The sequence below is a fragment of the Mycobacterium sp. 48b genome (genome assembly GCF_048282725.1).
Lineage (GTDB): Bacteria > Actinomycetota > Actinomycetes > Mycobacteriales > Mycobacteriaceae > Mycobacterium.
In genome coordinates this window covers 1363086-1593771 of the sequence record NZ_JBLVUL010000001.1, presented here as the reverse complement: position 1 = coordinate 1593771, position 230686 = coordinate 1363086, and the positions used below count along the sequence as shown (strand labels likewise).

General features: G+C 66.2%; 205 protein-coding genes, 5 tRNA genes and 1 pseudogene (2 of these 211 only partly in view). 98 read left to right on the top strand and 113 right to left on the bottom strand.

Annotated features, from left to right (window positions below; all coding sequences use genetic code 11):
* Nucleotides 1–384, top strand: the 3' portion of a protein-coding gene (locus tag ACNQR1_RS07425) for a class I SAM-dependent methyltransferase (RefSeq protein WP_418045162.1). Its footprint begins 213 nt before the window's first position; 384 of the gene's 597 nt are visible here — the last part of the coding sequence; the start codon falls outside the window, past its left edge; its stop codon occupies nucleotides 382–384.
* Between the two features lies 1 nt (nucleotide 385).
* On the opposite strand, the gene ACNQR1_RS07420 is transcribed toward ACNQR1_RS07425, so the two are convergent.
* On the bottom strand, nucleotides 386–931 hold the full coding sequence (locus ACNQR1_RS07420; RefSeq protein WP_418045160.1) for a TetR/AcrR family transcriptional regulator: 546 nt from the start codon (nucleotides 929–931) through the stop codon (nucleotides 386–388).
* Nucleotides 932–1008: 77 nt separating this feature from the next.
* Here ACNQR1_RS07420 and ACNQR1_RS07415 point away from each other — a divergent pair, with 77 nt between their 5' ends.
* The 3 genes from ACNQR1_RS07415 to ACNQR1_RS07405 are packed head-to-tail and all read left to right on the top strand — an operon-like array spanning nucleotide 1009 to nucleotide 3127.
* Nucleotides 1009–2217 carry an FAD-dependent monooxygenase gene (locus ACNQR1_RS07415; RefSeq protein ID WP_418045158.1) on the top strand — a complete coding sequence of 403 codons (1209 nt, stop codon included), beginning with the start codon at nucleotides 1009–1011 and terminating at the stop codon, nucleotides 2215–2217.
* A 30-nt stretch (nucleotides 2218–2247) separates the two neighbouring features.
* Complete coding sequence (locus ACNQR1_RS07410; RefSeq protein WP_418045156.1) at nucleotides 2248–2670, top strand: PPOX class F420-dependent oxidoreductase; 423 nt, start codon at nucleotides 2248–2250, stop codon at nucleotides 2668–2670.
* 10 nt (nucleotides 2671–2680) lie between these two features.
* Nucleotides 2681–3127 (top strand): TIGR03618 family F420-dependent PPOX class oxidoreductase, encoded by a 447-nt coding sequence (locus ACNQR1_RS07405; protein ID WP_418045154.1) that lies wholly within the window; start codon nucleotides 2681–2683, stop codon nucleotides 3125–3127.
* 116 nt (nucleotides 3128–3243) lie between these two features.
* Here the strand turns inward: ACNQR1_RS07405 and ACNQR1_RS07400 are convergent, their stop codons facing one another.
* From ACNQR1_RS07400 to ACNQR1_RS07390, 3 genes are all read right to left on the bottom strand, one after another.
* Nucleotides 3244–5391, bottom strand: coding sequence for a 3-hydroxyacyl-CoA dehydrogenase NAD-binding domain-containing protein (locus ACNQR1_RS07400; RefSeq protein WP_418045153.1), 2148 nt, complete (start codon nucleotides 5389–5391; stop codon nucleotides 3244–3246).
* A gap of 15 nt (nucleotides 5392–5406) precedes the next feature.
* Nucleotides 5407–6618 (bottom strand): acetyl-CoA C-acetyltransferase, encoded by a 1212-nt coding sequence (locus tag ACNQR1_RS07395; RefSeq protein WP_418045151.1) that lies wholly within the window; start codon nucleotides 6616–6618, stop codon nucleotides 5407–5409.
* 364 nt (nucleotides 6619–6982) lie between these two features.
* Nucleotides 6983–8089, bottom strand: a complete 1107-nt coding sequence (locus ACNQR1_RS07390; RefSeq protein ID WP_418045149.1) for an alkene reductase — start codon at nucleotides 8087–8089, stop codon at nucleotides 6983–6985.
* 158 nt (nucleotides 8090–8247) lie between these two features.
* On the opposite strand from ACNQR1_RS07390, the gene ACNQR1_RS07385 reads away from it, so the two are divergent.
* Nucleotides 8248–9414 carry a pyridoxal phosphate-dependent aminotransferase gene (locus ACNQR1_RS07385; RefSeq protein ID WP_418045147.1) on the top strand — a complete coding sequence of 389 codons (1167 nt, stop codon included), beginning with the start codon at nucleotides 8248–8250 and terminating at the stop codon, nucleotides 9412–9414.
* Here ACNQR1_RS07385 and ACNQR1_RS07380 read toward each other — a convergent pair.
* On the bottom strand, nucleotides 9411–9782 hold the full coding sequence (locus ACNQR1_RS07380; RefSeq protein WP_418045146.1) for a WhiB family transcriptional regulator: 372 nt from the start codon (nucleotides 9780–9782) through the stop codon (nucleotides 9411–9413). The two genes, ACNQR1_RS07385 and ACNQR1_RS07380, sit on opposite strands and share 4 nt — an antisense overlap.
* Before the next feature lie 250 nt (nucleotides 9783–10032).
* Here ACNQR1_RS07380 and ACNQR1_RS07375 point away from each other — a divergent pair, with 250 nt between their 5' ends.
* Both ACNQR1_RS07375 and ACNQR1_RS07370 read left to right on the top strand, forming a co-directional pair.
* Entirely contained in the window at nucleotides 10033–10404 is a 372-nt protein-coding gene (locus ACNQR1_RS07375) for a hypothetical protein (protein WP_418045144.1), read from the top strand.
* On the top strand, nucleotides 10401–11960 hold the full coding sequence (locus tag ACNQR1_RS07370) for a sensor domain-containing protein (RefSeq protein WP_418045142.1): 1560 nt from the start codon (nucleotides 10401–10403) through the stop codon (nucleotides 11958–11960). The genes ACNQR1_RS07375 and ACNQR1_RS07370 overlap by 4 nt, the downstream gene beginning before the upstream one ends.
* Here ACNQR1_RS07370 and ACNQR1_RS07365 read toward each other — a convergent pair.
* The 5 genes from ACNQR1_RS07365 to ACNQR1_RS07345 form a co-directional block, all read right to left on the bottom strand.
* Entirely contained in the window at nucleotides 11957–12874 is a 918-nt protein-coding gene (locus ACNQR1_RS07365; protein WP_418045140.1) for a TIGR03564 family F420-dependent LLM class oxidoreductase, read from the bottom strand. The genes ACNQR1_RS07370 and ACNQR1_RS07365 overlap by 4 nt on opposite strands.
* Nucleotides 12875–12903: 29 nt before the next feature.
* A complete protein-coding gene (locus tag ACNQR1_RS07360) occupies nucleotides 12904–13359 on the bottom strand; it encodes an SRPBCC family protein (protein WP_418045138.1) in 456 nt (151 codons plus the stop codon).
* Nucleotides 13360–13438: 79 nt separating this feature from the next.
* Entirely contained in the window at nucleotides 13439–14314 is an 876-nt protein-coding gene (locus ACNQR1_RS07355) for a universal stress protein (protein ID WP_418045136.1), read from the bottom strand.
* A complete protein-coding gene (locus tag ACNQR1_RS07350) occupies nucleotides 14307–15212 on the bottom strand; it encodes a universal stress protein (protein ID WP_418045134.1) in 906 nt (301 codons plus the stop codon). The genes ACNQR1_RS07355 and ACNQR1_RS07350 overlap by 8 nt, the downstream gene beginning before the upstream one ends.
* A gap of 59 nt (nucleotides 15213–15271) precedes the next feature.
* Entirely contained in the window at nucleotides 15272–16354 is a 1083-nt protein-coding gene (locus ACNQR1_RS07345; RefSeq protein WP_418045132.1) for a CaiB/BaiF CoA transferase family protein, read from the bottom strand.
* 17 nt (nucleotides 16355–16371) lie between these two features.
* Here ACNQR1_RS07345 and ACNQR1_RS07340 point away from each other — a divergent pair, with 17 nt between their 5' ends.
* Nucleotides 16372–18039: an alpha-keto acid decarboxylase family protein gene (locus ACNQR1_RS07340; protein WP_418045130.1), complete on the top strand. Its 1668-nt coding sequence runs from the start codon at nucleotides 16372–16374 to the stop codon at nucleotides 18037–18039.
* A 109-nt stretch (nucleotides 18040–18148) separates the two neighbouring features.
* Nucleotides 18149–18628 carry an Hcp family type VI secretion system effector gene (locus ACNQR1_RS07335; RefSeq protein ID WP_418045128.1) on the top strand — a complete coding sequence of 160 codons (480 nt, stop codon included), beginning with the start codon at nucleotides 18149–18151 and terminating at the stop codon, nucleotides 18626–18628.
* Nucleotides 18629–18655: 27 nt separating this feature from the next.
* Here ACNQR1_RS07335 and ACNQR1_RS07330 read toward each other — a convergent pair whose 3' ends face one another.
* Entirely contained in the window at nucleotides 18656–19096 is a 441-nt protein-coding gene (locus ACNQR1_RS07330) for an SRPBCC family protein (RefSeq protein WP_418045126.1), read from the bottom strand.
* A 33-nt stretch (nucleotides 19097–19129) separates the two neighbouring features.
* Here ACNQR1_RS07330 and ACNQR1_RS07325 point away from each other — a divergent pair, with 33 nt between their 5' ends.
* Nucleotides 19130–19477 carry a UBP-type zinc finger domain-containing protein gene (locus ACNQR1_RS07325; protein WP_418045124.1) on the top strand — a complete coding sequence of 116 codons (348 nt, stop codon included), beginning with the start codon at nucleotides 19130–19132 and terminating at the stop codon, nucleotides 19475–19477.
* Here the strand turns inward: ACNQR1_RS07325 and ACNQR1_RS07320 are convergent.
* Together ACNQR1_RS07320 and ACNQR1_RS07315 are read right to left on the bottom strand one after the other, a co-directional pair.
* On the bottom strand, nucleotides 19474–21030 hold the full coding sequence (locus tag ACNQR1_RS07320; RefSeq protein WP_418045122.1) for a phytoene desaturase family protein: 1557 nt from the start codon (nucleotides 21028–21030) through the stop codon (nucleotides 19474–19476). The two genes, ACNQR1_RS07325 and ACNQR1_RS07320, sit on opposite strands and share 4 nt — an antisense overlap.
* A gap of 75 nt (nucleotides 21031–21105) precedes the next feature.
* Nucleotides 21106–21711 carry a TetR/AcrR family transcriptional regulator gene (locus ACNQR1_RS07315; protein ID WP_418045120.1) on the bottom strand — a complete coding sequence of 202 codons (606 nt, stop codon included), beginning with the start codon at nucleotides 21709–21711 and terminating at the stop codon, nucleotides 21106–21108.
* A 90-nt stretch (nucleotides 21712–21801) separates the two neighbouring features.
* Here ACNQR1_RS07315 and ACNQR1_RS07310 point away from each other — a divergent pair, with 90 nt between their 5' ends.
* Nucleotides 21802–22278, top strand: a complete 477-nt coding sequence (locus ACNQR1_RS07310) for a DUF2834 domain-containing protein (protein WP_418045118.1) — start codon at nucleotides 21802–21804, stop codon at nucleotides 22276–22278.
* Nucleotides 22279–22294: 16 nt separating this feature from the next.
* On the opposite strand, the gene ACNQR1_RS07305 is transcribed toward ACNQR1_RS07310, so the two are convergent.
* The 8 genes from ACNQR1_RS07305 to ACNQR1_RS07270 all read right to left on the bottom strand — a co-directional run bounded on the left by ACNQR1_RS07305 (nucleotide 22295) and on the right by ACNQR1_RS07270 (nucleotide 28802).
* Nucleotides 22295–23149 carry an SDR family NAD(P)-dependent oxidoreductase gene (locus tag ACNQR1_RS07305; protein ID WP_418045116.1) on the bottom strand — a complete coding sequence of 285 codons (855 nt, stop codon included), beginning with the start codon at nucleotides 23147–23149 and terminating at the stop codon, nucleotides 22295–22297.
* Nucleotides 23146–24060, bottom strand: coding sequence for an alpha/beta fold hydrolase (locus ACNQR1_RS07300; protein ID WP_418045114.1), 915 nt, complete (start codon nucleotides 24058–24060; stop codon nucleotides 23146–23148). The genes ACNQR1_RS07305 and ACNQR1_RS07300 overlap by 4 nt, the downstream gene beginning before the upstream one ends.
* Nucleotides 24061–24174: 114 nt before the next feature.
* The gene (locus tag ACNQR1_RS07295) at nucleotides 24175–24774 is read right to left on the bottom strand and encodes a TetR/AcrR family transcriptional regulator (protein ID WP_418045112.1); all 600 of its coding nucleotides are present in this window, start codon (nucleotides 24772–24774) and stop codon (nucleotides 24175–24177) included.
* Nucleotides 24775–24798: 24 nt separating this feature from the next.
* Entirely contained in the window at nucleotides 24799–25041 is a 243-nt protein-coding gene (locus ACNQR1_RS07290; protein WP_418045110.1) for a hypothetical protein, read from the bottom strand.
* A gap of 22 nt (nucleotides 25042–25063) precedes the next feature.
* Nucleotides 25064–25633, bottom strand: coding sequence for a YdcF family protein (locus ACNQR1_RS07285; RefSeq protein ID WP_418050307.1), 570 nt, complete (start codon nucleotides 25631–25633; stop codon nucleotides 25064–25066).
* Nucleotides 25634–25686: 53 nt separating this feature from the next.
* Nucleotides 25687–26382: a hypothetical protein gene (locus ACNQR1_RS07280; protein ID WP_418045108.1), complete on the bottom strand. Its 696-nt coding sequence runs from the start codon at nucleotides 26380–26382 to the stop codon at nucleotides 25687–25689.
* Nucleotides 26383–26394: 12 nt separating this feature from the next.
* On the bottom strand, nucleotides 26395–27936 hold the full coding sequence (locus tag ACNQR1_RS07275; protein ID WP_418045106.1) for a nicotinate phosphoribosyltransferase: 1542 nt from the start codon (nucleotides 27934–27936) through the stop codon (nucleotides 26395–26397).
* A 2-nt stretch (nucleotides 27937–27938) separates the two neighbouring features.
* Entirely contained in the window at nucleotides 27939–28802 is an 864-nt protein-coding gene (locus ACNQR1_RS07270; RefSeq protein ID WP_418045104.1) for a phosphoribosyltransferase family protein, read from the bottom strand.
* 239 nt (nucleotides 28803–29041) lie between these two features.
* On the opposite strand from ACNQR1_RS07270, the gene ACNQR1_RS07265 reads away from it, so the two are divergent.
* From ACNQR1_RS07265 to ACNQR1_RS07250, 4 genes are read left to right on the top strand one after another with little or no spacing between them, the layout of a single operon-like run.
* Nucleotides 29042–29953, top strand: coding sequence for a TIGR04222 domain-containing membrane protein (locus ACNQR1_RS07265; protein WP_418045102.1), 912 nt, complete (start codon nucleotides 29042–29044; stop codon nucleotides 29951–29953).
* Entirely contained in the window at nucleotides 29950–30816 is an 867-nt protein-coding gene (locus tag ACNQR1_RS07260) for a DUF692 domain-containing protein (protein ID WP_418045100.1), read from the top strand. The genes ACNQR1_RS07265 and ACNQR1_RS07260 overlap by 4 nt, the downstream gene beginning before the upstream one ends.
* Nucleotides 30813–31013, top strand: a complete 201-nt coding sequence (locus tag ACNQR1_RS07255) for a hypothetical protein (RefSeq protein WP_418045098.1) — start codon at nucleotides 30813–30815, stop codon at nucleotides 31011–31013. The genes ACNQR1_RS07260 and ACNQR1_RS07255 overlap by 4 nt, the downstream gene beginning before the upstream one ends.
* 21 nt (nucleotides 31014–31034) lie before the next feature.
* Nucleotides 31035–31856: a L,D-transpeptidase gene (locus ACNQR1_RS07250; RefSeq protein WP_418045096.1), complete on the top strand. Its 822-nt coding sequence runs from the start codon at nucleotides 31035–31037 to the stop codon at nucleotides 31854–31856.
* A 131-nt stretch (nucleotides 31857–31987) separates the two neighbouring features.
* On the opposite strand, the gene ACNQR1_RS07245 is transcribed toward ACNQR1_RS07250, so the two are convergent.
* From ACNQR1_RS07245 to ACNQR1_RS07235, 3 genes are all read right to left on the bottom strand, one after another.
* Nucleotides 31988–32061: transfer RNA gene (locus ACNQR1_RS07245), tRNA-Phe, on the bottom strand.
* Nucleotides 32062–32102: 41 nt separating this feature from the next.
* Nucleotides 32103–32179: transfer RNA gene (locus ACNQR1_RS07240), tRNA-Asp, on the bottom strand.
* 35 nt (nucleotides 32180–32214) lie between these two features.
* Nucleotides 32215–32287 (bottom strand) — tRNA-Glu (locus ACNQR1_RS07235).
* A gap of 133 nt (nucleotides 32288–32420) precedes the next feature.
* On the opposite strand from ACNQR1_RS07235, the gene ACNQR1_RS07230 reads away from it, so the two are divergent.
* A tRNA-Lys gene (locus ACNQR1_RS07230) sits at nucleotides 32421–32496 on the top strand.
* A 56-nt stretch (nucleotides 32497–32552) separates the two neighbouring features.
* Here ACNQR1_RS07230 and ACNQR1_RS07225 read toward each other — a convergent pair.
* Entirely contained in the window at nucleotides 32553–32918 is a 366-nt protein-coding gene (locus tag ACNQR1_RS07225) for a group I truncated hemoglobin (RefSeq protein WP_418045094.1), read from the bottom strand.
* A 228-nt stretch (nucleotides 32919–33146) separates the two neighbouring features.
* Between ACNQR1_RS07225 and ACNQR1_RS07220 the strand changes: the two genes are divergently transcribed.
* Entirely contained in the window at nucleotides 33147–33473 is a 327-nt protein-coding gene (locus ACNQR1_RS07220) for a DUF732 domain-containing protein (RefSeq protein ID WP_418045092.1), read from the top strand.
* 31 nt (nucleotides 33474–33504) lie between these two features.
* Here ACNQR1_RS07220 and ACNQR1_RS07215 read toward each other — a convergent pair whose 3' ends face one another.
* Entirely contained in the window at nucleotides 33505–34515 is a 1011-nt protein-coding gene (locus ACNQR1_RS07215) for an oxygenase MpaB family protein (RefSeq protein WP_418045090.1), read from the bottom strand.
* Between the two features lie 80 nt (nucleotides 34516–34595).
* On the opposite strand from ACNQR1_RS07215, the gene ACNQR1_RS07210 reads away from it, so the two are divergent.
* Nucleotides 34596–35180, top strand: coding sequence for a TetR/AcrR family transcriptional regulator (locus tag ACNQR1_RS07210; protein WP_418045088.1), 585 nt, complete (start codon nucleotides 34596–34598; stop codon nucleotides 35178–35180).
* Nucleotides 35181–35193: 13 nt separating this feature from the next.
* On the opposite strand, the gene ACNQR1_RS07205 is transcribed toward ACNQR1_RS07210, so the two are convergent.
* Nucleotides 35194–35634: a hypothetical protein gene (locus ACNQR1_RS07205; RefSeq protein WP_418045086.1), complete on the bottom strand. Its 441-nt coding sequence runs from the start codon at nucleotides 35632–35634 to the stop codon at nucleotides 35194–35196.
* Between the two features lie 179 nt (nucleotides 35635–35813).
* Nucleotides 35814–36269, bottom strand: coding sequence for a hypothetical protein (locus ACNQR1_RS07200; RefSeq protein WP_418045084.1), 456 nt, complete (start codon nucleotides 36267–36269; stop codon nucleotides 35814–35816).
* A 192-nt stretch (nucleotides 36270–36461) separates the two neighbouring features.
* On the opposite strand from ACNQR1_RS07200, the gene ACNQR1_RS07195 reads away from it, so the two are divergent.
* The 4 genes from ACNQR1_RS07195 (at nucleotide 36462) to phoU (ending at nucleotide 42047) form a co-directional block, all read left to right on the top strand.
* Nucleotides 36462–37463 carry an acyl-ACP desaturase gene (locus ACNQR1_RS07195; RefSeq protein WP_055117683.1) on the top strand — a complete coding sequence of 334 codons (1002 nt, stop codon included), beginning with the start codon at nucleotides 36462–36464 and terminating at the stop codon, nucleotides 37461–37463.
* Nucleotides 37460–38644 (top strand): tRNA dihydrouridine synthase DusB, encoded by a 1185-nt coding sequence (gene dusB, locus ACNQR1_RS07190; RefSeq protein ID WP_418045082.1) that lies wholly within the window; start codon nucleotides 37460–37462, stop codon nucleotides 38642–38644. Before ACNQR1_RS07195 ends, dusB begins: the two co-directional genes overlap by 4 nt.
* 237 nt (nucleotides 38645–38881) lie before the next feature.
* Nucleotides 38882–41290: an LCP family protein gene (locus ACNQR1_RS07185; protein WP_418045080.1), complete on the top strand. Its 2409-nt coding sequence runs from the start codon at nucleotides 38882–38884 to the stop codon at nucleotides 41288–41290.
* Between the two features lie 85 nt (nucleotides 41291–41375).
* A complete protein-coding gene (gene phoU, locus ACNQR1_RS07180; RefSeq protein WP_036447562.1) occupies nucleotides 41376–42047 on the top strand; it encodes a phosphate signaling complex protein PhoU in 672 nt (223 codons plus the stop codon).
* A gap of 1 nt (nucleotide 42048) precedes the next feature.
* Here the strand turns inward: phoU and ACNQR1_RS07175 are convergent, their stop codons facing one another.
* Complete coding sequence (locus tag ACNQR1_RS07175; protein WP_418045078.1) at nucleotides 42049–42567, bottom strand: MarR family winged helix-turn-helix transcriptional regulator; 519 nt, start codon at nucleotides 42565–42567, stop codon at nucleotides 42049–42051.
* A gap of 81 nt (nucleotides 42568–42648) precedes the next feature.
* Here ACNQR1_RS07175 and ACNQR1_RS07170 point away from each other — a divergent pair, with 81 nt between their 5' ends.
* Nucleotides 42649–43623 (top strand): quinone oxidoreductase family protein, encoded by a 975-nt coding sequence (locus tag ACNQR1_RS07170; protein WP_418045076.1) that lies wholly within the window; start codon nucleotides 42649–42651, stop codon nucleotides 43621–43623.
* Nucleotides 43624–43641: 18 nt separating this feature from the next.
* Here ACNQR1_RS07170 and pstB read toward each other — a convergent pair whose 3' ends face one another.
* The 6 genes from pstB to ACNQR1_RS07140 all read right to left on the bottom strand — a co-directional run bounded on the left by pstB (nucleotide 43642) and on the right by ACNQR1_RS07140 (nucleotide 49367).
* Complete coding sequence (pstB, locus tag ACNQR1_RS07165; RefSeq protein WP_003884662.1) at nucleotides 43642–44418, bottom strand: phosphate ABC transporter ATP-binding protein PstB; 777 nt, start codon at nucleotides 44416–44418, stop codon at nucleotides 43642–43644.
* A gap of 9 nt (nucleotides 44419–44427) precedes the next feature.
* Nucleotides 44428–45342: a phosphate ABC transporter permease PstA gene (gene pstA, locus ACNQR1_RS07160; RefSeq protein ID WP_418045074.1), complete on the bottom strand. Its 915-nt coding sequence runs from the start codon at nucleotides 45340–45342 to the stop codon at nucleotides 44428–44430.
* The gene (pstC, locus tag ACNQR1_RS07155; protein ID WP_418045072.1) at nucleotides 45339–46394 is read right to left on the bottom strand and encodes a phosphate ABC transporter permease subunit PstC; all 1056 of its coding nucleotides are present in this window, start codon (nucleotides 46392–46394) and stop codon (nucleotides 45339–45341) included. The genes pstA and pstC overlap by 4 nt, the downstream gene beginning before the upstream one ends.
* A 54-nt stretch (nucleotides 46395–46448) precedes the next feature.
* Nucleotides 46449–47576 (bottom strand): phosphate ABC transporter substrate-binding protein PstS, encoded by a 1128-nt coding sequence (gene pstS, locus ACNQR1_RS07150; RefSeq protein ID WP_418045070.1) that lies wholly within the window; start codon nucleotides 47574–47576, stop codon nucleotides 46449–46451.
* A 121-nt stretch (nucleotides 47577–47697) separates the two neighbouring features.
* On the bottom strand, nucleotides 47698–48576 hold the full coding sequence (gene mshD, locus ACNQR1_RS07145; protein WP_418045068.1) for a mycothiol synthase: 879 nt from the start codon (nucleotides 48574–48576) through the stop codon (nucleotides 47698–47700).
* Entirely contained in the window at nucleotides 48573–49367 is a 795-nt protein-coding gene (locus ACNQR1_RS07140; RefSeq protein ID WP_418050306.1) for a winged helix-turn-helix transcriptional regulator, read from the bottom strand. The genes mshD and ACNQR1_RS07140 overlap by 4 nt, the downstream gene beginning before the upstream one ends.
* Nucleotides 49368–49530: 163 nt before the next feature.
* Here ACNQR1_RS07140 and lmeA point away from each other — a divergent pair, with 163 nt between their 5' ends.
* The 9 genes from lmeA (at nucleotide 49531) to ACNQR1_RS07095 (ending at nucleotide 54355) form a co-directional block, all read left to right on the top strand.
* On the top strand, nucleotides 49531–50346 hold the full coding sequence (gene lmeA, locus ACNQR1_RS07135) for a mannan chain length control protein LmeA (protein WP_418045066.1): 816 nt from the start codon (nucleotides 49531–49533) through the stop codon (nucleotides 50344–50346).
* Nucleotides 50343–50765: a thioredoxin family protein gene (locus tag ACNQR1_RS07130; RefSeq protein WP_418045064.1), complete on the top strand. Its 423-nt coding sequence runs from the start codon at nucleotides 50343–50345 to the stop codon at nucleotides 50763–50765. The genes lmeA and ACNQR1_RS07130 overlap by 4 nt, the downstream gene beginning before the upstream one ends.
* 29 nt (nucleotides 50766–50794) lie before the next feature.
* The gene (locus ACNQR1_RS07125) at nucleotides 50795–50884 is read left to right on the top strand and encodes an Ms5788A family Cys-rich leader peptide (RefSeq protein WP_350222965.1); all 90 of its coding nucleotides are present in this window, start codon (nucleotides 50795–50797) and stop codon (nucleotides 50882–50884) included.
* A 91-nt stretch (nucleotides 50885–50975) separates the two neighbouring features.
* The gene (locus ACNQR1_RS07120; protein WP_418045062.1) at nucleotides 50976–51458 is read left to right on the top strand and encodes a DUF4395 domain-containing protein; all 483 of its coding nucleotides are present in this window, start codon (nucleotides 50976–50978) and stop codon (nucleotides 51456–51458) included.
* A gap of 47 nt (nucleotides 51459–51505) precedes the next feature.
* Nucleotides 51506–52342 carry a sulfurtransferase gene (locus tag ACNQR1_RS07115; RefSeq protein ID WP_418045060.1) on the top strand — a complete coding sequence of 279 codons (837 nt, stop codon included), beginning with the start codon at nucleotides 51506–51508 and terminating at the stop codon, nucleotides 52340–52342.
* Nucleotide 52343: 1 nt separating this feature from the next.
* Nucleotides 52344–52646, top strand: a complete 303-nt coding sequence (locus tag ACNQR1_RS07110) for a DUF1416 domain-containing protein (RefSeq protein WP_003884652.1) — start codon at nucleotides 52344–52346, stop codon at nucleotides 52644–52646.
* Nucleotides 52647–52904: 258 nt separating this feature from the next.
* Entirely contained in the window at nucleotides 52905–53588 is a 684-nt protein-coding gene (locus ACNQR1_RS07105) for an FABP family protein (protein WP_418045058.1), read from the top strand.
* Nucleotides 53588–53839 (top strand): hypothetical protein, encoded by a 252-nt coding sequence (locus ACNQR1_RS07100; RefSeq protein ID WP_418045056.1) that lies wholly within the window; start codon nucleotides 53588–53590, stop codon nucleotides 53837–53839. Before ACNQR1_RS07105 ends, ACNQR1_RS07100 begins: the two co-directional genes overlap by 1 nt.
* Before the next feature lie 84 nt (nucleotides 53840–53923).
* The gene (locus tag ACNQR1_RS07095) at nucleotides 53924–54355 is read left to right on the top strand and encodes a hypothetical protein (RefSeq protein WP_418045054.1); all 432 of its coding nucleotides are present in this window, start codon (nucleotides 53924–53926) and stop codon (nucleotides 54353–54355) included.
* A gap of 249 nt (nucleotides 54356–54604) precedes the next feature.
* On the opposite strand, the gene ACNQR1_RS07090 is transcribed toward ACNQR1_RS07095, so the two are convergent.
* Nucleotides 54605–55483 (bottom strand): aminodeoxychorismate lyase, encoded by an 879-nt coding sequence (locus ACNQR1_RS07090; RefSeq protein ID WP_418045052.1) that lies wholly within the window; start codon nucleotides 55481–55483, stop codon nucleotides 54605–54607.
* A 131-nt stretch (nucleotides 55484–55614) separates the two neighbouring features.
* On the opposite strand from ACNQR1_RS07090, the gene ACNQR1_RS07085 reads away from it, so the two are divergent.
* Nucleotides 55615–56709, top strand: a complete 1095-nt coding sequence (locus ACNQR1_RS07085; RefSeq protein WP_418045051.1) for a YgfZ/GcvT domain-containing protein — start codon at nucleotides 55615–55617, stop codon at nucleotides 56707–56709.
* A gap of 266 nt (nucleotides 56710–56975) precedes the next feature.
* Entirely contained in the window at nucleotides 56976–57149 is a 174-nt protein-coding gene (locus ACNQR1_RS07080; RefSeq protein WP_082449106.1) for a DUF3073 domain-containing protein, read from the top strand.
* Nucleotides 57150–57231: 82 nt separating this feature from the next.
* On the opposite strand, the gene purM is transcribed toward ACNQR1_RS07080, so the two are convergent.
* Both purM and purF read right to left on the bottom strand, forming a co-directional pair.
* Nucleotides 57232–58323 (bottom strand): phosphoribosylformylglycinamidine cyclo-ligase, encoded by a 1092-nt coding sequence (gene purM, locus ACNQR1_RS07075; RefSeq protein WP_418045049.1) that lies wholly within the window; start codon nucleotides 58321–58323, stop codon nucleotides 57232–57234.
* Nucleotides 58324–58407: 84 nt separating this feature from the next.
* Nucleotides 58408–59940: an amidophosphoribosyltransferase gene (gene purF, locus ACNQR1_RS07070; RefSeq protein WP_418045047.1), complete on the bottom strand. Its 1533-nt coding sequence runs from the start codon at nucleotides 59938–59940 to the stop codon at nucleotides 58408–58410.
* A gap of 211 nt (nucleotides 59941–60151) precedes the next feature.
* Here purF and ACNQR1_RS07065 point away from each other — a divergent pair, with 211 nt between their 5' ends.
* A complete protein-coding gene (locus tag ACNQR1_RS07065; protein ID WP_418050305.1) occupies nucleotides 60152–61504 on the top strand; it encodes a DoxX family protein in 1353 nt (450 codons plus the stop codon).
* Between the two features lie 2 nt (nucleotides 61505–61506).
* Here the strand turns inward: ACNQR1_RS07065 and ACNQR1_RS07060 are convergent, their stop codons facing one another.
* A complete protein-coding gene (locus ACNQR1_RS07060; RefSeq protein WP_418045045.1) occupies nucleotides 61507–61893 on the bottom strand; it encodes a sterol carrier family protein in 387 nt (128 codons plus the stop codon).
* Between the two features lie 18 nt (nucleotides 61894–61911).
* Here ACNQR1_RS07060 and ACNQR1_RS07055 point away from each other — a divergent pair, with 18 nt between their 5' ends.
* A complete protein-coding gene (locus ACNQR1_RS07055) occupies nucleotides 61912–63117 on the top strand; it encodes an MCE family protein (RefSeq protein ID WP_418045043.1) in 1206 nt (401 codons plus the stop codon).
* A gap of 82 nt (nucleotides 63118–63199) precedes the next feature.
* Nucleotides 63200–64468, top strand: a complete 1269-nt coding sequence (locus ACNQR1_RS07050; RefSeq protein WP_418045041.1) for a hypothetical protein — start codon at nucleotides 63200–63202, stop codon at nucleotides 64466–64468.
* On the opposite strand, the gene ACNQR1_RS07045 is transcribed toward ACNQR1_RS07050, so the two are convergent.
* The 5 genes from ACNQR1_RS07045 to ACNQR1_RS07025 all read right to left on the bottom strand — a co-directional run bounded on the left by ACNQR1_RS07045 (nucleotide 64389) and on the right by ACNQR1_RS07025 (nucleotide 70838).
* Complete coding sequence (locus ACNQR1_RS07045) at nucleotides 64389–65039, bottom strand: CPBP family intramembrane glutamic endopeptidase (protein WP_418045039.1); 651 nt, start codon at nucleotides 65037–65039, stop codon at nucleotides 64389–64391. The two genes, ACNQR1_RS07050 and ACNQR1_RS07045, sit on opposite strands and share 80 nt — an antisense overlap.
* Nucleotides 65039–66766, bottom strand: coding sequence for an alpha/beta hydrolase (locus ACNQR1_RS07040; RefSeq protein ID WP_418045037.1), 1728 nt, complete (start codon nucleotides 66764–66766; stop codon nucleotides 65039–65041). Before ACNQR1_RS07040 ends, ACNQR1_RS07045 begins: the two co-directional genes overlap by 1 nt.
* On the bottom strand, nucleotides 66763–69093 hold the full coding sequence (gene purL / locus ACNQR1_RS07035; RefSeq protein ID WP_418045035.1) for a phosphoribosylformylglycinamidine synthase subunit PurL: 2331 nt from the start codon (nucleotides 69091–69093) through the stop codon (nucleotides 66763–66765). Before purL ends, ACNQR1_RS07040 begins: the two co-directional genes overlap by 4 nt.
* Before the next feature lie 122 nt (nucleotides 69094–69215).
* The gene (locus ACNQR1_RS07030) at nucleotides 69216–69563 is read right to left on the bottom strand and encodes a VOC family protein (protein ID WP_418045033.1); all 348 of its coding nucleotides are present in this window, start codon (nucleotides 69561–69563) and stop codon (nucleotides 69216–69218) included.
* A gap of 15 nt (nucleotides 69564–69578) precedes the next feature.
* Nucleotides 69579–70838 (bottom strand): M18 family aminopeptidase, encoded by a 1260-nt coding sequence (locus ACNQR1_RS07025; protein ID WP_418045031.1) that lies wholly within the window; start codon nucleotides 70836–70838, stop codon nucleotides 69579–69581.
* Nucleotides 70839–70888: 50 nt separating this feature from the next.
* Between ACNQR1_RS07025 and ACNQR1_RS07020 the strand changes: the two genes are divergently transcribed.
* Complete coding sequence (locus tag ACNQR1_RS07020; protein ID WP_418045030.1) at nucleotides 70889–71917, top strand: Dyp-type peroxidase; 1029 nt, start codon at nucleotides 70889–70891, stop codon at nucleotides 71915–71917.
* Nucleotides 71914–72711 (top strand): family 1 encapsulin nanocompartment shell protein, encoded by a 798-nt coding sequence (locus tag ACNQR1_RS07015; protein ID WP_418045028.1) that lies wholly within the window; start codon nucleotides 71914–71916, stop codon nucleotides 72709–72711. Before ACNQR1_RS07020 ends, ACNQR1_RS07015 begins: the two co-directional genes overlap by 4 nt.
* A gap of 91 nt (nucleotides 72712–72802) precedes the next feature.
* Here ACNQR1_RS07015 and purQ read toward each other — a convergent pair whose 3' ends face one another.
* Genes purQ through ACNQR1_RS07000 form a run of 3 tightly spaced genes read right to left on the bottom strand, consistent with a single transcriptional unit; the run spans nucleotide 72803 to nucleotide 74359 of the window.
* Nucleotides 72803–73477, bottom strand: coding sequence for a phosphoribosylformylglycinamidine synthase subunit PurQ (purQ, locus tag ACNQR1_RS07010; RefSeq protein WP_418045026.1), 675 nt, complete (start codon nucleotides 73475–73477; stop codon nucleotides 72803–72805).
* Nucleotides 73474–73713 (bottom strand): phosphoribosylformylglycinamidine synthase subunit PurS, encoded by a 240-nt coding sequence (gene purS / locus ACNQR1_RS07005; protein WP_075919398.1) that lies wholly within the window; start codon nucleotides 73711–73713, stop codon nucleotides 73474–73476. Before purS ends, purQ begins: the two co-directional genes overlap by 4 nt.
* A gap of 10 nt (nucleotides 73714–73723) precedes the next feature.
* Entirely contained in the window at nucleotides 73724–74359 is a 636-nt protein-coding gene (locus ACNQR1_RS07000) for an ATPase (protein WP_418050304.1), read from the bottom strand.
* 46 nt (nucleotides 74360–74405) lie between these two features.
* Between ACNQR1_RS07000 and ACNQR1_RS06995 the strand changes: the two genes are divergently transcribed.
* Complete coding sequence (locus ACNQR1_RS06995) at nucleotides 74406–75044, top strand: MBL fold metallo-hydrolase (protein ID WP_418045023.1); 639 nt, start codon at nucleotides 74406–74408, stop codon at nucleotides 75042–75044.
* A gap of 29 nt (nucleotides 75045–75073) precedes the next feature.
* On the opposite strand, the gene ACNQR1_RS06990 is transcribed toward ACNQR1_RS06995, so the two are convergent.
* From ACNQR1_RS06990 to ACNQR1_RS06975, 4 genes are all read right to left on the bottom strand, one after another.
* A complete protein-coding gene (locus ACNQR1_RS06990; RefSeq protein WP_418045021.1) occupies nucleotides 75074–76717 on the bottom strand; it encodes an FAD-binding dehydrogenase in 1644 nt (547 codons plus the stop codon).
* Nucleotides 76718–76738: 21 nt separating this feature from the next.
* On the bottom strand, nucleotides 76739–77443 hold the full coding sequence (locus ACNQR1_RS06985) for a DUF2334 domain-containing protein (protein WP_418045019.1): 705 nt from the start codon (nucleotides 77441–77443) through the stop codon (nucleotides 76739–76741).
* Between the two features lie 80 nt (nucleotides 77444–77523).
* Nucleotides 77524–78012, bottom strand: coding sequence for a glutathione peroxidase (locus tag ACNQR1_RS06980; protein ID WP_418045017.1), 489 nt, complete (start codon nucleotides 78010–78012; stop codon nucleotides 77524–77526).
* A gap of 19 nt (nucleotides 78013–78031) precedes the next feature.
* Nucleotides 78032–78577: a TetR/AcrR family transcriptional regulator gene (locus tag ACNQR1_RS06975; RefSeq protein ID WP_418045015.1), complete on the bottom strand. Its 546-nt coding sequence runs from the start codon at nucleotides 78575–78577 to the stop codon at nucleotides 78032–78034.
* An 83-nt stretch (nucleotides 78578–78660) separates the two neighbouring features.
* Here ACNQR1_RS06975 and ACNQR1_RS06970 point away from each other — a divergent pair, with 83 nt between their 5' ends.
* Nucleotides 78661–79107 (top strand): DoxX family protein, encoded by a 447-nt coding sequence (locus tag ACNQR1_RS06970; RefSeq protein WP_418045014.1) that lies wholly within the window; start codon nucleotides 78661–78663, stop codon nucleotides 79105–79107.
* Here ACNQR1_RS06970 and ACNQR1_RS06965 read toward each other — a convergent pair.
* Entirely contained in the window at nucleotides 79036–81183 is a 2148-nt protein-coding gene (locus tag ACNQR1_RS06965) for a S9 family peptidase (RefSeq protein ID WP_418045012.1), read from the bottom strand. The genes ACNQR1_RS06970 and ACNQR1_RS06965 overlap by 72 nt on opposite strands.
* Nucleotides 81180–82067 carry a phosphoribosylaminoimidazolesuccinocarboxamide synthase gene (locus tag ACNQR1_RS06960; protein ID WP_418045010.1) on the bottom strand — a complete coding sequence of 296 codons (888 nt, stop codon included), beginning with the start codon at nucleotides 82065–82067 and terminating at the stop codon, nucleotides 81180–81182. The genes ACNQR1_RS06965 and ACNQR1_RS06960 overlap by 4 nt, the downstream gene beginning before the upstream one ends.
* A 30-nt stretch (nucleotides 82068–82097) precedes the next feature.
* On the opposite strand from ACNQR1_RS06960, the gene ACNQR1_RS06955 reads away from it, so the two are divergent.
* Both ACNQR1_RS06955 and ACNQR1_RS06950 read left to right on the top strand, forming a co-directional pair.
* Nucleotides 82098–82721 (top strand): hypothetical protein, encoded by a 624-nt coding sequence (locus ACNQR1_RS06955; RefSeq protein ID WP_418045008.1) that lies wholly within the window; start codon nucleotides 82098–82100, stop codon nucleotides 82719–82721.
* 103 nt (nucleotides 82722–82824) lie between these two features.
* Entirely contained in the window at nucleotides 82825–83724 is a 900-nt protein-coding gene (locus tag ACNQR1_RS06950; RefSeq protein WP_418045006.1) for a DUF559 domain-containing protein, read from the top strand.
* Here the strand turns inward: ACNQR1_RS06950 and ACNQR1_RS06945 are convergent.
* Genes ACNQR1_RS06945 through purB form a run of 3 tightly spaced genes read right to left on the bottom strand, consistent with a single transcriptional unit; the run spans nucleotide 83669 to nucleotide 86913 of the window.
* On the bottom strand, nucleotides 83669–84268 hold the full coding sequence (locus ACNQR1_RS06945; RefSeq protein ID WP_418045004.1) for a DUF1707 SHOCT-like domain-containing protein: 600 nt from the start codon (nucleotides 84266–84268) through the stop codon (nucleotides 83669–83671). The genes ACNQR1_RS06950 and ACNQR1_RS06945 overlap by 56 nt on opposite strands.
* A 9-nt stretch (nucleotides 84269–84277) precedes the next feature.
* Entirely contained in the window at nucleotides 84278–85498 is a 1221-nt protein-coding gene (locus tag ACNQR1_RS06940; RefSeq protein WP_418045002.1) for a cytochrome P450, read from the bottom strand.
* Entirely contained in the window at nucleotides 85495–86913 is a 1419-nt protein-coding gene (gene purB, locus ACNQR1_RS06935; protein ID WP_418044999.1) for an adenylosuccinate lyase, read from the bottom strand. Before purB ends, ACNQR1_RS06940 begins: the two co-directional genes overlap by 4 nt.
* A gap of 50 nt (nucleotides 86914–86963) precedes the next feature.
* On the opposite strand from purB, the gene relZ reads away from it, so the two are divergent.
* The gene (gene relZ / locus ACNQR1_RS06930; RefSeq protein WP_418044997.1) at nucleotides 86964–88679 is read left to right on the top strand and encodes a bifunctional ribonuclease/(p)ppGpp synthase; all 1716 of its coding nucleotides are present in this window, start codon (nucleotides 86964–86966) and stop codon (nucleotides 88677–88679) included.
* Here the strand turns inward: relZ and ACNQR1_RS06925 are convergent.
* On the bottom strand, nucleotides 88676–90130 hold the full coding sequence (locus tag ACNQR1_RS06925; RefSeq protein ID WP_418044995.1) for an APC family permease: 1455 nt from the start codon (nucleotides 90128–90130) through the stop codon (nucleotides 88676–88678). The two genes, relZ and ACNQR1_RS06925, sit on opposite strands and share 4 nt — an antisense overlap.
* Before the next feature lie 10 nt (nucleotides 90131–90140).
* Nucleotides 90141–90779 (bottom strand): TetR/AcrR family transcriptional regulator, encoded by a 639-nt coding sequence (locus ACNQR1_RS06920; protein WP_164480942.1) that lies wholly within the window; start codon nucleotides 90777–90779, stop codon nucleotides 90141–90143.
* Between the two features lie 102 nt (nucleotides 90780–90881).
* Here ACNQR1_RS06920 and ACNQR1_RS06915 point away from each other — a divergent pair, with 102 nt between their 5' ends.
* Nucleotides 90882–91739 (top strand): alpha/beta hydrolase, encoded by an 858-nt coding sequence (locus ACNQR1_RS06915; RefSeq protein WP_418044993.1) that lies wholly within the window; start codon nucleotides 90882–90884, stop codon nucleotides 91737–91739.
* Here ACNQR1_RS06915 and purD read toward each other — a convergent pair.
* Nucleotides 91736–93010 carry a phosphoribosylamine--glycine ligase gene (gene purD, locus ACNQR1_RS06910; RefSeq protein WP_418044991.1) on the bottom strand — a complete coding sequence of 425 codons (1275 nt, stop codon included), beginning with the start codon at nucleotides 93008–93010 and terminating at the stop codon, nucleotides 91736–91738. The genes ACNQR1_RS06915 and purD overlap by 4 nt on opposite strands.
* 109 nt (nucleotides 93011–93119) lie before the next feature.
* Between purD and ACNQR1_RS06905 the strand changes: the two genes are divergently transcribed.
* Nucleotides 93120–94346: a cytochrome P450 gene (locus tag ACNQR1_RS06905; RefSeq protein ID WP_418050303.1), complete on the top strand. Its 1227-nt coding sequence runs from the start codon at nucleotides 93120–93122 to the stop codon at nucleotides 94344–94346.
* Nucleotides 94347–94384: 38 nt separating this feature from the next.
* Complete coding sequence (locus tag ACNQR1_RS06900; RefSeq protein ID WP_418044989.1) at nucleotides 94385–95014, top strand: TetR/AcrR family transcriptional regulator; 630 nt, start codon at nucleotides 94385–94387, stop codon at nucleotides 95012–95014.
* Between the two features lie 8 nt (nucleotides 95015–95022).
* Here the strand turns inward: ACNQR1_RS06900 and ACNQR1_RS06895 are convergent, their stop codons facing one another.
* Complete coding sequence (locus tag ACNQR1_RS06895) at nucleotides 95023–95736, bottom strand: M15 family metallopeptidase (protein ID WP_418044987.1); 714 nt, start codon at nucleotides 95734–95736, stop codon at nucleotides 95023–95025.
* A 136-nt stretch (nucleotides 95737–95872) separates the two neighbouring features.
* Here ACNQR1_RS06895 and ACNQR1_RS06890 point away from each other — a divergent pair, with 136 nt between their 5' ends.
* Both ACNQR1_RS06890 and ACNQR1_RS06885 read left to right on the top strand, forming a co-directional pair.
* The gene (locus ACNQR1_RS06890) at nucleotides 95873–97090 is read left to right on the top strand and encodes a DUF6973 domain-containing protein (RefSeq protein WP_418044985.1); all 1218 of its coding nucleotides are present in this window, start codon (nucleotides 95873–95875) and stop codon (nucleotides 97088–97090) included.
* A gap of 2 nt (nucleotides 97091–97092) precedes the next feature.
* Nucleotides 97093–97551, top strand: coding sequence for a hypothetical protein (locus tag ACNQR1_RS06885; RefSeq protein WP_418044983.1), 459 nt, complete (start codon nucleotides 97093–97095; stop codon nucleotides 97549–97551).
* A 246-nt stretch (nucleotides 97552–97797) separates the two neighbouring features.
* On the opposite strand, the gene ACNQR1_RS06880 is transcribed toward ACNQR1_RS06885, so the two are convergent.
* From ACNQR1_RS06880 to ACNQR1_RS06860, 5 genes are read right to left on the bottom strand one after another with little or no spacing between them, the layout of a single operon-like run.
* Entirely contained in the window at nucleotides 97798–99024 is a 1227-nt protein-coding gene (locus tag ACNQR1_RS06880) for a hypothetical protein (RefSeq protein WP_418044981.1), read from the bottom strand.
* Nucleotides 99014–99457 (bottom strand): carboxymuconolactone decarboxylase family protein, encoded by a 444-nt coding sequence (locus ACNQR1_RS06875; protein ID WP_029110361.1) that lies wholly within the window; start codon nucleotides 99455–99457, stop codon nucleotides 99014–99016. The genes ACNQR1_RS06880 and ACNQR1_RS06875 overlap by 11 nt, the downstream gene beginning before the upstream one ends.
* Before the next feature lie 10 nt (nucleotides 99458–99467).
* On the bottom strand, nucleotides 99468–100313 hold the full coding sequence (locus ACNQR1_RS06870; RefSeq protein ID WP_418044979.1) for an NAD(P)-dependent oxidoreductase: 846 nt from the start codon (nucleotides 100311–100313) through the stop codon (nucleotides 99468–99470).
* Complete coding sequence (locus ACNQR1_RS06865) at nucleotides 100310–101062, bottom strand: SDR family oxidoreductase (protein ID WP_418044978.1); 753 nt, start codon at nucleotides 101060–101062, stop codon at nucleotides 100310–100312. Before ACNQR1_RS06865 ends, ACNQR1_RS06870 begins: the two co-directional genes overlap by 4 nt.
* 19 nt (nucleotides 101063–101081) lie before the next feature.
* Complete coding sequence (locus tag ACNQR1_RS06860) at nucleotides 101082–102551, bottom strand: aldehyde dehydrogenase (protein ID WP_418044976.1); 1470 nt, start codon at nucleotides 102549–102551, stop codon at nucleotides 101082–101084.
* 188 nt (nucleotides 102552–102739) lie between these two features.
* On the opposite strand from ACNQR1_RS06860, the gene ACNQR1_RS06855 reads away from it, so the two are divergent.
* The 9 genes from ACNQR1_RS06855 (at nucleotide 102740) to ACNQR1_RS06815 (ending at nucleotide 110127) form a co-directional block, all read left to right on the top strand.
* Nucleotides 102740–103348, top strand: coding sequence for a TetR family transcriptional regulator (locus ACNQR1_RS06855; protein ID WP_418044974.1), 609 nt, complete (start codon nucleotides 102740–102742; stop codon nucleotides 103346–103348).
* Nucleotides 103348–104559, top strand: a complete 1212-nt coding sequence (locus ACNQR1_RS06850) for a cytochrome P450 (RefSeq protein WP_418044972.1) — start codon at nucleotides 103348–103350, stop codon at nucleotides 104557–104559. Before ACNQR1_RS06855 ends, ACNQR1_RS06850 begins: the two co-directional genes overlap by 1 nt.
* Nucleotides 104560–104578: 19 nt before the next feature.
* A complete protein-coding gene (locus tag ACNQR1_RS06845; protein WP_418044970.1) occupies nucleotides 104579–105406 on the top strand; it encodes an SDR family oxidoreductase in 828 nt (275 codons plus the stop codon).
* Between the two features lie 2 nt (nucleotides 105407–105408).
* Nucleotides 105409–106761 carry a cytochrome P450 gene (locus tag ACNQR1_RS06840; RefSeq protein ID WP_418050302.1) on the top strand — a complete coding sequence of 451 codons (1353 nt, stop codon included), beginning with the start codon at nucleotides 105409–105411 and terminating at the stop codon, nucleotides 106759–106761.
* Between the two features lie 5 nt (nucleotides 106762–106766).
* Entirely contained in the window at nucleotides 106767–106973 is a 207-nt protein-coding gene (locus ACNQR1_RS06835; RefSeq protein WP_418044968.1) for a ferredoxin, read from the top strand.
* Nucleotides 106974–106975: 2 nt separating this feature from the next.
* Complete coding sequence (locus tag ACNQR1_RS06830; RefSeq protein WP_418044967.1) at nucleotides 106976–107515, top strand: nuclear transport factor 2 family protein; 540 nt, start codon at nucleotides 106976–106978, stop codon at nucleotides 107513–107515.
* 92 nt (nucleotides 107516–107607) lie between these two features.
* Nucleotides 107608–108741, top strand: coding sequence for an NDMA-dependent alcohol dehydrogenase (locus ACNQR1_RS06825; protein WP_003879847.1), 1134 nt, complete (start codon nucleotides 107608–107610; stop codon nucleotides 108739–108741).
* 103 nt (nucleotides 108742–108844) lie between these two features.
* Nucleotides 108845–109270, top strand: coding sequence for a nuclear transport factor 2 family protein (locus ACNQR1_RS06820; protein ID WP_418044965.1), 426 nt, complete (start codon nucleotides 108845–108847; stop codon nucleotides 109268–109270).
* A 29-nt stretch (nucleotides 109271–109299) separates the two neighbouring features.
* A complete protein-coding gene (locus ACNQR1_RS06815; protein WP_418050301.1) occupies nucleotides 109300–110127 on the top strand; it encodes an SDR family NAD(P)-dependent oxidoreductase in 828 nt (275 codons plus the stop codon).
* On the opposite strand, the gene ACNQR1_RS06810 is transcribed toward ACNQR1_RS06815, so the two are convergent.
* A complete protein-coding gene (locus tag ACNQR1_RS06810) occupies nucleotides 110124–110444 on the bottom strand; it encodes a hypothetical protein (protein ID WP_418044963.1) in 321 nt (106 codons plus the stop codon). The genes ACNQR1_RS06815 and ACNQR1_RS06810 overlap by 4 nt on opposite strands.
* A gap of 112 nt (nucleotides 110445–110556) precedes the next feature.
* Between ACNQR1_RS06810 and ACNQR1_RS06805 the strand changes: the two genes are divergently transcribed.
* The gene (locus tag ACNQR1_RS06805) at nucleotides 110557–110973 is read left to right on the top strand and encodes an HIT family protein (RefSeq protein ID WP_418044961.1); all 417 of its coding nucleotides are present in this window, start codon (nucleotides 110557–110559) and stop codon (nucleotides 110971–110973) included.
* Here ACNQR1_RS06805 and ACNQR1_RS06800 read toward each other — a convergent pair.
* Both ACNQR1_RS06800 and ACNQR1_RS06795 read right to left on the bottom strand, forming a co-directional pair.
* A complete protein-coding gene (locus ACNQR1_RS06800) occupies nucleotides 110933–112366 on the bottom strand; it encodes a sensor histidine kinase (RefSeq protein ID WP_418044959.1) in 1434 nt (477 codons plus the stop codon). The genes ACNQR1_RS06805 and ACNQR1_RS06800 overlap by 41 nt on opposite strands.
* 30 nt (nucleotides 112367–112396) lie before the next feature.
* On the bottom strand, nucleotides 112397–113116 hold the full coding sequence (locus ACNQR1_RS06795; protein WP_418044958.1) for a response regulator transcription factor: 720 nt from the start codon (nucleotides 113114–113116) through the stop codon (nucleotides 112397–112399).
* Nucleotides 113117–113212: 96 nt separating this feature from the next.
* On the opposite strand from ACNQR1_RS06795, the gene ACNQR1_RS06790 reads away from it, so the two are divergent.
* From ACNQR1_RS06790 to ACNQR1_RS06780, 3 genes are all read left to right on the top strand, one after another.
* Complete coding sequence (locus tag ACNQR1_RS06790) at nucleotides 113213–114028, top strand: hypothetical protein (protein WP_418044956.1); 816 nt, start codon at nucleotides 113213–113215, stop codon at nucleotides 114026–114028.
* A gap of 27 nt (nucleotides 114029–114055) precedes the next feature.
* A tRNA-Thr gene (locus tag ACNQR1_RS06785) sits at nucleotides 114056–114130 on the top strand.
* Nucleotides 114131–114169: 39 nt separating this feature from the next.
* Nucleotides 114170–114574, top strand: coding sequence for an HNH endonuclease (locus ACNQR1_RS06780; RefSeq protein WP_418044955.1), 405 nt, complete (start codon nucleotides 114170–114172; stop codon nucleotides 114572–114574).
* A 197-nt stretch (nucleotides 114575–114771) separates the two neighbouring features.
* Here the strand turns inward: ACNQR1_RS06780 and ACNQR1_RS06775 are convergent, their stop codons facing one another.
* The 4 genes from ACNQR1_RS06775 to ACNQR1_RS06760 all read right to left on the bottom strand — a co-directional run bounded on the left by ACNQR1_RS06775 (nucleotide 114772) and on the right by ACNQR1_RS06760 (nucleotide 118566).
* On the bottom strand, nucleotides 114772–115917 hold the full coding sequence (locus ACNQR1_RS06775; protein ID WP_418044953.1) for a 1,4-beta-xylanase: 1146 nt from the start codon (nucleotides 115915–115917) through the stop codon (nucleotides 114772–114774).
* Nucleotides 115918–116008: 91 nt separating this feature from the next.
* The gene (locus ACNQR1_RS06770; protein WP_418044951.1) at nucleotides 116009–116710 is read right to left on the bottom strand and encodes a cutinase family protein; all 702 of its coding nucleotides are present in this window, start codon (nucleotides 116708–116710) and stop codon (nucleotides 116009–116011) included.
* A 99-nt stretch (nucleotides 116711–116809) separates the two neighbouring features.
* Nucleotides 116810–117385, bottom strand: coding sequence for a M15 family metallopeptidase (locus ACNQR1_RS06765; protein ID WP_418050300.1), 576 nt, complete (start codon nucleotides 117383–117385; stop codon nucleotides 116810–116812).
* 35 nt (nucleotides 117386–117420) lie between these two features.
* Nucleotides 117421–118566, bottom strand: coding sequence for an acyltransferase family protein (locus ACNQR1_RS06760; RefSeq protein ID WP_418044949.1), 1146 nt, complete (start codon nucleotides 118564–118566; stop codon nucleotides 117421–117423).
* A gap of 249 nt (nucleotides 118567–118815) precedes the next feature.
* Between ACNQR1_RS06760 and ACNQR1_RS06755 the strand changes: the two genes are divergently transcribed.
* Genes ACNQR1_RS06755 through ACNQR1_RS06740 form a run of 4 tightly spaced genes read left to right on the top strand, consistent with a single transcriptional unit; the run spans nucleotide 118816 to nucleotide 123272 of the window.
* Nucleotides 118816–121185 (top strand): xanthine dehydrogenase family protein molybdopterin-binding subunit, encoded by a 2370-nt coding sequence (locus ACNQR1_RS06755; protein WP_418044947.1) that lies wholly within the window; start codon nucleotides 118816–118818, stop codon nucleotides 121183–121185.
* A 2-nt stretch (nucleotides 121186–121187) separates the two neighbouring features.
* Nucleotides 121188–121892, top strand: a complete 705-nt coding sequence (locus ACNQR1_RS06750; protein WP_418044945.1) for an SRPBCC family protein — start codon at nucleotides 121188–121190, stop codon at nucleotides 121890–121892.
* Nucleotides 121889–122773, top strand: a complete 885-nt coding sequence (locus tag ACNQR1_RS06745) for an FAD binding domain-containing protein (RefSeq protein WP_418044943.1) — start codon at nucleotides 121889–121891, stop codon at nucleotides 122771–122773. The genes ACNQR1_RS06750 and ACNQR1_RS06745 overlap by 4 nt, the downstream gene beginning before the upstream one ends.
* On the top strand, nucleotides 122766–123272 hold the full coding sequence (locus tag ACNQR1_RS06740; protein WP_418044941.1) for a (2Fe-2S)-binding protein: 507 nt from the start codon (nucleotides 122766–122768) through the stop codon (nucleotides 123270–123272). Before ACNQR1_RS06745 ends, ACNQR1_RS06740 begins: the two co-directional genes overlap by 8 nt.
* On the opposite strand, the gene ACNQR1_RS06735 is transcribed toward ACNQR1_RS06740, so the two are convergent.
* Nucleotides 123250–123702 (bottom strand): YdeI/OmpD-associated family protein, encoded by a 453-nt coding sequence (locus ACNQR1_RS06735; RefSeq protein WP_418050299.1) that lies wholly within the window; start codon nucleotides 123700–123702, stop codon nucleotides 123250–123252. The two genes, ACNQR1_RS06740 and ACNQR1_RS06735, sit on opposite strands and share 23 nt — an antisense overlap.
* Nucleotides 123703–123728: 26 nt before the next feature.
* On the opposite strand from ACNQR1_RS06735, the gene ACNQR1_RS06730 reads away from it, so the two are divergent.
* The 4 genes from ACNQR1_RS06730 (at nucleotide 123729) to ACNQR1_RS06715 (ending at nucleotide 130220) form a co-directional block, all read left to right on the top strand.
* Nucleotides 123729–125000 (top strand): tyrosine-type recombinase/integrase, encoded by a 1272-nt coding sequence (locus ACNQR1_RS06730; RefSeq protein WP_033711450.1) that lies wholly within the window; start codon nucleotides 123729–123731, stop codon nucleotides 124998–125000.
* Nucleotides 124997–127528 carry a tyrosine-type recombinase/integrase gene (locus ACNQR1_RS06725; RefSeq protein ID WP_205626389.1) on the top strand — a complete coding sequence of 844 codons (2532 nt, stop codon included), beginning with the start codon at nucleotides 124997–124999 and terminating at the stop codon, nucleotides 127526–127528. Before ACNQR1_RS06730 ends, ACNQR1_RS06725 begins: the two co-directional genes overlap by 4 nt.
* 151 nt (nucleotides 127529–127679) lie before the next feature.
* On the top strand, nucleotides 127680–129161 hold the full coding sequence (locus ACNQR1_RS06720; RefSeq protein WP_073914419.1) for an ATP-dependent nuclease: 1482 nt from the start codon (nucleotides 127680–127682) through the stop codon (nucleotides 129159–129161).
* Between the two features lie 171 nt (nucleotides 129162–129332).
* Complete coding sequence (locus ACNQR1_RS06715) at nucleotides 129333–130220, top strand: NAD(P)-dependent oxidoreductase (protein WP_418044938.1); 888 nt, start codon at nucleotides 129333–129335, stop codon at nucleotides 130218–130220.
* A gap of 66 nt (nucleotides 130221–130286) precedes the next feature.
* Here the strand turns inward: ACNQR1_RS06715 and ACNQR1_RS06710 are convergent, their stop codons facing one another.
* Together ACNQR1_RS06710 and ACNQR1_RS06705 are read right to left on the bottom strand one after the other, a co-directional pair.
* Entirely contained in the window at nucleotides 130287–131129 is an 843-nt protein-coding gene (locus ACNQR1_RS06710) for an SDR family oxidoreductase (RefSeq protein ID WP_418044936.1), read from the bottom strand.
* Between the two features lie 2 nt (nucleotides 131130–131131).
* The gene (locus ACNQR1_RS06705; protein ID WP_418044934.1) at nucleotides 131132–132040 is read right to left on the bottom strand and encodes an enoyl-CoA hydratase; all 909 of its coding nucleotides are present in this window, start codon (nucleotides 132038–132040) and stop codon (nucleotides 131132–131134) included.
* Between the two features lie 266 nt (nucleotides 132041–132306).
* On the opposite strand from ACNQR1_RS06705, the gene ACNQR1_RS06700 reads away from it, so the two are divergent.
* The 5 genes from ACNQR1_RS06700 to ACNQR1_RS06680 all read left to right on the top strand — a co-directional run bounded on the left by ACNQR1_RS06700 (nucleotide 132307) and on the right by ACNQR1_RS06680 (nucleotide 135248).
* Entirely contained in the window at nucleotides 132307–132693 is a 387-nt protein-coding gene (locus ACNQR1_RS06700; protein ID WP_418044932.1) for an intersectin-EH binding protein Ibp1, read from the top strand.
* A 56-nt stretch (nucleotides 132694–132749) separates the two neighbouring features.
* Entirely contained in the window at nucleotides 132750–133088 is a 339-nt protein-coding gene (locus ACNQR1_RS06695; protein WP_418044930.1) for a hypothetical protein, read from the top strand.
* Between the two features lie 108 nt (nucleotides 133089–133196).
* Nucleotides 133197–133586, top strand: coding sequence for an intersectin-EH binding protein Ibp1 (locus ACNQR1_RS06690; RefSeq protein WP_418044928.1), 390 nt, complete (start codon nucleotides 133197–133199; stop codon nucleotides 133584–133586).
* Between the two features lie 45 nt (nucleotides 133587–133631).
* A complete protein-coding gene (locus ACNQR1_RS06685) occupies nucleotides 133632–133796 on the top strand; it encodes a hypothetical protein (RefSeq protein ID WP_418044926.1) in 165 nt (54 codons plus the stop codon).
* Nucleotides 133797–135248, top strand: a complete 1452-nt coding sequence (locus tag ACNQR1_RS06680; RefSeq protein ID WP_418044924.1) for an alpha,alpha-trehalose-phosphate synthase (UDP-forming) — start codon at nucleotides 133797–133799, stop codon at nucleotides 135246–135248.
* Between the two features lie 34 nt (nucleotides 135249–135282).
* Here the strand turns inward: ACNQR1_RS06680 and ACNQR1_RS06675 are convergent, their stop codons facing one another.
* The 12 genes from ACNQR1_RS06675 to ACNQR1_RS06620 form a co-directional block, all read right to left on the bottom strand.
* Nucleotides 135283–135768, bottom strand: a complete 486-nt coding sequence (locus tag ACNQR1_RS06675) for a mammalian cell entry protein (protein WP_418044922.1) — start codon at nucleotides 135766–135768, stop codon at nucleotides 135283–135285.
* Nucleotides 135768–136460, bottom strand: a complete 693-nt coding sequence (locus ACNQR1_RS06670) for a mammalian cell entry protein (protein ID WP_418044920.1) — start codon at nucleotides 136458–136460, stop codon at nucleotides 135768–135770. The genes ACNQR1_RS06675 and ACNQR1_RS06670 overlap by 1 nt, the downstream gene beginning before the upstream one ends.
* Nucleotides 136460–138160 carry an MCE family protein gene (locus ACNQR1_RS06665; RefSeq protein WP_418044918.1) on the bottom strand — a complete coding sequence of 567 codons (1701 nt, stop codon included), beginning with the start codon at nucleotides 138158–138160 and terminating at the stop codon, nucleotides 136460–136462. The genes ACNQR1_RS06670 and ACNQR1_RS06665 overlap by 1 nt, the downstream gene beginning before the upstream one ends.
* A complete protein-coding gene (locus tag ACNQR1_RS06660) occupies nucleotides 138160–139356 on the bottom strand; it encodes an MCE family protein (protein ID WP_418044917.1) in 1197 nt (398 codons plus the stop codon). Before ACNQR1_RS06660 ends, ACNQR1_RS06665 begins: the two co-directional genes overlap by 1 nt.
* Nucleotides 139353–140753 carry a virulence factor Mce family protein gene (locus ACNQR1_RS06655; protein ID WP_418044916.1) on the bottom strand — a complete coding sequence of 467 codons (1401 nt, stop codon included), beginning with the start codon at nucleotides 140751–140753 and terminating at the stop codon, nucleotides 139353–139355. Before ACNQR1_RS06655 ends, ACNQR1_RS06660 begins: the two co-directional genes overlap by 4 nt.
* A complete protein-coding gene (locus tag ACNQR1_RS06650) occupies nucleotides 140750–141808 on the bottom strand; it encodes a virulence factor Mce family protein (protein ID WP_418044915.1) in 1059 nt (352 codons plus the stop codon). The genes ACNQR1_RS06655 and ACNQR1_RS06650 overlap by 4 nt, the downstream gene beginning before the upstream one ends.
* On the bottom strand, nucleotides 141801–142847 hold the full coding sequence (locus ACNQR1_RS06645; protein ID WP_418044914.1) for an MCE family protein: 1047 nt from the start codon (nucleotides 142845–142847) through the stop codon (nucleotides 141801–141803). The genes ACNQR1_RS06650 and ACNQR1_RS06645 overlap by 8 nt, the downstream gene beginning before the upstream one ends.
* 31 nt (nucleotides 142848–142878) lie before the next feature.
* Nucleotides 142879–144084 carry an MCE family protein gene (locus tag ACNQR1_RS06640; protein WP_418044912.1) on the bottom strand — a complete coding sequence of 402 codons (1206 nt, stop codon included), beginning with the start codon at nucleotides 144082–144084 and terminating at the stop codon, nucleotides 142879–142881.
* 15 nt (nucleotides 144085–144099) lie between these two features.
* Nucleotides 144100–144942 carry an ABC transporter permease gene (locus tag ACNQR1_RS06635; RefSeq protein ID WP_029110320.1) on the bottom strand — a complete coding sequence of 281 codons (843 nt, stop codon included), beginning with the start codon at nucleotides 144940–144942 and terminating at the stop codon, nucleotides 144100–144102.
* Between the two features lie 28 nt (nucleotides 144943–144970).
* A complete protein-coding gene (locus ACNQR1_RS06630) occupies nucleotides 144971–145735 on the bottom strand; it encodes an MlaE family ABC transporter permease (RefSeq protein WP_003879810.1) in 765 nt (254 codons plus the stop codon).
* Nucleotides 145736–146007: 272 nt separating this feature from the next.
* Nucleotides 146008–146916, bottom strand: coding sequence for a 3-oxoacyl-ACP reductase (locus tag ACNQR1_RS06625; protein WP_418044910.1), 909 nt, complete (start codon nucleotides 146914–146916; stop codon nucleotides 146008–146010).
* Between the two features lie 38 nt (nucleotides 146917–146954).
* Complete coding sequence (locus ACNQR1_RS06620) at nucleotides 146955–147146, bottom strand: ferredoxin (RefSeq protein ID WP_036391771.1); 192 nt, start codon at nucleotides 147144–147146, stop codon at nucleotides 146955–146957.
* A 164-nt stretch (nucleotides 147147–147310) separates the two neighbouring features.
* On the opposite strand from ACNQR1_RS06620, the gene ACNQR1_RS06615 reads away from it, so the two are divergent.
* From ACNQR1_RS06615 to ACNQR1_RS06600, 4 genes are all read left to right on the top strand, one after another.
* Nucleotides 147311–148492 carry an acyl-CoA dehydrogenase family protein gene (locus ACNQR1_RS06615; protein WP_418050298.1) on the top strand — a complete coding sequence of 394 codons (1182 nt, stop codon included), beginning with the start codon at nucleotides 147311–147313 and terminating at the stop codon, nucleotides 148490–148492.
* A gap of 13 nt (nucleotides 148493–148505) precedes the next feature.
* Nucleotides 148506–149603: an acyl-CoA dehydrogenase family protein gene (locus tag ACNQR1_RS06610; RefSeq protein ID WP_418044908.1), complete on the top strand. Its 1098-nt coding sequence runs from the start codon at nucleotides 148506–148508 to the stop codon at nucleotides 149601–149603.
* A gap of 2 nt (nucleotides 149604–149605) precedes the next feature.
* Entirely contained in the window at nucleotides 149606–151117 is a 1512-nt protein-coding gene (gene fadD17, locus ACNQR1_RS06605; RefSeq protein WP_418044906.1) for a long-chain-fatty-acid--CoA ligase FadD17, read from the top strand.
* A 70-nt stretch (nucleotides 151118–151187) separates the two neighbouring features.
* Nucleotides 151188–152162, top strand: a complete 975-nt coding sequence (locus tag ACNQR1_RS06600; protein ID WP_418044904.1) for an NAD-dependent epimerase/dehydratase family protein — start codon at nucleotides 151188–151190, stop codon at nucleotides 152160–152162.
* Here the strand turns inward: ACNQR1_RS06600 and ACNQR1_RS06595 are convergent.
* Complete coding sequence (locus ACNQR1_RS06595; protein WP_418044903.1) at nucleotides 152148–152702, bottom strand: TetR/AcrR family transcriptional regulator; 555 nt, start codon at nucleotides 152700–152702, stop codon at nucleotides 152148–152150. The two genes, ACNQR1_RS06600 and ACNQR1_RS06595, sit on opposite strands and share 15 nt — an antisense overlap.
* 42 nt (nucleotides 152703–152744) lie before the next feature.
* On the opposite strand from ACNQR1_RS06595, the gene ACNQR1_RS06590 reads away from it, so the two are divergent.
* Nucleotides 152745–153470, top strand: coding sequence for a DUF6597 domain-containing transcriptional factor (locus tag ACNQR1_RS06590; protein ID WP_418044902.1), 726 nt, complete (start codon nucleotides 152745–152747; stop codon nucleotides 153468–153470).
* Here ACNQR1_RS06590 and ACNQR1_RS06585 read toward each other — a convergent pair.
* On the bottom strand, nucleotides 153407–153802 hold the full coding sequence (locus ACNQR1_RS06585) for a VOC family protein (protein WP_418044900.1): 396 nt from the start codon (nucleotides 153800–153802) through the stop codon (nucleotides 153407–153409). The genes ACNQR1_RS06590 and ACNQR1_RS06585 overlap by 64 nt on opposite strands.
* A 127-nt stretch (nucleotides 153803–153929) precedes the next feature.
* Between ACNQR1_RS06585 and ACNQR1_RS06580 the strand changes: the two genes are divergently transcribed.
* Together ACNQR1_RS06580 and ACNQR1_RS06575 are read left to right on the top strand one after the other, a co-directional pair.
* The gene (locus ACNQR1_RS06580; protein ID WP_418044898.1) at nucleotides 153930–155483 is read left to right on the top strand and encodes a succinic semialdehyde dehydrogenase; all 1554 of its coding nucleotides are present in this window, start codon (nucleotides 153930–153932) and stop codon (nucleotides 155481–155483) included.
* Between the two features lie 13 nt (nucleotides 155484–155496).
* A complete protein-coding gene (locus ACNQR1_RS06575) occupies nucleotides 155497–156612 on the top strand; it encodes an agmatine deiminase family protein (RefSeq protein WP_418044896.1) in 1116 nt (371 codons plus the stop codon).
* Here the strand turns inward: ACNQR1_RS06575 and ACNQR1_RS06570 are convergent.
* From ACNQR1_RS06570 to ACNQR1_RS06560, 3 genes are all read right to left on the bottom strand, one after another.
* The gene (locus ACNQR1_RS06570; protein WP_418044894.1) at nucleotides 156609–157448 is read right to left on the bottom strand and encodes a class I SAM-dependent methyltransferase; all 840 of its coding nucleotides are present in this window, start codon (nucleotides 157446–157448) and stop codon (nucleotides 156609–156611) included. The two genes, ACNQR1_RS06575 and ACNQR1_RS06570, sit on opposite strands and share 4 nt — an antisense overlap.
* Nucleotides 157449–157550: 102 nt before the next feature.
* Nucleotides 157551–158672 (bottom strand): NAD(P)H-dependent flavin oxidoreductase, encoded by a 1122-nt coding sequence (locus tag ACNQR1_RS06565; protein WP_418044892.1) that lies wholly within the window; start codon nucleotides 158670–158672, stop codon nucleotides 157551–157553.
* The gene (locus ACNQR1_RS06560) at nucleotides 158672–160360 is read right to left on the bottom strand and encodes an acyl-CoA synthetase (protein WP_418044890.1); all 1689 of its coding nucleotides are present in this window, start codon (nucleotides 160358–160360) and stop codon (nucleotides 158672–158674) included. The genes ACNQR1_RS06565 and ACNQR1_RS06560 overlap by 1 nt, the downstream gene beginning before the upstream one ends.
* Nucleotides 160361–160393: 33 nt before the next feature.
* Between ACNQR1_RS06560 and ACNQR1_RS06555 the strand changes: the two genes are divergently transcribed.
* The gene (locus ACNQR1_RS06555) at nucleotides 160394–161194 is read left to right on the top strand and encodes a crotonase/enoyl-CoA hydratase family protein (RefSeq protein WP_090426388.1); all 801 of its coding nucleotides are present in this window, start codon (nucleotides 160394–160396) and stop codon (nucleotides 161192–161194) included.
* An 80-nt stretch (nucleotides 161195–161274) separates the two neighbouring features.
* Here the strand turns inward: ACNQR1_RS06555 and ACNQR1_RS06550 are convergent, their stop codons facing one another.
* From ACNQR1_RS06550 to ACNQR1_RS06535, 4 genes are all read right to left on the bottom strand, one after another.
* Complete coding sequence (locus ACNQR1_RS06550; protein ID WP_418044888.1) at nucleotides 161275–161613, bottom strand: hypothetical protein; 339 nt, start codon at nucleotides 161611–161613, stop codon at nucleotides 161275–161277.
* Between the two features lie 143 nt (nucleotides 161614–161756).
* Nucleotides 161757–162962 (bottom strand): cytochrome P450, encoded by a 1206-nt coding sequence (locus tag ACNQR1_RS06545; protein WP_418044886.1) that lies wholly within the window; start codon nucleotides 162960–162962, stop codon nucleotides 161757–161759.
* Complete coding sequence (locus ACNQR1_RS06540) at nucleotides 162959–163639, bottom strand: acetoacetate decarboxylase family protein (protein WP_418050297.1); 681 nt, start codon at nucleotides 163637–163639, stop codon at nucleotides 162959–162961. Before ACNQR1_RS06540 ends, ACNQR1_RS06545 begins: the two co-directional genes overlap by 4 nt.
* Nucleotides 163640–163832: 193 nt before the next feature.
* Complete coding sequence (locus tag ACNQR1_RS06535; protein WP_418044884.1) at nucleotides 163833–164864, bottom strand: LLM class F420-dependent oxidoreductase; 1032 nt, start codon at nucleotides 164862–164864, stop codon at nucleotides 163833–163835.
* A 58-nt stretch (nucleotides 164865–164922) separates the two neighbouring features.
* Between ACNQR1_RS06535 and ACNQR1_RS06530 the strand changes: the two genes are divergently transcribed.
* From ACNQR1_RS06530 to ACNQR1_RS06510, 5 genes are read left to right on the top strand one after another with little or no spacing between them, the layout of a single operon-like run.
* Nucleotides 164923–165930, top strand: coding sequence for a Zn-ribbon domain-containing OB-fold protein (locus ACNQR1_RS06530; protein WP_418044882.1), 1008 nt, complete (start codon nucleotides 164923–164925; stop codon nucleotides 165928–165930).
* A gap of 11 nt (nucleotides 165931–165941) precedes the next feature.
* The gene (locus ACNQR1_RS06525) at nucleotides 165942–166997 is read left to right on the top strand and encodes a thiolase domain-containing protein (protein ID WP_418044880.1); all 1056 of its coding nucleotides are present in this window, start codon (nucleotides 165942–165944) and stop codon (nucleotides 166995–166997) included.
* Nucleotides 166997–168181 carry a thiolase domain-containing protein gene (locus tag ACNQR1_RS06520; RefSeq protein ID WP_418044878.1) on the top strand — a complete coding sequence of 395 codons (1185 nt, stop codon included), beginning with the start codon at nucleotides 166997–166999 and terminating at the stop codon, nucleotides 168179–168181. The genes ACNQR1_RS06525 and ACNQR1_RS06520 overlap by 1 nt, the downstream gene beginning before the upstream one ends.
* Before the next feature lie 34 nt (nucleotides 168182–168215).
* Nucleotides 168216–169094 (top strand): TIGR03619 family F420-dependent LLM class oxidoreductase, encoded by an 879-nt coding sequence (locus ACNQR1_RS06515; RefSeq protein ID WP_418050296.1) that lies wholly within the window; start codon nucleotides 168216–168218, stop codon nucleotides 169092–169094.
* A 1-nt stretch (nucleotide 169095) separates the two neighbouring features.
* Nucleotides 169096–169515, top strand: coding sequence for a nuclear transport factor 2 family protein (locus tag ACNQR1_RS06510; protein ID WP_418044876.1), 420 nt, complete (start codon nucleotides 169096–169098; stop codon nucleotides 169513–169515).
* Here ACNQR1_RS06510 and ACNQR1_RS06505 read toward each other — a convergent pair.
* A complete protein-coding gene (locus ACNQR1_RS06505; protein ID WP_418050295.1) occupies nucleotides 169512–170036 on the bottom strand; it encodes a gamma carbonic anhydrase family protein in 525 nt (174 codons plus the stop codon). The genes ACNQR1_RS06510 and ACNQR1_RS06505 overlap by 4 nt on opposite strands.
* Nucleotides 170037–170097: 61 nt before the next feature.
* Here ACNQR1_RS06505 and ACNQR1_RS06500 point away from each other — a divergent pair, with 61 nt between their 5' ends.
* The 3 genes from ACNQR1_RS06500 to ACNQR1_RS06490 all read left to right on the top strand — a co-directional run bounded on the left by ACNQR1_RS06500 (nucleotide 170098) and on the right by ACNQR1_RS06490 (nucleotide 172477).
* Complete coding sequence (locus ACNQR1_RS06500; RefSeq protein ID WP_418044874.1) at nucleotides 170098–170733, top strand: hypothetical protein; 636 nt, start codon at nucleotides 170098–170100, stop codon at nucleotides 170731–170733.
* Between the two features lie 107 nt (nucleotides 170734–170840).
* The gene (locus ACNQR1_RS06495; RefSeq protein WP_418044873.1) at nucleotides 170841–172004 is read left to right on the top strand and encodes a Rieske 2Fe-2S domain-containing protein; all 1164 of its coding nucleotides are present in this window, start codon (nucleotides 170841–170843) and stop codon (nucleotides 172002–172004) included.
* Complete coding sequence (locus ACNQR1_RS06490) at nucleotides 172004–172477, top strand: hypothetical protein (protein WP_418044871.1); 474 nt, start codon at nucleotides 172004–172006, stop codon at nucleotides 172475–172477. Before ACNQR1_RS06495 ends, ACNQR1_RS06490 begins: the two co-directional genes overlap by 1 nt.
* On the opposite strand, the gene ACNQR1_RS06485 is transcribed toward ACNQR1_RS06490, so the two are convergent.
* Genes ACNQR1_RS06485 through ACNQR1_RS06470 form a run of 4 tightly spaced genes read right to left on the bottom strand, consistent with a single transcriptional unit; the run spans nucleotide 172474 to nucleotide 176570 of the window.
* The gene (locus ACNQR1_RS06485) at nucleotides 172474–173496 is read right to left on the bottom strand and encodes a TIGR03617 family F420-dependent LLM class oxidoreductase (RefSeq protein WP_418044869.1); all 1023 of its coding nucleotides are present in this window, start codon (nucleotides 173494–173496) and stop codon (nucleotides 172474–172476) included. The genes ACNQR1_RS06490 and ACNQR1_RS06485 overlap by 4 nt on opposite strands.
* A 15-nt stretch (nucleotides 173497–173511) precedes the next feature.
* Nucleotides 173512–174660: a sulfotransferase family protein gene (locus ACNQR1_RS06480; RefSeq protein ID WP_418044867.1), complete on the bottom strand. Its 1149-nt coding sequence runs from the start codon at nucleotides 174658–174660 to the stop codon at nucleotides 173512–173514.
* Nucleotides 174657–175439: an SDR family oxidoreductase gene (locus ACNQR1_RS06475; protein ID WP_036442257.1), complete on the bottom strand. Its 783-nt coding sequence runs from the start codon at nucleotides 175437–175439 to the stop codon at nucleotides 174657–174659. Before ACNQR1_RS06475 ends, ACNQR1_RS06480 begins: the two co-directional genes overlap by 4 nt.
* Nucleotides 175440–175442: 3 nt before the next feature.
* Nucleotides 175443–176570 carry a hypothetical protein gene (locus ACNQR1_RS06470; RefSeq protein WP_418044865.1) on the bottom strand — a complete coding sequence of 376 codons (1128 nt, stop codon included), beginning with the start codon at nucleotides 176568–176570 and terminating at the stop codon, nucleotides 175443–175445.
* 111 nt (nucleotides 176571–176681) lie between these two features.
* On the opposite strand from ACNQR1_RS06470, the gene ACNQR1_RS06465 reads away from it, so the two are divergent.
* Entirely contained in the window at nucleotides 176682–177599 is a 918-nt protein-coding gene (locus ACNQR1_RS06465) for an IclR family transcriptional regulator (protein WP_418044863.1), read from the top strand.
* Between the two features lie 11 nt (nucleotides 177600–177610).
* Here the strand turns inward: ACNQR1_RS06465 and ACNQR1_RS06460 are convergent, their stop codons facing one another.
* The 6 genes from ACNQR1_RS06460 to ACNQR1_RS06435 all read right to left on the bottom strand — a co-directional run bounded on the left by ACNQR1_RS06460 (nucleotide 177611) and on the right by ACNQR1_RS06435 (nucleotide 187106).
* Nucleotides 177611–177934 (bottom strand): hemophore-related protein, encoded by a 324-nt coding sequence (locus ACNQR1_RS06460; protein ID WP_418044861.1) that lies wholly within the window; start codon nucleotides 177932–177934, stop codon nucleotides 177611–177613.
* A gap of 124 nt (nucleotides 177935–178058) precedes the next feature.
* A complete protein-coding gene (locus ACNQR1_RS06455; protein ID WP_418044859.1) occupies nucleotides 178059–180905 on the bottom strand; it encodes an RND family transporter in 2847 nt (948 codons plus the stop codon).
* 35 nt (nucleotides 180906–180940) lie between these two features.
* Nucleotides 180941–183823, bottom strand: coding sequence for an RND family transporter (locus tag ACNQR1_RS06450; protein WP_418044857.1), 2883 nt, complete (start codon nucleotides 183821–183823; stop codon nucleotides 180941–180943).
* Nucleotides 183820–184239: an MmpS family protein gene (locus tag ACNQR1_RS06445; protein WP_418050294.1), complete on the bottom strand. Its 420-nt coding sequence runs from the start codon at nucleotides 184237–184239 to the stop codon at nucleotides 183820–183822. Before ACNQR1_RS06445 ends, ACNQR1_RS06450 begins: the two co-directional genes overlap by 4 nt.
* Nucleotides 184240–184542: 303 nt before the next feature.
* The gene (locus tag ACNQR1_RS06440) at nucleotides 184543–185343 is read right to left on the bottom strand and encodes an alpha/beta fold hydrolase (RefSeq protein WP_418044855.1); all 801 of its coding nucleotides are present in this window, start codon (nucleotides 185341–185343) and stop codon (nucleotides 184543–184545) included.
* A 23-nt stretch (nucleotides 185344–185366) separates the two neighbouring features.
* Nucleotides 185367–187106, bottom strand: a complete 1740-nt coding sequence (locus ACNQR1_RS06435; RefSeq protein WP_418044853.1) for an AMP-binding protein — start codon at nucleotides 187104–187106, stop codon at nucleotides 185367–185369.
* Between the two features lie 426 nt (nucleotides 187107–187532).
* Here ACNQR1_RS06435 and pks2 point away from each other — a divergent pair, with 426 nt between their 5' ends.
* The 3 genes from pks2 (at nucleotide 187533) to ACNQR1_RS06420 (ending at nucleotide 195815) form a co-directional block, all read left to right on the top strand.
* Nucleotides 187533–193850 (top strand): sulfolipid-1 biosynthesis phthioceranic/hydroxyphthioceranic acid synthase, encoded by a 6318-nt coding sequence (gene pks2, locus ACNQR1_RS06430; RefSeq protein WP_418050293.1) that lies wholly within the window; start codon nucleotides 187533–187535, stop codon nucleotides 193848–193850.
* A 450-nt stretch (nucleotides 193851–194300) separates the two neighbouring features.
* The gene (locus tag ACNQR1_RS06425) at nucleotides 194301–195113 is read left to right on the top strand and encodes a GAP family protein (protein WP_418044851.1); all 813 of its coding nucleotides are present in this window, start codon (nucleotides 194301–194303) and stop codon (nucleotides 195111–195113) included.
* Between the two features lie 36 nt (nucleotides 195114–195149).
* Nucleotides 195150–195815 (top strand): methyltransferase family protein, encoded by a 666-nt coding sequence (locus ACNQR1_RS06420; RefSeq protein ID WP_418044849.1) that lies wholly within the window; start codon nucleotides 195150–195152, stop codon nucleotides 195813–195815.
* Between the two features lie 58 nt (nucleotides 195816–195873).
* On the opposite strand, the pseudogene ACNQR1_RS06415 reads toward ACNQR1_RS06420, so the two are convergent.
* Both ACNQR1_RS06415 and ACNQR1_RS06410 read right to left on the bottom strand, forming a co-directional pair.
* A pseudogene (locus tag ACNQR1_RS06415) lies at nucleotides 195874–209424 on the bottom strand (amino acid adenylation domain-containing protein); the annotation flags it as partial.
* 164 nt (nucleotides 209425–209588) lie between these two features.
* On the bottom strand, nucleotides 209589–209819 hold the full coding sequence (locus ACNQR1_RS06410; RefSeq protein ID WP_418044847.1) for an MbtH family protein: 231 nt from the start codon (nucleotides 209817–209819) through the stop codon (nucleotides 209589–209591).
* Nucleotides 209820–210437: 618 nt separating this feature from the next.
* Between ACNQR1_RS06410 and ACNQR1_RS06405 the strand changes: the two genes are divergently transcribed.
* From ACNQR1_RS06405 to ACNQR1_RS06395, 3 genes are all read left to right on the top strand, one after another.
* Entirely contained in the window at nucleotides 210438–210599 is a 162-nt protein-coding gene (locus tag ACNQR1_RS06405) for a hypothetical protein (RefSeq protein WP_418044845.1), read from the top strand.
* A gap of 106 nt (nucleotides 210600–210705) precedes the next feature.
* Nucleotides 210706–212658, top strand: a complete 1953-nt coding sequence (gene htpG, locus ACNQR1_RS06400) for a molecular chaperone HtpG (RefSeq protein ID WP_418044843.1) — start codon at nucleotides 210706–210708, stop codon at nucleotides 212656–212658.
* Between the two features lie 25 nt (nucleotides 212659–212683).
* Nucleotides 212684–214075, top strand: a complete 1392-nt coding sequence (locus ACNQR1_RS06395) for a hypothetical protein (RefSeq protein WP_418044841.1) — start codon at nucleotides 212684–212686, stop codon at nucleotides 214073–214075.
* 50 nt (nucleotides 214076–214125) lie between these two features.
* On the opposite strand, the gene ACNQR1_RS06390 is transcribed toward ACNQR1_RS06395, so the two are convergent.
* The 4 genes from ACNQR1_RS06390 to ACNQR1_RS06375 all read right to left on the bottom strand — a co-directional run.
* The gene (locus ACNQR1_RS06390) at nucleotides 214126–214800 is read right to left on the bottom strand and encodes a methyltransferase family protein (RefSeq protein WP_418044839.1); all 675 of its coding nucleotides are present in this window, start codon (nucleotides 214798–214800) and stop codon (nucleotides 214126–214128) included.
* Between the two features lie 32 nt (nucleotides 214801–214832).
* Complete coding sequence (locus ACNQR1_RS06385; RefSeq protein ID WP_418044837.1) at nucleotides 214833–216173, bottom strand: wax ester/triacylglycerol synthase domain-containing protein; 1341 nt, start codon at nucleotides 216171–216173, stop codon at nucleotides 214833–214835.
* A gap of 118 nt (nucleotides 216174–216291) precedes the next feature.
* On the bottom strand, nucleotides 216292–228357 hold the full coding sequence (locus ACNQR1_RS06380) for an amino acid adenylation domain-containing protein (protein WP_418050292.1): 12066 nt from the start codon (nucleotides 228355–228357) through the stop codon (nucleotides 216292–216294).
* Between the two features lie 191 nt (nucleotides 228358–228548).
* Nucleotides 228549–230686: the final stretch of an amino acid adenylation domain-containing protein gene (locus ACNQR1_RS06375; protein WP_418044835.1), read on the bottom strand. 17428 nt of this gene lie beyond the right edge of the window; the window shows 2138 of its 19566 coding nt (coding positions 17429–19566); its start codon lies beyond the right edge, outside the window; its stop codon occupies nucleotides 228549–228551.

Genomic DNA, 230686 nt, shown 5'->3' with positions numbered 1-230686 from the left:
GTGACCAAACCGCTGAAGAAGGCCAGCGCCAAGGCCGCCGGACTGCCGGTGATCTTCGTCAAAGCCGATGTGACACAACTGAGTTCGTCGGGCATCGGGACAGGCTTCCAGCTGATCATCGACAGTGGCTGCCTGCACGGCATGAGCGCCGGCGACCGCGACGCCTACGTCCGGGAAGTCAGCGCGGTGGCCGCCCCCGGTGCACAACTACTGATCGTGGCCTTCATCCCCGGCGCGTCGATAGGTGTGCCCGGCATCGGATTCGACGAAGTCCAGCGCCGATTCAAGGACGGCTGGACGTTGCTCTCCAGCGGAGATGAGCCCTCGCTGGATCAGAACGGCAACGACCGGGCGCGGCACTACCTGTTCACCCACAGCGGCTGATTCAGAGGCCCAGCGCGGCCATGGCGCCGTCTACGGTGGCAGTACGCAACTGCTCGTAGGGAGTGTCGGGGAACTGCAGGCAACAGTCCTGCAGCCCGCCGAAGGCGATGACCGCGCGGGTGGACTGTTCGAGGGTGGGCCTGCGCCCGAACACCAGCACACCGAGCCGGGCCCGCCAGGCCAGCAGTTGATCGATCAGCCCCAGATCGACCAACGTGGTCAGCTCCGAAACGATCAGGATGAGATCGGCGCGGTGCCGGAAATGGAAGTCGAAGTAGCCCTCCAGAAGTTCCCGCGCCGAGGCCCGGGCTGCTCCCCGTTTGCGTTCCCGCTCGGCAATGAAGGCCTCGCCCTCGTCGATGAGAGGCTGCAGAATGCTGCGGACGAGGTCCTCTCGTGACCGGAAGTGGTAGTACAGCGCGGGCTTTGTGATGCCCAGGCGGTCGGCGATGTCCTGCAGACTCGTGCGCACGACGCCTTTCTCAGCGAACAGTTCGCGCGCCACATCCAGGATGCGTTGCCGGGTATCCAATGCAGGCTTGGCCACGTAGCCACCCTAACTTACTTAACGATAGGTAAGCTCGTGGCAGGAGCACTTACCGACCGTTAAGTAAGGGGGCGATCGTGAAGGTACTCATCTCCGGCGCCAGCATCGCCGGGCCCGTACTCGCCTACTGGCTGTCTCGGCACGGAGTCGACGTCACCGTCGTCGAGCGCTCACCCGCGCTACGCAAGACAGGCGGTCACGCCGTGGACCTGTTCCGGCCCGCCATGGAGATCTCCGAACGCATGGGCGTGCTGCCCGAGATCGAGGCGCACGCCACGGGCACCACCCAGATGATCGTCCATCGACCCGGCGCCGCTCGCCCGGCCCGCCTGGACTACGTCAAGATCATGGGTGCCATGTCCGACCGGCACGTCGAGATCATGCGGGATGACCTCAGCGAGATCTACTTTCGAGCGGGCCAGGACGATGTCGAGTACCTGTTCGGGGACACCATCACCTCGATCTCGCCCGACGGGGACGTGACCTTCGAGCACAACCCACCCCGACGCTTCGACGTGGTGGTGGGAGCCGACGGACTGCACTCGGGTGTGCGTCGTCTGACCTTCGGCGACAACGTTTCCGAGAACTTCCTCGGTGGATACCTGTCGGTGGTCTCGGTGCCGAAAGACTTCGCCCGCGACGGCGAGATGACCGGCTACTTCAAACCCGGTCACATGGCCGGGATCTACACCGCCGACCACCTCGACGATGCTCGCGCGGTCTACATCTTCCGCCCGGACCGGCCACTCGATTACGACTACCGCGACGCGGAGCGCCAAAAGGTGCAACTGCGCGCGGCATTCGAGCACATGAGCCCCGAGGTGGACCGCTGGCTCGACGAGGTGCCGCGGACCCCGACGTTCTACTTCGACGCCATCACGCAACTGGAGATGACGACGTGGTCACGTGGCCGGGTAACCCTCGTCGGGGACGCCGGCTACTGCCCAGGGCCTGCCGTCGGCGGCAGCACCAGCCTCGCGGTGTACGGCGCCTATGTCCTGGCCGCCGAGATGGTGCGGGCCGGTGACGATTACGCCTCGGCGTTCGCCGCCTACGAACGCACGATGCTCCCGCCGGTTGTCGGCAGCCGAAAGTTGGCCCGCGTGAACGCGAAAACAGTGGTGCCGACCAGCGGGTGGGGTATCCGCGCCCTAGTGGGCACAGGCCAGTTGGTCTCGCTGCTGCCCCTGGGCCTGGTCCAGGCGATCGCCCGGCTCAACACCAGGGGCGTGCGGCTCTACGACACCATGCCGCTGCCGAACTGGCCGGCCCCGCTGACCGGTTGAGCGCCCGCCCCCTCGGCGTAGCGTGGCCGCATGGGCGAACTTTCCGAGGATGTGATCGCTTTTCTGTCCGAAGGCACCCGCACCGCGGTGCTGAGCTGGGTGGCAGTTGACGGCCGGCCGTTGTCGGCCCCGGTGTGGTTCGTGGTCGACGACGGCGAACTCGTCTTCAACACCGGCAAGAACACCGCCAAGGGCCGGGCACTGGCCCGGGATTCGCGGGTGGTGCTCTGTATCCATGACGACACGCCGCCGTTCGCGTTCGTCCAGGTCCAGGGCGTCGCCGCGGTCAACGAGGATCCCGACGAGTTGCTCGGCACCGCCACCCGCATCGGCGGCCGCTACATGGGTGCCGACCGCGCCGAGGAATTCGGCAGGCGCAACGGGGTGCCGGGTGAACTCGTGGTGCGGGTCAAGCCCACGAAAGTCCACGCCGCCTTCGACGTGGCGAATTGAGGTGGCGGCCATGACCGACATGTCCCAGTTCGCCGACATGCTGTCCCGCGACAACGGACTCTGCGTGCTGAGCACCCTGCGCCGTGACGGCAGCATCCAATCCTCGGTGGTCAATGCCGGTGTGATGGTGCATCCGCGGACAGCCGAACCCGTCGTCGCCCTCGTAGCGATCGGCGGTTCGCGCAAACTCCGGCACCTGCGCGCCGATCCCCGGGCCACCGTGGTGGCCCGGGCCGGCTGGCAATGGGTGACGGTCGAGGGCACCGCCGACATCATCGGACCCGACGATCCCGATCCCGGCACCGACGACGAGGCGTTGCGGCTGCTGTTGCGCGCCGTCTTCGAGGCGGCGGGCGGTACCCACGACGATTGGGACACCTACGACCGCGTCATGCGGGAGGAGCGCCGCGCCGCGGTGCTGATCTCCCCCGCCCGGGTGTACTCGAACCCGGGCTGAGATCGAGATTGCACACAGGGTCGTCAAATGACGAAATCAACAGCCCTGAGCGCAATCTCGACGCCCGCGCACGCAAAAGCCCCCGACTTGCGCAGGGGGCTTTTGACGTTTGGTGCTTAGCTCTCCAGCGAGGCTGGCGGCAGGAAGCGGTCGCCGTAGCGGGCGGCCAGTTCCTTGGCGCGGGCCACGAAGGCCTCCTTGCCGACGCCGAGCTCACCCTGGTAGCCGACGATGAACTGGGCCGAACCACCGGTGTACGGCGGGAAGCCGATACCCATGATCGAGCCGATGTTCGCGTCGGCGGTCGAGGTGAGCACGCCCTCGTCGATGCACTTCTGGGTTTCCAGTGCCTCGGCGAACAGCATGCGGTCGATCATGTCCTGCAGCGGGATCGAGGAGCTTCCGGAGTTGAAGGTCTCCTTCAGACCCGGCCACAGCTGCGTCCGCTTGCCGTCGACGTACTCGTAGAAGCCGGCGCCCTTCAGTCGCGACGGGCGACCGACCTCGATCATCTTCTCCACGACAGCCTCGGCCGGGTGCGGCGTGTAGGTGCCGCCCTCGTCCTCGACACCCTTGCGGGAGGCGACGGCGATCTTGTGCATGAGCTCCAGGTTGAGCTCATCCGAGAGCTGCAGCGGCGCAGCCGGGTAACCGGCCTGCGAACCTGCCTGCTCGATCGACGCGGGCTCGACACCCTCGCCCAGCATGGCCAGCGCCTCGTTGACGAAGGTGCCGATCACGCGGCTGGTGAAGAAGCCGCGGCTGTCGTTGACCACGATCGGGGTCTTGCGGATCGCGAGGGTGTAGTCGAACACCCGGGCCAGCGCCTCGTCAGAGGTCTTCTCGCCCTTGATGATCTCCACCAGCGGCATCTTGTCGACGGGTGAGAAGAAGTGGATGCCGATGAAGTCCTCCTGGCGCTTCACGCCGGTCGCCAGACCGGTGATCGGCAGCGTGGAGGTGTTCGAGCCGAGCAGTGCGTTGGGCTCGACGATGTCCTCGATCTCCTGGAACACCTTGTGCTTGAGTTCCTGGTTCTCGAACACGGCCTCGATCACGAAGTCGACGCCCTTGAGATCCTGCGGATCGGCGGTCGGGGTGATCTTGGCGAGCAGCGCGGCGGATTTCTCTTCGGTGGTCTTGCCACGCTTGAGCGCCTTGGCCTCGATGCCCTCGGAGTACGCCTTGCCCTTGTCAGCGGCTTCCTGCGTGACGTCCTTGAGCACGACGTCGTAGCCGGCCTTGGCCGACACGTAGGCGATACCGGCGCCCATCATGCCCGCGCCCAGCACACCGATCTTCTTGATCTCCTGCTTGGCGATGCCCTCGGGACGCGAAGCGCCACCGTTGATGGCCTGCAGGTCCAGGAAGAACGCCTGAATCATGTTCTTGGCGGTCTGGCCGGTGACCAGCGAGACGAAGTAGCGGCTCTCGATGCGGCTGGCGGTGTCGAAGTCGACCTGCGCACCCTCGACAGCGGCGTCCAGGATGGCCCGCGGTGCGGGCATCGGGGCGCCCTTGAGCTGCTTCTTCAACAGAGCCGGGAAGGACGGCAGGATCGCGGCCAGCGCCGGGCTGGACGGGGTGCCACCGGGGATCTTGTAGCCCTTGACGTCCCACGGCTGGGTGTGGGCCTCGGGATTGGCCTTGATCCAGGCCTTCGCGGCCGGAAGCAGCTCCTCGACCGAACCGACCAGCTCGTCGACCAGGCCGGTCTCCTTCGCCTTGGCCGGGTTGAAGCGGGTGCCCTGCGAGAGGACCTCCATGAAGGCCTTCTGGATGCCGAACATGCGCACGGTGCGGGCCACGCCGCCACCGCCGGGCAGCAGCCCCAGGGTGACCTCGGGCAGACCGATCTGGCTGCCCTTGACGTCGGCGGCGATGCGGTGGTTGGTGGCCAGCGCGATCTCCAGGCCGCCGCCGAGCGCGGCGCCGTTGATGGCGGCCACGACGGGCTTGGGCAGGGTCTCCAGCTTGCGCAGGTCGGCCTTGATGGTCTCGACCATCTCGAACGCCTCGGCGGCGTCGTCCGGACCGATGCTCATCATGCCCTTGAGGTCGCCACCGGCGAAGAAGGTCTTCTTCGCGCTGGTGATGACCACGCCGGTGATCGAATCCTGCTCGGCTACAAGGCGTTCCACGGCATTGTGCATGGATTCCTTGTAGTGCTCGTTCATCACGTTGGCCGAACCGGTCGGGTCGTCCAACGTCAGGGTGACGATGCCGTCGGCATCCTTGTCCCACTGAATGGTGTTCTCAGCCATTGTTGTTCAGCCCTCTCAGACGCGCTCGATGATGGTGGCCACGCCCATGCCGCCGCCGATACACAGCGTGATCAGAGCACGCCGAGCGCCACGACGCTCGAGCTCGTCGACCATGGTTCCGGTGATCATGGCGCCGGTGGCGCCCAGCGGGTGGCCCATCGCGATGGCGCCACCGTTGACGTTGAGCTTCTCGTCGGGGATGTTGAGGTCCTTCTGGAACTTCAGCACCACGGAGGCGAAGGCCTCGTTGAGCTCGAACAGGTCGATGTCATCGACGGTCAGGCCGGCACGGTCCAGCACCTTCTGGGTGGCCGGGGTGGGGCCGGTGAGCATGATGACCGGGTCGGCGCCGCTGGTGGCGGTGGCCACGATGCGGGCGCGCGGGGTCAGGCCCTGGCTCTTGCCGGCCGCCTCGCTACCGATCATCACCAGCGCAGCCCCGTCGACGATGCCCGAGCTGTTGCCGCCGGTGTGGACGTGGTTGATCTTCTCGACGTAGTGGTACTTCTGCAGCGCCACGTCGTCGAAGCCGCCCATCGCGCCGAGACCCTCGAACGCGGACTTGAGCTTGCCCAGGTCGGCCGCGGTGGTGCCGGGGCGCATGTGCTCGTCGTGGTCCAGGACGACGAGGCCGTTCTGGTCCTTGACCGGGATGACCGACTTGGCGAAGTAGCCGCCGGACCAGGCCGCCGCCGCGCGCTCCTGCGACCGCGCCGCGTAGGCGTCGACGTCGTCGCGGGAGAAGCCCTCGATGGTGGCGATCAGGTCGGCGCCGATGCCCTGCGGGACGAAGCCGATGCGGTAGTTGGTCTCCGGGTCAGACGCCCAGGCGCCGCCGTCGGAGCCCATCGGGACCCGGCTCATCGACTCGACACCGCCGGCCAGCACCAGGTCGTCCCAGCCGGAACGGACCTTCTGGGCGGCCAGGTTGACGGCCTCCAGGCCCGAGGCGCAGAAGCGGTTGAGCTGGAAACCACCGGTGGTCTCGGGCAGCTTGGCCACCAGCCCGGCGGTGCGGGCGATGTCGCCACCCTGGTCGCCGACCGGGGACACCACGCCGAGGATGACGTCGCTGATCAGCGTCTCGTCCAGGTCGGGGTAACGGCTGCGGATCTCCTCGATCAGGCCGACAACCAGGTTGACCGGCTTGATCTCGTTGAGTGCGCCGCCGCGCTGCTTGCCACGGGGCGTGCGGATCGCCTCGTAGATGAAGGCTTCTTCGGACATGTCTGCTCCCCTGCCGTATCGGCGTCCAGGTTCAGGTTGGGTTGTGGAACCGCCCAGCGAATGTGGGCAGTCCTCTGAACGGCAGAGTATCAGCCTCGCCCAACCCGTTGGTTGGGCCTGTGCTCAGCATCATCTTTCGCGCAGGCTGGGAGGCGGGGATGAGGCGCGCCTTTTGTCACGCTGGAGCAACGCTCGAGGTCGACGCTCACTCTGGCGTGACAACGACCGGGCCAGACGTCGCAAGGCCAGCCAGACGTCGGCGGACCTCATCGCTTTCCGCACCAGGGCTGCTGCACGCCAACACCAGCGACCCCCACGTAGAAAACAGTGGGCACCGAGAAGTGGGCGCGAGAAACGACGAATGTCAGGCGGAGCGGGGCTCCTCGATCGCCATCAACGTCGGGTAGTCGGTGTAGCCCACCGGGCCCGGCGCGTAGAACGTCGCCATGTCGGGCTCGTTGAGCTCGGCACCCAGGATCAGCCGGTCGATGAGGTCAGGGTTGGCCAGGAAAGCCCGCCCCACCGCGGCGGCGCTGATCGCGCCCCACTGGGCGTAGCCCTCCAACTGGGAGAAGTCGGTACCGGTGGCGCGGCCGGTGTTGAGGACGAATGTCCCCGACCACAGCGCACGGATCACGCCGAATGTGTGCTCGGCCGGGTCGATGAGCACGTGCAGGTAGGCCAGCCCGAGCGGCGCGATGCGCTCCAACAACGCCTCGTAGGCGCTGACCGTGTCGTTCTCGTGCATGCCGCCTGCGGTGTTCCCGGGTGAGATGCGCAGCCCGACCCGGCCCGCGCCGATCTCGTCGACCACGGCCTCGACCACCTCGGCTGCCAGCCTGGCCCGGTTCTCCGGCGAACCGCCGTAGGCATCGGTGCGCTGGTTCACCACATCGGAGGCGAACTGGTGCAGCAGGTAGCCGTTGGCGCCGTGGATCTCCACACCGTCCATACCCGCGTCGATCGCACGGCGCGCGGCGGCGCGGAACTGCTCGACGATCACCGGGATCTCGGCGGTGTCGAGCGCACGCGGCGTCTGCAGCGGCTTCTTGCCGGTCGGCGTGTGTGTGACGACATCGGCAGCGATGGCCGAGGGCGCGACGGGCTCGAACCCGCTGATGTCGGGGTGCGCCATCCGGCCGACGTGCCAGAGCTGGACGAACATCTTGCCGCCTGCGGCATGCACCGAGTCGGCGATCTCGGCCCATCCGTGCTGATGGCGGTCGGTGTAGATGCCCGGGGTGTTCATGTAGGCACCGTTGGCGGTCTCGGCGACGGCGGTGGCCTCGCTGATGATCAGGCCCGCACCGGCGCGCTGCGTGTAGTACTGCGCGGCCAGCGGCGACGGGGTGCCATCGGCATCGGCGCGCGAACGCGTCAGCGGTGCCATGAACAGACGGTTGGCGGCGGCGGTGTCGCCCACCTGGATCGGCCGCAGCAATGCGGCGTCGGCGTTCAGTTTGTAGGTCACGCCGCGTTAAAGCGTCGGGGGCGCGGCAATCATTCCCGCCACCGCGCTGGCGCCGAGCCTGCGCCCAGCGCACCGAGCCCGCGTCCAGACCGCGGATTCGCCGGAATTTGCGATCTCACCGCAGTCTCGGCGGGTATCCGCGCCTACGCTCGACGCTCATGACCGTGCACCGACTGCAGCCCTTCGCCGTCACGATCTTCGCGGAGATGTCTGCGCTGGCCGGCCGCCTGGGTGCGGTCAACCTGGGCCAGGGTTTCCCGGACGAGGACGGCCCGGCCGAGATGCTCAAAATCGCCATCGACTCGATCTCCAGCGGCCACAACCAGTACCCGCCCGGCCCCGGCATCCCCGAGTTGCGCCACGCGATCGCCGCGCAGCGCAAACGCCACTACGGCATCGCGTACGACCCCGACACCGAGGTGCTGGTGACCGTCGGCGCCACCGAGGCCATCGCCGCGTCGGTCCTCGGCCTGGTCGAGCCGGGCTCGGAGGTGCTGGTGATCGAGCCGTTCTACGACTCCTACTCCCCCGTCATCGCGATGGCCGGCTGCGTGCGCACCGCCGTTCCGCTGATCGCCGACGGCGCGGGGTTCGCGATCGACATCGACGGTTTGCGCCGGGCCGTGACGCCCAAGACCCGGGCGTTGATCCTCAACTCCCCGCACAACCCGACCGGCGCCGTGGCTTGCGATGCCGAGTTGCGCGCCATCGCGGCACTGGCCGTCGAGCACGACCTGCTGGTGATCACCGACGAGGTGTACGAGCAGTTGGTGTTCGGGGTCGAGCACCTGCCGCTGGCCCGCTATCCCGGTATGGCGGAACGCACGGTGACCATTTCCAGCGCGGCCAAGATGTTCAATGTCACCGGCTGGAAGATCGGCTGGGCCTGCGGGCCTGCCGATCTGATCGCCGGAGTGCGCGCCGCCAAGCAGTACCTGAGCTACGTGGGCGGTGGCCCGTTCCAGCCCGCGGTGGCCCACGCACTCAATCACGAGGACGGCTGGGTGGCCGACCTGCGCCAGTCGTTCGAGGCCAGACGCGATCGGCTGGGTAACGCACTGGCCGACCTCGGATTCGAGGTGCACGACAGCCGCGGGACGTACTTCCTGTGTGCCGACCCGCGGCCGCTCGGATATTCCGACAGCACCCAGTTCTGCGCCGAGTTGCCACACAAGGCCGGGGTGGCAGCGATCCCGATGTCGGCGTTCTGCGACCCGGAGGCCCCGCACGCCGATCTGTGGAACCACTTGGTGCGCTTCGCTTTCTGCAAACGCGACGACACCATGGAAGAAGCGATCCGCCGGCTCGGCGTGTTGCGGGCCTAGCCTTCGTCGCTCAGCTCGATGGCGCGCTCCCTGGCCGTCATCGCACCCCAGATGCCATAGGGCTCGGGAGCCGAGAGGGCGTGCGCGCGACACCGGTCCAGTACCGGGCAGTCCCGGCAGATCGCCTTGGCGGCGTCCTCCCGCCTGCGCAGCAGCCGTCCCCTGACCGCATCGGGGAAGAACACCTCTGCCGGATGATCGCGGCAGAGCCCGCGCAGCTGCCAGCTCCACTCATCGAGCGCCGGCGGTGGCAGGTTGCGCGGGGAGCGGTAGACCGGGATCGCCGGACGCGCGATGGCGATATCGGACATCGCTTGCCGTGCAACGACTTCCAGCGGCGGATGGTTGTCGAAAAGCGTGCGGGACAAGGCATTCACCCCTTTGGCCGAAGTGGCGTGTGGCCTGCCATGCTGCCAGCCCGGCCGGAGGCGGCACGTTGTCACCATGTAAAGAATCGACCGCAGATCGCGACACTTTGCTGCCCCATTCCGGCACGCGGTGGGCAATCGAGTGGTATGCCTCGTCGCGATCCGGGACGTCCGGGATTCGAGTAATCCGATACTCGCGCGCAATCGCACCGAATTTGCCACCATCGTAAAGACACTGGTGGGAGGCCTGATGGACGTCGGATCGACGGTGGGGCGTACGGCAGGGACGGCAGCGATCGCGTTTTCGGCAGTGTGGGCGGTCGCCTGCGGCGGACAGCAGGACCACCCCGACGAGACACCCAAGGCGCCGACGAGCGTGAGTGTGTCGCTGCCCACGGCCACGACCACCAAGTCGGGACCCCCCACCACCTATTCAGACCCGACCACCACCGGCTACGGCAGCGGGGGCTACACCACGACGACGACGTCGACCACCACCACGCTTTCGGTACCGGGGACCACCACGACCTTGCCCACCCCGACCATCACCACGCCCACGACGACCACCGACAGCCCACCGGTGATATCGGCGCCACCTACCACGCAGGCGCCTCCGGCGTGAGCGAGGAGACGAAGTCGCTCACCCAATCTGCGGAGCGGTGGCTGAGCCTGGCCGCCCTGGTCGTGGCGCCGACGTCACTGATCACCGGGTTGTGTTACTTCTTCGGCCTGCTCTTCATCCGAAGCAAGTTGCGGTACTTCGGCGTCGATCCGTCGACTCTGGGATACACGTCGGCCGACTATGCCGTCACCACCATCGGACTCTTCTTCTTCGCAACCCTGCGCGTGTTGATCGTCCTCGCGCTGCTGGTGGTGCTTGTGGTGGCTTTCCGGCACTGGGCTGCCACGGGGCGCCGAATCACGTTGTTGCGCAGCATCGCATGGTTGTTGGCGGCCCTGGGCGCAGTGAGTTTGACCGTCGCCGTGGTCTGGCTTGCGTCCGAGCGCAACCTGATGCAGTGGATAGTCGACAATCCCACCCAGATGCAGATGGCGGTGACGATCGCCGCGGGCATCGCAATGCTCGGCGCAGGCTACTGGACTCTGAGCCTCACCGGCTTGGGCCGACTCCCCAAGATCGCCGAGCGGACACTGCTCGCCCTGGCGGTCATCGGCCTGGTGGTGTCGATGTTCTGGGTCACCGACCTGTACGCCGTCGACCAGGGCAAGGGCCACGGGGCGTTCGCCTCGACGCAGCTGTGGGCCGCCGACGGCGACTACACCGCGGTGCAACTCGACACCACCGAGTCGCTGCAATTGCCGGGCAGCATGGTCAAGACGACGGTGCTGCCTTCCCAGGGACCGCCCGCCCCACCCGTCTACCGCTACCAATGCCTGCGCGTCCTCGAGGCCCATGGCGGGCGTTATGTGCTGGTGCCGGCCAGATGGTCACGGGAGCAGGGTTACGCCATCACGGTGACGCCCGACGCGACGCACCGCATCACCGGCGTGGTGAACGCGACTCCCGTCGCGAAGGGACCCAGCATCGACCCGTACTGGCAATGCCCCGAGGTCGTACGCACATTCGGAGAGTCCGACGTCGAACCCATCCTGATCGGACCCGAAGCCGCACAGACGATCGTGGCTGCCGGCGGCCTGAAGGCCACCGGCCCGGACACCACGATCGGCAGCGCGTCTGCAACCGATGAAGCGACAGCACCCAAAGGTTGCGCTCCCGAGAAGGATCCATCGACAGCCCCGGCGGCGCTGCCGCCGTACCCGTCAGATGCACCGGCGGCACGCGAACGGCAATTCACCGGTGACAGCCCTTCTGGCCGGGTGTGGTTACGACAGCGGGCGATGACCTTCGCCAACCCGGCCGACGCCACGAATTTCATGGCCGCCGTCCAGGATCGCTGGGGCTACTGCGCAGGGAAGACTGCCACGGTGAACCGGCACGGTGAGGCGCAGTCACGCACCCTCGGCACCCCGGGACTGCAGGAAGGTGTTCTGACAGTGCCGGATTCGGCCCCGTCGAACCCGACCGCGGACTGCGCCCAGGCCCTTGCCGCCAAGTCCAACATCGTCGTCGCGGTCGACCTGTGTGGCGCCGAGGAACCATCCCGCGCCGTCGCCGTCGCCTACGCGGTACGGGACCGGATACCCACCGACAACTAGGGCAGCGCGGCGGCCACCGCCCACAGCGCGGCCAGATCCTCCGGCTCGGTCCGCAGCGGGCTGAGCGCCACATCGGTGGCCCCCGCGTCGAGATAGCGCTGTAACTGTGCTCGCACCTGCGCCGGCGATCCGATCGCCGCCAGCTCAGCGACACTGGAAACCTGTTCGCGGGCAATGACTTTCTGATACGAGGGAATGGCCTCGTAGAACGCCAGTTGCTGTGCGGCGGTGGTGCGGGCGGCATCCGCGTCGTCGGTGACGAGTGCCGGCACCATGGCCACCACCCGGGGCTGCGGTCGGCCCACGGCCGCAGCCGCCGCATTGATCGTCGGCACGATGAAGTCGCCCACCGTGCGCGGACCGGCGAGATACGGCAACGTGCCGTCGGCCAATTCACCGGTCACGCGAAGCGCCTTCGGCCCCATCGCGGCCACGTACACCGGGACCGGGGTACCGCCGGGCACGTGCACAGGCCACTCCGGGTTCGCGGTGAACGCGCTGCCGTGGAAGTCGACGGCGCGTTCGTCAAAGATGGCGCGCAGCACCTGCAGGTGCTCCCGCAACCGGCCGACCGGGTCGGACCAAACGGTGCCGAAGGCCCGGTGCTCAGGTGCGTGCGAACCCAGACCGAGCCCCAGCGTGAAGTTGCCGTGAGCGGCTGCCTGCGCCGTCTGCGCGGCGGACGCCACCAGCAGTGGGTGCCGGGGATTGACCGGCACCACCGACGTGCCCACACCGAGACCGGGCACCGCGGCCCCGATCAACGCGGACAGAGTGATGGCGTCAACGTCGAACCGCTGGGCCAGCCAGATCTGGCGGACCCCGGCCGCGTACGCGGTGCGGGCCTGTGAGGTCGCGGCGTCGACGACGTTGGGGGCGGACGGGTTCAGGGTGAGGACGACTCCGGTCGGCATACCGGCACCAACCGGCGCGGCGGTCCGGGCTATTCCGTTCTGTTCACGGTGCGCGAATTGCTCATGACGCGCTGGCGCAACCGTTCGATGGCGACGTCGAGGACCAGTGTTCTCCCGCGGTTGATGAGAAATTCCGGAATCGGCATCGCGAGGTCGACGATGATGTCGAAGCGGACCCGGGTCCTGTCCACCTCGGGCGTCAGGTTGTATTCGATGTGCTGCCCGCGCTGCTGCAGATTGGGCTCGGCATCCCACACCATCCAGTGGTCGCCCCAGTGAAATTCGAGCAACTCTTTGTCGGTGATCCCGAGCAACCGCATCGTTGCCTTGACGTGGTGGGGCCTGCCATCGGGATAGCGGTCGATGATCTTGACGCGCCGATGCAATGCGGACCAGGTCGGTAGCGCGTCGACATCGGCGAGCACCTCCATGATCGCCTCCGGCGAGGCGTCGAAGACCGCCTCGCGTGATGCCTGCACGGCCACGCCTTCAAATCTAGCGAAGCGGGCCGTTCAAAGCTGTGATTCTTCGGCGCGCCGGTCGGGAGAATCCGGCGCGGGCCGATCAGCTGGGCTGCCGGGCGACGATCACCGGTGCCGTGGAGGAATGGACCACCGCGGAGCTGACCGAGCCGAGCAGCAGTCCGGTGAATCCACCGCGGCCACGGTTGCCGACCACCACCAGCTGCGCGGTTTCGGCCTGGGACAGCAATTGCCGAGCCGGCTTGTCGGGCATCACCACGCGTCGCACCACGACGTCGGGATACCGCTCGCACCAGCCGGCCAGCTGCTCGGCCAGTGCACGCTCAGCCTCTGCGCTCAGGTCTTCCCACTTCACGTCGGGGAACTCGAAGTTCAGATCGGACCAGGTGTGCACCACCACGAGCTCCACACCGCGACGTGAGGCCTCGTCGAAGGCGATCTCGGTGGCGAATTCGGAGGCACGTGACCCGTCGACCCCGACCACCACCGGACCGTTCGGCGGTTCGTTCTCCGGGATCACCGCGACCGCCCCGTGCGCATGCGCGGCGACGCTCGAGCTGACCGATCCGAGCAGCCGGCGTCCCCATTTGCTCAGGCCGCGCGAACCCACGACCACCAGGTCGGCATTGCGTGAGTACTCGATCAACGTGGCCACCGCATGCCCGGGGACCGCCTTCGCGATGATCCGGGGTTCCTGGTGGCCGGCGATGGCCTTGACCGCGACCCCGCGCGCGGCGTCGAGGATCTCCTGGCCGCGCTGATCCTGATGGTCCCAATAGTCCTGCGGCAACGCGACATCCAACCAGACCGGTGACGCAGCGCCCGGGAGCGCGTGCACCAGGGTGAGTCCGACACCCCTCGACACGGCGTCGTGAGCCGCCCAGGCCACCGCGGCGTCCGACGCGGGCGACCCATCGACGCCGACGACGATGCCGTGGCGGACGTCGTGTTCACTCATGCGAATCTCCTTGTGGCTCAGCACGGCAGATCATCACCGGCACCGGGCTGTGGTGCAGCAGGTTCAGGCTGGTCGAACCGAGCAACACACCGGCCAATGCGTTGCGGCCCCGCGACCCGACCACCACGAGCCCCGAGTCGGCTACGTGCTTCAGCAACGCCTTGCCGGGCGAGTCCGGCTCGATGAAACACTTCGCGTCGACGCCGGGATGGTTTTTGTTGTGGACATCGACGGTCTCGGTCAGGTCGGCCAGCTCCGCGGACTCCACGCCGTCCCAGTCGATCAGCAGCGGGATGGTCACACCGGTGTCGGCCGGGGCGGCCAACGACAACGACCGCACGGCGTAGACCGCGAGACCGAACCGATCGGCGAATTCGAAGGCTGTGTCCAGCGCGGCCTGCGCGGCAGGGCTGTCGTCGACCCCCACGACCACGGGCCCATCCCCCGGCGCCACCTTGTCACCGCGGAAGGCGACCACCGGGCAGGCCGCCCGGGTCGCCACGGACAACGCCGTCGACCCGAGCAGCAGCGCCGCGGCCGGGGTCACCTTCTTACCGCCGAGGACGACGAGACGTGCGTCGGCGCTGGCGTCGATCAGCACCTGGTCGGCAGGTTCGTTGAACGACACCGTGGACACCGAGAGCTCGGGGTGATCGCCACGCACGGCTTCGTCGGCGGCCTTGAGGAACGCCTCGGCCATATCGCGCTGATAGGACATCATCGCCGCGGTGAACGCGGCCGCGGTCTGGGTCAGATTGCGGCCGACCGACGGCAGCGCGTGCACGATGCGCAACGGCGCGCCGAACCGCTCGGCGACCGCGCCGGCCCACCGGGCCGCGTCGAGCGCGCCATCACTGCCGTCGATTCCAACCACTACGGGTGCGTTCGAGGAAGTCACACCTTCATCGTGGCTGCTGCGCGTCCCCTTCGCCAGGGACCAAAGTCTCCAATTGGCAATCAGGTCCAGCCGATGTCGCCGATATCGGTACTCGACTGCGGCGGCTGACCGGGCTTTCCCGGTGAAGTCCGGGAGAACCGGGGAGCCGGGGCGGCCTGCGCGACGCCGTCGACGGTGATCAGTGTCGACCGGTCCAGCAGGTGCTCGCTCTCGGCGGCCTCACCCCAGGTGAGCACCGGTGTCACGCAGGCGTCGGTCCCGGCGAAGATCGCCGTCCACTCGTCGCGGGTCTTGGTGGCGAACCGCGCGGTGAAGATCTCCCGCATCTCGTCGTAGCGCGCGAGCTCGAACTGTCCGGGGATCTCGCCCGCGTCCAGGCCGAGACCCGCCACCAACTGCGCGAAGAACTGCGGCTCGATGGACCCGACCGCCATGTGGCCTCCGTCGGAGGTCTCGTAGGTCCGGTAGTAGGGGGCACCGCCGTCGAGCAGGAACGATTCGCGCTCGTCGCGCAACGAGCCGGTGGCCCGCATGGTCCACATCATCTGCGACAACATGCTGACTCCGTCGACCATCGCGGCATCGATGACCTGGCCCTTACCGGAGCGCTCCCGCTCGTACAGCGCGGTGACGATACCGATGACGACCAGCATCGAACCGCCACCGAAATCGGCGACGAGATTCAGCGGCGCCACCGGCGGGCGGTCGCGGTAACCGATCGCCGAGAGCGCGCCGGTCTGCGACAGGTAGTTGATGTCGTGGCCGGCCGTGGTGGCCAGCGGCCCGTCCTGGCCCCAGCCGGTGATCCGGGCGAAGACCAACCGCGGGTTGACGGCCTCGCAATCGGCCGGGCCGATGCCGAGGCGCTCACAGGTGCCGGGCCGGAAACAGTCCAGCAGAACATCGGCCTTGGCGACCAGCTCGAGCAGCTTGCCGGGCTCGTTCTTCACATCGAGGTCGACGATGCGCTTGCCACGGTGCAGCAGGTCGACGTTCTCGGCGGGCATGGTCAGGCCACCCGGTCGCCGCACCCGCACCACATCGGCACCCAGGTCCGACAGCATCATCGCGGCGTGCGGCCCGGGGCCGATGCCGCCGAGTTCGATAACTCGCACTCCGGCGAGCGGTCCGGTGTTGGTCATGCGAGGCACACTAGGGGATGGCCGAAAACCTCTACACCGTCGGTGACTATCTGCTGGACCGCCTCGCAGAACTCGGGGTGACCGAGGTATTCGGCGTGCCCGGCGATTATCAGCTGGAGTTCCTCGACCACGTCCTGGCCCACCCGCAGATGAACTGGATCGGCGGCGCCAACGAACTCAACGCCGGCTACGCGGCCGACGGCTACGGCCGCCTGCGCGGCATGGCCGCTCTGGTCACCACTTTCGGGGTCGGTGAACTGTCGGCCGCCAACGCGATCGCGGGCAGTTACGCCGAACACGTGCCGGTGGTCCACATCGTCGGCGCGCCGTCCAAGGACTCCCAGGCTTCCCGACGCATCGTGCATCACACCCTCGGCGACGGCGACTTCGACCACTTCCTGCGGATCAGCCGTGAGATCACCTGTGCACAGGCCAATCTCGCGCCCGCGACGGCGACCCGGGAGATCGACCGGGTGCTCTCGGAGGTGCGTGAGCAGAAGCGGCCCGGCTACCTGTTGATCGCCACCGATGTCGCCCGGTTCCCCACCGAACCTCCCGCCGCACCACTGCCCCGCTACACCGGCGGCACGAGTCCGCGAGCCCTGTCCATGTTCACCGCGGCAGCCGCCGAGTTGATCGGTGACCATCGGCTGACCGTCCTCGCCGATTTCCTGGTGCACCGGCTTGGCTGCGTCGACGAACTCAGTGCACTGCTGGCGGCCGACACCGTCGGCCACGCGACGTTGATGTGGGGCAAGAGCCTGGTCGACGAGAGCTCACCGAACTATCTGGGCATCTATGCCGGTGCGGCAAGCGAGGATTCGGTGCGCGAAGCGATCGAGGACGCTCCCGTGCTCGTGACCGCGGGGGTGTTGTTCACCGACATGGTCAGCGGATTCTTCAGTCAGCACATCGACCCGACCCGCACCATCGACATCGGCGTCAACCAGAGTGTGGTGTCCGGGCAGGTGTTCGCCCCACTGGACATGTCGGCCGCGCTCGACGCCGTCACCGCGATCCTCACCGAACGCGGCATCAGCTCACCTGCACTGCCTGCGCTGCCCGGCCGGACGCATGCCGACCCACCGGCGCGCGATACGGCCCTGACCCAGGAAGCGCTGTGGGACAGGCTTTCCGAAGCCCTGACCCCGGGCAACGTGGTGCTGGCCGATCAGGGCACGTCGTTCTACGGGATGGCCGGGCACCGGCTGGCCTCCGGCGTGACCTTCATCGGCCAGCCCCTGTGGGGCTCGATCGGCTACACGCTGCCCGCCGCGCTCGGCGCCGGGCTGGCCGACCGGGACCGGCGCACGGTGCTGCTCATCGGTGACGGTGCCGCGCAGCTCACCATCCAGGAGTTGGGCGCCTTCGGCCGTGCGGGCCTGGCGCCCGTCGTCGTGGTGGTCAACAACGACGGCTACACCGTGGAACGCGCAATCCACGGTGTCACAGCCGAATACAACGACATCACCGGATGGCGCTGGACCGAGCTTCCCGCGGCGCTGGGCGTCCCCGATGCGCTCACCTTCCGGGTCAGCACCTACGGCGAACTCGACGACGCACTGACGACGGCGGCGGCCACTCCCGACCGCATGGTGTTCGTCGAGGTGATGTTGGGCCGGATGGACATCCCGCCCCTGCTGACCGAACTGGCGCAGTCCGCCTCGGACGCCAACTCGAGCTAGTCCCGGCGGGCCGGGGCATCGGAATCGAGTAGGCCATTACTCTATCCACCTCAGCACCCTGCAGGTTGAGATGGCAGTTGAAATCGCCGACCTCACAGGGAGACATCCGATGTCCACAGAAATCTTCGCGAAAATCGGTGACATCAAAGGTGAATCGACCGATGCCAGGCATCCGGACGAGATCGACGTGGTGTCGTTCTCCTGGGGTGTCGCCCACAGCGGGTCCGCCGCCCCGGGTGGTGGCGGCGGTGCGGGCAAGCCGACGTTTCAGGATCTGCTGATCGTCCACACCGTCGACAGCGCCACCCCCGCGCTGTTGCTCACCTGTGCCACCGGACGCCATCTCCCCCAGGCGACGATCAGTCACCGCAAGGCAGGCCAGAACCAACAGGACTATCTGACGGTCAAGCTCAGCGATGTGACGATCGCAGCCGTCACCCAGAACGGCACCGAAGCAGAGCCCTACACCGAGACGGTGAGCCTGCGGTTCACGAAGGTCGACCTGCTCTATCGACGCAGGCGCCCTGACGGATCCTTCGACGAGGGCCAGCATTTCATCTTCGACGTGCGCACCAATCAGCCCGGCTGAGACGGAGCGCAGGCGCTGTGGGTCAGCTCAGCCCTTCTTGACCTTGAGCACCTGCTTGCGCAGGCCCTCGGTCGCGGTGTCGACGCCACCTTTCATCGCGCGCTTGAGGATGAAACCGGGCAGCGGCACCGCCAGATCGATCGTGATGTCGAAGCGGACCCGGGTCTTGTCGCCCTCCGGAATCAGTGTGTAGCCGGCATCCTGGGCCTTGAGCTGACCGGCGCGGACGAGCGTCCAGCTGACCTTGTTCTCGCTCCAGGTGTACTCGATCACCTGCTCGTCGGTCAGACCCGCGGCCTTGACCGTCATCTTCACCTGCTTGGGCCGACCGTCGTCGAAAGTCTCGAGGATCTCGGCACGCTGGTACTGCGGGGACCAGCTCGGCGTCGCCTCGACATCGGCGACGACGTCAAGAATCTCCTGCGGGGTCGCCTCGATGACTACTTCACGGGAATCGCTGGTTGCCATGCGGGCGAGATTACTCGGGCTACGCTCGCGGATATGAGCAATGCCGTCGATCCCACTGCTCGGCCCAGCGGAACCGGATGCGCGGAGTGCACCGCGGCGGGAGGCTGGTGGGTGCATCTGCGGCGCTGCGCCGCATGCGGACACATCGGGTGCTGCGATGATTCGTTGGCCCGTCACGCGTCGGCGCATTGGCGCGAGACCGGCCATCCGATCATCCGCTCGTTCGAGCCGGGCGAGGACTGGTTCTGGAACTTCGAGACCAACCAGTACTACGACGGGCCCGAGCTTGCGCCGCCACAACATCATCCGAAAGATCAGCCGGCGCCCGGACCGAAGGGGCACGTGCCCAAGGACTGGGTTGACCAGCTGAACAATCGCTAGTCGCCCAGCACCGCCCTGGCGGCGTTGTAGCCGGGGATGAAGGTGATTCCCGGGCCGCCGTGACATCCAGCGCTGCCCAGATACAGCCCGTCGATGGGAATCGGCTGACCGACATACCCTTTCGGTCCGGGTCGGTTGGGCCCCATCTGTTCAGGATGTATCAGGCCGTGACAGTAGTCGCCGCCCGGTGCGCCGAACATGGTTCCCATGTGTCGGGGCGTGAACGTGGTGTGGCGGATGATCCTGCGCTCGAAATCGGGCGCCAACCGGGTGATCTTCTCGATGACGCGCCGGCCCATCTCTTCCTTCATCTCGCCGTACCCGGAGGCGGACTCCTCGACCGGGAACCACAGCGCGAACGCCGAGGCCGCGTGTTTGCCTTGCGGGGCCAGCGTCGGATCGTGAGCCGACGGGATCTGGAACGCGATCGCAGGATCGGCAGGCACGATTCCGTGGCGGGCATCCTGCCACTGCTGCTGCAGTTCCTCCGGAGTGCTGAAAAGGCCGATCGCAGCCTGCATTTCAGGGTCGTTGAGCATTTCGTAGGGAGCCTCGAAGGTGGGGGCTCCGTCGAGAGCGAAATGCATCTGCAGGTAGCTGCCGCGGTGGTCGATGTGGGTGAACCGCTCACGCACCTCGGCGGGCAGCGCCTCGGGATCGATCAGCGTGGTGATCGTGGTGTCCGGGGCGATCGCCGACACCACGACGGGTGCGGTGATGGCCGTGCCGTCAGCCAGTCGCACCCCGGTGATGCGGCCACCGTCGACCGATATCCGGTCGACGCTACTGCGCAACCGCAACTCACCACCGGCATCGGTGAGCATGGTGTGCAGATGTTCGGTCAGCGCTCCGATTCCGCCTACCAGTTTCTTCATCAGCATGGCGTTCTCGTCGGGCACCGCCAGTCCGTACGCGAGGGCGGCGGCACTGCCCGGCGTCTCGGGCCCGCGGTAGGTGGTGTTGACCGCCAGGAAGGCCAGCATGCCGCGCAACGCACCGTGTTTGTCCCGGTCCGGCAGGTAACGGTCGAGAACCTCGCTGACCGATCCGAACAGCAGGTCGTCGATCGCGGCGCGCTCGGATTCTGTTGCCGCACAGGCATACATCTCGTCGAGCGTGCGAGGTGGTCGCCCCGCGTCGAATCGGCCCAGCGCCCGTGTGGGGGCAAGACTCCAGGCCATCAGCCCGGCCATCCCTGCGACTGCGTCGGCGCCGTGGACCTCACCCAGGTGCGCCAGCATCTTCATCGGGTCGGCGTAATAGACGACCGGCGGGTCACCGATTCCGCGCAGTGAGACGGACATGACCTCCAGGTCCACGGTCGGCAGCGTGTCCAGCCCGAGTTCGGTGCTGACCACCGCCGAGGTGGGGAACTGCAGCGACCCGGCGATCTCGAACCGGTAGCCGTCGAACAGCTCCACCGTCGAGGCCATGCCGCCGGCGTAACGCTTGGCCTCCAGGCACAGGGTGCGCATTCCCGCCCGCGCCAACAGGGCCGCAGCGGCCAGCCCGTTGTGCCCGGCGCCGATCACGATCGCGTCGTAGTCCGCCATCGATCGAGGCTGACACCGAGGTCGATGTTTTGTCAATAATGACAAAACATCGACCGCCCCGGTTGCCCCCGGTCGTCAATCCAGCCCGGTTCGCAACGCCTCCAGAGCGGTCCGGCACATCCGCGCGAGTTCGGGCAGTGAACGCTCCCCCGCCTCGTCGCCGACCATCCACAACTCCATGGCGCCGAACACCGCGGCCGCCACAGACCTGGCCGTCACCACGATCCGCAGCCGGTCATCCCCCTGCGGCGCCTGACCCCGGCGCGCCACCAGCAGTTCGGCCACAGCATCGGCGAAATCGGATTCGACCTGGCGGATGTGCCGCACGATCCGGTCGGGGTCGAGCTCGACCGCGCGCATGCCGGCGATCTTGGTCACCGCGTCGACGTCGTACGGGAATGCCAGGACTGCGGACTGCACCGAGTCGAGGATCGATTCGGTCGGCGGACGCTCGGCCAGCGCGGCCCGAAACCAGTGCAGGCCCGCGTCGTAATCGGCGAACAACAGATCATGTTTCGAGGTGAAGTGCCGGTAGAAGGTCCGCAGGGACACGCCGGCGTCCGCGGCGATCTGCTCGGCCGAGGTGTCCTCGACACCCTGGGCGAGGAACCGCACCAATGCGGCCTGGCGCAGCGCCTCACGAGTGCGCTCACTGCGCGCGGTCTGGGCGTGCCTGGCCATGGCAGTGAAATTACCGCACCGGGGGCACGATCCCCGCAGCGCAGAAATGTCAATATTGACAAAACTTGGGAACGCGAGTGTGCTCACGCCATGGTGTCGCTCATCGTTCATGCAATTCTGGGCGTGACCGTCGTCGCGCTCGTGATCCGTCTCAACCCACACATCTTCTCGCGCCCACCCGGGCCGGCGCTGTCACGCGTCGAGTTGGCCTTCTACGTCGTCGGCCTCGCCTCGATTCCCATCTGCTGGTACTTCAACATGCAGTTCGTCGCGCAATACGCGCAACCGGACGGCAACCCGATCTGGGGGCCGGGCAGCTGGGCCGAGTTCATCGCGCTCGGGTACACCAACCCCGCGGCAGGCTCGGCCAGCGCTGACTACACGATCGCCAATGTCGTTCTGCTGCCGCTGTTCACGATCATCGACGGGATGCGACGCGGCATCCGGCACCCGTGGCTGTTCTTCGTGTCGAGCCTGTTCACCAGCTTCGCGTTCGCCTTCGCCTTCTACTTCGCCACCATCGAGCGCCAGCGCCGTCACCAACAGGCGGCGGTCGCGGTCGGCTGAGGCAACGGCCCGCGCGTCAGCGCGCCGACTGGGCCTCGGCGCGGCTCCGCAGCCGGGATTGGGCCCACCCCAGCACGTCGTAGTAGCGGGTGGGCGCGATGCGGGCCAGTATGTCGAACGCGTACGCGTCCGGGCCGATCAGAATCCGGGCCTTGCCCGCCTCGACCCCGCGGTGGATGACCTCGGCGGCCTTGTCGGGTTGGGTCATGGTGATCGCGGCGAACTCCTCGACCATCTGGTCGTGATCGCGGCCGCGGCCTTCGGGATCCTTGCGGAACCGGGCATTGCGAACGATGTTGGTGTTGATGCCGCCGGGGTGGACGTTGATCGCCGCCACTCCCGTGCCGCGGAGTTCCTGGCGCAGGGAGTCGGTGAACCCGCGCACCGCGAACTTGGCGGAACAGTAGGCACTTTGGTTCGGCATCCCGACCAATCCGAACACGCTTGAGGTGTTCACGATGGCTCCTGCGTCCTGCTCGACCAGGATCGGCAGGAACGCCCTTGTGCCGTTGACGACACCGTGAAAGTTGATGTCCCACAGCCAGTTGTCGTCCTCGGGCACGGTGTCCAGCACGCTGGAGGACACCGCGACACCGGCGTTGTTGAACACCGCGCCGATCGGCTGCGGCGCCCAATCCCGCACCTCACAGGCGAAATCGCGCTGGGCTTCGGCATCCCGCACGTCGAGCATCCTGGTCAGCACCGGGCCGGGGAGCCCGGCCGCGGTTTCCTTCAAGCCGACGTCGTCGACGTCGGCGATGGCCACCGGACACGAATGCTTCGACAGCCGGTGCGCCAACGCACGCCCGATGCCCGATGCGGCACCGGTGATGACCACGGTGTGACCGCTGATGGTGCGGCGCTTGCTCACTGCTGCTCCTCGGGTTCGATGTGGCGAGCGGTGGCGCTCGCGATGTGGTCACCGACCAGGTCGAGTAGTCCGCCCCATGCCCCGGCAGGCAGGTCGTGGCCCATGCCGACGATGGTTTCCAGCCGGGCACCGGGGATGGCCCGCGCCGTGGCGGCACCTCCACTCGGGTGCACCATGCGGTCACGGTCGCCGTGGATCACCAGGGTGGGCACGTCGATCCGGCGCAATTCGGCGGTGCGGTCCCCCGAGGCGAAGATCCCGGCCAGCTGCCGCGCCACCCCGGCTGGCCTGGGATCGCGATCCCAGTCGATGCCGGCCTTCTCCCGGACCCAGGCCTCGTCGAACGGGTACCCGTGAGAGCCGATGTGGCGGAACATCTTCACGTCGGCGTCCATCGCTTCGGCACGCGAGCGCGGTGGTTTCGCGGTAGCCAGCCGCCACCAGGTCGAGGGAGCCGGCCTGCCGATTCGCGGCGCACCCGTGTTCGACATGATCGACGTCAGTGTCGCGTCCCGGCCCGGATGATGGGCCGCGACGGTCTGGGCGATCATGCCGCCCATCGACACCCCGACCAGATGCACGCGGTCGTGGCCGAGGACGTCCAGCAGGCCCACGGTGTCGCGGGCCATGTCGCCGAGGCGGTACTGGTCGGCGTGGTTGCCGCCGCGCAGGATCGCGAGCGGGCCCGGCGCCCGGTACCGCATGTGGGTGGATCGCCCGACATCGCGGTTGTCGAACCGGGTGACCCGGTAGCCACGGTCGGCCAGGCCGGTGACCAGACCGTCGGGCCAGGAGTGCAGCTGCTGCCCGAGACCCGCGATCAGCACGACCGGCGGACCGCCGGGATCACCGAACTGCTCGTAACACAACTGGACTCCGCGTCCGACGTCGGCCATTGCCTGTTCGCTCATCCGCTCACCTGCTCGACGATTCGTGGGTGCTCACACCGCGACCAGTGGTACCGCGATGTACCGAGGTACGGTACTGCTCGGTACCAGCGAGGGCAAGAGCGAGTTTTCGCGCCGTCAGGCCCGGGGTTCCAGCAACGCGGTGCAGGCGATCACTGCGTCCTCGGTGATCTCGCCGACCTGCCCGCCGCTTTCCACGGTGATCGCGGTGAGCTCACGCAACCCACCCAGCATCATGATGGTCCGGCGCCGGGAGATCGCGACTCCGGCCGAGCGGAACACCTCGGTGTTCGTCATGGCCTGAACCATGGCGACGAACTTCTCCATCGACTCGCGCTGCAACTCCCGCGCCGCCGTACCCAACGTCGGCATGTCGCGGATCCAGGCCAGCATCAACTCGGGGTGGGCCTGATACGAGGCGATCCACGCCTCGACCGCCTGCCGGACCTGCGTCCGCCATGGCACCTGCTGGTCCACCGCCCCGGCGATCTCACGCACATGTTTGGAATTGATACTGGTCAGCAACGCCACAAAGCACTCCTCGCGGCTGCCGAAGTGTTCGTAGAACGTGCGGCGCGACGTCTTGGCACGCCGCACGATGTCGGCGACCGTGGTGTTCTGGTAGCCGTCCTCGACGATCGATTGGACCATGGCGTCGAGCAGGCGCGACCGGAACGCGCTCTTGTCGGCCTCAACCGACGTGGTGGGACTGTTCATCTCGGGCTGTCATGGTAGTGGTCATCAGCGGCGCACGGTGGGGCTGTGTCCGACGCTCGATCGCGAGCCAGGGTTGGCGGCCGGTGGCCGGTTCTGCCGAAAACTCAGACACACGCCGAGATTGCCGCCGACGCACGGTACCCCGTTGACCGTGGGAACCGGCCCGCCCGAACGATTACCGGTCGGGTCGAGGGCTGCCGGTTCAGCGGTGGCAGCCGGCGCGAGCACCACCGCCAGCGCGAGAACACCCACGACGATCCTGCCCATTCCGGCAGCGTAACCCCGCCGGTCAGCCGATCGGCGTCAAAGGACTCAGCACATCGCGCACGAATTGGGCGATGTTCACCGACGGATTGCCGTCAGGGAAGCTCACCGTGGCCAGCACAGTGCCGCCGGCATCGGCGAAGTTCTGGTCGGCGCGACCCTGATGCGTCGAGGACGTCACCACGATGATGCCGGTGGCCCCCGCCTTTTTCGCCAGCGGAACCGAGAACTGCGCGTTCTGCACGGTGCTGTTCGCCCGGTCCTCCACGATGATGCGGCCGGCCGGAAGGCCAAGCATGACAAGCAGATTGCGCATCTGCGCGGCCTCGGTCTGACCGTTCTGCGGGTTGCCGCCGGTGACGATGACGGGAGCCTGCGGAAACGCCTGCGCGATCGCGAGGCCGGTGAGCGTGCGGTGATAGAGGATGGCTCGCATCGAGCCGTCGGGCTTCAGTCCATAGCCGAGGATGACGATGGCGGGCTTGGTGAAGTCCTTGCCGGCCACTGCCGGTGCGGCCTGCGCGCTGACCGGACCGGCGGTCAGCGCCAGGGCACACAGCAGCGCCACGACCAGAACCCGCAGGTAGTTACGCATCTCACCCCCGACAGCTGCGACACTTGTGATTGTCGTTGCCAATGGGGTCGATGTTACCGATCTGGCGGATGTGGCGCCCTACTCACATAGACCGTCTCGGGCCTGGTCACCGCGGCCACCTTGCCGCCCGGCGCCAGCACCGTGGTCCGGGACCGGCGCCGGCGCACGGCCTCGGCGGTGGGCGCCTGCTCCGGATCCCACCCGGCCAGGTGGTGCAGCAGCCGCAGGGTGGACCACAACCCGGCCCCGGTGATCCCGTGCTCGGGGTCGGCCGACACCAGCGCATGCGCCACCGCACCGTCGGTGAACAACCCGTCGAACGCCCGGCCTGCGGCCGCGGCGAGCATCGGACCGTGGCCGAACGGCAACGTCGCCGGAATCGGATCCTGGGCCCGAACCAGCACCGCGCCCGCATCGGACGCAGGGGTGTGCACCCGAGTCAGGCACACCAGGGACACGGTGTGACCGCGTTCGTCGCGGCCCGGATCGGAGACCACGGTGATCGGGAACGGTTCGGTCCCGGTGAGCACCTGGGCGTGCGCTCGCTCGGCGGCGATCCAGGTGGCTGTCTGCGCGACCGTCTGCCCCCGGGCCGGGTCCATCACCGCACCGGGCAGCGACAGCTGCCCGGCGTGCGGATCACGTTCCCGGCGGTACAGCACCAGGGCCGGGTCGTCGGCATCGTCGGTGATCGCCACCAGGTCCACCGACAGCCACGTGCGCTGATCGTCTGCGGGTTCGGCGAGCACGATCCAACTCTGTCATGCCGCGTCCTCCCGTCGGGCCTTCGCGGCCAGGAACCGTGCCCAGCTGGCGCGGAGCTCAGCGCGGACCCCGGCGAACGTGGCGGCGCCGACGAACTTTCCGTCCTCGAAGACCGTCCGAAGCCGTGAATTGGCCTCCTGCTCGGCGGTGGCCTGCTGCATCAGCGCCAGTGAGCCGTCCATGCCGCCCAGCACCGCCAGCCGGCCGCGCGCCGAACGCTTGGTGCCCGAATCGGTGACCGGGTCCTTGAAGATGTCGCGGCCCTGCCCGCCGACCTGCACCCACGTCGCCTTGACCGCCAGCGAGAAGGTATCTCTGGTGACGAATTGGTATGTGTATGAACCGAATCCGAAGACCGGGACCGTCGAGACGTAACCCCGCCGCATCAAGTTCGCGGTGATCGCGTCGGCTCGCTCGAAGTTGATCGAGTCGCCGTAGATCACGCCGACGTGCGGATCCAGCGCGCGATAACCCGCGGCATTCTCGGTGGTTCCGAATATCTCGGCCAGCAGATTCACCACGCCCTTGCGCTGCGGGCTGCCGGCCGGGGCCTGCGGATCGCCGCACAGGATCAGCTCGGGATCGCCGGAATCGGGTCGGATCACCAGCTTTCCGTCGCGCGCCATGATCGTGTCCTTGAGCGCGGGCAGGAACTGCGTCATCACCTGCCAGAGATCCCAGCTGTCGCTGACCACCGAGACGATCCCCGACGGGTACAGGTTCAACAGCCGCTCGAAGGTGGCCAGCTCCCCCTCCGGCCCGTTCGCGGTCATCACCGAGTGCTCGGTGGCCGGGACGGAACCGCCCAGCACGGTCCCCTCGGGCGATCCGGGATAGAACCGGTCGATCCAGCCCAGCGACGACAACGAGTCGGTTCCGGTGAAGCTCAACAGGTGCGCGGCACCGCTGACCGACGCCGCTCCCATGCCGGCCATGCCGCGGGCCGAGAAATCGTGGCCCTGCCAGTTGACCGCCGCCGTGTCGGCACCCGAGGCCGCCGCGCGCTCGTCGAGCAGGCACCGGTTGCGCCAGGCCGTGGTGGCCGAGGTGATCGGCTGCCACAACGCGGCCGACAGGTCGGTCTCGATGTAGTTGGTCAGCCAGAAGAACCTCGGATCGGTGTTCTCCACCGTCAAGTACGGGATGCCCAGCGCGGTGACAGTCCCCTCGGGCAGCGCCCGGAACCGCAGCGGCAGCCGGCCGTATCCGTACAGCTCGCGAATGTGCTCGGAGCCAACATCGTTCGGACCCAGGATGTCGGTGACACGCTCCTCGTACGCCCGGCACACCTCGTCGATGTCGGCGTCGAAGAAGGCCTGCCAACGGGCCGCCAGATCACTCAGATACGCCTGCAGCCCGAAGAACACGGTCCAGTCGACGCCAGGAACCCGGCTGCCGCGGGCGGTCAGGTTGGAGTACACGAACTCGGTGCGGTCCGGGTACTGCCTGCGGTGATCGAGCTTGTACGCGTCGGTCTCCATCAACACGGTCAGCGCATCCACGGTGGTGCGGGCGTAGTTGCGGGGGTCGAAACTCATGATCAGTTCTCCTCTTCGGCGAGCAGGGACACGACGTGGCCGATCAGCGGCACCGAACGGACTTCGTCCGGCAGGGCATCCGGATCGACGCCGGGGCTGGTGTTCGCGGCAGTGATCGATTCGAAGTGGGGCAACAGGTTCTCGCGCCACCGTCCGGTGAACAGACCGTGTGTCACCCACAGGTGCAGTTGGGTGGCCGGCTCGGTCACCTGGATCGCTTCGGCCAGACCGGCGAAAGTGCCTCCGCCGTCACAGATGTCGTCGACGAGCAGGTACCGGCCGGCTTTCAGACCGTCGGGCGCGGTGAAGCCGGACAGGGCCCCGGTCTTCGGGTCACGCACCTTGCCTGCGGTCAGCAGCGGAACATCGAGCAGGTCCGCGACCGCGCCGGCGCGATCCACGGCGCCCTTGTCGGGCGCGATCACACCGACCCAGGCGATCTCGGCGAGCGGAGAAGCCGCGATGAGCTCGGCCGCGCCGATGGAGTGGACCGTGGTCCCGTGGGCCGAGGCGGCCGCGGCCCAGGCGGCTGAGTGCGGGTCGGCGGCGATCACGTCACGGACCCCGGTCGCGGCGGTCAGCCGCGCGACACCCTGCGCGTCGTAGGTCGCATCGTGATCGCCCCGCGCCGACGGCAGATACGGCATCACCAGGACCGGGCGCGCACCCTCGTGAAAGGCGGCCCACTGCGCCAGTGCGGCGAAATCCAGTGCGCCACCGGTGTTCCAGGCGACGGGGCGACAGCTACCGGCAACGTGCTCGAGGCGACGGACGGCGACGTCGCCGCCGGGGTAGGCCTCGACGGATCCGGGTGCGGCGTCCAACCCGCGGGTGGCGGGGTCGAAGGTGTGGAAGCTCAGGCTCATGACCGAAGCGTACCAGAGATATGGGCATAATTGCCCATATCTCTCCCGGTGCGCTGCGTCACCCCCGTCGATGGCACGGATTTCCTCAGACAACAGCCATCAACTCCTCAACGGCCCCTGTCCATGGCCGTGCACGCTGGCTGATTCAGCGAGACGACCAGGTTCCGCTGAAAGTTGTGACCGGTAAGGGGATTGACGCACGCAAGGTGATCTGAACCGAACACCAGGAGGTGAATGTGATGTCGCTTGAGAAGCTGATCGACAGGTACGCCGAGGCGATAACCGCAGAGGGGTACGGATATCTCGCCGCATTGGCGACGACGGTGGTCTTCGCGGTGCTCTGGCGGATCGCAACAACGCCACGGCGCGCAGCGGTCACCGAGCCGATCAGCGCAACCGAGCTCGCGTTCCTGCGCTCGGACATCGCCCCGGTGGTGACCTCGCTGGCAGGCCTGCGGGCAAGCGGACGGATCACCGCGAATCGACGGGTGGACGGCGCCGTACGCAGCCCCGAGATCGACGGGTTCACCGGACGGGTGCTGGAGCGGGCCGGCGCGGACCCCGACCACACCGTGCCGGGGCTGTACGCCGCTTCCGGCGACGAACTCGCGGCGCTGGAAGCCCAGCTGAGCCGGCGAGGGCTGGTGCGCAGCACGGCCGAACGGACCCGCATGCGCTGGGGCACAGCGCCGTCGATCCTGGTGATGGCACTCGGCGTCGGCTACGGCATCTATCTGCTGACATCGTTGTCCGACCGCCCGATCCACGCCGTCACGTTCACCGCGGTGGCCCTCGCCACGGTCCTGTACGGGGCGCTCGTGCTCCCCCACCTGCTCGGCGTCGATCGCCTGACCCGCGCGGGCCGTCGACTGCTCGCCGCCCGGCAGAGGGAACTCGCTTATCTGGAGCCCGCGAGACAACCCGCCTTCGACACCTACGGCCCGGCCGCGGTGGCGATGTCGGTGGCCCTGTTCGGTACCGGTGCCCTGTGGGCGGTCGACTCCGACTACTCGACCTCGGTTCAGCTGGCCGGGGACTCCTCCGGCGGCGCCGACGGTGGCGGATGCGGCGCCTCATGCGGGGGCGACGGCGGGGGCGGGGGCGGCGGCTGCGGTGGTGGCTGTGGCGGGTGCGGGGGCTGCGGCGGATGAACGCCGCGGTCCGTACCGTTCCCGGCCTGGGCGATGTGGGGATCGGCTGGCGACGCGAGATCGCCGGAGTGATCGCCGATCTGCGGCCCGGGTTCTGCGAGGTGATCGCCGAGTCGATCCCGATCCGCCGCCGCCGAGCCCGGCCGGACCCGGCACTGGCGGACCTGGTCGCCCGCGGCGTGCCGGTGATCCCGCACGGCGTCGCACTCTCGCTGGGCGGTGCAGAACCCGTGCAGCCCAGGCGGGTCCGGCGCCTGGCCGCCTGCGCGCAAGCACTCGGCGCCCCGGTGGTCAGCGAGCACATCGCCTTTGTCCGGGCCGGCGGGATCGAGGCCGGACATCTGCTGCCGGTCCCACGCACGCGGCAGGCCCTCGACGTGTTGGCGGCCAACATCGAACGCACCCGGCAAGAACTGCCGGTGCCGCTCGCGGTGGAGAACATCGCCTCCTTCGTGGAGTGGCCGGAGTCCGATCTCACCGAGTCGGAGTTCCTCGCCGAACTGGTGGACCGGACCGGCGTGCTGTTGGTCCTCGACGTGGCGAACGTGTACGCCAACGCGCGCAACCGTGGACGTGATCCGATACGGGAGCTGGCGCGGCTACCCGCGGAACAGGTGGCCTACAGCCACGTCGCGGGCGGTCGCGACGGTGAGGACTTCTACCACGACACCCACACCGCGCAGACTCCCCCGGAGGTGTTGGATCTGGTCACAGCGCTGCGGGAACGGGTCGACACCCCGTTCATGCTCGAGCGTGACGGCCGGTTCCCGCCTGCCGCAGAGCTTTTCGACGAGCTGGACGCGATCGCCGCGGCCGCGGGAGCCGCGCCGATCACCACCGGGGCCCGGGAGGCGTGGGTATGACCGACACGTTGGCTCGGCGGCAGGAGGCGCTGGTTCGCGCGCTGGTGGCCGGTGGTCCGGTACCGCCGGGGTTCGATCCGGTGGCGGTGGCTGCGGCCGGGGAGGTGTGCCGGCACAAGCGGGATGCACACTCGGGTGCGGCTACTGGTCGACGCCGGTGGTGGTCGGTGCGCCGCCGGGACACCGGACAGGTCTGACCAGCGTGACACGATGGTCAGATGAGTGACTGGACGAGGAAAAGACTTTTCGGCGCTTTGAGGGCAGCCGGAGCGGCTTCGATGGTGGGTTGTGCGTTGATGTTGGGTGCCGGTGCCGCGCAGGCAGATCCGGCGCCGTTCGACCCGCCGCGGCTCGTGCCCGCCGACGGCGCGACCGTCGGCGTGGCCCAGCCGATCATCATCAACTTCCCTGGCCCCGTCGCTGATGCCGGCGCCACCGAGAACGCCATCCATATCTCGTCCGTCCCGGAAGTACCCGGCAAGTTCTACTGGATCACCCCCACGCAACTGCGCTGGCGTCCGCTGAGCTTCTGGCCCGCACACACCGCGGTCACCGTCGACGCCGCCGGTACGGTGTCCAACTTCAACACCGGTGACACAGTGGTGGCCACGGCCAACGACACCACCCACCAACTGACCGTCACCCGCAACGGGGCCGTGGAGAAAACCATCCCGATGTCGATGGGTATGGCGTCCGGCGGCCACCAGACTCCGAACGGCACCTACTACGTTCAGGAAAAAATGCCCTCGGTGGTGATGGATTCGTCCACCTACGGCGTCCCGGTCAACTCGCCGAACGGATACAAGCTGACCGTTGATCTGGCCGTCCGGTTCGACGACAGCGGCGACTTCGTGCACAGCGCCCCGTGGTCCGTGTCAGATCAGGGCAAGCGCAACGTCAGCCACGGCTGCATCAACATCAGCCCCACCAACGCCAGGTGGTTCTTCGACACCGTCCGCCCCGGCGATCCCATCATCGTGCAGAACTCCGGCGGCGGCACGTACTCCCGCTACGACGGTTCCAACGACTGGCAGATCTGACGGAGAAGGGTCGCTACGGTTCCGGCGATCGGCGTCAGCAATTGGCCTGATGGCGGTCGCCGGAGCCCTTGGCCTACCTGGGCCTGGCCCCAGATACAGAAAAACCCGCTACGGGTAGCGGGTTCTCTCAGTGGCCAGGGCCGGGATCGAACCGGCGACCTTCCGCTTTTCAGGCGGACGCTCGTACCAACTGAGCTACCTGGCCGGAAGGCACCGGCTCTTGCAAACCGAACTGCCTCGCCGTGATGGCGACCCTGACGGGACTCGAACCCGCGACCTCCGCCGTGACAGGGCGGCGCGCTAACCAACTGCGCCACAGGGCCTTACTTTCCAGCATGCTCCACGTTTCCGTGTTGCGTACCCCCAACGGGATTCGAACCCGTGCTACCGCCGTGAAAGGGCGGCGTCCTAGGCCACTAGACGATGGGGGCCTAATCCGAATCTCTCCGGGGTGTTCACAACGTGTCCGTTGGGAGCTTCGATAGCTTAGGGTACGGATGCCCAAATCTTCAAACCCGGTGGTCGCAACACCAATTTCACCCATCTTGTACCCTGTCTTCTCGCGCCCCTATAGCTCAGTTGGTAGAGCTACGGACTTTTAATCCGCAGGTCGTAGGTTCGAGCCCTACTGGGGGCACCAGACACCCGCCGCAAGGCGGGTCACGGTGCGGTTCACGCATTGCGCGCTGCCGCCGTTTACGCGCTCCGCGCGGTAGCGATCTCGTCGGCCAGTGGCGCGATCGCGGCGATGATCTGCCCGACGGTCGGCTCGGGCACCCCGGCCCCGGCAAGGCTGTCGCCCAGGTGGCCCGCTACGAGGTTGAAGTGGTGCATGGTGATGCCGCGGCCCTGATGGACCTGACGCATCGGTGCGCCGCTGTACTCGACGGGGCCGCCCAGCGCCGCGGCGAAGAACTCCACCTGCCTGCCCTTGAGCCGGGCCATGTTGGTTCCGGTGAAGAACCCGGACAGCTGGTCGTCCGCCAGCACCCGCCGATAGAAATCGTCGACGACGGTCTCGAGTGCCTCGGCCCCGCCGATCTGGTCATAGATGGTCGTCATGGCGTCAGCATCGAACAACGCCGTCGCCCTGCAATTACCGAGGCGTAGCCGCTCCGCTACAGCGGGCTCACAGGTATGGGGGTATCCGTCAGCACCATTGGCTACTCCCGTTTATCGTTATGACCGGGGGTCGGAAGTGATATCCGGCGTGAGGTCTTCACGGCAGGCGTCGGCAGTTCGAATCAAGGAGTCAGAAGAATGCTCTCCCGGCGCCCGCGCACTCGAGTCATGGCCACCGCGATCGGTGCCGCCGCGCTGGCCGCAAGCGCCGCGTTCGGGGTCGCGCCGGCCCACGCGGACGCTCAGGATGACCAGTTCTTCGCCATCGTCAACGATCTGAAGATTCCCACCACCTCCGCCGAGGAGGCGGGCCAGGTCGGTCGCGGAGTCTGCGACGCGCTCACGAAGGGCAAGATCGAGCCCGCCCGCACGGTGCGGGGCGTCATCAGTCAGCTGATGAACCAGGCCGGCATCGACAAGCATCAGGCCGCGAACCTGGTCCGGGGTGCGGTCAAGGTCTACTGCCCGCAGAACGCCCCGTTCGTCGGGCGCTGAGGCCCACGAACGAGGCTCTGGCGCAAAGGGGCTACACCTTGGGGCAGTAGTGCATCCCGTTGTCGCGGTGTCCGATCGGCGGCAGGTTGCGGGCCGGGGTGTGCACCAGCGGAGCGTCCGCCGGAAGTCGTCCCGTGGCACGGTCCCACGCGGTGCGGGCCCGCGGATGCATGCGGCGCCGCCGGGGCACCAACTTGAAAATGTGACCGATCGCCTTGCCCAGCAAGCGGTGTCGCTTCTCGTCTCGCTCCGACCAGCTGTATCCCATCAGCTCCCGCACCGCCGGGTGGTACAGGCCGACGGTGAACCACACGAACAACGGGTGCACCACATGCTTGCGCTGCAACGCCCACATCCAGTCGGGCAGCTTCGAGGCGAACGGCGGCTTCGGAAGCTCACTCAGGTCCAGTACATCGCGGACCGCCTGGTTGTTCTCCAACACGTTGCGGCACATGTGTTCCCAGTAGACCTGGAAGTCCTCCCAGGTTTCCGGCACCGGCCGCATGCTCATCCCGTACATCGCGTACCACTGCTTGTGCTCCTCGAACAGCTGCCGCTTGTCGGCCTCGGAGATGCCGCCGGCGAGCCGGTCCGCCACGATGATCGTGCCGACGAAGAATGTCGAGTGCGCCCAGTAGAAGACCTCGGGATTCAGCGCGTGGTACCGGCGCCCCTGCGCGTCGACCCCTTTGATGTCGACGTGATAGTCGCGCACCTCGGCACCGGTCTGCGGCGCGCGGGCTCCGTCGAACACCACGCCGCCGATCGGGTACAGCGAGCGCAACAGCCGGGGCCAGCGTTCCTGGAAGAAGATCGAGTGCTCGATCACCGCCGCGCCGAGCTGCGGGTGCATGTTCTGCATCGACCCGGCCCACGGTCCCTGGAGCATGCCCCGCCAGTCGCCGAAGTACTTCCACGTCAGCGAATCCGGCCCGAGCGGGATCGGCGGCGCTCCGTAACCGCCCGGAGCAGCGGGACAACCCGCCGCCACCACAGCGGATCCGCTGGTCACGGGGCATGTCTCAGAAGTATCTTGTGTCACAGGTGCGCTTTCTGCCGGCAAGACGATGGTCCTGTTTCAAATGTGACTACACACGTTGTCATCGGAGCTTAGGAGTAGATGTGCCATCCGGTCAACGACGCGGCCGATGGTCGGGCGTTCCGCTTCAGGAACGCACGGCACGTCGCCGCGACGAGCTGATCGCCGCAGGCGTCACCTTGCTGGGCAAACCCGACGGCCCTGCCCTCACGGTCCGGGCCGTGTGCCGGGCCGCCGAACTCACCGAGCGGTACTTCTACGAGAGCTTCAACGACCGGGACGCCTTCGTCCGAGCCGTGTACGACGACGTCTGCGCCCGGGCGATGTCGACGCTGACCACCGCCGTCACCCCCCGAGACGCAGTGGAACGTTTCGTCGCACTCATGGTCGACGACCCCACCAGGGGCCGGGTCCTGCTGCTGGCCCCCGAATCCGAACCGGTACTGACCCGCTCGGGCGCAGATTGGATGCCCGACTTCATCGGCCTGCTGCAGCGCAAACTGACCCGCATCGCCGACCCGGTGCGTCAGGCGATGGTCGCCACCAGCCTGATCGGGGCGCTGACTGCGCTGTTCACCGCGTACCTCGACGACAGGCTGCCCGCCAGCCGCGAGCAATTCATCGACTACTGCGTCGACATGCTGCTCGGCCGGGCCGGCAGCTTCTGAGCGAACCCCGGACCTACTCGTCAGGCGTACTGGCCTCGGCGATCGGCTCCTGCTCGGCCGCGGCGGCCTCGTCTTCGGCGGCCTTGGCCTCCCGGCCCGCCGGGCTGCCGATCGACGCGCCAGGGTGGGTCTCGGTGGCATGGTCGCCGTCGCAGTTGAGCGCCACCTGGGTCACGTCTTCTTTGTATTCGTAGTAGGTGTCGGACGTCTGCGGCACCAGCTGCCGGACGGTCCAGGCGCTGGTGACGATGCACTCGTCCCGCGGCAACCGGCTACCCACGGTGACCGCGACATGTGCGGTGCCGCCACCATCCTCGATTGTGGTGACCGCGTCGCTGTACGTCTGCCCCACCACGTCCGGTGCCGCTTGGGCCGCCCCCGCGCCCACCACCGCGAACGCAAAACCCGCCGCGGACATACCGATGACACTTCCGAACCCGATCGCGATCTTCATCTGGCCCGACCTTCCCCGTCCGGTGATCTCTCCCGGAGAGGTGGGGTGCCGGCGTCATGCCCGCGCTCGTCAGCAGTCCCTCGTTCCGCGGCAAGGTGCCACGAAAGACTCTTTGGGAGCTGACCTGGATTTTAGTCGGCGATGGGGCTCACATCGAGCAATTAACGCTCGTTTAACCGCTACTCGTCGGGAGTGCTGACCTCGGCCAGCTGCTCCTGCTGGGCGGCGGCGGCCTCCGCTTCGGCCTGCGCCTCTTCCTCGTCGGCCGCAGCCTTGGCCTGACGGCCTGCGGGGCTGGCCACCGATGCGCCGCCGTGGGTGGCGGTCGCATGGTCGCCGTCGCAGTTCAACGCGACCATGACCTCACTGTCGGCATGCCCGAACGAGCCGCCGCTGTCGCGCACGAACGGGGCGTCCCACGCGTTGGTGACGATGCAATCGCCCTGGGACAGCTTGCTGCCCACGGTGACGGCGACCTTTGCGCTGGCACCGCTATCCTCGATCGCGCTCGAAGCGTCCGAGTAGGTTTGGCCGACCACGTCAGGCGCGGCAGCCGCAACGCCGGCACCGAACAGCAGGGATACGGCCGCACCGGTGGCAATTGCAGCTCCGGCACCAACGACAACCTTTTTCACGTGTGCCCAACCTCCGAGCGTGGGTATCCGACTGGTATTCGTGCGGATCTTACAGTCGCTGCGGTGGCCGCGCAGGACTCGTAGACGCGCCCGCGGGGCAACTTGATGTCACTGGTTTACACAGATATATTGACTGCTACCAACAGGTACAGATAACTGAGCGTCCCACCGGACGCGAGGAGGGTAGGACACATGTCGCAGGAATACACAGACCTGCAGCTCCTGCACGAACTCGAGCCTGTCGTCGAAACCAGCATCAACCGCCACATGCGGATGCGTAAGGACTGGAATCCCCACGACTTCATCCCGTGGTCGGACGGCAAGAACTACTACGCACTCGGCGGCCAGGACTGGGATCCCGAACAGTCCAAGCTGTCCGAGGTCGCCAAGACCGCGATGGTGCAGAACCTGCTCACCGAGGACAACCTGCCCTCGTATCACCGCGAGATCGCGATGAACATGGGCATGGACGGCGCCTGGGGCAACTGGGTCAACCGCTGGACCGCCGAGGAGAACCGCCACGGCATCGCCCTGCGCGACTACCTCGTGGTGACCCGCGCCGTCGACCCCGTCGAACTGGAAGAGCTGCGCGTCGAGCAGGTCACCCGCGGCTTCTCCCCCGGCCAGAACCAGCAGGGCGACCTCTTCGCCGAGAGCCTGTTCGACTCGGTGATGTACGTGTCGTTCCAGGAGCTCGCGACCCGCGTCAGCCACCGCAACACCGGCAAGGCCTGCGACGACCCGATCGCCGACCAGCTGCTGCAGCGCATCTCCGCCGACGAGAACCTGCACATGATCTTCTACCGTGACGTCTCGGCAGCCGGCCTGGACATCGCCCCCAACCAGGGCATGGCCTCGCTGCACCGGGTGCTGGACAACTTCAAGATGCCCGGCTACACGGTTCCGGACTTCCGCCGCAAGGCCGTCATCATCGCCGTCGGCGGCGTGTACGACCCGCGCATCCACCTGGACGACGTGGTGATGCCCGTGCTGCGCAAGTGGCGCATCTTCGAGCGTGAGGACTTCACCGGCGAGGGCGCACGGCTGCGTGACGACCTCGGCCGCATCGTCGAAGAGCTCGAGGACGCCTGCGACAAGTTCGAGGTGGCCAAGGAACGCCGCCTGGAGCGCGAGCGCAAGGTGGCCGAGAAGAAGGCCATGAAGAACCTGTTGGTGTCGTCTTCGTCTTCATGACCCTGACCGCCGCGCCTCCTGCAACTGCAGCGTCGGCCCGATCCCAACTGCGGATCGGGCCGTTCGCGTTGCCCAGCCCGGTGGTACTCGCCCCCATGGCCGGGGTGACCAATGTGGCATTCCGCACGCTTTGCCGCGAGCTGGAGATCGCCCGCGCCGGAACTGTCAGCGGCCTCTATGTGTGCGAGATGGTCACCGCACGAGCCCTCGTCGAGCGCCACCCGGTGACCATGCACATGACGACGTTCGCGCCCGAGGAATCACCGCGATCGTTGCAGCTTTACACCGTGGATCCCGAAACCACGTACCTCGCGGCCAAGATGATCGCCGACGAGGGCATGGCCGACCACATCGACATGAACTTCGGCTGCCCGGTGCCCAAGGTCACCAAGCGTGGCGGCGGATCGGCACTGCCGTACAAGCGGCGCCTGTTCGGGCAGATCGTCGCCGCTGCGGTACGCGGCGTCGCGGGCACCGACATTCCGGTGACGGTGAAGTTCCGGATCGGCATCGACGACGCTCACCACACGCATCTGGACGCCGGGCGGATCGCCGCCGAGGAAGGCGCGGCAGCTGTCGCGTTGCACGCCCGCACTGCGGCCCAACGCTATTCGGGCACCGCCGACTGGGATCAGATCGCCGCGCTGAAAGCCCACGTCACCAGCATTCCGGTGCTGGGCAACGGTGACATCTTCGAGGCCGACGACGCACTGGCCATGATGGCCGCGACCGGCTGCGACGGCGTGGTCATCGGCCGGGGCTGCCTGGGCCGGCCCTGGCTGTTCGCCGAACTCTCCGCGGCCTTCACCGGCCGCCCGGCGGCCACCCCGCCGAACCTGGGCGAGGTGGCCGACATCGTGCGCCGCCACGGCGAGCTGCTCAGCGAGCACTTCGGCGAGGACAAGGGCATGCGCGACATCCGCAAGCACGTGGCCTGGTACATGCACGGGTTCCCGGCCGGCGCCGATCTGCGGCGCGGGCTGGCCTTGGTCAAGACCCGCCGGGAGCTCGACGAGCTGCTCGACCAACTGGACGGCGACGCTCCGTTCCCGCCCGCGGCCACCGGTCCGCGCGGCCGACAGGGCTCCGCCGCGTCGGTGTCACTGCCCGAGGGATGGCTCGACGATCCCGACGACTGCGCGGTGCCGGTGGGGGCCGATGTGATGCATTCCGGAGGCTGACCTGCACACGCGCCGAGATGACATCGAGACTGCTCTGTCACCGGGTTGGGTCTAGCTCAGCCTCAGGATGTCTCAGTACGATGAAAACCCTGCCGCGGCCGGCTCAAGTAGCCAGTCCGGCACAGTGCTGCTAGAAGAGATGAGGAGAAAAACCTCAGCAGCACCCAAGTCACACCGCGGGAACGATGCGCACCGACGCGCACGCGCGAGTTCGAAGAGTCGGAGGCCGGTAAGGACATGAGTGACGGTGATAACGCCACTCCCGGCCGTCGGCACCGCTCGCCGGAGGATTCGTCGGACAACCAATGGATTACCCGATCCCGGCAGCCTTTGCCAGGCGCCGCGCCGTGGGAACGCCAAGACGGCCCATCACCCGATGATTCACCGCTCGATGAGCCCACCGGTAGCCACGCCGACGGGGTAACTGTCGCCGATCTGATCGCCAAGGTCGCCGGGACCGGCTTCACCCCCACGCGGCACCGGCTGGAGCCCGACGACGTGGACGACGCAGAAGCCGACGCGGCGCCGGAACCGGAGCCGGAACCAGAGCCAGAGCCCGCGTACGTCTTCGAGGCCGAGCCGGAACCGGAATTCATCCACGAGGCCGAGCCAGAGCCGGCCTATTTCGAAGAAGAAGAACCGGATCCCGAGCCCGTGTACGTCCGCCCGCACGTGCCCGATCCGACGGACGTTATCGAAGCGGTACGGATCGATCCGGAAGACGACGAACCCCAGGATTTCGGCGAGGCCGAGGATTACCCGGAGCACTTCGACGACTCTTTCGACGAGCCCTTCCACGAGTCGTTCGAACACGAACCGCTCGAGGACCCGTTCGCCGAGCCGATCGACGCGCCGTCCGAGGACTCGCTGGAGCACCACGAGGCAGAGACCGACAACACCGACACCGACGTTTTCCCGGCCCTGCCTGCGGTCTACGAATACGAGACACCCCAGCAGCGCCCAACTACATGGCGGGCCGGCCGGGTGCCCCCGGACGAGCACGATCCCGACGAGACCACCGTGATGGACCCGGTGCGGCCGCCGCTCGACCGCCGGGTGATTCTGGCCGGCCGTTCCGCCGCCGCGATCCTCGCGGTCCTCACCCTGGTGCTCACCGGCGGGGCCTGGCAGTGGCAGTCCTCGAAGAACAACAGCCTCAACAAGGTCGCGGCGCTGGATCTCAACTCGCGCGACATCCTCGACCCCAACGCCCAGTTCGGCGACGAGAATTTCCTGATCATCGGCACCGACAGCCGGTTCGGCGAGAACGGCGGCATGGGTGCCGGCGGCACCGAGGACGCCGGCGGGGCCCGATCCGACACCATCATGCTGGTGAACATCCCGGCCAACCGGGAACGCGTCGTCGCCGTGTCGTTCCCGCGCGACCTGTCCATCACGCCGATGAAATGCGAACCCTGGAACGCCGAGACGGCGACCTACGGTCCGCTGTACGACGAAGAGACCGAGACCTACGGCCCCGACGAGGTCTACACCGAGACCAAGCTGAACTCGGCTTTCGCCTTCGGCGGGCCGAAGTGTCTGGTGAAGGTGATCCAGAAGCTGTCCGGGTTGTCCATCAACCGGTTCATGGCCGTCGACTTCTCCGGCTTCTCGAAGATGGTCGACGCCCTCGGTGGGGTCGAGGTGTGCAGCACCACGCCGCTGGAGGACTACGAGCTGGGCAGTGTCCTGCCCAATGCCGGACGTCAGATGATCGACGGCCACACCGCGCTGAACTACGTGCGGGCGCGCCAGGTGACCACCGAATACAACGGCGACTACGGGCGCATCAAACGCCAGCAGCTGTTCTTGTCCTCGCTCCTGCGAGCGCTGATCTCCCGGGACACCTTCTTCTCGCTGAACAAGCTGAACAATGTGGTCAACATGTTCATCAGCGACAGCTTCGTCGACAACATCAAGACCAAGGACCTGGTCGACCTCGGCCAGTCCGTCCAGGGCGTGAACGCCGGCCGGATCACCTTCATCACCGTGCCGACCGTCGGTTACGCCGACGAATACGGCAACGAGGTCCCCCGCACCGACGACATGCGCGCCCTGTTCGACGCGATCATCAACGACGACCCGCTACCCGGTGAGAAGAACCCGGACAACACCCCGGTGCCCGGCACCCCGGAGTCGGCGACGTCGTCGGTACAGGCTGCCGCGCCGTCGGAGACACCCCAGTCCACCGCCCCGGCACCCGCGCCGGCCACGTCCGACAGCGGTGAGATGGTCAACGCCGTCACCACCGAGCCGCAGCAGGTCACGGTGCAGGTGTCCAACTCGACCGGCGAGAGCGGCCTGGCCTCCACGGCGGCCACCGAGCTGCAGGAACACGGCTTCAACGTCAACACCCCGGACGACTACCCGAGCACACTGCCTGCGACCACGGTGTTCTTCTCCCCCGGTAACGAGGAGGCGGCGGCGACAGTGGCCAGCTCCTTCACCAACCCGACCATCGAGCGGGTGACGGGCATGGGCGATGTCGTGCAGGTGGTGCTGGGGTCCGACTTCAACAACGTCAACCCGCCGACCCCGAGCGGGTCCGAGGTCCAGGTGCATGTGCTCAAAGGCACCGGGAGCAGCCCGACGCACCTTCCCGAGGACCTGAACGTCACCAACGCCGCCGACACCACCTGCGAATAGTCCGGCGGCCCCGAGCGGACGGCATTCACCGTTCGTTCATCGTTGCATCGTGACTCCGGGCCCGCTGACCGCCTAATCTTGCAGCATGCGTACCCATTACAACGAGCAATTGCGTTCACTTACGGACCAACTCGGCGAGATGTGCGAGTTGGCGGGTACCGCCATGGAGCTGGCCACCCAGGCCCTCTTGCAGGCCGATCTCGCACTCGCCGAGCAGGTCATCAGCGACCACGAGAAGATGACCACGCTGAGCACCCAGGCCGAGGAGTCTGCGTTCGTGTTGCTCGCGCTCCAGGCGCCCGTGGCCGGTGACCTGCGCTCGGTGGTGGGTTCCATCCAGATCGTCGCCGACGTGGACCGGATGGGCGCATTGGCCCTGCATGTGGCCAAGATCGCGCGTCGCCGTCATCCTCAGCACGTGCTGCCGGAGGAGGTGAACGGCTACTTCGCGGAGATGGGCCGGGTTGCCGTGGAACTGGGGCATGCCGCGCGCGAGGTGCTGCTCACCCAGGATCCGGAGAAGGCCGCCCGGATCCAGGAGGAAGACGATGCGATGGACGATCTGCATCGCCACCTGTTCTCGGTGCTGATGGACCGGGAGTGGAAGCACGGGGTGACCGCCGCGGTCGACGTGACGTTGCTGAGCCGCTTCTACGAGCGGTTCGCCGACCATGCCGTCGAGGTGGCGCGGCGGGTGATCTTCCAGGTCACCGGCTCCTACCCGGCTGACGGGGATTCGGTTTCGTCGAACCAGTGACTCAGGGCCGGTCAGCGGGCGGCACCAGACGGACACCGTCCTTGTGCGCCCCGGCCAGGTCCCCCAGCACCCTGACCAGCACCTCTAGGTCCGCGCCGCTGTAGCGCAGCAGGAAATCGCGGGTTCCGCGGTCCATCTCGTCGTGCAGTTTGCGGTGCAGTTCGGCGACGATTTCCCCGTCGGCGGTCAGGCCGAGTTCGATCTCCTTGCGGTTGCCGGGTACCGGTGTGCGAGCCACCAGGCCGGCCTCGACGAGCCGCTGCACGTGCTTGGAGACGGTGCCCTTGAGCCGGCCGGAGCGCGCCGCCAGCCCGACCACGCTGACCGGACCTTCGGCGATCTCGGCCAGCAGGTGCATCGACGACGTCGGCAGCGTCCGCACCAGTGTCTGCAACCGCTGAGGGCATCCGGCTGCCATGAAATCGCGCTCGGCGTCGCCCTCCCCGTCATTCCCGAGCCGGTCGCCCACCGTGGCCATCAGCCCGGTGATGGCGTCGATCAGCTCAAGTTTGGTTTTCACGGAAACCATCTTGCCACCCGAGGAGGTGCCGAGTAGATTGTTTCCACAGAAACCATATCTTTGGAAACCATAGGAGTCGCCATGAAGGCCGCACTGGTCACCGAATGGGGCCGGAACCCCGTCCACACCGACGTTCCCGAACCCGAGCCGCGTGACGGCGCCGAGGTGGCCACCGTCGAAGCATCGGCGCTGACCAACCTCACTCGGGCTCTCGTGTCAGGAAAGCACTACGCCAGCAAGGAGATTCAGCTGCCGACCATCCCCGGTGTCGATGGAGTGGTCCGGCTGGGCGACGGGAGGCGGGTCTACGCGAACGCAGCGGCCCCCTACGGCATGCTGGCGCAGCGCACATTGGTGCACCCGCTCGGCGGTGTCAACGTTCCCGACCACGTGGACTCGGTGACGGCCGCGGCAATCCCGAACCCCGGCCTCTCAGCCTGGCTGGCCCTGTCATACGCCGCGGCAGTCAAACCCGGTGACCACGTTCTGGTGCTCGGCGCCACGGGCGTCACCGGCTCCGTCGCCGTGCAGCTGGCCAAGTCGGTGTTCAAAGCCGGCCACGTCGTGGTGGCCGGACGCGACACGGGCCGGCTGGAGTGGTTGCGGTCGGTCGGGGCCGATGACGCGATCGCCCTGGGTGCCGACGATGTGCCGGCGCGGGTCACAGAACTTCACACCGGGAAACCGTTCGACGCGGTGCTCGACTACCTGTGGGCCGAGCCCGCCACGCAGGTGCTGACCGCGTTGGCGGGCAGTCACCCGGCTGCGCACTACCACGCAACCCGGTTCGTCCAGATCGGGTCGATGGCCGGGCCGACGCTGAACCTCGACGCCGGCGTGCTGCGCGGCACCGGCATCACACTGTGCGGCGTCGGCATCGGCAGCGTGCCGCTCGACGTCCTGATCTCGGCCCGAACCGAGGCGCTGCCACGGTTGTTCGACATGGTCGCCGCGGGCGAGCTCGAATTACGCACCCAGGCAAGAGCATTGGCCGACGTCGAACAGGTGTGGGAACGGGCCGAGCCGTCAGGCACCCGCGTGGTGCTGACGCCCTGATCCCGGCCTCGGCCAGGGTCAGCCGAAGCGGCCCGAGATGTAGTCCTCGGTGGCCTTCTGGGTGGGGTTGGAGAAGATCTTCTCGGTGTCGTCGATCTCGATCAGCTTGCCGGGCTTTCCGGTGGCCTCGAGATTGAAGAACGCGGTCTGATCACTCACCCGGGCGGCCTGCTGCATGTTGTGGGTGACGATGACGATCGTGAAATCCTGCTTGAGCGTGGAGATCAGATCTTCGATGGCCAGCGTCGAGATCGGGTCGAGCGCCGAGCAGGGCTCGTCCATCAACAGCACGTCGGGCTGCACCGCGATCGCGCGGGCGATACACAGCCGCTGCTGCTGACCGCCCGACAGACCACCGCCCGGCTTGTCCAACCGGTCCTTGACCTCGTTCCACAGGTTGGCTCCGCGCAGTGAGCGCTCGGCGACCTCGTCGAGCGTCTTCTTGTTACGCACACCCTGCAGTTTCAGCCCGGCCACCACGTTGTCACGAATCGACATGGTGGGGAACGGGTTCGGACGCTGGAACACCATGCCGATGGTCTTGCGCACGCCCACCGGGTCCACCCCGGCTCCGTAGATGTCCTCACCGTCGAGCAGCACCGATCCCTCGACGCGGGCGCCGGGGATCACCTCGTGCATGCGGTTCAGCGTGCGCAGCACGGTCGACTTGCCACAGCCCGACGGGCCGATGAAGGCCATCACACTGCGCGGCTGCACCGACAGCGAAACCTCGGAAACAGCATGGAACGCGCCGTAGTAGATGTTGACGTCCTTGAGATCCAGCCGCTTGGCCATGGATAACTCCTACACCTTCTTGGGGGAAAAGAACTTGGCGACCGCACGCGCGCCGACATTGAGCAGGGCGACCAGCAGGATCAGCGTCAGCGCCGCTCCCCAGAGCCGGTCAGTGGGCACCGGGTTGGCCCCTGCCCCCGCCGAGATCTGGTCGTACATCATGCCCGGCAGCGATCCCATGAAGCCGCCGAACATGTCGAAGTTCATCGCCTGGGCGTAACCGACCAGGATCAGCAGCGGCGCAGTCTCACCCATCACACGGGCCAGCGCCAGCATGATCCCGGTGACAATGCCCGACAGCGCCGTCGGGATCACGATCCGGACGATGGTCTTCCATTTGGGCACGCCCAGCGCATAACTCGCTTCACGCAGGTCCATCGGCACGATGCGCAGCATCTCCTCGGTGGCCCGCACGATCACCGGGATCATCAACAGCACCAAGGACAGTGACACCGCGAACCCGGACCGGCCGAACCCGAGCGTGGCCACCCACAACGCGTAGATGAACAGCGCGGCGACGATCGAGGGCACGCCGGTGAGGATGTCCACCATGAAAGTGGTGACCTTGCCCAGCCGCGTCCCGCCGCCGTACTCGACCAGGTACACCCCCACCATCACGCCGATCGGAATGGAGATCAGCGAGCACACGAAGCCTTGCAGCAGGGTGCCGACGATCGCGTGATACGCGCCGCCGCCGGCGGTGAATGTCGTCATCCCGGCCTGCGAGTTGGTGAACCACGTGGGTGAGCTCAATGCGGCCCACCCCCGGATGATCACCGAGTACAGCACCCAGGCCAGCGGGATCAGGGCGACGAGCAACGAAAGGGTCACCAGCACCGTGGCGAAGTGGTTGGTCAGCTTGCGGCGCAGGCTCACGCCCTGGAACGCGGGAGCCTTGACCGGCCGCTCGAGAGTGGAGGTCATGAGCGCCCCTTTCCGGCGACCGCGGCGCGCGCCAGCGAGTTCACCACGAAGGTGAGGATGAACAGCACCAGGCCGGCGGCAATGTAGGCGCCCGCCTTGTACTGGTCGTTGAATTCGCTTGCAGTGGCGGCGATCTTGCTGGCGAAGGTGTATCCACCGTCGAACAGCGTCCAACTGAACGCGGTCTGGGTGCCGCGCAGGATGATCAGCAGGGCGATGGTCTCACCGAGTGCGCGGCCCAGACCGAGCATCGCGCCGCTGATGTATCCGGACAGCCCGAAGGGCAGCACCGTCGTGCGCACCACTTCCCAGCGGGTGGCACCCAGCGCCAGGGCGGCCTCGATCTGGCCGCGCGGGGTCTGGGTGAACACCTCGCGGGTGACTGCGGTGATGATCGGCAGGATCATCACCGCCAACACGATGCCTGCGGTGAAGATGGTGCCGCCGCCGGCCACCGAGGCGTTGCCGGTCTTGAACAGGAACAGCCAGTCCAAGTTCGTATTGAGCCACACGGCAAAGGGTTTGATGGCCGGGGCCAGCACGTACAGGCCCCAGACGCCGTAGACGATCGACGGCACGGCGGCCAGCAGGTCCACCAGATAGGCCAGCGGACCGGCCAATCGTCGCGATGAGTACTGCGTGAGGTAGATCGCGATGCCCAACGCCACCGGCATGGCCAATACGAGCGCGAACACCGAGACGAACACGGTCACCTGCAGCAGCTCGAAGATGCCGAAGTGCATCGCCGAGGTGTCGGTGGTGATCCAGTTGCCGCCGTAGAGGAAGAAGTTCTCCTCGTTGCGGGTCAGCGCGGGAACCGCGCGCCAGAGCAGGAACACCCCGATCGCCGCGATGAGCGCGACGATCAGGATGCCCGAGCCTTCGGAGAGCCCGCGGAAAATGCGGTCGCCGAGGCGAACCTTGGCTCCCTTGGACGGATCGGTGGAGATGGGTGCGGGTTCGGGGTGGGGCGACGCGAGCGTCTCCCCAGACCCCGAATCAGCTGGATTCGGCGATGTCACTGTTGTCCCGTCAGGGCCCCTGTTGGTCATATGGTCGGAAAACCCATCCTCGCCCAGATTCGTCCTCTAACGCCAGCCGGGCTACTAGGCGATGGCCTCGACCGAGGTCAGCAGGCGCTGCTTGAACTCGTCGGGGAGCGCGATGTATCCGGCCTGCGACAGGCTGGCCTGGCCCTCGTTGGCGGCCACCGTAAGGAAGGACTTGACGGCCGCCGCGGTGTCGGCGTCGTAGCCCTTGGAGCAAACGATCTCGTAGGTGGCCAGCACCAGCGGGTAGACCCCGGCGTCCTTGGAGGCGTAGAGCGCGTTCAAGTCGATGATGAGGTCCTTGCCGTCACCCTTGAACTTGGCGGCGCCCACGGCCTTGGTGGTCGACTGGTCGTCCAGCGCCACCGCGCCGGCACCGCTGTCGATCTGGGCGTAGGGCAGGCCGGCCGCGGCGGCCGGGCTCTTCTCGACGTAGCCGATCGATCCGGGGGTGGCCTGGACGGCCTGCACGACACCGGAGGACTTCTGGGCGCCTTCACCGGCACCGCCCTGGAACTCCTTGCCCGCACCCTTGGTCCAGGTCTGGGGCGCGGCCGCGGCCAGGTACTTCTGGAAGTTGTCGGTGGTGCCCGAGGAATCCGACCGGTAGATCGGCTTGATGTCCAGGTCGGGCAGGGTAGCGCCGGCGTTGAGCGCGGCGATCGCCGGATCGTTCCACTTCTTGATCTGGCCCTGGAAGATCTTGGCGAGCACGTCGGGGCTCACCACGAGCTTGTCGACGCCTTCGACGTTGTAGGCCAGTGCGACGGGGCCGAACACCAGCGGCAGGTTCCAGGCCTCGTTGCCGCCACAACGCTCGGCGGCCTTGGCGACCTGATCGTCCTTGAGCGCCGAGTCGGAGCCGGCGAAGTCGACCTGCTTGGCGATGAACTGATCCACGCCCGCACCCGAACCGGTCGGGTTGTAGGCCAGGTTCTTACCGGAGCAGACCTGGCCCCAGACCTTGTTGAACTCGGCAATGGCGTTCTGCTGAGCCGTCGAGCCCTCGGCCGTCAGAGAGTTCTTGCCGCCGCACTCGGCCGACGCGGACGAGCTGGTGCCAGAGGCCGCCGAGCTGGTGCTGCCGGTGTTGTTGTCGCTACCACAGGCGGTCAGCGTGAGGGCCGCGATCGCCGTCGCGGAAAGCGCGACACCGAACGGCTTGCCAATGCTGATGAGCTTCACTTGTCCCACTTTCAGTTGACGGCTTCGAACTCTCCGGCAACGTATTAGGCCCCAGTGGACGGCTCACGGACAGCAGGTGAATCAGCAGTGAATAGGTTCAGCGTGTTCACAGCTAAACGGGTTAACCGGCGGCGTACGCCACGTCGACGCCGAACACCTCAAAACCCAAGTTTCGGTAGGTCGCCACGGCCGCCGAGTTATCTGCCTCGACGTAAAGTAGCACCGTTGCCAGTGACCTGCCCGCCAGGTGGTGCAGACCGACCAGGGTGAGCACCGACCCCAGCCCGCGCCCCTGCGCGGCGGGGTCGACGCCGACGATGTAGACCTCGCCCAGTTCGCCATCGTGGGCCTTCGTCCAGTGGAAGCCGAGCAGCCCCCCGGTGCGTTCGTCGAACGCCTCGAAAAGCCCCTCGGGATCGAACCACGGCTCGCTGCGCCGCTCGGCGATCTCCTGTTCGGTCCAGCCGCCCTGTTCCGGGTGCCAGGAGAACGCCGCGTTGTTGACCCGCAGGATCTCGGCATCGTCACCAGGCCCGGCGTAGGTGCTGATCCGCACGCCCTCGGCGGCGCGCAGCGGCGGCAGGTCGGTCAGCGGGCGGCGCATCTGCAGCAGTTCGCGGACCGCCTTGAGGTCCAGCGATGCCGCCAGCGCGCGGGCCGCCTCGAGATTGCCGTGTGCCCAGATCCGTGTGCCGGCAGCTCCCTCGGCGAGCCCGGCGCGGGCCAGCGCCGCTCCGACACCCTGGCGTCTGGCCTGCGGATGTACCACCAGTTCAGCCATCGGCGGATCGTCCTCGCCGGCCGGGGCAAGGTTCAGATACCCGACGAGGTCTGCGCCGTCGGTGGCCAGGAGGTGGCGGGTGCGGTCGAGACCGAGCTCGCGCAGCACCTGGTCGCCTACCGGGGCGACGCCGTCGACCTCGGTCGCTGCGGCAATGAGTGCCCGGATCCCGGTCTGCTCGGCTTCTGAGAGCCCGGTCCGCCAGTCGAGTTGGATCACTGGCTGGGCAACCGCCCGGCCAACGGCTCGTCCGCGCCGTCTGTCGCCGGGTCGAAGTCGTCGTCGGCGTCGTCCTGCGCGGTCTCGGCGGCACCGCCCGCCTCGGCGGCGGTGTTACGACCGCGCGACGGGCGCACCGCCTTGTATCCGACGTTGCGGACGGTGCCGATCAACGATTCGTACTCAGGGCCGAGCTTGGCGCGCAGACGACGGACGTGCACGTCGACCGTGCGGGTGCCGCCGAAGAAGTCGTAGCCCCACACCTCCTGCAGCAACTGTGCCCGGGTGAAAACCCGCCCGGCGTGCTGGGCGAGGTACTTGAGCAGCTCGAATTCCTTGTACGTCAGGTCGAGGGGGCGCCCGCGCAGCCGTGCGGTGTAGGTGCCTTCGTCGATCGCGAGCTCACCGAGGGTGATCTTGCCTACGTTCTCCTGGTTGGCGCCGCCTCCACGCCGGCCCACCAGCAGCCGCAGCCGGGCATCGATCTCGGCCGGGCCGGTGCTGGGCAGCAGGATCTCGTCCAGGCCCCACTCGTGGTTGACCGCCACCAACCCGCCCTCGTTGATCACCGCGACCACCGGGACCGAGGTACCCGTGGTTCCCAGCAGCCGGCACAGGCCGCGAGCAGCCGCGAGGTCGGTACGCGCGTCGACGATCGCCACATCGGCACTGCCCGCTTCCAGCAGCGAGGACACCTCTGTCGGTGCTGTGCGCACGGTATGGGCAAGCAGGGTCAAGGAGGGCAGGACCGACTCGGGATGCGGGTCGACGGTGAGTAGCAGCAGATCCAACGGGTCCTCCGGCGCGCCGGCAATCACTTCACACGATCGCCCGGACCCCGATGTCCACACGGTCGGATTCATGACTGACATGTAGCCGTTACCGGCCTTTAGTGATCTAACGATAACGCCTCACCTGCTGATTAGCCGCGCCGAGCGCTTCGATCCGGTGGACGTGGGCGACAATGTGCCGGTGCGCAAACTGCTGATCGGGCTCACCGCGACCGTGACCGCGCTCGTCGTCGGGGTTGTCGGCACCGATTTCGGATCGGCGATCTACGCCGAATACCGGCTTGCCCGCAACGTACGCACCGCGGCCGGACTCAACTGGGACCCGTGGGTGGCCATCCTGGGCTTTCCCTTCCTCACCCAGGTCCGCAACCACCGCTACCGAGAGATCGAGATCCGCGCAGCCGGCGTCGACCACCCGGTGGTCGGCAAGGCCTCACTGGAGGCCACCCTGCACGGCATCGACATCACGGACTCGTCGTGGCTGATCCGGCCGGAGGCAAAACTGCCGGTGAAGAAGGCCGAAAGTCGCATCATCATCGACTCCACCCACATCGGCAGGTTCATGGGCATCGATGACCTGCTGGTGGAAGCGCCTTCGCGGGAGACCAACGACGCGACCGGGGGCACCACCGAGTCCGGCATCTCCAGCAGTCAGGGGCTGGTGTTCACCGGCACCCCTAAGCAATCCGGCCTGGACAAGCGCGTCAGCGTCGCGGTCGACCTGTCCTTCGCCGACGGCGACGACACCACCCTGGTGCTGACCGCCACCGGGATCCTGACCGGCCCGGGCACCGCCGACGAACCCGTGCCCGAGGACAAGACCGCGGCGGTGCTGTCGGAGTTCAGCCACACCATCTCCGGTCAGAAGCTTCCGTTCGGCATCGCCCCGACCACCGCGGGCGCGCGTGGGTCCGACGTGATCATCGAGGGCATCGCCTCGGGAGTAACGCTCGACCTGGCGGGGTTCAGACAGTCATGAGCTCGTCGATGCTGCTGGCGATCGTGGTGGTCATCGCTGCGCTCGGGGTGGCCTTCGTGATCGGTCGGCTGATCACGCTGCGCGCCGGCATGATCAGGGCAGGTGAGGAGGCCGCCGGCGTCGACACCAGCGATCTGGGGTTGTCGCACACCGGCCCGACCGTCCTGCATTTCTCTGCCGAGTGGTGCGGCCCCTGTGCGGGAGTGCGACGAGTGGTCGACCAGGTCTGCGCAGAGCTTCCCGCGGTTGCCCACGTCGAAATCGACATGGACGCCAATCCCGAAGCCGCCAGGCGGCTTTCGGTCCTTTCGCTGCCCACCACGATCATCTTCGATCGGGACGGGCGGCCCCGATACCGCACCAGCGGGGTTCCCAAGGCCGCTGACCTGCGCTCGGCGCTGGAACCGCTGTTGGCCTGACCCGCCGGTTATTGGGTAAGCTGTCGCTCGTGTCAGCCCGCCTTGAGCTTGTGCTCACCAAGCGCCGCGCAGTCGATCTGTGCCGCGTCGCGGGTTGCTGCTGTTGTTGTTGCTGTTGAGGGCAGCCGCGCGCTTTTGCGCGCCCGCTCGGGCCTTGTGCCCTGAGCCTGCACACAACCGGACCTTCGACAACAACAGGAGTTCGTTCTCATGTCATCGACATCAACCCAGCCCATCGCCGACAGTCGGCCTGCCCAGGTGGACGTTCGGGGACCACGGTTCGCGGCCTGGGTCACGACCGCGGTCCTGATCGCCACGCTGCTGGTCGCCGGAGTGAGTGAACCCGCGGCCGCCGCGCTGCTGGGCGCCCAGGCGCTGGTGTTCGCCATCGGCGCGGTCGGCGGCCCGCGCAAGCACCCGTACGGCCGACTGTTCGCCACGTTCATCGCACCGCGCCTGGCACCGGTCACCGAGCGCGAGCCGGTGCCGCCGCTGAAGTTCGCCCAGTTGGTCGGCTTCGTGTTCGCCGTCGTGGGCACCGCCGGGTTCGCCTTCGGCATCACCGCACTCGGCCTGACCGCCACCGCCTTCGCGTTGGTGGCGGCCTTCCTCAACGCCGCCTTCGGCATCTGCCTGGGGTGCCAGCTCTACCCGCTGGTGGCGCGACTACGTCGCGTCCCCAGTCCCGCATGACACCCGCCTGACAAACCAAATCTGAAGCAACCGAAAGGAATTCGTACATGGCACGTTCCGACGTCCTGGTCTCGACCGAGTGGGCCGGGAACAACCTCGATACCCCCGGCGTGGTGTTCGTCGAGGTCGACGAGAACACCAGCGCCTACGACGACGAGGGGCACATCCCCGGCGCCGTCAAGCTCGACTGGAAAGACGATCTGCAGGATGCGGTCAAGCGTGACTTCGTCGACCAGCAGCAGTTCTCGAAGCTGTTGTCCGACAAGGGCATCAGCAACGACGACACCGTGATCCTGTACGGCGGCAACAACAACTGGTTCGCGGCCTACGCCTACTGGTACTTCAAGCTGTACGGCCACGCCGACGTCAAGCTGCTCGACGGCGGCCGCAAGCGCTGGGAGCTCGACGCGCGCCCGCTGGTCAAGGACGCCGTCAGCCGCCCGGCCACCTCGTACGCGGCCCAGCCCCTGGACAACAACATCCGGGCCTACCGCGACGAGGTCATCGCCGCGATCGGTACGAAGAACCTGGTCGACGTGCGTTCTCCTGATGAGTTCTCCGGCAAGATCCTGGCCCCGGCACACCTGCCGCAGGAGCAGAGCCAGCGGCCCGGGCATATCCCCGGCGCCATCAACGTTCCGTGGAGCAAGGCAGCCAACGAGGACGGCACCTTCAAGTCCGACGAGGATCTGGCCAAGCTGTACGCCGCGGCCGGCCTCGACGGCGAGAAGGAGACCATCGCCTACTGCCGGATCGGTGAGCGTTCGTCGCACACCTGGTTCGTGCTGCAGGAGCTGCTGGGACACCAGAACGTCAAGAACTACGACGGCAGTTGGACGGAATACGGCTCCCTGGTGGGCGCCCCGATCGAGTTGGGAAGTTGATATGTGCTCTGCACCTAAGCAAGGACTGACGTTGCCGGCCGGCGTCGACCTGGAGAAGGAAACCGTCATCACCGGTCGTGTGGTGGACGGCTCGGGCCAGGCTGTCGGCGGCGCCTTCGTGCGCCTGCTGGACTCCAGCGACGAGTTCACCGCTGAGGTCGTGGCCTCGGCGACCGGCGATTTCCGGTTCTTCGCCGCTCCGGGCACCTGGACGCTGCGCGCCCTGTCCCCCGCGGGCAACGGCGACGCCAGCGTGGCCCCGACCGGTGCGGGCATCCACGAGGTCGACGTCAAGGTCGCCTAGCGACGAAGGAGCCAGGCCATTCAGCTCGGCCTGGTTCTCCGCTCGAACGTGGGCTTGTGTACGAGGATTTGCACGTATCTCGCACACAAGCCCACGTTCGGCGTGTATAGGGCGCCCCGACCCGGGGCGCCGACACCCTCGACTAGGAACTAGACTCACTCCCGTGGTGCTCTTCTTCGAGATAATGCTCGTCGCGGCCGTCGTGGTCATCACGTGGTTCGCGTTGTACGCGCTGTACCGCCTCGTCACCGACGAGTCGTGACCTCCGACCGAGACATTCCAGCCGAGGCCTCCGTCCCGGAGCCGGGCTCGGGTGACCGAGCCGTAGCGGCAGCCGCCGAACGGGCCAAGGCCACGGCTGCCCGTAACATTCCGGTCTTCGATGACCTCCCGGTGGCCGCCGACACCGCCAACCTGCGCGACGGCGTCGAACTCAACGACGCGCTGCTGGCGCTGTTGCCGTTGGTCGGCGTCTGGCGCGGTGAAGGCGAAGGCCGCGACACCCACGGTGACTACCGGTTCGGTCAGCAGATCGTGGTGTCCCACGACGGCGGCGACTACCTGAACTGGGATTCGCGGTCCTGGCGACTGAACGATGCGGGCGAATACGACTCCCCCGGGCTGCGTGAGACCGGCTTCTGGCGCTTCGTGACCGATCCCGATGATCCGACCGGCCGGGACGAGTCACAGGCCATCGAACTGCTGCTGGCCCATTCGGCCGGCTATGTCGAACTCTTCTACGGCAAGCCCCTCACCCAGGCGTCCTGGGAGCTGGTCACCGATGCACTGGCCCGCAGCAAGTCCGGGTTGCTGGTCGGGGGCGCCAAGCGGCTCTACGGCATCGTCGAAGGTGGCGACCTGGGCTACGTCGAGGAACGGGTGGACGCCGACGGCGGTCTGGTACCGCATCTTTCGGCCCGACTGTCACGGTTTGTCGGCTGATGCGCCGGCCGATCATCGCGGCAGGTCTGCTTGCCGCAGCAGGGTTCCTCGGTGCGTGCTCGTCGGAAGGGCCGCAACCGGCTCCGACCTCACCGCCGCCCGAGCACGGGACGTACGCGCACTGCCTGTCCGAGCACGGTGTGCCCTCGGCGCCCGGCCCGGTCGCCGGCCCACCTGCCGGGGTCGACGATCAGACCTGGCAGCAGGCCACCGAGGCGTGTTCGACATTGGCACCGGGCCCCAGCAGCTAGTTGCTCGCCGCCGCGCGTCGCCGCACAGCGGACACATAGCCGGCGAATAACCGGCGCTCAGCGGGGTCTCATACGGTCAACCCCGTGAAACATATTCTGCGAACCGCCTTTTCCGGCCTGGCCGCGCTCGCCGTGATCGGCTCCGCCGCTGCCTGTTCCTCGGCCGAGTCGACCGATTCCCCGGCTCAGTCGGCATCCGCTTCGGCGTCGTCCTCGGCATCGCCTGCAGAATCGGCGCCGTCCACCGCGTCGGTGACCCCGGACGCGTTCGGTGAGTGCATGCAGGAGCACGGGATCCCGGCCCCGCCCGAGGGCGCACCCGGCGCACCGGGCGGGCACGGACATCATCCGGCCGGCCCGCCGCCGGGTGACGGTGACGGCCCTCCGCCTGGGGCTCCCGACGGTCCTCCGCCAGGTGACGGCTCAACTCCGCCCCCACCGCCCGGGGTCGATCAGGCTCAGTGGGACGACGCGATGCAGGCCTGCCAGTCACTGGCACCACAACCGCCACGGTAGTAACAGATTCGGCCTGCCCTGGATATGGGGCGGCCCCCGAGCCGTGGTACTTGGTTGGACAGACCGAGGGGCTCGGGGGCCGGGTGGCTGCGGGGAATTCGCCAGCGCGCGCAGGCAATACCCCGGCGCTGCTAGCGGGCAGCCACCTCACATGTCCATAAGTCACTCAATTTGACGGACCACCTCCTTCCCTGTGTGCACACGAAGCTACCCCCGTCCGCGCACCCCGACAAGCGATTTATCCGCAGCTCAGCGATCGCTGACGATTGCCGCGTCGACCAGGCCGGATATGTCGGCAGCCAAGGGCGCAGCACGCAGCGGCTGCCCGTCCAGGGTGTGCACCCGGGCCGCGAGGGTGATGCTGGAAACCAGCCAAACACCTTGCGCTGTAAGGAGATCCGCCGGCTTGAGGGCGCGGAAGTCGCAGTCGTAGCCTTTGTTGCGAGCCACCTCGAACAATGCCTGTTGGGTGGTGCCACGCAGGATGGGATACCAGGGCGGCGGGGTGAGCAACAGCGGCTGGCCGTCGTCACCTTCTGCTGCGATCACCACGGTGGAACGCGGCCCTTCCAGCAGGTAGCCGTCGGAGCTGACGAAGATCACGTCACCGGCGCCCTGTCGTTCGGCATGCCGCAGTGCGGCCATGTTCACCGCGTAGGACAGGGTCTTGGCGCCCGCGGCCAGCCACGGCATGTCGCCGGCATCGAGGGGCAGCCCGCGGTCCAGGGTGATCGCCGCCAACCCTTCCCGGCGCACCCCGGCCACCCGGTCGGGCAGTGCGCCGATGGTGGCGAATGCAGTCGTCGGTCCGCCGCTCTCCCGCCCGCGGCTGTACACCAGGCGCAGCACACCGTCGCCTTCGTGCTCGGCGGTCCAGCGCGCGGCTCCCAACGCGACCGCCGCCCGCCAGGCGTCCAGATCGGGCTGAGGCAGGTCGAGCATCTTGGCGGACTGGGTCAACCGCCCCAGGTGCGCCTCCAGCAGGCAGGGCCTGCCGTCACGCACCAACAGCGTCTCGAAAACCCCGTCTCCGCGCACGGCGGCCAGATCGTCGGCATGCAGCAGCGGGGCGTTGGGGTCGTGGAGCTGGCCGTCAAGAGTGACCAGTACGGCAGGTTGGCTCGCCATGGGGCCAAAGCGTAGCTGCGTCGATGAGCCGCTTGCGCGAAGAGCGTTCAAGATAGATGAGCCGCTTGCGCGAAGAGCGTTCAAGATAGATGAGCCGCTTGCGCGAAGAGCGACGAACGTAGAGTTGGCCTATGACTGCACTACCGCCAGCAGTGCCCGCACCCGAGGGCAACCCGGACGCCGGGGCCGTGTGGCATTACGGTGATCCGCTCGGCGAACAGCGGGCCGCAGCGGGTGCCGCGGTCCTGGTCGACCGGTCGCACCGGGCGGTCCTGACCCTGACCGGCAAGGACCGCCAGACGTGGCTGCACAGCATCTCCAGCCAGCACGTCAGCGCATTGCCGGACGGCGCGGTCACCGAGAACCTGAGCCTGGATCTGCAGGGCCGTGTCGAAGATCACTGGATCCAGACCGATCTCGGCGGCACCACGTATCTGGACACCGAGCCGTGGCGGGGCGAACCACTGTTGGCGTACCTGCGGAAGATGGTGTTCTGGGCCGACGTGCAGATCGAACCCGCGGACATGGCGGTGCTGTCACTGCTGGGCCCCGGGCTTGCCGATGAGCAGGTCGTCACGGCCCTGGGCTGCGCGGAATTGCCGCAGGAGGCGACGGCGGTGACATTGCCCGGCGGCGGGTTCCTGCGCCGGCTGCCCACCCCCGGTATCGAACTGGACCTGGTGGTGCCGCGGGAGTCGGTCGCCGACTACACCCGGCGGCTGACCGACGCCGGGGTGCGGCCGGCCGGCGTCTGGGCGTACGAGGCGCACCGGGTGGCGTCCGGGCGCCCCAGGTTGGGGGTGGACACCGATGAGCGGACCATCCCGCACGAGGTCGGCTGGATCGGCGGACCAGGCGTCGGCGCCGTCCATCTCGACAAGGGCTGCTACCGGGGACAGGAGACCGTCGCACGGGTTCACAACCTGGGCAAACCGCCCAGGATGCTGGTGATCCTGCAGCTCGACGGCTCCTCCGACCGACCGGTGACCGGTGACGCGGTCACCGCGGGCGGGCGCACCGTCGGCCGCATCGGCACAGTCGTCGAGCACGCCGACGACGGCCCGATCGCATTGGCCCTGGTCAAACGGGGCCTACCGGCCGACACCGAGCTGATCGCCGGCGCCGAGGCACAGGCACCCGCCGTCATCGACCCGGATTCCCTGCCGGAGGCCGATGCCACCGCCGGCGCCGGGCGGGCCGCGGTCGAGCGCCTTCGGGGGCGTTAGGCCGTGGAACTGCACACGAGCACGTAAACTCACTCGGTCACCGACGACGTGACGACCGTCTCAGGCGCGGGGTTCCGCGATCCTGGTGACGGTCGTGCCGCTGTGCAACGACGCACGGCAGCCAGACCCCCGGCCGCTCACCGTGAGGCAGGGCCTGACAGCACTTCGCGGGCGGGCACGGTAAAGTGTTGGCAGGACAATAAAGACACACAGATCGGAGCCGCCTAGCTATTGGGCCGCTCCGTTATTGCGCGAGGGGGTCCCCCATGGGCCGCGGCCGGGCGAAGGCAAAGCAGACCAAGGTTGCACGTGACCTGAAGTACAGCTCGCCGAATACCGACTTCAGTCAGCTCCAACGTGAGCTGTCGGGATCTCCCGATTCCGGTGACGCCAATGACGACGCCGAAGACTGGTCGGGCGAGGATGACTGGCGGCGCTGAGCCGTCGACACTCCGTTGTAGAACCTAGACACAGGTCGCGCTGACAGCGCACGTCGCTGATCAGCGCGACCTTGTCTACTTCCTAGAACCGCGGATGCTGTCCGACCAACTGGGCGCGCACACTGTCCTTGCCGCCCTTCTTCACGGTTCCCAGCGTCCAGCAGTCCAGGTGCCGTGCGGTCAGGATGGCCAGCGCGCGATCGGTGTCCTCCGGGGCGACGACCGCCACCATCCCGATGCCCATGTTGAACGTCTTCTCCATCTCGGCACGCTCGATGCGTCCGCGCTGGGCGATCATCTGGAACACGGGGGCCGGCGTCCACGTGCCGCGATCCAGTTCTGCGGTCAGGCCGTGGGGAACAACGCGCTCCAGGTTGCCCGCAAGGCCGCCGCCGGTGACGTGACAGAACGTGCGCACCTGCGTCTCGGCGGCCAGCGCCAGGCAGTCCTTGGCGTAGATGCGGGTCGGTTCCAGCAACTCCTCGCCGAGGGTGCGGCCGAACTCTTCGACGTGACCGGCCAGGTTCATCCGGTCGATCTCCAGGAGCACCTTGCGGGCCAGCGAGTAGCCGTTGGAGTGCAGCCCGCTGGATTTCATCGCGATGATCACGTCGCCGGGACGGACGCGGTCGGGTCCGAGCACATTGTCGGCCTCGACGACGCCGACGCCGGTCGCCGAGATGTCGTAGTGGTCGGGTTCCATGAGCCCGGGGTGCTCGGCGGTCTCCCCGCCCAGCAGTGCGCAGCCGGCCTGGATGCAGCCTTCGGCGATGCCGGACACGATGGCGCTCACCCGCTCCGGGACGGTGCGGCCGACGGCGATGTAGTCCTGCAGGAACAACGGCTCGGCGCCGCACACCACGAGGTCGTCGACCACCATCGCGACGAGGTCCAGGCCCACGGTGTCGTGCTTGTCCATGGCCTGTGCGACGGCCAGCTTGGTGCCCACCCCGTCGGTCGAGGCGGCCAGCACCGGCTCGCGGTACCCGCCGCGTAGGGCGAAGAGTCCGGCAAAGCCGCCCAGACCGCCCCTGACCTCCGGTCGGGTCGCCTTTGCGGCGAGGGGTTTGAAGAGTTCAACAGCGCGGTCACCGGCTTCGATGTCGACTCCGGCTGACGCGTACGAAATGCTGTTGTGTTCGGCGATGCCGTGCTGTTCGGCGCCCTTAGTCATCGCAAGCAAGGCTACCGCCCCGCCATTAGGGGGGTACAGCGCAGGAGGTGTTAAGGACACCTCAAGGACGCGGCGGCGGGAACGTCAGGGCCTGCGCAGCGCCGATGCGTTGTCGTTGGCGGACTGCAGCGGGACGCCCGTGCGGGCCGCGGTGGCCAGCATGTGCTCGACGACGTTCTTGCCGAGTGCGGTCTCCCCGGGCAGCTCGATCGGGTAGTTCCCGTCGAAGCAGGCCGAGCACAGGCGGGTGGCGGGTTGCTCGGTGGCGGCGATCATGCCCTGCTGGGAGATGTAGCCCAGGCTGTCGGCACCGATGGCGTGCCGCACTGCCTCCAGCATCTCGCCGGGGTGTTCGGCGGACGCGGCGTTGGCGATGAGCTCGGCCGGGGTGGCGAAGTCGATTCCGTAGAAGCAGGGCCACTTCACCGGCGGCGAGGCGATCCGGACGTGGACCTCCAGCGCTCCGGCCTCACGCAGCATGCGGACCAGGGCGCGCTGGGTGTTGCCACGCACGATCGAGTCATCGACGACGATGAGCCGCTTTCCGCGGATGACCTCGCGCAGCGGGTTGAGCTTGAGCCGGATACCCAGCTGCCGGATGGTCTGCGAGGGCTGGATGAAGGTGCGGCCCACGTAGGCGTTCTTCATCAGGCCCTGCCCGAACGGGATCCCGGACTCCTGCGCGTAGCCCACCGCAGCCGGCGTACCCGACTCCGGGACGCCGATCACCAGGTCGGCGTCGATCGGGTGTTCGCGGGCCAGGCGGCGGCCGATATCGACGCGCGTGGCGTGCACCGAGCGGCCCACCAGCGTGCTGTCGGGGCGAGCCAGGTAGACGTATTCGAAGACGCAGCCCTTGGGTTCGGGGTTGGCGAACCGGGTGGAGCGCACACCGTCGGCGTCGATGGCCAGTAGCTCGCCGGGTTCGATGTCGCGGACGAACGAGGCGCCCACGATGTCGAGCGCGGCGGTCTCGGAGGCCACCACCCAGCCGCGGTCGAGCCGGCCGAGCGCCAGCGGGCGCACACCGTGCGGGTCGCGGGCGGCGTAGAGGGTGTTCTCGTCCATGAACGTCAGGCAGAAGGCGCCGCGAACGGTGGGCAGCAATTCCAGGGCGGCCTGCTCCAGGGTCGCGTCGGCGGCGCCGTGGGCCAGGAGCGCCCCGAGGATGTCGGAGTCGGTGGTGGCGGTCGGCACACCCTTCATGTCGATCAGCCCGGCTTCACGGGCCCGGGCCGCCAGCTCCGCGGTGTTGACCAGGTTGCCGTTGTGTCCGAGGGCGACACCGGTCCCGGCCGCCGTGTTGCGGAACACCGGCTGGGCGTTCTCCCACGTGGTGGATCCGGTGGTGGAGTACCGACAGTGCCCGACGGCGACGTGGCCCGGCATGGCTGCCAGCGTCTGCTCGTCGAAGACCTGACTGACCAGACCGAGGTCCTTGAACACCAGGATCTGCGAACCGTCGGAAACCGCGATGCCCGCGGCTTCCTGGCCACGGTGCTGTAGCGCGTACAGGCCGTAGTAGGTGAGCTTGGCAACGTCTTCACCCGGGGCCCAGACCCCGAATACGCCGCACTCCTCGCGCGGTTCGTTCTCGTCGAGTTGCTGACCAGTCACGATAGGGCTGCTCCCGGGGCGGCGGTTGGTGACATAACCGAGTCTACGGTCCAGATGGGCCAACAAAAGAATCGAATGGCCGGTCTGGCACCGGCTTTTGCAACAACGCGCAACACGATCGCCATTCCCGCACCCGTCCGCCGCGGTGTGGCCGGCCACACCCGGATCCGTCGGGATAACCCCATCGACCCACTACATGCCAACGGCAAGGATGGATTTCGTGACGCGCCAACTCTCCGGGAAACCGGCAACCGATCCCCTCGATCCCGGCGCGGAGCCCCGGCCGCAACCGTGGCCGGAGGTGACGAAGATCGCACTCCGCTTCTGCTTCCTGTACTTCGGCTCGTTCTGTCTGTTGTTCGCGCAGATCACGTTCGCCTTCCTCGGGATCGTCGGCCACTGGCTGCCGGATCGGGCGGTGATGTGGCAGATGACGGTGCTGGGCCCGGCGGTGCGCTGGGTGGGCAGCCGCGTCTTCGGCGTCGAGGCGGTATTGCACCAGGACTCGGGCAGCGGCGATCAGACCGCGATCTGGGTGATGATGTTCTGCCTGCTGGTGTTCGCCGTCGCCGGCACTGCCGTGTGGTCGTGGCTGGACCGGCAGCGCCAGGACTACGCGAGACTGTGGGCCTGGTTCCTGACATTCGTGCGGCTGTGTGTGGCAGGCCAGATGCTGTTCTACGGCTTCGCCAAGCTCATCCCGACCCAGATGCCGGCCCCGCCGCTGGCCGCGTTGCTGCGCCCGTACGGTGAGTTCAGCCCAGCGTCGGTGCTGTGGCTGCAGGTCGGCAGCTCCTATCCGTACGAGATGACGCTCGGCGCGGTCGAGGTGCTCGCCGGGTTGTTGCTGTTCCTGCCACGGACCGGGACGCTGGGTGCCCTGCTCGGCGTGGCCAGCATGGCCCAGGTGTTCCTGCTCAACATGACCTTCGACGTGCCGGTAAAAATCCTGTCCGGGCATCTCCTGTTGATGGGTCTGCTGCTGCTCGCGCCGCAGTACCGGCGGATGGCCGACTTCCTGGTTCTGCAGCGCTTCACCGAACCCGCCGCCCAACCCGAACTGTTCGCCGATGCGCGGGCCAACGCGATCGCGACCCGTGTCCAGGCCGCACTAGGCATTTGGATGGTGGCCGGCTGTGTCCTGACCGGCTGGCAGAGTTGGAGTGAGTACGGCGGTGGCCGCGACAAACCCGACCTGTACGGGATCTGGACGGTGAGTCGCTTCGACGTCGACGGCAGAACGGCGCCGCCGCTGAACACCGATCAGTACCGCTGGCAGCGGGTCGTTTTCGACCTGCCCGAGGTCCTCACCTACCAGCGGATGAGCGGCGAGTTGGTGGATGCACCGGTCAAGGTCGACGGGAACGAGGTCACGGTGTCGGGGCCGGACGGTGCGCCGCTGGCCACCCTCACCGCGTCCCGGCCGCAACCCGGGCAGCTACAGCTGACCGGCGAGTTGTCCGGCCGCGAGGTGGCGATCTGGCTGGACCGGATGGATCTCGGCCAATTCACCCTGCGTAACCGGGGCTTTCACTGGGTGCAGGAATATCCCTACTTCCGGTGACCTCATGACCCGAGCGGCACCAACGGCAGCCACCGGGCCACCTCACCGGCCCGCGATCCCGACATCTGTACCGCGACACCGGCGTCGCCCAGATCGAGCAGTCCGGTCGCCAGCAACAACCATGTGCGCGGGTCGGTTTCCACGACGTTGGGGGGGTTGCCCCGGGTGTGGCGGGGCCCTTCGATGCACTGCACGGCGACAAACGGCGGCACCCTCACCTCGACGCTGGCGCCCGGAGCCACGGCTGCCAGGGTGCGCGCGGTCAGCCGGACCGCGTCGGCCAGTTCCGCGCGGGCGGGTTCGGTATGGGTGGGTTCGCGCAACCAGTCGGCCACGGCGGCGACCGCCACCCTGGTCTTTTGCGGATCGACACTGCCTCGCGCGGCCATGCCATAGAGTCTCGCAAAGTGTTTGCCGATCACCGTCATCCGCCGTATCGCACGGCCGGTGCAGTGCTTCTGGCGATCCTCGCTCTCGCATTCGGGCTGATCGTGGCGCAGTTCCGGGGCGCTTTCGAGCCCAAGACACCGCTGACGCTGCTGGCCTCGCGGGCGGGCCTGGTTCTCGACCCCGGCTCGAAGGTGACTTACAACGGGGTTCCGATCGGCCGGGTGGCCGAGGTGAGCGCCGACGGCGACCCGGTCCGGGCCCTGGTGCGGCTCGACATCAAGCCGAAGTACATGGACCTGCTGCCGGCCAACGTCCAGACCTCCATTCGGGCGACCACCGTGTTCGGCAACAAGTACGTCGCCTTCACCTCACCGGAACATCCCAGCCCACAACGGGTTTCGAACTCCACGCCGATCGACGTCACCGCCGTCACCACCGAGTTCAACACATTGTTCGAGACCGTCACCGCCATCACCGAGCAGGTCGACCCGATCAAGCTGAATCAGACGTTGGCCGCGACCGCCGAGGCGTTGACCGGGCTGGGCAGTGCGTTCGGGCAGTCGCTGGCCGACGGCAACACGATCCTCGACGATGTGAATCCACGAATGCCTGCGCTGCGCCACGACATCGCGGCCCTGGCCGATCTGGGCGAACGTTATGCGGCGGCCGGACCGGACCTGTTCGACGGCCTGGCCGACGCCGCGCGCAGTGCGGCCACCTTCAACTCCCAGCGCGGTCAACTCGACGCGGCGCTGGTCGCGGCGATCGGTTTCGCCGGGACCGGTTCCGACATCCTCGAGCGCGGTGGTCCGTACCTGCAGCGCGGCGCCCAGGACCTGATCCCGACGTCGAAACTGTTCGACGAATATCAGGGGCAGCTGTTCTGCACCATCCGCAACTACCACGACGTCGCGCCCGCCTTCTACGCGACGTTCGGCGGCGACAACGGATATTCGTTCGACAGCACGGGCACCTTGTCGAGCATCGGCGTGGGCAATGCCTACGTGTATCCGGACAATCTGCCGCGGGTCAATGCCAAGGGCGGTCCCGAGGGCAAGCCCGGCTGCTGGAAGCCGATCACCAAGGACCTGTGGCCTGCGCCGTATCTGGTGATGGACACCGGCCTGTCGATCGCGCCGTACAACCACGTCGAACTGGGCTCGCCGATCTTCACCGACTACGTCTGGGGCCGGCAGATCGGTGAGCCCACGATCAATCCGTGATCAATCTACGATCTTGATCGGGAGCGGACTTTGCGCGAAAAGGGGATTAGTGAACGCGTCGCCGAAACAAGAAGCCTGATCGATGCCTAAACGCGCAGTTCCGGCGGGCCCAGCATCGCCGGCGCCCTGGCCGCCCGCGCTTCCCGCCTGGCGTGCCGTCGGCCTGTCGCTCGCACCGATCGGAGCCGCCGCCTTCAACGGGGTGGCCGGCCTGTGTGCCGCGGCCATCGCCGCCGTGCTGGTTTTCGGGTTCGCCCGACTGCACCGCAACGCCCCGCAGTCGGTGTCGACGGGCGATCTGGTCGCCTCCACCGTGGGTCCGGCCGCCGGACGGTTCACCAGCCTCATCCAGCTGGCGGCCTACGTGCTGCTGGGCGTGGGTGCCGCGCTCACGCTGGCACTGCAGCCGTTGACCGGGGCGCCAGACCTGGAGACGGCGCTGGCCGGCTGGTGGTGGCCCGGCTGGTCGGTGGCCGTGGTGGTCATCGCCGGCGCGGTGGTGGCGTACCTGCCGACCCGGGCGGTGGGTGCGACGGCTGCGGCACTGGCCGGGACCGGCCTGCTGGTTTTTCTCTACCTGGCGCTGGCGATCATGGCCCGGGTGGCATCGGGCACACCGCCGATGCAGTTCGGTGGGCCCACGCCCGTCGATTCGGTCCTGCTGGTGACCGCCGCGGCGATTCCGCTCGGCCTGGGGTTGGTGGGATTCGAGGCGGCGACCGTGGTCAGCGGCCGCCTGGAGTCGGTGGCGCGCCCGGTGGGTGCCGCGCTGGCGGTCACGGCGCTGGGCGCGCTCGCCCTGCTGCTGGCGGTCAACATCGGCGCGACCGGCGGGTTCTACCCCACCGCCGCGAACCTCTCGCTGATCGTCACTCAGTTCTACTCGGACGCCGGGTTCTACTGGTTGACCACCGGGGCGTTGTGTCTGGGGTCGTCCGCGGTGCTCGCCCTGATGTGGGCGGCCACCCGGGTGGCGGGACGCCTGTTCGGTTCGGGCCTGGAGGTGGCGATCCTGGTTCCCGCGGTGATGTGTGTGCTGGCCGTGGCATTCAGCCGGTTCCAGGAGTACATCGGCAGACTGCAGATTGCGGTCCCGGCCCTGCTTCTTCTCGTGGTCTACGTGCTTGTCACCGAAGCCAATTCGCGTATCGAGGGATCCGCGGCGGCACAGCAGGCGCCGCGGGTGATCATGACCGTGGTGGTGGTCTGCGTGGTGTTGATCCCGCTGCGGGTCACCAGTTTCGCCGTACCCACGTTGTGGCCGCTGGCAGCTACAGCCGTGATCCTCGCGCTGGCAGGGGTGTTGGCGCGGCTTGGTAGGCCAGTGCCGCCAGCGCCCCCGCCTCATTGATCGCCAGGTGTGCGAGCATCGGTGCGGCCAGGCTGGACGAGCGCTGCGCAAGCCAGCCGAACAGCCATCCGGCGACCCCGGTGACCAGCACAGTCGGCAGCACGGGTTGGCCTGCGGCACGGGCGTCGGGGATGTGTGACAGCCCGAAGGCGGTGGCCTGCAGCACCTGACCGCCTGCCGGGCCGAACGCTTCTACGCCGACCTTGCCCAGCGCACCGCGGAAGGCAGCTTCCTCCGGCCAGACGGTTCCGACCGGGATACGCAGCGCCAGCCAGCGACCGGGCGCTGCGGGCAGCACCTTTCGGCGCATCCCAGTCCTCACCACCGGCACCGCCGAGGTCGCCGCGACCCCGACGCTCACCGCGGTCGCGGCCGCCGCCCCCAGGCGCAGGCCCGACCACAGCGCCGGCGGTCGCAGCCCAGGCCTGGCACTTGTGGCGGCCATCAGCATGCTGCCGAGTGCCGCCCGCACCAGGGGCTGCCAGCGGGCCGGCAACCGAGGATCGACCAGACCGTTCCACGCGACCACGCCTGCGGCCAGCGCCACGGCGCGAATCCTGCCCGCCGGCATCAGTATTCGGCTCCGGCGTTGGCCTCGGTCTTCTCCAGTGCCACCCGGATTCGCTCGGTGTCCTCCGGAGTCCACCCCGCCGGTGGTGCCACCGCCGCCCAGCCGTCGAGCACCGATTCGCCGTAGTTGTGCCCGTGTCCGGCCGGGACGCTCGACGCGTTGGTGATGTCGGCGGCGACCTGCCAGAACGTGATGATGGGGTACCAGCGCATCGAGGCGGTGCGGTCGGTGCCGGGCGGTTCGACCAGCCAATCCGGTTCGGAGAACAGCAGATCCGTCGACCACCAGATGATCGGGTCCGACGGGTGCTGCAGGAACAGGACCCGGGTGCCCTCCCACGGTGCGGCGGTGTCCTCGGCGATCTCGGCGGCGTTGGCGGCTTCGGAGAACCGTACGGTGCGGCCGTTGTCGTAGCGGGGTCGCGCTTGCGGGGTGCCCGGGTCACGGCGCGCGGTCAGGCCGCTCCACAGCGGACTGGCATTGGGCGGGCCCACCCACAGCACCGAGGAAAAGCCCATCCGCGAGATGTCGGGAAGCCAGCTGAACGCGCCCTGCCCGCCCATCGAGCCCAGGCTCTCCCCGTAGAGGACCAGCTTGGGGCGGTGCTCCGGTGGTAGCTCCGCCCAGCGCGCCTGGATCGCATCGATCATCAGCCGGCCGGTGTCCATGGACTTCGCCCGGTCACCCATGAACGAAATCCAGCTCGGCAGATAGGAATACTGCATGCCGACCATTGCGGTGTCGCCGTTGTACATCAGCTCCAGGGCGCGGGCGGCCACCGGATTCACCCAGCCGGTGCCGGTGGTGGGGACGATGACCAGCAGCTTGCGATCAAAGGCGTGGGTCCGCTCGAGTTCGCTCAGCAGCACCGCAACACGCTGATCGTCGGAGTCGGCGGTGTGCAGCCCGGCATACACCCGGATCGGTTCTCTGGCCGGCGCACCGTTGATCGTTTCGAGTTCGGCGGCGCGGGGGCCGCTCGCGACGAAGTTCCGGCCCTGGTAACCCAGCGAATCCCACGCCGCGAATGACTCTGGGCTACCGGATCTTTCAGGTTCGGTCGGCTGGCTGATCCCCTCGCGGGTGGTGGTGTTCTGCGGCTGGAACACCCGGCTGGCGCCGGCCAGGAAGCCGCGGTAGAGCACGCCGTTGACCAGCATGACGACCAGCACCACCACGATGGCGGTCCCGATGAACTGGGCCACCTCCCGGTGCAGATGCCAGCGCCGGATGAACCACCGGGCCAGCAGCCGCACGGCATCGCGCAGCATCCGGGCGGTGGCGATCAGCGCGGCGCAGACCGCAACCGCGATGATCAGGGTGCGCAGATAGCCCAGTGTGGCCGGGCCCTCCATGCCCATCAACGCCGAGACCTGCCGTTGCCATGCCGCGGCGGGGATCAGCATGAGCACCGACGCCGTGATCGCGCCGGTCACGACGAGTGCTTTCAGCCAGTACAACGTCCGCTTCGACGGCGGCCACCGTTTGCGGTTGCGTAACCCGAAGCGGTACAGCGCTTTTCCCAGTAGGAGACCGATGCCGTAGCCGATGGCGGCGTTGATCCCGCCGATCAGCCCGGCGAACAGCCAGTCGCGGGGCAGCAGCGACGGGGTCAGCGACAGACAGAAGAACAGGGCTCCGACGGCGACGCCGGCGAAGTCCAGTCGCACCAGGCTCCAGGCCCAGCGCAGCAGAGGATGACGTTCGTTGGGAGTTTTCGCCGTCACCCGAACAGCCCGGGCAGCACGCCCTCCGACGTGCTCCGTAGCTCCGCGAGGGTGATGCTGAACTGTCCCTGGACCTCGATCGCGGGTTCTCCGCCTTCGGGGCCCTGGTCGACGACGCCGACCCGGGTGACCGGCAGGTCCCTGGCCTCACACATCGACCGGAACCGGCTCTCCTCGGTGCGCGGCACGGCCACGAGCACTCGGCCGGCCGATTCGGAGAACAGGAAGACGAACGGATCGATGCCTTCGGGCAGCTCTTCCGGAAGGATGACGCGGCAACCGGTTTCACCGGCCAGCGCGGCCTCCACCACAGCCTGGATCAGGCCACCCTCGGACAGGTCGTGGGCCGCGGAGATCAGTCCGTCGCGCGAGGCCGCGGTCAGCACCTCGGCCAGCAGCTTCTCGCGGGCCAGGTCGACCTTCGGCGGAACCCCACCCAGGTGGTCACCGGTGACCTGGGCCCAGACCGAACCGTCGAACTCGTCGTGGGTGTCGCCGAGCAGCAGCAGCGTCTCGCCAGGTTCGGTGCCCAGACCGGTGGGGATGCGTCGCTTCACGTCGTCGATCACGCCGAGCACACCCACCACCGGGGTCGGCAGGATCGCCGTGGAGCCGGTCTGGTTGTAGAAGCTGACGTTGCCTCCGGTGACCGGAATGCCAAGGGCGGCACAGCCGTCGGCCAGTCCCCGGACGGCCTGGCTGAACTGCCACATCACACCCGGGTCTTCGGGCGAACCGAAGTTGAGGCAGTTGGTCACCGCGACCGGGGTGGCCCCGGTGACCGCGACGTTGCGGTAGGCCTCGGCCAGCGCCAGCTGCGCACCGGTGTACGGGTCGAGCTGGGTGTAGCGGCCCGAGGCGTCGGTGGAGACGGCGATGCCGCGGCCGGTGGTCTCGTCGATGCGCAGGACCCCGCCGTCGGCATGCTCGGCCAGCACGGTGTTGCCGCGCACGTAGCGGTCGTACTGCTCGGTGATGAACGCCCGGCTGCACAGGTGGGGGCTGCCGATCAGGGCCAGCAGGGTGGCCTTGAGCTCGTCGCCGGTCTCGGGCCGCGGCAGTTTGGCCGAGGTGTCGGCGACCAGGGCGTCCTGGCTGTCGGGGCGGGCCACGGGGCGCTGGTAGACCGGGCCCTCGTGGGCCACGGTGCGCGGCGGCACATCGACGACGGTCTCGCCGTGCCAGGTGATCTGCAGCCGGTCGCCGTCGGTGACCTCGCCGATGACGGTGGCCAGCACCTCCCACTTGCGGCAGACCGCCATGAACGCGTCGACGTTCTCCGGCGTGACCACGGCGCACATGCGTTCCTGGGACTCGCTGGAGAGCACCTCGGCCGGGGTCATGTCCTTGGCCCGCAGCGGCACCTGATCCAGCTCGATGCGCATGCCGCCGTCACCGGCGGAAGCGAGTTCGGATGTGGCACAGGACAATCCGGCACCACCGAGGTCCTGGATACCGACCACCAGGCCGGCCGAGTACAGCTCGAGGCAACACTCGATGAGCACCTTCTCGGTGAACGGGTCGCCCACCTGGACGCTCGGCAGCTTCTTGCGGCCCGCGCCGCTCTCGTCGCCGCTGAAGGTGTCCGACGCCAGCACCGAGACACCGCCGATGCCGTCCAGTCCGGTGCGCGCACCGAACAGGATGATCTTGTTGCCGGTGCCCGAGGCGAATGCCAGGTGCAGGTCTTCCTTGCGCAGGGCACCTACGCACAGCGCGTTGACCAACGGGTTGCCCGCGTAGGACGGGTCGAAGATCGTCTCGCCGCCGATGTTGGGCAGGCCCAGCGAGTTGCCGTAGCCGCCGACGCCGCGCACCACGCCGTCGAGCACGCGGCGGGTGTCGGGCGCGTCGGCCGCGCCGAAGCGCAGCTGGTCCATGACCGCCACCGGGCGGGCACCCATCGCCATGATGTCGCGGACGATGCCGCCGACGCCGGTGGCCGCGCCCTGGTAGGGCTCGACGTAGGACGGGTGGTTGTGGGATTCGACCTTGAAGGTGACGGCCCAGCCGTCGCCGATGTCGACGACGCCGGCGTTCTCACCGATGCCGGCCAGCATGCCGGCGCGCATCTCGTCGGTGGTGGTCTCACCGAAGTAGCGCAGGTGCACCTTCGAGGACTTGTAGGAGCAGTGTTCGCTCCACATCACCGAGTACATGGCCAGTTCGGCGTCGGTGGGGCGGCGGCCCAGGATCTCGCGAATCCGCTGGTACTCGTCGTCCTTGAGACCGAGTTCGCGGTAGGGCTGCGGCTGATCGGGGGTGGCGGCTGCCCGCTCCACAGTGTCCTGGGTCGATGTACGGCCGTGGGTGAGCTCAGACGTCACGGGCCCAGTTTAGTAGCTGCTCGCGTGTGGGTGCGCCCAGCTACTGATGCGCCCCACCAGCGGCTGGGCAGTTGTGTCCTCGGCCACACCGCCGGCGGCCGTCACGGGCGCCCCGCCGGCGACTATCCGCCCGCGATGCAGAACGCGTTGCCTGCCGGGTCGGCCAGCACCACCCAGTTGAATTCCGGACCGAAATCGTGCCGCCCGGTCTCGCTGGCGCCCAGCCCCACCAGGCGCGCCACCTCGGCCTCCATGTCGGCCGCGTGGAAGTCGAGGTGCACGCGATTCTTGCCCGGCGTCGGATCGTCGACGTGCTGGAAACCGAGGTTGGGCCCGTTGGGCAGGTCGACGAGGACGAATTCGCCTGGAACGACGGCATTTACCGTGCCGTTGACGGCCTGCGCCCACCATTGGGCCAGCGTGTCGGGATCGGTGCAGTCGACGGTGATCATCTCCACGGAGAGTGCCATGGCGCCGACCCTAGATCAGGCCGGTGACAAGAACCCCCGCAATGCCGCCGAGTAGGCGGCCACGTCCTGGGCGCCCATGAACTCCCTGGCCGAGTGCATGGCGAGCTGGGCCGCACCGACGTCGACGGTCGGGATTCCGGTCCGGGCCGAGGTCATCGGCCCGATGGTGGACCCGCACGGCAGATCGGCACGGTGCTCATAGCGTTGCAGCGGCACCCCGGCCTGGTCGCAGGCCAGCGCGAACGCCGCCGCGGTGCGGCCGTCGGTGGCGTAGCGCAGGTTGGGTTGCACCTTGAGCACCGGACCGGCGTTGAGCTCGATCAGGTGTCCTGGCTCGTGCCGGTCCGGGTAGTTCGGATGGGTCGCATGCGCCATGTCCCCGGAGGCCACCATCGATCCGGCCGCCCTGCGCAGGAAGTCCTCCCTGGTACCGCCCGCGGCGAGCACGATGCGCTCCAGCACGGTCGGCAGCAGCTCGGACTGGGCGCCGTGGTCCGAGGTGGACCCGACCTCCTCGTGGTCGAACAGCGCCAGCACGGGCACATGCGTGCCCGCGCCCGCGGCCAGGAACGCCTCCAGCCCCGCGTAGCAGGTGGCCTGGTTGTCCAGCCTGGGCGCGCTAACGAACTCGTCCTCGGCGCCGGTGATCGCCGACGGCGTCAGGTCGTGGGTCATCAGGTCGAAGCCCAACACGTCCACCTCGGCGGCGCCGGCCCGCTCGGCGACGTAGCCGACGAAGGACCGCGGCCGCTCCCCCAGGCCCCACACCGCGTTGACGTGGCGCTGCGGGTCGGGGCTGACCCCCTTGCGGTCCTCGGACAGGTGGATGGCGAGCTGGGGAACGCGCAGGATCGGATCGTCGATCCGGATGAGCCGGTGCTCGATCCGGTTGCCGTCGCGGACCGAGAGCCGGCCGCTGATCCCCAGGTCGCGGTCCAGCCACGAGTTCAGCCAGGCCCCGCCGTAGGGCTGCAGCGCCACCACCTGCCAGCCGGCGACCGCACGGTCGGGGTGCTGTTTGACCCGGAGGTTGGGGCTGTCGGTGTGACCGCCGACGACCCGGAACGGCGCGGCGGGGTCGGTCCCGTCGGTATTCCAGGCGACCAGCGAGCCCGCCCGCACCGTGAAGAATTTTCCGCCGCCCGGCCAGCTGTCGGTTTCGGCCAGCTCGGTGAATCCCGCGTCGCGCAGTCGTTGCGCCGCGGTGGCGCAGACGTGAAACGGCGATGGCGAGGCATCGATGAATTCGCACAAGCTCTGTGGGCTGGCTGCCATATGTCTATCTTGACCGGGATTTCAACGCGCGCCACGTTAGGGTCGAAGTTGTGCCCGCACCACAGCCCCAGCCGGTCCTGGCCCCGCTGACACCGGCCGCCGTGTTCATGGTCGCGACCATCGACGAGGGCGGCGAGGCCACGGTTCACGACACGTTGACCGACATCTCAGGCCTGGTGCGTGCCATCGGCTTCCGCGATCCCACCAAGCACCTGTCGGCGATCGTGTCGATCGGGTCCGATGCCTGGGACCGGTTGTTCTCCGGTCCTCGCCCCGCCGAACTGCACCCGTTCATCCCGCTGGACGGCCCACGGCACCGGGCCCCGGCCACCCCGGGCGACCTGCTGTTCCATCTGCGCGCGGAGTCCATGGACGTGTGTTTCGAGCTGGCCACCAAGTTCGCCGACGCACTGGCCGGCGCCGTGACGATCGTCGACGAGGTGCACGGGTTCAAGTTCTTCGACAACCGCGATCTGCTCGGCTTCGTCGACGGCACCGAGAACCCGAACGGTTCGGTGGCCGCCAATGCCAGCCAGATCGGCGACGAGGACCCGGATTTCGCGGGTGGCTGCTATGTGCACGTGCAGAAGTACGTGCACGACATGAGTTCGTGGAACTCCCTGTCCACCGAGGAGCAGGAGCGGGTGATCGGCCGCACCAAACTCGACGACATCGAGCTCGACGACGCGGTCAAGCCTGCCAATTCTCACGTGGCGCTCAACGTGATCGAAGACGATGCAGGCAACGAGCTCAAGATCCTTCGGCACAACATGCCGTTCGGCGAGATCGGCAAGGGCGAATTCGGTACGTACTACATCGGTTATTCACGCACCCCGGAAGTCACCGAGCGGATGCTGACCAACATGTTCATCGGCGACCCGCCCGGAAACACCGACCGCATCCTGGATTTCTCGACCGCCGTCACCGGTGGTCTGTTCTTCACCCCCACGATCGACTTTCTGGATGATCCACCACCGCTGCCCTCGCCCGACGAGGAGTCAGCGGCGGAAGCACCACCGGCTCAGGGCCACCGTGACGGCTCGCTCGGCATCGGCAGTCTGAAAGGAATCCCGCAATGAACAACTTGTACCGCGAGCTTGCTCCGATCACCGAGTCCGCCTGGGCCGAGATCGAACTCGAGGCCAGCCGAACCTTCAAGCGGCACATCGCCGGACGCCGCGTGGTCGATGTCAGCGAGCCCGGCGGCCCGGTCACCGCGGCGATCAGTACGGGCCATCTGCTCGACGTCAAGTCTCCCGGTGACGGCGTGGTCGCGCACCTGCGCGACGCCAAGCCGCTGGTGCGGCTGCGGGTGCCGTTCACGGTGTCGCGCAGCGCAATCGACGACGTCGAGCGCGGCGCCCAGGACTCCGACTGGGATCCGGTGAAGGACGCCGCCAAGAAGCTGGCGTTCGTCGAGGACCGGGCGATTTTCGAGGGCTACCCGGCGGCCTCGATCGAGGGCATCCGCAGCTCAAGCTCCAACCCCGCGCTGGCCCTGCCCGACGACGCCCGCGAGATTCCCGACGTGATCGCCCAGGCGCTCTCCGAGCTGCGCCTGGCCGGTGTCGACGGGCCGTACTCGGTGTTGCTCTCGGCGGCGACCTACACCAAGGTCAGCGAGACCACCGCCCACGGCTATCCGATCCGCGAGCACCTGAGCCGGCTGGTCGACGGTGAGATCATCTGGGCGCCCGCGATCGACGGTGCGTTCGTATTGTCCACCCGCGGTGGGGATTTCGATCTGCAGCTGGGCACCGACGTCTCGATCGGCTACCTGTCCCACGATGCGGAGAGCGTGCAACTGTACCTGCAGGAGACCCTGACGTTCCTGGCCTACACGGCCGAGGCGTCCGTCGCCCTGACCGCCTGATCGCCATGCCCCGCGAGCGTGCGTGTCTGCTGCGCGCCACGCCGCTCGCGGGCAGCACCTTGTGCACGCTCGCGGAGCAGCGAGGTGAGACCTAGACGGAAAGAACCGCGTCCAGCGCGGAGTAGAACAACCCGAGCCCGTCATCGGACGGACCGGTCAACGCCTCGGTGGCGTGTTCGGGGTGCGGCATCAGGCCGACGACGCGACGGTTGGCCGAGCACACGCCCGCGATACCGCGCATCGAACCGTTGAGGTTCTCGCGGTAGCGGAAGACCACGCGGTCCTCGCCCTCGAGTTCGTCGAGCACGTCCTCGGAAGCGACGTACCGGCCTTCTCCCGACTTGAGCGGGATCAGCAGGTCGGCTCCGGCGTCATAGCGGGTCGTCCACGCCGTGGTGTTGGAGGCGACCTCCAGCCACACGTCGCGGCAGATGAAATGCAGGCCGGCGTTGCGGGTCAGCGCACCGGGCAGCAGCCCGGCCTCACACAGCACCTGGAAGCCGTTGCAGATGCCCAGCACGGGCATCCCCTTGCCTGCGGCCTCTACGACCGAGCCCATCACCGGGGCGAACTTCGCGATGGCCCCGCAGCGCAGGTAGTCCCCGTAGGAGAAGCCGCCGGGTACGACGACCGCGTCGACGCCCTTCAGGTCCGCGTCGGCGTGCCACAGGCTGACCGCCTCGGCCCCGGCCAGACGGACGGCTCGGGCCGCGTCGACGTCGTCGAGAGTGCCCGGGAAGGTGATCACCCCGACACGGGTGGTCACGCGTCCTCCCGGCTCACCGAGAAGTCCTCGATAACGGTGTTGGCCAGCAGAGATTCGGCGATCTCAGCCAGGGTTTCGTCGGCTACGGAGTCGTCGACTTCGAGCTCGAAACGCTTGCCCTGACGGACGTCCGAGATACCACCATGTCCGAGCCGACCAAGTGCCCCGACGATCGCCTGACCCTGCGGGTCGAGGATCTCCGCCTTGGGCATGACGTGCACAACCACCTTTGCCACGGCGCACACTCTACCGGCACGACCCTGTGTAGGCCGTGCACAGTGGGTCCGCGAGCGCATCGAGCACCTGCCGGTCCGATGGAGCCGACCACGGGACCTGTGGTGGCGTGGTCGACCACATGGCCAGCTCGACCACCGTGCTGTTGTACGGATCGGCGAACAGGTACTGGTGCAGCACCCGCCCACCGTGGAGGTCGATCACCGCTGCCAGCCGTCCGGTCCGCTCTGTGGTGATCGACACCGCGTTCCCCGGGCAGGCGCGCAGCGCGGCAGTGGCTCCTTGCACCACCGCCAGTGCCGTCTGACCGCCTTGCCACGTCTCCCCGCGCCAGTGGATGACCTGCACGCGCAGTTGCCAGTGTCCCGCGGGCCGGTTCACCTCGGCTCGTGCCGCGACGGCATAGCCGCGCGGATCACCGGGCACCGGCGCCGACGCACAATCCTCCTCGAAGCGGAAGCGTGGCGAGACGGCAGTCACGGCCAGTCCGGCCAGCCCGGGCCAGCCGTACTCACGGTCCATCGGCAGTTTCGACGTGTCCACCCACGCCGAATCGGGGATGCGGTCACACAGTGGCGGGCAATCGGCGCTGGGCTCCGACCACGCCGAAGGGGGCGCTGCGGCCAGCCCGCAGAGCACGATCGACATCGCCACGATCACCCGCCATAACCCCACCGAGCGCCACAATATAGGTATGCAACTCACGCATTTCGGACATTCGTGCCTACTGGCCAGCATTTCCGACACCACCGTGCTGTTCGACCCGGGCAACTTCTCGCACGGTTTCGAGGGCATCACCGGCTTGTCGGCGATCCTGATCACCCACCAGCACCCCGACCATGCCGACACCGCCCGGTTGCCCGCGCTGATCGACGCCAATCCACAGGCCGCGCTGTATGCCGATCCGCAGACCGCCGCCCAGTTGGGTCCGCCGTGGCAGGCCGTGCATCCCGGCGACGCGTTCCGGGTCGGCTCGCTCAACGTGCGCGGCACCGGTGGCAAGCATGCCGTGATCCACCCGGAAATCCCTGTGATCGACAACATTTCGTACCTGTTGGGCGACGACGAACATCCGGCCCGGCTCATGCACCCGGGGGACGCGCTGTTCGTCCCCGGTGAGCCGGTCGACGTGCTGGCCACCCCGGCGGCTGCCCCGTGGATGAAAATCTCAGAGGCCGTGGACTTCCTGCGCGCGGTGGCTCCGGAGAAGGCTGTGCCCATCCACCAGGGCATCATCGAGCCGAATGCGCGCGGCATCTACTACGGCCGGCTGGCCGAGATGACGAACACCGAATTCCAGGTGCTCACCGAGGAAAACGGCACCGAATTCTGATTCACGGCCCCGCCGTGGCGTTCTGGCCGCTAGGCGATGTCGGCAGCCGCACCCCGGCCGGCCGCCCGGCCGGAGAAGATGCAGCCGCCCAGGAAGGTGCCTTCCAGCGACCGGTAGCCGTGTACCCCGCCGCCGCCGAATCCGGCCGCCTCGCCCGCGGCGTACAGGCCGGCGAAGGCCTTGCCGTCTTCTTTGAGAACCCTGGAGTCCAGGTCGGTTTCCAATCCGCCCAGGGACTTTCGGGTCAGGATGTGCAGTTTGACGGCGATCATCGGCCCGGCCTTCGGGTCGGTGAGCCGGTGCGGGGCGACGACGCGGGTGAACCGGTCACCCAGGTAGTTGCGGGCCGCCCGGATCGCGGTGACCTGCCCGTCCTTGGTGAATTTGTTGACGACCTCGCGGTCCCGCGCGGTCACCTCGGCTGCCACCGTGGCGTAGTCGAGCTCGAGCACATCGGGCACGTCGTTCATCGCAGCCACCAGTTCTCGCAGGGACCGCGCGCTGACGAAGTCGACACCGCGGTCGACGAATGCCTGCACGGGCGCGGGCGCACCGGGGCGTACCCGGGCCAGGACGTCACGCACGCTGCGTGAGGTGAGGTCGGGGTTCTGTTCCTGGCCGGACAACGCGAACTCCTTGGCGATGATCCGCGCGTCGAGGATGAACCAGGTGTAGTCCTGCCCGGTGCGGCAGATGTGTTCGAGCGTGCCCAGGGTGTCGAAGCCGGGATACAGCGGGCCGGGCAGCCGTTTTCCGTTGGCGTCCAACCACAATGACGAAGGGCCTGGCAGGATGCGGATCCCGTGATCGGGCCAGATCGGATCGTAGTTGGTGATGCCTTCGGTGTAGTGCCACATCCGGTCGCTGTTGATGACGTGCGCACCAGCGGTCTCGGAGATGCCGATCATCCGGCCGTCGACGTGGGCGGGGACACCGCTGAGCAATTGCTCGGGCACCCGGCCCATGCGCGCGGGCCAGTTCTTGCGTACCAGGTCGTGGTTGCCGCCGATCCCACCGCTGGCCACGATCACCGCCGAGGCGCGGAACTCGAAGTCGCCGACCACGTTTCGCGACGACGGCGCCCCCCGAGGCGCATCCGAGGGTTCCAGCACCGCACCCCGGACCCCGACGACGGCACCCTCGGAGACGATGAGCTCGTCGACCCGGTGCCGGTGGGCGAACCGCGCCCGCGGCTCTCCCACCAACCGGCGGGCGAAGACGTCGACGATCGCCGGCCCGGTCCCCCAGGTGATGTGGAACCTCGGCACCGAATTGCCGTGCCCCAGCGCCCCGTAACCACCGCGCTCGGCCCACCCGACCAAGGGAAAGGTCTGCAGGCCGCGGGAGCGCAGCCAGCTACGTTTCTCCCCCGCGGCGAAATCGACGTACGCGTGCGCCCACTCCCGCGGCCAATGGTCCTCGGGCCGGTCGAATCCGGCGGTGCCCAGCCAGTCCTGCAGGGCCAGTTCCTGGCTGTCGCGGATGCCGAGCCTGCGCTGTTCGGGACTGTCGACGAAGAACAATCCACCGAACGACCAAAAGGCCTGCCCACCCAGGTTGGCGGCGTTCTCCTGATCGAGGATCAGCACGCGGTGACCGCGCTCGACCAATTCACAGGCCGCGACCAACCCGGCGAGACCCGCCCCCACGACAATGACATCGGCGTCTGCCATGAGACGCAAGACTAGCCCTAGTCAGGCGGCGTCGGTCAGGACCGAAAAACCTCGCCAGCGGTAAACCGTCGGCTCACACCGGTGCAGCAAAGCCAGGTCGATCGCGTCGAGCATGGCCTGCCGGGGCCCGGGCCTGCGCAGGTGCCGCGCGGCAACCGCGACACGTACCGTGCCTTCGCGGCGCGCCGTGCGCTCGGCCGAGAGCACCACGGTGCGGCACCACCACGGCTCGGACAGAAATCCCTCGCCGATGCCCACCACCCGGGCGCGCGTGGTGCTCTGGCGGACCAGGTCGGTGATGCCGTTCAAGTCGGCCAGCAGGCGGAAACCGTTGCGCGGCAGGGCGGTCACCGTGCCCGGTGAAACGGTCCAGCCAGGAGCGGCAAACAACCTGGTGCGCAGTCCCAGGTGTTCGAGCACCCGGTCGGCGCCCATCAACCTCAGGTTGGCCTCGTGGGCAGGCAACGAGGCGAACTCACCGCGACGCTTCTTGGTCGCGGCCTCGTCATAGCCGTGCAGGACGACGGCGTCGCCGCCGCTGCGCCGGCGGGCCAGCCACTCCACCGTTTCGGCGTCGCGGTCCAACCGGTAGCCGCCCTTGAGCCGGGGAGCCACCAGCATCGACACCGGCACTTCACGGGCATCGAGCTCGGCGCAGAACGACGCGACATCGCTCAGCGTGCGATCGCTGATCTGCGATATCGAGACGATGAGTTGTCCGGTCACGCTGCCAGTGTGGCAACGTCACATGTCGGGACGGTGTCGAACACTCTGACGCCGGGTGTCCATTGAGCCAGAGCCTTCGATCAGGCCGGCAGGATCGCCTCGATGGCCGCGATCACCTCGGGCGCATCCGGCTCGGTGCGGGGACGGAACCGGTTGGCCACCGCGCCGCCGGGAGCGAGCAGGAACTTCTCGAAGTTCCACTGGATGTCCCCGGCTTGTCCCTCCGCGTCGGCGGCCTGGGTCAGCTCCGCGTACAGCGGGTGACGGTCGGCGCCGTTGACGTCGGTCTTGGCCAGCAGCGGGAACGTCACGCCGTAGGTGCTCGAGCAGAACGTCTGGATCTCCTCGGCGCTGCCCGGCTCCTGGCCCATGAACTGGTTGCACGGCACGCCCACGACGGTGAGCCCGCGCGCGGCGTAATCCTGTGCGAGTTTCTCCAGAGCGGTGTACTGCGGCGTCAGGCCGCATTTGGAGGCCACGTTGACCACCAGCGCGGCGCCGGTCGCCAACTCGGCCAAGGTCGTCGCCTTGCCGTCGAGAGTGGTCAGCGGAATGTCGTTGAGGCTCATCCCGGCGACGCTACCGGACCTACTCGTCGAACAGGATCGCGGCCAGACTCTCCACCCTGGCGATCGGATCGCCTGCGGTGTCGATCGCATCGTTGAGCCACAGCATCGAAAAGCCGTGCACCAGAGACCAAGCGGCCAGAGCGGCACTGCCCGGATCGGCGGCGGCCTTGGGATCGGCCAGCGTGCCCACGCCACGGCTCAGCTCCGCCCCGGCGGCCGACGAGGCCGCGACCAACTCGGCGTCGGTGTCGTCGTAGAGCGATTTGTCGAACATCACCTCATAGTGGCCGCGGTGGTCGAGGGCGAAGCGCACGTACGCCTTGGCGGCGTCGATGAACTGCGGCCTGGCCTCGGTCAGTGCTGCGGCCAGAAGCTGAAATCCTTCGGTGGCCAGTGCGGTGAACAGTCCGCGCCGGTCGGTGAAGTGGTGCGCCGGCGCCGCGTGTGAGACACCTGCGGCCCGGGCGAGTTCACGCAGTGAGATGCCGTCAGCGCCCCGCTCGGCCACCAGATCGGCGGCCTGAGCGAGGATCACGGCCCTGAGGTCGCCGTGGTGATAGCCCATGACGGCATCCTATCCCCACATCTTGACAGCGCCTAGATTGAGCGTAGCGTGGCGATCTAGACACTGACAAGATCGGAGCTGCGATGGCCGTCTTCCTGACCCTGATCCTGGGTAGCCTCACCGCCCGCGTGATCGGTCTGCTGGGCGTGGACTATCTCGACAGTTGGCCCGAGACCATCGCGGTCGGACTGGCCGCCATGTTCGTCATGACCGGCGTCGCACACTTCGTCAACCCACTGCGGCACGACATGATCGCGATCGTGCCGCCGTCGCTACCCGCGCCCGGCGTCCTCGTGACGGTCACCGGAGCGCTCGAACTGGCCGGTGCCGCGGGCCTGCTCTACCCGCCCACCCGGGTGGCCGCCGCGATCTGCCTGTTCCTGCTCATGCTGGCGATGTTCCCGGCCAACGTCTACGCGGCACGGATGCCGAACCCACCGAAGTCGATGACCTCGCGATTAGGTGTTCGGACCGCCGAAGAGGCTGTCTACCTGGCCGCTGCCGTAGTTGTCGCCATCGGCGGCAGCTAGCAGCCAGGCGTACTGGAACGCCGCTTCCTTCCACCGCTCGTAGCGTCCCGACAGACCGCCGTGACCGGCGACCATCTCGGTCTTGAGCAGTACGGGATGACCGTCGGTCTTCGTATGACGGAGTGCGGCAACCCATTTGGCCGGCTCGACGTAGTACACCCGGGTGTCGTTGAGCGAGGTCATCGCCAGGATCGCCGGATAGTCCTGCGCCGCCACATTCTCGTAGGGCGTGTAGGCCTTCATGTAGCGGTAGACCTCGGGGTCCTCCAACGGATTTCCCCACTCGTCCCACTCCGTGACCGTCAACGGCAGCGACGGATCCAGAATGGTCGTCAACGCGTCGACGAACGGCACCTGGGCCAGGATCCCGGCGAACAGCTCCGGTGCCATGTTGGCCACCGCACCCATCAGCAACCCGCCGGCGCTGCCTCCGAGGGCCACCAGGTTCTGCGGCCGGGTCACCCCGTCGTCGATGAGATGGCGTGCCGCGGCGATGAAATCGGTGAACGTGTTCGTCTTCTCCAGCAGCTTGCCGTGCTCGTACCACGGCCGGCCCAGCTCGCCGCCACCGCGCACATGCGCGATCACGAACACCATGCCCCGATCCAGCAATGACAACCGGGCGATCGAGAAGCGCGGGTCCTCACACGACTCGTAGGCACCGTAGCCGTAGAGCAGCGCCGGCGCCGGGAACATCAGCCCGGCCCGGTGAATGATCGAGACCGGTACCCGGGCCCCATCGGGTGCGGTCGCCCAATCCCGGCGCTCCACATAGTCTTCGGGCCGGTAGCCACCCAGCACCGGCTGTTCGCGCAGCAGCGTGCGCTCACCGGTCGCGAGGTCCAGGTCGTAGATCCGCGCCGGCGTGATGAACGAGGTCGCGCCGATCCGCAGCTTCGGCGTGGACCAGTTCGGGTTTCCGCCCATCCCGGCCGCGGTCAGCTCGGAATCGAAGGTCAGCTCCTCGCGCGTGCCGTAACCGTCTGCGGTGAGCGGCCACAGTGCCATCTTCGGCAATGCCTCACTGCGGTAACTGATCACCAGGAAGCCGTCGAACGCGTCGACCCCGTCCAGCCGCACGTCGGGCCGATGCTCGATCAGGGTGCGGAAATCGCTCGGGTCGTCGACCGGGGCGTCCACCAGCATGAAGTTCTCGGCACCGTCGTTGTGCAGGATCAGGAACCGGTCCTCGCCCCCGACCACGGCGTGCTCGACGGAGTACTCCACCAGGTCGCGGCGCCCCCACACCGTCGTGAATTCCGCTGTCGGGTCGTTGGCATCGATGTAGCGGACCTCGGTGGTGACGGCGCTGCCCGAGGCGACGAACAGGTACTTGTCGCTGCGGCTGCGCCCGATCGCGACCCAGAACCGCTCGTCGGGTTCGTGATACACCTTCTCCGACGGAAGACCGGATGCCAACCGGTGCCGCCACACGGTGTCGGGCCGCCAGGCGTCGTCGACCGTGGTGTAGTACAGCGTGCGGCTGTCGGCGGCCCAGGTGCCGCCGGCGCCGATCCCGGCGATCGTGTCGTCGTACAGCTCCCCGGTACGTAAATCCTTGAACTTCAAGGTGTATCGCTCGTCGCCCTTGACGTCGACCGAGTACGCCAGGATGTTGCCGTCCAGGCTCACCGTCGCGGCGCCGAGCGAGAAGTACTCGTGGCCATCGGCTTCGGCGTTCTCGTCGAGCAGAATCTGCTCACCGGGGATCTCGGCGCCCTCGTCCAGCGCGGGTGGCGTCCAGTCCTCGGGATCGCCGATCGGGCAACGGCAGTGCACCGCATACTGCTTGCCCTCGAAGCTGCGCGCGTAATACCACCAGCCGGCCCGGCGCATGGGCACCGACAGATCCGTCTCCTTGGTGCGCGCCTTGATCTCGTCGAAGATCTTCTGCCGCAACGGCTCCAGATGGGAGGTGGACACCTCGGTGTAGGCGTTCTCGGCCTCCAGGTGCGCGATCACCTCAGGGTTGTCCTTGTCGCGCAACCATTCGTAGGGGTCGATGAACACGTCACCGTGATGCTCGCGGCGATGGTTGCCGCGCTTGGCGACCGGTGGCTGTGCCGACTGTGTCATGCGCCGATCCAATCGTCGAACCGAAGGCCCGAAATCCGTTCGTACGCCTCGATGTACCGGGCCCGGGTGGCCGCCACGATCTCCTCGGGCAACGGCGGCGGCGGAGCGTCTCCGTGCCGGTCCCAGCCCGAGTCAGGGCCGGTCAGCCAGTTACGGACGAACTGCTTGTCGAAGCTGTCCTGGACCACACCCTGCTGATAGGTCTCGGCGCGCCAGTACCGGGACGAGTCCGGGGTGAAGACCTCGTCGGCGAGCACCACGTTGCCGTGCGCGTCGACGCCGAACTCGAACTTGGTGTCGGCGATGATGATGCCCTTGGTCAAGGCGTGGTCCGCACCTTGGATGTAGGTCTGCAGCGTGCGTTCCTTCAGCTGGTTGGCCAGCGCCGGCCCGACCAGCTCGATCACGTGGGAGAACGAGATGTTCTCGTCGTGCTCGCCGATGTCGGCCTTGGTCGCTGGGGTGAACAGCGGCTCGTCGAACTTGCTCGCCTCACCGAGCCCCGACGGCAGCGGGATGCCGCACACCGAACCCGACGCCTGGTAGTCGAGCAGCCCCGAGCCGGTCAGGTAGCCGCGGGCCACACACTCCACCGGCAGCATCTTCAGTTGCTTCACCACGAGCGCGCGGCCCAGCACCTCGGCGGGGATGCGCTCGTCGTCCGGCGGTCCGGCCAGGTGGTTGGGCGCGCTGATCAGGTCGAAGAAGAACACGCTCATCGCCGTCAGGATCCGGCCCTTGTCCGGGATCTGCGAGTCGAGGACGTAGTCGTAGGCCGAGATGCGGTCGGATGCCACGAACAGCAGGTGCTCGTCGTCGATGCGGTACAACTCGCGGACTTTGCCGCTGGCCAGGTGCTGGTAGTCGGACAGAGCAGGACGCATTGGGCCAGCCTATGTGTTGGGATCGGTTTCATGAGATCGCGGTACCTGCCCTATGCCAGCAGACCCGGCCGCTTGTTGGCCCAGTTGTTCAGCGACGTGGCCGTCATCACGTGGATCGCGGTGTGGATATTGGTCGGGATCGCCGTGCATTCGGCGGTGGCGACCATCGCCGAGGTCGGCAGGCAGGTCCAGAACGGGGCCAATGGGGTTGCTGACAACCTGGGTTCCGCTGGTGACAGCACCGATCACGTTCCCCTCATCGGCGACACGTTGAGCAAGCCGCTGCGCGCTGCCAGTGACGCGGCCCTCGACATCGCCGGTGCGGGTGCCAACCTGGACAGCACGGCGAGCTGGCTGGCCTGGGTGCTGGCCCTGGCGGTGGCCGCCGCGCCGATCCTGTTCGTGGCGATGCCGTGGCTCTATCTACGGGTGCGGTTCTTCCGGCGCAAGTGGACCGCGATCACCCTGGCCTCGACCGCGGCCGGCGAACAGCTGCTGGCGCTGCGGGCGCTGGCCAACCGCCCGCTGGCCAAGCTCACCGCGGTATCCGATGACCCCGTCGGAGCGTGGCGCAGTCAAGACCAGCGGGCGATTCGCGGCCTGGCCGCCCTCGAGCTGCGTTCTGCGGGCATGCGCCTGCGCCGCATCGAGTAGTAACCCCCAGCGATTTGTGCACCTCCAGCGGCGCCCACCGCCGGTCGCGGTGCACAAATCACTGGGTGGGGAACCGTTTGGCGGGGATCTCCGTCCAAACTGCGTGCTTGAAGACTTTCTGCGTGATCACGACGGGGTGATCACCCTGGCCCAGGCCAAGCAGGCTGGGCTGAGCCAAGACGCAGTGAACCGGCGAGTGACGTCCGGACGCTGGCTGCGCTGCTCACGCGGCGTCTACTTCGCCGACGACCGACCGTTCACCGATGCCGCACGAACCCGCGCGGCGGTGTGGTCGCTTGGCTCCAGCGCCACAGCCAGCGGGCTCGCCGCAGCGTGGTGGCACGGGGTCACGAAGTATGCGCCTGAAACCATCGAGGTCACCGTCCCCAAGGTCAGCAATTTCCGGCGGAGGCACGCCGTCCGCATTCGCCGGCGTGATCTCGATCCGCACGACGTCGTGGAACGCCGGGGGCTGCGAGTCACCGCCCTGGCGCTGACCGTGGTCGAAGCGGCGGCCCGGCGAGGTGGCGGCGCCAAGCTCATGGACAGCGCGTTGCAGCGCCACACCCAACTGCGCGACCTGTGGCGGGCGCATCTGCGCAACACGGGCAGGCATGGCTCGCCCGCTGCCCGCAGGCTGCTCCTCGCCGCGGCCGACGGAGCGCGCTCCGAAGCCGAACGTCGGCTGATCAAGCTGCTCAGAGAAGCTCAGATGACGGGGTGGAGGGCCAACTACCGGCTGGGGCGGTACGTGATCGACGTAGCTTTCCCCGCCAACAAAATCGCGATCGAAACCGACGGCTGGGCATTCCACAGCGATCAAGAGGATTTCCAGCATGACCGCGTCAGGCAGAACGAGATCGCACTGATGGGCTGGCAGGTGCTGCGATTCACCTGGCTGGATCTGACCGAGTATCCGCAGCGGGTGATCGCCGAGATCCGTTTCGCTATCGAGTGCCGTTCAGGCGCTTCAGCCAGCTTCCGAACGGATGCCGCACGGTGACCGAACCCATCCGGACACGGCCACGCGCGACGAGGTGCAGCTGATCCGACGGCGGGCTGGTACGCACCTTGACCGTGGAGCTGCCTGCGATCGCGTTGACGTTGTTGAGATCGGCTGTCGCCGAGGCAGGCACGATGAGCTCGGTCGCGCTGCAGTAGTCGTCGATGACGATCTCGACCACGGGGCCGGACAGAACGGCCGAGGTGAAGTCGAGGGTCGTGCTGCACAGCCGGGTGTTGAGGTGCAGGGCCGGCGCGACCCGCCACTGTCCACGCCGCACGATCGAGGACATCCAGCCGCGCAGTTCCTCGGGCGCCGCTGCCGGAAAGTGCGATGTCGGGGCCACCGGGGGCAACGCCATCGGCAGGTCCGCCACCACCGCGCCCAGCTCGCCACGGGTCCGCGCAGCCAGCGCGGCGTCGTAGCGCTCGCTGAACTCGTCGAGCGTGATCATGCCTTCGGCTACCGCGCGTTCGAGCAGTTGTCCCACCTTCGCGCGCTCGGCGTCTGAGACTCGGAGATGGTCGTTCGGGCCGGAGTCCATGTCCCGAGGTTAGGCGAGTTCCACCACCAGATGCCGGATGCCGGTGTGCCGGTTGCTGCGGGTCCATTCGACGGGCTTGACCAAGCGGGCCGACGAGAATCGCTGAAGTACTTCCTCGAACAGCACCCGCAGCTCCAGCCGGGCCAGGTTGGCGCCCAGGCAGTAGTGGATGCCGTAGCCGAAACCCAAGTGTGGGTTGGGCTTACGGGTGATGTCGAAGGTGTCGGGCTCGGAGAACACCAACCCGTCGCGGTTCGCCGACCCTTCCCAGACCTGCACCTTCTGCCCGGCCTCGATGTCACAGCCGCCCAACGTCACCGCTCGGGTCGCGGTGCGGCGTTTGGACGGTGACGGCGAGGTCCAGCGCACCATCTCCTCGATCGCGGTCGGCAGTTCGCCGAGATCCTCACGCAACAACGCCATCTGCGAAGGGTTTTCGATCAGGGCCAGCAGCCCGCCCGCCACCGAGTTGCGGGTGGTCTCGGCACCGGCGCTGAACAGCAGGCTGAAGAACAGGTACAGCTCCAGATCAGACAGCGGCGCGGCTTCGTCATCGCGGAATGCGTTGGCCACCACCGAGAGCATGTCGTCGGTCGGCTCGGCGCGTTTGGCGGCGATGAGCTCTTGGCCGTAGGTGTACATCCGCGAGCCGGCTTCTTCGGCCGACATCTGTGCCATGGCCGCCGACCGCGAGCCGCCGAAGTCGAACTGCGGCTCGATCGCGTGGAACAGCCAATGCCGTTCGGATTCAGGCACTCCCAGCAGGATGCAGATCATCTGCATGGGCAGCTCGGCGGCCACGTCGACCAGGAAATCGAACCCCACGCCGGGCTCGATCCCGTCGAGCAACCGCCGCGTCCGGGCCCGCAGGTCGTCTTCGACCCGGCGGATCATCCGTGGGGTCAGCCCGGAGCTGACCAGTCGCCTGATCTCGGAGTGTCTCGGATCGTCCATCATGTTGAGCACCTGCCCGGCGATGGCCAGGTCCTGCAACAGTGTGCCGCCGTAGGGCCGGGTGCCGCCGGTCACCGAGGAGTAGGTCTCCGCATCCCGAAGCACCGCAAGGGTTTCGGCGTGAGTGGCCACCGACCAGAACCCTTCGCCATCCGGCGTGTGTTCGGTGGGTTCGTGCCAGTACACCGGGGCCTCGCGGCGGTGCGCGGCGAACAATTCGTGCGGGAAACCGGCAGCGAAGTTGTCCAGGTCGGTGAGGTCGGCCGCCAAACTCACAAGATGGCGCCCGAGGTGTACTTGGCGGCTTCGGGGTAGCGGCTGACCAGCTCGTCGACGGCCGCGACGACACCGTCGACCTGGGCGCCTGCGGCTCCGGTGAAGGCCTGCTTGTCGGCCAGCGCGGCTTCCAGGGCTGCCCGGTCCAGCGGCAGCCGCGGGTCGGCGGCCAGCCGGTCCAGCAGGTCGGGTTCCAGGCCGCGCTCACGCATGTCCAGCGCGACGGCGACGGCGTGTTCCTTGATCACCTCGTGCGCGGTCTCGCGGCCCACGCCCGCGCGCACCGCGGCGATCAGGATGCGGGTGGTCGCCAGGAACGGCAGGTACCGGTCCAGCTCACGCTGGATCACCGCCGGGTAGGCGCCGAACTCGTCGAGCACGGTCAGGAAGGTCTCGGTCTGCCCGTCGACGGCGAAGAACCCGTCCGGCAGCGCCACGCGGCGCACCACCGAGCAGAACACGTCGCCCTCGTTCCACTGCGCACCGGCCAGCTCGGCGGCCATCGAGGCGTAGCCGCGCAGCACCACCTGCAGGCCGTTGACCCGTTCACACGACCGGGTGTTCATCTTGTGCGGCATCGCCGAGGACCCGACCTGACCGGGCGCGAAGCCTTCGGTGACCAGCTCGTGGCCGGCCATCAGCCGGATGGTGTGGGCCAGCGACGACGGCCCGGCACCCACCTGCACCAGCGCCGAGAGCACGTCGTGGTCCAGCGAGCGCGGGTATACCTGCCCGACGCTGGTGAAAACCTCTGTGAACCCCAGGAATTGGGCGACACGCCGTTCCAGCTCGGCGAGTTTGGCCGTGTCCCCGTCGAACAGGTCGAGCATGTCCTGGGCCGTGCCCATCGGGCCCTTGATGCCGCGCAGCGGGTAGCGGTCGATCAGTTCGCGCAGCCGGGTCAGGGCCAGCAGCGTCTCTTCGGCCGCCGAGGCGAACCGCTTGCCCAGCGTGGTGGCCTGGGCGGCCACATTGTGCGACCGGCCCGCCATCACCACGTCGCGGTAGACGACGGAGCGTTCGGCCAGCCGGGCCACCACCGCGACGCCGTGGGCGAACACCAGCTCAAGGGAGCGGCGGATCTGCAGTTGTTCGACGTTCTCGGTGAGGTCGCGGCTGGTCATGCCCTTGTGGACGTGCTCGTGGCCGGCCAGTGCGTTGAACTCCTCGATGCGCGCCTTGACGTCGTGGCGGGTGACGCGCTCACGGGCCGCGATCGAGGCGAGGTCGACGTTCTCCAGGACGCGCTCGTAATCGTCGACGACGCCGTCGGGCACCGAGACGCCCAGCTCGGCCTGCGCACGCAGCACGGCGAGCCAGAGTCGGCGTTCGGCGACGATCTTGGCCTCCGGCGACCAGATCGCGACCATTTCGTCGCTGGCGTAGCGGTTGGCCAGAACATTCGGGATCGTCACGAACACACAGCTTACGGCCCGGGCCGCGGTACCAATGAGACAGTGGACGGATGTACTTCGTCGGGCTCGACCTTGCGTGGGGCGAGAAGAATCAGACGGGAGTGGCTGCCATCGACTCCGGTGGGCGGGTCCTCCACGTCGGTGTGGCGCAGGACGACGACGATATCGCGGCGGCCATAGAGCCCTACGTCAGCGGCGATTGCCTGGTCGCCATCGACGCGCCGCTGATCGTGAAGAACCCGACGGGCCACCGGCCGTGCGAGCGGGACCTCAACCGGGACTTCCAGCGGTTCGACGCCGGCGCACGCCCGGCCTTCACCGAACGGCCCGAGTTCAAGCATCCCCGTGGCGCACGCATCGCGTCGTCGCTGGGCCTCGACATGGATCCGGCGTCATCGTCGAACCGGCGGGCGATCGAGGTTTATCCGCACCCGGCGAGCGTCGTGCTGTTCGGGCTCGACAAGACCCTGAAGTACAAGCGCGGCGCGTTCGGCGACCGTCAGCGCGAACTGCTGAGGTTGATGACGTTCATCGAGGAGCTCGACGGGGCGACGCCGCGGCTGCGGGCGAACCGCAATGTCAGTTGGGTGGAGCTTCGCAAGCGGATAGAGGCCGCCACCCGGCCGGGGCAACTCGACCGTGACGAGGATCCGGTCGACGCGCTGCTCTGCGCATACATCGCGCTGTACTGGTATCACCGGCCCGAGGATGTGACGATCTACGGCGACTTCGCCTCGGGTTACATCGTCACGCCGTCTCTGCCCGCGGCCCGGCTGCCGCGGCCTCGGCCCGCACCGGTCCGCCAGGCGCCACCGTCGAGCGCCGTCGCCGAGTACGCCGCCCGCCGCCCGGACCTGGTGGCCGCCACCGAGCAGTACCTCAAACTGGTCACCAGCCTGCTCGACGAAGCGGGCATCAACTACCTCAGTATCACGGCCCGCACCAAGAGCGTCGATTCGTTCGCCATGAAAGCCAATCGTCGTGCGCCCGACGGCACGCCGATGTACACCGATCCGCTGGTGGAGATCACCGACCAGGTGGGCCTGCGCGTCATCACCTATCTGCGTGAGGATGTCGACGCGGTCGCCAACCTGCTGGCCGAGGAGATGCGTCTGCTCGACGACCAGGACATGGGCCTGCAGACCGCCCGTCAGGGCCGGTGGGGATATGCGAGCCGGCATCTGCTGTTCGGGGTCGAAGGCGAACAGTATCCGGCGTCCATCCAGGTGCGCACCGTGCTGCAGCACGCGTGGGCCGAGTTCGAACACGATGTGCGGTACAAGGGTTCGATACCGGCCGAGCACGTCAGCGAACTGGACCGCCGGTTCACGTTGGCCGCCGGCCTGCTGGAGTTGGCCGACCGCGAGTTCACCGAGATCCGGGAACGGCTGCGACTCACCATGACCGACGAGGAGGAGGTCAAGTTCGGCTCCTCGGACGCGCGCATCGCCACGCCGGTGCTGGCCACCTATCTGGGCATCCGCTTCCCCGATGCCGGCTGGTCGCGCACAGACCACTACAGCTGGATCTCGGGGTTGCTGCTCGAGCTCGGCATCACCTCACTGGATACGCTGACGGGCGTGCTGGATTCGGTGGACACCGACGAGATCAACCGGCTGATGGACTACCGGTACCCGCCGGGCGCGGTCCGCCGCCTGGACGACGCGTTGCTGGCCGTGTTCGATGACCGCTACATCGAACTGCACGGCAATGCCCACCGGATCGCTCTGCTGCAGAACCGGATTGAAAAGCTGCGTAAAGACTAGGGCGCGTCGGCGAGATGGGTCGGGTCGGTGATCCCGGGCCCGGTGATACCGAGTTGCTTGTTGATCATCTTGGTGATCACGAAGAGCACCACTCCGGTTGCGACCAACGCCAGCGCCAGCACGTACTGCACGGCCGGCCGCCCCGACGTCGGCAGTACCAGATACAGCGAGGCGATGAAGCCGATGACGGGCAGCACGGTCGGGGTCTTGAAGTGCCCGCCCTCTTTTCGGACATCGCGACGCAGTACCAGCACCGCGACATTGACCACTGAAAAGACTGCGAGCAGCAGCAGTGAGGTCGTGCCGCCGAGGATCGCGACGGTGTCGCCACTTGCGAACGCCGACACGTAGAAGATCAACCCGAATGCGATGAGGGTGGTGAAAACGATTGCCACCCATGGCGTGTGCCGCTTCGGGTGCACCGTACCGAGCACTGGGGGCAACACGTGCTGGCGGGCCATGCCGTAGATCAGGCGACTGGCCATCAACATGTTGATCAAGGCGGTGTTGGATACCGCGAACATCGAGATGATGGGCAGGATGTTCGAGAACGGGAGCCCCGGCGCGGCGGCCTCCATCACCTTCACCAGCGGAGAGGAGTCGGACTCGGCGAGCGTTCCGACCGGCACCAGCGCGACCGCGATGACGGCAACCACGACGTAGACCAGGCCGGCGATACCCAGACCCGACAACAACACCTTGGGGAAGATCCGCACCGGATCCTTGGTCTCCTCCGCCATGTTGACCGAGTCCTCGAATCCGACCATCGCGAAGAAGGCCAGCGACGTCGCCGCGGTGACCGCGACGAAGGCATTCTTCTCCCCGGAGGTGTCGAATGCGACGACGCGGGAGAAGTCGACCTCCACCCCGCTGACGATCGCCCACAATCCCACGGCGACCACGAGCACCAGACCGGTGATCTCGATGAACGTCAGAACGACGTTCAGCTTGACGCTTTCACTGACGCCGCGCAGATTCACCGCGGCGATCAAAGCCATGAACAGAAGCGCCAGGAGGATGACGCCGACCACCTTGAGGTGGGCGACGTGATCGGTGAAGAACTGCCCGAAGTTGACTTCTATCGCGTCGAAGAAGCTGATCGCGAAGAACCGCGAAGCCGTTGAGGCCGAGGTGATTCCGGAGCACATCACGATGAACGCCACCAGGAAGGTGACGAAGTGGACTCCAAATGCCTTGTGCGCGTACAGCGCTGCACCCGCAGCCTGTGGATACTTGGTGACCAGCTCGAGATAGCTGAACGCCGTGATGGTGGCGATCAGGAACGCCGCGAGGAACGGGACCCACGCGGCGCCGCCCACCTCCTTGGCGACCTGCCCCGTCAGCGCATAGACACCCGTACCGAGGATGTCGCCGACGACGAACAGCAGTAACAGTCCGGGCCCCATCACCCGCTTGAGCTGTGGCTCCTCCGCGGTTGCGGGTTGCGACATTCCCCCTCCTTCAGCCGGTCAGACGCGTACCCGCCCGTTCGTCGACGGGCGCCAGCACGTCGATGACGTCGATCAACGTGGCGCGGGCACTGGCTCTGGGCCCTTCCCCTTCGTCGACCAACGATGCCACGACTGCCCCGTCCACCGCACGCACAAGCGCGGTGACGAGTTCGGCCCGCACCGAGCGGCCCGACCGTTCGACCACCTCGACCACCGCATCGGTGCGCTGTTGCAGGATCCGACGCTGAACATCGCGCAGCCCGGGCTGCCGGGCGCAGGCGATGTAGCGCTCGTAGCGCGAGATCAACTCTTCCGTTCCGTGTCGCTCCGGAGACTCTCCGAGCAACAGATCGACGAGAACGTCGGCGGTCGATTCGGCACCGCGGCGGCGCCGCGAGAGCGCCGCCACACCGGCGCTGAGTTGTTCGGCTTCTCGGGTTCCGATGTACTCGACGGCCTTCGCGATGAGGTCGTCCAGTGAGGAGAAGTAGTACGTCGTCGAGGCCAGCGGGAGGCCGGCGCGACGGGCGACTGCACGGTGCCGGACGGCGTCGAAACCGCCTTCGCAGAGCAACTCAGCGGCCGCCCTGACGAGGGCGTACCGCCGACGCTCCCCTTTAGGAGTGACCGCTGCCGTCACCTTCCACATGCTGCCAGCCGGGCCCTCTCCACATCGGGCTTTCGGTCAATCATCAGGCTTTACTCAGGTTTTTCCGGAGTGTCGGCGATGGCCCGAGAATGCCACCGGCGGATGCCATTGTCGGGCGATGGCAAGATGGCCCGCATGCCCAACTTGACCCGTCGCGCAGTCCTGCGCCTCGGCCTCGGTGCGGCTGCCGGCGCCGCCGGTGCTGTAGCCCTCGCCTCCGCCCCTGTCTCCCCGGCCAGCCCCGCGGCCGCACCGACGTTCTCCAGCGGCTCGTTCCCGTCCGCCGCGCGTGGCGGGACGAACACCAACTGGGCCATCGCGCGCCCACCCGGTCAAACTGGCAAACTCCGCCCGGTGATCGCCCTGCACGGCAAAGGGGAGGATGCCGCCGGCGTGATGGCCGGCGGAGTGGAACAGGGCCTGGCCGAGGCGGTGGCGGCCGGACTACCGCCGTTCGCGGTGGTCGCCGTTGACGGGGGCGGAAGTTATTGGCACAAACGCGCATCCGGTGAGGACTCGGGCGCGATGGTGCTCAACGAGCTGATCCCGATGCTCACAGACCAGGGTCTGGACACCTCGCGGGTCGGGTTCCTGGGTTGGTCGATGGGTGGCTACGGCGCGCTGTTGCTGGGTTCGCGGCTCGGCCCGGCGCGCACCGCGGCGATCTGCGCGGTCAGCCCGGCACTGTGGACATCATCGGGAGCCGCCGCACCCGGGGCCTTCGACAGCGCGTCCGATTACGCCGCCAACAGTGTCTGGGGCCAGCCCGCGCTGGGGTCGATCCCGATCCGGATCGATTGCGGCAACAGTGATCCGTTCTATTCGGCCACCAAACAGTTCATCGGCCAGCTGCCCAATCCCCCGGCAGGCGGCTTCTCCCCCGGCGGGCACGACGGCAGCTTCTGGAGTTCGCAGCTGCCCGCCGAGATCGCCTGGATGGCGCCGCTACTGGTCGCCTAGCCGTTCAGGGTGATGTGCCCTTCTGCGGCGGCCAGTCCGATATCGCTGCGGAAGTGGCTGCCCGGCAACCTGATCGACTTGGCGAGCGCGTAAGCCGCGTCGCGAGCCGCGGGCAGGTCCGCCCCGGTGCCGACCACCGAGAGCACCCGACCGCCCGAGGACACGATCTCGCCGTCTTCGCGGCGCGCGGTGCCGGCGTGCAGGACGCCATCGGCTTCCGATCCGTGAATGACGTCGCCGACACGCGGCCGGCCCGGGTAGTTCTCCGCGGCGACGACAACCGTCACGGCGTAGCCGTCCTGCCACTGCAGCTCGCCGAATGAGGCGAGCTCGCCGGTGGCCGCGGCGTTCAGCAGCTGCCCCAGCGGTGAATCGAGCAGGGCGAGAACCGATTGCGTCTCCGGATCGCCGAAGCGACAGTTGAACTCGACCACAGCAGGACCGTTCGAGGTGATCGCCAAGCCGGCGTAGAGCAGTCCCGAGAATGAGCTGCCACGCGCAACCAGTTCTGCCGCAACAGGTTTGACCACCTCATCGACGATCTGGCCTTTGACCGAGTCCGGCAGCCAGGGCAATGGCGCGTAGGCACCCATGCCGCCGGTGTTGGGCCCCGTGTCTCCGTCGCCGACCCGCTTGAAGTCCTGCGCCGGCAGCAGGGGCACCACCGTGGCACCGTCGACCACGCAGAACAGCGACACTTCGGGACCGTCGAGGAACGACTCCAGCAGCACCGGATGCCCGGAGTCGAGCAGGCCGGCGGCGTGGGCGCGCGCGGCGTCCCGATCGGCGCTGACCACGACACCCTTGCCCGCGGCCAGCCCGTCGTCCTTGACCACCCAGGCGGCCTGGCCGGCGGGCGGGCCGAAGCGGTCCAGCGCCGCGTCGAGGTGAGCCGGGTTGTCGACGATCTCACTGCTCGCGGTGCGCACGCCGGCGGCGGCCATGACGTCCTTGGCGAAGGCCTTCGAACCCTCGATCCGGGCGGCGTCTTTGCTGGCGCCGAAGCAGGCGATGCCTGCGGCCCGCACGGCGTCGGCCACACCGAGCACCAACGGGACCTCGGGGCCGATCACCACGAGGTCGCTCTGGAGGCGCTGGGCCAACTTCACCACGGCCTCACCGGAGGTGATGTCGACGTCGTACTGATCGGCGAGGGACTGGGTACCGGCGTTGCCGGGGGCCACCGCCAACTCCTCCACCTGCGGATCGCGGCGCAGGGCCAGCAGCAGGGCGTGTTCACGGGCACCGGATCCGATAACGAGGACGCGCACGGACGTAGCGTAGCGGGAAACCTCCGGGCATACACTTGACGCCACAGTGTATGGTCGAACGCAGGAATGTGCTTGCCGTCACATGAGGAGATGATCCGGCTTGACCACCATGAGCGCCTGCCCGTTCGGCGCGGGTTACGACTTCACCGATCCCGACGTCCTGCTCCGCGGAATCCCCGTCGAAGAGTTCGCCCAACTGCGGAAAACCGCACCGGTGTGGTGGAACGAGCAGGGCGAGTCGATCTTCAATGACGGCGGCTACTGGGTGATCACCCGCCACGAGGACATCAAGGCCATCTCCCGCAACGGCGGCGACCTGTGGTCCACCAACGCCAAGGGCGCGGTCATGCGGCTGCCGGACAGCGTCACCGCCGAACAACTCGACCTGACCAAAGCCCTGCTGATCAACCACGACGCCCCCGAGCACACCCGGCTGCGCAAACTGGTGTCGCGGCTGTTCACCCCACGCTCGGTGGCGGTGCTCGAGGAGAAGCTCGCGGTAGCGGCCCACGACATCGTGGCCAAGGCAGCCGAGAAGGACACCGGCAATTTCGTCGACGACATCGCGGTCGGTCTGCCGCTGCTGGCAATCGCCGACCTCATCGGCGTTCCCGAGGAAGACCGGGAGAAGGTGTTCAACTGGTCCAACGCGATCATCAACACCGACGACCCCGATTTCGACGCCGATCCGACGATGGCCAACGCCGAGCTGATGGGCTACGCCTACAACATGGCCGAGCAGCGACGCCAGTGCCCGGCCGACGACATCGTGACGCGCCTGGTGCAGGCCGACATCGACGGAGAAGCGATCACCGAGGTGGAGTTCGCCTTCTTCGTGATCCTGCTGGCCGTCGCCGGCAACGAGACCACCCGCAACGCCATGACCCACGGCATGAACGCGTTCCTCGAAAACCCGGACCAGTGGGAGCTTTTCAAGCGCGAAAGACCAAAGACCGCGGTCGACGAGATCATTCGCTGGGCCACCCCGGTGCACTGTTTCCAGCGGACGGCGTTGGCCGACATCCAGATCGGCGACGTCACCGTGAAGGCCGGTCAGCGCGCCGGGCTGTTCTACAGTTCCGCCAACTACGACGAAGAGGTCTTCGACAAGCCCTTCGACTTCAACATCCTGCGCAACCCCAACCCGCACCTGGCCTTCGGCGGCAACGGCGCACACTTCTGCATCGGCGCCAACCTGGCGCGGATGGAGATCAACCTGATGTTCAACCAGATCGCCGACCAGATTCCCGACATCACCAAACTGGGCGAGCCGCAACGTCTGCGGTCCGGATGGATCAACGGCATCAAGGATCTTCCGGTCTCCTACCGCGGCTGATCGGCCGGTTGATCCGGCGGTTGTTCTAGGATTCGCCCATGCGAACGCACGGGTGGTCCGGCTCGGCGCCGGCCAGCGACGAGGAGGCGATTGCCCGCATCCTCGTCGCTGCCGGCAACGCCATCGACGAGCGGGGCGCGGACTTCTCCATCGCCGACGTCGCCCGCACCCTCGGCGTCACCCGCCAGACCGTGTACCGCTATTTCCCGAGCACCGACGCCCTGCTGGTGGCGTCTGCGGTGCATGCGGCCAGCGATTTCCTGGACCGCGTGGCCGCCCACGTGCAGGGAGTCACCGACCCGGTGGAGGCGGTCGCCGAAGGTATCGCCATCGCGCTCGACTGGCTCCCCAAGGACAAACGCATCGGTTTGCTGGTCGCTCCCGGTCGCGCCGACGTGCACACCGAGTCGGTGACCTCCGATGTCGCGGTCGACTTTGCCCGCGCGCTGCTGCGCAAGTTCGACGTCGACTGGGCCGGCCTCGGTTACACCGACGCCGAGCTCGATGAGCTCGCCGAGCACCTTCTCCGCATCATCCAGTCTTTCGTCATCGACCCGGGACGCCCGCCACGCACCGGCGAGGCACTACGCAGCTACCTGCGCCGCTGGGTCGGTTCCGCCGTGGTGAGTGGGCATCTGGCGGCCGAGCGGCCGTCCGCGGGGATCTAGACCGGCAGTCAGCGTCGCTCGAAATGCTGATAGTCGACCGGGTCCCGCCAATGCCCACCCCACTTCCAGCCACGCTCGGCGAAGGTCCGCACCACCACGTCACCGGCACGGATCATTCCCTGATCGGTGCGGGTGCGGTCCAGGTACGCCCGCGCGGTGATCGGCTGCAGATCGCCGGAAGCCGAGATGTACGGGTTGACCAGGGGGTTGATGTCGACCGCATGACCGTAGGCATGCAGTGACCATGATCCGCTCGGCAACGGCCGGCAATTGAACGCCGAGGTGTTGTTGTCCTGCATGGACAGCTCGTCCTCGGCGCGCGGATAGTGGTCCACCGTGCGCATCTTCGCGATCGGGAATCGCACCGAATACAGGCTCTCGAAGATTGCGATCACATCGCCGACCGCATCTCGGTTCACCACCAGCTCACCGCGATGCGACCGGCCGTCAAAACCGAGATAAGACAGGGTGATTCGGCGGAGATCGGCGGGCGGTACCGGGCAACCCGGCCGCCACGAGGCCCCCAGCGCTGCCGCGTCCACCGGCTGCACGCGCGGGCGTTGCTCCGGCCTGGCACCGGACTGCGGGGTCTGCGGCACGCCGATCGGAGTCCTCGGCGCCGTCACCGAATCCGGCGCACCACCTGCACACCCCAGCAGGCATCCGGCGAGCAAGCCCGCCACCAGGGCACATTCGCGGACCTTTGAGACGCCCACCCTCATGACTCTAGATCGCGCAACCGGCCGATCGGACGGCAGTGTGGAGCCTCCTCGCCCGTGGTCGACGGAGAATTGGCGCCCGAGCGGCCGTTTGCCGGGACTTAGACTTGAGCTGTCGATTGAGCTGGGGCGGTGAAGCATGGGGGCACTCGACGCCTTCCACACAACGTGGTCGCAGGCGCGCACCACGTTCGGTGAGGGTGCCCCGACAACGGGCGACGCGTTCGACGGCAGCGCGCAGCTCCGCGAGATGCAATCCACCATCGAGTCCGCAGCGCCCGACGACCGATGGCAGGGCACGGCCTCGCAGGCCTACGCCGCCATGAACGCCGAACATGCCGCCGTCTACGGCAAGCTCGCCGATCTTGATCAGCGCATGGCTGCCGAAGTCAGCCGGGCCGCCGAGGTGGTCAGCGCTGGTCGGCAGAATCTCGAGCACACCCAGAGTTGGATCGCCAGCATGGACGCGTCGATACCGCCGGGCAAGACCGGCGAGATCATGCGAGTGATCCTCGCCAGCAAGGGAATCGGCCATATCAACGATGTCATCACGCAATCGACTGGAGACATGGGTGATATCGGTCGACGCATCGAGGACATCCGCAAGGAATACGACGCGCTTGCCGGCGAGAAGGCGGGCGCCGGTGTGCCGGAGTTGCCAGAAGGCGAACCGCCGCCGGTTGATCCACTCGACGAGCTCAAGCGCAAGTACCAGGTCGACGAGGATCCCGATGGCGCCTTCGATTGGGAACCCGCCTGGCCGCTGAGTATTGGCACCGATCCGAAGCACGTCACCGCCACCGAGGCACGGATGCTCGAGAAGCTAAGTCCGGCAGCCCTCTGGGACCTCAATCAAACCAAGAAGGCCGCTGAAGAAGAGGCAATAGAACGGTTCCCACCGCCGCGAAGCCCTGAAGACACCGCCGACAATCACACTGACGCATTCCGGCACGCGTACTGGAACGCCCTGATGACGCAGCGATTCGGCGAGGAGTGGACTCGCGACTTCGCGACTGCACACGAACGACTGCCCAACAACCCCGCCACAGCTGAGGCCATGGATCTGCACAACAATGAGGTCGGACGGAATATCGCATCGGCTAATCCCGATGCCACGCCCGCACAGTTGGCAGACCTTGTAGAACAAGCCGTACGAGGAGGCGACACGGTCGTGGTCGCGCCCAACAGCGACGGGGAGAAACTTGCCTGGAGCGATACCGTCAAAGAAGGCGAAGCCGGCTACACGTCCAAATCCACAGTGCCCGGTCAGGCTCCGACTCCTACCGGTACCGGACCTGGCGGAGTCTACGACCCCGGCGAGCCGGGAGGCTACGGAACATCAGCAGGAGGGTACTGAGTATGACCGGATTGTCAGCAGTACGCGTCACCGTTTGCGTGTTGCTGCTGTGTATCTCTCTGACCAGTTGCGATCTGGCCAGACAGGCGATGAGGCAGTCAATGGATATCGACTACAACGACCAGAAGCTCAACGATGGCCTGGAAAACCTTCTGCACCAAAAGAAGACCGGCCGACTCAGCGAGTTCACCAGCTGGGATTGGGACGAGGTGCATCTGTTCCACGAACACTCCCGACGTGACTTCATCGAGGAAACCGTCGGCGCACCGGTGATCAAGAATGATTTCTACGATTCCAAGGCCAGCCTGCTGATCTTCGAACTCAACGGAGAACCGGTCAAGGCCGCAGGAATTAGCGGCGACTACTTGCGCGGTGCGGATCTCCGGGTGACCTGGCCGACCGACGTGGTACTGCGACCGGAGGGCGGCGGCTACCTGACGCTCATGATGCCGCCGAGCTAGCGCGGGCCACTCTGGTTGGTACCTACGATCCTGGCGAGCCGGGAGGCTACGGACCACCGGGTGATCTACCCGGCCGATGTGGTCCTGAAGCCCTCGGGCGGTGGGACTCCCCTGCTGACAGTGCCCCACGAGCTGACCCTGGATCGCAGCACGAACACCGCCCGGTCAGAGGGGAGGTCTGGGGATGTGGGTTCCTGGCTTCCTGCCACCCGGGACCCGTGCACCCCATCACCACGCGTGTAGAACTCACACCACGGTGAGCGGCAATGACTTCCGAGGCTCGAACTCGAACGACGCGCCACCGCTGAACTTCACCACGGCGACCTCACCGAGCTCCTTTGCCGCGGTGTCGGTTTCGATGATGCGGGCAGTCCACTCCTGATCGCTTCCGCCGACCTCCACGTCCAGGTGCGGGTCGATCGCCTGCACGATGGCCTGCAGCGGCCGCACCTCAGACGGCGTCACGAGCGACGCCCAGGCGCCGTCCTGGTGTGCCGGTGAGCGGCGCACCGTGATGACATCAGGGCCGAACTCGGTGTCCACGTACGCGACCGGGTTGAACAGCGGATGCAGTTCGGCCACCTTCACCGCACCCTCGATACCGCCCGGCAGGCCAAGGGCCCGGTGGATGCGCTCGGCACCGATCCCGGCGACCCCGATCAGCTGCTTGGTGCAGATGTCGGTGGCCAGCGCCGTATCGGCGCCGGCGCGGGCACCCACCGTGATGACGAACGACAGGTTCAGCAGGTGCATCTGCAGGCACACCTCGTCGGCCATCCGGACCAACGCCGAATGGGAGAACGAGGCGAAGTCGAAGTCGGACACCAGCGGTCCGGAGTAATCGGAGGCTCCCTCGTCCGACTCGTCGATCGGGTCGAGTTCGAGCTGAGCCGCCTTGGTCCGCCACATCACCTCCAGTGCAGGCAGATCCGGCACGTCGGGGTAGGACTCGTCGATCTTGACCGTCCAGGCGCAGTGCGGGTGCCGGTCCGACGGCACCCGCGGGGGGCGGTGGATGGGCCGGATCTGTGCCTTGCGGTTGGTGGCCAGCGCGGTGGCATCGAAGGTGGGGTCCTCGATGTCGTGGCACATGCCGCGCACGTACTCCTCGCCCATCGGCTCGACATCGAGCAGGGCGCCGCAGTGATCGAGATAGAACTCGCCGTTCCAGCGGTCGTGGATGATGTAGCGGAAATCCATGAACTGCGGTGGCGCGCCGATGTCGAGCTGAAGGCCCTTGAAGATGGTGATGACGTCGACGCCCTCGTACTTCAGCGCCCTCTGCATCCGTTTGGTGTAGATGGGGCTGGCAGCCATCCACTCTTCGATGGCGATCTGGAGCATCGCCTCCCGGCCGAAACTACTGATGCACCAGGCCATCCCGGATCGGTCGATCAGCTGACCCATGAGCAGCAGCTCAGGCACCAGCTTGACCAGCTGGTCGTGGGTCAGCGAGGCATACCTACTTGTCATCGAGCTCGCTCCCGGTATTCATCTTGACTGCGGCGTTGACGTTGGCGCGCCGGTCCTCGTCAAGCCCCTTCTCGGCGGCCTTGCGCCGCTTGGCCACAACCTTGGACACCGTGCCGTTGAGGCCCGAACCGAGGGGGAAGCCGAGGTACTGGGTGAGGAAGATGGCAATGTCCTTGAGCTCTTCCTCGGTGAACTCACCGTTGAGCAGCGCGGCATTGACCTGGATCTCGGCGAGGTCCTGCGAGCCGACCGCGGTCACCGCCGACAGCGTCATCAGCCGCTTCTCCCGCATCGACAGTCCGGGCTTGCTCCAGATGGTGCCGAACAGGTGATCAACCGTCAGATCGAAGTACGGATCCCCTTCGATGTTCGGCATCTCCCAGCCGTAGACCTCGTTCATCTTGGCCAGGCCCTTGGCGCGCAACTCGTCCATCGAAGTTCTCCTAGTCGTTCTTGTGCGGTACGCCGAGGCCGTCGGCCAACCTCTGCAGGGCCACCTGGGCCAACGGGAGATCCACTCCCACAACGTCCCCCAGGCCGATGGCCAGGCTCAGATCCTTCTCGCCCAGCCCGCGTGTGTGGGTGAACGCGTCGTAGAGCCAGTGGTCGGGTGTCAGCTCAGCCATGTTGTCGCGCACGATGATGGCGCCGGGCCCGCTGGTCAACACATCGGTATGACGCACCACCCGGCCCAACGCGCCCAGATCCAACCCGGCCGCCTCGGCCAGTTTCATCGCCTCGCACGCCGCGGCGTAGGAGGTGAAGGTCAGCATGTTGCGGGCCAGCTTCATCCGTGTTCCGGCACCCGGCTCACCGGCGTGGATCACCATCGAGCCGAACTGCTTGAGCGCCGGCTTGATCCGCTCGTAGACGGCACGGTCGGCGCCGACCATGATGGCCAGCTCGCCCTTCTCGGCGGCCGCACCGCCGCCGCTCACCGGGGCGTCGACGATGTGGATGCCCTGCGGCTCGTACTGCTCGGCGAGCTCGGCCGCGGTGGTGTCGCTGATCGTCGAGTGGATCACGATCACGGTGTCCGGCTTGACCTTCGGCGCCAGATCCGCGATCACCGAACGCACCTGCTCGTCATTGAGCACCGTGATGCTGATGATGTCCGCATCGGCGACACCTGTGACGTCGTCCGCCAACGTGGCGCCGAGATCCCCGAACGGCTCCATGGATTCGGCGCGCACATCGAACACCGTGAACCCGCCCGGCCAGTCGGCGAGGCGCTTGGCCATCGGGGCACCCATGTTGCCCAGGCCGATGTAGCCGTATCGCTGTGTCATGACCGGATGATCTGTCCGCCGTCGACGTTGAAGATCTGGCCGGTGATCCACTTGGCCTGATCGCTCAGCAGGAACAGGCACATCCCGACCAGGTCCTCCGGCTGACCCATGCGGGACAGCGGGATTCCCTTGACGATGTCGTCCACCATCTCCTTGGGCGTGGTGGTGCGGTTGGCCTCGGTGTCGATCGGGCCGGGCGCGATGGCGTTGATGCGGATGTTCTGGCCGCCGAGTTCACGCGACAGCTGCTGGGTGAGGCCGTTGATGCCGACCTTGGCCAGACCGTAGTAGTTCGCGTAGAGCCAGGCCGCGGTCGAGGACTGGTTGACGATCGCGCCGCCGCCACGCTTGGCCATCTTGCGGTACACCGCGCGGGTGCACACCAGCGCACCGTCGAGGTTCACGCTCATGAACTTCTTGTAGTAATCCCAGTCGACGGTGAGCAGGAAGTCGAGCTTCATACCGCCGAAGATCGCGGCGTTGTTGACCAGGTAGTCGATGCCGCCGAACTCCGAAAGCGCCTGCGCTGCCATGTCCTTGGCCGAGTCGATGTCGGAGACGTCGACCCGCACCGCGAGCGCGTTGCCGCCCTCACCCTTGATGCCGTCGGCGACCTTCGCCGCGCCCTCGGTGTTGATGTCGGCCACCACCACGGCGGCACCCTCGCGCGCCAGCGCCTCGGCGTAGGCCTGGCCGATACCGCCGCCGGCCCCGGTGACGATGGCCACCTTGTTGTCGAACTGTCCCATCGAAGATCTCCTCAGTCCTCTAGTTCGCGAGCGTCGCGACGCACTTGATTTCGGTGTATTCCTCGAAGCCGGCCAGGCCCATCTCGCGGCCGACTCCGGACTGCTTGTATCCGCCGAACGGTGCATCGGCCGAGTACCAGATGCCGCCGTTGACGTTGACGGTGCCGACGCGCATCCGAGCGGCCACTGCCTGTGCGCGAGCGTCGTCGCCGGAGAACACGGTGCCGGACAGGCCGTACGGCGAGTCGTTGGCGATCCGCACGGCGTCATCGTCGCCGTCGTGGGCGATGACGGTCAGCACCGGCCCGAAGATCTCCTCGCGGGACACCCGGGCGTTGTTGTCCAGGCCGGCGATCACGGTCGGCTCGATGAAGAATCCGGTGTCCAAGTCCGCGGGACGCCCGCCACCGCAAGCGAACCGGCCGCCTTCCTGCAGCGCCAGGTCCAGGTAGGACTGCACCCGGTCGCGCTGACGGGCCGAGATCAGCGGGCCGCACACCGTGCGCTTGCTGTTGGGGTCGCCGGGCTTGATGCCGCCCAATGTCGCCGCTGCAGCCTCGACAGCCTCGTCGTAACGGGCCCGCGGCACGACCAGGCGGGTGGTGATCGCACAACCCTGACCGGCGTGCATGGCAACGGTGAAGGCCGCCATCGAGCAGGCCCCGGCCAGGTCGGCGTCGTCGAGAACCAGGAAGGCCGACTTGCCACCGAGCTCCAGGAACACCTTCTTGAGTGTGAGCGCCGCATCGGTCATCACCGCACGTCCGGTGGCGGTCGAACCGGTGAACGAAACCATGTCCACCCGAGGGTCTTTGGACAGCAAGGCGCCCACAGCGTGATCGTTGGAGGTGACGATGTTGATCACGCCGGCCGGGAAGTCGGTCTGCTCGGCGATGATCTGGCCGACGGCCGCGGCCACCCACGGGGTGTCCGGGGCCGGCTTGAGGATCAAGGTGTTGCCCGCGGCCAGCGCCGGGCCGACCTTGGCGAGGTTGATCTGGTGCGGGAAGTTCCACGGGGTGATCGCCCCGACGACACCGACTGCCTCCCGCGCGATCTTGCGGTTGGTCGGGATGCCCTGCGGGGTGGCGTAGCCGAGATCGGTTGTCCACTCATAGTTCTCGGCGGTGTCGGCGGAGTAGGCCAGGTCGTCGATCGGACCTTCCAGCTGCGCACCGGCGGTGAGCATGCGTGGAGCGCCCACCTCGGCGATGGTCAATTCCCGCAATTCCTCGATGTTTTCGCGCAGCGCATCACGCAGCTGGCGCAGGCAGCGCACCCGCAGTGCGGTGTTCGTCGACCAATCCGTGTCGTCGAACGCGCGGCGGGCCGCTTCGATGGCATTGCCCATGTCCTCGGCGTCGGCGTCGGCGGCAACACCGAGCACCTCCTCGGTGGCGGGGTTGACGGTCTCGAATACTCCGCCGCGCCCGGCGACGAGCTTGCCGTCGATAAGCAGTTGACTCTGGCGATCGGCCAGTACCGGCATTGGTGAACTCCACTTCACGAATTCTGGACAACTGTCCGGCTGTCTCGTCTCGAACGATAGCCGCAGACAATGTCGGGCCGCAAGGCCGCACTCGATCGCGCCTCATCCGATACCGGAATTCGCAGTTCATTGTGGTCTTTGACGATCCATACTTGCTCAACCTCGACATCGTCGGATAACTTGGACATGTGTCCAGCGATGCGGTGTCCGCAGTCACAGAACCAGCTCCGGAGCCAGACAAGGAAGCCCCGCGCAACCGGCGGCAGGAAGAGACCTTCCGCAAGGTCCTGACTGCCGGAACCGAGATGTTGCGCGAATCGTCCTATGCCGATCTGACGGTGCGCGCGGTCGCCGCGCGCGCCGGGGTCGCACCGGCCACGGCCTACACGTACTTCTCGTCGAAGAACCACCTGATCGCCGAGATGTACCTGGATCTGGTCAGCCAGTGCCCGTACTTCACCGACGTGAACGACTCCAGGACCACCCGCGTCGACAAGGCCTTGCGCGCGTTGACCCTGGTTGTCGCCGACGAGCCCGAGGTGGCGGCTGCCTGCACCACAGCGCTGCTGGGCGGCGGCTCCGACCCCGCGGTACGCAAGGTGCGTGACCGCATCGGCGCCGAGATCCACAAACGCATCCGATCAGCCGTCGGGCCGGATGCCGATTCCCGTATCGTCTCCGCCCTCGAGATGACGTTCTTCGGCGCGCTGGTCAATGCCGGCAGCGGCGCCTTCACCTACCACCAGATCGCCGATCGGCTGACCTATGTCGTCGGCCTCGTCCTGGGAGAGCACTGATGAGCTTGGACATCGTCAAACCGATCCTCGACCCGTACGACTACGAATTCCACGAGGATCCGTACCCCTACTACCGCCGGCTGCGCGACGAGGCGCCGCTGTATCACAACGAGGAGCTCAAGTTCTGGGCGTTGTCGCGACACAAGGACGTGGTCGCCGGTTTCCGCAACAGCGTCACACTGTCCAACAAGCACGGCGTGTCCCTGGATCCGATCTCCCGCAATGACGAAGCCCACCGGGTGATGTCGTTCCTCGCCCTCGACGATCCCGGCCACCTCCGGCTGCGCACTCTGGTCTCGAAGGGATTCACCCCGCGGCGTATCCGCGAACTGGAGGGCCGGGTCACCGAGATCGCCCACCAGCACCTGGATACGGCCCTAGAGATCGGAACGTCCGGCTCCATCGATTTCGTAGACGATTTCGCAGGCAAGCTGCCCATGGACGTCATCTCCGAACTGATGGGCGTGCCGGACGAGGACCGGGTTCACATCCGGGCGCTTGCCGACGGTGTCATGCACCGTGAGGACGGTGTCGCCGATGTCCCCGAATCCGCGATCGCCGCCTCCGGGGAACTGCTGGTCTACTACGCCGACATGGTGAAGCAGCGCCGCAAGAACCGCACCGACGACCTGACGTCGGCACTGGTGGAGGCGGAGATCGACGGAGACCGGCTCACCGACGACGAGATCATGGCCTTCCTGTTCCTCATGGTGGTGGCGGGTAACGAGACGACCACCAAACTCCTTGCCAACGCCGCGTACTGGGGCTTCAAGAATCCCGGCCAGCTGGCCCCAGTGTTCGACAACCATGCCTTGGTCGTGCCGTGGGTCGAGGAGACCCTGCGCTATGACGCCTCCAGCCAGATCCTGGCGCGACTGGTCACCGAGGACCAGACGTACTACGACACCACGGTGCCCGCCGGCGATGTGCTGGTGCTGCTGATCGGCTCGGCGAACCGAGACGAACGCGTCTTCGAGAACCCCGACGAATACCGGATCGATCGCGAGATCGGCCCGAAACTGGTGAGTTTCGGCAGTGGCGCCCACTTCTGCCTCGGCGCGCATCTGGCGCGCATGGAGGCCCGGGTGGCACTGACCGAGTTGTTCAAGCGAATCCGCGGATACGAGGTGGACGAGGCCAACGCCGTCCGCGTCCATTCCAGCAGTGTCCGTGGATTCGCTCATCTCCCGATGACCGTCCAGCTCCGCTGAGCCTGAAAGGCCTCGTTACATGCCTCGTTTCGAACCCCTACCCGACCGCCGACCGGCACTGGTTGCCGGAGCCTCATCCGGAATCGGTGAGGCCACGGCGATCAAACTGGCGGCCAACGGATTTCCCGTCGCACTCGGCGCCCGCCGGGTGGAGAAGCTCCAGGAGATCGTCGAGAAGATCCGCGCCAACGGCGGTGAAGCCATCGCGGTACATCTGGACGTCACCGATCCGGATTCGGTGAAGGCCGCCGTCGAGCAGACCACCTCTGAGCTCGGCGATATCGAGGTGCTGGTCGCCGGGGCCGGCGATACGTACTTCGGCAAGCTCGACTCGATCAGCACCGAGCAGTTCGAGTCCCAGATCCAGATCCACCTGATCGGCGCCAACCGGGTGGCCAGCGCGGTGCTGCCCGGCATGATCGAACGGCAGCGCGGCGACCTGATCTTCGTGGGTTCCGATGTGGCACTGCGGCAGCGGCCACACATGGGCGCCTACGGTGCGGCCAAGGCCGCCTTGGTGGCGATGGTGACCAACTACCAGATGGAACTGGAAGGCACCGGCGTGCGCGCGTCGATCGTGCATCCGGGCCCAACCAAGACCTCGATGGGCTGGAGCCTGCCTGCCGAGCTGATCGGTCCCGCACTAGAGGATTGGGCCAAGTGGGGCCAGGCCCGCCATGACTACTTCATGCGGGCCTCCGACCTGGCCCGCGCCATCACATTCGTCGCGGAGACCCCGCGCGGCAGTTTCATCGCGAACATGGAGCTCCAGCCCGAAGCTCCGCTCGCCGATACCAAGGACCGCCAGAAGCTCGCCCTGGGCGAAGAAGGGATGCCGGAGCAGTGACGATAACCAAGGAAGTACAACGGGTTTCCGGCGGCGAAGAGGAACACGGCCACCTCGAGGAGTTCCGCACCGACCCGATCGGTCTGATGTGGCGCATCCGCAACGAGTGCGGGGACGCCGGCTGGTTCCAGCTGGCCGACAAGCAGGTGATCATGCTGTCGGGGGCCGAGGCCAACGAGTTCTTCTTCCGCTCCAGCGATGCCGAACTCAACCAGGCCGAGGCCTACCCGTTCATGACCCCGATCTTCGGCGAAGGCGTCGTGTTCGACGCCGACCCGGAGCGCCGGGCGGAGATGCTGCACAACACCGCGCTGCGCGGTGAGCAGATGAAGGGCCACGCGGCGACCATCGAGAACGAGGTCCGCCGAATGATCGAAGGATGGGGCGAGAGCGGGGAAATTGATCTACTGGAGTTCTTCGCCGAGCTGACCATCTACACCTCGACGGCCTGCCTGATCGGCCTGAAGTTCCGCAATCAGCTCGATTCCCGGTTCGCCAACTACTACCACCTGCTGGAGCGCGGCACCGATCCGCTCTGCTACGTCGACCCCTACCTGGACATCGAGAGCTTCCGGATCCGCGACGAGGCCCGGGCCAACCTGGTGGCGTTGGTGCAGGAGGTCATGGACGGGCGGATCGCCAACCCGCCGACGGACAAGAGCGATCGCGACCTGCTCGACGTGCTTGTATCGATCAAGGACGAGGAGGGCAATCCGCGCTTCTCCGCCAACGAGGTCACCGGCATGTTCATCTCGCTGATGTTCGCCGGGCACCACACCAGCTCGGGAACCTCGAGCTGGACGCTGATCGAGCTGCTGCGCAACCCGGAGTTCTACGCCAAGGTGCAGAACGAGCTCGACGAGCTGTACGCCGACGGCCAGGAGGTGAGTTTCCATGCGCTGCGCCAGATTCCGAATATCGACAACGCGCTCAAGGAGACCCTGCGCCTGCATCCGCCGCTGATCATCCTGATGCGGGTGGCCCAGGACGAGTTCGAGGTCGCCGGTTTCCCGATCCACAAGGGTCAGATGGTGGCCGCCTCCCCGGCCATCTCCAACCGGATCCCCGAAGACTTCCCCAACCCGGACGCGTTCGATCCCGATCGCTACGTCAAGCCGCGCCAGGAAGATCTGGTCAACCGGTGGACCTGGATCCCGTTCGGCGCCGGCCGGCACCGCTGCGTGGGTGCCGCGTTCGCCCAGATGCAGATCAAGGCGATCTTCTCGGTTCTGTTGCGCGAGTACGAGTTCGAGATGGCGCAGCCCGCTGATTCCTACCGCAATGACCACTCCAAGATGGTTGTCCAGCTGGAACGGCCGGCGATGGTCCGCTACCGCAAGCGAGTGAAGGACTGACCCCAATGGGGTGCTACCGCGTAGAACTGGACGAGGATCTGTGCCAGGGCCATGCCATGTGCGAGTTGGAGGCGCCTGACGTGTTCAGGGTGCCCAAGCGTGGCGTCGTCGAAATCCTCGACCGCGAGCCACCCGACGAACTCCGCGATGCCGTCGAGATGGCTGTCGATATGTGTCCCACCCGCGCTCTATCCATCACAGAAAAGGAATGACAATGGCGTCACGTGACGAGCTCGAAGCATGGTCCGACCGCTGGCTGAAGGCCAACCAGGAGGCCGAGAAGGCCGGTGACTGGAAGCCGCTGGCCGACTTCTACACCGAAGATGCCACCTACGGCTGGAACATCGGGCCCAAGGAAGACGTGATGTGCGTCGGTCGCGACGAGATCCGCGACGTTGCGCTGGGGCTGGAGATGGAGGGCCTGGAGAACTGGGTCTACGAGTACCAGCGGGTGCTGATCGACGAGAAGCAGAACGAGATCGTCGGATTCTGGAAGCAGATCGCCAACAAGAGCGACGGCAGCAAGGACGAGATCTACGGCATCGGTGGTAGCTGGTTCCGCCTCAACGATCAGCTGCTCATCGAGTGGCAGCGGGATTTCTTCGACTTCGGCCACGTCCAGAAGGCGTTCCTGAAGCTGATCGAGTCGGGAGACCTGACCCCCACCATGCAGAAGCGCATCGAGCGTTCGCTGGCCGGCGAGAAGCTGCCCGGCTATTACCCGCTCGGCGAGGCTCCCGTCAAAATCTGGTAGTTCCCGGCCAAGCAGTTGCTTGGGGGTGGGTGTGACCCACGCAACTAATGGCTCTAGTCTGTGGTCAACGGCTCTAGTGGAAGGCACACGCGATGAAGACCAAAGGCGCTCTCATCTGGGAGTTCAACCAACCGTGGACGATCGAGGAGATCGAGATCGGTGACCCCGTCAAGGACGAGGTCAAGATTCAGATGGAAGCCTCGGGCATGTGCCATTCCGACCACCACCTGGTGACCGGAGACATCCCGATGGCAGGTTTCCCGGTGCTCGGTGGCCACGAAGGCGCCGGCATCGTGACCGAGGTCGGCCCGGGCGTCGACCACATCCAGCCCGGCGACCACGTCGTGCTGTCGTTCATCCCGTCCTGTGGTGAATGTCCGGCTTGCCAGGAGGGTCTGCGTAACCTGTGCGATCTCGGCGCGGGCCTGCTGGCCGGCACCGCCGTGTCCGACGGCACCCATCGCATCCACGCCGTCAAGAACGGCCAGCCCGTCATCCCGATGACACTGCTGGGCACGTTCAGCCCGTACATGGTGGTGCACAAGAGCTCGGTCGTGAAGATCGATCCGTCGATCCCGTTCGAGGTGGCCTGCCTCGTGGGCTGCGGTGTCACCACCGGCTACGGCTCGGCCGTGCGTAGCGGTGACGTCCGCCCCGGCGACGATGTCGTCATCGTCGGCGTCGGCGGCGTCGGCACCGGCGCGCTGCAGGGCGCCCTGGCCGCCGGGGCCCGCAACGTCTTCGCGGTGGATCCCGTTGAGTTCAAACGGGACAACGCGCTCAAGTTCGGCGCCACCCACGCCTACCCGGACATCTTCTCGGCGATGGCCGGGGTCGCCGAGGTCACCCAGGGCCGGATGGCGCACAAGACGATCGTCACCGTCGGTGAGCTCAAGGGCGAGGACATCGACCACTACATGAACATCACCGCCAAGGGCGGGACCGTGGTGGCCACCGCGGTCGCCAACATGGCCAGCAACGACGTGAAGCTGAACCTGTCGATGCTGACGCTGCTGCAGAAGCGCCTGCAGGGCACCATCTTCGGCGGCGGCAACCCGCATCACGACATCCCGCAGCTGCTGAGCATGTACAAGGCAGGCCGGTTGAACCTCGACGACATGGTCACCCGGCAGTACAAGCTCGAGCAGATCAACGACGGCTACGCCGACATGCTCGAAGGTCGCAACATCCGCGGCGTCATCCGCTACACCGATGCCGACCGCTGACCAACCGACAATTCGCGTCGAATGTCACGCCAGCGTGGCTCTCACCATCGAGAGTCACGCCAGCGTGGCATTCGGCGTATAACCACCACCCGCCAGGAGCGCCATGACCGAGACAACCACTGAGACACCCGTCGTCCGCGCCTCCCGATCGTCGTGGAAATGCGTGCAATCCGGTGACCGCGAGGGCTGGCTGGCCCTCATGGCCGATGACATCCTGGTCGAGGACCCGATCGGTGAGGCCGTCACCAATCCCGACGGCACCGGTGTGCGCGGCAAGGAAGCCCTCGGTGCGTTCTACGACGCCAACATCGGCCCCAACGAGCTGACCGTCACGTGCGAGGAGACGTTCCCGTCCAGTTCGCCGAACGAGATCGCCTACATCCTGGTGCTGCGCACCAAGTTTCCCAACGGGTTCACCGCCACCGTGCGTGGTGTCTTCACCTACAAGGTGAACGACGCGGGGCTGATCACCAACCTGCGCGGCTACTGGAACCTGGAAGCCATGGTCTTCGCGCAGGAAGAGAACTGACCGGCGCACCGCTCGCCGGCCGCGGCGCGATCGTGGTCGGCGGCACCCGCGGCATCGGCCTGGCAGTAGCCGAACTGCTGGCCGCCCAGGGTGCGCGAGTGGTGGTCAACGGTCGCGACCTGGAGGCTGCCACAGCTGCCGCCGAATCCATTTCCGGTGTGGCCCATGCCGGTTCACCGGCCGACCCGGCCGTCGCCGACGCGCTCGTCGATACCTGTGTGGCCGAGTTCGGCCGCGTCGACATCCTGGTCAACTGCGCCGGAACCGCCGAACCGGCCGGCTCCTCCATCTTGAATGTCACCAGTACCGAATTTCACGAGCTGCTCGACGCACACCTGGGCACGGTGTTCGAGACCTGCCGTGCGGTCGCGCCGAAGATGGTGGCCCAAGGGAGCGGCGCCATCGTCAACACCAGTTCCTTCGCCTTCCTCGGCGATTACGGCGGCAGCGGCTACCCGGCCGGCAAGGGCGCGGTCAACGGGTTGACGCTGGCCATCGCCGCCGAGCTCAAGGAGCACGGAGTGCGGGCCAACGTGGTGTGCCCGGGTGCCCGCACCCGGCTGTCGACCGGATCGGATTACGAGCGGCACATCACCGAACTCAACCGGCGCGGGCTGCTCGACGACGTCAGCCTGCAGGGCGCGCTGGACGCGGCACCGCCGGAGTACGTGGCCCCGACGTACGCCTACCTGGTCAGCGATGCCGCCCAGGATGTCACCGGCCGCATCTTCATCGCCGCAGGCGGGTTCATCGGCGAATTCGCCCGACCCTCAACGGGTTTCATCGGGTACCGCGACCACCACAGCACGCCGCCGTGGACACCGGCCGAGTTGCACGAACTGATCGGCAAGAGTTAACCGCAGAAGCCCCGGCCGGATCGACCACCGCGCGACGGCTGGCGCCCCGGCCGGGTAGCCGGGCGACGCGTGTGGACGGCAGGAAGGTTGAACGGGCGGTAGTAGGTGAGCACCACGCGGTCCTCGCCCCGCGGCGACGGAGTGCAGGAATGGAAGGTCCACCCGTGGGGACCACGCTCGGCAACCTCAGGATGATCGACGATCTCCCACCAGTTCTCGGCGAGCACGTCCAACTCGATCCACTCGAAGAGACCCGGTTGACGGTCCGACACGGCTGGGTCGTCACCGTCGGCTTCCCACTTGACGGCGTCGGTCACGAGGCATTCGCCCTTTCACGCAAGATTTACTAAGCCCTACTAGTCAACCTGGTGGGTGCTCACCCGCGCAACGAGATCGGCGTCTCATTCGGCGCTCACTATGCTCGTCACCATGGCATCCGTCTTCACCAAGATCATCAACGGAGAACTGCCCGGGCGATTCGTCTACGAAGACGATGAGATCGTTGCGTTCCTGACCATCGCGCCGATGACACAGGGCCACACCCTGGTGGTCCCCCGAGCCGAGATCGACAACTGGCAGGACGTCGAGCCCTCGGTGTTCGGCCGGGTGATGGAGGTCTCGCAGCTGATCGGCAAGGCCGTGTGCCAGGCCTTCGGTGCGCAACGTGCCGGCGTGATCATCGCCGGCCTCGAGGTGCCGCACCTGCATGTGCACGTGTTCCCGGCCTACAACCTGACGGACTTCGGCTTCGCCCACGTCGACAACAATCCGTCGGCCGAATCCCTCGACGCTGCACAGGCGAAGATCAAAGCCGCGCTGGCAGATCTGCAATCCTCGGCAAGCTGACGGTGAACCGGCAGCCCTGACCGGGCGCGGTGGTGACCTTGACCGTGCCGCCGTGGGCCAGCACCAGGGAGTGCACGATCGAAAGGCCCAGTCCGGTACCGCCGCTCGCGCGGGTGCGTGAGGTGTCTGCGCGGTAGAACCGTTCGAACACCCGTCGTGCGTCGTCCTGGCTCATGCCGGGGCCTTCGTCGCACACCTCGATGATGGCGTGGTCGTCGTCGGTACCGACGCGAACCGTGACCCCGGCGGTCTCGGGGGTGTGCTGCACCGCGTTGGCGACCAGGTTGCTCAGCACCTGACGCAACCGGGCTTCGTCGCCGAGCACCTCCGGGGTCCCGGGGCCGTCGAACACCTCCATACGAACCCGACGGTTCGGGGCGATCGACTGCGTGTCGTGCACGGCGTCGGTGGCCAGCGTCAGCAGGTCGACCCGATGCTGATCCAGCGGCCGCTGCGCATCCAAGCGGGCCAGCAGCAGAAGGTCCTCGACCAGCAGGCCCATCCGGCGGGACTCGCTTTCGATCCGGCCCATCAGCATCTCGACGTCGCGGGCGGCTCCCTGGCGGTACAGCTCGGCGAATCCGCGGATCGTGGTGAGCGGCGTGCGCAGCTCGTGGCTGGCGTCGGTGATGAACCGGCGCATCCGTTCCTCCGAGGTGCGTGCCTGCTCGGCGGAGGCATCCGAGGACGCCACCGCCCGCTGGATCTGCGCGAGCATGCCGTTGAGCGCGGAGGACAGCCGTCCCACCTCGGTGCGCGGATCCCGTTCGGGGACACGGCGGTCCAACTGGCCGGCCGCGATGGCCGCGGCGGTTTGTTCCACTTCGACGAGCGGACGCAGGCTACGGTGCACGACGGCGTAGCCGACGATGCCGAGTACCAGCAGCACGACTGTGCCGATGCCCACCTGCGACCAGATCAACGCGCGCACCGACGATTGGACGTCGGACAGGTCGATCGCAACCGTGGTGCGTTCACCGTTCGGGCCCTGCACCGTCATGGCCCGCCACTGCACATTGGATTCGCCGACCGATTCGACAGTCACGGGCACGGGACCCACGTCATTGTCGTCGGGCAGCGACGGTTCTGCCTCCCGATCGTTGATCGCGATCCAGGTCCGGCCGTCCTGATCGACGCCGCGGACGTAGAAGTTCGACGGCGGGCGTGCCGGATTCGGACCTTCCAGGGGCGTCGAAGGCAGCTGGCGCGGCTCCTGGGCCCAGCTGTCCGCGGCGTCGAGAAGCGTCTGGTCGATGCGGCTGATCTCGGTGTGCCGCATGATCGAGGTCACCGCGACACCGGAAGCGAGCAACCCGCACGCCACCAGAACCAGTGCGGCGGCCACCAAGCCCACTCGCAGCGGCACACCTCGCCGCTCTACCCGGTCAAACACCCCAAAAGTATGCCGCCGACAGGCTGACCGTCAGCGTGGCTCGCGCAAAACGTAGCCGACACCGCGCAGCGTGTGCAGCAGCCGCTTGTCGCCGGTGTCGATCTTCCGGCGCAGGTAGGACACATAGGACTCGACGACGTTGACGTCACCGCCGAAGTCGTAGCGCCACACGTGGTCGAGGATCTTGGGCTTCGACAACACGGTGCCTGCGTTGATGATGAAGTAGCGCAGCAGGGTGAACTCGGTCGGCGACAGCGAGACCGGCTCGCCCGCCTTCCACACCTCGTGCGTGTCCTCGTCGAGCTCGATGTCGGCGAAGCACAGCTTGGCGCTGCGCGGTTCCTCGACACCTCGACCGGACCGGCGCAGGATCACCCGCAGCCGGGCCACGACCTCCTCCAGGCTGAACGGCTTGGTCACGTAGTCGTCGCCACCCAGCGTGAGCCCGGCGATCTTGTCCTGCAGGCTGTCACGCGCGGTGAGGAACAATGCGGGCGCGTCGATGCCGTCGGCACGCAGCCGGCGAAGCAGCCCGAAGCCGTCCATGCCCGGCATCATCACGTCGAGGATCACCGCATCGGGCCGCACTTCCCGTGCCTTGTCCAGGGCGGCCGCGCCGTTGGACGCGGTGTGAACCTCGAAACCCTGGAACTTCAAGCTGACGGACAGCAGCTCGACGATGTTGGCCTCGTCGTCGACGACGAGGATTCGGGCTTCGGGGACGCTCTCAGGAACTGCAGGCATGGCCATTCCCTGATGTTGATGGTGCCTCTTGAACTCAACCTGCATGCACGCTGTGCACTTCCTGTGAGTTTAGCTGTGACGCGGGTAACTACACTGACGCCCATGAACCTCGGCAAGACGCTGGTCCAGGTTGCTACCGCGCCCGTACGAATCGGGCTGGCCGTGGCCGACGCCGGACTCGGCATCGCCAACGAGACGCTCAACGCGGTGCAGCGTGGCATCTCGGACTCCAGCCCGCTCAACGGCAGGTCATCGATGGCCTCGCTGTTCGGCATCGACGATGCCGTGGAGCGCGCGAACCGGTTGGCACGCCTTCTCGACGACGACGCGCCGCTCGGTCGGGCACTGGCCCCCGACGGCCCGATCAACCGTTTGCTGCGCCCGGGCGGTCTGGTCGACCAGCTGACCGCCGAGGGCGGCATGCTGGATCGGCTGACGGCTGACAACGGGGCTGTGGCCCGAGCGGTGGCGCCCGGCGGGCTGGTGGATCAGGTCACCATGGAGGGCGGCCTGCTGGACCGGCTGACCACCGAGGACGGCGCGCTGTCCCGGGTGATCGCACCGGGTGGGCTGGCCGATCAGCTGCTGGCCAACGACGGGCTGTTCGAGCGGGTGCTGCGCGAGGACGGGGTGGCCGATCGCCTGCTCGCCGAGGGCGGCCTGCTCGACACCCTGACCGATCCCGACGGCCCGCTGCTCAAGCTCGCCGATGTCGCCGACACCCTGAATCGCCTGGCCCCCGGGCTGGAGGCCCTGGCCCCCACCATCGACGCGCTGCATGACGCGGTCATCACGCTGAGCCAGGTGGTCAACCCACTCAGCAACATCGCCGACCGCATCCCGCTGCCGCGCCGGTCTTCCCGGCGGAGCTCCCCGCGGCCGGTCACCTCGCAACGAATTATCGACGCCGACGACTGACCCGCTAAGCTAGGGCGCGTTCCACCCGCCTCCGTAGCTCAGTGGTAGAGCAACGCTCTTGTAAAGCGTAGGCCGTCAGTTCAATCCTGACCGGGGGCTCCACGGCGGATGGTTGTCGGTAGCAAGCCGTAGCTTCTGCGCATGAGGCAGTGCCGGGCTTGCGATTCACCGCTTTCGAAACGTAGCCAGAAGGTCTACTGCGGTAACGCGTGCCAGGCGGCAGCCCGCCGCGAGGCCATGACAGAGCTCTGGCTCGTGTCCGGCGAAGCCCGAGTCCGCGGCGAGCAAGGCAACTACATCCGGCTTTATCTCACCGAAGCTCAATCCGGCTGCTGCGCGATCTGCGGCGGAACCAGCACCTGGCAAGGGCTGTCCCTGACCTTGATCATGGACCACATCGACGGGAACCCGACGAACAACCGACGGGAAAACCTGCGTCTGGTCTGCCCGAACTGCGACTCGCAGCTGCCGACGTACAAGAGCCGCAACCGTGGCAATGGCCGCCATTTCCGCCGCCAGCGCTACGCCAACGGGCAGTCGTTCTAGCACTCACGACTCGTCGGCGATGTTCTCGTGACTCTCGTGCAGTCCCGGGCCCTCGGGATCCTCACCCCGACGGTCGAACTCGTCCTGCAGCTCCTCTTGCCCTTCGGTCACTTCGCGGGCATCTTTCGGTATCGGCCGCCCATCGTCACGTTGATCCATAACCCGTTGTGTCACCCGCATCGGCCGCGGCTAAACGCCTAGACCCGGGTTGTCAGCTTTCGCAGAGTTTGATATTCGGCGTCGCGATAGGGCCGCCCGTCCGGTTGCAACAGGTCGCTGAACCACACATTCGGAACCTTGGTGTAGGGCTTGTCCCACGAATCCCACGGGAAATAGGTCTGGGTCTTGCCGGCCACCAACCCCCAGCTATAGGCAGCGACGTTGTGCCGCTTGGCAACTGGCAGCACACCTTCGACCGTGCTGCCCTGGTCCCGGGCAAGGTACTCGGTGCACAGGATCGGCCGGCCCAGCGGAGCGAGTTCGGCGATGCGGGCCTCGAATTCGTCGGGGCCCGCGTAGGAGTGGAATGAGATGACGTCGGAGTTGTCGAGCTGGAAGCTGTCCATCGCACTTCGGCTGCCGCGATCCCAGCTGCCCTGCCACACACCGCTGGTCAACGGCTGCACGGGATTGACCGACCGCGCCCAGCCGAACACCTGCGGCAGCAGGCCACCGACGGCGTCGATCTTGTCCTTGCGTTCGACCTTGCGGTACTGCTTGGCGGGGTTGTCGGGCTCGTTCCACAGGTCCCAGCCCAGGACCCGGTTGTCATTGCGGAACTGGCTCATCACCCCGACGACGTAGTCACGCAGCACGGGGCGGTAGCGGGGGTCGTCGATGCGCTGCGCTCCCGGGCTCTGTACCCAGCCCGAGTTGTGCACGCCCGGTGTCGGGGCCCGTTGCGCCCCCACCTGAGGGTGCGGATCCCAGCACGAGTCGAAGAAGACGAACAGCGGCTTGATGCCCTGGCGCGCCGCGATCCCGACGAATTGGGCCAGCCTGCTTTGGAATCCGGCACGGTCCTGGGCCCACAGCAGATCGTGCAGGAAGACCCGGACGGTGTTGAACCCGAGCAGCCGGCACGCTCCCAGCTCGCTGTCGATGCGTCGCGCGTCATAGGTACCAGGCGAGAACATCTCGATCTGGTTGATCGCGTTCGACGTGATGAAGTTCGTGCCGACCAGCCAGCCCTGCGCCTGATACCACGCATTCGCGCGCTCGACCGGCCACTGGCCGGGCGCTGCGGTCGCCCGCGGGATCACGGGAAGAGGTGCGAGTACCTGAGGTAGAGCCGCTGCTGCTGCCAGTACCAGCGGGATCTTGAGGGCCGTTCGACGGTGCACTCAGTGAACATAGTGGCGCCCAGCAAATACCTCGGGTTCACGGATCACATTGCAACCATTGAGGTTTCATATCGTTATCAACTCGGCATCCTCAGAGCCGGCCCACAGTGAAATCGGCGGCCTGGCCAGGCATGCCGTTGAGCACGTACGCCGTGTGCGCGAAGTTGGGAACCCCGGCGGGTGTTCCGTCACAGATGGTGTCGCCGGGTTCGCACAGCTCGATGGTCTTGTCCTTGTATCGCGGGCCGATCACCATCTGCGGTGCGCCGATATCGCGCATGAACTCGTCGGACGGTGTCCCCAGTAGCACGACCGATGCCACGTGGTCGGCGACCTCGGGTGCCATGGGCTCGGGGATGTACTGCGCGTACTCAGCCGGGATGCCCGTGGGCACGGTGGCGGCGGTCGTGTAGCCGGCCACCACGGCGCCCTGGGAGTAGCCGCCAAGCACGACCTTCGTCTTGGGGCAGTCCCTGGCCGTCGCCTTGACGTGGTCGGACGCGTCACGGATGCCGTCGACGACTGTCCTGGCGAACTCGATCCGGTCACCGAAGTTTCCGCTGGCCTGGTAATTCACCGGGTACACCTCGACCGACCGCTCCCCGACCCGCGCACGCAGCGCGTCGACGAAGGACTGTCCCGGTCCGCCGACCCCCGGTGGCTCATAGGTGCCGCGGGCGAACACCACCTCGACGTCCGGGCACGGCTGCGCGGACGCGGCGGGCGCAGATGCAATCGGAATGGCGCAGGCGGCGATGAGCACCGCACCCTGGGTGAGCTTGACGACGTTCATATGGACTCCACGTCTGACGGACCGTGTTTGAACGTTTTCAGTTCCCCATGCTGACACATCCCAAACCCGGATGACAGCGTCTGCAAAGATCGCCCGGACCTATCCCAGCGGTACGTCGAGGTAGGGCCGCGGGTCGGCCGCACCCGGCCCGTCGAAATGCCACCACTCCCCCGAGTACACGGTCAGCCCGCCGGCTTTCATGGCCTCGCGCAACCGGGCCCGGTTGGCCTGGGCGGCCGGGCTGACCCCGTCGGTGGCGTAGGCCAGGCTGCGCGGGGTGAAGTCGTCGAACCCGGTGCCCATGTCCGCCCCGGCGATCGTCACGTCCACCGAGCGGCCCGCCTCGTGGCTACGCGCGTACGCGGACGGCCGGGCCACCCAGTTCGGGTTCGACACCACCTCGAACATCTTGACCTGTACCTCGTGCGGCCGATAGCAGTCCCAGAACACCAGCGCCTGCGGGCGCAGCGCGGCTGCCGCGGCCGCCAGCCCGGGGGCCATCGACTCGTGCACCAGACACGGTGCCCCCGGCGGGTAGAGCTGCCGGCCGACGAAGTTGTCGCTGGTCGCGTACCTCAGGTCGATCAGCGCGTCAGGGACGACCGAGCGCACGTCGACCAGCCCGGCCTCGGCCGCCGGCCGGGCGGACGCCGCGGGCACCGGAGCACAGACCATGACGGACAACACCAGCAGGCCGGCAAGAGTGCGTGTCACCGCGTCACCATGACATTCTCGCGCTTTTGCAGGGACCGTTCTGCCGCGCGCCGGTTCGTGAACCGCGCACCGATGCCGATGCACGGCTTCTCGATCCAGCGGTAGGTGACAAAACTGAATGCGGCGGTGCCTGCCACCACAAGGGTGTATCGCAGGATCTCGAGTGGGATCGAAAATTGGCCGGGCGTGATCGCGATATCGACTGCCGACCGGGCCAGGGGATGCAGGAGATACATCGAGTAAGCCCATGTCCCAAGCGCGACGAGCGGCCGGGAGCGAAGAATTCTGCTGACCCAGCGCGGACCGACGACAAGGCCCGGCATCAGAAGCACCACCGCGTAAGAGAACGGCACGTCCACAATTCCTGGGACGTCGACCAGAGCCTTCACCAAGATCGCGCCGACGAGGATGACCAGGAACACGCCGGGTCTCGCAAACTGGGTGACCAGGCGATACGACGTCGCCTTGAACATCAGCAGGGCAAGAATGCAGCCCAGGATCAGCGGGATGAATACAACCGAATAGTTCGAGGGCCAGACAACCCACGCTGCTGTCATCACCGCCGCGAGGCCGACGGCGAACCAGAGCCGAGCACGTTCGAAAACCGGAGCGATGAGAGCGAAGGCGACGAGCGGCCACGCCAGATAGAACTTCTCCTGTACCGCAAGGGTCCAGGTGTGGCCGAATGTCGCCCCGGACGCAAACTCGTTTTGGAAGGTCAGAAAGTACACAAACCGCTGCCACCAATTGCCGGGGTTCTCCGCCAATCCGGCCACTACGAGCCCGCTGAACAAGAAGAGGGCGAAGAAGTAGACGGGGAGCAGGCGGAAGGCGCGGCGGACGTAGAAGCTCTCCCAGTCGATGCGCGCACGCTCACTGTGTTCCCGAAGGAGCAGGAGAGTTATGAGAAAGCCGCTGTTGACGAAGAAGATCGGCACACCCGTACCCGGCACGTTGCCCCACATGGGATCGCGCATATGGCCGGCAATGACGAAGAGGATCGCCACCGCCCGCAGGCCGTCGATCTCCCTGATGCGGCCTTCGGCGCGGAACTGATCGAATGTCAGGCGCGGGCCGTGAAGTGCGGTTTGTACCAATCGGAGTGTCGCTGGGCGTCGTTCAGATGTCGTCGCCGATTCCATAAATCCCCTCAGTCGACGCTCAAGTCTAGAGGGGCGGGCATCAGGCCGACTGGTCGCACGACAACCAGCCCGGGGTGGAGCGGCAGCGAGCTACCGACCGACTACCCCCATCTTCATGCGGAAATGCCGCTCTCATCTTCAGACATATCGACTTCCGATGTACGATAATCGCACTCTTGAGGTGGCATCGGCAGCCCTGGTGGCCACCTACTTACGCGCAACACCAAACGGACGGATTGGAGCGATCCCATGGCGTCAGCCGTACCGGAGACCGTCGCAACCCGCTACGCCGGCAGACGGGTCGAGCGGGTCGAGGACACCCGCCTGCTCACCGGACGCGGCACATACGTCGACGACATCACGCGGCCCGGCATGTTGCACGCCTGCTTCGTCCGCAGCCCCTACGCACGCGCGACGTTCACCACTGTCGATGCCGCCGCAGCCCGGGCGCTGCCCGGAGTGCACGCGGTGCTCACGGCCGCCGACCTCAACCCCGAGGTCAAGGAGGCCTGGCATGCCGTCGCGGGCAAGGACGTCCCCGACACCCCTCGGCCACCACTGGCCGAGGGCGAGGTGAAGTTCGTCGGCGATCCGGTGGCCCTGGTCATCGCCGAGAACCGCTACATCGCCGAAGACGCGGCCGACCTGGTCGACGTCGACTACGAGCCGCTGCCCGCGATCGCCGACTTCCGCCAGGCGCTGACCTCCGAGATATCCGTCCACGAGGCCTTCGCCGACAACAATGCCGGGGGTATGGCCGGCATGCCGCCCGACGAAGAGGTCTTCGGCTCTGCCGCGCATGTGGTGAAGGAACACATCTACCAGCAGATGCATGTCCCGGTGCCGATCGAGACGCGCGGCATGGTCACCGAGTGGTCTGCCACCTCCGGGGAGCTGACCATCTGGGCCTCCACCCAGACCCCCCACGAGCTACGGGCATTCGCGGCCCGCCTGCTCGGCATCCCGGCCCAGCATGTGCGGGTCATCATGCGCGACACCGGCGGTGGGTTCGGCCAGAAGGTCGTCCCGATGCGCGAGGACATGTGCATCATGCTGGCCGCCCGCAAAGTGGCGACCTCGCTGAAGTGGATCGAGGACCGCCGCGAGAACCTGATGTCGGCGGGGCAGTCCCGCCACGTCGACGGCGACGTGCGCATGGCGTTCGACGACGACGGCGCCATCCTGGCCGCCGACATCGACTTCATCCAGGACGTGGGCTCGTACCCGACCCCGTATCCGGTGCTGACCACCGCGGCCATCGGGATGTTCTTCCCCGGTCCGTACCGGGTGCCCAAGGCAAGCTTCAACTACAAGACGGTGTTCTCCAACACCGCGGGCCTGCATGCCTATCGCGGGCCGTGGCAGTACGAAACCCTCACCCGCGAAATACTTCTCGACATCGCCGCTCGCAAGATGGGCATGGATCCCGTCGAACTGCGGCGCAAGAATCTGCTCCGCCGCGACGAGATGCCGTACTTCAACCCCAACGGCATGCCGTATGACCACGTCGCCCCCATCGAGACGTTCGAGCAGGCGGTCAAGATCCTCGACCACGAGGGCTTCCGCAAGGAGCAGGCCGAGGCGCTGGCCCAGGGCCGCTACCTCGGACTCGGCTTCTCCGCCTACATCGAGCCGACCGGCGCGGCCACCGGCCACCTGGCCAGCGAGGGCTGCACGATCCGGATGGAGCCGACCGGCAAGATCAACGTGTACGTCAACGGCGGCTCCACCGGAAACAGCCTGGAAACCACCGTCATTCAGCTCACCGCCGACGCTCTGGGCGCCGACATCAACGATGTCGCCACCATCCAGGGCGATACCGCGGTGACGCCGTACGGTGCGGGCACCCAGGGCAGCCGCAGCGCGCCGATGACGGCGGGTGCGGTCAACGAGGCCGGCACCATCCTGCGCAACCAGCTTGTCGCGATGGCCGCGGCCCGGCTCGGGGTCGAGGAGTCCGAGATCGAGCTCGGCGGGTCCAAAGCCGTCGTACGCAGCGATCCCGAAAAGAGCGTCAGCTTCGCCGATCTGGCGTTCCGCGCCCACTACGAGCCGCAGATGCTGCCGCCCGGCACGTCGGCATCGCTGGAGGCCACCGCCCGCTACACCGCACCGCCGACCGCCCCGATCCACTGGGCCAACGCCACCCATGCCTGCACCTGTGAGATCGACATCGTCACCGGTCACGTCACCCTCACCCGCTACATCGTCAGCGAGGACGTCGGCCCGATGATCAACCCCAACGTGGTCGAGGGCCAGATCGCCGGCGGCACCGTCCAGGGCATCGGCGGCGCCCTGTTGGAGAAACTCTCCTATGACGACGCCGGGAACCCGTTGTCCTCAACGTTTGTCGACTATCTGCTGCCCACCGCGACCGAGGTCCCGACGATCGAGTACGGCCACGTCGAGATCCCCGGCCCCGGCGTCGGCGGCTACAAGGGTGCGGGCGAGGGCGGCGCGATCGGCTCGACGCCCGCGGTCATCAACGCCGTCAACGACGCGTTGGCCCCGCTCGGCGTCACCCTGACCACGTTGCCCGCCACCCCGGCAGCCATCGTCGAAGCCATCGAACAGGCGCAGGCATCCCGCTCGCAGGAACAAGAAGGAAGGGACCACTAATCGTGGAGCTCAACAACGAATTCCGGGTCGCGGTACCTGCGGCGAAAACCTGGGAGGTGCTCACCGACGTCGAACGCGTCGCGCCCTGCCTGCCCGGGGCCACCCTGCTGAGCGTCGACGGCGACGACTTCACCGGTGCGGTCAAGGTGAAGGTCGGCCCGATCACGGTGTCCTACAAGGGCGATGCGACGTTCCAGGAAAAGGACTCGGCCGCGCAGCGGGTCGTCCTCAAGGCCAGCGGCAAGGAGACCCGCGGCAACGGCACCGCCTCGGCCATCGTGACCGCCCAGCTCAAGGACGAGGGTGCCGACTCCACGCTCGTCGTGGTCACCACGGATCTGGCCATCTCGGGTAAGGCGGCCCAGTTCGGCCGCGGTGTGCTCGCCGATGTGGCAGGCAGTCTGATCGACCAGTTCGCCAAGAGCCTGGAAGCCGAACTCCTCGGCGGGACGGCACCGGTGACCGAAACCGGCTCCACCGCGGGGTCATCCGAGCAGGCGCCGCAGGAGGCCGCCCCGATCAATGCGCTTGCGCTGGCCAAGGTGATGGCAGTCCCGATGGCCAAGCGCTTCGCCCCCGCCATCGGCGCGGTCGCCACCGCAGGCGTGCTCGGCTTCCTGTTCGGCCGGGCCGGCCGCAACAAGCGCAAGAGCAGCGGGCTCACCGCCGAGGATCTGCACGCCGCGCTGCTGCGGTTGGTGTCATGAAGCCCGCACCGTTCGCGTATCACCGACCCGGCACGGTCGCCGAGGCGGTGTCCATGCTCGGCGAGTACGGCGAGGACGCCAAGATCCTGGCAGGCGGACAGAGCCTGGTGCCGATGCTGGCCATGCGCCTGACGCATTTCGAGAATCTGATCGACATCTCGCGGCTGCCCGAGTTGAACGACATCACACTGCAGGGCAACGAGGTTCGGATCGGCGCGGCCACCCCGCACGCCATGGTCGGCCTGGACGACGAGGTCGCCGATTCGGTACCGCTGCTCACCCTGGCCACGCCACACATCGGCCACTTCCAGATCCGCAGCCGCGGGACCCTGGGCGGCGCGATCGCGCACGCCGATCCGGCAGCCGAATATGCCGCGGTGGCGCTGGCACTCGACGCCACGGTCGAGGCCACCTCGTCCCGCGGCACCCGCCAGATCCCCGCCGCCGAGTTCTTCACCGGCCTGTGGGAAACCTCATTGGCTCCCGACGAGATCCTGACTGCCGTGCGTTTCCCGGTGGCATCCGGCCGCAGTGGCTTCGGGATCGCCGAATTCGCCCGACGCCATGGCGATTTCGCCATCGCCGGCGCCGTGGTCGGGTTCGACCTCGACGAGGACGACCGGATCACCCGTTGCGGTATCGGCCTGCTCGGACTCGGCTCCACACCGCTGCGGGCCACCCCGGCCGAGAGAGCCGTTCTCGGCACCCCGATCGGCGGTATCACCGCTGACGAGATCGGCCGGCTGGCGATGTCCGAGCTCACCGACATTCCTTCCGATCTGCAGGGCTCGGCGTCGTACCGGGCCCGGGTCGGGGCCGCCATGGTGTCCAGAGCCTGGGTCCAGGCAACCACGCACGCCGAGGAGGCCCTCAATGCATGAACTACCGGTTGCAGTTTCGGTCAACGGCCGTGACTACCAGGGGGTGGTGGAGCCGCGGGTGACTCTCGCCGATTTCCTGCGGGACAACTGTGGTCTCACCGGCACCCACCTCGGCTGCGAGCACGGTGCCTGCGGCGCCTGCACGGTCCTGCTGGACGGTCAGGCGGTCCGGTCGTGCCTGGTGTTCGCAGTTCAGGTCGACGGTCAGGAAGTGACCACCGTCGAGGGCATCGCCGGCCCGGACGGTCAGCTGTCCCCGGTGCAGGCCGCCCTCAAGGAGTGCCACGGTCTCCAATGCGGCTTCTGCACGCCGGGATTCGTCACCTCGATCACCGCGCTTCTGCGGGACAACCCGGACCCCACCGATGAGGAGATCCGCGAGGGGCTCTCGGGCAACTTCTGTCGGTGCACCGGCTACCAGGGCATCGTCAACGCTGTGCACCGGGTTTGTGACCACACAGAGGAGAGCACCGAGCTCAAGCCCCTAGGTCAGCAATAACTTTCGCGATGCGTCGGGCCCGGGTCTCGGCGGCCTTGGCCCCTTCCACCGACGTGACGTGCGCCTTCTGTTTGCTGTAGGACAGGCGCTCCCACTGCGCGGCAGCGCCCGCCGACCCGTCGATTGCGGCCCGCAGATCGTCGGGCACTGTGACGGTGCGCGGCTCGGTGTCGACGGTCAGTTCCACGTCGATGGCATTGCCACCGCCGATACCCGACTCCCTGCGGCGCTCGGCGCTGAACGGGATCAGGAACTTGCCGCCCATCGGCGCGATCGTCGAGCGGTACCGGTAGCCGTTCACATCGATCACCACGGCCGGGCGCTTACCCGCCCCCAGTGCCGCCACCACGTCGGCGGGAACTTCGATGCCGGTGTTGTTGCCATCCTGGAATCTGTTGACTGAACTAAGATACGAATCATTGCAGGTCAGATAGGGCTTTGGTACGTTCCCGAGTCATGGGCGATCCGGATGGGGTGCGGAATCTTGCAGTGCTGGTGGTGCCCGATGTTGGCCGGCTTGAGGCGACCGGTGACCGCTGGGTGCCGTTTCGCATGCTTGACGCAAACGGGATTTCCATTGAACCAGTCGCGGCGTTTTTCGCCGAGTTGCAGGCCGCAGATCGGCGGCCTGGCACGATCCGCTCGTATGGTCACGATCTGTTGCGGTGGTGGAGGTTTCTAGCTGCGGTCGGGGTGGACTGGGACCGCGCGACATCGATCGAGGGCCGTGACTTCGCACGTTGGATGATGCTGGCCGACAAGCCCGTTCGTGTTCATTGGCGGCACCGTGACGGAAATAAGGCAGCTGCTCCCGCACCGTCCAGGCGTGACGGTGGAGTGAATGCTGTGACTGGCAAGCCGGAACCGTCGAGTCGTTACGCTTCGTCGACGAGAGTGCACGCTGAGGCGGTATTGCGCTCGTTCTACGACTTTCAGATCGAGTTGGGGCGGGGTCCGCTGGTCAATCCGTTCCCATTGGATCGTTCACGTCGGCCGGGACGGCGCAATGCTCACCGGAACCCGCTGGATGCGGTGTCTGGCGATCGGGCAGGTCGGTACCGTCCGCGACGACAGCGTCGGATACCGAAGAGCATTCCCGATGACCAGTTCAACCGATTGTTCGCAGATCTGCGCACGCATAGGGATCGTGCCCTGCTGGCGTTTTGGGTATCGACGGGCGCCCGTGCCGACGAACTGTTGTCGACCACACAATTCGATGTGGATCCGGGGCAACAACTGATCCGTGTGACGCGTAAGGGATCTCGGGCGGTGCAATGGCTTCCCGCGTCACAGGATGCGTTCGTGTGGCTGCGCCTGTATCAGGAACAGGTGTGGAAGCGGGGCGCACCTCGCGGCAAGTCGCATCCGTTGTGGCTGACCTTGCGCCGGCCGTGGCGGCCCGTGTCGTATCCGGCGGCCCGGGCGATGTTCTCTCGTACGCAGGATGCGCTGGGGTCGAATTGGACCATTCACGATCTGCGGCATACGGCCGCGACCCGGATGAGCAATGACCCTGAAATGTCGATCACGGACGTGCAGTGGGTACTGGGCCACGCTCACCTGACGACCACGCAGATCTACACCACACCCACAGAGGAGGACGTGGTCGCGCGAACGCTGGCCCATCAGCGCCGCGTCGCCGCACAACCCAGTGACGTGGCGCCTCCGGCGGCGGGGTATCACCAACAGTCGCTCGACGTGCTCTTCAGCCGCGGAGCGACCCGATGAAAACTCCGTCGCGTCCCGACGTGGTGACTGCCGCTGTGCCGCCAGGCGTGAAACCAACGGGTTGGCAGGTTTCGGGGCGCGGTGAGTATGCCCAAGACATGCTGCGGCGCTTTCCGGCCCGTATCGCTGCACCCTGCCCCGATCTCGGCGCAGCATCCATCGATGAGGTGTTGATGCGAATCAGCGTGGCCGGCCGGGCCGCAATGCCGTTGACTCCCAAACAAGTCCGTGGTGCCACAGGCCTGTTGCGCTGGCTCGCGTCCCTATCAGGTGACACCTGGCAGCAACGATGGATAACAAGCGGAGCCGAGGAACGCGAGGCGGACTGGATCACTGAGCCTGCATTGTGGCTCGGTGCTCACACCAGACGCGTCGGCGCGTCAGCACTTAAGGCCGGCTTTCTGGTCTTGGTCGCAGCAGAAGTCTTGTCTCCCAGCTTGATGTTCTTTTCGTCACGCAAACGCGACCCTGACTTGACCGACATCATGACTGCTCGCCGCGATCCGGGCGGTTTCGCTGCCATTGAGGCGGCTACGGATTCCGATCTGTGGGGCTCGCAGCCGGGCAGACTGGCTCGATGGCAGATCGCTGCCATCCTCGCCGCCAAAGGCGGCGGGATCACCGACATCACGGTTGGCGACTGTGTACAGCTGCGCCAGGTCGAAATTAGCTTGTGCCTCACTGGATCACGCCGATACCTGTTCTATGCGATTCTGCGATCGGCCGGGGTGTTCACCGGCGGCGCACCCGCCACTCTGCGCAGAATCACCTCCTATGGAGGACAACTCACACCCGAACAGCTCATCGATCGCTATCACGTGGAGAACGGCAGAATCCGCGACCTGTTGGTGGACTACCTAACCGAACGCCAACCCGCGCTGGACTACACCAGTTTGGAGGGGTTGGCCCGCTATCTCGGTTCGAATTTCTGGCGTGACCTCGAAATTCACCATCCCGGGATCGAGTCGTTGAAATTGAGTCCTGAAGTCGCCTCGGCATGGAAAGAACGGCTGCGCACCAAAACAACTCGCCGACAGCTACCCGACGGAACCGTCACCGAGACGGTCGCACCGCGCGGCAACTACATCCCGATCCTGCACCAGGTGCGTGCCTTCTACCTTGACCTTGCTCAGTGGGCCACCGAAGACCCCGCTCGCTGGGCACCGTGGGCCGTCCCGAGTCCCATCAGCGCCACCGAGGTGCTATTGAAGAAGACCTTCGCCCGGCGCAAGGCTCGTATCGACCAGCGCACGCGGGATCTACGTCCATTCCTGCCGACGATCGTTGATGCCGCCGCACAACGGGCCCAAGACGCTCGAGTACGGCTTGAGGCAGCGTTGGCCACCGACGACGACACATTCACCGTGTGTGGTGAGACGTTCACAAGAGCGGTTCTATCGAGTCGCCGCGGCACACGCCGGCAGCGCACCGCCGCCGTCGACGCCTCGGGCCGCAAACGGCATCTGCTCAGGGAGGAGAACCGCGCGTTCTGGGGCTGGGCGGCTGTGGAGTTTCTGCGCCACACAGGAGTTCGAATCGAAGAGATGCTCGAAACAAGCCACCACAGCATCACCCAGTATCAGCTACCCAAGACGGGTGAGATCATCCCGCTGTTGCATATCGCCCCATCGAAAACCGACCAGGAACGTCTCCTGGTCGTGAGTCCCGAATTGGCCGATGTACTGGCCACGATCATTACCCGGGTCCGGGGCGACTCTGAGTCGATACCGCTGGTGCCGTTCTACGACGAACACGAGCGAGTATGGGAACCACCTTCTCCCTTGCTCTTTCAATGGAACGATGTTGGCCACCGCTCCGCCTTGTCTACCGCGACGATCCGGACAGCCATCAAAGAAGCGTTCGAGGCCACCGACGTCAAAGACGCCGACGGGCAACCCCTCTATTTCCGGCCCCACGACTTCCGGCGAATCTTTACCACCGACGCGATCCTGAACGGGATGCCACCACATATCGCCCAACTTCTACTGGGGCACAAGGACATCAACACCACCATGGGATACAAGACCATCTATCCCCAGGAAGCAATCAACGGCCACCGCGCGTTCATCGCACGGCGCCGAGCGCTGCGCCCCGGCGAGGAATACCGCACCCCGACCGACGCCGAATGGGACGAATTCCTCGGGCATTTCGAACGTCGCAAGCTCGCCCTTGGGGACTGCGGCCGCGCCTACGGGACCAGTTGTCAACACGAGCACAGCTGCATCCGCTGCCCAGTGCTTCGGGTCGATCCGGCGCAGCGGTCCCGCCTGGAGACCATCCGCGACAATCTCAGCGACCGGGTCGCTGAAGCCGAGGAAGCAGGATGGCTCGGAGAAGCCGATGGGCTACGCACGAGCCTGGCTGCCGCCGAAGAGAAACTCGCCGAGCTCGACCACCGCGCACGCCAGCAAGCGACCGTATTCCTCGCGACACCGTCATTGCCGGAGATGACCGCCCGAACCGCAGCAGATCTGCGTTCGGAGGAGTTCGCACTGGGACGCTCCCGAGAGTTCACCCTTCGCCCCTGACGAGCTGACGAGCGGCATCTGGCGCTTACCTGTGAAGCATCTCAAGGCCGTGTCTGGCCCGAACCGACTGCCGGTGGTGGATATCAGTGGCAGAATGAGCCGTGTTTTTGCACGATATCCATTGGTAGTCGAAGTGAGGCAAGCCAACAAAATGAGCCACGACGACAATGTTCGGAAGCTGGCAGCAAAGTTCAGGGCTGACCACAGATATGCCAACTTCGGGCCGATCTTGCAGTCCATTGAGATTCACGGCTTTCGGGGCGTTGCCGATCTTACTATCGAATTTCAATCACCTATTACCGCGTTGTCAGGATTGAATGGAACAGGAAAGAGCACTATTGCCCGGCTTGCAAGTTGCGCATACCGAAAAGCGGTCACTGCGGCACTTGCAAGATTTTACGTGAAGGATTTCTTCCCTGTATCGGCGGCCGACCCATCACCATTCAGCGACGATGCAAGGGTATTTTATTCATATTGCGTAGAGCGCGGGGCGGAGCCGCAAAAAGTAACGGTTAGCAGGAAGGCTAGAGAATGGTCTGGCTACAAACGACAGCCTGAAAGAGCGTGTTACTACATCGGCTTTACCCAGTTCATACCTAAGGTCGAACGCCGTGACTTGTCTATATACGGTGGCCACCGTATCCAATTGGGCGCGTCACGTGAACTACCAAACGATGCGGCCAATAACGTAGCCACGATACTCGGATTACCATACGATGAGCTGGGCTTCACCGAGGTTACCCATTCCAACCGAACCGCAGAGTTGGCGATGGCAACTCGAAACGGGAAACGGTACTCAGAGAATCATATGGGCTTCGGCGAAGGGCGTGTCGTCTATATGGTCAACACAATGGAAGGCGCTCCGACGCAGAGCCTGTTTGTTCTTGAAGAGCCTGAGACCTCGCTCCATGGCGAGGCTCAACGCCGCCTCGCCAGATACCTAGTTGACGTGGCGGGCCGTCGCGGTCACCAGATCATACTAACGACTCACAGTTCTGCGATTCTGATGGAACTTGGGCGCGATTCAGTCGTATACCTGAAACGACAACCGGATGGTCTCATTGACGCAGCGACCGGGCTGAGCACCTATCAGATAGACGCATATTTGCATGGTGATGCACGGGACAATGAAAGAGCGATCGTTTGCGTAGAGGATGAATTTTCCCGTCGCCTCACAATTGAGATAATCCGTAGTTGCGCTAGCGACTTTCTCTCAGGGGTCCAGGTTCTGGGCGTTGGAGATGCGCAAAACATACCATCGGCCGTTTCACTTTTGCGAAAAGCGGGCATTAGAGCAGTCGGACTGTATGACGGCGATATCAAAATAGGCGATTTGAAGGATCTCAAACCCTTCGTGGCAAGCCTACCAGGTGGTGTCGCGCCCGAGATATTGGTTTTTGGCTGCGCCGAGGTGGAAGAGCATTTCAAAGTCAATCACCGCATCAGTATCGCAGAGGTGATCAGCAGCGTTGACGACCATCACGACTATATCCGCGCAGTGGCTAAGAAATTAATGCTCGACGAGACCTACATTGCCACGGAGGTATGCCGCGTCTACGCTTCCACCCGCGATGCGACCGAATTTACTTCGACCGGAGAATTCCTTCGAGAAACATTGAGTGACCGCCGGTAACGGGTTCGACACCGAGTAACGCTACGACTACGCTAGATCGCTTTTCGCGATCGCCCAAATCGAAATTTCAGCATTGGCCATGCGTGGGGCCAATGTTAGTTCAGAAAAAACATCACTGTCGAGAACTTCATCGCGCCTCCCGTCGCCAACGTAGTCGGTAAGAGTGGAGGTATGAAGATCGGATTCATCGGCCTGGGCAACATGGGCGCGGCCATGGCCGCCAACCTGCTCACGGCAGGACACGAAGTCACCGCCTACAACCGCTCCCCCGACAAGGTGACCGCGCTGGCCGCCCAGGGGGCGCGACCGGCAGCGTCGGTCGCCGAGGCCTGCCGGGGCGACGTCGTCGTCACGATGCTGGCCAACGACGACGCGGTCGAGGCGGTGACTTTCGGAGATCACGGCGTGGTGGCCTCCCTGCCCGACGGTGCCGTTCACGTCTCGTCGTCGACCATCAGTGTCGCCCTGGCCCAGCGGCTGGCCAAGGCCCATGGCGAGGCCGGCCAGGGTTTTGTCGCCGCCCCGGTGTTCGGCAGGCCCGAGGCCGCCGCGGCAGCCAAGTTGTTCGTCGTGGCCGCCGGCGCCCCGGCCACCGTGGCAGCGGTGACGCCGGTGTTCGATGCGATCGGGCAGCGCACATTCGTCCTCGCCGAAGACCCTCAAGCCGCGAACCTGGTGAAGATCAGCGGCAACTTCCTGATCGCCTCGGTGATCGAATCCCTGGGCGAGGCAATGGCACTGGTGAGCAAGGCCGGAGTTGACAAACAGCAGTACCTGGAACTGCTGACGTCGACGTTGTTCGACGCTCCGGTGTATCGCACCTACGGCGGTCTGCTGGCGCGCGAGGAGTTCACCCCGGCCGGGTTCGCCGCCACCCTGGGGCTCAAGGACGTCAAATTGGCGCTGAGTGCAGGCGAGGAGCTACAGGTGCCGCTACCCGTCGCGAGCCTGCTGCGGGACCGTTTCCTCACGCTGCTGGCGACGGGTGGCGGCGATTTGGATTGGTCGGCGGCCGGTGCGCTGAGTGCGTGGGAGGCCGGCGGGGACCACCCGGCCTAGAACGAAGCAGCGCTGAAGATTGCGGTCACGTGGTGACCGCAATCTTCAGCGCAAAGTCCTCTGTGCCTACTCGCTCGGAACGACGCCGCGCAGGCCGTCGGTGCCGTAGAGCGGTTCCAGCATTCCGGAGATGTCGGGGCCACGGCGGAGGCTGTGCCCGCCGTCGACACCGACGGACTGACCGGTGATCCAGCCCGCGGCGTCACTGAGCAGGAACACCGCCAGGTTGGCGATGTCCTCGACCTCGCCGAACCGCGGCATCGGCGTGCAGGCCTCGTAGTCCTCGCGGGCTGCCGGCAGTTCGAAGACAGGGCCGACCATCTCGGTACGGGTCAAGCCGGGACGAATGCTGTTGAACCGCACCGAGGACGGCCCCAGCTCGTCGGCGGCCAGCTTGAGCAGATGGTCGAACGCCGCCTTGCTCACGCCATACGCACCGAACCAACGGTGTGTGTTGGTCGAGGCGATCGAAGAAATGCCGACGAACGAGCCGCCACCACCGCGGACCATCTCGCGGCCTGCATGCTTGATGAGGTACATCGTCCCGTTGACGTTGAGATCGACGGTCTGGCGCCACAGTTCGGAGTCGATCTGGGTGATCGGACCGATGGTCAGCGACCCACCGGCGCTGTGCACCACACCGTGCAGCTGACCGTTCCAGGCAGTGGCCACGTCGACCGCGCGGCGGACCTCGTCCTCGTTGGTGACGTCGGCGGGCTCGTAGCGCACCGATCCACCAGCGGTAGACCCTGCGTTCAATTCGTCAGCGGCCGCACTCAGCTTGTCGGCATTGCGCCCGATCAGCAGGGCGTTACCGCCGGCGGCGACGATGGCAGCCGCGGCACCCTTACCGATGCCGCTACCGCCACCGGTGACCAGAAAAGTTCGATCCTCTAACGAAATCTGCATGGTCATGGTGTATCACGCCGGGCGGGCTTGGGAGCCCCCAATGTCCGCCAGTCGGGAACATCCGGCGGCATACCTACCGGCCAGCGGTTCTCGTTGGTCGACGCCCAGTGCGCGTGCCCGAGTTCGTGAATGTGGAAGGCATGGCGCAGTGCCTCGGTGAAGCCCATCGCGTCGCTGGCCGCGTTGACAGAATCCTTGACCAGCAAGGCCGCCATCGTCGGCCGCTCGGCGATGCGCCGGGCGAATTCCAGTGTCTTGTCTTCGAGTTCGTCGCGCGCGAACACCTTGGACACCATGCCCAAGCGATACGCCTCATCGGCATCGATCGAATCACCGGTCAGCAAAAGCTCTTTGGCCTTGCGGGCGCCGAACTCCCAGGGGTGGGCGTAATACTCGACGCCCGGCATCCCCATTCGTACCCCGACGACGTCGCTGAACTTGGCGTCGTCGGCGGCCACGATCAGATCGCAGGCCCAGATTAGCATCAGGGCCGCCGAGATCGCATTGCCCTGCACCTGGGCGATCGTGATCTTGCGCAGATCACGCCAACGCCGGGTGTTCTCGAAGTAGAAGTGCCACTCCTGCAGATACGTGCGCTCGGTGATGCTTGCGGCGGTGGCACCGTGTGAGCGGAACGTCGGGTGCTGGGTCGGGCCGGGCGCACGCTCTGCCAATGCCTCTTCGGAACCGAGGTCGTGACCGGCCGAGAAGTTCTTGCCGCGGGCGGCCAGGATCACCACCCGGACCGCATCATCGGCCTCGGCCCGGCCGAACGCCTCGTCGAGTTGCACCAGCAGCGTTCGGGACTGAGCGTTCTGTGCATCGGGACGGTTCAGCCAGATCCGGGCGATGCGTCCCTCATCGAGTGTCTCGTATTCGACCTGACGGGCCTCGTCGTCGGAACTGACCATTTCGGACCACCTCTTAGGCAGGGTAAGTAAGTTACGAACTGCACATTACGTGTATCGCGTAACCAGGCTCACACCGGGATCACAGCTATCATTCAGCGGCTTCACAGCGGAGGCCTGCGACGGTCGACGCCGCGTCGTCCGGCGGGTTATTTCCCCTAGTAAAGGGTAGTATATCGACCATGAGGCGACATCACGGATAATCGTCGCCCACCCACCGCGGCCGGGGTTGAGCAAACCTTGTGAGGCCCAGAAGAGAAAGCACCGCAATGGCCAACTCCCCGTTTATCGCGCGTCGCTTCGCCGTCGCGGCAGGCATTGCCGTGGCCATCGCTGCAGCCCCCGCCCTGACCGTCCTCGCCATGCCCGTTCCCGGCTCGCTCGCCTCCTGCCCCAACGGGGAGACCGAAGACACCTTCACCAACGTGTGCGTCCCGGATCTGGTGCCGAACTCGCCCAGCGCGTTCGCCCCGACCGCCGGCAATCCGAACCTCCCCTCGGTGAACGTGCCCGACGGAGGCGGTTCGATCCCGTGCACCGGCGCCAATTCCGGTGAGTGCATCGGCCTGGCCGAGGAACAGCAATCCGAGGGCCCGCAACCGGTTCCGCAGTCGACCGTCGGCAGCAGCCCGACCGTGCACGGCTCCATCGGCTGATACAGCGCCACGGCAGAGACCGCACAGTAAACCCTCAGCAGTCCTAGACTGCTGAGGTGAAATCACGTGCTGCGGCCGTCGCCCTGTCCGTCGCCGGCGCCGCAGGCGCACTGTCGCTGTGGCTCGGTGCGCCGGCGGCACAAGCGGCGTGCACCACCGGCGAGGAAGAGGACGTCTACACGACGACCTGCACGCCATTCCTGGTGCCGAATTCACCCTCGCCGTTCAGCGGCATCCCCGGCAACCCGGATTTGCCGGCAGTGAACCTGCCCGGCGGAGGCGGAGCCATCCCTTGCACAGGCCACAACGCCGGGGAGTGCATCGGACTGGCCGAGGAGGACGAGGCCGAAGGGCCACAACCCATTCCGCGCTCAACGATCAGCGCCAGCCCGTAGCAGATTGGGGCGGTTTCCCAGCCAACTCGTAGATCTGATGCAGATCTCTCACAGCATCCATAGAATCCCACTCAACAAAACAATCGAATACCTAGAGAAAGCGTGACGATGGCGACCTTCCCGATCTCGATGCGACGACTGATCTTTGCCGGCGGATTTGCACTCGCTGTAGCCGCCGCCCCAGCGATCGCCGCGTTCTCCGTGCCCGTGTCTTCCGGCCCGGCGGTGGCCTGCCCGACCGGCGAGGAAGAAGACCTCTACACCGGCAACTGCGTCCCGCACACCGTGCCGAACTCCCCCGCGCCGTTCAGCGCCACCCCGGCCAACCCCGACCTGCCCTCGGTGAACGTGCCGGGCGGCGGCGGCTCCATCCCGTGCACCGGTGCCAACTCGGGCGAGTGCATCGGACTGGCCGAGGAACAGCAGGCTCAGGGGCCGCAGCCGGTCCCGGAGTCGACCGTCGGCAGCAGCCCGACCGTGCACGGTTCCATCGGCTGATGGCGTGAGGCGACCGGGGTCCTCCCGGTCGCCTACAGTTATGTCATGCCTGCGAAACCTGATACCGCCGAGATCGACGACGTCGAACCGCTCGCCGACAGCACCGCCAGCCAGGCCCGTCGCGTTGTGGCGACCTATGCCACCGATGCCGACGAGTGCCGGATGTTCCTGTCCATGCTCGGCATCGGGCCCTCGAAGTCCGAGGCGTAAATGAGTCCGGAGGGCGGCCCCAAGGCCGCCTCCGGTAACTCCGACTTCGTCGTGGTGGCCAATCGGCTGCCCATCGACATGGAGCGGTTGCCGGATGGCAGCACGACCTGGAAGCGCAGCCCCGGCGGGCTGGTGACAGCACTGGAACCGCTGCTGCGTAAACGCCGCGGCGCGTGGATCGGTTGGGCCGGCATCCCCGACAGTGGCGAAGAGCCCATCGTCGAGGAGGACCTGCAGCTCTATCCCGTGGAACTGTCCGCCGAGGACGTCGCGGACTACTACGAGGGGTTTTCGAACGCCACCCTGTGGCCGCTCTACCACGACCTCATCGTCAAACCCGTCTACCACCGCAAGTGGTGGGACAGCTATGTCGACGTGAACCGGCGTTTCGCCGAGGCCACGGCCCGGGCGGCCGCGCCCGGCGCCACGGTCTGGATCCAGGACTATCAGCTGCAGCTCGTCCCGAAGATGCTGCGCATGCTGCGTCCCGATGTCACGATCGGCTTCTTTCTCCACATCCCGTTCCCGCCCGTCGAACTGTTCATGCAGATGCCGTGGCGCACGGAGATCGTCGAGGGACTGCTCGGGGCCGATCTGGTCGGATTCCACCTCGCCGGGGGCGCACAGAACTTCCTGGTCCTGGCTCGCCGGCTGGTCGGGGCCAACACCTCACGGGCGTCGATCGGCGTCCGCTCCCGATTCGGCGAGGTCTCCTACGGGTTCCGCACCATCAAGGTCGGCGCCTTCCCCATCTCGATCGACTCGGCCGATCTGGACGCCAAGGCCCGCAACCGGACGGTGCGGCAGCGCGCCCGCCAGATCCGGGCCGAGCTCGGCAACCCGCGCAAGATCCTGCTCGGCGTCGACCGGCTCGACTACACCAAGGGCATCGACGTGCGGCTGCACGCGTTCTCCGAGCTGCTCGAAGAACGGCGGGTCAAACGCGACGACACCGTCCTGGTCCAGCTCGCCACGCCCAGCCGTGAACGCGTCGAGAGCTACAAGGCCATGCGCGAGGACATCGAGCGCCAGGTCGGCCACATCAACGGCGAGTACGGCGAGGTCGGGCACCCGGTGGTGCACTACCTGCACCGGCCGGTGCCCCGTGACGAGCTCATCGCGTTCTTCGTCGCCGCCGACGTCATGCTGGTCACCCCACTGCGCGACGGGATGAACCTGGTCGCCAAGGAGTACGTGGCATGCCGCAGCGACCTCGGTGGCGCGTTGGTGCTGTCCGAGTTCACCGGCGCGGCGGCTGAGCTGCGCCAGGCCTACCTGACCAATCCGCACCACCTCGAGGGCGTCAAGGACGCGATCGAGGCGGCGCTGGAACAGAGTCCCGAGGAGGGCAGGCGCCGGATGCGTGCGCTGCGTCGTCAGGTGTTGGCCCATGACGTCGACCGGTGGGCCCGCGCGTTTCTCGCCGCGCTGGCAAGCGCGAATCCAGCCTGAGCGCTGGCAAGCGCGAATCCAGCCTGAGCGCCGGCTAGACCGGGTTGATCCCGTTGATCAGCCAGTTCCCGCCGATCTTGCGGTAGTCGACCCGCAGCCGGCTGCCGTCGTACAGCGGCTGGCGGGACTGGTCGGTCACCGTGCGGTTCATGTAGACCAGCACCGATCCCGATTCGCGCTCTGCGGTCATCACGCCGACGCCGACGACACTGATCTGGACCACCAGCTGACGCTTGCGGGCCTCGGGAATCACCTTGGCCGTGGCGTCCTGCTCGAACTTCTGCCGGAAGTCCGGGGCCAGCAGCGGAAAGGTCTCCGACAAGCTGCGCTCGACGGTCTGATAGTCGTAGCCGAACACCTTGGGGATCTGGTCGGCTGCCACCGCGGGCAACTCGGCTCTGGTGGCCTCCTGGCCCCGCTGCAACACGCGGTTCCAGTAGAGCGAGCCACCGATGCCGGCGAAGGCGACGAAGGCCACCGCCAGCAAGCCGATCAACAGGCCAGTGAGTTTAGAGCGCATCAGTTTCCACCGTCGGGGTACTTGAGGTCGTATCCGGTCATGTGGCCGTTGTCGTCCTCGTGCACGATCACCCGCAGCCGGTAGGGCCGGGTCGGTGAATTGACGCCGTCCATGTCGGCGACCGTGACCCGCACGGCCACCAGCACCGAGGCGTTGCCTGCGATCTCGTCCACCTTCTCCAGCGCCGCACCGTTCACCACGGCCTCCGAGCTGGCCTGCGTGTCGCGGAACAGTGCCTTGAGGTTGTCGGCGTTGTTGCCCTGGCTCATCATGTCGCGCAGCGGGCCGCTCGTGCCGTCGATGAAGCGGCTCACGCTCTCGTCGATGGTGTCCTGGGTGTAGCTGAACATGTTGATGACGGTCTGCTTGCCGGTGTCGACGAAGCGCTCGTTGCGGGCCTGCACGTCATCCACGGCCCGTTGCTGACCGAGCATCACATACCCGAGCCCACCCAGCGCCGCCGTCCCGAGGCCGAGTGCCACGGCCGCCACCAACGCCACCAGCCTGCCGTGGGCACGGCGCCGGGGTGGCGGCTTCAGCGGTGTCAGCTTCGGTGCCTTGGGCGCCGTCGTGGTCGACGAATCGACCGCCACGGTGGCTGTCGTCACCTCGCCGCCGGCCCCGGTCGGGCCGGCCGCCCTGGACGCGCGCCTACGCGCCGGCCTCTCGTTCGAGGCCGTTTCTTCCGTCATCAAGCCTGCCTTGGATCCAGCATCAGGTCTACCCAGGTCTCCGCGGGTGCCAGATTGTCGGCGCCGGCTGCATACACACCGGTGCCTCCATCGGCGTCAGCGAAGACCCCACTGTGCTGATCGTAGGTGCCGATCCCGGGAGCGCTGGCCAGAGGTGGTGCCTCGGCCGGCAACGGTGCATCCGGAGCGGGAGCCGGGGGTGCCGGCGCGGGTCCTGCCTCGGGTGCTCCCGGAGGCGTCCGGCCGTACGGCGGCACGATCTGGTCCGGCGGCGCGAAGTACGGCCACGGCGGCGGCGGGGTGCCCGGCTTGTTCGGCGGCACCGGCAGCGGGAAGGGCGCGTGCGGCGCCGGACCCGGCCCCGGCTCGACACCCGGCGGCAACTGCACCACCGGCGGCCCCGGATCCGGATCGACCTGCGGCGGGATGTTCGGGAACTTGTTGGGCGGCAGGATGTTGCGCCCGTCCTCGATCGGCGTGCCGTACGGGACCGGCGGCCCGCGCCACGGGTTGGAGCCCACCGGGATGTAGCCGTTGGGGTCGCGGCACAACTGGATCGTGGGTGCCCGCTTGCCCGGGAACTCCTGGCACGGGTAGTTGCGCGCGCCACGCACCACGGCCGGGTCGTTCTGTGCGGTCTTGCAGTACATGTCGGTCGGCAGATCGCGCAGGGTCAGATCGGCCGGGGACCGGGTCTGCGTCGGCGGGAGGAATCCCGTCAGGCACGGTGGCGCATCGCCGAGGTCGACCTTGAAGTCGAGCTTGCCGCCCTCGTCGACGGGCACACCGCCGGCCACCGTGTTCAGCGCCGCCATCAAGGCCGGGAAGATCACCAGCGCCTGCTCGAGCGACTTGCTGTAGATCACGCCGATCCGGCCGAAGTTGGCCAGGTTGGCCGCCAGCACCGGGAACGTCGGGCGGATACCGCTGAACGCGGTGTTGGCAGCCTCGGTGGCGCCGGGAACGGTCTTGAGGGTGGTGCGCAGCTGCGGGTCGGCCTTGTTCACTTCGCCGGTGAACCGGGCCAGCCCATCGGCCAGCGACCGGATGTTGTCGCCGCTGCGCATCTGCGCCTCGAGGAACGGCCCGGCCTGGTCGATCAGCTGGGTGGTCTCACCGGAACTGGCGTTGGCCTCGTCGATCAGCAGGCGCGATGACTCGATGAGCCGGGCCAGTTCGGGACCGGACCCGTTGAATGCCTTGAACGTCTCGCGCAGCAGATCCTGCAGTCGGCTGTTCCCGATGCTGCTGACCAGCGTGTCCGCCTCGTGCAGCATGCCGGCGATGTCCTGACCGACCCGGGTGTTCTGCTGGTCGATGGTCGCGCCGTTGCGCAGCTTGTCGGTCGACGGGGACTCCGGCGGAATCAGGTCGATGTACTGCTCGCCGACCGCCGAAACACTCTTGACCGTGGCGGTTACGTTGTTCGGGATCGCCGTGCTGCTGTTCAGCTGCATCTTGGCGACCACACCGTCGGGGGCCAGGCCCACCGAATCCACCCGGCCGACCGTCACGCCACGGTAGGTCACGTTGGCGTTCTCGTAGATCCCGCCGCCGGTGACGAAGTTGGCGTTGACGTTGTATGTGCCGATACCCACGGCAGCAGGCAGGTGCAGGTAGAACAGCGAAATCGCACCGACGGTCAGGACGGTGACGACCCCGAAGATCATCAACTGCATACGGGTCAGCCGATCGATCATTACGGCTTCTCCTCGTGCTGGGTGGCAGTTCCGGCAGGGATCTTGAACGGGTCGGCAGCCTGTCCGGACAGGTTGGCCATCTGCCCGGTCAGCCAGTCCGGCGGATTGATCACCTCATCGAGGTGCTTCATGTTCGGGTCGAACCCGCCCGTGGTGAAGATCGACTCGCCGAACCGGCGCAACGTCAGGTCGAAGGTGACGAACACGTTGAGGTAGTCGCCGCGGACCGCGTTGCGCAGGTACCTGTAGTGGAACGGGAAGGTGGGCAGGAACTCCAGGTCCTTGATGAAATCGTCGGCGTTGTCGTTGAACGCCTTGATCACCGGATAGAGATCCTTGATGTCGGCCGCGAAATCGTCCTTGGTCTGAGAGAGGATCCGCGAGCCCACCTCGGCGAAACCGCGCAGCGCGGTGAACGCCTCGACGATGTTGGACCGGTTGTCGTTGAGCACCTTCAGCGCCCCGGGCAGCGTGTCGAGCGTGCGGCCCAGGTTGTCCTTGCTGCGGGCGAGGATCGAAGCGAAGCGGTTCAGCCCGTCGGCCGCGGCGATGATGTCGTTGGTCTGCTGATCCAACGATGCGGTCAGCTCGGCCAGGCGCGGGATCAACTCGGCGAAGCTTCCGGCCCGTCCGGCCACCGCGGCATAGGCCTCGTCGGTGATGTCCTGCAGCGCACCGAGATTGCCCTTGTTCACCACCATGCCGAGCGAGGACAGCACTTCCTCGGTGGTCGGGTAGCGGCTGGTCTGCGACAGCGAGATGTTGGAGCCCTCGCCCAACTTGCCCTGCGGCGGTTCGTCGAGCGGCTCGGACAGCTGCACGTGCTGAGAACCCAGAAGTGACGTCTGGGCAACGCGCGCAACGGCATTCGCCGGAAGCTTGACGTCACCGTCCAGCGACAGCTGCACCGCCGCGTAGAAGGTTCCGTCCGGACGCTGCATGGCGTCCAGGCCGGACACACTGCCCACAGTGACGTCGTCGACCATCACGGGCGAGTTCTGCGGGAGGGTCGCCACATCGGGCAACTCCACCGTCACCGTGTAGGACCCTTTCCCGTGCCCTGCGGTGCCGGGCATGTTCAGGGAGTTGAGTCCACCGAACTGGCAGCCGGCGAGCAGCATCGCTCCACTGCCGATCGCCAGCGTGCGTCCACCGAACCGGGATGCCTTACCCCTCAATGCTTTACCCCTCATCATCCGCCGGCACCAGCCTCAGCAGGAGCGGGTGCAGGTTCGGGTGCGGCAGGCGCGGCCACAGGCCCGGGCGCCGGACCGACCCCTGTACCGGGTGCGGGTGCGGGTGCATCCGGCGGCAGGATCAACGAACTCAGCGTCGCGTCGTGCGGGATCTGCGGCGGCGTCACGCCAGGGTTGTTCTGCCACTGCAGGTACGGGACCGGGGTCTCCGACTTGGCCTCGGTCTCCGGGGTGTCGTAGATGATCTGTCCCTTGTAGGCCGTGATGCTGTTGACCGGGTGGAACAGCACCGGCGGGTAGTTCATCGTGATGCGCCGCAGCACCGGCCCCATGCGCTGCCTGCAGATCTCGGCGCGCTTGTAGTTGTCCGGGTTGGCACCGATGTCGAAGGTGCCACCGCAGATGAACTGCGTCGGGTTGGCGAAGTTGGGCAGTGACAGCAGACCGCCGACGGTGCCCTGGGCCGGGTTGTAGATGTTGTAGAAGTTGGCCAGGCCGTTGGGCGTGACGTGCAGGATCTGCTCGATGTCGTCACTGTGATCGGTCAGGATCTGGGTGAAGTCGGCCAGCTTGCCCACCTGGGCGATCAACGCATCGTTGTTCTCGTTCAGGAAGCCCCGGACGTCGCCCAATGCCTGGTTCAGGGTGGACAACGTCTGATCGAGACCGTTGGAGCTGTCGGCCAGTACCTGCGACACCGATGCCACGTGATTGGTGAACTGCACGATCTGCTCGTTGCTGTTCGACAGCGCATTGACGAGAACCTGCAGGTTCTTCACCGTGCCGAACAAGTCGGTGCGGGAGTCACCCAACCGGCCGGCGGTCTGGGACAACTCACGCAATGCGTTGCGGAAGGAGTCGCCGTTGCCGTCGAACGTGGTGGCGGCCTGGTCGACGAACGCCGCGATCGGTCCCTGGACCGAGTTGGCCTGCGGCCCGAGCTGCGAACTGAGCTGGGTGAGTTGCTCTTTGACTTCGTCCCACTCGACGGGAACGCCGGTGCGGTCCAGCCCGATCGATGCACCGTCGGCAATCACGTCACCTTCGGTGTAAGCCGGGGTCAGCTGAATGAACCTGGCCGACACCAGGTTCGGCGAGAGGATCAGCGCCTTGGCATCGGCGGGCACCTTGATGCCCCGGTCGAGGGTCATCTCGACCTTGACGTCCGAGGGCCGCGGCTCGATCGAGTCGATCGTGCCCACCGGCACGCCGACGATCCGCACCTCGTCGCCCGGGTACAGCCCGACCGCGTTGGTGAAGTACGCCGTGAGCTTGGGACCCGTCCGCGACGGCCACACCTGGTACACACCGACCGCGAGAACAGCCAGCAGCAGGACAGCCAGCCCGATCCGCAGCCACCTGTTGCGACCGGACGACACCGAATTCTCTTGGGTCATGGCGATTTCGGCCTAACGATCGTGCGTTCGGAGATGTAGCCACGCAGCATGTCGGCGAGGCTGTCGGGCAGCTTCCCCGGCTGGAAGTAGGTATCGAGCAGCACCTCGGACATGGACGCAGGCGGCAGGCCGTACAGGTTGATGTTGAAGCCCGGGCCGTTGCCGACCACCTCGGCGAGCGTCGTCGCGTACGGCGGCAGCCTGCGCAGCGCCTCGCCGATGTGCTCCTTGCGCTCCAACAGGTTGTCCATCACCAGGTTGAGCTTCTCGAGCGCCGGCTTGAACTCCTTGCGGTTGTCGGCGACGAATCCCGAGAGCTGCCTGGACACGTCGTCGATGCCGGCGATCAGGTTGCTCAGCGCCTGCCTGCGCTCGTCGAGCGCGGCGAACAGCTGATTGCCATCGGTGACCAGCTGATTGACCTGGCCCGCGCGCGATGCCAGCAGATCCGACACCCGCTTGGCGTGCTCCAGCAGTCCCTCGAGGGCCTCATCGCGCTTGTTGATGCTGCGCGACAGGTTGGCCACACCGTCCAGCGCGCCCCGCAACTGCGGCGTGGCATCGCGCAGCGTGTCGGTCAGGGTCTGGAGGGCCTGCTCGAACTTGGGCTTGTCCAGTTCGGAGACGTTCTGCCCCAGGTCCTGCAGGGCCGTGTTGAGCGTGTAGGGAGTCGTGGTGCGCCCCAACGGGATCACCGTCGACGTCCCGCTGCCCTTCGGCGTCACCGACAGCGACTTCTGGCCGAGCACGGTTTCGGTCTTGATCGCCACCAGTGACTGGTCACCGATCTTGATGTTGCGATCCACGGTGAAGCTGACCTTGGCGGTGTCGCCGGCCAGCGCCACCCCGGTGACCTTGCCGACCGCGATGCCGGAGACGTTGACGTCGTTGCCCGGGTCGATCCCGCCGGCGTCGCTGAAGTACGCCTCGTACTTCTTGCCCTGCGGGAAGAAGGGAAGCCCGGTGTAGCCGAAGGACACCAGCACCACACATGCCACCAGGGCGATCCCGAAGATCCCGGTCCGTAGCGCTGTGTCGCCGTCGCGCTTAGCCATTCTCCGAACACCTCCCCTTCGACGGGTCCGGCGGGCCGCCGAACGGAATCAGAATGTCGCTGCCTGCCGGACCGTTCACCTTCATCCGGATCGAGCAGTAATAGATGTTGAAGAACGAGCCGTAGGCGCCGAGTCCGTTGAGCCGCAGGTAGTTCTCGGCCAGCGGTTCGATGACCTTGTTGACGTCGGCCTTGCGCTCATCCATCCGCTGCGCGAACGGGCGCGCGTTCTCGATGACGGCCTGCAGTGGACGGCGAGACTTGTCCAGCATGTCGGTCAGGTCGTTCTCGGCCGAGGCCAGCGGTGCGATGGCACCGGCGATCGGGTCGCGTCCCTCGGACAGGCCGGAGATCAGCTTCTGCAGTTCGTCGACACTGCTGTCGAACTGCGTGCCCTTCTCGTCCACCGTGCCCAGCACCGTGTTGAGGTTGGTGATCACGTCACCGATCAGCTGATCCCGCGCGGCAAGGTTCTGGGTGAACGCGCTCGTGCTGGTCAGCATGTTCGCCAGGGCTCCGCCCTGGCCCTGCAGCATCTCGATGATCGCGTTGGAGATCTCGTTGACCTTGTTGCCGTCAAGGCCTTTCATCACCGGCCGCAGTCCACCCAGGAGTGCGTCGAGGTCCAGTGCCGGCTGGGTGTTCTGCTGCGGGATGGTGGCTCCTGGCGGGAGCTTGCGCAGTTCGCCTGGGCCGGAGGTGATCTCCAGATACCGGTCGCCGACCAGGTTCTCGTAGCGCACCTTGGCCTGGCTCGACGTGTAGAGCTGGTAGCGCTTGTTGACCAGGAACCTCACGTCGACGGTGTTGTCCTGGTTCAGCTTCACGTCCTTGACGGTGCCGACCGGAACACCCGCGATGCGGACGTCCTGGCCGGCCTTCAGCCGCGAGGCCTGACTGAACGTGGCGTGATAGCCGTTCTCCGAGGCGAACCGGAACTCGCCGAACACCACCACCAGCAGCGCCGCGACCAACAGCATGGCGACGGTGAAGATGCTGACCTTGAGCAGGGTCCGGTCTTTACGCGCACTGGACGCCATCAGTGCCCTCTGTTCTTCACGCAAGCGCTCATCAGAAGCGATCCCTCTCCGCGAACGCGCCGTTGAACAAGAACTGCAGGGTCGCCGGGGCGTCGAACTGCACCTCGGTGTTCGGCTGGAACGGCACGTAGGCGTTGTCGGTCACCAGGAACGGCGAGTGGTACCAGCTACCACCGAACTGCTTCGACGGCACATCCGGCAGGCCACGGCAGTTGGGGCCGCCCGACGCGTTCACGATCGGCAGGCTCTCCGGATAGGTGTACGCCGGGGCGCCGGGCAGGAAGTTCGACGACACGAACAGACCGGGCCGGATACCACCGATAATCGGGGCGAAGCGGTCCACGCCGACCGATACACCCTTGAGCACGCAGCCGATTTCGGGTGAGTAGTCGCTGGCCACCTTCAACGGGGCCCGCAACCGCTGAATGGCGGCGATGTAATCGTCGGCGGCCGGCTGCAGGCTCGCCGTGCCGTTGTTCGCCAGACCGGTCGCGGCCAGCAGGGTGGCGTTGAGGTTGGTCTTCTCGTCGACGATCGTCTTGTTCAGCGCGGGCACGTTGTCGATGATCCTGGCCAGGTCCGGCCCGGCATCACCGTAGATGTTGGCGACCGCGGCGGCCTTCGCGAAGTCGTCGCGCAGGGTCGGCAGCTTCGGATTGATCTGTGCGAGATAGCCGTTGAGGCCGGTGAGGGCGGCACCGAGGTCGTCACCGTGGCCGCGCAGACCTTCGCCGAGCGCGGTGAGCGTGGCGTTCAGGCTGACCGGGTCGATCTTGTTGAGCACGTCCGACAGCGTCTGGAAGAGGGTGTTGACCTCGAGCTGCACGTCCTTCGCAGCCACGGTGCTACCCGGGCGCAGCGACGTCGGTTGAGGCTCTGCGGGCGGCTGGAACTCCACCGACTTCGCACCGAAGATCGTGTTGCCCGCGATCCGCACGGTGGCATTGGACGGGATGTAGCGCATCTCGCCGCGCTTGATGGACAGCGTCAGCTTCGCCTCGCTGCCGGCGTACGCGATGTCGGTGACCTTGCCGATCTGGATGCCGCGGTACTTCACCTTGGCGTCGCGTTCCATCACCAGGCCCGCCCGCGGCGCGGTCAGGCTGACGGTGTCGGTCGGCGTGAAGGCCGCTGTGTAGGACAGGTAGGTGAAGACCACTGCGGCGGCCACGATCGCTGCCAGGATCGCAGCGGCGATCCTGACATGACGGCGGTGCTTGGACGGTTCGTCTGCCATGGGAATTCCTGCCACCTACCCGGAAAGGTTGAAGTTGCCGGACGCGCCGTAGACGGCCAGGGAGATGAACAGCGTGATGGTGACGACGACGATCAGTGAGGTGCGCACGGCCTGGCCGACCGCAATACCCACACCGACGGGACCGCCGGATGCGTTGTAGCCGTAGTAGGTATGCACCAGCATCACCGCGATCGCCATCACGATCGCCTGCAGGAACGACCACAGCAGGTCGCTGGGTATCAGGAACGTATTGAAGTAGTGGTCGTACAGACCTGCCGACTGACCGTTGATGAACACCGTGGTGAACCTCGCGGCGAAGAACGCGGCCAGCACCGACAGGGAGTACAGCGGCACGATCGCGATCAGGCCGGCCAGCAGCCGGGTGGAGACCAGATACGACACGGCATGCACCGCCATCGCTTCGACGGCATCGATCTCCTCGGCCACCCGCATCGCGCCGAGCTGGGCGGTGGCGCCCGCGCCGATCGTGGCGGCCAGGGCGATACCGGCGATCACCGGTGCCACGATGCGCACGTTGAGGAACGCCGACAGGAAGCCGGTCAGGGCCTCGATACCGATGTTTCCGAGCGACGAATAACCCTGCACCGCGATCACGCCGCCGGAGGCCAGGGTGAGAAAGGCCGCAACGCCGACGGTGCCGCCGATCATCACCAGGGCGCCTGCACCCATGGTCATCTCGGCTACCAGGCGGATGGTCTCCTTGCGGTAGCGGTTGATGGCGTTGGGCAGGTACCGCATGGTCTCGCCGTAGAACAGCGCCTGCTCGCCGACGGTGTCGACGACCTTGGGCACGCCGCGGAACAGCCGGCGGAAGCGAAGTGTGGCGTCATAACTCATGGCAGTCTCTTCTTCGCGCAAGCGCTCATCAGCGCACCAGCACTCTCACACCAATGGCCGTCATGATCACGTTGATCACGAACAGGCAGATGAAGGCGTAGACCACCGTTTCGTTCACTGCGTTACCGACACCCTTCGGGCCTCCTTTGACGGTCAACCCGCGGTAGCACCCGACCAGGCCGGCCACCACGCCGAACAGCAGTGCCTTGATCTCGGCCAGCACGAGCTCGCCGAGCCCGGTCAGCACCGTCAGGCCGTTGATGAAGGATCCGGGGTTCACGCCCTGCAGGAACACCGAGAAGACATAGCCACCGGCCAGGCCGATCGCGCAGACCAGGCCGTTGAGCAGCAGCGCCACGAAGGTCGAGGCCAGCACGCGGGGCACGACCAGCCGCTGGATGGGGTCGATGCCCAGCACCCGCATGGCGTCGATCTCTTCGCGGATGGTGCGGGCACCCAGGTCAGCGCAGATCGCCGTGGCACCCGCGCCGGCCACCACCAGCACGGTCACCACCGGACCGAGCTGGGTGATGGTGCCGAAGGCGGTGCCTGCACCGGACAGGTCGGCGGCGCCGATCTCGCGAAGAAGGATATTGAGGGTAAAGGCGACCAGGACCGTGAACGGGATGGCAACCAGCAGGGTCGGCACCAGCGAGACCCGGGCGATCATCCAGGTCTGATCCAGAAACTCTTTGAACTGGAACGGTCGACGGAACATCTTGGCGAAGGTGTCCAAGGACATCTCGACGAAGCCGCCCACGGCCCGGGCCGGAACCGCAAGCTGTTCGATCAACCTGGGCTCCGTTCTCGGGGGTACTTAGGTGGGGGAAATTCCGCGGGTACTCGCGATAGCGAAAGTTTGACGGCCACGTGACGTAGCCGCTCTCCCACCCCTTGGTCTTACGGTGCTCTTAGTGAGCCGGATCATACTAACTAGAACATGTTCGCAGTGTCAAAGAATTCAAAATCCTCATGTCGGACGCCGTTTTTGCAGCTCAGGTCGTCCCACACTGACCTCAGGTTGGAACACGTTCTACTTGCGTTGAGCGACGGTCAACGAGACCGTCAGTCTCGTGAATCCATCAGCTCAGTGGCCGAGAATCCACGTCCCAGGTCACGATCAGCAAAGTAATCGTGCAACGTCCCGCTGAGCTCTGCCGGGTTCCAGGCGTCGGAGTCCGCAGTGAAGTGCTTCTCCGCTGTGGGCGGCGCGACCAACGTGACAGTTGGACCATAGACGATGAACAGCTGACCGTTGACGGCTTCGGACGCCGGGGCGGCCAGGAATCGGACAAGGGTCACGACGTGGTCGGTCGACAGCGGGTCGACCTGACCTTCGGGTGCGTCGCCGAAGACACCTGCGGTCATGGCGGTCCGGGCCCGCGGCGCGATCGCGTTGGCCCGCACACCGAAGCGCTCCAGGGCACGGGCGGCCGACACCGTGAGCGCGGTGATGCCCGCCTTGGCGGCGCCGTAGTTGGGCTGGCCGACCGGACCGGACAGCCCGGCCTCCGACGAGGTGTTGATGATCCGGCCGTAGACCGTGCCGTCCCCCGCCTTGGCCTTGTTACGCCAGTAGACGGCGGCATTCCGGGTCAACAGGAAGTGGCCACGCAGGTGGACCGCGATGACGGCGTCCCACTCCTCGTCGCTCATGTTGAACAGGATCCGGTCGCGGGTGATGCCCGCGTTGTTGACGACGATGTCCAGGCCGCCCAGACCGTCGGCGGTGGCGACCAGCTCGTCTGCGGTCGAGCGCGCACTGATGTCGCCGGCAACGGCCACGCCCTTGGAGCCGACGGCCGCGATCTCGTCGAGGACGTCCGAGGACTCCAACGCGCCGGCCATGTCGTTGACCACCACGGTGGCTCCGGCCTTGGCCAGGTCGACGGCTTCGGCGCGGCCCAACCCTGCGGCCGCACCGGTGACCACCGCTACTTTTCCGGACAGATCGATCTGAGCGTCGCTGGTCATTTCGCTCCTCGCGTGCGCGGCATCATTTATGAATACCTCTAGTCTTTTCGGATCAGGGCTGCCCGGGGGCATTCGGCGATGGACTGCTCGGCCAGATCCTCCTGGTCGGCAGGCACCGGATCGGACTTGACCACGGCATAGTCGTCGTCATCAAGATCGAACAAATCGGGGGCAATACCCACGCACACCGCATTGCCTTCGCAGCGATCACGGTCCACTTCAACTCGCATGGCGACCTCCTCACAACGTGTGTACGCACGGGGCTGCGTGCGCGCAGCCACAGAATACGACCACACCTGACGGATACCAGTCCTGCACCGGCCTGGATCATAAGACTAGAACGTGTTACAACCAGGTGAGAAGTCAGGTCTATCAAGCAGTGAGGATGCAGCGGATGCGGATCGGTTACACCCCCGAGCAGGAGGAGCTGCGCCGCGAGTTGCGCGCGTACTTCTCCAAGTTGATGACGCCCGAGCGCGTCGAGGCACTCAGCTCGTCCGAGGGCGAGATGGGACGCGGCAACATCTACCGCGAGACCGTCGCCCAGATGGGCAAGGACGGCTGGCTGACCCTGAACTGGCCCGAGGAGTACGGCGGGCAGGCGCGTACCCCCATGGAGTCGCTGATCTTCACCGACGAGGCCGCGATCGCGGGCGCGCCGGTGCCGTTCCTGACGATCAACAGCGTCGCGCCGACGATCATGCACTTCGGCACCGAGGAGCAGAAGAAGTTCTTCCTGCCCAAGATCGCCGCAGGCGAGCTGCACTTCTCGATCGGCTATTCCGAGCCCGGCGCAGGAACCGACCTGGCCGCGCTGCGGACCACCGCGGTGCGAGACGGCGATGACTATGTGGTCAACGGCCAGAAGATGTGGACCAGCCTGATCGCGTACGCCGACTATGTGTGGCTGGCCGTGCGCACCAACCCCGAGGCCAAGAAGCACCGCGGCATCTCGATGCTGATCATGCCGACCACCGCCGAGGGCTTCTCCTGGACGCCGGTGCACACCATGTCCGGCGTCGACACCAGTGCCACCTACTACCAGGACGTCCGCATACCGGCCACCAACCTGGTCGGTGAGGAGAACGCCGGCTGGAAGCTCGTGACCAACCAGCTCAACCACGAGCGGGTCGCCCTGGTGTCGTCCCAGCCGATCTACGTCGCGTTGGACGGGGTCCGCGAGTGGGCCCAGAACACCAAGGACGTGCACGGCAAGCGGGTCATCGACTCCGAGTGGGTGCAGCTGAACCTGGCCCGGGTGCACGCCAAGGCCGAGGTCCTCAAGCTGATCAACTGGGAGCTGGCCTCCGCCGAGGACGGCGCGCCTTCTCCGGCGGATGCGTCGGCGGCCAAGGTGTATGGCACCGAGCTGGCCACCGAGGCCTACCGCCTCCTGATGGAGGTGCTCGGCACCTCGGCGACGCTGCGCCCGGACAGCAAGGGCGCGCTGCTGCGTGGCCGCATCGAGCGGTTCCACCGGTCGGCACTGATCCTGACCTTCGGCGGCGGCACCAACGAGATTCAGCGTGACATCATCGGCATGGTCGCGCTCGGCCTGCCCCGAGTGAACCGGTAAGGACGGCACACCAATGGATTTCAAGACGACCGAAGAGGCCGCCGACCTGGGTGGCCTGGTGCGCACGATCACCGAATCGGTGTGCACACCCGAACGCCAGCGTGAGCTCGACGGGCTCGAGCAGCGATTCGACGCCAACCTGTGGGCCAAGCTGGTCGAGGCCGACGTCCTGTCGGCCGCGGCTCCCGAGTCGGTGGGCGGCGGTGGCCTGGGCGTGCTCGAGCAGACTGCCGTCCTGACCGCACTGGGTCGCCAGTTGGCTGCCGTGCCCTACCTGGATTCCGTGGTGCTGGGCGTGGGCGCGCTGGCCGCGTTCGGGTCGGAGGAACTGCGCACCCAGTGGGCTGCGCCCGCGGTGGCCGGCGACAAGATCCTCGCGGTGGCCCTCGACGGCGAGATGGGTCAGGGCCCGGTGCAGGCGCAGGCTGACGGCTCCGCGTACAAGCTCACGGGCTCTCGCACCCAGGTGAACTACGGGCCGATCGCCGACGCGTTCCTGGTTCCGGCCGAAACCGAGTCCGGTGTCAGCGTTTTCCTGGTCACCAAGGACGATCCCGGTGTGACGGTCAGCGCGCTGAGCACCACCGGCAAGGGCAGCGTAGCGCTCCTGGAGCTGCAGGGCACCACCCTGGACGCCGCCCGCCTGGTCGGCGGCGCGGAGGTCGCACAGTGGCTGAACACGTATGCGGCACTGGGCCACAGCGCCCTCCAGCTCGGCGTGCTGGAGCGGGCGCTGGAGCTGACGTCCGAGTACGCCCGTGAGCGCGAGCAGTTCGACCGGCCGATCGGCAGCTTCCAGGCCGTGTCGTCCCGGCTGGCCGACGGCTACATCGACGTCAAGGGCCTGCGCCTGACGCTGACCCAGGCGGCGTGGCGGTTGTCCGAGGACCTGCCCGCCGACATCGATGTCGCCAGTGCCGCGTTCTGGGCTGCCGAGGCCGGCCACCGCGTCGCGCACACCGCGGTGCACGTGCACGGTGGTGTCGGCATCGACATGGACCATCCGGTGCACCGGTACTTCCTGGCCGCCAAGCAGACCGAGTTCGGTGTCGGCGGGGCAACCGGGCAGCTGCTGCGCATCGGCCGCGAACTCGCCGACACTCCGGTCTAGGGATGGGGGGTCCAACCGCCGGGCCGACGGTCACCGAGCTGCTGCTCCCGCTGGCCGAGGTCACCGACCGTGGCCTCTACCAAGAGGATTCGTTCGTCAGCTGGGCCGACCACATCGCCGCCGGTGCACAACTGGCCGCGGCGCTGCGGGCCCGGTTGGACCCCTCCAAACCCCCGCATGTCGGGGCACTCCTCGGTAACACCACGTTCTTCTCCAGCCTGCTGGTGGCAGCGGGCCTGGACGGGCTGGTGCCCGTCGGGCTCAACCAGACCCGGCGCGGCGAGGCGCTCGCCCGCGACATCGCCAAGGCCGACTGCCAGCTGGTGCTGGCCGACAATCCCGACGCGGTGCCGCCCGGGGTGGATTTCATCGACGTCGAATCAGCCGACTGGGCAGCCGAACTCGCGTCATATCGGGACACCCCGGTGACGTTCGCCGACCTGTCGGCCGACGACCTGTTCATGCTCATCTTCACCTCGGGAACCAGTGGCGACCCCAAGGCCGTGCGGGTCACCCATGACAAGGTGGCATTTCCGGGCCGGATGCTGGCCGACCGCTTCGCGCTGGGCCCGGCCGACACCGTGTACCTGTCGATGCCGCTGTTCCACTCCAACGCCATCATGGCCGGCTGGGCCGTCGCCGCCGCGGCCGGTGCGTCGATCGCGTTGCGGCGCAAGTTCTCCGCCTCCGGCTTCATGCCCGACATCCGGCGCTTCGGCGCGACCTACGCCAACTACGTCGGCAAACCGTTGTCCTACATCCTGGCCACCGAACCGGCACCGGACGATGCCGACAATCCGTTGCGGATCCTCTACGGCAACGAGGGTGCGCCGCGGGACCTGGGCCGGTTCGCCGAGCGGTTCGGGGTCACGGTGGTCGACGGATTCGGTTCCAGCGAGGGCGGTGTGGCGATCGCCCGCACCCCCGACACCCCCGAAGGCGCCCTCGGCCCGCTCACCGACCAGGTGGCGATCGTCGACGTGGACACCGGGGAGCCGTGCCCTCCCGGAGTGGTCGGCGAGTTGGTGAACCCGACCGGTGCGGGATGGTTCCGCGGCTACTACAACGATCCCGACGCCGAGGGTGAGCGGATGGCCGGCGGCGTCTACCACACCGGCGATCTGGCCTACCTCGACGAGAACGGGTTTGCGCACTTCGCCGGGCGCCTCGGCGACTGGATGCGAGTCGACGGCGAGAATCTGGGAACTGCGCCGATCGAACGAATCCTGTTGCGCCATCCCGATGTCGCCGAAGTCGCGGTGTACCCCATCCCCGACCCCGACGTGGGCGATCAGGTGATGGCCGCGCTGGTGCTCACGGCAGGCAAGCCGTTCGACATCGACAGCTTCGGGAAGTTTCTTCACGACCAACCCGACCTGGGACCCAAGCAGTGGCCGTCGTATGTGCGGGTCGGTGCCGGGTTGCCGCGTACCGAGACGTTCAAGGTGATCAAGCGCCAGTTGTCGGCCGAGGGCACCGGGTGCGCGGACCCGGTCTGGCCGGTCCCCCGCTAGCCCCGTACCTGCACGGCACCCATGCGAACCATTTCGATACCATTGGCATCGAAACATGGGAGGCGTCAGCATGCACATCGCAGTGACCGGGGGCACCGGCTATCTCGGGGCCCACACCGTCCGGGGCCTGCTGGCCGCGGGCCATCGGATCCGCCTGCTGGTCGCACCGGGATGCGGTGACGACGAGGTGATCGGCCACCTCGCCGCGCTCGGTGAGATGTCGGTGCTCGAAGGCGACATCCGGGACGGTGGCACCGTCACGGATCTGCTGTCGGGGTGCGACGCCCTGATCCATGCCGCGGGCATCGTCGGCACCGACCGCCGGCGTGAGCAGTTGATGTGGGAGATCAACGCCCACGCCACCGAGGCCGTCCTGAACCGTGCCGTCGAGGCCGGGCTCGATCCCATCGTCTCGGTCAGCAGCTACAGCTCACTGTTCCCGCCGCCGAACGGCGTGATCTCCGCCGACACCCCGCCTGCACCGGGCCGCAGCCCCTACGCCCAGACCAAGGCCTATGCCGATCGGGTGGCCCGACGCCTCCAGGACGGCGGGGCCCCGGTCGTGGTCACCTATCCGTCGAGCGTGGTGGGCCCGGCCTACTTCACCGCCGCCGGAGTCACCGAACGCGGTTGGGCACCGATCGCCAAGGCCGGCCTGGCACCCCGGATGACCGGCGGCATGCAGATGATCGACGTGCGCGACGTCGCGCTCGTGCACGAACGGCTGATGGCGCCCGGGCGCGGACCCAAGCGCTATGTCTGCGGCGGCGTGATGGTGTCGTTCAACGAGATGATCGACGTGCTGGAACGGGGCGCGGGCCGCAAGATCCACCGAATCCCCTTGTCGGCGAGTCTTTTCCGCGGCATCGGCTGGTGCTCGGACCTGCTCGGCGGGGTGCTTCCGCTCGGCGACGGGATCAGCCACGAGGCAGCGCTGCTGCTCACCGCCGCGACCCCCACCGACGACGCGAGCACGCTCGCCGATCTGGGCATCGAGGCGTGGCGTTCGCCGCAGGACGCCATGCTGGCCTCATTCGGCCGGTGACACCCCCAGGGCCTGGCTGAGCAGCCGCACCAGCCGCTGCTGAAGCTCGGGCGAATCGTCGTCGGCGGCCACCGTTGTGGTGAACAATGCCGCCCCGGCCGCCATGGACAGCACAGCCTTCGCGTCCGATTCCGTCCCGTATCCCCTGGCCGCGAACAGCTCGATCGCCGGCCCACTGAACCCGTCCCACAGCGCTTTCCGCAGCGCGACGTTCTCCCGCAGCGCCAGCAGCAGCCCGGGCACCGCCTCGCTCACGTCGGGACGGCTGAACAGCTGATGACTGCCGCGGACCACCCACGCGATCCAGCCGGCCAGGTCAGTGCCGGAAAACGGTGACATGTCGGGCGATTCGCCGAGTATCGCGTGCAGCACCAGTTCGGCTTTCGACGACCACCGCCGGTTCAGGCTGGATCGGCCCACCCCGGAACGTGCCGCGACCAGCCGGACGCTCAGGTCGTCCCAGCCCACCTCGACCAGCAGCTCACGCGTGGCCGCGAGCACCCGCTCGTCGATCGACGTGTCGCGTGGTCGCCCGGCCATTCCCCGATTCAACCGCATGGTGGCGCGGGTAGCGTCGGAGACGTGGGCTACCGCGAACACCGTCCGCCGCCACGCCTCGGCGAGCTCGTGGAGTGTCGGTGGGTCAGCACCGACACGGCTCAACCCCGCCGGATACTGCCCGACGGCTGCATGGACCTCATCCAGATGGACGACAGGATTGTCGTGGCCGGCCCCGACACCACTGCGTTCATCGCCACGGGCAGCTGTGATCCGGTGCAGGGGTTGCGGTTTCGGCCCGGGGCCCTGCCTCGCCTGCTCGGCGTCCCGGCTGCCGAGCTGTGCAACACCCGGGTCGACGTGAGTGAACTGCGCAGGGTCAACCGGGGTGGCTCACTCGAAGAGCTCGCCGAAGCACTGGCCTCGGAGCCGCCCCGGACCGAGACCGCGCCGTGGCCGCTGCCGGCACTACGCGACGTCACCCGCCGGCTGGCTGCCGGAGAGTCGGTCGCTGCGACAGCACGCCATGCGGGTTGGTCGAACCGGACCATGCAACGGCAATGCGCGGCGGTCTACGGGTACGGGCCGGCGACGCTGCGCCGCATCCTGCGGTTCCGGCGGGCAGTCGGGCTGATCGGCACCGGCCTGAGCACCGGCGCGGTCGCCGCGCAGGCCGGCTTTGCCGACCAGCCTCACCTGCACCGCGAGGTCCGTGCCCTGGCCGGGGTGCCGTGGCATCAGCTCCGTCAGCTTCCCGACGCTGCGAACAGGTCCACCGAGGTCCCGTCGGGATCTACGACGGTGGCATAACGCTGCCCCCATGGCGCGTCGAACGGCTTGAGCGTCCCAGGGTGCCCGGCAGCGGTGAGCCGCTCGTAGAGCTCGTCGACGTCGGCGGGTGCGTCGAGGCCGAACGCCAGCGCGACCCGGCCGGGGCCGGTCGGGGGCGTCCAGCCGGGGTGCATTCCGGCGATCACCTCCTCGGTGTCGAACGCGAGACGGTTTCCGCCCGGCAAAGCCACCTCGACGTGCGGCCCGTCCGGCTGGGGCACCGCCAGGCCGAGGAGTCGGTAGAAATCCAGGGATCGGGGCAGGTCTTCGGTGACGATCTCGATGACCGCCGAGTTCAGGTTCAAGGACATACCCGCAGGTTAAGGCGCTTGCCCATGCTCAGTCGTGAACAGATCGGACAAGCTGTGCCTTTGTCGGACTGCCGGTACCGAGTAGGTTGACCATGACTATTAGTTACTTGCCAGTAGGGAGTCTCCGATGCCTGCTCCGTCCGCTGCCGACTTCGCTCGACTGCGCGCGCTCGTCGCCATCGACGACGTCGGCGCCCGGCAGTCCAAGCCGATCGAAGAGGTGTTCACCGGCAAGGAGCTGACCACCATTCCGGTCGGCACTGCCGAAGACGTGACCGCGGCGTTCGCCAAAGCTCGCGCCGCGCAGGCCCTGTGGGCCAAACGCCCCGTCAAGGAACGCGCCGCCGTCATCGAGCGCTTCGGCGAACTCGTGGCCGGCAATCGCGACTTCCTGATGAACGTGGCCCAGGCCGAAACCGGCAAGGCCCGTTCGGCTGCGCAGGAAGAGATCGTCGACATGATCCTGAACTCGCGCTACTACGCGCGCGAGGCGACGAAGCTGCTCTCCCCCAAACGCGTGCAGGGCCTGTTGCCCGGCATCGTCAAGACGGTCGTCAACCATCACCCCAAGGGTGTCATCGGGGTCATCTCGCCATGGAATTACCCGATGGCCCTGTCGATCTCGGACTCCATCCCGGCACTGCTGGCCGGCAACGCCGTGGTGGTCAAACCCGACAGCCAGACGCCGTACTGCACGCTGGCCAATGCCGAATTGCTCTACCAGGCGGGCCTGCCGCGCGAGGTGTTCGCAGTTGTTCCCGGGCCGGGTTCGGTGGTCGGCACCGCGATCGTCGAGAACTGCGACTATCTGATGTTCACCGGCTCCACCGCGACGGGCCGGTCCCTGGCCGAGCAGTGCGGGCGCCGGCTGATCGGCTTCTCGGCCGAACTCGGCGGCAAGAACCCGATGATCGTCACCAAAGGCGCCAACCTGGACGTGGCCGCCAAGGCCGCGACCCGGGCCTGCTACTCCAACGCCGGGCAGCTGTGCATCTCGATCGAGCGGATCTACGTCGAGCGGGACGTCGCCGACGAGTTCACCGCCAAATTCGGCGAGCAGGTGCGCAACATGAACCTGGCGGCGACCTACGACTTCACCGCCGACATGGGCAGCCTGATCTCAGAAGATCAGATCAAGACCGTCTCCGGCCACGTCGACGACGCAAAGGTCAAGGGCGCCACAGTGGTTGCCGGCGGCAACCCGCGCCCCGACATCGGCCCGCTCTTCTACGAACCGACCGTCCTGACCGGTGTCACCGACGAGATGGAATGCGCGCGCAACGAGACGTTCGGCCCGCTCGTGTCGATCTACCCCGTCGACTCGGTGGAGGAGGCCATCGCGAAGGCCAACGACACCGAGTACGGCCTGAATGCCAGTGTGTGGGCAGGCAGCAAAGCTGAGGGCGAGGCGATCGCGGCCCGGATCCAGGCCGGCACGGTCAACGTCGACGAAGGCTACGCCCTGGCCTGGGGCAGCACCGCGGCCCCGATGGGCGGCATGAAGGCCTCCGGCGTCGGGCGGCGGCACGGCGCCGACGGGATCCTCAAGTACACCGAGTCCCAGACGGTCTCCACGGCTCGGGTGATCAACCTCGATCCCCCGCTGGGCATTTCGCAGACGTTCTGGCAGAAGGCTCTGACCCCGATGATCAAGGCGGTGCAGAAACTGCCCGGTCGCTAGAGCGACGGCGGCGATGCTGAGGCGGCAGTTCTTCCGGTCAGGCGCGGTCGTGATCGGTGCGGCCCTGGCCGCGGGGTGCACCGAGCCCGCCGGCGGTGAGCGCGACCCCGCCGGCGAGGATCACCGCACCTGGCGCATGCCCGACGAAGGCGACCCGCACAAACGGACCTGGATGGCGTTCGGTGCCGACGAGGCGATCTGGGGTGCTGCGCTGCTGGGAGAAGTCCGGCGGAACCTCGCGACGATCGCCCAGGCGATCGCGCAGTTCGAGCCCGTCACGATGTTGGTCCGCGCCGAGGAGCACGATCTGGCACGGGAGATCGTCGGGCCCACGGTGGAATTGGTGGAGGCGCCGCTCGACGATCTGTGGATGCGCGACACCGGGCCGGTGTTCGTAACGGGCAACGGCACTAAGGCCGGCATCAACTTCAACTTCAACGGCTGGGGGGAGAAGCAGGAGTTCGATCACGATGCCGGTGTCGCCGACTTCGTGGCGGCCCGGGCAGGTGTCGAGGCGCTACCCACCGACCTCGTCCTCGAGGGCGGTGGCATCGAGGTGGATGGCGAGGGCACCGCGCTGATCACCGAGAGCTGCGTGCTCAACGACAACCGGAACCCGGGCTGGTCGAAAGCCGATGTCGAGGACGAGCTTCGGCCGCTGCTCGCGCTCGACAAGATCATCTGGCTGCCCGGCATCGCGGACAAGGACATCACCGACGGTCACACCGACTTCTACGCGCGCTTCGCCCCGCCCGGGATGGTCTTGGCCGGATTCGACCCGGACCCGGCGTCCTGGGACCACGATGTGACCAAGCGCCATCTCGACATCCTCAAGACCGCGACGGACGCCAAGGGCCGCAAGCTGGAGGTTCTCGTGCTCGAAGCGCCGAGTGTCGTCCGGCCCGAATTCGAATCCGACGATTTCGCGGCAGGCTACATCAACTTCTACGTCTGCAACGGCGCGGTGATCGCACCTGAGTTCGGTGATCCGCAAGCCGATACCGCGGCCCGGCAGAAATTGGAGCAGCTCTTCCCCAGCCGCCGGGTCGTGCAGATCAACATCGATGCCATCGCCGCCGGCGGGGGCGGCATCCACTGCACCACCCAACAGGAGCCTGTCTCCTACTAGCTCCTGGGACGCCGCGCGACAACGGCGAAGTTCAGCGGGATCTGCGGCGACCCCGGCGGCAGGGCCCAGCCCTGAGGGCAGGCCACGAACGCCGGGAAAGCCCGCCAGTCCATGTATGGCAGTTCGGCCAGAGCCTCGATGACGAGCCCGGCCTGCAGCAGGGACGTGATGACCTCGGACAGGTCGTGGCGCCATTCGTGGTTACGCACATGGGTGATCTGTCCGGCCGAGTTCTCGGTGTAAGTACCTGCGTCGTCATAGGTCCGGGCACCGCCGCCGCTGAGGTAGTCGTCGGTGATCTCCCACGGTTCGAAGTCCATCGCCCCGAGGATCGGATGATCGTCGCGGATCAGGAACACCCCGCCCGGCTCGAGCAGATCGTGGATCGATCGCGCCCAGTTGACGAGTTCGGGCAGCCACACGATGGTTCCGGTGCTGGTCACCACGGTCTCGAAGCGGCGCTGGATCAGCGTCGAGGCGAACCGGGCATCGCCCTCGACCCAGGTGATCTCACGGCCGTCGGCCGCCGCGATCCTGGCCGCGTGCCGCAACGAGTTCGGCGACAGGTCGACGCCGTGCACATCGCGCGCTCCCAGCCTGGCCCAGGACACGGTGTCGGTGCCGATGTGGCACTGCAGGTGCAGCAGTGAACGGCCCCGCACCCCGGTGTCCGGCAGGTGTGGCGCGAGCACCTCGAAGTCGTTGCGCACCACCCAGGAGATATCGGTGGGATCGGCCAGAAACCCTGCCACGTCATACATCTCGGACCGGGCATGAATGTCGGCCCGGTCGTCCCAGTTGGCACGGTTCGCCGCGAGAGCGTCCGCTACATTCACCAGCCCAACCATACCGAACTCAACGACATCGAGCCTGCGCCCAGATCGCGAAATCGTGCGAAATCGCGATCTGGACGCAGGCTCGACGCGCTACGTGCAGACTCAGCTTCCGGCGATACCGTCCAGCCGCTTGGTCGCGGCCTCGAAACCGCTCACCAGTTCGCCGATGATGTCGGCGACCGGGCGGATCTCGTTCATCCGGCCCACGATCTGGCCCACCGGCATCGACACGGTGTCGGGGTTGTCCGACTCGTTCATGCGCTGATGCGCCTCGCTGACCAGGATGTTCTGCAGCGGCATCGGCAACGGCTCGGGTGCGTCCGGGGCATCCCAGGCGTCGGTCCACTTGGTCTTGAGCAGCCGGGCCGGCTTGCCGGTGTAGATCTTGCGGCGCACGGTGTCGGCGGTGGTGGCCTTGAGCAGGGCCTCCTGGATCGTGGAGGTGCCGCCGGGCAGCCGGTGGCCCAGGTCGTATTCGGCTGCGGTCAGGAATGCCGATCCCATCCACACACCCGAGGCGCCGAGCGCCAGCGCAGCCGCGACCTGCTTGCCGGTGCCGATACCGCCGGCGGCCAGCACCGGGGCCTTACCGTCAAGGGCGTCAACGATTTCCGGCCACAGCACCATGGAGCCGATCTCACCGGTGTGCCCACCGGCCTCGTGGCCCTGGGCGACGACGATGTCCACGCCGTTCTCCACGTGGCGCAGCGCATGCTTGGCGCTGCCTGCCAGTGCCGCCACCGGAACACCCGCGGCGTGCGCCTGTTCGATGACGTCATTGGGCGGTGAACCCAAAGCGTTGGCGATCAGCTTGATCGGGTGCTTGAGCGCGACCTCGACGTGGCTGCGGGCCACCGAGTGCAACCAGCCCAGCACACCCTCGTTACGCTCCTCGTCCGCCGGCAACGGCGGAACACCAAGATCGGCAAGGGTTTTCGCGACGAAGTCGCGGTGGCTCTGCGGGATGAGCTTGTTGATGTCGACGGCCGTACCCTCGGTCGGGATCTTGGCCGGCATCACGATATCGACGCCGTAAGGCTTACCGCCGGTGTTGGCGTCCATCCACTGCAGCACCTCTTCGAGGTCGTCGGCGTCGTTGAACCGCACGCAGCCCAGCACACCCAGACCGCCGGCCTTGCTGACCGCGGCGGCCACCTTCTCCGACGGGGTGAAGACGAAGATCGGGTATTCGATCCCGAATTTTTCGCAGAGATCGGTCTTCATTACTGCTTCGCTCCCACGTGATTCGCGTGCACCTCGTCGGCGGCACGCTCCTCGGTCTGATCCTTGGCCCACCGGTAGTCGGGCTTGCCCGCCGGCGAGCGCTTGACCTCGTCGACCAGCCACAGGCTGCGCGGCACCTTGTAGCCGGCGATCTCGCTGCGCACGAAGGTGTCGAGGTCTGCCAGGGTCGGGCGGCTGCCCTCACGCGGCTGCACGACGGCGGCCACGTGCTGGCCGAAGCGCTCGTCGGGCACACCGACCACGAGCGCGTCGAAAACGTCGGGGTGGCCCTTGAGCGCGGCCTCGACCTCTTCGGGGTAGATTTTCTCGCCACCGGAGTTGATCGACACCGAGCCGCGGCCCAGCATGGTCACGCTGCCGTCGGCCTCGACCTCGGCGTAGTCACCGGGGATGGCGTAGCGGACCCCGTTGTAGGTGCGGAAGGTCTCGGCGGTCTTCTTCTCGTCCTTGAAGTAGCCGACGGGGATGTGGCCGCACTTGGCGATGATGCCGCGCACGCCCGAGCCCGGGACCACCTCGTTGCCGTCTTCGTCGAGCACCTTGGTGTTCTTGTCGATGGTCACGCGCGGGCCACCGGTGTGGCTCTGTCCCTTGGCGACCACGGAGGTACCGCCGAAGCCGGTCTCCGAGGATCCGATCGAGTCGGTGATGATCCGGTTGGGCAGCAGCTCCAGGAACTTCTCCTTGAGGCTGGTAGAGAACAGGGCCGCGGTGCTGGCCAGCAGGAACAGCGACGACAGGTCGTACTGGTTGCCTGCGTCCTGGTGGGCCAGCAGCGCGTCGAGCAGCGGCCGGGCCATCGCATCGCCGGTGAAGAACAGCAGATTGACCTTGTGCTCGTGGATCATCCGCCAGGCGGCATCGGCATCGAACTCCGGCATCAGCACCACGGTGTGACCGGTGAACAGCGCCATCCAGGTGGCCGACTGGGTCGCGCCGTGGATCATCGGCGGGATGGGCAGCCGGATCATCGGCGGGTTGGCGACCGCCTGCTTGGACAGGTCGTATTCGTCGGCGATGGGCTCGCCGGTGGCGAAGTCGGTGCCGCCGAACAGCACCCGGTAGATGTCCTCGTGACGCCACATGACGCCCTTGGGGAATCCGGTGGTCCCGCCCGTGTAGAGCAGGTAGATGTCGTCTTCGCTGCGCGGCCCGAAGTCCCGCTCGGGCGAGCTGTCGGCGATGGCCGAGTAGAACTCGACACCGCCGTACCGCTGGTAGTCGTCGTCTGATCCGTCCTCCACCACGAGGACGGTCTTGACCAGGGGCGTCTCGGGCAGCACGTTGGCCACGCGGTCGGCGTAGCGGCGCTCGTGGATCAGCGCGACCATGTCCGAGTTCTCGAACAGGTACTTCAGCTCGCCCTCGACGTAGCGGAAGTTGACGTTGACCAGGATCGCGCCGGCCTTCACGATGCCCAGCATCCCGATGACGATCTCGATGCGGTTGCGACAGTAGAGGCCGACCTTGTCGTCCTTCTTCACACCCTGGGAGATCAGATAGTGGGCCAGGCGGTTGGCCTTCTCCTCCAACTGCGCATAGGTCAGCTGTTCGTCGCCACAGATCAGGGCGACACGGTCAGGCACAGCGTCGATGGCGTGCTCGGCAAGATCGGCAATATTCAGAGCCACAGAACCTAAACTAGAACGTGTTACATTTCGATACAAGTCTGGGTTGAAAATGCAGAGGAGCCGACACCTGTGAGCGATACCGAAAAGGGGCCCGACGCCCTCATTGAGCAGCGCGGACACACCCTGATCCTGACGCTGAACCGGCCCGAGGCGCGCAACGCGCTTTCCACCGAGATGCTCTCGATCATGGTCGAGGCCTGGGACCGCGTCGACAACGATCCGGAGATCCGCACCTGCATCCTCACCGGCGCCGGCGGTTACTTCTGCGCGGGCATGGACCTCAAGGGCGCCACCAAGAAGCCGCCGGGCGATTCCTTCAAGGACGGCAGCTACGACCCGTCACGCATCGACGGTCTGCTCAAGGGCCGTCGGCTCACCAAGCCGCTGATCGCCGCGGTTGAGGGCCCGGCCATCGCGGGCGGCACCGAGATCCTGCAGGGCACCGATATCCGCGTCGCCGGAGAGAGCGCGAAGTTCGGCATCTCCGAGGCCAAGTGGAGCCTGTACCCGATGGGTGGCTCGGCGGTGCGCCTGGTTCGCCAGATTCCGTACACCATCGCGTGCGACATGCTGCTGACCGGACGGCACATCACCGCCGCCCAGGCGCTCGAGTACGGCCTGATCGGTCATGTGGTGCCGGACGGCACCGCGCTGGACAAGGCCCTGGAGATCGCTGAGGTCATCAACAACAACGGCCCGCTGGCCGTGCAGGCCATCCTCAAGACCATCCGCGAGACCGAGGGCATGCACGAGAACGAGGCGTTCAAGCCCGACACCGCCAACGGCATCCCGGTGTTCCTGTCCGCCGACGCCAAGGAAGGCCCCCTGGCCTTCAAGGAGAAGCGCGCGCCGGTCTTCCAGATGAAATAGCTCTGGCCGTCAAAGGCACGAACTGAGGCCCTGCTCGATGGTTCGAGCAGGGCCTCAGTCTGTTTCAGGTTGTCAACGCCCTAACGCCAATGCCCGGGTGGCGGCGGGCCCCAATGCCCCGGCGGCGGGGGCGGCGGCCCCCAGAACCGCGGCGGTGGCGGCGGCCCCCAGAACGGTGGTGGCGGTGGCGGGGGCGGCCCCCAGAACGGCGGGGGCGGTGGCGGCGGTGGCGGGCCCCACGGCCGCAACGGCGGCGCGGGGAACGAGGACAGCGGAGCCGGTGCCCCGAGCTGAACGCTCGTGGGCGCCGGGACCGGCGCCGCATTGGCCTGCGCGGCAATTCCGATGGCGCCGGCCAACAACGCCCCGCCCAGCACCACGCCGCTCAACACATTTCGCCCAGTTGAATGTCGTGCCATCTCGTGCACTCCTCTAATCGTCGCGTCATATCCCCCGATATCGCGAGACTATCTAATTAGATTCGCTATGCGAAACCTGAGAGGACGTTGCACAGCGAACACTTAACCAGGACATAGGAATACACAGCCGGCGCGGCTGGCGGCTAGGCCCCCAGCGGCGCCGTGGGGCTGAAGACGACCGGCATGGCCTCCGGCCCGCTGACGAAGTTGGCCGGGCGCAGTGGCACGTGCGCGCCGTCGGCCAGCCGCAGATCCGGCAGGCGCTGCAACAGCCGGGAGACCATGAGCCGCAGTTCCAGTCGAGCCAGCTGATTGCCCAGGCAGAAGTGGGTGCCGAAACCGAATGCCAAGTGGCTGTTGGGGTTCCGGTCGATCCGGAACTCATCCGGGTTGTCGAACACCTCTTCGTCGAAGTTGGCCGATTCGAACATCAGCATGACCTTCTCGCCGGCCTTCAACTCGGTGCCGTGGAACGTGGTGTCGGCGGTCAGGGTGCGGCACATGTTCTTCACCGGCGAGGTCCAGCGCAGCATCTCCTCGATCGCGCCGGGGAGTTTCTCCGGATCAGCCACCAACGCATCCCACTGATCACGGTGGCGCAGAAGCTGTTCCACCCCACCCGAGAGGGTGTGCCGGGTGGTTTCATCCCCACCGATGAGGATCAGCAGCGTCTCCATGACGATCTCGTCGTCGGTCATCCGCTGGCCCTCGACCTCGGCGTTGACCAGGATCGAGAACAGGTCGTCCGTCGGGTTGGCCCGACGCTTGGTGATCTCCTCCATGGTGAAAGCCGTGTAGGCGGCGAAGGTTTCCATCAGCTTCTGGATCACGGTCTCGTCGACGTGCGAGGACAGCCCGCACACCAGGTCGTCAGACCACTTCAGCAGCATGTCGCGCTCCTGGGGCAACACGCCGAGCATGTCGCCGATGACCGCCATCGGCAGCGGCGCGGCGATATCCCGCACGAAGTCGCATTCCCCGCGTTCACACACCGCATCGATCAGGGTGTCGCACAGCTTCTCGATCGAGGGCACCTTGTCCATCACGCGCTTGCGTGTGAAGCCGGAGTTGACCAGCTTGCGGCGCAACACATGTGCGGGATCGTCCATGTCGATCATGTACGGCATGCCGGGCTGGTCGGGCCGGATCCCACCGGTGGACGAGAACAGCTCGGGGTTCCGCTCAGCATCGAGCAAGGCCTGGTAGGTGGCGGCCGCGGCCAGTCCGTTGCGGTCGCGGAACACAGGCTCGTTGGCCCGCATCCATCGGTAGGCCTCCCGCGCGCCTCCGTCGGCATAGAAAGTGCCGTTGGTGAGGTCCACATCGGGCTTGAGCAGGACTTGGGTCACGAAATCTCCTTGGCGTCAGCAAACGTCATCTGCACATTGCGGACCGAGCTGGACAGCAACGCCCGTTTGGGCAGGCCCAGGGCCGCAAGTTCTTTGGCGTACGGGTGGTCCCCGAGCCGGATCCGGACCCCGCCCGGCCGGTACCGCACGCCGGAAAGCCGCATCTGGCCTTCGGTTTCGCGCAGGACACCGTCGAGGTGGGAGAAGGTGGACTGCACCTGGGGTTTGGCGGTGAACGCAGACGGCACCGGTAGGCCGGGCTTGAAGTCCATGCCCACTGCGAGCCGGCCGTCGATGCTCACGTCGAAGCTGAACGGGCCGCCCTCATGAAGGGTGAAGTCCGCCAGGACTTTCGGATAGCCCCAGATCTGCCGGCCGGCCTGCAAGGTGAACTCACCGTCGACCGGAAGGTGATGCACGAACGCACCCGCCGAGCCAAGGCCACGCAGGCCCGATTCCGCCGACCCGGGCCGGTTCACCATGACGTTGGTGCCGTACTCCAGGTACGGACCCAGATCACCGTCGATGTAGTGCATCAGCATCAACACGACCATCGCGCGGTTCGGCCGGTGCCGATACACACGCAGGCCGCTGTAGTCGATCATGCGCTGCGCGGCGTCGGCATCGACCGAAAACATCGCCATGTGCTGTTCGGCGGCACGGATCTGCACCGGCATCGTCAACACGGTGCCGAGGACAGTGTGTTGCGAGGGTCCGGAAGCGGGCGCACTGTGACTCACGCCATAAATCTAGAACCTCGAGTAGACAGGTTGCAACAAAGTGTCTACTCACCGGGAGCGAACAGACGCGGACGTACCCGAAACGCGCGTTCACGGGTACCGGCCCGTCTGCTCGCGGCTGGAGACAGGCCTACACGAGGGCTGCGAGGTCCTTGATCTGCTCGACGGAGCGGGCACCGACGACCATCATGGTCACGCCCGAGGCCTCCCAGGCCTTGATCTGCTCCTTGACGTAGTCGAGGTTACCGACGATCGCCGAGTCATCGACCAATTCGTCCGGGATGATCTTGGCGGCCTCATCTTTGCGGTCACTGCGGAAAAGTTTGGTGACGTCGTCGACGACCTCCGCGTACCCCATCCGGCGGTACACGTCGGCATGGAAGTTGGTGTCCTCGGCACCCATTCCACCCATGTACAGCGCCAGATGCGGCTTCATCAGCTCCATGATCGCGGGGCGGTCGTCGGTCACCACGACCTGCGCGGTGGCACAGATCTCGAAGGTTTCCCGGGTGCGCCGGGCGCCGGGGCGGGCGAAGCCCTCGTCCAGCCACTCGTTGTACATGCCCGCGATGCGCGGTGAGTAGAAGATCGGCAACCAACCGTCGGCGATCTCTGCGGCCAGCGCGACGTTCTTGGGGCCCTCGGCACCCAGCATCACCGGGATGTCCGCGCGCAGCGGATGAGTTATGGGCTTGAGGTTCTTGCCCAGCCCCGTGGTGCCCTCACCGGTCACCGGCAGCGGGTAGTGCGGGCCGTCGCTGTGTACCGGGGCTTCCCGGGCCCAGACCTGACGCAGGATGTCGATGTACTCGCGGGTGCGGGCCAGTGGCTTGGGGAACTTCGCGCCGTACCAACCCTCGACCACCTGCGGACCGGACACACCGAGGCCGAGGATGTGGCGGCCACCGGAGAGGTGGTCCAGCGTCAGCGCGGCCATCGCACACGCGGTCGGCGTCCGGGCAGACAGTTGGATGACCGAGGTACCCAGCCGCATGCGGGTGGTTTCCCGGCCCCACCAGGCCAGCGGGGTGTAGGCGTCCGAGCCCCAGGCCTCCGCGGTGAAGACGGTGTCGAAGCCCTCCGCCTCTGCTGCGGCGACGAGTTCGGCGTGGTTGGTCGGCGGCTGGGCGCCCCAGTATCCGAGTTGAAGACCCAACTTCATTAGCTCGCCTTTCCACACACGGTTGAAACCATTCTTAGAACCTGTTCTACTCGATGCTGTGACCACAGGCCAAAGCAGCCCGGTGCAGATCGACAAGCATGAGCGGCCCCTCTCGGCGCCGCTGAAGCTCTCATTCGACTACACCCGTTCAGTCGGACCGCTCCTGTCCCAGTTCTTCACCGCGCTACGCGATCGACGCATCGTCGGCGTACGCGGATCGGACGGCCGGGTGCACGTTCCACCCGCTGAGTATGACCCCGTCACGTATGCGGCCCTGACCGAGGTGGTGCCGGTCAGCGCGGTCGGCACGGTGCAGTCCTGGACCTGGCAGTCGACGCCGCTGGAGGGCCAGCCGCTGGACCGGCCGTTCGCCTGGGCGCTGATCAAACTCGACGGCGCCGACACGCCACTGCTGCACGCCGTCAATGCACCCGAAGGCTCACTCAAGACCGGCGACCGGGTGCACGCGCACTGGATCGACGAACCGGTCGGCGCGATCACCGACATCGCGTACTTCCTGCCCGGGGACGAAGAAGAAGAATCGGTGCCGCCCGCCTCGGACGACCGCGAGCCGGTCGCGGTGCAGGTGACTCCCAGCTTCATCGAGATCCAGCACACCGCGTCCCTGCCCGAGACCACGTTCCTCAAGGCGCTGCAGGAGGGCAAGCTGCTGGGCGGCCGGAGCCGCAGCGGTCGCGACGGACAGCCGGGCAAGGTGTACTTCCCGCCGAAGGAGGCGGATCCCGCGACCGGTCTGGCGCTCGACGAGTTCATCGAGCTGCCGGACAAGGGCACCGTCACCACCTTCGCGGTCATCAACATCCCGTTCCCCGGGCAGCGCATCAAGCCGCCCTATGTCGCGGCGTATGTCTTGCTAGACGGCGCCGACATCCCGTTCCTGCATCTGGTCACCGAGATCGATCCTGCGGATGTGCGGATGGGTATGCGGGTGCAAGCCGTGTGGAAGCCCAGCGAGGAATGGGGCCTGGGCATCGACAACATCGACTACTTCAAGCCCACCGGCGAACCCGACGCCGACTACGACTCCTACAAGCACCACCTCTGAGAGAGCACCTGATGACTGATGTAGCAGTGGTGGGCTTCGCACATGCGCCCCACGTCCGCCGGACCGACGGCACCACGAACGGCGTCGAGATGCTGATGCCGTGTTTCCACAAGCTGTACGAGGAGCTCGGTCTGAAGCAGACCGATATCGGCTTCTGGTGCTCGGGATCTTCGGATTACCTTGCCGGTCGTGCCTTCTCGTTCATCTCGGCGATCGACTCGATCGGCGCGATCCCGCCCATCAACGAGTCGCACGTCGAAATGGACGCGGCCTGGGCGCTCTACGAGGCCTACATCAAGCTGCTGACCGGGCAGGTCGAGACCGCGCTGGTGTATGGCTTCGGAAAGTCCTCGGCGGGTGTGCTGCGCCGGGTGCTGGCCCTGCAGACCGATCCCTACACTGTCGCGCCACTGTGGCCGGATTCGGTGTCGATGGCCGGACTGCAGGCGCGCGCAGGCTTGGACGCAGGCAAGTGGACCGCCGAGCAGATGGCCCAGGTGGCACTGGATTCATACGCCGCAGGCGGGCGCACCGACAAGGAAGAAGTCACCGGGAGCATCGACGACCTGCTCTCGCGGCCCTTCTTCGCCGACCCGCTGCGCCGCCACGACATCGCACCGATCACCGACGGCGCGTCGGCGATCGTGCTCGCAGCCGGCGACCGGGCCCGCGAACTGCGCGAAAACCCCGCCTGGATCACCGGTTTCGAGCACCGCATCGAGACGCCGATCCTGGGCGCGCGCGACCTGACCGTCTCGACCTCTACCGCCGCTTCGGCGCAGGCCGCCACTGGTGGTGACGCGAGCTCGATCGAGGTGGCCGAGATCTACGCTCCGTTCACGCATCAGCAGCTAATCCTCACCGAGGCCATCGGGCTGGGCTCGAACACGAAGGTGAACCCGTCCGGCGGCGCGCTGGCCGCCAACCCGATGTTCTCGGCCGGGCTGGAGCGCATCGGCTTTGCCGCTCGGCACATCTTCGAGGGCTCGGCCCAGCGCGTCCTGGCGCACGCCACCAGCGGCCCTGCGCTGCAACAGAATCTCGTCGCCGTCCTGGAGGGCAAATAATGGGCAAACAGCTCGCCGCGGTCCTGGGGACCGGGCAGACGAAGTACGTCGCCAAGCGCCACGACGTGTCGATGAACGGCCTGGTGCGTGAGGCCATCGACAAGGCACTCGCCGATTCGGGCTCGACGATGGCCGACATCGATGCCGTGGTGGTCGGCAAGGCGCCCGACTTCTTCGAGGGCGTGATGATGCCCGAGCTGTTCATGGCCGACGCCACCGGGGCGACCAACAAGCCGCTGATCCGCGTGCACACCGCGGGCTCCGTGGGTGGCTCGACCGCGATCGTGGCGGCCAGCCTGGTGCAGTCGGGTAAGTACAAGCGCGTGCTGACCATGGCCTGGGAGAAGCAGTCCGAGTCGAACGCCATGTGGGCGTTGAGCATTCCGGTGCCCTTCACCAAGCCCGTCGGCGCCGGCGCAGGCGGCTACTTCGCCCCGCACATCCGCGCCTACATCCGTCGCTCCGGCGCCCCCAACCACATCGGGGCCATCGTGGCGGTCAAAGACCGGCTCAACGGGGCCAAGAATCCCTTGGCTCATCTGCACCAGCCCGACATCACCGTCGAGAAGGTGATGTCCTCGCCGATGCTGTGGGACCCGATCCGCTACGACGAGACCTGTCCGTCCTCGGATGGTGCTGCGGCGATGGTGATCGGGAACGAGGAAGCCGCCGAAGCCCATCTTTCCAACGGGCATCCCGTTGCGTGGATCCACGCCACGGCGTTGCGCACCGAACCGCTGGCCTACTCCGGTCGCGACCAGGTGAACCCGCAGGCCGGTCGCGATGCGGCCGCCGCGTTGTGGCGCGATGCCGGCATCACCAGCCCGATCGACGAGATCGATGCGGCCGAGGTGTACGTGCCGTTCTCCTGGTACGAGCCGATGTGGTTGGAGAACCTCGGTTTTGCCGCCGAGGGCGACGGCTGGAAGCTCACCGAGGCCGGCGAGACGGCGATCGGCGGCAGGATCCCGTTCAACGCTTCCGGCGGTGTGCTGAGCTCGAACCCGATCGGCGCATCGGGCATGATCCGCTTCGCCGAGTCGGCGATCCAGGTGATGGGCAAGGCAGGCGACCATCAGGTCGAGGGCGCCCGCAAGGCGCTGGGCCATGCCTACGGCGGCGGCGCGCAGTACTACTCGATGTGGGTGGTGTCGAGCGACAAACCCGGCAAGCCGGCGTCATGACGCCGACGAGCGCTCGCGCGAGGAGCCATCGATGATGAAGTACACGCTCAGCGTGGCCATGGGCCCGCTGGAGCACCTGACAGGATTGGCCCGCACCGCCGAGGAAGTCGGGTTCGATTCGATCGCACTGCCCGACTCGCTGTTCTACATGGAGAAGCAGGCCGCGGACTATCCGTACACCCCGGATGGTTCGCGGATGTGGAACGCCGAGACGCCGTGGGTCGATCCGTTGATCGCGGCGGCGTCCATGGGTGCGGCGACCTCGACGCTGCGGTTCTACACCAACGTCATGAAGCTCGGGTCACGTAACCCGCTGTTGCTGGCCCGCCAGGTCGGCTCAGTGGCCAACCTGACCAACAACCGCTTCGGGTTCGGTGTCGGGATCGGCTGGGCACCAGAGGAATTCGAATGGTGCGGCGTTCCGTTCGCCAAGCGTGGAGCACGCGTCGACGAGATGATCGAGGTGCTCAAGCTCGTGCTCGGCGGCGGCATGGTCGAGTTCCACGGCGAGTTCTACGATTTCGAGCGTCTGCAGATGAGCCCGGCCCCGTCCGAGCCGGTGCCGTTCTACGTCGGTGGGCACACGCCGGTGGCACTCAAGCGAGCGGCCCGGATCGGTGACGGCTGGACCAGCGCGATGATGACCTGCGCCCAGCTGGCCGAGACCGTGACGGCGCTCAACAAGCTGCGCAGCGAATTCGGCCGGGCCGATGAGCCGTTCGAGTTCCAGGCGGTGTGTATCGACAAGTTCGATCTCGACGGGCACCGTGAGCTTGCCGAGGCCGGTATCACCGACAACATCGTCATCCCGTGGATGCTCGAGGGTCTTGGCTTCGACGCCCCGCTGGAGAAGAAGCAGGATTCGCTCAAGCGGTTCGCCGACACCTACATCCACTCAGGCTGGCAGGACTGACATGACCGTCACCGATCCTCAGCATCCAGCCCACTTGGCGGGCAAGCGGTCCCGGGACGCGGTTGCCGCCCGGGACAAGCAAACCTGGCTGGACAATTTCGCCGACGACGCGATCGTGCAGGATCCCATCGGGCCGTCGTTCTTCGACCCGGAAGGCAACGGCCACCGGGGTAAGGAAGCCATCGCGGCGTTCTGGGACAAGGCCATCGCCCCGACCGACAACCTCGAGTTCAACTTCGTCGACACCTTCCAGTGCGGCAACGAGGAAGCCAACATCGGCAGCATCGTCACCACCATGGGCGGGCACCGCATCACCACCCCGGGCGTCTTCACCTATCGCGCGAACGACGCGGGACAGCTGGTGGCCTTGCGGGCCTACTGGGAAGTGGACCGCGCGAGCGCCGAGAAGATCGAGGACTAGAGCTCGGCGAGCCCGGTCAGGTAGCGCCGGGCCAGCTCCCGGTATGCCGCCGGATTGGTCTGCACCCACGTCTGTGCGCCGGTGCCCGCGATGGGTCCGCGGATCTTCGCGGGTGCTCCGGTGACCAATACCTCATCGGGAATCTTGGTGCCCCCGACCACCAGTGAATGCGCTGCGATCAGGCTGCGCCGGCCGATCACCGCCCCGTCGAGCACCGTGCAGTGGTTGGCGATCAGCGCCTCCTCGCCCACGTGCGCGCCATGTACGACGCACATGTGGGCGACTGTGGCGCCGGGGCCGATGTCGACCGGGATCCCCGGTGGCGCATGTAGTACCGAACCGTCCTGGACGTTGGCGCCCTCGCGGATCACGATGGGCGCGAAGTCACCTCGCAGCACGGTGTTGAACCACACCGAGGCACCGGCCTCGACCGTCACGTTGCCGATCAGTGTTGCCGTCGGGGCCACGAACGCGCTTGGATCCACCACGGGCGCCCGGCCCTCGAACGAATACAGCGGCATCGTCCACATATACCGCAGGAAACCGGCTCCGGCGCAGCGACGCGTACCCTGAACAGTAACTATGTCGCTCACGACAACAAATCACCCCAGGTTCTTGATCTCCATCGGTCTTGCCGCGGCCGTCGTCGGCACGGCGGTCGCATGCTCCCCGGCCGGCGATTCGCCGAGTACGCCGTGGGTTGCCACACCGTCTACGTCGACATCGGCGGCGGCGCCGAAGTCGCCGAAAACCCAGGCATCCGACTACAGCCACCTGCTGCTGCAGGCCGAGGATGTCAGCATTCCGCCGGATGCGTTCACCGCCCGGTCCAGCAACGTCAACCCCGACGGTCAGTCCGGGGCCAGCGCGTTGTTCGTCAACGCCGACGACACCCGGGCGATCGCCGACACGATCCTGATCTACCCGGACGCAGCGACCGCGTCGGCAACGCTCAAGCAGGCCTCCGCGGCGGTGAGCACCATGGTCACCGGAGGTGAGCCACAACCGGTGCCGGTGGGTTCGAACGGCACCGTCATCTCGGGGACCGCCCCCGACGGCAAGAAGGCCGTGACGCTGTTGATGTACACCCAGGGCCGCGCGGTGGTGCGTCTGGAGTTCGACAGCAACCCGGACGACCCGGTGTCGCCGCAGACCGTGGCCAGTGTCGGCCGTATGCAACAGATCGCGCTGAGAATCGGCCTTCCGGAGCGTGAGTAACCCCCGCTGACAGTGGGTATGCCGCAGGTCACGCCTCAATTATTGCCAGGAGCCCTCAAAAAACTGTAACGTGTTCTAGTTAAGAGCACCGATACGGGAGGCCCACCGTGACTACCGAACATGCCGGCATCAGAGAGATCGACACCGGCGCCCTGCCAGACCGCTATGCGCGGGGTTGGCACTGCCTGGGACCGGTCAAGAACTTCCTTGACGGTCAGCCGCACTCTGTCGAGGCATTCGGCACCAAGCTGGTCGTGTTCGCCGATTCCCAGGGCGACCTGAAGGTCCTTGACGGCTACTGCCGGCACATGGGTGGCGACCTGTCGCAGGGAACCATCAAGGGTGACGCCGTGGCCTGCCCGTTCCACGACTGGCGATGGGGCGGCGACGGCAAGTGCAAGCTCGTCCCCTACGCCAAGCGCACCCCGCGGCTGGCCCGTACCCGGGCCTGGCACACCGACGTGCGCGGTGGCCTGCTGTTCGTCTGGCACGATCACGAGGGCAACGAGCCCCAGCCCGAGGTCCGGATCCCCGAGATCCCCGAGGCCGCCAGTGACGAATGGACCGAGTGGCAGTGGAACTCGATGTTGATCGAGGGCAGCAACTGCCGCGAGATCATCGACAACGTCACCGACATGGCGCACTTCTTCTACATCCACTTCGGCCTGCCGACGTACTTCAAGAACGTCTTCGAGGGCCACATCGCCTCGCAGTACCTGCACAACGTGGGCCGTCAGGACATCGGCGGTATGGGCACCCAGTACGGCGAGTCGCACCTGGACTCCGAAGCGTCCTACTTCGGACCGTCGTTCATGATCAACTGGCTGCACAACAACTACGCCGGTTACAAGGCCGAGTCGATCCTGATCAACTGCCACTACCCGGTGAGCCAAGACGCGTTCATGCTGCAGTGGGGCGTCATCGTCGAGAAGCCCAAGGGCATGGACGACAAGACCACCCAGAAGCTGGCCAACGCGATGACCGACGGTGTCAGCCAGGGCTTCCTGCAGGACGTGGAGATCTGGAAGCACAAGACCCGCATCGACAACCCGCTGCTGGTCGAGGAGGACGGCGCCGTCTACCAGATGCGTCGCTGGTACCAGCAGTTCTACGTCGACGTCGCCGACATCACTCCCGACATGACCGACCGTTTCGAGATGGAGATCGACACCACCGCGGCCAACGAGAAGTGGCATGTGGAGGTCGAGGAGAACCTGAAGGTCCAGGCCGAGGAGAAGGCGGCCGAGAAAGAAACGGCACAGTCCAGCTGATGACGACACGCAACGAGCGGAGCCAGGCGCCGGATGTGGACGACCTGGCCCGTTCGATGCTGTTGTTGCACGGCGCCCATGAGGACGACGACCATCACCCCGCCGGCAGCACTGCGCCCGGCGGATCCTGGGCCAAGGCACCGAATTTCGCATCCGATCCCGAACGTGCCGCCGCGGTCCGCGAGGCCAGCGCACGTGACCGCGAGCGCTATCTGACGTCAGGCCTGGTGTCCGTCGACTGCCGGTTCTGCCATGTTGCGGTCCAGGTGAAGAAGCTCAGCGCAGAACACACTTCGGTGCAGTGGAACTCTGAGGCGGTGCACCGCTGCGCAACCTTCGAGGAGATCCGTTCCAGCGGAGGAGATCCGGCCCGCGCGCGGTCATGTCCGCGGCTGACCGACAGCATCAGGCACGCGGTGGCCGAAGGGTGCCTCGAAGAGGTGTCCTCGGCGCCCTCACCCGGCGACGGCTAGTTCGCCCGCCGCAATTCGGCCACACAGGCTCCCAGCGATTCGTCGTCGGCTCCGTCGCCCAGCGGCGGCAGCACGATTCCGTTGGCGACATCGCCGAACCTGGCCTTCAGCATGGCCGGGATCTCGTCGTGACGTCCGCAGACCACCAGTTCGTCGAGAACGGAATCGGTCAGCACCGAAGGCAATTCGTCCCACAGCTCGGTTCGTACCAATGACCGCAGCCGGTCCGGGAGATCGGCCAGGCCGCGCCGGGCCAGACCGGTCGCGTACGCGGGCGTCGAGTACAGGAATGCCAACATCCGGCGCTGGCGTTCCCGTTCTCCGTCCACCGCCTCGTCCGTACGGCCGGTGGCGATCGCGGTCGAGGCGATGACAACCGGTTCGTCTGCTCTGCCTGACGTTTCGGCACCTCGCGCCAGCGCCGGACGCACCACCTCACGCAGGTAGCCGGGGTCCGAGTTGGTCGAGTGCGTGACGATTCCGCGCGCGACGCCACCGGCGAGTTCGCACATTCCGGCGTTCACCGCACCCAGCCAGATCGGTGGAGGCACCGCGTCACTCGGGCCGGGGTTGAAGTAGGGCTGCATCCGGGTCAGCCGGTAGTTCTCGCTCTCGAAATGCACTGTGCCGCCGGTGCGGAACGAATCGAACAGGGCAGCGAGCGCGCCCACGTAGTCCCGGAGCCGGGCAATCGGGTCGGTCCACTGCATGCCGTAGCGGTCGGCGATGTTCTGCTTGATCTGCGTTCCGAGGCCCAGCTCGAATCGTCCGCCGGACAGTACCGACAGATCCCAGGCCGTGTACGCCGTCAGCGTGGGGCTGCGCACGAATGCCAGTGTCACGGCGGTACGGACGGCGATGCGCGACGTGTGTTCGAGCGCCAGCAGCGAGACGGCCAGCGAATCGTGCACGGTCTCGGCGACGTGCAGGCCGTCGAAGCCCAGGCGCTCGGCCCGCCGCGCATAGTCCGCGGTTGCGGTCAGCGGCTTACGCGGGTCGAGCGCCAGGTAGACCTTCATCTCAGGGATTCGCCTCTACAGCCCCTTGAACCGCTCCTGGACCGTCTCGGAGGTCAACCCGTAGTCGGCCAGTGAGTAGGTGTGCTTCGGCGCCCGCGGGCCCTGCTTGCTGGCGTTGTGGCTGTCGATCATCGCCTGCCGTGCGGCGTCGGTGAAGTCCAGCCCGAACGTCCGGTAGATGCCCTCGACCGCACCGATCGGATTCTCGACGAACTCGAAGTAGTCGACGTCGCAGAACTGGGCCGGATCATGCTTGGCCCGTTCGGTGTTGAACAACTCCAGCCCGCGCGACCAGGTTTCCATGGAGTCTTCGCCGATCACGGTTCCGGTGAACGTGTTGGACCAGCCGGCCGTAGTGTGCTGCGCCAGCGAGCACATCGAGGCCATGATGGTCTCGGCCGGCCGGTGACACTGGACCACCAGCGCGTCCGGATACGTCGCGAACAGCGCGTCGAGGGCGAACAGATGACTGGGATTCTTGAGCACCCAGCGCTTTTCGGGCTCGTTGAGCCCGATCAGCTGCAGGTTCTTGCGGTGCCTGCGGTAGGGCTTGGTCCAGTCCTGACGGGCCAGCCACTGCGAGTAGGTCGGTACATGGGCCAGCGTCTCGTAGGACACCGAGTGCAACGACTGGCGTAGCAGCTGCCAGCATTCCTCGACCTCGTCGGCGGTCATGTAGTGCAGACCCGTGTAATCCGGGTTCTCTTCGTGCGCCTGCTTGAACCGGGCATCGAGCGCACTGAACACCGGATTGTCCGGCCAGGTTTCGCGCGGCGGTCGCGGCTGCGGGAACTCCGCCAGCCACATCTCCAGCCCCTGGTGCATCGGGTCTGCGGTCAGCAACCGGTGGATCACCGTGGTCCCGGTGCGCGGCAGACCGGTGACGAAGATCGGCCGCTCGATGGGCACGTCGACGTGCTGCGGGTACTGCTTGAACGCGGCTTCCGAGACGAGCCGGGCCACCAGCGCATTCCGGGTGAAGAAGCGCTGCATCTTGCTGCCGAGCTCGGTCAGGTCGGCATCGCGCTGGTAGGACTCCAGCAGCACCCCGAGCGCTTCGATGTAGTTGTCGTCGTCGGCGCCGAAATCCTCCAGACCGCAGGCCTTTACCGCCGAGGCGTGCAGATCCTCGACGGTGCCCACGTTGGTGCGCGGGGTGCTCATGCCTTGTATTCTCCGCAGTTCACGTCGAGGGCCTGACCGGTGATACCGCTGGACAGATCGCTGGCCATGAACAGGATCGCCGAGGCCACCTCGTCCTCGGTCGGCAGCCGCTTGAGATCGGACCCGGCCGCCGACGCGTTGTAGATCTGCTCCACGGTGGTGCCGTACTTCTGCGCCTGATGGTTGAAGTACCCCTCCAGAGTTTCACCCCAGATGTAGCCGGGCAGCACCGAGTTGACCCGAATGCCCTTCTCCCCCAATTCGGTTGCGAGGGTCTGCGACATGGACAGCAGGGCCGACTTGGCCATCTTGTAGGCGCCGTACTTGGCCTGCGAGTGCCGCACGACCATCGAATTGACGTTCACCACCGAGCCTTTGGCTGCTTCCAAGGCCGGAGTGAAGCCCTGGGTCATGCGCAGTGCGCCGAACACGGTCAGCTCGATCGCATCCCGCATGTGCTCGAAGGTGGTGTTCGCGAACGGCTTCATGGACGGCACCCGGAACGCGTTGTTGATCAACACGTCGGCCTTGCCATACTCCTCCATCGTGCGGGCCACCACGTTGGCGACCTGTTCCTCGTCGGTGATGTCGGTGCCCACCGCGAGCGCGCGACGGCCCAGCGCCGTCACCTCTTTGGCGACGTCCTCGAGCCGCTCCACCGTACGGGCGGCCAACACGAGGTCGGCGCCGTTCTCCGCACATCGGCGGGCCAGCGTCGTCCCGAGCCCGGGCCCGACCCCGCTGATCACCACTACCTTGCCATCGAGCAGTCCGGCCATCGGTCAGCCCACCATCCTTTCGCCAATAAGTTTCTGACGCAGCGCAATCCGTGCTCGCCAGTCGTCGTCGGAGATCTTGTTGCTCTCGTAGTACGGCAGCTTCTCGGCCACAGAGCCGATGTCCACCAACTCTGCGGCCGGCCCGTCCTCGGCGCTCAGCTCACGTGACACCCGCTGCCAGCGGAACTGCAGGTAACCCTTGCCATGACCCAGGGTCTCGCACCAGTTGGTCACGCCGGGGTTGTTCTCGGACACCACGATGCGGATCTTGCCGTCCGGATCGGCCTGCGCCTGAGTTCCGTTCAGCGAGGTCTGGTGGTTGATGTAGTCCAGGGAGATGTACCAGAGGCTACCGAGCTGGAAGCCGAGGTAGGGCGCGTCCGACACCGGCAGCGTGATGACCATCGCCTGGTCCGGCGTCATGTCGTAGTGCCCCACCGACGAGTACTGGGTGGCCAGGCCACCGGGGGTCAAGCGAGGCGCGGTCAGCGTGTTGACGGGCAGGTTGTCGTAGAACCACTTCGGGAACTGCAGCCACGTCTTGACCCGCTGCACGAGTTGCTTACCCGCAGTGGCGTAACGCTTTTCGATGAGCTCGCGGGTCAGCGGCGCCGGTGCCGTGCCTGCGGTGTCGGTACGCGAGATCGCGAAGGTGCCGCGTTGTGCCGACCAGTCGTTGTAGACCTCCCGGATCACCAACTGTGACGGCGTAGCCGGGGTGAACCGCCACTCGAAGGTGCCGTCGGCGGCGATGTCGAGCTTGCGATCATCGAATGCGGTCTCGCTGTCCGGGACGTTCTCGTCGGTGTACTCCCCGCCCAGCAGCTGGAAGCTGACGTCGGTGGTGGTGCCCCGCCTTCCGGTGACGACGTATTCGTGGCCGGGCTGGACCCGGGTGCCGAAGTACATGGTGTCGGGGTTGTCCAGGCCCATCTTGGTGAACGGCCCTGTTCCGCTGTGCAGGAACGGGTGCTCGCGGTCGTAGTCGAACGCCACGTGCGTGCACGCCGCGATGCATCCGGCCAGGTACTGGAGGCCCTCGAGGAGATCGGCCTCGGATTCGATGAAGGGGGCCGCGGTCACCAGTTGTTCCGCCTCGGCGATGGCGTCGGCCAGTGGTTGTGAGTACATCCAGCATCTGCTCCTTCGGTCCAATATTGGACCGCAGTGGTACAGTTTCCTACCTGACACTAGAACGCGTTCCAAATCCAGTCAACGCCCGAGCGCCCGCCAGGAGGACCGATGTCAGACGCCGAGCCGGCCGGCCGCGCATCACCACCCACCGCCCGGGTGGTGGCCATCCTGGATTTCCTGTCCCGACATCCGCAGGAGCGGTTCGGCCTCTCCGAGCTGACCCGCAGGGTCGGACTGAGCAAGCCCACATGTCTCGGCATCCTCACCACGCTCACCGAATCGGGCTATCTGGTGTGCGAAACCGGGGACAACAGCCGGGACAAGACCTACCGCCTCGGGCCGGCGCTGATCTCGCTGGGCCAGATGGCTCAGGAGTCGATGCGCGTCAACCCGGCGGTTCGTGCCGAATTGCGCGCACTGTCAGCCGCCTTCGACACCTCCGCGGGCCTGACAGCCGTCGTCGACGACCGGATCACCGTGCTCGAGCTGGTCGGCCCGCCGGGCCGGGACCCAGGGGTCCGGGTCGGCCAGAGCTATCCGTTCGCACCGCCCGTCGGACTGATGTTCGTGCTGTGGGACGACGACGCGCTGCGCGCCTGGCTGGCCAAGGTGCCGACCATTCCGCTGCGCACCGAATCCGCCCGGCTCCACCGGGTGATCGAAAGCTGCCGCGCCGACGGATATCTGGTGGAACGACTAACACCGGGAGGCCGCAGGCTGTATGCGCTGATGGCGGGGATGTCGACCAATCTGCCCGACGAACTGCGCGCACTGCTCAGCGAGTTGGTGTCCGATATCGGCGAGCGGGTCTACCTGCGCGACGAGGGACCCAGCGGCCGGAATCCACACGACATCAGCGTCATCTCCGCACCGGTGTTCGACCACTACCAGCGTCAGGTCATGGCGGCATCACTGCACATCGGCACCGCGCTGACGGACAGGGAGATCACCGATCGAGCCAGGGCACTTGTGGCGACTGCCGACACACTCACCAGGCAGCTCGGCGGAACCAAGCCGACGTACTGAGCGCGCTGCGCTCAGAAGTTGTTGCAGGTGTCGAAAACGGTCTGCAGCAACCCGAGGTAGGGCTGATTGGCGGGTTGAGCGGCGATGCCCTCGGCCATGCGTTGCCGTTGGTCGCGCCCCGCTCCCAGGAACTGGCGCAACACATCCTGGACCGCGGGCGACGCCCCGGCCATGGGGCTCTGCGCATTGAGCGCCCCCATCACCTGCGGATAACTACAGGTGGTGTTGACGGCCGAATCCATCCTGGGATCCGCGGATGCGACACCCGCGCCGGCGGTCAACAGCACCGCCAGACCGCCCACTGCGACAGCCAGTTTGACCGAATTTTGTTTCATGACGTGTAGACCTCCTCCCCCGATTTTCGGACTCTAACGCGTGAAGCATGATCACTTCTGGGGTTTTCGAAATTTGCTGCGCGCGAGCCGGCTCTGGTAATTGCCGAAGAAAGCGATTTGCCGGTCAGGCGCGGGCGTCAGGCTCGTCAGGACGCAGCAACAGAGACCGGACCACCGGACGGGGAGCCGTGTCACGCAACAACAGGCTCGCAGGCCGCTGGCGCACCACCTGCGGCCACCAGAACCAGCGTCCCAGCAGCGCGGCGATGGAGGGCGTCATGAGGGCGCGGACGACCAGGGTGTCCAACAGCAGACCGATACCGATGGTGGAACCGACCTGGCCGATGATGCGCAGATCGCTGGCCACCATCGACATCATGGTGAACGCGAACACCAGACCTGCCGCGGTCACGACCTTTCCGCTGCCACCCATGGCGCGGATGATGCCGGTGTTGATCCCGGCGCCGATCTCCTCTTTCATCCGCGACACCAGCAGCAGGTTGTAGTCGGAACCGACGGCCAGGAGAACGATCACCGACATCGCGAGCACGAGCCAGTGCAGGTTTATGCCGAGGATGTGCTGCCAGATGAGCACCGAGAGCCCGAACGCCGCGCCGAGCGACAGGGCGACCGTTCCGACGATGACCAGGGCGGCGATCAGGCTTCGCGTGACCATCAGCATGATCACGAAAATCAGGCAGAGCGCGGCAACCCCCGCGATCAACAGGTCGTATGTCGAGCCGTCACGCATGTCCTTGAACGTCGGGGCGGTACCGGTCAGGTAGATCTTGGCGCTCTCCAGGGGAGTCAGTTTGAGCGCCTCCTCGGCCGCCCTGTGTACCGCCTCCACCCGTGAAATACCTTCGGGCGTCGCGGGATCCCCCCGGTGCGAAATGATGAATCGGACCGACTTCCCGTCCGGCGAGAAGAACAGGTTCATCGCGCGTTTGAAGTCCTTGTTCTCCAGGACTTCGGGCGGAAGGTAGAACGAATCGTCGTTTCGCGCCGCGTCGAACGCCTGCCCCATCGCGGTGGCGTCCTCGCTGACCTCGTCCATCATGGCGATGGAACCCGCCATGGTGCTGTGCATCGTGAGAATGGCGGCCCGCATCGCCCTCATGCTGTCGATCATCTTCGGGAACTGGGCGATCATCTGGGGCATGAGCACATCGAGCTGATCGGTTTCCCGACTGAGATCCATTACTCCGTCGGCAACCTCATCGACCCCGTCGAGTGCGTCGAACAGGGATCGGAACGACCAGCAGAACGGGATGTCGAAGCAGTGCGGCTCCCAGTAGAAGTAATTTCGGATGGGCCGGAAGAAATCGTCGAAATCGGCGATGTGGTCGCGCAACTCATCGGTGACCTCCGCCAGTTCCCGCGTGTCCCGGGTCATCTGATGAGTCGTGTTGCTCATCCTGAGGCCCACGTTGTAGAGACGCTGGGTGATGTTGATCATCGTGGTCATGTCGTCGGCCTGCTTCAACAGGTCCTTCATGCGATTCTTCTGGAACGGCATGACCTGCTCCTGATTGGCATTCTGCAAGCTGAGCAGGAACGGTATCGACGTCCGGTCGATCGGGTTGCCCTCGGGCCGCGTTATCGCCTGAACCCGGGAGATCCCTGGAACCGCGAAGATCGCCTTGGCCACCTTGTTCAATATCAACAGGTCTGCCGGAGTACGCATGTCGTGGTCGGATTCGAGCATGAGGATGTCGGGAGTCATGCGGGACTGCGGAAAATGCCTCTCGGCGGCCGCATATCCGACGTTGCCGGGAATGTCGCCAGGCACATAGAGCCGGTCGTTGTAGCTGGTCTGATACGCCGGCAGGGCCAACAAGCCGATCAGCGCGATCACACTGGCCGTGACGAGGATGGGTGCGGGCCATCGGACGATCGCCGTCGCCAGCCGCCGCCACCTCCGGACGATGATCTTGCGCTTGGGTTCGAACAGCCCGAACCGACCACCCACCACGAGCGCGGCCGGAACGAGTGTGAGCGCCACCGCGACGGCGACCACCATCGCCACAGCGGTGGGAACACCCATCGTCTGGAAATACGGCAGCCGAGCGAAACTCAGACAGAAGATCGCCCCCGCGATGGTCATGCCGGAACCCAGAACCACCTTGGCCACACTTCGATACGTGGTGTAGAAGGCGGTATCCCGGTCCTCGCCGGCCTGCCGCGCCTCCTGATAGCGCCCCAGGAAAAATATGCCGTAGTCGGTTCCTACCGCGATCCCCAGCGATACCAGCAGATTGACCGCGAAGGTGGACAGTCCGATGACCTGGTGCTGACCGAGGAGTGCGACCACTCCGCGGGCCGCCTGGACCTGTATGCCCACCATCAGCAGAAGCAGAACCGCGGTGACAATCGAACGGTAGACCAGCAGCAGCATCGTCAGGATCACCACGAGCGACACCACGGTGATCTTGATGATGGACTTGTCTCCGGCGTGGTTCATGTCCGAGACCAACGGTGCGGGGCCGGTGACGTAGGCCTTCAGCCCCGGGGGCGGCGGTGTCCGGTCCACGATTCCCCGGACGGCGTCCACCGACTCGTTCGCCAGCGATTCGCCTTGGTTACCAGCCAGATTCAGCTGGACATAAACGGCTTTGTCGTCGGCGCTCTGGACTGCGGTCGCCGTGAGCGGATCACCCCAGTAGTCCTGCACGTGCTGCACGTGGCGGGTGTCGGCTTTCAACTGCCGAATCAATTCGTTGTAGTAGCGGTGCGCTTCGTCCCCGAGAGGCTGGTCGCTCTCCAGGACGATCATTGCCACGCTGTCAGAATCGGATTCGCCGAAGCTCTTGCCCATGCGCTGCGCCGCCTGGAACGACGGGGCGTCCTGAGGAACCAGCGAGACCGAATACTGCCGCCCCACATGCTCGAGTGAGGGAACGGCGAAGGTCAGTACCGCGACGATCACGAGCCAGCCGAGGATGATCAGCACCGCCAGACGGTGGATCATCCGCGCAATGAACGGTGGACGGTCGTTCAACGCGGTCAGCGTTCGTCGGGTTTCAGCAAGAGCGAACGGACCAGTGGGCGAGGGCCGGTTGGCCGCAGAAGCGCGCTGGCGGGCCTCTGACGAACGTGCAGCGGCCACCAGAACCACCGGCCCAGCAGGGCGGCGATGGACGGCGTCATCAGGGCGCGCACGATCAGGGTGTCGAACAGCAGACCGATGCCGATCGTGGAACCCACCTGACCGATGGTGCGCACGTCGCTGGCCAACAACGCGAACATGGTTGCGGCGAACACCAGACCCGCTGCGGTCACCACCTTTCCGCTGCCTGCCATGGCGCGGATGATGCCGGTGTTGATACCCGCGCTGATTTCCTCTTTCATCCGGGACACCAGCAGCAGGTTGTAGTCAGAACCGACAGCCAGAAGAATGATCAGGGCGATGGCGAGCACGATCCAGTTCAACTGGATTCCGAGAATGTGCTGCCAGATGAGCACCGAGAGCCCGAACGCCGCGCCGAGCGACAGGGCAACCGTTCCGACGATGACCAGGGCCGCGACCAAGCTCCTGATCATGATCAGCATGATGATGAAGATCAGGCACAGCGCGGCGATTCCGGCGATCAACAGGTCATAGGTCGACCCATCCACCTGATCTTTCGCCATCGCCGAGGTCCCGGTGAGGTACAGCTTGGCGCTTTCCAGCGGCGTTCCCTTGAGGGCCTCCTCCGCCGCCGTCCTGATCGGATTGACCCGCGCAATGCCTTCGGGTGTCGCGGGATCTCCGCGCTGGGTGATCAGCAGGCGTGCCGTTTTCCCGTCCGGTGACAAGAACACGTCCATGACCCGTTTGAAGTCGGCGTTCTTGAACACAGCAGGTGGGATATAGAAGGAATCGTCGTTCTGGGCGTCGTCGAAGGCTCGGCCCATAGCGGTTGCGCCATCGGACATCTCATCCATCTGCGAGAGAATCCCCGCCATGGTGCTGCGCATCGCCAACATCATGGTTCGCGTGCTCTGCATCGTCGCGATCATGGCCGGGAACTGGGCGATCATCTGCGGCAGGAGCAGGTTGAGTTGATCGAGGTTTCCGATCAGGCGGTGCATCGTGACGGTGAGCTTGTCGACACCGTCAAGCGTCTCGAAAAGGGACTTTATCGACCAGCACAGCGGGATGTTGAAGCAGTGCGGCTCCCAGTACAGGTAATTGCGAACCGGCCGCCAGAAGTCGTCGAAGTCCGCCATGTGGTCCCGCAACTCGAGCGTGACGTCTTCCAGGTCGTGTGTCTTGCCGACCAGGCTGTTGGTCGCGGTGGCGAGTTGCTGCATCAACTCGAACATGCGTTGCATCACGGCGATCGTTTTCGTGATCTCGTCGGCCTGGGCGAGCAGGTCGTTCATCCGGGCCTTCTGAAACGGCAGAAGCTGCAGCTGGCCCGCGTTCGATGAACTGATGATGAACGGAATCGTCGTGTGCTTGAGGGGAACCCCCTCGGGCCGGGTCGCCGACTGCACCCGGGAAACCCCGGGAACCGACAGCACACCCTTGGCGAGCTTGTTCAGGATCAGGAAGTCCGCCGAGTTACGCATGTCGTGATCGGCCTCGACCAACAGGACGTCGGGCGATGCCATCAGCGACTGCGTAAAGTGCCGGGCCGCAGCGTCATACCCGGCATTGGCGGGAATGTCCTTGGGCAGATACTGCTGGTCGTTGTAGCCGGGCTGGTACGCGGGCAGCGCCAACAAGCCGATCAGCGACACAGCGCACGCCGCCACCAGGATCGGTGCGGGCCAGCGAACGATCGCCGTACCGATCCGGCGCCACCGACGGACGCTGATCTTGCGTTTGGGCTCGAACAGTTTGAATCGACTACCCAGCGACAGAACCGCCGGGATCAAGGTCAGCGCAACCGCAACCGCAACCACCATGCCAAGAGCGCACGGGATACCCAGGGTCCGGAAGTAGGGCAGGCGGGTGAAGCTGAGGCAGAAAACCGCCCCGGCGATGGTCAAACCGGATGCCAGCACCACCTTGCCGACACTGTGATAGGTGGTGTAGAAGGCGGCTTCCCGGTCCTCCCCCGCCTGGCGCGCCTCTTGATAGCGCCCGACGAAAAAGATGCCGTAGTCGGTGCCCGCCGCGATGCCGAGGGTCACCAGAAGGTTGACGGCGTAGGTGGACAGACCGATGAGGCCTTGATCGCCGAGGAGTGCGACAACCCCTCGCGCCACCTGCAATTGGATTCCCACCAGGAAGAGCAGGATCACCGCCGTGAAGATCGAGCGGAAGAAGAACAGGAGCATCGCCAGGATGACCGCGAGGCTCAGGCCTGTCACCAGTAGGACCGTCCGGTTGCCACTCGCACTCAGGTCGGCGACTGTTGCCGCCGGACCGGTGACATAGGCCTTGACGCCCGGCGGCGGCGAACTCCGGTCGACGATTCCCCGGACCGCTTCGAGGGACTCGTTCGACAGTGCCTGGCCGAGGTCACCCGCGAGACCCAACTGGACATACACAGCCTTGTTGTCGGCGCTTTCCGCTGCGCCCGCCATCAGCGGATCGCCCCAGAAATCCTGGACGTGCTGGACGTGCGCCGGATCTGCCTTCAGCTGACGAATCAAGTCGTCGTAGTACCGGTGCGCCTCATCGCCGAGGGGTTGTTCGCCCTCGAGGACGATGATCGCCACGCTGTTCGACGTGGCTTCGCCGAAGTTGGTGCCCATCCGCTGGATCGCCTCGAAGGAAGGCGCATCGTTGGGGATCAGTGATACGGAGTGCTCTTTCTCCACCTGTTCCAGCGGGGGGACGACCGCAGCCAGGACATAGGCGATCACCAACCAGCCGATGATGATCGGTACCGCCAGCAGTCGGATCATCCGCGGGAGGAACGGCGGTTTGGCCGTGGTGGCTTGGTTACTCATGCGGCCTTCAGAAGGCAATAGGTGAACGCGCTTTCCCCGTTCTCGACCTTTTCCGCCTTGACCTCGTCGTCCACGATGATGCGGCAGCCGATCCTGCTGCTATCGCCCTGCGCGATGACATTGACCATGGATGTGGCCTCGGTCATGGGGAACTTCAAAGACCATGGCAGGCTCGCCCCTTCGACGAACCGAGGCTCTGCATCGACATCGAAGTAGCTGATGTTCGCCACCGTCCCCGGCGGTCCGAACACCTCGTACACGAGTTGTTTGGGGTCGTAGGGCTTACGTTCCTCGAGCTCTGTGTCGGCGTACGCGGGCCTGGTCTGCGAGCCGAACACACCGTGCAGTCGCATGACGGTGAATCCTCCGGCACCGAGGACGACCAATACCAATAGCGGAATCCATAACCGCTTCAGAACCCCCACAGCACGAACCCCCTGAATCCGCAGCCTAGTCCGGATAATCCATGTTGCGGGTACCGGCGATGCACATTTTTTGCCACCCCTGCCAAGCCGGCAACTCGAATGCGGTACGCATCCCAGACCGGCCGTGAAGAGGGGTCACGGCATGCACGCGGCACCTCTGGCAGGACGATCCGAGCCCGACCAGTAGAGCATTCAGGTGACCTCCACATCGGTCTATTCCCAAGGTGATACGGGATCGTAATGCATTTGGCGTGGCCTCCGGCACGGAACGGAATTTAACGCGGCTAACAGTTCTCACTGCACTGAATGCCCATTGCGTGAATCTGCAAAGAAATTGAGGACTGCCGAATTCACCGCTTGCGGCCGTTCCAGGAAGCCAAGGTGGCCTGCGTCAGGTATCTCGACATAACGCCCGTTCGGCAGGGCATCTGCCATCTCCGCTCCGAGATGCGGCGGCATCACCAGGTCATCGGCGAATCCGATCACGAGCACCGGAGTGTCGATCGCCCGGTAGGCGGGTCTGCGGTCGTTCAGCGGGGCGACGCCGTACTGAGCGCGGATTCCCGGGGTCACCTTCGCCGGCCACCTGGTGAACATGTCGATCCAGTCACGAACACAGGCCTCGTCGTTCAAGGTCTTCGGTGAGAAGTTCTCCAGCAGGCGCAATTTCGCGTCATACGTGGGGGGCAACTGGACACCGGCCTCGGCAAGGTCCCGTTCGGCTATGCGAAAGAACTCGCGCGTGCGGTCATGGCGTCCGCGAGTCGCCATCAGAACGCACTGACTGACCAGATCGGGCCTGACCAGCATCAGTTCCTGCGCGATGTAGGACCCCATCGACACCGCCACCAGCCGCACGGGCGCGGCATCGAGTCGCTCGATCAGCTCCGCCGTGTCAGCCACCATCGTCGCCGCGGTGAAGCCATCGGCCTCCGACGTCGCGCCCACACCCCGGTTGTCGAACGTGATGACGCGATAGCCGGCGGCCCGGAAGGCAGGCACCTGATAGAGGTCCCAGGTGCGTCCGACGCCGCCCTGACCGGCGATGAACAGCACAGGGTCACCGTCGCCACGGTCTTCATAGGCCAGGTTCACATCCCACCCGCCCGCACAGGTGACTATGCGTCCAGGCGGGCGAACTCGCCCTGCCGGTACTGGTCGACACACGCGGCACGACGAACCTTGCCGCTCGTCGTGATCGGAATCGAACCAGGCGGCACCAGAACCAGATCCGCGACACCCAGACTGTGCGTGTTGAAGATCGCCGACGTCACTTCACGTTTGACGTCTGAGAGCTGATCCTCCGGCGTCTCGGGCGAGGGTGCCCGCTTCCTGACTTCGATGATGACCACGAGCTTCTCGGTGTGGCCGTCCGGCACCGCGATGGCCGCACACCGGCCCCGGCTGATCTCCTGGATCGTTGCCTCGATGTCGTCAGGAGAGTGGTTACGCCCGTACACGATCAGCAGATCCTTGATGCGACCGATGACGAACAACTCGTCGTCGAACATGAATCCGGAGTCCCCGGTGCGCAGCCACGTCCCCTCGGGAGTGCCGTCCGACGGAGCGACGATCCTGGCACCGAAGGTCGACTCGGTCTCCTGGGGTCTGCGCCAGTACCCGCTCGCGACGTTCTCTCCGTATACCCAGATCTCCCCGACGGTTCCGGCCGGACACTCGGTCATCTTCTCGGTGTCCACGATCCGGATCATCGGCGAGACCGGGATGCCGTAGCTGACCAGGGGCGTGCCGGCTCCGTTCTGGCACCGGCGCGCGGTACCCGCGGTCAGCGGTTCCGATTCGAAGCGCACGATCGCCGGCGGCTCGCCCCTTTCGCGAGTGGCGATGTACACCGTGGCCTCGGCCATCCCATAGGACGGGCGTATCACTTCGTCGGGCAGATTGAACCGCGCGAAGCGCTGGGTGAAGCGCTCGAGGGTTGCGGGGTGCACCCGCTCGCTGCCAGTGATGATGACGAGGATGTCCGAGAGATCAAGTCCGGCCATGTCCTCGTCCGAAGTCTTGCGCACCGCCAGTTCGAACGCGAAGTTCGGTGCCGCGGTGTAGGTACGACCGTTGGTCGCGAGCATCTGCATCCATCGCGCAGGTCGCTGCAGGAAAGCCACCGGGCTCATGAGCACTGCCGGAACGCCCGCCAGCACCGGCCCGCAGACCCCCAGATACAGCCCCATGTCGTGATAGAACGGCAGCCAGGACACGATCGCCGAGCCCTCTGGGACGACATTCCCGAAGTCCGCGAAGTAGCCCGACATCAGTTGTTCGAAATTCGCAAGCAGGTTTCGGTGTGACATCATCACTCCGGCCGGGTTGCGCGTCGACCCCGACGTGTACTGCAAATACGCTGTGTCCGTGACACTTTCGCCCTGGCTCCCGCGAGCCGCCGGAGCATCGTGATCCAACGAATCGACCTCGACGATCGCCGGGCCTGATTCACCGGCCTGCGATGTGACGAAGTCGGTAACCGCGCCCGCCACAGCCGAGGTGGTGAGGATGACGGTCGGCGCCGCGTCCTGAAGTACCGAGCTGACGCGCTCGTCGCTGACCCCTCCGAGCGGTACCGCCAGCGGCACCGCGATCAGTCCCGCTTGCAGCGCCCCGAAGAACGCGACGATGTAGTCCAGCCCCTGCGGCGCCAAGATGAGTGCCCGATCGCTCGGCGAACCGAGCCCGCCGAGCTCTCGCGCCACGCGACACGCACGCCGATACAGCTGCGAGTACGTCAGGCTCGTTGACGAACCGTCCCAATTATTTTCGTAGTCAATAAACGTCATCGCGGTGTCGTCGCCCTGCAGCCCCGCTCGTTCCCGCAGCAGCGTCAAAATGGATGCCTCGCCCACGGACGTCAGAGTATCGCGGTAATGGCGGCCATATATCCCGAACCATCAGCAAACTATATTTCTGTGACCATATGAATCACAACGACGTCATTCATCGCATCTCGCCGCTTCGAGCGAAGTCGCGATCGGCCAACGACGATGGGCTCTGATCTTGACTGTCAACGTATTTGCCTGGTGAAGGGCGTCAAGTCCTTGCGATCGCGTGCATCTTTTCGATGGATTGACCGGATTCTGGGACAACTTTCCGCAGCGAACATACTGTTATTGATTGTGACCGCCCTGACGGGCGTTGAGCCACTAATAGGCGCTTGACGTGAGCCGCCTAATTCTGCGGCTGACGCACGAATGCGGGGCATAGAAGCCTGACAGCGGCCGAACCGCGGAAAGGCCTGCCGGGAGGAGGGGCAATTGACCGCATCTGAAATCGTGCGCGAGAGGCTTTCGAGCGCGGATACGGACGTCGACAAGCCCCGCCCGCCCGTCACAACGGTTACTCCGGTTGCCATCATCGGCATGTCTTGCCGGCTCCCCGGTGGCATCGACTCACCCGAGCGTTTGTGGGAGGCATTGATCCGGGGTGACGACCTGGTCACCGAGGTTCCCTCCGACCGGTGGGACGCCGACGAATACTACGACCCGGAGCCCGGGGTGCCCGGTCGGTCGGTGTCGAAGTGGGGCGCGTTCCTCGACGACGTCGCCGGTTTCGATGCCGAATTCTTCGGAATCAACGAACGCGAGAGTGCCGCGCTCGATCCACAGCATCGGTTGTTGCTGGAGACTGCCTGGGAGGCCATGGAAAATGCCGGCCTCACCCGGGAAGCGTTGTCCGAGTCACCGACCGGCGTATTCGTCGGCCTGACGCACGCCGACTATCAGATGCTGGCCGCCGACGCGCAAGCCCTCGAAGCCGCATACGGCTTCAGCGGCAACAGCTTCAGCTTGGCGTCCGGGCGGATCGCTTACGCGCTCGGGGTCCACGGCCCTGCGCTCACGGTGGACACAGCCTGCTCGTCGGGTCTGACCGCAGTGCATCTGGCGTGCCGCAGCCTGCATGAGGGCGAGAGTGATCTCGCGATGGCCGGCAGCGCCACCTTGGCACTGGACCCGCGCAAGTTCGCTTCCGGTTCGGCGGAGGGGATGCTCTCGGCGACCGGTCGCTGCCACGCCTTCGATGAGGCCGCCGACGGATTCGTGTCCGGCGAGGGCTGCGTCGTGATGCTGCTCAAGCGGCTGCCGGACGCATTACGCGACGGGGACCGGATTCTCGCCGTGGTCCGTGGCACGGCCGCCAATCAGGACGGTCACACCGTCAACATCGCCACGCCGTCGGATGCCGCCCAGACCGCGGTGTACCGAGCGGCATTGGCGGCGGCCGGTGTCGATCCCGGCACTGTCGGCATGGTCGAGGCGCACGGCACCGGCACACCGGTCGGCGACCCCATCGAATACTCCAGCCTGGCCAAGGTTTACGGCATCGACGGCCCCTGCGCGCTCGCATCGGTGAAGACAAATCTGGGGCATGCCCAGGCGGCTTCTGGCGCCATCGGGCTGATGAAGGCGGTCCTCGCCGTGCAGCACGGCGAGGTTCCACCGAACCTGCATTTCAACCGCCTGCCCGACAAGCTCGCCGCAATTCGTACCAATCTCTTTGTGCCCCAGTCGACGACACCGTGGTGCACCAACGGGCACCAGCCTCGCCGGGCAGCGGTGTCGTCGTACGGGCTGTCGGGCACCAATGTGCATGCCATCCTGGAACAGGCACCGGAGCAGGCGGCGACACCCGCCACGGACTCGGCACCCGGATCGACAGAGACCCCCATGCTGTTCCCGTTGTCGTCGACCTCGGCCGAAGAACTGCGCCACACGGCCGGCCGGCTGGCCGACTGGGTTGAGGCACACGACGACGTCGTCCTGCCCGACCTGGCCTACACCTTGGCGCGCCGGCGGGTACACCGACCGGTGCGTACCGCAGTCAACGCCTGCAGCCGAACGGAACTCGTCTCGGCGCTGCGGGAGGTCGCCGATGGCGACACTCCGTACCAGGCCGCGGTCGGACGCGACGATCGTGGTCCGGTATGGGTGTTCTCGGGCCAGGGCTCCCAGTGGGCGGGCATGGGCGCCGAACTCCTGGCGACAGAGCCGGTATTCGCCGCCACGGTGGCGCAGGCCGAACCGATCATCGCGGCCGAGTCGGGATTCTCGGTGACGGAAGCGATGTCGAGCCCGGAGGTGGTCACGGGTCAGGACCGGCTGCAACCGACCTTGTTCACCATGCAGGTCGCCATGGCCGCCACCATGAAGGCGCATGGGGTGCGCCCCGGCGCGGTCATCGGGCACTCCCTGGGCGAGGGCGCTGCAGCCGTCGTCGCAGGGGCGTTGTCACTGGAGGACGGACTGCGCCTGATCTGCCGCCGATCTCGGCTGATGTCACGAATCGCCGGCCAGGGCGCCACGGCGGCCGTGGAATTACCTGCCAAGCAGGTCCTTTCGGAGCTGACCGGCCGTGGGATCAACGATGTCGTGGTGGCGGTGGTGGCTTCGCCACAGTCCAGCGTGATCGCCGGCGCCACAGAAAAGGTGCGCGAACTGGTCGCGGACTGGGAGAAGCGCGGGGTGATGGCTCGCGAGGTTCCGGTCGACGTCGCCTTCCACTCCCCACAGGTGGAGCCGATCGTCAACGACCTGGCCGAAGCGCTCGCCGATCTCCAGCCCATGACACCGGAGATTCCGTTCTATTCGGCGACCCTGTTCGACCCACGCGAGCAGCCGGTATGCGATGCCGACTACTGGGTGACCAACATGCGCCGGATGGTCCGTTTCGCCAGCGCGGTACAGGCCGCCCTTGAGGACGGCCACCGGGTGTTCGCCGAACTCTCACCGCACCCCTTGCTCACCCGGGCCCTCGAACAGACCGCAGGCAGCCGGGAGACGCCGATGGCCGCGCTGGCCGCGATGCGTCGTCAGCAATCGTTGCCGAATGGGTTGCGCGGGCTTCTCATCGACCTGCACAGCGCGGGCGCCGAGGTCGACTTCTCGGTGCTCTGCCCGGACAGCCGGCTGGTGGATGCGCCACTGCCGACCTGGACCCACCGCCGACTGTGGCTCAGCGGGGGCGGCCAGGAAGCCCCGACCCACGGCGGCTGCACCATCGCGGTCCACCCGCTGCTGGGCGCCAACGTTCGGTTGCACGAGGAACCGGAGCGCTACGTGTGGCAGGCCGATGTCGGCACTGCCGCCCAGCCGTGGCTCGCCGATCACCAAATACGCACTGTTGCAGTACTTCCAGGGGCGGCATACTGCGAGATGGCATTGGCCGCTGGCCGGGCTGTGCTGGGCGAGGCTTGCGAAGTCCGTGACATCCGCTTCCAGCAGGCGCTGCTGCTGGACGAACAGACCGTGGTCGGAGCCTCCGCCTCGGTGTCCTCCCCCGGCGTGGCCACATTCACGGTCGAGACCGATGAGGAGGGCCAGCAGAGTCGGCACGCGACCGCAATCCTGCGCGCCGCCGCGGATGAGCAACCACCCGCGTACGACATCTCCGCGATCCTCAACGCCCACCCCTGCGACGACGACGGCGCCGAGGTACGTAATCGCGTAGGTCAGCACGGTATTCAGTACGGACCTGCGTTCACCGGCCTGACCACCGTCCATACCGGCGAGGCCAAGGACCCCACGATCCTCGCCGAGGTCGCACTCCCCCGCTCGATTCGCTCCCAGCAGGACGCGTACGGGGTACACCCGGCGCTTCTCGATGCCTGCTTCCAATCGGTCGAAGCACATCCCGAGGTTCAGGCGCTTGGCGGGGACGTGCTGGGACTGCCCCTCGGTGTGCGACGGCTCCGCGCCTACAACTCGGCCCGCAACGCGAGCTACTGCCATACCCGGTTGATCAAGGCCGATGCCGCCGGCATCGAGGCCGACATCGATGTGCTCGACAAAGACGGCGCAGTCCTGCTGACAGTGCAGGGACTTCAGCTGGGTACCGGCGCGTCGGCAAGCGGACACGATGATCAGGTTCTCAGCGAGCGACTGCTGACGGTCGAATGGCGGCAACGGGAACTGCCGGAGGTGGAATACGCAGAAGCCGGGTCCTGGCTGCTCATCAACGCTTCGGACGGTCCCGATGCGGTAGCCGACGATCTGAGCAGAATGCTGAAAGACCGTGGTGCACAGTGCACCACCATGAATTGGCCCAATCAGCCCGACGACTCACTGACCTGTGCCCAACTCGGCAATCATCTGCGGGACGGCCGATTTACCTCCGTGGTGGTCCTGACCTCGCCCAACAACGGCGACCACGCGGACCAGTCACCACTTCTGGGCCGCGAGTACGTGCGGCATCTGGTGCACATCACCCGTCAACTACCGGAGATGAGCGGAGAACTACCCCGCCTCTATGTCGTCACCCGCAACGCCCAGACGGTCGTCGCCGGCGACGTGGCTAATCTCGACCAGGCCGAGCTACGAGGCCTGATCCGGGTCATCGGCACTGAACACCCGCATCTGGCCGCTACCCAGATCGACGTCGACGATGCGACCGACGTCCAGGAGCTGGCGCGACAACTGCTCAGCGGTTCCGAGGAGGATGAAACCGCGTGGCGCAATGGCCGCTGGTACACCGCACGGCTGTGCCTCGCCCCGCTGCGCCCTGAGGAACGCCGAACCACCATCGCCCATCTCGAACGCGACCGCATGCGGCTGCAGATCCGGACGCCTGGAGATCTGGAATCGATGGAACTTGTTGCCTGCGAGCATGTTCCCCCCGGACCGGGTCAGATCGAGGTCGCGGTCAGCGCGTCCAGCATCAACTTCGCCGACGTACTCGTCGCGTTCGGACGCTACCCGGCCTTCGATGGACGACTGCCCCAACTCGGCATCGACTTCGCCGGTGTGGTCACCGCGATCGGGCCCGACGTGACCGACCACCAGATCGGCGACCGCGTCGCCGGTCTGTGCGCCGACGGCTGTTGGGGCACATTCGTCACCTGCGACGCACGCCTGGCCGCCACCGTGCCCCCAGGCTTGACGGACGCCGAGGCCGCCGCACTGACCATTGCGACCGCCACCGCCTACTACGGGCTCAACGACATGGCCCGGATCAAATCCGGGGACAAGGTGCTGATCCACTCCGCGACCGGCGGGGTCGGGCAGGCTGCCATGTCCATCGCCCGCGCCGCAGGCGCCGAGATTTTCGCCACGGCCGGTAGCGAGCAGCGCCGGCAACTCCTGCGCGACATGGGCGTCGAACACGTCTACGATTCACGGACTCTGGAGTTCGCCGATCAGATACGTGAAGACACCCAGGGGTACGGCGTAGACATCGTACTGAACTCGGTGACCGGCGCCGCCCAGCGCGCCGGGCTCGAATTGCTGGCATTCGGCGGTCGATTCGTCGAGATCGGCAAGCGGGACATCTACGGCGACACCCGGATGGGACTGTTCCCCTTCCGGCGCAACCTGTCGTTCTACGCGGTCGATCTGGCACTCATGTCCGTCAGCCATCCCGACCGGCTCCGGGAGCTACTGGACACGGTGTATCTGCTGACCGCGGAGGGTGATCTGCCGACACCGGAAGTCACGCATTACCCACTTGCCGACGCGGCCACCGCGATTCGGATGATGAGCGGTGCGCAGCACACCGGCAAGCTGGTGCTCGATATCCCCCACACCGGCTCCAGTCGGCTTGTGGTCCCGCCGTCACAGGTGCGGGTGTTCCGGCCCGACGGCGCCTACATCGTCACCGGTGGCCTCGGCGGGCTCGGATTGTTCATCGCCGAGAAGATGGCTGCCAGCGGGTGCGGACGAATTGTGCTGTCTTCTCGCTCGCAACCGAGCGCTCAGGCGTCGGCGGTGCTCGAGCGCATCCGCGCCACCGGCGCCGACCTGGTCGTCGAATGCGGCGACATCGCGGAGTCCGGCACCGCGGAGCGGTTGGTGGCCGCGGCGACCGCGGGCGGGCTCGAAGTACGCGGCGTCTTACATGCGGCGGGCGTGATCGAAGATGCCGCGCTGACCAACATCACCGACGAGCTCATCGAGCGTGACTGGGCACCAAAGGTTTACGGTGCGTGGAATTTGCACATCGCCACAGCGGACCAGCCTTTGGACTGGTTCTGCTCCTTCTCCTCGGCCGCGGCGCTGGTCGGCTCGCCCGGGCAGGGCGCGTACGCCGCCGCCAACAGCTGGCTCGATGCCTTCAGCCTGTGGCGCCGGTCCCAGGGACTGCCGGGCACTGCCATCGCATGGGGCGCCTGGGGCCAGATCGGCCGCGGCACCGCCTTGGCCGAAGGAGCCGGAATCGCGATCGCTCCCGACGAAGGCGCGTACGCATTCGAGGCTCTGCTGCGTCACGACCGCGCGTACACCGGATATGCGCCGATCACGGGCGCGCCGTGGTTGTCCGTGTTCGCCGAACGCAGCCCCTTCGCCGAGGCCTTCAAGTCAACCGGTCAAACCACGACGGGCACCAACAAGTTACGCACAGAACTCGAGGCGCTGCCGCCGGACGAGTGGCCCGCCAAAGTTCAACATGTCATCTCCGACCAGGTGAGTGTGATCCTGCGCCGAAGTGTCGATCCCGACCGCCCGCTCTCCGAATACGGCATGGACTCTCTGGGAGCACTCGAACTACGCACCCGTATAGAGAACGAAACCGGTATACGGATCTCGGCCACGGGGATCACGACCGTTCGCGGTTTGGCAGACCTACTGTGCGAGAAGCTTCTTCCCGCGGGAGCTGCCTGAGATGCGGAGCGGTATGCAATTCGACCGGATCGTTCACAGCAAATACACAAACGGCAGCTGAGAATCCGATGCCTCCCGGCCGTACGAGTCATGATCCGAGCACCGCGGCGGATCGTCTGCCACGTCCGCCCACCCCGCGGCCTCAGCTCCCGAAAGGACCTGAGTCGCTCGACAGTTCTTGACCGTCGCGTCGGCGGCATCGAGATAGCCGCTGTGAAACCGGTTATTTCACAATCATTCTGAACATATCGATATCCACGAACCGGGAGGAGAGCAGCAGAGTTTCACCGAGTCCGAGGAGGCTGGGCGCGATGGGAGCACGTGGTTCAGTTTCCCGCCACCATGAATTGCGCAGGCAAGTGGATTCGAACGGCCGGAATGGCCAAAGTTACTCAAGATCAAGTTTCGAGAAACCGATCAGCAAATAGCATACAAGGTAGGATTCCGCTCATGTGGGGCTCGTTGGTAGTACTGGCACTTTTGACGACGATCAATCCTGTGCGCCTCGGAATCATCCTGTTGGTGCTCTCGCGGCCGCGGCCCGTGCAGAATCTGCTCGCCTATTGGTCAGGCGCGGTGCTGATCGGGCTCGCCAGCCTCGTCATTCCACTGGTCGTGCTCCATTCCACACCGGCGTCGTCCGCCTTCGCGAAGAAATTCGCGCACCCGACCACAGACCCGCTCACACAGCGCATCACAATCGGCATCGGCATCGCGCTCCTGGCGCTCGCCGCATTCCTGGTGGCCCGCAACGTGCTACGGAAACCTGCCCCAGTCGGCGCTCATCGGAAGTCGGCAGGCAACGGCGGCGGTGCCACCTCGACACTCGTGGACGATTCCGGTGCCCCTCCGGCGATCACCAGGCTGTTGTACTCGAACTCCGACGATGCCGACGCCGCACCCGGATCCCGGGGGCTGGTCGGCCGCGTCCGCGAGGCGTGGCAGAACGGGTCTCCATGGATCCCCTTCATCATCGGTGTCATAGTGGTTCCGCCACTCGACGGCATTCTTTTCGCCCTGGCCATCGTCGTCGCCTCGGGTGCCTCGTTCGAGATCCAGCTGGTCGCGCTGATCGCATTCGTCTTCGGCGTGCTTCTGGTGGAAGAGATCATTCTCGTCAGCAATGCCGTAGCCCCGGCGAAAACCCAAGCTGCGCTGCGCAAGTTGCACGAATGGGCCACCGCACATCGTCAGACTTTCGCGGCAGCCATCTGTGCGGTGGTCGGGGCCTCCCTGGTACTCCGGGGCATGGGCGGCCTCTGAGATGCGGATCGACAAGGGCGGAGAGCGCGAGGTGCCATGAAATCTCTGATGAAAACTCTGGCCAGCGGCACGCTTGGCATCTTGATCGTCGGACTACTGGTGTTCCTGCCGGCCGGCACATTCGATTACTGGCAAGGGTGGGTATTCATCGCGGTGATCGTCGTCTCTGGATGGGTGGCCGGCGGCTACTTCCTGCGGACGAATCCTGCGGTCCTCCAGCGCCGAATGCCCGCCGCCGAGAGCCGAAAGCCACAAAAGGTCCTCGCGACCGCATTGTTGCTGCTGTGGGGGGCGATGATCGTGGTCAGTGCATTCGACCACCGCATCGGCTGGTCCGCGGTTCCGACATCGGTCTCTCTGCTCGGCAACGTTCTGGTCGCGGTCGGCGTTGGCGGCCTGACGCTGGTCCTGGCACAGAACAGCCACGCAGCCGTGACCATCCGCGTCGAAGACGGCCAGGAGCTGGTCTCCACCGGCTTGTACAAGCTGGTTCGGCATCCCATGTACACCAGCGACATCTTTTTGTTGGCGGGGATCCCGCTTGCACTCGGTTCCTACTGGGGGCTTCTCTTCGCCGTCCCCTGCCTCATGGTGCTTGTCTTCCGCATCTTCGACGAAGAACGGCTTCTTCGAGACGAACTGGACGGATACCGCGAGTACACGCAAAAGGTTCGCTACCGCATGCTTCCGCTCATCTGGTGACGGGCCGGATGTAGCCGGCGTTCACCGTCGGCAACCGGTGAGCGATATTCGGCTCAGGTCAGAGTTCCATACCTGTGAAGCGTTGATTCGCAGCGATTCCCGTGCCGCACGGTAGTGCATCGTCACGAGACGCCACGGCGGTGGTTTCCAGCAGTGACGCGAGGTGCTGTGCGTAGGCGTTCAGCGATTCGGGGATGAACATCTCGAAGTGGGTGCAGTCGACCGGCACCACGGCAACCTCGCCGGAGACATACGGCCGCCAACTACGCAGAAGCGACCGGGCAGCTCTTCGGTTCCGCAGATGCGCCCACCGCGACACGATCCCGGAACCGACAGCGGCGGATCGGCTTCGCGCAGCCGAGAACATCACCACGTCGCCGTCGAACACATCCGGCTCATGATCGAGCAACAGCAACTGACCCGCACCGACACTGCGCGCCATGAATTCCACCAACTGCCTCGACGGAGCACTCGAACCCTGGCGCGAGAGGATGTCGGTCATGCGCGAATAGCTCAGCGGCCCCACATGCAGCGGGACCCGAGCCTTGTTGGTCCGCAGGATGTAATCCAGAACCCACCCTTCGGCAACCGCCCGATTGCTTGCGATCTTCCTCGTGATGCTCTTCCAGAATCTGTTCGGATTCAAAAGGCCGTCCAGCAAGACCAGACGCTGAACCTCGCATCCGCGCCGCTGAAGCTCCACCGCGAGTGCATGGGCGACCACCCCACCGAAAGACCATCCCAGGATCCGGTACGGCCCAACCGGATACATGCTCTGCAGCCGATCTGCGTAGTTCGCCGCCATCGCCTGAATCGACAGCGTTTCGCGCTCACCATCAGACGGGAGTTGATTGATGCCGATGATCGGGCCATCCACATACCGACCCAATGCCCGGTACGACCAACTCAGCCCGAACCCGTCATGGACACAGCACAGCGGAACCCCGTCGCCCGGTTTGAGCACCTCGACCGGGACCACTTCCTGCGAGCTCTCGGCCTGACCCACCTGTGCAGCCAAACTGCGCACCGTCGGTGCATCGAACATCACCCGCACCGCCAACTCGGTACCCAAACCGGCGTTGGCAGCGGCGATCACCCGCATCGCCGACAGGGAATCGCCACCCAGATCGAAGAACGAGTCATCGACCCCGACCCGCTCCACACCCAGAACCTCGGCATAGATACCCGCCAGGATCTCCTCGGTGAGCGTGGCCGGAGCACGATATTGCTTCGCATCGACATAGACCGGCACCGGCAGAGCACGACGATCCAACTTTCCATTCACCGTCAGCGGCAACACATCGACCACCACAATCGCCGCCGGCACCATATACACCGGCAACCGCTGCGAAAGCTGCGCCCGTACCGCCGCCGGATCCACTGCACCGGTGACCGACTCGGTGACGTAACCCACCAGCCGCTTATCCCCCGGCCGGTCCTCACGAGCGATCACTGCCGCCTGATCGACACCCGCAAGGTCTGCCAGGGCAGTTTGGATCTCGCCCAGTTCGATGCGATAGCCCCGGATCTTGACCTGCTCATCCGCCCGACCCAGATAATGCAACTGCCCGTCGGGACCCCAGGACACCAGATCCCCGGTCCGATACATCCGCTGTCCCGCGGCAAACGGACACGCCACGAACCGGGAGCCGGTCAGCCCACCCCGGCGCAAATAGCCGCTCGCCACACCGGACCCGGCCACATACAACTCACCGGCCACCCCGGCCGGCACCGGACGTAACCACCGATCCAGGACAAAGAATGCCGCGCCGGGCACCGGCACACCGATCGGGACAGCGCTCGGTCCGGCCGCCTCAGACTTCTTCAAGGGCGCGCTGAACGACGTGTACCACGTCTCGGTCGGCCCGTAACCGTTGACCATCAGCCGGCCCGGTGCCCACCGATCCACCAACTCCGACGGACAGGCCTCACCGGCCACCACCAACGCCACCGACTCCAGGCCTTCCGACGACAGCGCCGACGCGGCCGACGGCGTCTGATTCAGAACGGTGACCCGCTCGGCAATCAGCAACGCGTGCAACGCATCCGGCGAACCCACCACCGCATCCGGCACCACCACCAGGCGCCCACCACTGAGCAACGCACCAAAGATCTCCCACACCGACACGTCAAACGCATACGAATGCCACTGCGACCACACACCTTCCCGCGGCAGCCCGACGTCCAGGGAGCCGAGTAACTGGGTGATGTTGCCGTGTGGCACTGCGACACCCTTCGGCGTCCCGGTAGTGCCCGAGGTGTAGATGACGTACGCGATCTCGTCGCCGGCCAGCACCGGCAATGGGGTGCTCGGTTGGTCATCTATCCGTGGATCCTGCACGTCGATGACCTCAACCCCGCAGACACGCAGACGCTCACCGAGAGCACCGGCGCTCAGTGCGGCGACTGGCCTGGCATCGCCGACGACGACCGCGATCCGGGTATCGGGATGGGCCGGATCGATCGGCATGTACGCCGCCCCGGTCTTGAGCACCGCCAGAATCGACACGATCGCCTCAGCCGAACGGTTGAGGAACAACGTCACGCATTCGCCCGGACCGGCACCATGAGCCACCAACAGATGTGCCAATCGATTCGATGCCTCATCCAACTCCCGATACGTCCAGGAACGGCCATCGAAGGTAATGGCCGCTGCATCGGGGGTTCGAGCCACCTGCTGCTCGAACACCTCGGGAATCGAGCGCGGCTGGCTCGCGGGCGCGGTCAGCGCGGCGCGGTTGCCGACCTCGTCGAGGCAAGCATGCTCGGCGGCGTCCAACACATCGATCGAGGACACCCGCCGCGCCGGATCCACCGTCATCGCCACGAGCATCCGCTGCAACCGTGCGATCATCGCCTCGATGCTGCTCGGGTCGAATACGTCGGTGCGGAACTCGACCGACCCGCCGATCCCGGCAGGCTCACCGGACCCGGTCCAGCGATCCTCCAGCGAGAACGTCAGATCCATTCGGGCGGTGCGGGTTTCCGTCGTCAGCGGGTTGACCAGGACATCACCCATGTTCGATTCCACAGTGGAATCGTCGCTGTTGTGGGTCCAGGACATGTTCTGCCACGTCAGCAGAACCTGAACCAGCGGATGATGGGTGAGGCTCCGGGTCGGGTTGAGCCGGTCCACCAGTACCTCGAACGGCACGTCCTGATGCTCGAACGCCTCCAGGCTGCGCTGACGCACCTGCTCCAACAACTCGGCGACCGTGGGGTCCCCCGACAGATCCGTACGCAACACCACGGTATTGACGAAGAAACCCACCAGGTCGTCCAGTGCCGGATCGTTACGCCCGGCGATCGCAAATCCCACTGCGACATCAGAACTGGCGCTCAACTTCAACAACAGAACCGCAAGCGCCGCCTGCATCACCATGAAGCCGGTCGCATTGTGCTCGCGGGCAACCCGGGCAATCTGCTGCTGCAATTCCGGCGGCCAGTCGACCGGCACGCTGGAACCCCGGTAGTCCGCCACCGCCGGATACGGCCGATCCGTCGGCATCTCCAGCCTCTCAGGCAAGCCCTCCAGCGCCTTTTCCCAATAGGCCACCTGCCCGGCGATCACGCTGTGGGGATCGGACTCGTCTCCCAGCCAGTTCCGTTGCCACAAGGCATAATCGGCATACTGCACGGGTAGCGGAGACCAGTCCGGCCGTGTGCCTTCACAACGGGCGGCATAGGCCGCCCCAAGGTCGGCCACCAACGGAGCAATCGACCAGCCGTCGGCCGCGATGTGGTGCACCACCACCACCAACACGTGCTCATTGTCTGCGACACGGAAAAGATTTGCCCGCAAAGGAATCTCGGTAGCCAGATCGAAACAGTGCCGCACAGCGTCGCCCACGGCTTCCGCCAGCCGCTCGCCCGACCAACCACTGGCGTCGGTGACCCGCCACCCGAAATCGGCCTGCTCGGCGGCCACGATCATCTGCCGGGGCGCCCCCTCGGACACGGGAAACATCGTGCGCAAGGTTTCGTGACGGCCCACCACGTCAGCCAGCGCCGAGCCCATCGCCTCAACATCCAGTGGGCCGCTGATCCGGAACGCGGTCGGCATGTTGTAGATCGGGGACGGTCCCTGCAACTGCTCGAGGAACCACAACCGCTGTTGTGCGTACGACAACGGCAATACCGCGGGCCGCTGTTGAACCTTCAGGGCCGCACCCGCCCGTTCGCCGGACTGCAGGCAGATCCAGTCGGCCAGCCCGGACACGGTCGATACGTCGAACAACACCCGGATCGGTATGGCGACGCGCAGTTCGGTCCGGATGCGGGCAAGGAGCCGGGTCGCGGACAGGGAATGCCCACCCAGGTCGAAGAATGAATCGTCGATACCGACTCGGGTGCCTCCGAGGATGTCGCTGAACAATGCCGCCAACGCCCGTTCGCGTTGATTCCGCGGCGCCCGGTACGTCGCGGCGCTGTGGAATTCCGGCGCCGGCAGTGCGCGCTTGTCCAACTTGCCGTTGACCGTCAACGGAAGTGAATCCAGCACCGTGATCGACGCAGGCACCATGTACTCGGGCAGTCTTCCGGTCAGATATGCGCGAAGTTCTGTCACTCGTTCGATTGCCGCCGGGTCGTTGACGTACTCGACGAGGGAACCGACCTGGTTGGGGGGCAGGTAGACATCCGTCAGCGCCTGCGGCGCATCCACGGCGTGCGTGAACACGACGTCGACCAGACCGGCCACAGGAGACCACGTCACCGACGTGGTGTATCCCAGTTCGTCACCCAACAGATGGCATTGGTAGGGCAACACCGCATCCGTCGGGGGCACTCCACCACGCAATTCACCGACCGGCAGCCCGTCCCTGGCCTGGGCCACCACCTGAGCCAGAAGCACATCCGGTGCCATTCCGGCGTGCGGCACCCCGGTGACACGCAACTCCGGCCTTTGCTCGGATCGCAGGTACTCGCCCAACCCGGCGAGGCTTCCGAACCGTTGCCACGGCTCCGAATGCAAGTGGGCCACCGAACGCACCGCCACCGGTTGCTTTCGCAGTACCACGTCATAGCGGTAGGTGCTGAGTTCATTCACCGCCCGCATCTGTTTGAGCTGCATCTCCACCGCGCCGATGTCACCGAACTGCCGCGGCAACGCGATGAAGAACTCCGGAGCCAGCAGGAGTTCTTGCTCGGCAAGCATCTCCCGGCGCACCCGCTCGCGCACCAGCGCCGCCGTCTCAGCACCATCCGACGCGTCGGCGCAGACTATCCCGGTCGTGAACGCCCGCAACAGCGACAGGTTGCGCACGTCGCCGAGAAATACCGCCCCGCTTGGGTTCAGCAGCTTCGTCACCGCCGCCAGCACATCCATCAGATAGCCCGCGCTGGGGAAGTACTGGATCACCGAGTTGAGTACGACGACATCGAAATGTCCCTCTGGCAGTCCATCTGGCACGTCGGCCGGCTGCACCCGGAGCTGAACACGATCTCTCCAAGGCTGCGATGACACCGCCGCCTGCAGCTTCTGAATCGTCGGCGCGGAGAAGTCGGTCCCCCAATACTCCATGCATTCCGGGGCGATCCGCGAGAGCAGCAGGCCCGACCCCACACCGATCTCCAGCACGCGTTGTGGGCGCAGGGCCATGATCTGCTCCACGGTGGCCGACCGCCATTCCTGCATCTGATCGAGCGGAATCGGCTCACCCGTGTAGCTGCTGATCCAGCCGCCGAAATCCTCACCCAGTTGCGTCGGCGCTTCGGCTTCGGGCGCCGGCTCCGAATAGACCCCGCCCCACACCCCCTGCCACTGCTCGACGAGTTGCGCCTCTCGCTCGGGTTCCCGGACCAGCATCATCTCGGGGTCCAACACGACATAGCCGCTCAGTAGCTTGTCGCTGATGTCTTCTGCCTGTCCCCCGCTCGAGGCGGGTTTCTGAGCAACGACCACCGCCTGCGCCACCCGAGCATGGGCCGCCAGTACCGCCTGAATCTCGCCGAGTTCGATGCGATACCCGCGGATCTTGACCTGCTCGTCAGCGCGTCCTTCGTACAGCAGTTGACCGTCCGTACCCCAGCGCACCAGATCGCCCGTGCGGTACATCCGGGCTCCCTCACCACCGAACGGGCACGCCATGAAACGTGACGCGGTCAATCCCGGCCGCCGCCAATAGCCCACTCCCACACCGCGACCCGCTACATACAGCTCGCCGACCACGCCCACCGGCACTGGTCGCAGCCATCGATCCAGGACGAACAACGCGGTGCCGGGCATCGGGTAGCCGATCGGGACAACGCCCGACCCGCCTTCGTCGGATGCCTTCAACGGCTCACTGATCGCCACCCACATCGTGGTTTCGGTCGGGCCGTATTGGTTGATCATCGCGCGGCCGGGGGCCCAACGTTCCACTACCTCAGAGGGGCAAGCCTCGCCTCCCACCAGCAAGGCCACCGAATCCAAGCCTTCGGGAGACAACGCTCCCACTGCAGACGGGGTCTGGCCCAGCACGTCGACGTTTTCATCGACCAGGAGGGCATGGAAGTCCGCCGGGGACAGCGCCACCGACTCGGGCACGACGACGAGCCGGCCGCCGTGCAGCAGGGCCATGAAGATCTCCCAGCCCGAGATGTCGAAGCTGTAGGAGTGCCACTGCGTCCAGGCCTGCCCGGGCGCCGTCAAGCTCGGATCCAGCGAATCCAGCAGCTGAGTGACGTTGTGGTGGGCGATGGCAACGCCTTTCGGCGTTCCGGTGGTCCCCGAGGTGTAGATGATGTATGCGACGTCGTCTGAACCCGGCGAGGGTAACCTGCCACACTCGAAAGACTCGACGGCCGGGTCGTCGACGTCGATGACCGGCAACTCGTAGTCGGCGAGCCGATCCGCCAGCGCCGCCGTGGTGACGGCGACGATCGGGGTTGCGTCCTCGAGCATGAACGCGACCCGCGCATCGGGATGGACGGGGTCGATCGGCAGATACGCTGCACCGGTCTTCAGCACCGCCATGATCGAAACGATCGCCTCCGCGCAGCGGTTGAACAGCAGCGCAACACATCTTCCCGGGGCGGCACCGCGGTTGATCAGCAAGCGCGCCAATCGATTCGATGCCTCGTCCAATTCCTGATAGGTCATCGAACGACCGTCGAAACGGACTGCCACCGCGCCGGGATCGCGTGCGGCCTGCTCGGCAAACACCACTGGAATCGACACGGGCGTCACCGACTGGGACAGCACCTGCCGATTGCCGATCTCATCCAGTTCGATCCGCTCGGCGACATCCAGCACATCGAGCGATGACAACAACCCCTCGGGGGCGGCGACCATCGCCTCCAGCACCCGTTCCAGCCGCTGGATCAGTGCCTCGACGGTGGCGGTGTCGAACACATCTGTGCGGAACTCCACCGTTCCGTGGATCCCGTCCGGCTCACCGGCGTCGGTCCAGCGTTCCCGCAGGAAGAATGCCAAATCCATCCGGGCGGTGTGGGTCTCGGCAGACAGCGGCGTGACACGTACATCACCCATTGCCGACTCGGCGGCTGGGGTACCACCGTTCTGTCCGGCGAAGTTCTGCCAGGCGAACATCACCTGGATGAGCGGGTGATGGGTGAGGCTGCGAGTCGGCTTGAGCCGATCGACCAATACCTCGAACGGCACGTCTTGGTGCTCAAAGGCATTCAGGCTGCGCTGCCGCACCTGCTCCAACAACTCGGCGACGGTGGGATCGCCGGCCAGGTCGACGCGCAGCACCAGGGTGTTCACGAAGAATCCGACGAGATCATCCAACGCCGGATCATTGCGTCCGGCGATCGGGAATCCCACCGCCACATCGGGACTGGCACTCAGATTCGACAACAGCACCGCCAGCCCGGCCTGCATCACCATGAAGCTGGTCGCATTGTGCTCGCGGGCAACCCGCGTCACCAGCTGCTGCAACTGTGCCGGCCAATCCACCGTCACACTGGCGCCCCGGTAGTCCGCCACCACCGGGTATGGCCGATCGGTGGGCAACACCAACCGTTCCGGCATGCCGGCCAACGCGTTCTCCCAGTACGCCACCTGCCCGGCAATGCGACTGTCGGGGTCGGCCAGATCACCTAGATACTCGCGCTGCCATAACGTGTAATCCACATATTGCACCGGCAGCGGCACCCAATCCGGCGCCTGCCCTGCGCACCGGCTCGCATAGGCAACGCCCAGATCACGAACCAGCGGACCAACCGATGAGCCGTCTCCGGCGATGTGGTGCACCACCGCCACGAACACGTGGTCATCCTCAGCAACACGGAAAAGCCATGCACGTAGCGGTATTTCGGTTTCCAGATCGAAGTTGTAGCACACGGCCGCTCCGATGGCCTCGATCAGCCGATCAGCCGACCAGTCACTGGCATCGACGACGCGCCACCCGAAATCTGCTTGATCAGGGGGCAGCACCACCTGCTGGGGAAGCCCATCATGCGCGGTGAACACCGTGCGCAGTGACTCATGGCGGCCGACCACATCCGCCAGTGCCGCGCCCAATGCTTCCGCATCCAGGCTGCCGCCGATCCGGAACGCGGTCGGCATGTTGTAGGTCGCGGCCTCGCCCTCGAACTGGCTGAGGAACCACAACCGCTGCTGCGCGTACGACAACGGCAGCACAGCAGGCCGTTCAACCTTCACCAACGGTGGCAATCCAGCCGTACCGTCGCCGATTCGTCCCGCCAGTTGGGCGATTGTGGACACGTCGAACAGGGTTCGCACCGCGACTCCGACGTCCAGAGCGTTGTTGATCGCGGCGATCACCCTCATCGCCGACAGAGAATCCCCACCCAGGTCGAAGAACGAGTCGTCGACCCCGACCCGCTCCAACCCGAGCACTTGGGCGTAGATGCCCGCCAGTATCTCCTCGGTGGGTGTGGCGGGGGCCCGGTAGCGGTCGACGTCGGAATATTCCGGGGCCGGTAGAGCCCGCCGGTCCAGCTTTCCGTTCACCGTCAACGGCACCGATTCCAACACCACGATCGCCGCCGGCACCATGTAGGCGGGCAGGCGCTCGCCCAGCGCGGCTCGAATCCGGACCGGATCGACTGTCCCAGGCGCCAACTCGGTGACGTACCCGATCAGGCGCTTGTCGCCGGGACGATCCTCGCCGGCGATCACCACCGCCTGCCCGACCCCGTCCATGTCGGCCAGCACCGACCGGATTTCGCCGAGTTCGATGCGGTACCCGCGGATCTTGACCTGCTCATCTGCACGGCCCAGATACCGCAACTGCCCGTCAGCACCCCACGACACCAGATCGCCGGTGCGATACATGCGTGTGCCCGCTCCGCCGAACGGGCACGCCACGAACCGGGACGCAGAAAGCCCAGCGCGGCGCACATACCCCATCCCGACACCGCGGCCTGCCACGTACAACTCGCCGACGACCCCGACAGGAACCGGACGTAGCCACTGATCCAGGACGAACAATGCCGCCCCCGACACCGGCATGCCGATCGGCACCGCATCCGAACCCGCCGTCAACGGGAGGCTGATCGTGGCATAAACCGTGGCCTCGGTCGGACCGTAGGCGTTGATCAGCACCCGGTCCCGCGCCCATCGGTCCACTATCTCGGTCGGACACGCCTCACCCGCGACCACCAGTGCCGTCGACTCCAAACCCTCAGCCGGCAGCATCCCCACCGCCGACGGGGTCTGGCTCAACACCGTGACCCGTTCGTTGACGAGAAGGGCATGCAGATCCTGCGGCGAGTGCGCCACCGACTCGGGGACCACCACCAGCCGACCACCGTGCAGCAACGCACCGAAGATGTCCCATACCGAGACGTCGAAGACCAAGGAGTGCCACTGCGTCCACACCTGTTCCGACGTCACCAACGCCGGAGGCACCGTCTCAAGTAGCTGGGTCACGTTGCCGTGGGTGATCGCCACCCCCTTCGGAATTCCCGTGGTGCCCGAGGTGTACATGATGTAGGCGATATCGTCCGGCTCCGGCTCCGGCAGGGCGGTAACCGGATACCTGTCGACGCATGGGTCGTTGACGTCGATGACAACCAGGCCCGTACCTTCGAGCCGCTGTGTCAGCTCGGCCGTCGTCACAGCGGCCACCGGCGCGGCGTCGGAGATCATGAACTGCACCCGCGCGTCCGGAACCGCCGGTTCGATCGGCAGATACGCGGCTCCGGACTTGAGCACGGCCAGGATGGACACCACGGCCTCAGCGCACCGGCTGAACAACACCACCACGCACTGCCCAGGGCCTGCCCCATGGGAGATCAGCAGATGTGCCAATCGATTCGAGGCTTCGTCCAGATCGCGATACGTCATCGCACGGCCGTCACAGGTCACCGCCACTGCATCCGGCACCCGAGCCACCTGCGCGGCGAACGACGCCGGAATCGATACCTCCGTCGCGGGCTCGGCCAACACCGCCATGTTGCCGAGCATTTCCAGACGGGCTTGCTCGGGGTCGTCAAGGAGATCCACCGACGACAACGGCCGGGTCGAGTCAGAGGTCATCGCCACCAGAACCCGCTGCCACCGCTCGATCAGCGTTTCGATGCTGGCGGCGTCATATACGTCGGTGCGGAACTCCGCCGATCCGCCGATCCCGGCGGGCTGCCCGTCCTCGGTGAAACGCTCGGACAGGGTGAACGTCAAATCCATTCGGGCGGTGTGGGTTTCCGCTGTCAGCGGCGTTGCCTGCACGTCACCCAACGTCGCCCCGGTCGCGGCCCCACCGGCGAAGTTCTGCCAGGCCAACAAGACCTGAACCAGGGGGTGATGTGTCAGGGTGCGGACGGGGTTGAGCCGTTCGACCAGCACCTCGAACGGCACATCCTGATTGTCGTAGGCGGCCAGGCTGCGCTGGCGCACCTGGGCCAACAGGTCAGCGACGGTGAGTTCGCCGCTCGCATCGACCCGGAGCACCAAGGTGTTGACGAAGCAGCCCACCAACGCATCCAGGGCTGGATCGTTACGACCGGCGGTCGCGATCCCCATCGCCACATCGGAACTGGCGCTGGTCTTGGCCAGCAGCACAGCCAGTGCGGCTTGGATCACCATGAAGCTGGTCGCGTTGTGCTCACGTGCCAGCTGCTGGACCCGCTGCTGCAGTTCGGCGGGCCAATCCACGGCCACGCCGGCTCCCCGGTAATCGGCGACCCGCGGATACGGCCGGTCCGTGGGCAGGTCCAACCGCTCGGGCAGGCCCGCCAACGCATCTCGCCAGTACGCCACCTGCCCGGCAATGCGACTGTCGGGGTCGGCGAGATCACCCAGATGCTCACGTTGCCACAGCGTGTAATCCACGTACTGCACCGGTAGCGGCGCCCACTCCGGAGCTCGACCCGCGGACCGGCCGGCATAGGCCAGGCCAAGATCTGCCAACAGCGGCGCGACCGACGAACCGTCCCCGGCGATATGATGCAGCACCCCGGCCAGCACATACTCGTCGTGATCCAAGCGGAAAAGTGTTGCGATCAAAGGAGTCTCGACCGACAAGTCGAATCTGTGACCGGCCGCACCCTCGACGGCCCGCCGCAGGTCTTCTGCCGACCAGTCGTCGGCATCCACCACCTGCCACCCGAAATCGACCTGCTCGACGGGCACGACCTGCTGCTCCGGGACACCATCAATCGCACGAAACACCGTGCGCAACGACTCATGCCGGGCGATGACATCGGCCAGCGCCTGGCCCAGCGCGTCGGTATCCAGGCGTCCACTGAGCCGCAGCGCCACCGCCATGTTGTAGGTCGGTGACGGCCCCTCCAGCTGATCGAGGAACCACAACCGCTGCTGGGCATACGACAACGGGATCACCGACGGCCGCTGCCGAGCCACCAACGGCGCCCGCCCGCCGGTACCGGTATTCACACCTGCCGCCAGCCCAGCCACCGTCGGCGTCTCGAATACCGAACGCACTGCAAGATCAGCATCCAGGCTGGTGTTGATCGCATTGATCAACCGAGTTGCCGACAGAGAATCTCCGCCGAGGTCGAAGAAGGAGTCGTCGACCCCGACCCGTTCCAACCCCAGCACCTGGGCATAGATACCGGCCAAGATCTCCTCGGTAGCCGTGCTCGGTGCCCGGTAATGCTCGGTGCCAGCGTATTCGGGTGCCGGCAGTGCCCGCTTGTCCAGCTTGCCGTTGACCGTCAACGGCAACACATCGAGCACCACCACCGCCGCAGGCACCATATAGCCCGGCAACCGCTGCCCCAACGCCGCCCGCACCTCGACCGGATCAACAGTGCCAGTGACATACCCGACCAGACGCTTATCACCAGGATGATCCTCCCGAGCGATCACCACCGCCTGCGCCACACCATCGAGATCCGCCAAAACGGTTTGCACTTCACCCAACTCGATGCGATACCCACGGATCTTGACCTGCTCATCCGCGCGACCCGCATACTGCAACTGCCCATCCGGACCCCACGACACCAAATCCCCGGTCCGATACATCCGAGCACCCGGCCCCCCGAACGGACACGGCACAAACCTCGACGCCGTCAACCCCGCCCGACCCACATACCCCGCACTGACCCCACGGCCGGCCACATACAACTCACCCACCACACCCGGAGGCACCGCACGCAACCACCGATCCAACACAAACAACCCAGCACCAGGCACCGGCACACCAATCGGCACCACCCCCGAACCAGCCTGCAACGGCGCGCTGATCGTGGCATACACCGTCGTCTCCGTCGGACCGTAACCATTGATCATCACCCGACCCGGCGCCCACCGATCCACCACATCGGCCGGACACACCTCAGCAGCCACCATCAACGCCGACACCGAACCCAGAGCTACCGGATCCAAAACCCCCACCGCAGACGGAGTCTGACTCAACACCGTCACACCCTCAGCAACAACCAACGCCTGCAACTCCAGCGGCGAACGCGTCACCGACTCCGGCACCACCACCAAACGCCCACCATGCAGCAGCGCACCCCAGATCTCCCACACCGAATAGTCAAACGCCAACGACGAACACTGAGCCCACACCTGCTGGGGCCCCAACTCAAAACCCACATCCATACCATCGAAAAGACGCGTCACATTCTGATGCGTGACCGCAACACCTTTCGGTGTCCCCGTAGTCCCCGACGTGTAAATAATGTGCGCCACATCATCCGGAGCAGGCACCGGCAACCCGGCAGAAGACTGAGCATCAATGCGCCCATCATCGAACGCCACCACCGGCACACCACAGTCGTCGAGCCGCCCCACCAACTCAGCCGTGGTCAACACCACCACCGGCCCCGCATCAGCAAGCATGAACTCCACACGCGCATCCGGCACCACCGGATCAATCGGCAAATACGCCGCCCCCGACTTGAGCACACCCAAAATCGCGACAACCGCATCCACCGAACGGCCCGCCAACAAACCCACCGACCCACCCGGACCAGCACCCTCACTGATCAACAACCGCGCCAACCGATTCGACGCCTCATCCAACTCCCGATAAGACAACGAACGACCACCACAACACACCGCCACCACATCCGGAGCCCCAACCACCTGCGCCCCAAACAACGCCGGAATCGAAGACTCCACCACCGAAGCCGACAACACCGCCCGATTGCCCCAATCAGGCAACTCAGAGTGTTCGTCCTCGTCCCACAAATCCATCGACGACAACCGCCGGCTCAGGTCGGCAGTCACGATGACGCCCCGACCTCAGCCACCATCGCCACCAATGCCCGCCGCGACCGATCGATCAACGGCACGACACTGACGGCGTCGCAGATATCGGTACGAAACTCCACAGTCCCTCCGATCCCGGCAGGGTCATCGCCGGTCCCACTCCAACATTCATCCCAGGTCCGTCACCTATCGGAGCCCTGAGCCTGCGCCACCCTGTCCCGCAGGCTCTTCGGCCGGATATCCGGCCAGCACTGGTCGATGTAATCCAGACAGACAGCGCGGGCCGCTTCGCCGTAAGCCACCGTCCAGCCGGCAGGAACGTCTGCGAAGGTCGGCCACAAGCTGTGTTGTTCCTCGTCGTTGACCAAGACGAGAAAGCAGCCATTGTCATCGTCGAACGGATTGATGCTCATCTCGTCCTTCCCGGCACCAAATCGACCATCCAAATCTGGACGCGCAGTGGTATCCACTCGCGTCCGCGTATGCCCTCGGCACTTTCAGCAATGAATTCGCCTGTTGCAGAGCGCCAGCATATCTATTCCCCTTTGGCAGGGGAAGGAAATCGGTCATCTGGGTGAGTTCGTTGCCAAAACCCGGTCATCCCACTTCCCAATCGACACATCTGCCACATTTGAGCAAATCTGCCGCACAATCGGCGAGTGATCTTGTGACTTTCGAGCGGTAGCGTCGGGAGTTCACTGGAATCCGCAGCGCGGGCGTCACGACATCGCCCACGGCCCACACCCGCAGCATATGCTCCCCACCCTGGCTGGCACGGCCATTTCCCCACTACAAGTGGGTTTCAGGGCCGTACGAGCAGCGAAGGGCGCATGACGCCGATGTAGTTCAATCCAGCGAAGGCCGACCGGACCGGCACCGAAGTCACACGAGTGGTCCGCACAACCGGCGCCAGGGACCAGTGGAGAACAATCCAGTTCTTCACAGGTTCAGCAAAGAGCAGGTGTAAGGTTCGCGGCCGCCTTCACCCAGGGCCGTCCGGCGGGGATCGAATTAGCCACGGACCCCCGACAATGCCCGATCAGATCGGTGGTGTTGAGTTTGCGATTGCAACAAGTAGCGAATATTTGAATATGCCGAGCGACGTCTCGATCAAGATCGATATTCGCGATGCTGCGAAAGTGGAGGCGAATCCACGCGGCGACCGCCGGCGGTGGCCTGATGAGCCGCGGTAAGGCTTTCGACGATGTCCCGCGGCATAGGTGACCAATGAGCCGGCGACAGCTGGGTATCGTCCTCGGAGATAACCAACGTAGGTCGATCTGTGGGGGATGGAATCGTATGTCTGCACACGTCGAGCAGTTGGAGTTTCAGGCGGAGGCACGGCAACTCCTGGAGTTGCTGGTGCACTCGGTCTACTCCAACAAGGACTCCTTTCTCCGCGAGCTGATCTCGAACGCGTCGGATGCTCTGGACAAGCTCCGCCTGGAGACACTGCGGAACAAGGACCTGACCGCCGACATCTCCGACCTCCACATCGACATCGAGGTGGGGCGGGATCCACGGACCTTGACCGTCCGCGACAACGGCATCGGGATGACGCGCGACGAAGTTGTGGCGCTGATCGGCACTCTCGCGAAGTCCGGAACCGCAGAGCTGCGCCAGCAATTGCAGGAAGCCAAGAAAGCGGCCGCCTCCGAGGAATTGATCGGGCAGTTCGGCGTCGGCTTCTACTCCACGTTCATGGTGGCCGACCAGGTTGAACTGCTCACCCGCAAGGCCGGCGAGAGTGGAGCCACCCGATGGGTGTCGAGCGGCGACGGCACCTACACCATCGAGTCCGTCGATGACGCTCCGCAGGGCACGTCGGTCACGCTGCACCTGAAACCCGAAGATGTCGAGGATCAGCTTCACGACTACACCGCTGACCACAAGATCAGAGAGCTCGTCAAGAAGTACTCCGACTTCATCGCCTGGCCCGTCCGGATGCAGGTCGAACATCGTGTGCCGGCCTCTGCGGAAGACGGTCCGGACACCGTCACGATCGAAACTCAGACGCTCAACTCGATGAAAGCGTTGTGGGCCAAGCCCAAAGACGAGGTCTCCGAAGAGGAGTACCACGAGTTCTACAAGCACATCGCCCACGCATGGGACGATCCGCTCGCGGTCATCTCGATGAGGGGCGAGGGCAGCTTCGAGTACCAGGCCTTGTTGTTCATCCCCTCACACGCCCCGTTCGACATGTTCACCAGGGACGCCAGGACCGGGGTCCAGCTCTACATCAAGCGCGTCTTCGTCATGGGGGATTGCGAAGAACTCATGCCCGGTTACCTGCGCTTCGTCAAGGGCGTGGTGGATGCGCAGGGCATGTCACTCAACGTCTCCCGCGAGATCCTGCAGCAGGATCGGCAGGTCACGGCGATCCGTCGCCGGTTGACCAAGAAGGTCCTGTCGACGATCACGGATCTGAAGTCCGGCAAGCCCGAGGACTACCGCGTCTTCTGGGAGCAATTCGGCGCTGTCGTCAAAGAGGGCCTGATATCCGACTTTGACAATCAGGACACGCTGCTTCGGATGTCGTCCTTCTTCTCCACGGTCTCCGAAGGAGGGGACGCCGAGGGACTCACCACGCTGCCCGAGTACGTCGAGCGCATGAAGGATGGCCAGGAGCAGATCTTCTACGCCACGGGACCGTCAGCCGATCAACTTCTGAAGTCACCGCACCTGGAGGCATTCAAGGCCAAGGGCTACGAGGTCCTGCTGCTCACCGACCCCGTCGACGAGATCTGGGTGGGTTCGGTGCCGGAGTTCGACGGCAAGCCGCTGCAGTCGGTCGCCAAAGGTGAGGTCGACCTCGACTCCGATGAGGACAAGGCTGCGCATGAGGCCGAGCGCGAGGCGCAGCAGCAAGAGTTCGCCGGCGTCTTGGCCTGGTTGAAGGAGACGCTGACCGAGCTGGTCTCGGAAGTGCGATTGTCCAGTAGGTTGACCGATTCCCCGGCCTGTCTGATAACCCCCACGTTCGGCATCACGCCGACGCTGGCGCGCATCTACCGGGCCTCCGGACAGGTGGTTCCGACCGGGAAACGGATCCTCGAACTCAACCCGAGCCACCCGCTGGTCACCGGCTTGCGTCAGGCGTACGAGACGGGCGGAGACGACGCTCATTCGCATCGACTCGCCGAGACCGCCGAATTGCTCTACGGCACAGCCCTTCTTGCCGAGGGCGGAGTGCCCGACGACCCTGCCAAGTTCGCCGGACTGCTCGCCGACCGCTTGGCACGCACGGTGTAAGACGCGTCATTCCAGCCAATTCGGAGTGCGGTTTCGTCGCAATTGCAGGGTGAAACCGCCTTCGGGCTCGTACCGTACAAAAATGGGCAATGTACTGGATGTGCTCGATCAGACCATGTTCGATCTCGGGCAGGCGACAGGTTCAGAAACCCTACTGCAATGTGTTTGGGTATATGACCGCCCGATCGACATCGACGGTCTGCGGCAATTCCACGACCATCTTCGGAGGGGAAGGTTGTCTCGCTGCATCGGGCGGTCACCGCTGTCGTTCGGTCGCCATCGCTGGGTAGCACCCGAGAACCCATCCGACCTTGAGCTCATCGAGACAGCGAGGCCGCGTGAAGAATTCGACGATTGGCTGGACGAGCAGGTCAACAGCCCACTCGATTGCGAGCACGGACCGGGCTGGCACCTTGCGGCGCTCCCCTTCACCGATGGCGGCACGGGCCTGAGCTTGGTCATCTCACACTGTCTCACCGACGGCGTCGGGCTGTGGGAGGCTGTGGCGGATGCGGCACTCGGCCGCGACGACCCGATCGCCTGGCCGACGGCCGCATCGCGCGGGCGGTGGCAGGCCATCCGCGAAGACATCGGCCAAACGGTGCGCGATATACCGGCCATTGGCCGTGCCGTCACCGCCTCGATGCGGTTGGGACGTGGCGGCGACAGTGCCCAAGCCGCCCCGCCATCCACTACCGCAACACCCGCGCCATCCGATGAAGCCGACGAATCCCACCTTCTCCCAACGGCAACGATCTTCGTCGACGCCGACGAGTGGGACGCCCGCGCACGCGCGCTCGGCGGCACCCGCAACACACTGCTCGTGGGACTGGCAGCTCGCCTCGCCCAGCGCGCGGGACGGGTTGCGACCGACGGTTCTGTGGTGGTGACGCTGCCGGTCAACCAGCGCGCCGCAGACGACACCCGCGCCAACGCGCTCGGCGGCGTGCGCACCACAGTCGACCCGACATCGGCAACAACCGACCTGAGTGGGATTCGATCGGCCGTCAAACAAGCCTTGATTCGCCATTCAGAGGAACCCGACCCCCAGCAGGTGGTGAATGCCCTGGTTCCGCTCCTGTCCCAGCGGCTTCTCAAGGCCGCCCGCGGCGCGACGAGAGGCAACCCGTTCAATCTCGTCGGTGCATCGAACGTCGGTGTGATCGACGCCGCCGCCAACCGTCCCGACGGCACGGACGCCGAATCCTTCGCTTTGAGACTCCACCACCTCGGTGTGGCCACGTCGACGCTGCACCGGTACGGCGGAGTCCAGACCATGCTGTCGGGAGCACTGGACGGACGGATCTTCGTCTCGCTGGTCTCTACTCTGCCGGACCGGGTGAACTCGAACGATGAATTGCGACAGGAACTTTCAACCACCCTGGGTGAGTTCTCACTCAGCGGCACGCACCTCTGAACGACCTCTGGAACAGAAGGACCTGGACGACGGCTCTGAGGTCCCAGCAGTCACCACACGAGTGGCACGAGCCGGTAATGCACCTTCTGCGTGTACTCCCCATACCCGGCGAGTTGCTGTCGAAGCAGCTTCTCCTCGTCGTGGATTCGGAAGGTGTACAGGGTCAGGACGGGAATGAGAACGGCCAGCCCCCACCATGAACCAAGTGCCAGAGGCATTCCCGCCACCATGAGCAGTGCCCCCATGTACATCGGATGCCGCACAAGCCCGTAGAGGCCGGTGGAGACGAGCGTCTGCTCGGACTCGACGGTGATGTTGGCCGACGCGTAGCTGTTCTGGACGATCGTGAATATGGTGATCACGAGACCGATCGCGAACATCGCGTTACCGAGCCACGACACGGCTGTGGGCACGGGGGACCATCCGAAACGATGATCGAGACCACAGAACACCGGCAGCCCAATGGACAGCACCGTGATGACGACGAGTACCGCCTTCTGCACCGGTCTCGACTCGGCCTTCTGTCCGACGCGCATGCGCCGCTCGACAACCGCCTTGTCCTTTCTCAACAAGTAGACGGTGGACAGAATTGCCATGACCGAGTAAACGGCCAGGAAAACCCATGCCTGCCAGTAGTTGAACGTCCCCGCCGGCACGAACAGCAGCGCGCCCAGCGCCACGAGGCCGAGAACTGATTGGATAGCCACCCGGAGATTGGTGCCCATGTCATCCTCCTACTTGTGCGATTCTGGGACGCTCAAAGATGCGCGCCGGTCAGCGAGAAATCGTTCAATGCATGTGAAAGGTCTTGCCTCAACCGCTCATTCGTGTTGACTCGACCGGGTAGATACGAGAAGGCCGAGACGAATACCCGTCCGTTCGCCCGCCCGGAGAGAAATGACTGGGTCCCGCCGAACCGGTGCAGCATCGCCTCCGTCAGCCCCAGGTACGGGAGAACTTTCACGGCGAAATGGTCGGCGTCCGTACCATCCGCACGACTGGCGGCCGGGTTGACCACACCGAGGTTGGACGAACCGACCTGGTTGAGTGAACTGACACGGGAAGTAGCCCCGAGGAACCGCTTCGGCAAGACGGGAATGATGGCATTCACCGCTTGTTCCTCGTCGGGCGCTTCGCCGTGACGGATCAGTGCTTGTTTGACCGCAGCCCGGATCTCACGCAGGTCCGTGGTCGCCAGTGCGGGGTCGACCGTGACGGCGACACTGCTTCTCGCGTTGGCACGGGTATCTCCGTCGGCACGCTGATTGACCGGCATCATGACGATCACCGATCCGTCTGCGCCGACCCGTCCTGCGCGATGGGCGAGCCGAGCCGCCAAACCCACAAGAAGAGCGTTGCTGGTCCCACCGAGTGCCTCTGCGCGAGAATCCCATTCGTCGGCATCGATGAGGATCGTTGCCATCGGAACCGGGATCGATTCGTCTGAAACGACGGCCGGCGCAGGTGATGTGGTGGTCGGCGGAGTGGCCGGGTCCGCAGCTTCGGCCCCCTCCCGGCTGCGCCGGGCCAGCCGGATCGCGGCGACAACGCCCCGCGCCATGGCGGGGATGTCGCGCACGGTTTGCCAGGCGTCCTGCCTCAGGGCTTTCCAATGACCGCGCGACGCGGCAGCAGGCCAGCTGATCGGATCGTCACGGCCGAGTGCGGCATCAGCAAGTGCCTCACACAGACCGACCCCGTCGATGAGGCAATGCGAGACGACCAGGCTCACGCCTGAGCCGCCGTCGGTGAACGGGAGCACTGCAAGGTGCCAGCCGGGTCCGTGCTCGCAATCAAGCGGGGTATTGATCTGCTCGTCGAGCCAGTCGTCGAATTCTTCACGCGGCCTCGGCGTTTCGACGACCTCGAGGTCGGTCGAATTGTCCGTCGCCACCCAGCGGTGGCGGCCGAACGACAGTGGTGAACGCTCGATGCCACGGGACAGTCGTCCCCGCCGAAGATGGTCGTGGAACTGCCGAACGCCGTCGATGTCGATCGGGCGGTCATAGATCCAGGCGCTCTGCAGCAGGCTGTTCACTCCTATCGCCAGCCCGAGATCGAACGTACGCTGGTCGAGCACATCGAGGACGTTGCTCATTTTTGGAACGGTATCCGCGTCGAATTCGCCCGTCTCGTGTTTGTAAGTGGTCCGCATCTGGCGATCACCGTCCCCACGTCAGCCGCTCGACGCTTGTGCGCCAGAGCATCGTCACGAACTATTCCGAATCACTTTCCAGGACAGACTTGAGCTTCTCGACGTATTCACCCAGTGCTTCGGGGGTGAACATCTCGAAGTGGGTGCACCCCACCGGTAGCACCGTGATCTTCCCGGAAACATAAGGGCGCCAACTGCGCAGCATCGCTCCGGCAGCCTTGCGGTTGCGTAGCCGCGCCAACCTCGACCTGAGCCCATCCTTCCCGGTCTCCTCGCATCGAGGACGGGCAGCCGAGAACATCACGACGTCGCCATCGAACAATTCCGGCTGATGATCGAGAAGGAACAACTGCCCCGTACTCACACTGCGCGCCATGAACTTCACCAACTGACGCGACGGAGGACTGGCCCCGTGCCGGTCGATGATGTCGGCCACCCGCGAATACGACAGCAGCCCGATATGCAACGGAATCCGGACCTTGTTGGTCCGAAGGATGTAATCCAGAACCCATCCCTCGGCAACCGCCTCGTTCTTCGCAATCTTCCTGGTGATGCTTTTCCGGAACCTGTTCGGGTTCAGCAAGCCATCGAGCAGCACCAGACGCTGAACCTCACAACCACGCCGCTGGAGCTCGACAGCCAACGCATGAGCCACCACACCACCAAACGACCAGCCCAGAATCCGATACGGCCCAACCGGATACAGCTCCTGGAGCCGATCGGCGTAGCTGACCGCCATGCTCCGAATCGACTCGGGCTCGGGCTCGCCATCGGCTGACGCTCGGTTGATCCCGACGATCGGACCCTCCACATACCGGCCCAACGCCCGATACGACCAACTCAACCCGAAACCGTCATGAACACAACACAACGGCACACCGCTACCCGGTTTGAGCACCTCGACCGGAACGACTTCCCGCGAGCTCTCGGCCCGGCCCACCTGCTGGGCCAAACCACGCACCGTCGGCGTATCGAACATCACCCGCACCGCCAACTCAGCGCCCAAACTGGCATTCGCCGCGGCGATCACCCGCATCGCCGACAGGGAATCCCCGCCCAGATCGAAGAACGGATCATCGACCCCGACCCGCTCCACACCCAAAACCTCGGCATAGATACCGGCCAAGATCTCCTCGGTCAGCGTGGAGGGAGCACGATACCGCCGGCCATCGACGTAGTCCGGGGCCGGCAACGCGCGACGATCCAGCTTCCCGTTGACCGTCAACGGCAAGGCATCGAGGGCGACGACGGCGGCGGGCACCATATAGCTGGGCAACCGCTCCGCCAGGGAAGCGCGGACATCTGCCGGTTCCGCGGTGCCCGTGACGTAACCGACGAGGCGTTTGTCGCCGGGGCGATCCTCGCGGGCGATGACCGCCGCCTGATCGACACCCTCCACCTCAGCCAGCACCGCCTGAACCTCACCCAACTCGATGCGATACCCGCGAATCTTGACCTGCTCATCAGCCCGACCCAGATAATGCAACTGCCCGTCAGCTGCCCAGGACACCAGATCCCCGGTCCGATACATCCGCTGTCCCGCGGCAAACGGACACGCCACGAACCGGGAGCCGGTCAGCCCACCCCGACCCAGATACCCGCTCGCAAGGCCTGACCCGGCCACATACAACTCACCGACCACCCCGGCAGGCACCGGACGCAACCACCGATCCAGGACAAAGAACGCCGCCCCCGGCACCGGCACACCGATCGGGACAGCGCTCGGTCCAGCCGCCTCAGACTTCTTCAAGGGCGCACTGAACGACGTGTACCACGTCTCGGTCGGCCCGTAACCGTTGACCATCAATCGATCCGGTGCCCACCGATCCACCAACTCCGACGGACAGGCCTCACCGGCCACCACCAACGCCACCGACTCCAGGCCTTCCGACGACAGCGCCGACGCGGCCGACGGAGTCTGATTCAGAACAGTGACCCGCTCGGCAATCAGCAACGCGTGCAACGCATCCGGCGAACCCGCCACCGCATCCGGCACCACCACCAGGCGCCCACCACTGAGCAACGCACCAAAGATCTCCCACACCGACACGTCAAACGCATACGAATGCCACTGCGACCACACGCCGGCGGCCGGCAACCCCACATCCAAAGACGTCAGCAACCCCGTCACATTGCTGTGCGGAACCGCCACCCCCTTCGGCACGCCCGTCGTACCCGACGTGTAGATGAGGTAAGCGATGTCGTCCGGCCCCGGAGCCGGCAGCGCACTGCTCGGCTGGACATCGATCTTCGGATCGGCCACATCGACAACGGCCACACCCAGGCCATCGAATCGATCGGCCAGCTCACCGGTGGTGACCGCGACGACCGGCCGGGCATCGCCAACCACCACCGCGATCCGCGCGTCCGGATGAGCCGGATCAATCGGCAGATACGCCGCGCCCGACTTCAACACCGCCAAGATCGCCACAATCGCTTCGGCCGAACGATTCAGCAGCAGCGTCACGCATTCACCCGGGCCCGCACCAAGTCCGACAAGCAAGTGCGCCAACCGATTCGACGCCTCGTCCAGTTCCCGATACGACCACGCACGCCCGTCGAAACTCACCGCCGCCGCATCAGGCACCCGCCTCACCTGAGCCGCGAACACCTCCGGAATCGAACCCGCCGCCCTCGCCGGCGCGGTGAGCGCGGCCCGGTTTCCGACCTCGTCGAGACGGGCATGCTCGGCGGTGCCGAGTACGTCGATCGACGACAAGCGCTGCGCCGGGTCCTCGGTCATCGCGGCCAGCACCCGTGCCAGGCGCTCGACCATCGACGAGACGGTCTCGGCATCGAACACGTCAGTCCGGAACTCCACCGAACCACCGATGCCGGCGAACCCGCCTTCGGTGTCGAACTTCTCTCCCAGGGCGAGAACCAGATCCATACGCGCGGTGTGGGTCTCGGCCATCAGTGGCGCGGCGTGCACACCGCCCAGCGTCGACTCGACACTGGATGCAGCGGCGGGGTTCTGCCAGGCCAGCATCACCTGGATCAGCGGGTGATGGCTCAGGCTGCGCGTCGGGTTGAGCCGGTCCACCAGCACCTCGAAGGGCACATCCTGATGCTCATAAGCTGCCAGACTGCGCTGACGCACCTGCCCGACCAGCTCGCCTACAGTGGGATCGTCGGCCAGGTCGACTCGCAACACCAAGGTGTTCACGAAGAACCCGACCAATTCATCCAATGCCGGATCATTACGTCCGGCAATCGGGAAACCCACCGCCACATCAGAGCTGGCGCTCAAGGTCGACAGCAACACAGCCAACGCAGCCTGTACCACCATGAAACCGGTCGCATTGTTCTCCCGCGCCACCGCCGCCACCCGCCGCTGCAGCTCCGCCGGCCAAGCCACCTCGACGACAGCTCCGTGGTGATCGGCAACCGCCGGGTACGGGCGATCGGTCGGCAACTCGAGACGATCAGGTAGGCCCGCCAACGCGTCCTGCCAGTAGGCCAGCTGCCCGGCGATGCGGCTCTCGGGGTCGGACAACTCGCCGAGCTGGTCCCGCTGCCACAATGTGTAATCCGCGTACTGCACCGGCAGGGGAGACCACTCCGGCGCCCGACCGTCGCAGCGGGACCCGTAGGCCACGGCCACGTCACGGGCCAGTGGAGCGAACGACCACGCGTCCCCTGCGATGTGATGCACGACCGCGACCAGCACATGTTCATTCTCAGAAACGCGGAAAAGCCGTGCCCAGATCGGGATCTCGCTGTTCAGGTCGAAGGGGTGCCGTACGGCTGCGTCGATGGCGCTTGCCAACCGCTCCGCTGTCCAACCCGCGGCGTCCACCTCCTGCCACCCGAAATCAGCCTGGTCGGCAGGAATGACCAGCTGCCGGGGGACACCGTCGACCTCGGGAAAGACCGTGCGCAGACTCTCGTGCCGGGCAGCTACATCGGCCAAGGCCAGGCGGAGCGCATCGACGTCCAATCCGGTGACCCGGTACATCATCGGCATGTTGTAAATCGGGGACGGACCGTGCAATTGGTCCAGGAACCACAGCCGCTGCTGGGCATACGACAACGGCACCGCCGCAGGCCGAGGCATGGGCGCCAACGGGATCCGCCCGCCCGACCCCATTGCCATTCGCGGTTCGAGCTGCGCCACAGTCGGCGCGTCGAATACCGCGCGGACGGCCTGATCTGTGTCGAATGCGGTGTTGACGGCATTGATCAGCCGTATGGCCGACAGGGAATCGCCACCCAGATCGAAGAACGAGTCGTCGACTCCGACCCGGTCCAAGCCCAGTACCTGAGCGAAGATGCCGGCCAGGATCTCCTCGGTCGGGGTGGTCGGGGCACGATAGCTTTCGGCATCGACGTATTCCGGTGCCGGCAGCGCGCGTCGGTCCAACTTGCCGTTGACGGTCAGCGGTATTGCGTCGACGACCACCACGGCAGCGGGCACCATGTAAGTCGGAAGGTGCTCAGCCAGGTGGGCTCGGGCCTTACCGGAGTCGACCAGGCCCGGCGCAGTCTCAGTCACGTAGCCGACGAGTCGCTTCTCGCCCGGGTGGTCCTCGCGGGCGACGACGACAGCCTGTTCCACACCGGCCAGATCGGCCAGTGCGACCTGGATTTCGCCGAGTTCGATCCGGTAGCCGCGAATCTTGACCTGCTCGTCGGCGCGGCCGAGATACTGCATCTGCCCATCACTGCCCCAGCGCACCAGGTCGCCGGTCCGGTACATCCGCGCCCCCGCGCCACCGAACGGGCAACTGACGAAACGAGATGCGGTCAACCCTGCCCGGCCGACATATCCCACCCCGACGCCGCGGCCGGCCACATACAACTCCCCCACAACCCCCGGAGGCACCTCCCGCAGCCACCGATCGAGCACGAACAACGCGGCCCCGGGGGCAGGCGATCCGATCGGAACGATGTTCGGCACCGCCGCTTCGGCTTTCAAGGGCGCACTGATCGCGGCGTACACCGTGGCCTCGGTCGGCCCATACGCGTTGATCAGCACCCGTCCCGGCGCCCAACGTTGCACCAGCTCGGTCGGACAGGCTTCCCCGGCCACGACCAATGTGGTGGACTCCAAGCCGTCCGGTGAGAGCATCCCCGCCGCCGACGGTGTCTGGCTCAAGACGCTGACCTTCTGGCTGACCAACAAGTCATGCAAATCCTGCGGCGAACGGGCCACGTCCTCCGGCACCACCACCAACCGGCCGCCGTGCAGCAGGGCGCAGAAGATGTCCCACACGGAGACGTCGAACACCAGCGAATGCCACTGCGACCACACGGTTCCCGGTCCCACCAGGCCCGGGTCCACGGCGCCGAGGAACTGCGTCACATTGTGATGAGTGATCGCCACGCCCTTCGGAACGCCGGTGGTTCCCGAGGTGTAGATCAGGTAGGCGAGGTCATCGGCGGCCGGTCCTCGCAATGCGGTGCTGGGCCACGTCTCGGCCCGCGTGTCGGCGATGTCGATGACGGTCAGGTCGCACCCGTCCAGCCGTGCCCGCAACTCGGACGTGGTGACCGCGGCTACCGGGCCGGCGTCGGCCAACATGAACTCGACCCGCGCGTCCGGCACCATCGGGTCGATGGGCAGGTACGCTGCTCCCGACTTGAGCACCGCCAGGATCGCGACGATCGCCTCGGCCGAATGGTTGAGCAGCAGCGCCACACATTCGCCTGCTCCGGCGCCCTGGTCAACAAGCAGGTGCGCCAAGCGATTCGATGCCTCGTCAAGCTCGCGGTAGGTCCACGAACTCTCGCCGCACACCACCGCCACCGCAGCGGGGTCCCGCGCCACCTGTTCGGTGAACACCGCAGGAATCGACACGGCGGCGACCGACTCGGACAGCACCGCCCGTTTGCCCCATCCGTCGAGTCGGGCGTGGTCGCCTGGCTCGAGCAGGTTTATGGACGACAACGCCGCTGATGGATCGGCGGTCAGCGCTTCGACCGCGCGGGTGAGTCGCTCGACGAAGCTCTGGATGGTGGCGGCATCGAACACATCGGTGCGGAACTCCACCGCTCCGGTGATGCCGGCGGGCTCACCGGCGCTCCAGCGTTCTGCCAACGAGATCATCAGATCCATGCGGGCGGTCTGAGTGTCCGCTTCCAGCGGGGTGGCTTGCATGCCGCCCAAACTCGTCGACACGGTTTCGTCATCGTCCTGCGCGGTCAGGTTCTGCCACGCCATCATCACCTGGACCAGCGGGTGGTGGGTCAAACTACGGGCCGGGTTGAGCCGGTCGACGACCATCTCGAAGGGCACATCCTGGTGCTCGTAGGCAGCCAGGCTGCGTCTCCGCACCTGGGCCAGCAGGTCGGCTACGGACGGATCACCGTCGAGCTCGACGCGTAACACCAGTGTGTTGATGAAAACCCCGACCAACTCGTCCAATGCGGGATCGTTACGCCCTGCGATCGGGAATCCCACTGCGACATCTGAATTCCCGCTGAGGGTCGACAACAACACGGCCAGGGCGGCCTGAACCACCATGAAGCTGGTCGCATTGTGCTCACTCGCTGCCCGCGCGATCTGCCGCTGCAGCTCGACCGGCCACTCCATCGTGAGACTGGCCCCGCGGTAGTCGGCCACCGGCGGATACGGCCGGTCGGTGGGCAGCTCCAGTCGCTCGGGCAGCCCGGACAGCGCCTGCTCCCAGTACGCCAACTGACCGGAGATCCGGCTGTCGGGATCGGTCGGTTCACCCAGATACGACCGCTGCCACAGCGTGTAATCCGCGTATTGCACCGGCAGCGGCGCCCAGTCGGGAACCTGTCCCGCGCACCGGCTCGCGTAGGCCATCCCGATGTCACGCACGAGCGGACCGATCGACCAGCCATCCCCGGCAATGTGATGGACGACCGCAACCAGCACATGGTCACCCTCGCCCATTCGGAAAAGGGTCGCTCTCAACGGGATCTCGGCGGACAGGTCGAAGTTGTATCCGACGGTCGCGCGAATCGCGTCGTGGAGTCGGTCCACGGACCAGTCCTGCGCGTCGACGACCTGCCACCCCGGTTCGGCCTGCCCCGCGGGCACCACGACCTGCAGGGGTACACCGTCGACGGCCGGGAAAACCGTGCGCAGAGACTCGTGGCGCTCCACCACGTCTGCCAGTGCCTGGCCGAGGGCGTCGACATCCAGCCCCCCGGTGATCCGGTACGCGGTCGGCATGTTGTAGATCGGTGACGGTCCCTCGAGCTGGTCGAGGAACCACAGTCGCTGCTGGGCATATGAGAGCGGGAGGGCCTCCGGGCGTTGTTGTGCCACCAGCGGTTCACGCCGACCGGAACTCTCACCAGCACGTGTCGCAAGTTCTGCCACCGTGGGCGCCTCGAACACCGCCCGCACTGCGAGATCGGTATCCAGACTTGCGTTGACCGAGTTGATCAACCGCATCGCCGAAAGCGAGTCGCCACCCAGGTCGAAGAACGAATCATCCGCTCCGACGCGTTCCAGACCGAGCACCTGCGCATAGATGCCGGCCAGCATTTCCTCGACGGGAGTCGCCGGGGCGCGGTACTCCTGACCGTTGGCGTAGTCGGGGGCAGGCAGAGCGCGTTTGTCGAGTTTGCCGTTCACCGTCAAGGGCAATGCGTCGAGCACCACCACCGCCGCGGGGACCATGTAACCGGGCAACCGGTCGGACAATGCCGCACGAACCGTGACCGGGTCCGCGCTGCCCGTGATGTAACCGACCAGGCGCTTGTCGCCGGGGCGGTCTTCTCGCGCTATGACCTCGGCCTGTCGCACCCCGTCCAGATCTTCCAGAGCTGACTGGATTTCGCCCAGTTCGATGCGGTATCCGCGAATCTTGACCTGCTCATCGGCACGCCCCAGATAGCGCAACTGGCCGTCGGGACCCCACGACGCGAGATCCCCGGTCCGGTACATCCGGGCCCCTGCCCCACCGAACGGGCACGCCATGAACCTCGTCGCACTCAATCCACCGCGACGCCAGTAACCGAATCCCAACCCGGCGCCGACCACGTACAACTCGCCCACCACACCAACCGGCGCCGGCTGCAGTGACGAATCCAGCACGAAGAACCCGAGGTGGGCCAACGGCACACCGATCGGGCTCGAGCTGCCCTCGACGTCACTGGCCACGATCTCCCGGAACGAGGCGTGCACCGTCGTCTCGGTGATTCCGTACATGTTGATCAGCCGAGTGGAACCTGAATGCCCCTCGAACCATGGCCGAAGGCGCTGCGGTTCAAGCGCTTCCCCACCGAAGATCACCGTCTCCAACTTCAGCTGACGGCCCAGTTCAGGCTGCAACGCGTCAACCGACTGCAAGGCGTAGAAAGCCGACGGCGTCTGACTCAGGACCGTCACCTGCTCGGCAACCAGCAAGCTCAGCAAGTCCTCCGGAGATCGTGTCACCGATTCCGACACCACCACGAGCCGGCCGCCGAACAGCAGCGCCCCCCAGATCTCCCACACCGAATAGTCGAATGCCAAGGAATGACATTGGGTCCACACCTGACCCGCCAGACCCAACTCGGCATCCAGGGTCCCCAACAACCGAGCCACGTTCCGATGGCTGATCGCCACGCCCTTGGGAACACCCGTCGTCCCTGAGGTGTAGATCAAGTACGCGACATCGTCTGAAACCGGCCCCCGCAGTGCGGTACTCGGTTGTGCGTCGATCGCGGCATCGGCAACGTCGACGACGGTCAGGTCGAGACTTTCCAGCCGCGTCCGCAATCCGGCGGTGGTCACCGCGACAATCGGAGCCGCATCGCCGAGCATGAACTGGATCCGTGCATCAGGATGCATCGGATCAACCGGCACATATGCCGCCCCCGACTTCAACGCTCCCAGAATCGCGACGATCGCCTCGACCGACCGAGGCACCAGCACCGCCACACATTTACCCGGGCCTGCGCCGAAGCTGACCAGCCAGTGCGCCAGGCGATTCGACGCTTCGTCCAGCTCCCGATAGGTCATCGACCGGCCATCGAAACTCACCGCCACCGACTCAGGCGCGCGAGCCACCTGAGCGGCGAACAACCCCGGAATGGACAGCACAGGGAGCGGGGGTTCGGTCAACACGGCCCGGTTACCGACATCGTCGAGGCGGGCATGCTCGACGACATCGAGCACATCGACCGACGACAGCCGCCGGGTCGGATCATCGATCAGCGCCTCGGCGACGCGCACCAGCCGGTCGATCATGGTCTGGATGCCGGCCGCGTCGAACACGTCGGTCCGGAACTCCACCGTGCCGCCGATCCCTGCGGGGTTGCCTGCGTCGTCCCACCGTTCAGCCAGTGCGAACGTGAGGTCCATCCGCGCCACGTGCGTGTCCACCGGCAGCGGACTGACCTGTGCCCCACCCAGAGTCGATTCAGTCGCGGTGTCGGCAGTGAAGTTCTGCCAGGCCAGCGCCACCTGGACCAGCGGGTGATGGGCCAGCGACCGGGTCGGCTTGAGCCGGTCCACCAGTACCTCGAACGGTACATCCTGGTGCTCGAGTGTGGCCAGGCTGCGCCGGCGCACCTGGGCCAGCAGCTCGACAGCAGTCGGGTCGCCGGCCAGATCCACTCGCAGCACCAGTGTGTTGACGAAGAATCCCACCAACTGATCGAGCGCCGCATCGCCACGGCCCGCGATCGGAACCCCCACGGCCACATCAGAAGTCGCACTGAGCTTAGACAACAACGTCGTCAGCGCGGCCTGGACCACCATGTACGTCGTGGCGTTGTGTTCCCGCGCAACTTCACGTATCCGCTTGTGCAGTTCGGCCGGCAATGAGACCGGCATGCTGGCGCCGCGGTGGTCGGCCACCGGCGGGTACGGGCGGTCGGTGGGAAGTTCCAGGCGTTCGGGCAACCCGGCCAGCGCCTGCTCCCAATACGCCACCTGCTCCGAGATGCGGCTTTCGGTGTCTCCCAGGTCGCCCAGATGCGTGCGCTGCCACAGAGTGTAATCCACATACTGCACCGGCAACGGTGTCCACCCCGGCGCTCGTCCCGCGGACCGGCCGGCATACGCCGATTGCAGATCGGCGATCAACGGTGCCACCGACCAGCCGTCGGCAGCGATGTGATGAACCACGGCCACCAGGACATGCTCATCCTCGTTCAGCCGTAAAAGTGCTGCCCGCAACGGTATCTCGCTGCTCAGATCGAAGGCATGGCCGGCCATGCCTCCGATGGCTTCACGCATTTCGGTCATCGACCATCCGCCGGCGTCGACCACTCGCCAACCGCAATCGGCTTCCTCGGCAGGTATCACCACCTGCTCCGGGACGCCCTCGGTCGACCGGAACACCGTGCGCAGAGATTCGTGGCGCTCCACCACATCGGCCAGCGCCGCACCGAGCGCGTCCGTATTCAGCTGCCCGGTGATCTGTAATGCCACCGCCATGTTGTAGATCGGTGACGGTCCCTCCAATTGATCGAGGAACCACAGTCGCTGCTGGGCGTACGACAACGGGATGACCGCCGGGCGTTGTTGGGCGACCAACGGTTCACGTCCACCCGAACTCTCACCGACACGCGCCGCAAGCTCGGCCACAGTGGAGGTCTCGAACACTGCCCGTACCGGTAGGTCAGCGCTCAGACCGGCATTGATCGCGTTGATCAACCGCGCCGCCGACAGCGAATCCCCACCGAGGTCGAAGAAAGAGTCATCAACACCGACTCGTTCCAGACCGAGCACCTGCGAATAGATCCCGACGAGGATCTCCTCGGCAGGTGTACTCGGGGCCCGGTACCGATCGACGTCGATGTACTCGGGGGCCGGCAACGCTCGGCGGTCGAGCTTGCCGTTGACAGTCAACGGCAACGCATCGAGCACCACAACCGCGGTGGGCACCATGTAGCCGGGCAACCGCTCCGACAATGCGCCACGAACCGCGACCGGGTCAGCACTGCCGGTGATGTAGCCGACCAGGCGTTTGTCGCCGGGGCGATCTTCCCGGGCGATCACCGCCGCCTGGCCTACTCCGTCGACCTCCGCCAAAGCGGTTTGGATCTCCCCCAACTCGATCCGATAGCCACGAATCTTGACCTGCTCATCAGCACGCCCGCCATACCGCAACTGACCGTCAGGACCCCACGAGGCCAAATCGCCGGTCCGATACATCCGCGCCCCGCCCCCACCGAACGGGCACGCCACAAACCTCGTCGCGCTCAACCCACCACGACGCCAATAACCACACCCCAGCCCGGCACCGACCACATACAACTCACCCACCACACCGACCGGGACCGGCTGCAGCGACGGATCCAGCACAAAGAACCCGAGGTGCGACAACGGCACACCGATCGGGCTGACACTGCCCTCGGCGTCACCGACCACGATCTCGCGAAACGACGCGTGCACCGTCGTCTCGGTGATGCCGTACATGTTGATCAACCGCGGCGAACCAGGATGGCGATGCAACCACCCCCGAAGTCGCTGCGGCTCAAGCGCTTCCCCGCCGAAGATCACCGACTCCAGCTTCAACTGACCATCCGGCCCGGACTGCAACGCGTCCACAGCCTGCAACGCATAGAACGCCGACGGCGTCTGGCTGAACATGGTGACCTGCTCGGCAGCCAGCAGGGCATACAGATCTTCTGGCGCCTGCGTCACCGACTCCGGCACCACGACCAGCCGGCCACCGAACAGCAGAGCGCCCCAGATCTCCCACACCGAATAGTCGAACGCCAACGAATGACACTGTGTCCACACCTGACCCGCCAGACCCAACTCCGCATCCAGCGTGTCCAGCAGCCGCACCACATTGGCATGGGTGATCGCCACACCCTTCGGGCGACCCGTCGTCCCCGACGTGTAAATCAAATATGCGACGTCGTCAGCTGTCGGCGTCGGCAAATCCTTTCTCTGCCCGTCGTTCTGACCGAGCTGGTTGAAATCGATGACTTTCAGATCGCACCCTGCGAATCGGCCCAGCAACTCCGTGGTCGTGACTGCCACTGCCGGTTCCGCGTCCTCGAGCATGAACTGGACCCGAGCCTCAGGGTGCATCGGATCGATCGGCAGGTAAGCCGCACCCGACTTCAGCACCGCGACGATGCAGACGATCGCCTCGACAGAGCGGGGGAACAGCAATGCCACCCGACTGCCCGGCCCCACACCCTGACTGATCAACTCGTGCGCCAGACGATTCGAAGCCTCGTCCAGCTCCGCATACGACATCGAGCGACCGTCGAATGTCACCGCTGTCGCCTCTGGCGTACGCGCCACCTGCACCGCGAACAAATCCGGAATCGAGGCCGATGGCGAAACCGGCTCCGTCAAAGCAGCCCGGTTACCCCATCCGAACAGCTCCGCGTGCTCGTCGGCATCCAGGAACTCCATCGACGACAACCGCCGACTCAGGTCGGCCGTCACGACGACGCCTCCACCTCGGCGGTGATCGCCATCAACACCTTTCGCAATCGATCGATCAACCGCACGACGCTGCTCTCGTCATAGACATCGGTGCGAAACTCCACAGTCCCCCCAATCCCGGCGGGTTCGCCGGTCTCAGTCCACCGTTCACCCAAAGCCAAGGTCAGATCAGTACGCGCGGTGTGGGTCTGCGCGGGCAGCGGGGTCACCCGCACATCCCCCAGCGTCAGGCCTCCCGCGGCGTCTGCGCTGTGTTGCCAGGCCAGGTTCTGCCAGGACAACATCACCTGCACGAGCGGGTGATGGGTCAGGCTGCGCGTCGGGTTGAGCCGATCCACGACAACCTCGAACGGCACGTCCTGGTGTTCGAAGGCCGCCAGACCACGTTGGCGCACCTGCTCCAGGAGTTCACCGATGGTCGGATCTCCGGCGAAGTCGACGCGCAGTACCACTGTGTTGACGAAGAATCCGACCAGGTTGTCGAGCGCGGGGTCATTGCGTCCCGCGGTCGATATTCCAACCGCCACATCTGAACTCGCGCTGAGCTTCGACAGCAACAGCGCCAGCCCGGCCTGCACCACCATGAAACTGGTCGCGTTCTGCTCACGAGCCACCCGGGCAATCCGGTGCTGAAGCTCGGCGGGCCACTCCACCATCAGACTGGCCCCGCGGTAGTCGGCCACCGGTGGGTACGGCCGATCCGTCGGCAACTCCAACCGCTCGGGCAGACCCGCCAAAGCCTGCTCCCAGTACGCCAGCTGGGCGGAAATGCGACTGTCCGGATCGGCCAGATCACCCAGGTACCCCCGTTGCCACAGCGTGTAATCCACATACTGAACCGGCAACGGCAGCCATTCCGGGGGCCGGCCCGCAGACCGGGCCGCGTACGCCGAGCCCAGATCAGCCACCAAGGGGGTGACCGACCAACCGTCGGCGGCGATGTGGTGCACGACCGCCACCAGGACGTGCTCGTTCTCGGCAACATGGAAAAGTGTGGCTCTCAAGGGCAATTCAGTCGACAGGTCGAATGGGTGACGCGCGACCTCGCCGGCGGCCTCGGCCAACCGGTCCTCCGGCCAACCGACCGCATCCACCACTTCCCAACACGTGCGGGCACTCTCGGCCGGCACCACCGACTGCTGCGGCATCCCGTCGGCCAGAGTGAACAGGGTGCGCAGGCTCTCATGGCGTCCGACCACGTCTACCAGTGCCTGACCGAGCGCGACGGAGTCGAGCTCTCCGCTGAAGCGCAATCCCACGGCCAAGTTGTAAACCGGTGACGGGCCGTTCAATTGGTCGAAGAACCACAACCGCTGCTGCGCATACGACAAGGGCACGTTCTGCGGGCGCAGCATCGTCTGCAGCGGAGGACGTACCGCCTCGTCCTGCTGGCGGTCCAGGGAGGCAGCCAGACGGCCGACCGTGGGCGTGTCGAACAGATAACGCACCGGCACGTCCTTGCCCAGCGCCAACTGCAGCCGCGCGCTGACCCGGATGGCGATCAACGAATCTCCGCCCAGGGCAAAGAAATCGTCGTCGAGGCCGACCCGATCGAGTCCGAGCACCTCGGCGAAGACCTCGGCGACGGTCTTTTCCGACGGTGTCTGCGGTGACCGGAAGGTGGTGGCCGCGAACACCGGCTCAGGCAGCGCCCTGCGATCGATCTTGCCCGAGGAGGTCAGCGGGAACTCCTCGAGCACAACGATCTGGGACGGCACCATGTACTCCGGCAGACGGGCACCCAGCCACTGCCGCACCTCGCTCACCTTGCTGTTGGTGTCAGGGTCATTGGCATAGGCGCTGCGCTTGTGCGAATCAGCCGGGGGCTGATACAGATCGGTGAGTACCTGAGTCTCCCCCTCGCCGGTGGCGGCGAGGAAGACCGCGTCGACGGTCCCCGGTTGAGCGCCCCACGTGACGGCAACCTGGTATCCGGCGGACTCACCGAGCTGGTACAACCGTTCGGGCGTGACCGTGTTGGCGGGGTTGGCGGCTATCTCTGCCTCTGCCAGCGCGTCGGCGGACGAATGCCCTTCTGCCAACGCCCGTTCAACGATCACGTCGGCGATCACGCCCGCCCGCGGAATCCCGCTGACCCGCACCTGTGCTGGTCGCTGCGCAGCCAGCTCGGCAT

Bases quoted from the DNA above. Each gene is read 5' to 3' on its own strand.
- ACNQR1_RS07410 (WP_418045156.1), top strand. From the start codon at position 2,248: ATGGGCGAACTTTCCGAGGATGTGATCGCTTTTCTGTCCGAAGGCACC.
- ACNQR1_RS07405 (WP_418045154.1), top strand. From the start codon at position 2,681: ATGACCGACATGTCCCAGTTCGCCGACATGCTGTCCCGCGACAACGGA.
- ACNQR1_RS07400 (WP_418045153.1), bottom strand. From the start codon at position 5,391: ATGGCTGAGAACACCATTCAGTGGGACAAGGATGCCGACGGCATCGTC.
- ACNQR1_RS07395 (WP_418045151.1), bottom strand. From the start codon at position 6,618: ATGTCCGAAGAAGCCTTCATCTACGAGGCGATCCGCACGCCCCGTGGC.
- ACNQR1_RS07385 (WP_418045147.1), top strand. From the start codon at position 8,248: ATGACCGTGCACCGACTGCAGCCCTTCGCCGTCACGATCTTCGCGGAG.
- ACNQR1_RS07375 (WP_418045144.1), top strand. From the start codon at position 10,033: ATGGACGTCGGATCGACGGTGGGGCGTACGGCAGGGACGGCAGCGATC.
- ACNQR1_RS07365 (WP_418045140.1), bottom strand. From the start codon at position 12,874: ATGCCGACCGGAGTCGTCCTCACCCTGAACCCGTCCGCCCCCAACGTC.
- ACNQR1_RS07355 (WP_418045136.1), bottom strand. From the start codon at position 14,314: ATGAGTGAACACGACGTCCGCCACGGCATCGTCGTCGGCGTCGATGGG.
- ACNQR1_RS07345 (WP_418045132.1), bottom strand. From the start codon at position 16,354: ATGACCAACACCGGACCGCTCGCCGGAGTGCGAGTTATCGAACTCGGC.
- ACNQR1_RS07340 (WP_418045130.1), top strand. From the start codon at position 16,372: ATGGCCGAAAACCTCTACACCGTCGGTGACTATCTGCTGGACCGCCTC.
- ACNQR1_RS07335 (WP_418045128.1), top strand. From the start codon at position 18,149: ATGTCCACAGAAATCTTCGCGAAAATCGGTGACATCAAAGGTGAATCG.
- ACNQR1_RS07330 (WP_418045126.1), bottom strand. From the start codon at position 19,096: ATGGCAACCAGCGATTCCCGTGAAGTAGTCATCGAGGCGACCCCGCAG.
- ACNQR1_RS07325 (WP_418045124.1), top strand. From the start codon at position 19,130: ATGAGCAATGCCGTCGATCCCACTGCTCGGCCCAGCGGAACCGGATGC.
- ACNQR1_RS07320 (WP_418045122.1), bottom strand. From the start codon at position 21,030: ATGGCGGACTACGACGCGATCGTGATCGGCGCCGGGCACAACGGGCTG.
- ACNQR1_RS07315 (WP_418045120.1), bottom strand. From the start codon at position 21,711: ATGGCCAGGCACGCCCAGACCGCGCGCAGTGAGCGCACTCGTGAGGCG.
- ACNQR1_RS07310 (WP_418045118.1), top strand. From the start codon at position 21,802: ATGGTGTCGCTCATCGTTCATGCAATTCTGGGCGTGACCGTCGTCGCG.
- ACNQR1_RS07300 (WP_418045114.1), bottom strand. From the start codon at position 24,060: ATGAGCGAACAGGCAATGGCCGACGTCGGACGCGGAGTCCAGTTGTGT.
- ACNQR1_RS07295 (WP_418045112.1), bottom strand. From the start codon at position 24,774: ATGAACAGTCCCACCACGTCGGTTGAGGCCGACAAGAGCGCGTTCCGG.
- ACNQR1_RS07290 (WP_418045110.1), bottom strand. From the start codon at position 25,041: ATGGGCAGGATCGTCGTGGGTGTTCTCGCGCTGGCGGTGGTGCTCGCG.
- ACNQR1_RS07285 (WP_418050307.1), bottom strand. From the start codon at position 25,633: ATGCGTAACTACCTGCGGGTTCTGGTCGTGGCGCTGCTGTGTGCCCTG.
- ACNQR1_RS07275 (WP_418045106.1), bottom strand. From the start codon at position 27,936: ATGAGTTTCGACCCCCGCAACTACGCCCGCACCACCGTGGATGCGCTG.
- ACNQR1_RS07270 (WP_418045104.1), bottom strand. From the start codon at position 28,802: ATGAGCCTGAGCTTCCACACCTTCGACCCCGCCACCCGCGGGTTGGAC.
- ACNQR1_RS07265 (WP_418045102.1), top strand. From the start codon at position 29,042: ATGTCGCTTGAGAAGCTGATCGACAGGTACGCCGAGGCGATAACCGCA.
- ACNQR1_RS07260 (WP_418045100.1), top strand. From the start codon at position 29,950: ATGAACGCCGCGGTCCGTACCGTTCCCGGCCTGGGCGATGTGGGGATC.
- ACNQR1_RS07255 (WP_418045098.1), top strand. From the start codon at position 30,813: ATGACCGACACGTTGGCTCGGCGGCAGGAGGCGCTGGTTCGCGCGCTG.
- ACNQR1_RS07250 (WP_418045096.1), top strand. From the start codon at position 31,035: ATGAGTGACTGGACGAGGAAAAGACTTTTCGGCGCTTTGAGGGCAGCC.
- ACNQR1_RS07225 (WP_418045094.1), bottom strand. From the start codon at position 32,918: ATGACGACCATCTATGACCAGATCGGCGGGGCCGAGGCACTCGAGACC.
- ACNQR1_RS07220 (WP_418045092.1), top strand. From the start codon at position 33,147: ATGGCCACCGCGATCGGTGCCGCCGCGCTGGCCGCAAGCGCCGCGTTC.
- ACNQR1_RS07205 (WP_418045086.1), bottom strand. From the start codon at position 35,634: ATGAAGATCGCGATCGGGTTCGGAAGTGTCATCGGTATGTCCGCGGCG.
- ACNQR1_RS07195 (WP_055117683.1), top strand. From the start codon at position 36,462: ATGTCGCAGGAATACACAGACCTGCAGCTCCTGCACGAACTCGAGCCT.
- dusB (WP_418045082.1), top strand. From the start codon at position 37,460: ATGACCCTGACCGCCGCGCCTCCTGCAACTGCAGCGTCGGCCCGATCC.
- ACNQR1_RS07185 (WP_418045080.1), top strand. From the start codon at position 38,882: ATGAGTGACGGTGATAACGCCACTCCCGGCCGTCGGCACCGCTCGCCG.
- phoU (WP_036447562.1), top strand. From the start codon at position 41,376: ATGCGTACCCATTACAACGAGCAATTGCGTTCACTTACGGACCAACTC.
- ACNQR1_RS07170 (WP_418045076.1), top strand. From the start codon at position 42,649: ATGAAGGCCGCACTGGTCACCGAATGGGGCCGGAACCCCGTCCACACC.
- pstB (WP_003884662.1), bottom strand. From the start codon at position 44,418: ATGGCCAAGCGGCTGGATCTCAAGGACGTCAACATCTACTACGGCGCG.
- pstA (WP_418045074.1), bottom strand. From the start codon at position 45,342: ATGACCTCCACTCTCGAGCGGCCGGTCAAGGCTCCCGCGTTCCAGGGC.
- pstC (WP_418045072.1), bottom strand. From the start codon at position 46,394: ATGACCAACAGGGGCCCTGACGGGACAACAGTGACATCGCCGAATCCA.
- ACNQR1_RS07130 (WP_418045064.1), top strand. From the start codon at position 50,343: ATGAGCTCGTCGATGCTGCTGGCGATCGTGGTGGTCATCGCTGCGCTC.
- ACNQR1_RS07120 (WP_418045062.1), top strand. From the start codon at position 50,976: ATGTCATCGACATCAACCCAGCCCATCGCCGACAGTCGGCCTGCCCAG.
- ACNQR1_RS07115 (WP_418045060.1), top strand. From the start codon at position 51,506: ATGGCACGTTCCGACGTCCTGGTCTCGACCGAGTGGGCCGGGAACAAC.
- ACNQR1_RS07110 (WP_003884652.1), top strand. From the start codon at position 52,344: ATGTGCTCTGCACCTAAGCAAGGACTGACGTTGCCGGCCGGCGTCGAC.
- ACNQR1_RS07100 (WP_418045056.1), top strand. From the start codon at position 53,588: ATGCGCCGGCCGATCATCGCGGCAGGTCTGCTTGCCGCAGCAGGGTTC.
- ACNQR1_RS07090 (WP_418045052.1), bottom strand. From the start codon at position 55,483: ATGGCGAGCCAACCTGCCGTACTGGTCACTCTTGACGGCCAGCTCCAC.
- ACNQR1_RS07085 (WP_418045051.1), top strand. From the start codon at position 55,615: ATGACTGCACTACCGCCAGCAGTGCCCGCACCCGAGGGCAACCCGGAC.
- ACNQR1_RS07080 (WP_082449106.1), top strand. From the start codon at position 56,976: ATGGGCCGCGGCCGGGCGAAGGCAAAGCAGACCAAGGTTGCACGTGAC.
- purM (WP_418045049.1), bottom strand. From the start codon at position 58,323: ATGACTAAGGGCGCCGAACAGCACGGCATCGCCGAACACAACAGCATT.
- ACNQR1_RS07065 (WP_418050305.1), top strand. From the start codon at position 60,152: ATGGATTTCGTGACGCGCCAACTCTCCGGGAAACCGGCAACCGATCCC.
- ACNQR1_RS07060 (WP_418045045.1), bottom strand. From the start codon at position 61,893: ATGGCCGCGCGAGGCAGTGTCGATCCGCAAAAGACCAGGGTGGCGGTC.
- ACNQR1_RS07050 (WP_418045041.1), top strand. From the start codon at position 63,200: ATGCCTAAACGCGCAGTTCCGGCGGGCCCAGCATCGCCGGCGCCCTGG.
- ACNQR1_RS07045 (WP_418045039.1), bottom strand. From the start codon at position 65,039: ATGCCGGCGGGCAGGATTCGCGCCGTGGCGCTGGCCGCAGGCGTGGTC.
- ACNQR1_RS07030 (WP_418045033.1), bottom strand. From the start codon at position 69,563: ATGGCACTCTCCGTGGAGATGATCACCGTCGACTGCACCGATCCCGAC.
- ACNQR1_RS07025 (WP_418045031.1), bottom strand. From the start codon at position 70,838: ATGGCAGCCAGCCCACAGAGCTTGTGCGAATTCATCGATGCCTCGCCA.
- ACNQR1_RS07015 (WP_418045028.1), top strand. From the start codon at position 71,914: ATGAACAACTTGTACCGCGAGCTTGCTCCGATCACCGAGTCCGCCTGG.
- ACNQR1_RS07000 (WP_418050304.1), bottom strand. From the start codon at position 74,359: ATGTCGATCGTGCTCTGCGGGCTGGCCGCAGCGCCCCCTTCGGCGTGG.
- ACNQR1_RS06995 (WP_418045023.1), top strand. From the start codon at position 74,406: ATGCAACTCACGCATTTCGGACATTCGTGCCTACTGGCCAGCATTTCC.
- ACNQR1_RS06990 (WP_418045021.1), bottom strand. From the start codon at position 76,717: ATGGCAGACGCCGATGTCATTGTCGTGGGGGCGGGTCTCGCCGGGTTG.
- ACNQR1_RS06980 (WP_418045017.1), bottom strand. From the start codon at position 78,012: ATGAGCCTCAACGACATTCCGCTGACCACTCTCGACGGCAAGGCGACG.
- ACNQR1_RS06975 (WP_418045015.1), bottom strand. From the start codon at position 78,577: ATGGGCTATCACCACGGCGACCTCAGGGCCGTGATCCTCGCTCAGGCC.
- ACNQR1_RS06970 (WP_418045014.1), top strand. From the start codon at position 78,661: ATGGCCGTCTTCCTGACCCTGATCCTGGGTAGCCTCACCGCCCGCGTG.
- ACNQR1_RS06965 (WP_418045012.1), bottom strand. From the start codon at position 81,183: ATGACACAGTCGGCACAGCCACCGGTCGCCAAGCGCGGCAACCATCGC.
- ACNQR1_RS06960 (WP_418045010.1), bottom strand. From the start codon at position 82,067: ATGCGTCCTGCTCTGTCCGACTACCAGCACCTGGCCAGCGGCAAAGTC.
- ACNQR1_RS06955 (WP_418045008.1), top strand. From the start codon at position 82,098: ATGAGATCGCGGTACCTGCCCTATGCCAGCAGACCCGGCCGCTTGTTG.
- ACNQR1_RS06945 (WP_418045004.1), bottom strand. From the start codon at position 84,268: ATGGACTCCGGCCCGAACGACCATCTCCGAGTCTCAGACGCCGAGCGC.
- relZ (WP_418044997.1), top strand. From the start codon at position 86,964: ATGTACTTCGTCGGGCTCGACCTTGCGTGGGGCGAGAAGAATCAGACG.
- ACNQR1_RS06925 (WP_418044995.1), bottom strand. From the start codon at position 90,130: ATGTCGCAACCCGCAACCGCGGAGGAGCCACAGCTCAAGCGGGTGATG.
- ACNQR1_RS06920 (WP_164480942.1), bottom strand. From the start codon at position 90,779: ATGTGGAAGGTGACGGCAGCGGTCACTCCTAAAGGGGAGCGTCGGCGG.
- ACNQR1_RS06915 (WP_418044993.1), top strand. From the start codon at position 90,882: ATGCCATTGTCGGGCGATGGCAAGATGGCCCGCATGCCCAACTTGACC.
- ACNQR1_RS06905 (WP_418050303.1), top strand. From the start codon at position 93,120: ATGAGCGCCTGCCCGTTCGGCGCGGGTTACGACTTCACCGATCCCGAC.
- ACNQR1_RS06900 (WP_418044989.1), top strand. From the start codon at position 94,385: ATGCGAACGCACGGGTGGTCCGGCTCGGCGCCGGCCAGCGACGAGGAG.
- ACNQR1_RS06895 (WP_418044987.1), bottom strand. From the start codon at position 95,736: ATGAGGGTGGGCGTCTCAAAGGTCCGCGAATGTGCCCTGGTGGCGGGC.
- ACNQR1_RS06890 (WP_418044985.1), top strand. From the start codon at position 95,873: ATGGGGGCACTCGACGCCTTCCACACAACGTGGTCGCAGGCGCGCACC.
- ACNQR1_RS06885 (WP_418044983.1), top strand. From the start codon at position 97,093: ATGACCGGATTGTCAGCAGTACGCGTCACCGTTTGCGTGTTGCTGCTG.
- ACNQR1_RS06880 (WP_418044981.1), bottom strand. From the start codon at position 99,024: ATGACAAGTAGGTATGCCTCGCTGACCCACGACCAGCTGGTCAAGCTG.
- ACNQR1_RS06875 (WP_029110361.1), bottom strand. From the start codon at position 99,457: ATGGACGAGTTGCGCGCCAAGGGCCTGGCCAAGATGAACGAGGTCTAC.
- ACNQR1_RS06870 (WP_418044979.1), bottom strand. From the start codon at position 100,313: ATGACACAGCGATACGGCTACATCGGCCTGGGCAACATGGGTGCCCCG.
- ACNQR1_RS06865 (WP_418044978.1), bottom strand. From the start codon at position 101,062: ATGGGACAGTTCGACAACAAGGTGGCCATCGTCACCGGGGCCGGCGGC.
- ACNQR1_RS06860 (WP_418044976.1), bottom strand. From the start codon at position 102,551: ATGCCGGTACTGGCCGATCGCCAGAGTCAACTGCTTATCGACGGCAAG.
- ACNQR1_RS06850 (WP_418044972.1), top strand. From the start codon at position 103,348: ATGAGCTTGGACATCGTCAAACCGATCCTCGACCCGTACGACTACGAA.
- ACNQR1_RS06845 (WP_418044970.1), top strand. From the start codon at position 104,579: ATGCCTCGTTTCGAACCCCTACCCGACCGCCGACCGGCACTGGTTGCC.
- ACNQR1_RS06835 (WP_418044968.1), top strand. From the start codon at position 106,767: ATGGGGTGCTACCGCGTAGAACTGGACGAGGATCTGTGCCAGGGCCAT.
- ACNQR1_RS06830 (WP_418044967.1), top strand. From the start codon at position 106,976: ATGGCGTCACGTGACGAGCTCGAAGCATGGTCCGACCGCTGGCTGAAG.
- ACNQR1_RS06825 (WP_003879847.1), top strand. From the start codon at position 107,608: ATGAAGACCAAAGGCGCTCTCATCTGGGAGTTCAACCAACCGTGGACG.
- ACNQR1_RS06820 (WP_418044965.1), top strand. From the start codon at position 108,845: ATGACCGAGACAACCACTGAGACACCCGTCGTCCGCGCCTCCCGATCG.
- ACNQR1_RS06805 (WP_418044961.1), top strand. From the start codon at position 110,557: ATGGCATCCGTCTTCACCAAGATCATCAACGGAGAACTGCCCGGGCGA.
- ACNQR1_RS06795 (WP_418044958.1), bottom strand. From the start codon at position 113,116: ATGGCCATGCCTGCAGTTCCTGAGAGCGTCCCCGAAGCCCGAATCCTC.
- ACNQR1_RS06790 (WP_418044956.1), top strand. From the start codon at position 113,213: ATGAACCTCGGCAAGACGCTGGTCCAGGTTGCTACCGCGCCCGTACGA.
- ACNQR1_RS06780 (WP_418044955.1), top strand. From the start codon at position 114,170: ATGAGGCAGTGCCGGGCTTGCGATTCACCGCTTTCGAAACGTAGCCAG.
- ACNQR1_RS06770 (WP_418044951.1), bottom strand. From the start codon at position 116,710: ATGAACGTCGTCAAGCTCACCCAGGGTGCGGTGCTCATCGCCGCCTGC.
- ACNQR1_RS06765 (WP_418050300.1), bottom strand. From the start codon at position 117,385: ATGGTCTGTGCTCCGGTGCCCGCGGCGTCCGCCCGGCCGGCGGCCGAG.
- ACNQR1_RS06760 (WP_418044949.1), bottom strand. From the start codon at position 118,566: ATGGAATCGGCGACGACATCTGAACGACGCCCAGCGACACTCCGATTG.
- ACNQR1_RS06755 (WP_418044947.1), top strand. From the start codon at position 118,816: ATGGCGTCAGCCGTACCGGAGACCGTCGCAACCCGCTACGCCGGCAGA.
- ACNQR1_RS06745 (WP_418044943.1), top strand. From the start codon at position 121,889: ATGAAGCCCGCACCGTTCGCGTATCACCGACCCGGCACGGTCGCCGAG.
- ACNQR1_RS06740 (WP_418044941.1), top strand. From the start codon at position 122,766: ATGCATGAACTACCGGTTGCAGTTTCGGTCAACGGCCGTGACTACCAG.
- ACNQR1_RS06730 (WP_033711450.1), top strand. From the start codon at position 123,729: ATGGGCGATCCGGATGGGGTGCGGAATCTTGCAGTGCTGGTGGTGCCC.
- ACNQR1_RS06725 (WP_205626389.1), top strand. From the start codon at position 124,997: ATGAAAACTCCGTCGCGTCCCGACGTGGTGACTGCCGCTGTGCCGCCA.
- ACNQR1_RS06720 (WP_073914419.1), top strand. From the start codon at position 127,680: ATGAGCCACGACGACAATGTTCGGAAGCTGGCAGCAAAGTTCAGGGCT.
- ACNQR1_RS06715 (WP_418044938.1), top strand. From the start codon at position 129,333: ATGAAGATCGGATTCATCGGCCTGGGCAACATGGGCGCGGCCATGGCC.
- ACNQR1_RS06710 (WP_418044936.1), bottom strand. From the start codon at position 131,129: ATGCAGATTTCGTTAGAGGATCGAACTTTTCTGGTCACCGGTGGCGGT.
- ACNQR1_RS06705 (WP_418044934.1), bottom strand. From the start codon at position 132,040: ATGGTCAGTTCCGACGACGAGGCCCGTCAGGTCGAATACGAGACACTC.
- ACNQR1_RS06700 (WP_418044932.1), top strand. From the start codon at position 132,307: ATGGCCAACTCCCCGTTTATCGCGCGTCGCTTCGCCGTCGCGGCAGGC.
- ACNQR1_RS06690 (WP_418044928.1), top strand. From the start codon at position 133,197: ATGGCGACCTTCCCGATCTCGATGCGACGACTGATCTTTGCCGGCGGA.
- ACNQR1_RS06685 (WP_418044926.1), top strand. From the start codon at position 133,632: ATGCCTGCGAAACCTGATACCGCCGAGATCGACGACGTCGAACCGCTC.
- ACNQR1_RS06680 (WP_418044924.1), top strand. From the start codon at position 133,797: ATGAGTCCGGAGGGCGGCCCCAAGGCCGCCTCCGGTAACTCCGACTTC.
- ACNQR1_RS06675 (WP_418044922.1), bottom strand. From the start codon at position 135,768: ATGCGCTCTAAACTCACTGGCCTGTTGATCGGCTTGCTGGCGGTGGCC.
- ACNQR1_RS06670 (WP_418044920.1), bottom strand. From the start codon at position 136,460: ATGACGGAAGAAACGGCCTCGAACGAGAGGCCGGCGCGTAGGCGCGCG.
- ACNQR1_RS06665 (WP_418044918.1), bottom strand. From the start codon at position 138,160: ATGATCGATCGGCTGACCCGTATGCAGTTGATGATCTTCGGGGTCGTC.
- ACNQR1_RS06660 (WP_418044917.1), bottom strand. From the start codon at position 139,356: ATGATGAGGGGTAAAGCATTGAGGGGTAAGGCATCCCGGTTCGGTGGA.
- ACNQR1_RS06655 (WP_418044916.1), bottom strand. From the start codon at position 140,753: ATGACCCAAGAGAATTCGGTGTCGTCCGGTCGCAACAGGTGGCTGCGG.
- ACNQR1_RS06650 (WP_418044915.1), bottom strand. From the start codon at position 141,808: ATGGCTAAGCGCGACGGCGACACAGCGCTACGGACCGGGATCTTCGGG.
- ACNQR1_RS06645 (WP_418044914.1), bottom strand. From the start codon at position 142,847: ATGGCGTCCAGTGCGCGTAAAGACCGGACCCTGCTCAAGGTCAGCATC.
- ACNQR1_RS06640 (WP_418044912.1), bottom strand. From the start codon at position 144,084: ATGGCAGACGAACCGTCCAAGCACCGCCGTCATGTCAGGATCGCCGCT.
- ACNQR1_RS06635 (WP_029110320.1), bottom strand. From the start codon at position 144,942: ATGAGTTATGACGCCACACTTCGCTTCCGCCGGCTGTTCCGCGGCGTG.
- ACNQR1_RS06625 (WP_418044910.1), bottom strand. From the start codon at position 146,916: ATGACCAGCGACGCTCAGATCGATCTGTCCGGAAAAGTAGCGGTGGTC.
- ACNQR1_RS06620 (WP_036391771.1), bottom strand. From the start codon at position 147,146: ATGCGAGTTGAAGTGGACCGTGATCGCTGCGAAGGCAATGCGGTGTGC.
- ACNQR1_RS06615 (WP_418050298.1), top strand. From the start codon at position 147,311: ATGCGGATCGGTTACACCCCCGAGCAGGAGGAGCTGCGCCGCGAGTTG.
- ACNQR1_RS06610 (WP_418044908.1), top strand. From the start codon at position 148,506: ATGGATTTCAAGACGACCGAAGAGGCCGCCGACCTGGGTGGCCTGGTG.
- fadD17 (WP_418044906.1), top strand. From the start codon at position 149,606: ATGGGGGGTCCAACCGCCGGGCCGACGGTCACCGAGCTGCTGCTCCCG.
- ACNQR1_RS06600 (WP_418044904.1), top strand. From the start codon at position 151,188: ATGCACATCGCAGTGACCGGGGGCACCGGCTATCTCGGGGCCCACACC.
- ACNQR1_RS06595 (WP_418044903.1), bottom strand. From the start codon at position 152,702: ATGGCCGGGCGACCACGCGACACGTCGATCGACGAGCGGGTGCTCGCG.
- ACNQR1_RS06585 (WP_418044900.1), bottom strand. From the start codon at position 153,802: ATGTCCTTGAACCTGAACTCGGCGGTCATCGAGATCGTCACCGAAGAC.
- ACNQR1_RS06580 (WP_418044898.1), top strand. From the start codon at position 153,930: ATGCCTGCTCCGTCCGCTGCCGACTTCGCTCGACTGCGCGCGCTCGTC.
- ACNQR1_RS06575 (WP_418044896.1), top strand. From the start codon at position 155,497: ATGCTGAGGCGGCAGTTCTTCCGGTCAGGCGCGGTCGTGATCGGTGCG.
- ACNQR1_RS06565 (WP_418044892.1), bottom strand. From the start codon at position 158,672: ATGAAGACCGATCTCTGCGAAAAATTCGGGATCGAATACCCGATCTTC.
- ACNQR1_RS06550 (WP_418044888.1), bottom strand. From the start codon at position 161,613: ATGGCACGACATTCAACTGGGCGAAATGTGTTGAGCGGCGTGGTGCTG.
- ACNQR1_RS06540 (WP_418050297.1), bottom strand. From the start codon at position 163,639: ATGCCGGTGCAGATCCGTGCCGCCGAACAGCACATGGCGATGTTTTCG.
- ACNQR1_RS06535 (WP_418044884.1), bottom strand. From the start codon at position 164,864: ATGAAGTTGGGTCTTCAACTCGGATACTGGGGCGCCCAGCCGCCGACC.
- ACNQR1_RS06525 (WP_418044880.1), top strand. From the start codon at position 165,942: ATGACTGATGTAGCAGTGGTGGGCTTCGCACATGCGCCCCACGTCCGC.
- ACNQR1_RS06520 (WP_418044878.1), top strand. From the start codon at position 166,997: ATGGGCAAACAGCTCGCCGCGGTCCTGGGGACCGGGCAGACGAAGTAC.
- ACNQR1_RS06515 (WP_418050296.1), top strand. From the start codon at position 168,216: ATGAAGTACACGCTCAGCGTGGCCATGGGCCCGCTGGAGCACCTGACA.
- ACNQR1_RS06510 (WP_418044876.1), top strand. From the start codon at position 169,096: ATGACCGTCACCGATCCTCAGCATCCAGCCCACTTGGCGGGCAAGCGG.
- ACNQR1_RS06505 (WP_418050295.1), bottom strand. From the start codon at position 170,036: ATGCCGCTGTATTCGTTCGAGGGCCGGGCGCCCGTGGTGGATCCAAGC.
- ACNQR1_RS06500 (WP_418044874.1), top strand. From the start codon at position 170,098: ATGTCGCTCACGACAACAAATCACCCCAGGTTCTTGATCTCCATCGGT.
- ACNQR1_RS06490 (WP_418044871.1), top strand. From the start codon at position 172,004: ATGACGACACGCAACGAGCGGAGCCAGGCGCCGGATGTGGACGACCTG.
- ACNQR1_RS06485 (WP_418044869.1), bottom strand. From the start codon at position 173,496: ATGAAGGTCTACCTGGCGCTCGACCCGCGTAAGCCGCTGACCGCAACC.
- ACNQR1_RS06480 (WP_418044867.1), bottom strand. From the start codon at position 174,660: ATGAGCACCCCGCGCACCAACGTGGGCACCGTCGAGGATCTGCACGCC.
- ACNQR1_RS06475 (WP_036442257.1), bottom strand. From the start codon at position 175,439: ATGGCCGGACTGCTCGATGGCAAGGTAGTGGTGATCAGCGGGGTCGGG.
- ACNQR1_RS06470 (WP_418044865.1), bottom strand. From the start codon at position 176,570: ATGTACTCACAACCACTGGCCGACGCCATCGCCGAGGCGGAACAACTG.
- ACNQR1_RS06465 (WP_418044863.1), top strand. From the start codon at position 176,682: ATGTCAGACGCCGAGCCGGCCGGCCGCGCATCACCACCCACCGCCCGG.
- ACNQR1_RS06460 (WP_418044861.1), bottom strand. From the start codon at position 177,934: ATGAAACAAAATTCGGTCAAACTGGCTGTCGCAGTGGGCGGTCTGGCG.
- ACNQR1_RS06455 (WP_418044859.1), bottom strand. From the start codon at position 180,905: ATGATCCACCGTCTGGCGGTGCTGATCATCCTCGGCTGGCTCGTGATC.
- ACNQR1_RS06450 (WP_418044857.1), bottom strand. From the start codon at position 183,823: ATGAGTAACCAAGCCACCACGGCCAAACCGCCGTTCCTCCCGCGGATG.
- ACNQR1_RS06425 (WP_418044851.1), top strand. From the start codon at position 194,301: ATGTGGGGCTCGTTGGTAGTACTGGCACTTTTGACGACGATCAATCCT.
- ACNQR1_RS06420 (WP_418044849.1), top strand. From the start codon at position 195,150: ATGAAATCTCTGATGAAAACTCTGGCCAGCGGCACGCTTGGCATCTTG.
- ACNQR1_RS06410 (WP_418044847.1), bottom strand. From the start codon at position 209,819: ATGAGCATCAATCCGTTCGACGATGACAATGGCTGCTTTCTCGTCTTG.
- ACNQR1_RS06405 (WP_418044845.1), top strand. From the start codon at position 210,438: ATGCCCGATCAGATCGGTGGTGTTGAGTTTGCGATTGCAACAAGTAGC.
- htpG (WP_418044843.1), top strand. From the start codon at position 210,706: ATGTCTGCACACGTCGAGCAGTTGGAGTTTCAGGCGGAGGCACGGCAA.
- ACNQR1_RS06390 (WP_418044839.1), bottom strand. From the start codon at position 214,800: ATGGGCACCAATCTCCGGGTGGCTATCCAATCAGTTCTCGGCCTCGTG.
- ACNQR1_RS06385 (WP_418044837.1), bottom strand. From the start codon at position 216,173: ATGAGCAACGTCCTCGATGTGCTCGACCAGCGTACGTTCGATCTCGGG.
- ACNQR1_RS06380 (WP_418050292.1), bottom strand. From the start codon at position 228,357: ATGTCGTATGCGGAGCTGGACGAGGCTTCGAATCGTCTGGCGCACGAG.